A 230,686-nucleotide genomic window follows, 5' to 3' on the forward strand; every position below is an offset into this window, starting at 1 on the left:
TAATGCCCAGGCAATGAATGTTATCTTTAGGATATGAATATATTTCATTTTTCTGTTTCCAAGGTCGTACAGGTCACTTGTGTTTCATCACTGTCTGGGCGACGCTGCCACCAGATAAGTTCCCCATTTATAAAGGCTTGAGCCAGATCATTTTTGGGTTGAGTAAAGAATTGTTCCGCCGGGGCCATTTCCTTTAAATGCCCCCTAAACATGAAGATAGCATCAGTCGCCAGTCTTTTGGATTGACCTAAATCATGTGAAGTCATGATTACGGTAGTTCCTTCAGAAGAAATTTCTTGAATAAGTTCTTCAATAGCATGTGTTGCAGGTGGATCGAGACTAGCAGTTGGTTCGTCCAGGAATAAAACTTGAGGAGATAAAGCCCAAGCACGGGCAATCGCAAGCCGTTGCTGTTCCCCTAAAGATAAAACTCGGGCAGGTTCATTAATTATGCGGCTTAAACCAGTACGCTTAATGACACGTTCTATAATATCTGGTCGCGTATGTTTTGGTATTTTTCTGGCCTTTAAGGCGAAATCGATATTTCCGTAAGCAGAACGTCGTAACATAACTGTGCGCTGGCTAACCATCGCTTGATATTTTGCGGCATCTTTACTTGGGATATCATGCCATTTTACTTGCCCTTCTGATGGCTGAATAAGACCATGGCACATACGTAAGAGTAAAGATTTACCGGCCCCATTAGGACCAAGAATAACATAACGTTTACCAGCTTCAAATTTGCATGAAATATTTTTTAGAAGTTTTTTATGTCCTGCCAAATAGCTAATATTTTCTAGCGTTAACGGCATGATCGTTTTGGTGGATGAATTCATGCTGCATAGCGCCTTTTCGCTGTTTCAGTTATCAGATAGGCAGCGAGATTGATCCCCAAGGCAAGCGTGATTAAGACAATGCCTAATGCCAATGCCATGACCAAGTCCCCTTTACGGGATTCAAGGGCGATAGCCGTTGTCATAACCCGTGTCAGATGATCAATATTTCCACCGACGATCATTACGGCGCCGACTTCCGATGCGGCGCGACCAAAACCAGCAAGACCTGCGGTCGTGAGGGCAAAACGTGCGTCCCAAAGCAAAGCCGAAATACGACGTCTTTTACTTACACCAAGAGAAGTCAGGAGTTCATCATATTCCTGATGATAATCTTCCAGTACCTGACGAGAAATGGCGGTTACAATGGGGACAACTAAAATGACCTGGGCGATAACCATAGCTGTTGGTGTAAAAAGAAGGCCAAGAACGCCGAGAGGACCAGAGCGCGAAAGAATAACATAAACCATAAGGCCGACTACAACGGGCGGTAAACCCATGAAAACATTGGTCGCCACAATAAGGATTTTACGTCCGGGGAATTTTGTCAGCGCTAGCAATGCTGCAAGTGGTAAGCCAATAAGTAGCGAAATCCCAACAGCAGTTAGACTGAGTTGTAAAGACAGACCAACGATTTCCAGTAGATCGGTATCCAGCGTCAGCACAAGCGAAACCGCTTTTATCAATGCTTCCCAGATGTCATTCATCTTCTATCTTCAATCTTTGTAATGGTTGCTTAAGATTAATCCTGTTGATCTTTTACGTTAAGATTTCTACAAACAAAACAAGTAATTTGATAATCTTACCCCGTCATTTAATACGTTATACGCGTCTTTGTCGCATAAACTTTAAAAAAATGGTTTAAATGAAATGTTACATCTGATCAGGAACGCCCATCTTTATTCGCCCAAAGATGAGGGGATTTGCCATATTTTAACTGCCTATGAACGCATTTTATATATTGGTAAAGAACAGCCCGATATAGATAAAAAACTGATAGCAACAGATACAGATATAGAAGGTGCAAGATTACTCCCGGGATTTATCGATGGGCATGCACATATCACGGGTGGTGGTGGAGAAACAGGTCCTGCCAGCCGTGTGCCTGCAATTAAATTATCTGAATTTACATCTGCTGGTGTCACCAGTGTGATTGGCTTGCTAGGGACAGATGATCTAACCCGTAATACGGAAACATTGGTTCAACAAGCTTATGGTTTACGTGAAGAGGGGCTATCAGCTTGGTGTTATACCGGTGGTTACCATGTACCACCCATCACGCTAACGGAAAAAATTCGTGGCGATATTGTTTTTGTGGATCCAATTATTGGCGTTGGCGAACTTGCCATTAGTGATCATCGTTCAAGTCAACCAACCTTTGATGAGTTTTTAAGAATTGCAAGTGAAGTTCATGTAGCCGGCCTTATGACCGGTAAAGCAGGTGTTCTTCATCTTCATCTAGGGGATGGGCAGCGTCACCTGGAATTGGTGGAAAAGGCGTTGGATGTGGCTGAAATCCCAGCACGTACTTACAATCCCACACATGTGAACCGTAATATCGGTTTATTTGAAGCCGCACTTGCTTTGCCGGAACGTGGCGTGACAATAGATTTGACTGCTTTCCCTAAAGGCGATTGTGGTCATGGTTTATCAGCTGCAGACGCATTTCTGCAGTATCATCAAAAAGGATTACCTTTGGATAAGATCAGTATCTCTTCCGATGGTGGCGGCTGTTTGCCACAATTTGATGAACAGGGAGAATTATTGCATATTGGTGTCGGGACATCATCGACATTACCTGAAACGTTAGACGAAGTCTTAAAGCAAGATATACCACTTGAAGAAATTCTTCCAACCATGACATCAAATGTGGCTGATAGTTTGCGCCTCTCCCATAAAGGTCGACTTGAAACAGGTAAAGACGCCGACTTAGTCATTTTAAGTGATCAAAACGAAATTCAGCATGTGATGGCACGTGGTAAATGGCATATCCGAGATGGTAGTGCGGTCATCAAAGGCACATTTGAATAATATACCTTTGAAAGGCTTGCTTAGAATGAAGAGCCCGGTTGTTCTAGAAACTCGATTTCCTCTTCGGTAGAAGTACGTCCTAAAATCTTGTTTCTGTGAGGGAAGCGGCCAAAACGATCAATAATCACTTTATGTTGTTGTGCGTAGTCTAGCGCAAGTTCATCACCAAGTTCAGTATAGCAGGCGATGGCTTTTTCTTGATCTTTTACATCTTCGCTATGTTCAAGAGGAAGATAGGTAAACTTCCTTTCATTCACAGATAATTCTTTGTCAAAACCTCTTTCAAGCATATGGTTTAGACATTCTCTGGCTTTCTCATCAGAGGCAAATGCCTTGGGGTGATTGCGAAACATGTTGCGAGAGAATTGATCAAGAACAATGATTTCTGCCAAGCAGCCTTTTGCAGTTTGACGCCAATCCTGATGCTCTTCGTTCATTAAAGCTGTATGCAAATTGGAGAAATTATCGCGAATTTTCTGATCAAAAATATCACTTTTCGTGAACCAATCTTGTGGTGTAGATTCTTCAAACCAGAAGGTAATTACGGCATCTATTTTTGCTTGGCTCATACTTAAAATTCCCTTCTTCAAGCTGTATTATTATGTGTAGAGTATAAGTCGGGTGTTTAAGGTGCAACATAAGAGTGAATTAAAGAATTTTGTAGCTAAAATGTTGTTTGTATTTTTTGCTTTTATTCTTTGAGTAAATCGCCTAAAAAGCGCGCTCTTTTGCGATGAAATCTGATAAATGGATAATGTTATGTGGGCTGGAATTGATTTCGGAACTTCCAATTCTGCTGTGGCTTTATGGAAAAATGGCCAAATTGAAGCAGTCGAATTAGGAAATGGAAATGTGACTATTCCGACCGCGCTATTTTTCGATGAAGAAGAACAAGAGCTACTTTCCGGTGATGAGGCTAATACCGCATTAATTGAAGGATATGAGGGGCGCTATATGCGTGCTCTGAAATCTGTTTTAGGTACTCCCTTGATGGGTGAACGCCAATTGCTGCTTGGTCAGCGTCGTGATTTCTATGAAATTATTTCTTTATTTATCCTCCGCTTGAAAAGGCAGGCGGAAGAGACACTTGGTCAGCAGTTGGAAAATGTCGTTGCCGGATGCCCTGTTACATTTATGGGGGCACGCCAAAAGGCCAGAGAAGATTTACATCATTGCTTTGAACGTGCCGGATTTAAAAATATTGAGTTCCTAACCGAACCGGAAGCGGTTGCGCTGGCTTATAATGACCATATTCAAGCTGGTGAATATGGCTTGGTCGTCGATATTGGCGGTGGTACTTCGGATTTTACATTGTTTAAGAAACGTGATCAGCAACAGATCGATGTGATATCTACGCATGGTGTGGATATTGGTGGTACCGATTTCGATCAACTATTGAATTTCAATTACTTCATGCCGAATTTTGGGCGCGGACATGTTTTGAAACTAGGAATGAGCCAAGGTGAAGTTTTAGCACCGAATAAGTTTTATTCAGACTTATCCAGTTGGCCGATGATCCCATTTAGTTACAGTTTGGATAATATCAAACTAGTGAAAGAAATGGTCAAACAAGCCTATGAGCCAGAATATTTTAAGCGCCTATTAACGATATTAGAAGAACGTCTTGGACATGACTTGGCCTTTGCTGCAGAAAAAACCAAGATTGATCTAAATGGTTCAGATACTACAGTTGATGTGGATCTGGGTTTTATTGAAAGAGAACTCAGTTTCTCGGTGCTGCAAGATGATTTTAATGCTTCCATGCTTACATTTCAGGATAAAATCGAAGCAGCCATTTGTGACTGTATTGGGTTAGGGGATATCACGGCAGATCAGGTCCAAAATGTGGTCCTTGTTGGTGGCAGTAGTTCAATGAATTTTGTGAAAAAAGCGATTGGGAACAGGTTACCACATGCAGCAACGCGCCAAGAAGCAATCTTTACAGCCATTTCAGATGGTTTGGCTGTACGTGCGTCTCAACTATAAAAAACTAAGCAATACTATCCATAATCAAGATTAATGTGGCGTCATCGCTGAGGCATTCATAACTATGGGCAATATCGCTTGGATAGCGATAATAGTCACCGGGGCCTAATTTTTCGGTCATTTGGGACGGGCCAACACGCATTTGACCACTACTGACGATAGCATGTTCCATCGTGCCATTAGGATGGGCTGCGGCGTGACGAATTTCGCCTTTTTTTGCGTGAATACGATAGATATCACGCATTCGTCCTATGGGTGTTTTATCTAATAAAACAGCAGAAAAATCGGCGACACTTGAAGATATTGTTTCTCCTGCGTTGGCGCGGATCAACTGATGTTGAGGAACAGCATGTTCGAATAGAAAACTAAATGGAATTGATAGGGCTGTGGCAATGGCCCAAAGTGTTTCGATGCTTGGATTTCCATTACCTGTTTCCAATTGAGATAGTGTTGACTTCGCTAAATCAGCTTTAGTCGCCAATGCAGACAAGCTGAGGCCTGCACGTTCACGTTCTCTTTTGATCGCATTTGCAATAACAACTTTTGGTTCCATAATTTTTCCTGATCGTTCATCAAAATGTACAACGTTTTATTTGACGAACAAATAATGTTGTGGTTCATTATATTGTACGTTGTTCGTTTAACAAATTATTTTTGGATATTAAGATGAGAAAAACATCCGAATTTTATACGGGCGTTATGGATATTACGCCACTTGCGATGGGCGTTGCGGTTTATGGTGTTGCATTCGGTTTGCTTGCTGCGCAAGCGCAAATGAGTAGTTTGCAAACAGCTATGATGGGATTATTCGTATTTGCGGGCGGATCTCAAATCGTTGCAACGGAACGTTTAGTAGCGGATGCCGGGGCTATGGCAGCAATTACAGCAGGCGTGGCTCTTAATTTACGTATGTTACTTATGACAGCTGCTTTAAGAGACGATTTAAAAGGTCGGCCATTATGGCAAATTCTATTGGGGGCACATTATACAACGGATGAAAACTGGGCTTTATTATATGCCAAACGTGCAAAAGGTGTTGATGTTGGCTATTGGTATTTTATAGGTGGTGGCGCATTCATTATGTTGATCTGGATAATGTCGACTGTTGCCGGAGTGAGTTTTGCGTCTCTTGTTCCCGAACCAAAAAGTATCGGTGTAGATTTTGCCTTCACTGCAGCCTTTATCGCAATTTTATGCAGTCTATGGCGTGGTAAGGAAGACTTGTTCCCATGGATTATTTCTATTTCTATTGCCGTCTTATTGGCCAGTTTGGCGCCGATTGAAACATCTTGGGCATTGGTCATAGGTGGTGTGGTCGGCGCTTTAAGCGCTGGTGTTTTATCAGGTAAGTCGCGTGACTATGATCTGGAAAGCGTAGGTGGGTAATGAGTGATCAGAATATTGTAATTATTGGTCTTGCATTGGCAACATTCGCCATTCGAATAGGGGGCTTCTATCTTGGGTCTAGATTACCTGCGACTGGCTTTTGGGCCGCAAGTTTCAATGCTTTGCCAGGATGTTTAATTGCGTCTTTATTAGCTGTAATGTTAGTCGCTGGTGGCACACAGGAATATATCGCAGCCGGGCTCTCTCTAACGATAGCCTTAACGACAAGAAACTTACCGTTGACGATGGTTGCGGGAATATTGTCCATATGGGCCTTAAGGTATTTTGAAATGTTTGTTTAGTTCATAGAAGGATTTAACTGTGGAATAAAAAGGCAGCTTACTTAGCTGCCTTTTCACTAAACACTTAATGGATTGAATTCACCATTTTTTTTCATTGCGCTCTGGAAGGATGGATAGGAACGTATCTGGTCAATCAACCGTTTCACATGAGGTCGGTTTTCTATACGTCCTATGCGGGCTTCAGCGACTAATAGACAATAACTCATAACAATATCTGCGGCAGTTAAATCATCGCCTGTCAACCATTTTGATTTTGATAATTCTTCATCCATATAAGCCATTATCTGATCATAGCGACTATATAGATAGGATGCCTTTACTTTATTGACAACTAAACGAATAGGGGGACGCATAAAGAAAGGTACTTTTGAAACCATACGTTTAAAAATAAGGCTTTCCATCAGCAAGGGCATTAAACTTGCTTGTGTTGAATGCAGCCAATATAGATATTTCTCTCTTTGAGGGTGATCCACGGATGGACGGAGCTTGTTGTCGGGATATAGATCCAGAATGTAGTCAACAATTGCATTTGTTTCCGGCAGGGTAAGCGCACCGTTGGTTATTATTGGCGATGTTCCAATAGTGTGCAGCTTCTTAAATTCTTCTGGAGCTAATGTTTGCGGTCCAACACGTTTATAGTGTTCAAGTTTATATTCCGCGCCTAATTCCTCCAGTAGCCATAAAATTCGAATAGATTGAGAGTTTTCCAGATGGTGAAGGGTTAACATTGAATATCTTCTTCGTGTCTATATAAAAAATATCGGCCCAGTTTAAAAAAATGGGCCGATACTCATATAGTTACGATTTATTCCCGTACAACCAGGACGGAGCATTTTGCATGACGTACCACACGTGCCGCATTTGGCCCAATCAGGTAATCTTCCATCTTGGGGCGATGGGCACCTATGACGATTAGATCAATTTTAACCTCATCGGCGACACGTAAGATTTCTTCATATGCATTGCCATAGCCAACAATATGTTGAACCGCGACATCGTCGGGAATATGTGCCTTTACAAAATCATGTAGAGCTTCATTTGCTTTTTCCATCATCTGGTCTTCATGACCAGATGGGAAAAAGGAACTTACCAAGCTTCTACCAAAGTCAGGAACGACGGTCATAACATGAAGGGCGGCGCCAAAAGCCTTGGCATTTTGAATAGCGGCCGGTAAAGCTTTTTTCCAGCTCTCATCATGTTCCATGTCTACCGCTAAAAGAATATGGTCGAACATTTTATGTCCTCCTTATGCAGTTTGTTGAGTGCTGGAAACAGCGTTACGACGACGGCGTTGGATCATAATGATCAAGAATAACAACACTACAGCTGGAATATAGAATAGCTGCTTGGCTGGACGTTCTGCGGGTACGCCAACAGAAACGATAATTTGGTCAAAATCAAAACCTGCTTTTTCAGCCGGGCTATCAAAACCAACACCATCAACCATGATACTTCCATCATCTTGAAGAAGAAGTTCCAAACCATAATCTTCAATTCTGGTTTGACCATCTTCACCGTTACCAACAGTCATCAACATGGTAAGTGAAACAGGGTCACCTACATCATTTTGACCATCAACCAATATACGCATTTCGGTGCCTGCAGGTACTTCACCCATTGCCTGCACCAGTTCTGTTCCTTGGCGTTCTTGATATGGCGGGATTACATAATCCATCCAGAAACCTGGGCGGAACAATGTAAAGGCGATCAAAATTAATGCAGCAGATTCCCATATCTTAGACCGGGCAAAGAAATACCCTTGGGTGCCTGCGGTAAATATGAGCATGGCCGCCGTGGCGATGATAAAGATGAGAATACCACCACCGAAGGACACATCCATTAACAATAGATCTGTGTTGAAGATAAAGAGGAATGGCAACAATGCAGTACGTAGAGAATAGAAGAAAGCAACAAAGCCTGTTCTAATCGGATCACCCCCGGATACAGCTGCCGCAGCAAATGAGGCGAGCCCTACAGGTGGTGTCACATCCGCCATAATACCGAAATAGAAGACGAACATATGAACAGCGATTAAAGGTACAATCAGTCCATTTTGTTGTCCCAAACTTACGATCACTGGTGCAAGTAACGAAGATACCACGATATAGTTCGCGGTTGTTGGCAAACCCATACCCAAAATCAAGCTTAGGATCGCAGTCCATACCAAGATTAGGATGATGTGACCCATTGATAAAAACTCAACCAAAGCAGCGAGCTTTAATCCAACACCAGTCTGAGATACGGCACCAACAATGATACCTGCTGCTGCAGTCGCGATACCGATACCGATCATGTTACGGGCACCGGCAATCATACCATCCACCAATTCCATAAAGCCTTCTTTTAGCTTGCTGGATGTGTCTTCCTTGCGGAAAAATGCAAATAGATGGCGCTGGGTCAGCAAGATGAAGATCATCAGGATGGTTGCATAGAAAGCAGAAAGACCCGGAGATAGACGTTCAATCATCAAACACCAGATCAAAACAACCACTGGTAACAAGAAGTGTAAGCCTGCTTTAACCGTCGGGCCTGTTTCAGGCAAAGACTGAACAGGTGCATTTGGATCATCCATCACCAAATCAGGATAGGAAGAACTAATACGTGCTAATACAACATAAGTAACCAGAATTAAGACAGCCATTACCCAAGGTGTGTAAGTTTCACCAAAGGTCGCTTGAACAATATCAATCAAGAAGAAGAGGCCAAAGGCACCAATAATTGTATTGCCCAGCACCATAGCACCTGTTGAGACAACTTTTTGAGTTAGTTCACTGCCGCCAGAAGATTTAACCGCTTTAACAACTACATATTGAACTGCAATAATTGCAAGTATGCCTGCTAGACGTGCGGTTGATGTTTCAAGTAATTGATACACTTCAGACGCATAGTAAAGGCCGCTACCTAATGCAAGAACGAGGAGCAGGGACATAACCCAGCTGCTGCCTACATATTTCAGAGCTTTGCTTTCACCCGGTTTCTTCAAACCTTGCATGTCTAGTTTCATAGCTTCGAGATGCACAATGTAAACCAAGGCAATATAGGAAATCACAGCTGGTAAGAAGGCGTGTTTTACAACTTCGAAATAAGGAATGTTAACATATTCCACCATTAAGAACGCTGCGGCCCCCATGACAGGTGGCATGATCTGACCGTTCACTGAAGAAGCAACTTCAACAGCACCTGCTTTTTCGGCATTAAAACCAACACGTTTCATCATTGGGATTGTAAAGGTACCCGTTGTCACAACATTGGCGATGGACGACCCGGAAATCAATCCGGTCATACCGGAAGCCACAACCGCTGCTTTCGCGGGACCACCACGGAAATGTCCCATCAAAGAGAAGGCAACCTTAATGAAGTAGTTCCCTGCACCAGCACGATCAAGCAAGGCACCAAAAAGCACGAATAGGAAAACGAGGTCCGTTGAAACACCTAATGCGATACCAAACACACCTTCACCAAATAACCATTGATGATCCATGGTGCCGCCAAAGGTGGAACCTTTCCATGCAATGAGTTCTGGTGCGAATGGACCAAAGAATGTGTAACACAGGAAGACGATTGCCACGACCATCAATGGCGGGCCAAGGGCGCGACGCGTTGCTTCAAGCAGCAACAGCATACCAATGACTGATACAACAATATCAAATTGATTTGGATTACTTGGACGATCCGATAGACGCGTGCCAAAAATGGAATCGACTAACATGGAATCCGCAATGAACGGATAAAAGGCACAAAGCGAACCAATAATCGCCATACCCCAATCCCCTAACGGGATGTGGCGACGAGGTGAATGTTTAAATGCTGGATATGCAAGAAAAGCTAAGAAAACAGCAAAAGCTAGATGAACTTTTCGTGCTTCATCACTTGAAAATACACCCCATCCGAGGACGAATGGAATTGGCGAGGCGATCCAAACTTGGAAGATGGACCAACTGAGCGCCACTGCCGCAAGAAGTTTGATGATCATTTCATTGGATGGATTGCGTCCACCCGTATCTGTGGAAGCTACGAGATCCTGTAGTTCCTCATCCGATAATTGTGTTGATGTGGATTTGTCCGTACTCATCCCCATACCCCTTTGTATATTTATACTGCTTCTGGTGTCAGTTTGGGAATTTATATAAGTGCTTTAATAAAGAAACGAGAGTAACCCCACTTGCGCAGGGTTACTCTCGTCAAAAACAAGCTGATTACATCCAGCCGCGTTCTTTGTAATAGCGAACTGCACCGTCATGCAATGGAGCAGACAAGTTGTTCACGATCATGTTTTCTTCTTTTAGATGTCCAAATGCAGGGTGCATTTTCTTAAAGCGTTTGAAGTTTTCAAATACAGCTTTCACCATTTGGTATACTGTTTCTTCAGAAGCTTTTGTGGAGCTTACGAATGTTGCGCCAACACCGAATGTTGCTGTTGGTGTATCTGTACCTTTATACATGCCAGCTGGAATTTCTGTCATTGCATAATAGTCATTGTCAGCTGCCAATTTTTTCGCAACGTCGTTATCAACTGGTACCAATACCGCATCACAAGAAGTTGTTGCTTCTTTGATGGAACCGTTAGGGTGACCAGCTGTGAAGATGATCGCATCTACTTTACCATCGCAAAGTGCAGCAGCTTGTTCAGAAGACTTAAGTTCGGATGCAACAGCGAAATCACCCATTGTCCAACCCATTTTCTCCATAACAACTTCCATTGTACCACGTTGACCAGAACCTGGGTTACCAACGTTTACTTTCTTACCTTTTAGGTCTTCGAAAGTTTTGATGCCAGCATCAGCACGTGCAACAACTGTGAATGGCTCTGGGTGAACAGAGAATACAGCGCGAAGTTCTTTGAAAGCGCCATCTGGGAATTTGTCTGGTGCTGTACCATTGTAACCGTGATACTGCCAGTCAGACTGTGCAACACCCATGTCAACGTCACCAGAACGGATACCGTTAATGTTTGTTACGGAACCACCTGTTTTATGTGTACAGTTAATGCCATGATCAGCTGTGCCTTTGTTTACCAAACGGCAAATTGCACCACCTACTTGATAATAAACACCAGTTTGACCGCCTGTGCCGATCACAACATGTTGTGTATCAGCAGCAACTGCTGTTGTCATAAGCGCCGCAGAAGCAACTGCGGATAAAGCTAGTTTTCTCAAGAACATACCTGTCTCCTTATATGTATAAGTTTGTTTATATAGTTTTGACCCCCCGCACAGAGGCAGAGTATCTATTTGATTTTCATCTAAGTTGTTTTGCTTAAGTTGCATTTATTTTTACAGCCGATGAAAACTAGATGTTAGCTTTCTAATGTAAGCTTAACATATTTATCAGAGTTGAATAGTGTTTATTCGCTCCTTAAATCCTACATGTTAAAAATGGCTCTGGTTTCTGCTGCTGAGGCAACAGATCCACCGTTTTTATTAATTCTATTCGCAAAATCCTGAATCAGCGCTGCATTATTCGCGGCCAATTCACCATTTGCCTGATGCATATTATTTTCAAACCCGATTCGACAATGTCCGCCTCTTTCAACGGCTGCAGCCATGCAGTCTTGTTCTTGTGTACCAAATGCACAAACAGCCCAAACACAATTGAAATCCCCCAACGCATCAAGCATCGGAAGAAGGTCATCAGGACTAGATGTTAAATTTGCACTATAGCGGCCAAGAACCAAAAGAATAGAAGGTTTGGGATCGGGAATGATTCCTTGATTATGTAGCATAATGAAGCGTTTAACTTCCTCTGCAGAATAAAGGATATATTGTGCTGCGATCTTTTCATCAAGCACCCATTTGAAAAATGATGCGGCTTTTTCTTCCCCGCCTTCTGGGCATAGTTCTTTCAAAGCCAATGAAACAGCTTCGGGTTTGAGTTCTTTTACCGCAGAAATCTGCTGGTCTGCAGTGAATACACCTACAGCTTCAGTCGTGATTTGGATAACCATTTTATCACCAACTCGATTACGTACAGCGTCAATCGCGGGGCGATAATATTCAGGTAAAATCGTATGTTTATCGTCTTCATCACGTACATGAAGGTGAATCATGGCCGCACCTGCAGCTTGACAAGCCGCAGCTTCTTTTGCCAATTCATCTGGTGTGATGGGGAGGCCTTTGTGATCTGATTTTGTTTTTCTAGCGCCGTTTGGGGCAACACAGAGAATCGTTTTTGTATTTGTCATGCAGCAATACCTGCATCTGTTAATGCTGATTCGACTGCCTTCTGTAATTTATCGGCAATCTCAACCACATGCTTTTCTTCGATGATAAATGGTGGCGCAAGCAAGATGTGATTACCGTTCTGGCCATCAATAGTTCCATTACCTGGATAACAAATTAACCCAAGATCCATCGCATGTTTTTTGATGCCAGCATGAATTTTCAAGGCAGGGTCGAGTGGTTCTTTCGTGCTCCTATCCGCAACAAGCTCGAGCCCCCAGAACAGACCTCGTCCACGTATGTCGCCAATATTTGGATGATTTCCGAAGCGTTCTAGCAAAGCTTCCTCTAGCTTTTTGCCCATAGCATTCACATTTTCCAGCAGATTGTTCTCTTCGATTTCTTTTTGAACGGCTAATGCTGCCGCACAGGCTGTCGGATGTGCAAGATAAGTATGTCCATGTTGAAAGAAACCTGATCCATTCACGATTGTTTCGTAAATCTCATTGCTAAGCAGCATTGCCCCGATCGCCTGATAACCTGCGCCTAAGCCTTTAGCGGTCGTCAGGATGTCAGGACTGATACCTTCTTGTTCACATGCAAACAGAGTTCCTGTGCGTCCCATTCCGCACATTACTTCATCCAAGATAAGCAAGATGCCATATTGGTCACAGATTTCTCTGATACGTTTGAAATAACCTGGAACAGGTACAAGGGCGCCTGATGTCGCACCGACAACGGGTTCGGCCATAAAGCCAATCACATTTTCTGCACCAATTTCTTTGATGTGTTGTTCAAGTTCGTTCGCAACGCGTTGGCCATATTGTTCATCCGTTTCAGACGGCAGTTTATCTCTATAAGGATAACAAGGTGCAACGTGATCTGCGTCGATCAAAATTGGCTCAAACTGTTGGCGGCGCCACATATTGCCCCCGACTGAAAGGGCGCCAAGCGTGTTACCATGATAGCTCTGGCGTCGGGCGATAAAATACTTACGCTCTTTTTCGCCTTTTTCCAGAAAGTATTGCCGTGCTAGTTTTAATGCGGATTCTGTTGCTTCGGATCCACCAGAAACAAAATAGACATAGTCTAATCCTTCTGGCGCACGATCCGATAAGAATTCTGCTAATTCTTCGGCAGGTTCCGTAGTGAAAAAGGACGTATGTGCAAAAGCAATATTGTCGATTTGGTCTTTGATAGCTTGTGTTACACGGGAATTGCTGTGACCTAGGCATGATACAGCTGCGCCACCTGAAGCATCAATATAGGATTTTCCATCCTGATCTATAATATAAGGGCCATCTCCTTTATCTGCATATGCAAGATTGGAGGATGGTTGGCGATGTAAAATGCGCGTTTTCTTTGACGACATGATAGGCTTTCTAGATGAAAATAAACTGGAAAACCTTAAGCAGGAATAGATTGTAGGATCAATCGACTTTTTCTAATGTAAGATGTTAGTTAATCTAACATCTAGTATAGGAATTTATGTAAAGAAGGTTTGGCTTTTAGATAGGTTTCAGCTTCTGCTAGAATCCATTCTTTAAAAACTTTAACAGAAAGCTTGTCATCCATGGGTTTTGGATAAGAGAGATAATAGGCATTTCTTCTAGGTAAAAAGAGATCATAGGGGATGATGAGGCGGCCGGCTTCCAGATCAGCATGCGCAAGAATGCTACCCGCAGTAATGATACCTTGTCCCGTTACAGCGGCTTGTAGTGCTAAAGATGAATCTGCATAGAAACTCCCTTTTCCAAAATCGGGGGCAGGAATGTTGGCTTTTTCGAACCACGCAGCCCAAGCATCTCCTGTATCATCATGAATCAAATGAGAGCTTTTCAATTTTCCCGGAGATTTTAAATCAAGGTTTTCTTTTATGAACGAAGGTGCGCAGGCTGCAAATGCGTCAACATCGAAAATCTTTGTTGTTACTAATGACGTGTCATTGCTTTTTCCCCATCGAATGGCGATATCAAATTCAGCAGTTTCAAAACCTCGAAATCGTGCAGAAGGCGCAAGACGTATCGTAATGTCAGGATATTGTTGTTGGAAACTGTTCAGTCTCGGCATAAGCCAATGTGATGCAAAAGCAGATGTCAGATTAATAGTTAACGTTTCTTGCGTTTTACTCTTTAGGATTTCATCAGTTACTTTTGAGAGATTGTCTAATATCTCTGTTGTGACAGGAAGCAGTTTTTGCCCTTCAGTTGTTAAAGAGACGCGCGCATGACTACGGATAAAAAGGGACGTGTCGTAAAATTCTTCTAAAATTTTGATTTGCTGACTGACAGCTCCATGAGTGACATGAAGCTCATCTGCAGCTTTGGAAAAACTTAATAGTCGGGCGGCAGCTTCAAAAACTCTAACAGATTTTAGAGGTGGTATACGACGTTTCATCAGTTTACATGTTAGTTAAGTTAACAAAGACTATAATAAAGCATTGTTTATCATCGGCTACAATGCAGAACTATTTAAGAAATCCTGTTCCAGAAGAAATGAACGTAACCAGCTATGAATACTGTCATATTGATTTCTATGATGCCAAATCAAGGAAATGTTTAAAGGGGGAATGTCAAAGGGAACCGGTTTGGTGATCAAGTTGAAGTTCTTAGCATACTGACTAGCTAATGGTTCAGGTATGGTGAATATGACCTGATTTTGCGAGATAATATAAGGAATTGCAGAAAAGAAAGGAACCGTAAGACATAAATCTCGTTCTTTGTTTAACGTACCAAGAATTTCGTCAATGACCCCAAAACGATCACCTGAAAAACTGACAAGCCCGTGTTTTGCTTTACAATATGTTTGAATATCCCATGGATCAGTCGCGAGAGGATGATTAGGATTCATAACGCAGCGCCATCCCCAATTCATTAAGCGATGGGTATAATATCCTGATCCTTTGGGAGGGGCTTCTTCTAAGATTAAATCAATTTTACCTGTTGCAAGTTTATCGAATGTACTTGGATCTCGATGATGAATACCCAGCTTTATCTTTGGTGCGGCCTTGGACAGTGCTGCAATGAGTTCCGGTAGGATGAGAATACCGATATCATCCGCCATCGCAATGCGGATTTCTGCTTCGAATTCAGACGGATCATCCTGTGTTTCAGAAAAGAGGGAGGCAGCTTGCGCTAGCAAATCATTTAATTGTGGTTCTAGCGTATGAGCCTTGTGGGATAGTTGATATCCACCTTTGGCACGAATTAAAAGTGCGTCGCTAAATTGTTCTCTTAACTTACTTAACACTTTTGAGACCGCAGATTGGGTGATACCCAATCGATCGGCCGTACGCGATATATGTTTTTCTTCAAAAAGGATACTAAGCATCCGTAAATGCTGAAGATCGATGGAATGAAAATTGAAATCTTGCATAACTATTCCCATTTGGAATGATAAGTATGAAATATATGATATGGAAGAAAGTAATGGAAGTCATATTTTCTGATCTCAGATTTCAAAATAACTGGAGATGAGATTTATGCTAAAATTTTTCAAAACGCTTGCCTTAAGCTGCGTCCTTTCACTTACAGCCATTTCTGCACATGCAGAAACCGCATTAAAACCGATAGGTGAGAACGTTTATGATTTCTTTTCAGGGTGGTATAACAGCCTTGTTGTCGTGGGGGATAATGGTGTACTGGTCGTAGACCCTGCTTGGTCTGCGCGCGCAGAAGAAATGAAAGCAGCTATTGCAAAAGTGACGGATAAACCAATCACACATGTTGTATTAAGTCATGAACATTATGACCATGCGGGTGGAACAGAAGTTTTTGAAAATGCTGAAATTGTCTGTCAGGTTACTTGTGAGACAATTTTTGATCTGGATATTATCGGTGCAGCACCGAAAAAAGTGACTACAACTTTTGAAGATGATCTATCCATTAATCTTGGTAATAAAATTGTTGAACTAAAACATATTGCCGCAGGCGACGGTGTTGCAACTACAGTTGTTTATGTACCTGCCGATCAAGTTGTTGCGACAGCCGATTTATATCTTCCAGGTGGTCTTACAAATCAGAAATATCTTGATGATAAAAACTTCCTTGGCACGCGCTTGATTTTGAATGAGATTTCTCAATGGCCGTTGAAAGTGTCATTGAGCGGGCATTCGGATAATCGTGATCCTGAATCTTTAAAGGCAAGTGCTGCTTATTATAACGATCTATATTCAGTGGTAAAAACAGAATTGGATGCCTTAATTGCAAAAGGTGGGATCGGTGCCGCATTTGATGCATTGTTAGGTGATCTTCCAAATCAAATTAAGCTTCCAAAATATGAAAACTGGAAGGGATATAACGAACATCTATCTGCGCATGTTTTCCGCATGGGAATGTCTATTGCCCACGGTGGTTGAGTCTGATTCGGTGCCGTCAGTGGATGGCACCGAATTTCCTATTGAGGGGTCGTATTCAATAGATGCGATAGAGTAAAGGGATATGCGTTTCTTTTAGGATTATGTTTGAGTGTGAAGGATTTAAAATTTATTTTTGTCCAATCTTGATCATCAAATACTTTCTTATAAGCCTTAACATTTTCACGGTTTATTGCTGTCATCGGAAATTTGATGTGAGAGGATATTTTCGCAAAATCATGTTTTTGATCATAGTCGTACAACATGATGATGCTCCAGGCGCCTGCCAAGAAATGTCCGCCATGGGTTAGGGTCATCTCACCTCGTTCCACCAAATCAATGGCTTCCATAGACCAATTTAAACCAACGACACAGGCATCTCTTCCTGGCTCCATACCTACTTCACGTAAAGCTTTGATCGCGCCAATAGCAATTGCGTCATTAGCCGCCCATATAGCGTTTACTGACTTCGTTCGTAAAAGTTGTTGAGTACGTGTATAGGCTTCTTCGCCAGACCAATTGACGGTTATACGCCTAAGTTCTTTGAAATATGGGTGTTTTCTTAAACCGCGATCTAATCCTCTTAATCGATCAATTGAAGCTGGGGTGTTGATATCACCTGCGAGCGTGAGAAGCGGAATTATACGACCACTTTCTCTTGTCGCTGGCGGGGCAATATGGTTGTGATGCTCTAGTAAAGATGCCAACATTTCATAACCAGCAGCTTCATTATCAGGTATAATGCTTCCTAACCAATAAGGAGATTTCTCTCTGGGTTTGCCAAAGTGTTTTTCTTGTTCTGAGGTTAAGCTGTTTAACAGCATCAAAGTTGGGATTTTATGGTCAATAGCATATTGTAGTAGTTTAGGTGCTTGTTGTTGTTCATTAACAATAATTAGATAATCAGGCTTACTGTGATCGATCGCGGCTATACCTTTTGATACCATGACAGGCCAACCTCTATTGGCTGACACTATTTCTAGATTAAACCCCAAGTCATCAGACGCTGCTTTCATGGTTTCGGAAACAGATTTCCAAAAGCCTTTATCTTCGTATCCCGGATTTACAAAGAGAATATTTTTACGTTCTGCCGCAAGGGCTGAAGATATTAAAAGAACAAATGCGCAGAATAGGATCAAAAAAAAGATAGAAACTTTTTTAGTGTCTAGTGAAGTGACAAATCTTTGTTGCCAATTATCTATATGATCTTCATGTGTAAACATCACTCATATAATCCGTATTGCGAATTATGCGCGTTTTGAATGGGGATGTATAGTAATAATTTGATATAAATGCATTTGATTGTATTTTCTAGTTTACACCATTAAGTGCCATATCGGGGATTAGATATACAGTTTCAAAACCATGTGCTACACTTAGATACTAAAATTATCGACACTTGGAGAAATGGTCTGACATTGCCAGTTGTTAGATTCAAAATATGTTATTTAATTCTGTTCCCCATGATTTTGACGTTGGGGTTACTATCTGATGCACATTCTGAGAATATAACTACGGATTTTGACGAAGTTGAGATCGCTGTTGGAGAATGGCCACCTTATCTCTCGGAGGATTTACCTCAAGGCGGTATTATGGCTCAGGCGATAGCAGAAATCTTTCAAGATATTGGAGTCGAAGCTAAGTTTAGGTTTTTGCCTTGGGGGCGAGCTTACGAGGAAACCTCAAGAGGGGCTCATACTGCTACAGGTGTATGGATGCACAAAGCAGAGAGAGAACAAGATTTCATTTATAGTGAAGCGATTCTGACGGAGCAGTTTGTATTTTTTTACAATACGGATATTTCTTTTGATTGGAAAACACTCAAGGATATCGAAAAATATCGGATTGGTGGGGGGACGAAATATAGCTATGGCCCTGCTTTTGACAAAGCCATTGCGGCAGGTCGCATTAAGATAGAACGTGTGGGTAATGTACACTTGAATTTTAGGAAACTTTTAACGGGACGTATATCTCTATTTCCTCAGGAAATAAATGTCGGCTATGCTGATTTGAGAAGACATCTTTCAGAAGAGGATCAGGCGCGCATCACGCATCATCCCAAGCCGTTTTTGAATAATCACTCCTATGTGCTTTTTCCAAGAAGAGTCGAAAAGAGTGAGGAATTAGTCCGGCTTTTTAACCAGAAGCTAAGGCAATATCGTGAAGATGGTCGATATGACATCTTGATGGCTACTTTAAATTAGTCCTTATGAAGTTTAATCAAGAGGTTGTCTTCATAGCTTAGATATATTTCAACCGCGGTTAAGATTTAAAAGCTATGATAACTTATTTAGTAAACACCCCAATATTTGAACTTGAAACAAATTATTTCATCTTATCAAGAATTCATTCGGGCAAAAACAGGATGGACCGATTGATCGGATGATAGAGCAATATCTGGGACAGCAAGAAGGCAGCTCATATCGGGTTTTCAAACTGTTATAGATATAGTTTTGGAAAATCTTACTCTTTATACTTGTCTCTTGCCGTATTTAACTTAAATCTAAAGGAATAAAATAACTGGATTTAGGAAAATGAATATGTCTGAGGCAGGTTGGCAGTTCGACAATAGTTATGGTCGACTGAAAGATATTTTTTATACACGCTTGTCACCGATCTCCGTGTGTGCGCCAGAAATGGTGATTTTTAATGAAAGCTTAGCACATGAGTTAGGTTTGAATTTCTCCTCTTACAACGATCCGGAACTTGCTCAGATATTTGCAGGTAATGTTTTACCTGATGGTGCGGATCCAATTGCACAAGCTTATGCCGGACATCAATTTGGACATCCAAATGTTCTAGGGGACGGGCGTGCAATTCTACTTGGAGAGCAAATATCAACAAGTGGGAAACGATTTGATGTTCAGTTGAAAGGATCTGGGCAAACACCTTATTCCCGAAATGGTGATGGTCGCGCCGCGCTTGGTCCTATGCTTAGAGAATTCATTATTAGTGAGGCGATGGCTGCGCTTGGTATTAAGACGACCCGCAGTTTAGCCGTCGTGGCAACCGGTGAACCTGTTTTTAGGGAAGGGGCATTGACCGGCGCTGTCCTGACCCGAATTGCTGATAGTCATTTGCGTGTTGGGACATTTGAATATGCGGCGATGCGCCGTGACCAAGAAGGTCTTCAGCAGCTATTAAACTATAGTATTGATCGGCATTATCCGGAAATAAAGGAGGCTGGCAATTTAGCATTGGCTTTTATTGAACAGGTTATGAATCGCCAGATCGACTTGATATGCCAATGGATGCGCGTTGGATTTATCCATGGGGTGATGAATACAGATAATATGACAATTTCTGGTGAAACGATTGATTATGGTCCTTGTGCATTTATGGAGGCTTATGATCCTGCCACCGTGTTTAGTTCTATTGACCACCGGGGGCGTTATGCCTTTGGTAATCAGCCTCCGATTGCACAATGGAATTTAGCACGTTTGGCAGAAACATTGCTTCCGTTGATAGATGAGGATGCGGATACCGCACTTGAGAAAGCTGAAGAAATAGTTATGGGCTTTATGCCGAAATTTGAGAAGGTATATCTCAAAATGATGGGGCAGAAGATTGGCATTACTGCAGGTCAAGAAGGGGATGTAGAGCTTATTGCTGATCTCCAAAATTTGTTATTGAAGCATAAGCTTGATTATACGAATGCGTTTAGGGCGCTTAGTAAAAGTAAACCATCAGAAGAAGCTGTTTTTACTGGTATTCGTCAAGAACAAGAAATGCAAGATTGGTTCGCGCGCTGGCAGGTTCGATTGGATCAAGATGAATTAGAGACGCAAGAATCTCTGACATTGAGAGTAAGCCAAAATCCGGCATTTATCCCACGTAACCAATTGGTGGAAGAGGCCTTAGAAGCTGCTGAAAATAATGGCCAAATGACTCGCTTTAATAAGTTATTGGATGTTGTGACAAAGCCATATAAAGACAATCCACAACTTCAGGATTTTCAAGCCCCAATGCAGTCTGGGCATCATTTTCAAACATTTTGTGGCACTTAGAAAAGTGGAATTCTCACATTTGGGGAATAGCTTTGTTCATAAATTAAAAGGGGCAGTTGAAAACAGCTGCCCCTTTTTGTCATTCATTCAACTTTAATAAGTTTGTTACTCAGGTCGCCCAGTGATTGGCGTTATGATACAGCCGGGAGCATTATTATCTTCATGGCATTCCATTATACGATCAACTGAATGCTGATAGATGGTTTTCCATTGTTCCAAACTGTAAGGATTTCCGACAGGCATGGAATGATTTAACGGATAGGATCTTGCATTTTTATTCGCATTTATGATGGGGAATATGCCAATCGCTTCTTGCGTTGCTTGGCCACCTGTGAACTGTGTTCCCAAACGATGACAACTTGTGCAATTGTTGCCACGTGTGGTGATGGAAATATGCTTCCATTCCTTAAAGTCTGGTCCTAGATGTTTATACCATCCAAATGGATTGGTTGGGACCTGATCCCAAACTTGACCAATATAGGGGCTATGCATGAAAGGGTCATTGTCATGACAGTTTCCGCAACCATCCTTTGCCACTTCATGAGGTGGGTTCCAGATGGAGCGAGTTAATTTAATGCGCAATGGGTCTGTTTCGCCGTCAGGCGACGGAACATCACTTCCATCAATAGTTTGTCCCGCAGGTGCAGTTGCCTGAAACCAGCATGTACTGCCATCGCTGACATTATGGGCGACAATGTCAATTTCATCAAATTCAGTGCTAAATTCATCACGGATAAATTTACGGCGACAGAGTGCAGATACCTGACGATCCCCATCAGATAAATTCAAAATTCTAGAGAAAGGCGTGCATTGACCATCGGTGCCTTTACCAAAGTTCAATAAGGACGGACGATCACAATCCATATCAGGGTAATATCTATCCGGTATTTTTCCATTAACCGTGATGGGAATGACGGTCCCTTCCATACAATCAAAAGCCGGAATAGATTTGATCGCAGCAGCACACATTTTTCCATATTCGATGATATCTTGGGACTCTGCCTTGGCTGTTCCACTTTGCGTAAAACTAAATGCGATCCCCAAAAGAAGAAGAGGAAGTTTTAGGTTTAAATATCTCATGACACCATACCTCCTTCTTCGATAATTGCAGACTTTATTGCTTCATGATAGCGGATATAGCCTGTGCATCGACAAATATGCTCCCCCACCGCATTTTCAATCACCTGATCAAGGTCGTCTTTATTGATCGGGGCTCTTTTTAAGCGATCCCAAAGGCTATAGGCCGCCATCAAGAAGCCGGAGGTACAATAGCCACATTGGAAGGCAAATTTATCAAGGAAGGCTTGTTGCAAAGGATGCAATTTTTCCGGCTCACCAACAGATTCAATGGTGTCTACCTGAACGCCTTGCATCTGCGATAATGGTGTGGAGCAGGACAACATAACTTCGCGTGGGGAATTCGGTTGTCGCTGCACAGAGACTGTACAAGCACGGCATACGCCAATGCCACAGCAGAATTTGGTTCCCGTTAATCCCATTTCATCTTGAAGATATTCCATTAACGGCATCTCAAAGAGGTCTTCATCCACCGTTACCAATTGCTGGTTTACGTAAAAGCTAACTGTACTCATGATTTCAGTGCCTCCTTGATTTTAGAAGAGGTAAAGGGTAAAGACCGCATCCGAATTTGGGATGCATCGTAAATCGCATTCGAAATAGCAGGTGCGACAGAGCACATCACGGCTTCGGCAATGCCATTCGATTTTTCATTTGTATCTAAAGGATCAAGAACCTTTAATTCTTGGGAATGAAGGGCGATGTCTCTGGACAATGCCACATGATAACGATCTAGGTTCCATCGGCCATCAGCAGGACCTTCACTGCCTGGTTTAATATCTTCCAATAAAGAATAGCCGATAGCCATAGCAACACCACCTTGGCTTTGACCGGAAACAAGGCCTTCTGTGATGATCGGACCCGCATTTAAAACGCTTAGAGAATCAACAACTGTTACATCACCTGTTTTGCGATCAACCGTCACACCCATCAAATTCCCGCATGGGGCAAAACGTGTGCGTGAATATCGACCACTGTCAGGTGAAGGAACTTTGTTCACACCACTTCGCCAGATTGGTGCAGGTGCTTCATCTGGGTTTGTGCCGCTGTAATAAACACTTAAACCATCAATATCCCAGTTATATTCTTGATTAGAGATGTTGAATTCGGAATTTACCCAAACTTCGCGGAAATAGGCATGGACTAGAATCCCTGTAATGCCACCAAGCTTATGTACTGTACTGATTAATTTCTCACGTGGGATAGGCGACTGTGATCCGTCCTTTGTCTCTAGATAGCCATCCTGCCAAGTGACGGAATCTGCCTTTAAGCTACCTTTTTCTAATCCCCAATGTTTTTCAGCGACCGGAAGGATTGCAAGTTCCAAAAGGACAAGAGAGGCTTGTTCAACAGCATGTACCTGATGGAAGGCACATAAGCACGCACTGGAGGAACCAACACTGCTGGCGGTGAACTTTTTATTATCATCCCAAGTATAACTAGGGTCTGTGGTCATGCCCATGGATGGCCATAATTCTGCATCACCCATATTGATGTTATCGGCATTGGCACCCAGATGTTTGGCCGTTGCAACCGCAAGGGTAGTTGCGGATCCATTGCCCATATCCACATAGCTGCTGCTCACAGACAAAGTGCCATCGGTATTCAGGATAACTTGCCCGACAACCCCATCACCGGATGTACCATAAGCCTGATTAGAAATCGCAAAACCAACACCATAATCAAGGCCTTCTTTGGCATAGGCCTTACGCTTTTCTTCACGCTTGGTCCAAATCGGGTGTCTTTCCGCCTCATCGATAATTTCATCGAAACGAGGTTTTTGTGAAACTGGCCCGCCCACAACGGTTCGTGACCCCTGTTTCATAATATTTCGGCGTCGTATTTCAAATGGGGAAATTTGCAAATTCACAGCTGCTTCATCTAAAGCTGACTCAATGGCAAAGAATGCCTGTGGTCCGCCAAAACCACGCTGTGATCCACCCGGGATATTGGTGGTGTATTTAGCGTGTGTTTTGATCGCTGATCTTGGGATTTCGTATCCACCCCCCGCACATAGCCCCGCAAGTGAAGCCACATAGGGGCTGAGGTTACGACGACCACCGCCATCAAACACCATCTCAGTGGTCATGGCTTGAATCTTGCCATCACTATCTACTGCCAAGGTTTCTTTTAAATCGCAGGCATGACGTTTTAAGCCGGATTGGAATTGTTCATAACGGTTATAAGCCAAGCGAACAGGTTGTCCGTTTGCATAAGCCGCCGCAATCGCCAGATTGATGGTGAACATGGATTTATCACGTCCCCCAAAGCCACCACCGGGATAGCATGAAATCAAATTCACGGTTGTTGGCTTGATAGGTGATTGACTATTTTCAAACATCGATAGAACTTCGCCCACATCCCCATCAGGCGATTGGGTGCCAAGAACCATATTCAATGTTTTCGTTTTTTGATCATACCAAGCGATGCCGCTTTCCGGTTCCATAAATACTGGATCCATGGCCGGCATATCAGCTTCTAGATCATAGACATTCCAGTCAGAAGACCTGATATCCAGCTTTATCTGGCGACGGTATTCTTCAGATTTTTTCGTGTAATCTGAATCACCCCCATTTTTTGCATAGGAAAATACATCTGTTGGCCCATCTGCGGCGATACGCACATAATTGGTTAGAGGGGCATATACACAATGACCATCCAGATCTTTAAACTCTTTTGGGTTATCCGGGCATATTCTTGGATCTGTATCTTTCGCACCATATTTTATGAAGTCTTCATTAAACTCGATGTAATATTGGGCTTTGCGCATTTGATAGGCGGTTTTGAAAAATAAAAACGCAACAGGTTGACCGTAATAATCTGCACGTTGACCTTGAGGGACTAACAACGGAAAAGTGATGGTTGAGGGCAGGTCCAGATTGACATCATCGGCATATAATACTTCTGGTCGTAACTCTGGTGGTAAGGTATCCAAATCCAGTGTTTCAAAAACATGGTCGACATCTGTTGCACGCATGATCTGAATGGAGGCTTCTTTTACAGGCCATCCTTCACTTTGGAAATCTCTGGCTCTGAAATCTCTGGCATAGATTTTCTGGCCTGTCACTTTGGCAAGGCCATCAATACGATAGCGCGCTTCGCCGGGCTTCTTTTGCCAGCCTTCAAAACCTTGAGAAGGCTGTGTGCCACCACCATCACTGGCAAATACCGAAGTGATAGGGATGATGTTGACCGTCACGGCGGCACCGCCAATCATTTTGACAAATTGACGACGATTCATGGACATACCACCCATGAACCCATTCTTATTTTCGGGCATAGTTGTCTCCCCCTGATCTCACACTTTACCCAGTTAAAATACTAGATAAGTCGCGTGATTATTTCCTGATCCATATCTTACACATCTTTATGGATTTTTTTATATGTGTAAAAACATCTATAGTAGTAAATCAGTTTTGTTTAGAAGCCAATAATATTTCTTATTAAAATTAAGTGACAGAGTTTATGAGAGGTAAAATAATTTTATTCTCATTTTGTTCTATTTTTATTGACAATTTTTAAATTTTGTTCTATGTAGCTAGAACTGATCCTATATAGGATCGTCAGATTGCTTACGCCCGGTCTAACCAGAGACAACTGGATAACGTAACACCCTTCTAAAAATTAAAATCAAATTAGTAATTTCAAAGGCGTTGGCCTTTGAGAAGGATACGTTATGTCTAAACCTTATCAGTTAAAGGAGCCTATTGGTCCGGGCTATAATATGGACCCCGATGACGTTCGAAAAACCAAATCTGTTCTTTCTGAAACTGGTCATTATACACCCCCAAAATTCGGCATCACGGATATCCCCGATAATCAGATGATTGATGCTATTCGTCGTTATCAAAAAGATAACGATCTTAAAGTTGATGGTATCATCCGGCCGGGTGGTGAAACTGCAGAATCACTCATTGCGATGGGGACTGGTTCACGCGGTGTCGGTAATTGCCGTGTTTGTGATACGCCATCACATCATGGCGTTTTCCATAGAGATGTTTGTTACGAGTGTTGGAACCAGCACCCCGTTGGCCTAAAATTATTTAATTTTCCAAAGAGGTATGTAACACCTAAGAAATAATTCATCTGGTGAGCATTTATGCAATGCTCATCAACTTTCTTCTTTGAATAAAATGGTCGATTGCTTCTTTTGGGTAACCTAACAGTTCACCTACTTTTCGGTCATAATAATCATTCATATCTACTGTAAAATCTGTTGTCCTTAATTTATGTAACTCTTTTGCACGCCATTCTTCTCCCGGAAGGGTAAAGTAAATGCTATGGATCTCATATTGACCATCTGGAGTATTATGAAATATTTCATGACGAATGATCTCTCCGCTTTCTACATGAGGTGTAAACTCCTGATCTGACCATTGCACTAAAATTGCCCCCCCTCTTTCAGGTTCTACGATGTCTGAAAACTCCGTTAAGGGTTTTTCTCCCTTCAACATTAATTCGAGTTCCCGTTCTTCATGTGGACCAATTAAAGGGTCTTTAGGTGTTTCATCCGCGATATTGAAGTGCTCAATCCAACAAGCGATTTCATGATCACTATAGCCGAGTGTCTTGCCAATTTGCTCCTCGCAATAAACAGCCTCAGACCCTCTTGCTTCATCTGTAAGAGCATATAAATCTTCTATTTTCTGTGCTAGATCTTCATGGTTTGGCAGAAAATAATAAACCGTTTTTATTTCACGATTTCGATAAATTTGAACATAGGTTTTTGTTCCAAGTATGCCGTCATTTACTGCGTCATCATAGCGTGTATCAGGCCAATCTGAGTCCGCAAAGAAGCCTGTTGAGAAAACAGCGATCTTCTTTTTACCACTCATCAAGAGTTCGAATTCACGATTATAATGCGGATTTATTTCTTTTGGTGCATGATTATAGTTTGGCATTTGGATCCCCCTGAAAATTCTTTAACTAAAATTATGTATGAAAGGGATTGGGATCAAATTTAGATAGCTCCCTTCATTTCGCATTCTTGTTGATCTAAAGCTCTCTTTCAGGCGATCTATTCTTGTCGATGAAAAATCATTTCTGCAAAGTTCGATAAGAGAGGAATGTATAAGAGAAAATGGCGCACCCAAGAGGATTCAAACCTCTGGCCTCTGCCTTCGGAGGGACGCCAGAAGCCTTTGAAAAGGCAGTAAAATTTAATTAAGTATTTGTTTTTGCGGTATAGTGGGATGCTGTCGAATCGAGTCAGATTCCATCGGATGAAAGTTTACTGCATCATAATTCTTCCAAATTAATTTATGCACTTCGAGAGATATAGAAGTAATGAAAATAGCAAGTTTTTCTAATAGCTCTCTATTTACCATATAATATGAGATTGTAGACTGAGAAACTTACATCTTGACTCTGCAAAAAGTAGGCTGGATATAAAAGTAAAATAGTTATGAAAGTTTGCGGTGAAGATAAGGGGGGCTTATTAGTGAATATTGTTTATGATACTAATATACATAGGAAAAAGAAGCTACTACATATCAATTTGTCATTGCTTTCGGCTGCACTTATATTTTTTCTTGGATTGTTTTGGTTATCTCAACCAAAAGCGTTATTTTTCAGTTTTTGTTGGCTAAGCTTTGCTTCATTTGTTTATGGAATGAAATATGGGGTAGCTAATACTCGGTGTATTCAATTGGATGAGTATTCAAGCCAAGCTGCCAAAAAGATTTGGCAAATCAAAACGTATATCTGGGTAATGATAGTAGCTATAACATATATTCCTGTAATATTGTTTCTGCCCGTACTAATTTTTGACAGTACACCCGAATTTTTGAATGAGATTGCTTTGATAAAGGGAGTAGGGGTTTATGATGATGTCGCCAATAAACTAAGAATAAGAATCTATCCAAACTCAAAAATATACCTGAAGTTGTACAGCAGTTTTGTATTCATTGGTCTTACGGGATTTGGGTGGTTGATTATTTGGAGATTTTTGGACTTAGTTCGAGCGTGGTTAGATTGGGGGTACTATGCAACATGGGTGAAACAAATAACAAATGAGAGCAGCATGCTCAGAGTTTTATTTGTATGGATATTTTGTGTAACTATTTTTTGTACCTCATTGTTATTTTTATTTACTAGTATCAAATCGTCTGAGCTCATTAAGCAAGCTGGGCAGTGGGATGAGCTTGCTTATTTTTGTTTGTACTTTTTTGAGGCTGGTTTATTGATTGGTGGCTTTGTTTTATATGCATTTTTTGTATTTGGGCTTATGCAACCGATGTTCGCTTCGTTAGGGGCAGTTTTGAAAATAAAATAAAATAAAATAAAATCTGAAATAAAAATAAATTTAGAAAAAGGGGAATTTTATGTTGTCATCACTTGGAAGGGCAGCGTTGGGGGCTGCTATTGGTGCCGTAGGTAACTTAAGATCAATGGTTAAAATGGAAGATACCGCTGGTGTTTTCGGTTTTGGTGTTGGTGTATTAGTTGGTTTGGGATTGACGCTTGCAGGGGTTGCAGCAATTCCTGCAGCTGTCGCTGCGGCTTTGGCAGGTGAACTAGCGACAAAAGGCTATACTGCGTATGGTTTTTATTCTGGAATAATGGATAGAGATCCTGATGTGACAGCTGCAGATTTGGCAAATGCTACTTTAGATGCAATTGCTCGTGACATGTTTGGCGATGATGATGAAGATCTTGATGTATCAGACGAGATCGAAAGAAGAGCTAAGGCCTATGCCAATGATTATACCAAGACACAATATGATGCTGCTCTTGATGATGTGGAGCTAAACGGACCTGAAGTTGTCGATGGTTTACCAGATCTTTCTCCTCCCAAAAATGGTGGAGGCTCCATTTCTGGAGGTGGAGAGGGTAATCGAAATGATTCATCACCTTATGGCGGCCATTTTTCTGGCGTAACCCATGAGCAAAGAGGGTATTTTTCCGGTTGGGATCGAAGTGGTGATAGCGGTGGAGGTACTTCAGGAGGGGCTCCTTCTGGTGGTGGTAGCCCCTCCGAAAACCCAGGTGGTCGTAAGCCTGTTGCTCTTGATTTAAATGGTGATGGGAAAATTGATTTAGTTAATTACTCAAATTCCCCAATTTTTTTTGATTACGACGGTGACGGCCAAAAAGAGAATATGGGTTGGGTTAGCCCTGATGATGGCTTCCTAGTGGTGGATCTGGATGGAGACGGAACAGTTAATGCACCAGAAGAATTAGCTTTTGCTCTTTCCACAGAAGAAGATGACACTGACTTAGAAGCTCTGGAAGCTGTGTATGATGTAAATGGCGATGGGGTTTTGGATGCCTCTGATACGCCTGATTTTTCTAAATTCCGTATATGGCAAGATTTGGATCAAGATGGAGAAACTGATGAGGGCGAGTTAAAAACTCTTGGAGAATGGGGAATTACATCAATCAATTTAACAAGAACCAAAGAAGATCGATTAGTTGAAGGTAATATCGTCCATAACTCTGCCGAGTTTAATAAGGTTGATGGTTCTTCAGGCCTTATTTGGGATGTCGAATTAATGGGCTCTCCTTATGGCTATAGCGCTAATAAGGGGAGCGTAGGGACTCAGCTTTCTTTGGAAGAAGGTTCAGATTTTTATTTTGGTCAAGATGGTAATAAACTATCGGCTGACGCTTCGGCGTTGGGTGTAAACGGTGTTTTTGGGGCCGCTTTGAATGACCATCTTTCGAATACTTCCAGCGAAGATGTTTTACTAGATGGCGGGGATGGTGATGATACTTTAGTTGGAGGTACTGGGGATGATTGGTTATTCGGTTCCGCAGGATCTGACAGACTTCTGGCGGGTGACGGAAATGACGTACTTTTTATTGATAGTGATGATATAGCGATAGACGGTGGTGATGGTTATGATTTGGCAATTGTTTCCAATGGGGCGGCTGTTTCAGTTGATTTGGTATCTACTAAATTAGAGGCTGTTAAGGGGAGTGACGGGAATGATGTGTTTACAGCAGCTAACATGGCAGAAATCGAAGCGGTCACTGATCCCGATACAGGTGAAATAATACGTGAAAGTTATACTCCATCAACTGTAATGGAAGGAGAAGGAGGTAACGATATCCTTACCGGCGGCGCCGGAGATGATCTGATTTCTGGCGGGGTGGGCAGTGATATCATCCATGCTGGGGGGGGGAATGACACGCTCTTTATTGATGCCGAAGATAATATGAACAATATCCGTGCAGGTGCAGGGGAAGATACCATCTTTGTTGCTACCGAAGATGCCATCACACTTGATATGAACCAAGTCCAAGCAGAACGTGCCATTGGCAATGCAGGCAATGATACCTTTAACAACAGCGGCAGCACAGATGTCAGACTGCATGGCGCGGGCGGAGATGATACGCTAACAGGTGGTTCCGGTAATGATGTGCTTATTGGTGGCCAAGGAGCAGATAACTTAAATGGCGGTGCCGGAGGTGATTATGTCTCCTATGCAGATAGTTATGAAGGGGTAACCATTAACCTCAACACCGATACTGCTAGTGGTGGTGATGCAGAAGGTGACACGATCAAGAACTTTGAAGGCGTGATTGGCTCTAACGCAGATGATCATTTGACTGGTAATAACAATGTAAATGCGCTTTATGGTGGGGCGGGTAACGATATATTGATTGGCCTGAATGGTGCAGATTATCTTTTCGGGGAAACCGGAGCAGATACCGCTGATTATTCCTCCTCTGGCAGTGCTGTCACCGTTGATCTGACTAAAGGCACTGGTTCGGGTGGCCATGCCGAAGGGGATGTTCTTAACTCTATCGAAAACCTGATAGGGAGTTCCAAAGCGGATACCTTGCGTGGTGATGATGCAGATAACGTATTTGCAGGTGGTGCAGGGGGAGATAACCTCACTGGCGGAGAAGGGAATGATACTTTAGACTATGCGACTTCTAGCGCAGGTGTCAGCATTAATTTGTCTGATAATTCCACCTCCGGAGGAGATGCTGCCGGAGATATCATCTCCGGGTTTGAAAATGTAATCGGATCTGACCATGATGATACGCTGAGCGGGGATGATAGTGTCAATAAACTTGAAGGCGGTGCAGGGGAGGACACGCTGACAGGTCTTGCCGGCGCAGATATCCTGTCAGGTGGTGCTGGCAATGACACGATTGAGGCAGGTGCCGATCAGGATCATGTAGAAGGCGGTGCTGGTGCGGATATTCTGGATGGGGGGGATGATATTGATACCCTGTCTTATGAACATTCTTCCGAAGCTGTTTCTGTTGATCTTGGCAATAATCAATTCTCTGGTGGGGATGCTGCAGGGGATGTGGTGAGTAACTTTGAAAATCTTCAAGGCTCTGCCCATGATGATAGTTTAACAGGGGATGATACGGATAATAGTCTGGAAGGATTGGCTGGGGCAGATGCCCTTGATGGCGGTGCAGGAACAGATACGGTCAGCTATGCCAATTCCGAACGGGGTGTGGATGTAAGCCTTTCCCGTGGTGGCGGTTTACATTATCTGGAACAAGTTAAATTTGCAGCCGCATCTTCTGGACAGGTGACCTTATCCGATAATGGCTCTTCAGCTGTTATTGTCGGTGGCAATGCCACGATCTATTCTGAAAGCCTGACCTCTAGTCTATCTGATGGCTGGACCGTCTCAACCCTTTCAGTGGATCCGGGTAACTACACCGATGCCATGCCGGATGGTTATATCTATCTGACAGATAAATCCGCGACGGGGAATACCCCATCTGGACAGGAATATATTAGCCTTTATCTGGGATCTGATAGCGACAAATTTGGTCTTAAGGTTTTTGATGCCAATGGTGATGAAACCGCAAGTTATGACTTTATTGGTAAATCAGATACGGCTGGAAGTTTCAGTTTTGCCTATCGCCGTGATACAGGTCTTTTGGCTGTATTTGCGAATGGGGCTTTGGCAGGTGTTCTAAACTGGACTTCAGGCCTTGATCTGGTGACAGGTGTGTCTGGTCCGGAAGGCTATAGTTTCAACTTAAGTGAAAATCCTGATCTTTTAGGTCAGATTGGTCTGGATGGCGCACACTCTCTTAATGATACATTCACCAATATTGAAAATCTTCAAGGCTCCCAATATGGCGACCGCCTGGAAGGGGATGCTGGTAATAATACACTCACAGGTGGTTCCGGTAATGATGATTTATTTGGCGGTGCTGGCCTTGATAAGGCAGTTTATAGTGGGGATGCAGCTGGCTACAAATTTACCCGTAACACGGATGCAGATGGCAATATAACAAGTTACACCATTGAAGATATTAATTCTGACTTATCAGGCGATGATGGCACGGATACGTTAGTTGATGTTGAAGAGGTTCATTTTGGAGATGGGACTGTTATCAAGCTTGATGGCAGTAACAATGCTGCAATTGCGGCTGGCGGTAAGGTTGTTATTAAATCTGGTGACACAGCGAGCTGGCAGCTTCATGGATATGATATTGATGGGGATACCATTAGTTTTGCCGGCGTTGACGGGACAGGTGCAGCTGTTGCAACTGGCACAAGCTTTAACACCTCTAATGGTGGTTCTGTCACCATTAATGCAGATGGTAGTTATAGTTATACAGCTGCCTCTGGTTATGAAGGCAGTGACAGCTTTACCTATCAAGTGACGGATGAACATGGGGCTGTTAGTGAAGCCGTTATGGATTTGGATGTCTCTGCTGTTGAGGCCACAAATGCTGCCTCCTTTGGCGGGAATGTCGGTGATAGAATGATGACGTCGAATAACGTAACATCAGGTGATCGCCAAAAATATACCATCTCTTTAGACTTCCGCCGTGATGCGATTGATATGCCATATCAATATCTTTTAATGGCAAAATCTGCATCACTTGGTGGTCGAGATTTTTATGTAGAGATCACAGGGGATAATCGTCTTCGTGTACGTGAGGCAATTGCTGCGGATGCATTTACATATACGACAGCTCAACAGTTCACAGAATTAAATCAGTGGACAAATGTTCAGGTTAGCGTTGATACCACTCAAGCAAATGCATCAGATCGTATACGTATCTATGTTGATGGTGCCCTTTTAGGTGGTGATGATTTTATTATTGCAAATCCACCACCTTTGAACTTTGAGACTTACTGGAACCATTCTGTCGAACATGCAATTGGTGCGACGACGACTGGTCCGGTTGTTGAAAGTTGGACAGGTGATATCGCAAATGTCATCTCATTTGAAGGTGAAGCCTTGGATGCGATGAGCTCTCAGGCATGGGAAGAGAAGTTCCAATCAGGTGATACGGGCGGTCCGAATAGTTTTTATCTGGACTTTAGTGATGAGAATGATTTGGGACGTAATGTGTTTGATGGCAACTCCCTCTTCGCGGTTGAAGGGGTGGTTACACAAATAGATGATGCCCCAGCAGTAAATTATACCCGGGAAGGCACAGTAGGTAATGATGTTCTTACAGGTGGATCCGGTGATGATAGTCTGACAGGTCATTCAGGAGATGATTTACTGATAGGTGGATCTGGTGCTGATATCCTTGATGGGGGATTAGGTGAGGATACTGTTGATTACAGTGCGTCTGCTGAAGGTGTGACGATTGATCTCTCTGCAGGTACGGCTTTAGGTGGAGATGCAGAAGGGGATCAATTAATCTCCATTGAACATGTTACAGGCTCTGCTTTTGCCGATACTTTATCTGGAACAACTGCTGCGAACCACCTTGAAGGTGGGGCAGGTGATGATGTTCTAGAAGGCCGCTCTGGAGGAGATACTCTTCTTGGCGGGGATGGGAATGATACAGCCAGTTATGCAGGTTCGACAGCAGCCGTGACAGTTGATCTGACAGATAATAGTCAGAATGCAGGAGGTCATGCTGAAGGTGATATTTTAACAGATATCGAGAATATTATCGGATCTGGCTTTAGCGATAGCCTGAAAGGTGATGATCAGGATAACAAGCTTGAAGGTGGAGCTGGCGACGACAGCCTTATCGGTGGGGCTGGATCAGATATCCTTGATGGCGGTACAGGTGAAGATACCGCAAATTATAGTACTTCCAGTGAAGGGGTTACTGTTGATCTTTCTACAGCCACAGTATCAGGTGGGGATGCTGCAGGTGATACATTAATCAGTATTGAGAATGTGATTGGTAGTGATCAGTCCGATACGCTGACAGGTGATGATCTTGCCAATATCCTTCAGGGGAATGCAGGTGGTGATATCCTCACAGGTGGCTCTGGTAACGATGAGTTAGATGGTGGAGCGGGGCATGATATTGCCCATTATAGTGGGGATGTTGCTGGATATCAGGTCAGCGTTGATAGTTCTGATGGGACAGTAACGATTGAAGATGTTGAAACTGCTCTCTCAGGCGATGATGGCACGGATACGTTAGTTGGTGTTGAAGAGGCTCATTTTGGCGATGGAACTGTTATCAAGCTTGATGGCAGTAACAATGCGGCGATAGTCGCTGGCGGTAAGGTTGTAGTTAAATCTGGCGATACAGCGAGCTGGCAGCTTCATGGATATGATATTGATGGAGATGGTATTAGTTTTGCGGGTGTTGACGGGACAGGAGCGGCTGTTGCAGCAGGCACAAGCTTTAATACGTCTAATGGTGGTTCTGTTACGATCAATGCAGATGGTAGTTATAGCTATACAGCCGCAACTGGATATGAAGGGAGTGACAGCTTTACCTATCAAGTGACGGATGAACATGGGGCTGTAAGCGAAGCTGTTGTTAATGTGGATGTTTCTGCTGTTGAGACCACAAATGGTGGTTCCTTTGGTGGGAATAATGGAGATCGCTTGCAAATGTGGAATAATACCACAGAAGGTGATCGTCAAAAATTTACCATCTCTTTGGACTTCCGCCGCGAGATTACCAATACTCCATTTCAGTATTTAGTGTATTCTCGGGAGACAGGCCCCGAGTTCTTTATGGAACTTACGAGTGACAATCGTTTTGCTGTAAGGGAAACGAGTGGTCCAGACGTCTTTAATTACACAACGTCGCAGCAATTTACAGATTTAACAGCTTGGACAAATGTTCAAGTGAGTGTTGATACCACTCAAGCGAACCCGTTTGATCGTATACGTATCTATGTTGATGGTATTCTTTTAGGTGAGGATGATTTTGTTACAAAAAATCCTCCTGCACTGAATTATCAAACGCATTGGAATCATTCTATTCCACATTCAATTGGGGCCGTTTCTTTGCCTAATGCTTACGCCAATTGGACAGGTGATATAGCGAATGTCATCTCATTTGAAGGTGAAGCCTTGGATGCGATGAGCTCTCAGGCATGGGAAGAGAAGTTCCAATCAGGTGATACGGGCGGTCCGAATAGTTTTTATCTGGACTTTAGTGATGAGAATGATTTGGGACGCAATGTGTTTGATGGCAACTCTCTCTTCGCGGTTGAAGGGGTGGTTACGCAAATAGATGATGCCCCAGCAGTAAATTATACCCGGGAAGGCACAGTAGGTAATGATGTTCTTACAGGTGGATCCGGTGATGATAGTCTGACAGGTCATTCAGGAGATGATTTACTGATAGGTGGATCTGGTGCTGATATCCTTGATGGGGGATTAGGTGAGGATACTGTTGATTACAGTGCGTCTGCTGAAGGTGTGACGATTGATCTCTCTGCAGGTACGGCTTTAGGTGGAGATGCAGAAGGGGATCAATTAATCTCCATTGAACATGTTACAGGCTCTGCTTTTGCCGATACTTTATCTGGAACAACTGCTGCGAACCACCTTGAAGGTGGGGCAGGTGATGATGTTCTAGAAGGCCGCTCTGGAGGAGATACTCTTCTTGGCGGGGATGGGAATGATACAGCCAGTTATGCAGGTTCGACAGCAGCCGTGACAGTTGATCTGACAGATAATAGTCAGAATGCAGGAGGTCATGCTGAAGGTGATATTTTAACAGATATCGAGAATATTATCGGATCTGGCTTTAGCGATAGCCTGAAAGGTGATGATCAGGATAACAAGCTTGAAGGTGGAGCTGGCGACGACAGCCTTATCGGTGGGGCTGGATCAGATATCCTTGATGGCGGTACAGGTGAAGATACCGCAAATTATAGTACTTCCAGTGAAGGGGTTACTGTTGATCTTTCTACAGCCACAGTATCAGGTGGGGATGCTGCAGGTGATACATTAATCAGTATTGAGAATGTGACTGGTAGTGATCAGTCAGATACGCTGACAGGTGATGATCTTGCCAATATCCTTCAGGGGAATGCAGGTGGTGATATCCTCACAGGTGGCTCTGGTAACGATGAGTTAGATGGTGGAGCGGGGCATGATATTGCCCATTATAGTGGGGATGTTGCTGGATATCAGGTCAGCGTTGATAGTTCTGATGGGACAGTAACGATTGAAGATGTTGAAACTGCTCTCTCAGGCGATGATGGCACGGATACGTTAGTTGGTGTTGAAGAGGCTCATTTTGGCGATGGAACTGTTATCAAGCTTGATGGCAGTAACAATGCGGCGATAGTCGCTGGCGGTAAGGTTGTAGTTAAATCTGGCGATACAGCGAGCTGGCAGCTTCATGGATATGATATTGATGGAGATGGTATTAGTTTTGCGGGTGTTGACGGGACAGGAGCGGCTGTTGCAGCAGGCACAAGCTTTAATACGTCTAATGGTGGTTCTGTTACGATCAATGCAGATGGTAGTTATAGCTATACAGCCGCAACTGGATATGAAGGGAGTGACAGCTTTACCTATCAAGTGACGGATGAACATGGGGCTGTAAGCGAAGCTGTTGTTAATGTGGATGTTTCTGCTGTTGAGACCACAAATGGTGGTTCCTTTGGTGGGAATAATGGAGATCGCTTGCAAATGTGGAATAATACCACAGAAGGTGATCGTCAAAAATTTACCATCTCTTTGGACTTCCGCCGCGAGATTACCAATACTCCATTTCAGTATTTAGTGTATTCTCGGGAGACAGGCCCCGAGTTCTTTATGGAACTTACGAGTGACAATCGTTTTGCTGTAAGGGAAACGAGTGGTCCAGACGTCTTTAATTACACAACGTCGCAGCAATTTACAGATTTAACAGCTTGGACAAATGTTCAAGTGAGTGTTGATACCACTCAGGCGAACCCGTTTGATCGTATACGTATCTATGTTGATGGTATTCTTTTAGGTGAGGATGATTTTGTTACAAAAAATCCTCCTGCACTGAATTATCAAACGCATTGGAATCATTCTATTCCACATTCAATTGGGGCCGTTTCTTTGCCTAATGCTTACGCCAATTGGACAGGTGATATAGCGAATGTCATCTCATTTGAAGGTGAAGCCTTGGATGCGATGAGCTCTCAGGCATGGGAAGAGAAGTTCCAATTAGGTGATACGGGCGGTCCGAATAGTTTTTATCTGGACTTTAGTGATGAGAATGATTTGGGACGTAATGTGTTTGATGGCAACTCCCTCTTCGCGGTTGAAGGGGTAGTTACGCAAATAGATGATGCCCCAGCAGTAAATTATACCCGGGAAGGCACAGTAGGTAATGATGTTCTTACTGGTGGATCAGGAGAGGATATTCTTACCGGTCATTCAGGAGATGATTTACTGATAGGTGGATCTGGTGCTGATATCCTTGATGGGGGATTAGGTGAGGATACCTATTCATTCTCTATTGGTGATGACCAAGATGTGATTGATAATTCAGATAGCAATGCGGCAAATTCTACGGATAGAGTAGTCTTTGGTGCAGGGGGGGATGAAGGTGATATCTGGTTCCGTCAAGACGGAGATGATTTAGTGGCACAAATCCTAGGTACTGATGATCAAGTTACGATCTCTGATTGGTATGATAGCTCTAGCGTGAATTATCAAGCAATTGATGAGTTTGAGGTTTCTGACGGTTCAGTGTTGACTGCGTCAAATGTTCAATCACTTGTGGATGCGATGTCTAGCTTTAGCGTGGATGAAATCGCAAATGATACGGTGGCATCCAATGCTGATCACGATGAAGCTCAAAACGTTATAGCGGCGCACTGGAGTTAACGTGTTTCAAGGAATTTAACTTCGAAGAGCGGCCCTATTTAGGGCCGTTTTTTTATGAGAGCATCAAATAATAAACTAAGATTTTGCGCCTCAAGCTTATTCAAATTTTGAAGATTTCAAAATTGGAAAAATTTTCAGTGAAAGAAATGGCGCACCCAAGAAGCAAGAATTGCAGTGTTTGGGTGGTTCTATTCCCACTTGATGCACCATTAACCCAATGATTATCAGTGTTTCTGGTACTTTAAGGGATTCATGTTGGCCGTCAACAGGCACATTTTGGTCTACCGTTTGGTCTACCATCTCATGAAGCAATACACGCCGCGACCAAACTTACCAATCCATGCAGCATTAAATACTACAACAAATGCCAATCACACATGATGGCACCACATGCACAACGCATGCGGTAATCGATGATCATCCATGATGATAGGAAGAATGATGGCATTGCCTGTTTGGTGATTTAGTAGGCATAAATGACCATCAACGCATGGTGCATAGAGGGTGCAATACAAGCCCTTACAACGCCCTAAAGATTGGTTGTATGATTTGTTGTACGCAGATTCACAGGTGTCTGTACACACCTTAAAACAGCGCATAAAGGCATTCTATGAGGGGTATGCGAGGGCCATGGGGGATACCCATATATTATATATACAATGCCTGCAACACACGGGGATTTAATATCTATAGAGGCATATCAGCTTTCATAGTTTGCAGCATTTTGTTGCCACAAATCATAATCTGCCTGAAGTTTCATCCAGCCATCAGCAGATAAACCAAAAGCTTTCTCAAATGCCATTGCTAGCTCATGAGTGACCTTGTGCTTCTTCTGCATGAATTGTGAGATTACTTCGGGTGCAACCCCTGTTACGTTTACAAGGTTCTCTTGCTTCCATTTATCTCCCGGTAGATATGCATCTTCAATCACTTCCACCGGATGCGGAGGGTTGTGTATCATCATAATAAGTCTCCCAAATTGTTGGTAAATACATGCGTATTATGTAATATATTTACTTGTCAAAGGCATGAAGGGATTACGTGTATACTAAGGTATTAAACCTGAGCAAAACATGCATATCTCTTCAAATGAATTACATCACGCACCTCACAAACCATACTACACCTAATGCCCCACCACACGCAGCAACAAATGACCATGCTAGGTGTAAGTATTGATCAGTGTTGCATGCCCTATATACCGTTAGCTAAGAAAAATACCTAGGTTTTATGCGCCTTGCAGCCGATTCCTAATGGGTAACGGTGATATATATTGGATGTGGTGTAGGCATTATATGTAGGGGGGTGCGTATGTAGGCGACTTTAACTATTAGGGAAAGTTTGTGATTAAAAAGAATCCCAAACAGTATACATGGGCAGTTTATGAAGTTTTTTTGCTTGGATTATCTGCTAGATACTTAATCTATACTCGCAATGTTTGCCCTACACCAAGTGTCGAAGGTATGCATACTATCTTTTGGCCCACAATTGTAACATAACATCAATGACACCCCGCAAATATCCCATACAATGACCAATTGCAATTCAACCCTTTTTTGTCATGTTTGCTATAAATCACCATCGTTTCACTAAGCTTTCGGGTCGCACTTTACGCCGAAGAGTTTCTCCAATACATTTGGGTTCCGAGGCTCCTTCTGTCCAATCCAAGTCCCGAGACAACGCGATAACTAACGAGCCATTAGCTCCATAAATCACATTGTTTTCCGGTAAATACGTTTCCATACCTTCAAACACATAGACGTGTGAGATATTATACTCATCCCAACCTTGTTGATGAGCGATCCTGTCGTAAAAAATAAATATCTCTGAACATTTATGCAATTCATATTCAAGTGGCCCACAGATCCACCCTCCTTCACGCAACATAGCAATAATGCTTTTCCATTCATCACTCCAAAATTTTCGTCGCACATGACGTGCAGTAATGATCTTCATAATATGTTCGTAAAGAGCAAATATATCACACTCTGTTGGTATTTGCGGGTATAAGATTGAACTCTCTTCGTAATACCAGTTATTCAAATCACATATTTGCCGAACAGCATCTCCCATTAATGAATCGTCTTTGTATTTAGACTTAAAAGGGCTTTCTATCTTTTTGAATGTCATAAAATCCACAATTTTACATGCACAAGCAGCGCGCCCACTGTTGCATGCGTTCCTAAAACCTTGGTGATCGGGGAGTTCGAAAAACCGTATTACAAACGGCCCTTGTTGCCTTTAGTCCGAGAACCTGTTGTATAACAACAAGCTCCCCGACCATAGGATCAAGGATAGTGGTATCATCTCCGGTAGATACCGACCGTGTAATATGGGGTTTTCGACGCCCCAGAACTCGCGTTAAGTTCCAACGATTACGTTAATGGAATTTGAGAGTTCTTGAAAGGGTAAAAGTGCTTAATCATTCGACAAATCAACATAAGTGTATGTTGAGACATTGAAATTAGTTTTTGCAAACAACTGATCCATCTGAGTCCAGAACTCATGTTTAAGGTTTTCAATTCCATCAGTAAGATGAAAGCTCTGTTCTTCGTCTTTTAAGCGCATTAAGCGGTGGGTATAATTGCTCATCGTACTAGATATACCATGATATCCCACGCTGAGTATCCTAGACTTACAACAGAATAACCTATGCCACGGAAAGGCGATATTGTCACAATCAGCAAACTTGAATGTCTTCTTGGCAACAAGCTTTTGAATTTGCTTTCCCCAAGCTATCGTACACCCCCTCAACGCATAATCATGATCATGCTGGAGCAAGCCATGAAAGTCAAAGTTGAAGAAACAATAGGCAGGGATGACATTTAGCCTGCCTGCCGTTTTGACAAGTTCATCGACTTGATAAGGACCGGGTTTTCCAATAGTTTTATCGACGCTACTATACTGGCCATTCTCGGACATTCTTTTTGCTTGAATTAAGAAGTCTAAACTTGAAGAGCCATAGTTAACCGTCATGACCCAGTCTGCCCCAGATTGACTTTCAGGCATCCTTTTTCCCGTAAATGTATCCAACACTTTCCGATTGAGGTTTAGAACACTAGAGGGCAATTTCTCATTGAGAGCAATCATTATGCTTTGGGTGATAGCTTCTTCATACATCAACCAGCCGTAATTGTTGGCTCGCGTCTGATTTCGCATGACATCACGAGAAAGTTGTTGAGCCAGCTTACACATCTTTTCCCGCGGTGTTTTAGCTTTAAAGACGGGTGGGCTATTTCCCCAAATCATTATTACTCCATTCGTATACCGTTATATGTGTCGGTCCTACAATCAAATCAATGCTATTCTAAGTTTATTAGCTAACCTTAAGCTCAAGCTGTTCAGAAACATCTTTACCGTCGTCATCTTTAACCGCCATCAAATATAGACCCTTGCCCTTCATACTGCGCTCCCAGATTTCGCCAACAAGTCGTTTCTGCTTGGTATCATCGTTTTGAAGCAAGTGATCGCCCTTATATTCGACGACAAGGATGCGCCCGTCATTTAACTCAGCAACAAAGTCGGGGTACGTCCAGCCTTGCGCTAACGGGAGCCTAAATGACATTTGGTGGTTTGGGATATTCCTGATCCAGTGTTTTACCTCTGGCAGGCGTTCAATTGCGGCAGCGCATCTAAACTCTTCTCCAGTCTCGTTACCATCGAATGCAGGAACAAGGTCCAGATAGTGCTTAGGAAACTTAAAAGAACCTTTATAGGCAGCTTGACCATCATACATTCTGTCCTTGAACTCAAAGACTTGAGAAAAATCAATGTCAGGCTTTGCCTCAGGATCAAGCAAGAACTTCTGATGAGATTGCGTAGCTGCCTGCTCTTTCAAGGCTTTGATCTTAGCGGATAGCTCTCTTGCTAAAACGAATTTGGCCCTCCAAAGGATATTGAGTGGTATAGACTGATTATCTAGCAAATCATCAATATGCTTGCGTATCCATTCCACTCGCTCACTTTGACCAAAGCGCGGATCAGAAACCTTCTTGTCAATCGCAAGCACTAATCCTGTGGTCGTCCAGTTATCAACATCAACATCGAGGCCAAGCTGCTCGCAACGGTCCGCGTAGGTAACGGATATTTTGTTACCATCCAGATCGATTTCGTAGGTTTCTGCCTTTTCCTTAACCGTGAATTGTCCTGCATCAAACGTACATGAATGATCCAATAATGACCATTCAAAGTATTCATCAAAGATTTCAGGATCAGCTAACTCTAACTCATCTTGAATATGAACCAAGAGCTTCGGTACTCTGAAAGGTACTCGTCTGGAGGCTGCGGCCAACTTAGCAACTTCAGCTTTATGTGACTTCAACTTGTCATCAAAGTCTTGTTGTTTTTCCGTTGGCAGAGCTTTCTTGATCTTAGAAATTGCAGCCTCGGACACATGTCCCTTTACTTTGATAACAACTTCACCGTCACCGCGCCGCTCTACATCTATAGCAAGACGATCCTCTTCATCCAAATCTTCAAGATCAGGCGCTTCTGATGCAGTTTCAACTATCTCAGGTTTCGGCTTAACACTCGGCGCAAACAGTCCTTCTTCAAGGGGAAGCTGACCTTCATCCCTGCGCTCAATTTCTATACTTGCATTGGCTTCTTGTTCATCAAAGCCCATTTCAACAAGCTTATCTTTGAGATCGTGAGCAGTTTTCAAGAAGTCATCACTGGATAGGTGAGCATAAGCTTTATTCAACTCGATTGACTTGCGTTTTGCAGCATAGGGCATACGCATAACGCGCCCCAGAAGCTGCTCCACAGCCCCCGCACTTCGTATGTTGGCAACTGAACAGAAGACATATGCAAAGGAGCAATCCCAGCCTTCCTTGAGAGCCTCAACGGTAATGACATATTCAATGGGGCATTTAGGATCAAACAAGTTAATCCCATCTAGCTCCCGCTGATCCCCGGTTGCAATTGCAATCTTTTCTTCAGCAATACCACTGTCTTCAACCAGATACTGCTTCAAGACATCAACATTGACTTCTTCATTTTTCTTTTGTGCTTGCAGTAAAACAATAGGCCTTATGTAACTCTTGTCCTTGGACGCTACGGCTTCAAGTTCACTTCGCCTTTGAACTGCCCCATCGACAGCCGCCTGCCAATTCTGGTGTGCCGTCAGCACCACTGGCAATTTAATCATCTCTTCATCTTTGACTTCCTGAGCCGTCACACTATGAAGAATATTACTGTTATTACGTGGTGTGGCTGTGAACTCGATAATACAGGACGGGTTGACGCGCGATTGCATTTCCCGGGACAATCCAGTTACTGCATTATGCGCTTCATCGACAATCATAATCGGGCGCACTAAGTGAAGCAGGTTGGCGAAGGAGAATTTGACCCCACCTTCCTCCATACGTTCCAAGCCCTCAGTCGTGGAGGGCACAGAGCTGAAATGTGGTTCCATGTCTTCGTGGTGAGCATATACCTTGCGGCCTTCAGTGTTCGAAACACGCAATGTCTGGATAGTACCGACTATTACCGTCAGGTTATCACGAATATCTTGGGGGCGTATTTGGTTGAAATCGGTAATATCAAACACCCGAACTCGCCCAGAATATAACTCATCCAACTGCTGGCGATAAGGGTGTGTAGGCTTCTTTAAAGCTTCCACTGTTTGCGTTCGTATTGGATTAGAAGGGACAAGCCAAAGCACCGTAGGGTAATCTTGTTCTAACCAAGCATCTTGTGCAATACCAATAGAACGAGTTGCCAAGATTGTCTTACCAGCACCTGTAGGCAATCGCAGGCACACATACGGCGTATCAGGGTTACTGTTTAAAACTTTGTATTTTGATACATAGCGTCCCAACCGTAGCTTCTGCGCTGGTTCGCTCACAACTTCTTCATAAGCCTGCTGTGCCCCATATAGACGGCATAGCTCCAGGTACTTCTGCAAAGACGTAAGGGTGGCTTTTTGATATTCTTTAAGATACATGCTTTCCCCCTAGCGCGCCTTCACATCATATGGTGTTTGCTTGAAAGTAACCTTGTTACGCTTCAAACGCTCTTCACCAATCCGGCTACTTTCACCATATATAACCAATTCGCCATCGAAATTTGGATGGCTTGCCTTCAAGTCATCTTGAACAATCCGCAAGGTTTTACTGGTCACCACATTACCGCCGTCAGGACGGCGGTCTCCTAAGATACCATTATAAAGCAATCCATAGGCAATCCCATCATGAACACCCAGAAATGGACTGGTGGCCTCTTCACCACCTGATCGCCCCCAAGGACCATTCGTTTCACTGAACCAAATATGGGCTGCTAACACCCCAAACTTGATGTCTGGGCAAATACGGCCTTCTTCATCAAAGGCATTCGCTCCAAGTTGATAGAAACGAAAACCACCGCCACCTTCCCAGTTAACTGCTTCTGAAATCCCGCCTTGCTCACCGTCAACCACCTTTTGAAGCCTTGGAAGGCAATGAGTTTTTGCATGCTCACCCAATTCAATTCCAATGAACTTTCTATTGAGTTTAGCTGCTACTGCAGCCGTAGTTCCTGAACCCAAATAGCTATCCAATACTATATCGTTAGCGTTTGTTGCCATTCTAACGATACGCTCTAGTAGCTTTTCGGGTTTGGGAGTATCAAATACTTCTTGGTTGTTGAATAACTTTACTTCTTTTTTCGCATCTTGGTTATGCCCAACTTCGTTATATTGCCAAATGGTTAAAGCCGTCACCCCGTCTTTAACTTCAGACAGGAACTTCTTAACAGACGGAACATTGTTGCCAGTGGCACCGAACCAAATCCTGTTATCTGCAACCATATTTTTATAGTTTTCTTCCGACGTCCCCCAACATCTACTTTCCGGAGGATTAACAACTCTTCCTGAGGGAACAGTAATGCGGTAGTCATTCTTTTCTGAATAAGTCTTAACTGAGAAATCCGCTGCTTTCCATGGTCCTCTTGGATCATTATCTGGATTTTTGTATCGGTTATTCATCGCATCAGAACGAGGAAGGGGATTGGGGCGCCAGTTCTCTTTATCTTTTGCATAGATCAAAATGTGATCGTGATTATCGCTTAACCATTTTGCATCGTTTTGAGGTGAATACTTTTTCTGCCATATAGCGTTAGAAACAAAGTTTTTCCTACCAAACACCTCATCTAAGAGTACTTTCAGGTAATGAGCTTCATTATCATCAACAGATACCCACAATGATCCAGTTTCTGAAAGCAACTCTTTTAACAGTATTAATCGAGGCCACATCATTGCTATCCACTGAGTATGCTCTAGATTGTCGTCATAATGAATAAAGTTAGCCGATTTGGTGTTATAGGGAGGGTCAATAAAGATGCATTTCACTTGCCCTGCATAATACGGCAACAAAGCTTTCAAGGCCTCAAGATTGTCTCCTTGGATCAGCATGTTACCGCTATTCTTATCACCATAGGATAGGTTCGGCACTTCCTCCAGCAAACGATATGGAACCTTGCTTGCAGCTTTCACATCCTCATCACGTGTCAACCAATTCAATATAGGCATACAGACAATCTCTTACATTCACTAACAGCTAATAACATCGCGCGACTATGACTTGAGTCGACTGCACATACAACGATTGAACATTTATTCTACAGCCTACCACTACTGATTATTATCAAAGAAGTCTTCATCTACCTTCTTGAGAGTAAGGATTTCCTCTTCCCGACAACCGACATTATATTGGATCATAAGCTTGGATAGTCTGACGCCGTCAATCAGGACAATGCGCATATTCAATTTCTCAGCCGTATCTGTTGCAGCGGAACTAAACTTGGAGGTGGTAAAGAAGATACCCTTTTGAGCCCCTTTCAGGTTCAACGCTCCAAAGAAATCGCGTATTGCTCCGGATCCTATGTTGTTCCCTTCAGCATACCTCTTGGCTTGTACATAGATTTGATCAACGCCTAATGGGTCTTGATTGATAACACCATCAACCCCGTCATCACCACTTTTACCAATAGTGCGGCCTGCGTCTTCCGAAGAACCTCCATATCCCATATTGAGCAAAAGATCGACGATCAATTGTTCGAAGAAATCAGGGGATGCTTCGCGTACACGTCCTAACAAGTCCGCACCCAGAGCATTATTGATGTCACGATGGGCTGACCGTAACATTTCATCCGGGGTTTCATCAGTTTCTTCATCACGTTGCGCCACTGTTGATTGTGGTTCCATCACTGATGTTTTTTTTCGGTTTTTAAAATCCAAATATCCATCAAATTGCTCTAGATACTTATTATTAATGTACTTTGGCTTCTCTGATAATACTATCTGTCCCTGATCTGTAATTGCAAACATGCCACGCGTGGTGAAGCGAACAAGGCCTGCTTGCTTAAGATAGTTTTTCGCCCAATGAACTCGATTAGAAAAACGAGTTTGCTTACCACTGGGCAACATCTCAAGCTTTTCTTCTTCGGTTAAAGAGAATTCTTCGGCCAACAAGCAGATCGTATCCTTTGTTGATACTTCCCGGTTTTTACATGCCTTTAAAACAGGCAACATCAATGTTTGGTAATCTGGTATCATGTAATTGCTTATCCCCCTAATATGTCTCCATAGAAATGTAATTCGCTATACGTGTAAATAGATTTTATTTGCATCAAATTGGTGCAATAACTCACACTTAATTCGATTAACATATTTATAACTGTACAAAAATACATTCACCCTCATTTTGTTCTTGACATGTTCACTATTAGTGTGCTATTATTCAAAAATAATAAAAGTTCAACTTGCGCGTTTAGAAGATGTGCAGGGCTTTTTTGTACCTAAATCAGTATGTAGGGGTGTCGTTAAGATATGAGCTTTATATTATTAATCTTAATAACAAATTGCGGAGGTGCTAATCAAGCACACAAATGATGTCATCCGCGCATATCTGCGTAGAGATAAGATGACAAAGCAAGCGGCTAACGACAATTGCCGCGTGCAATTATTCTCTCGATCAAGTAGTCGACAGAACCCCGGTGTCAGTGCATGGACCTGTTATGGATGCAATGACAAAGCCGAGAAGATCACTTCCGGATGGATTGATCATTCAACAAATATCAGGTCCGAATTAGAAGGTCTTGTATCCACATTGAAGACCTATCCCAATGGAACATGTATTACCTATCATTCAAGCTCTGATCATATTGTGAAGGGGCTGAATAAACATATGCATACATGGTCCAAAAACGGATGGATTACCAGCCGGAACAATGAAGTGGCGAATGTCGACCTGTGGCGAAAGCTTGCATGTGAACATAAACGACTGCGCATAAAAACTGTCTGGGTTCATCATAAAGCCATCGATAAAATACTTCCGGTATTGAAGGAAGAACTAAGTTTAACCTTTCAAGCAGCCAATGATACTGCTTAACAATAAGGACATATATAATTATAAATAAGTTTACCACCTGCTATGATGCAGGTGAGTTTAGTCATTTTAGCGATTTTATCGTTGCTAATGACGTATGGGAGGCTCCTCTCGAGAATTTGAACAATAGTTCATTCATTGATTTCCGACGTGAAAGTGATCATCAGATTTACTCTTCTGCGGTAGAATATCTCATCGATGATCTTAGTATAACGGGGCATCTATCATTGATCAGGCAATGCCTGACATTTGTTCTGCAGGAACTGTTCTATGTTCATAACAAGGATGACAAATGCTATCTGGCTATCCCTGCTGATTACAATCAATGGGCAAACTGTAGATATAGTAATCCAGCAAGACGATCCACCCGATGCTTGGAAATCATCAAGTTTATGATAGATCGTGGTTATCTAGATTGGCATAAAGGGTTCGAAGGACAGGTGCGTGGGTTTGTGACACGCATCCGTCCAACAAAGCTTTTATCAGAGTATATATTCCCTTTATTCACGACTTATCAGATCCGCTACTATAGGCATCCTGCATCTGAGGTAGTTTTCCTTAAGGATTGCAACAAGAGATACATTGATGTGCCCGACACGCAATTTGTAATACAGCGAAGATCCTTTCTAAAAAAATACAATTTGTTGATGAAAGAAACGGATATCTCATTTGTAGCAGGCAAGGAGCCAAGCAATGATGTGGATTTCTTCCGCACAGATACCTACAGCGTGCATAACAGAGGTCGCATAAGATGTGGCGGTCGATTTTATGGACATTGTATCCAAGGCGTGAACAAGGATTATCGAAAGCACTTGTTGATGAATGGTATGCCTTGCATCGAGTTAGATTACTGTGCCTTGCATCCATATCTGCTATATGCAGAAGCAGGCGCCCCATACATTGGCAAGGACCCATACACCATTGATGGATTTAATCGTGATATGGTGAAATCCGTTATGTTGATTGCTTTTAACGCTAGCAATTTTATGAAGGCATATTATGCACATTGTAAAGAGCGTGAGAAAAAAGAAAAACTACTCTTAACGGTTCATGAGTTTGGTCAAATTTACACTGCCTTCAAGAACGCCCATCCAATGCTGATACCATATTTATGTTCTGATAAAGGGATATACCTTCAATATCAGGATTCATTGATTGCTGAACGTGTTATTAAGCATTTTGTGAAGCGATCTATCCCAATCGTCTGCATCCATGATTCATTCGTGGTAAATTACAAACATGCGGATGAACTTAGGGATGTAATGGGCACAGCCTATCAGGCGTTTACAAAAAGCTGTCACGTCCCAAAGATTGAATTGGCTAATTCATGATAAAAACAAAGAAATTGATCATGGAAAAAACCGTGCCAATCTTATGGCAAATTAGTGCTTCAATAAATGAAGTAAATATAAATATGTTGTTAATGATAGGAGTTAATTCTTGATAACAACTTTAAATAAGCTGCATGCGGTAAATGATAACTACGCAGCAAGCCGTTGTTGTTCTAAATGCAGCAGCAATAAACCTATCACCGAGTTTTACAGAAGTAAGCGTGATGGGTATGATTCTTCTTGTAAAATGTGTCGGAAAGCACAACAGAAAGCTCGTAACCAAACACTTGATGGTAAGATAAAGCGAGCAGTATATAATTCGGCTAAGCGTGCAAAACATAAAGGACTTGAGCACAGCATCACCTATTATGATGTTAAACAAATGTGGAATGAGCAAGATAGTATATGTGCACTTTCAGGAGAACCCATGCTTTTTGATGGAATTCCTTATGCAGATAATGGTGTTAGTATTGATAGGAAAGATTCAAGGTATGGCTATACTAAAGGTAACGTGCATTTGACGACTAATAAAGTTAACAAAATGAAGGGCAATAAATCTATTGAAGAGTTCATGGAGAAAGTTGCGAACGACAACACGCCCCAGCAACTGAACTTATTCTAATAACCTACATACGCACCCCCCTACATATAATGCCTACACCACATCCAATATATATCACCGTTACCCATTAGGAATCGGCTGCAAGGCGCATAAAACCTAGGTATTTTTCTTAGCTAACGGTATATAGGGCATGCAACACTGATCAATACTTACACCTAGCATGGTCATTTGTTGCTGCGTGTGGTGGGGCATTAGGTGTAGTATGGTTTGTGAGGTGCGTGATGTAATTCATTTGAAGAGATATGCATGTTTTGCTCAGGTTTAATACCTTAGTATACACGTAATCCCTTCATGCCTTTGACAAGTAAATATATTACATAATACGCATGTATTTACCAACAATTTGGGAGACTTATTATGATGATACACAACCCTCCGCATCCGGTGGAAGTGATTGAAGATGCATATCTACCGGGAGATAAATGGAAGCAAGAGAACCTTGTAAACGTAACAGGGGTTGCACCCGAAGTAATCTCACAATTCATGCAGAAGAAGCACAAGGTCACTCATGAGCTAGCAATGGCATTTGAGAAAGCTTTTGGTTTATCTGCTGATGGCTGGATGAAACTTCAGGCAGATTATGATTTGTGGCAACAAAATGCTGCAAACTATGAAAGCTGATATGCCTCTATAGATATTAAATCCCCGTGTGTTGCAGGCATTGTATATATAATATATGGGTATCCCCCATGGCCCTCGCATACCCCTCATAGAATGCCTTTATGCGCTGTTTTAAGGTGTGTACAGACACCTGTGAATCTGCGTACAACAAATCATACAACCAATCTTTAGGGCGTTGTAAGGGCTTGTATTGCACCCTCTATGCACCATGCGTTGATGGTCATTTATGCCTACTAAATCACCAAACAGGCAATGCCATCATTCTTCCTATCATCATGGATGATCATCGATTACCGCATGCGTTGTGCATGTGGTGCCATCATGTGTGATTGGCATTTGTTGTAGTATTTAATGCTGCATGGATTGGTAAGTTTGGTCGCGGCGTGTATTGCTTCATGAGATGGTAGACCAAACGGTAGACCAAAATGTGCCTGTTGACGGCCAACATGAATCCCTTAAAGTACCAGAAACACTGATAATCATTGGGTTAATGGTGCATCAAGTGGGAATAGAACCACCCAAACACTGCAATTCTTGCTTCTTGGGTGCGCCAGTTTCTCCCTCAATACATGCCTCAACCTATTGATATCTCAGTGTAGTTATTCATTGCTGCATGAGGGGTAGACCAGATGTCTTTGAGAGCGTCGCTCAAACACGTAACTGAAAACTATCAGAATGCAATTAAAGAAGTTTTTACAGGTCATGATTTAGCAAATTTTGTGAGGCATGATTTAAGATATGCCTTACAGGAAGCTTTAGGTAACTCACCTGCGTACAAAGTTGCATCTGGGGCTGGGAACTCTTCATGGGCAACGATCCCATGGTTAGCCGTGCTTGATCCAACAATTACAACTTCAGCTCTCAGAGGTTATTACATTGTTTATTTGATATCAGATGATGGTAAGACGATATACTTATCATTGAATCAAGGTGCTACTTCCATATACAAGGAGTTTGGAGAGGCTCGGGGGCGTATCGTTCTTAAAAGCAGGGCAAGCATGATGCGAGAGAAAGTTTCGGAATATGTCTTAGCTTTAAACGATTATGAGGTTGAATTTTTTAGTAAGCTCAGGTTGCCAAAGGGGTATGTTGCCGGACATGTCGCTGGTATTAAGTATTATGTGGATTCATTGCCGAACGAAAAACAGTTGTTGCTTGATTTAGAAAAAATGCTGAAGATATATAGTGTACTGGAGTTCAGAGGTGGAAACGAAACAGAAATACTCGATAGTGATGAGCGAAGTGCAGTATTATTAAAGCAAACTATGACGGAGCGCAGGCGGTATAGCTTTCATAGAAGGATAGATAGAAACTCAGCGGCAAGCAGGCAAGCCAAGAAGGTGCATAAATGCGTATGTGCTGCATGTGGTTTTGACTTTAAAAATACTTATGGCACGTTAGGTGAGGGGGTTATTGAAGCGCATCATAAGATCCCGCTGTCTGATCTAAAAGAAGGTGAGGTTATGGAATATGACTTATTGAATGACTTTGTAATGCTATGTTCTAATTGTCATAAGATGATTCATAAAATGGATGATCCATCTGATGTGCAGGCGCTAATTGATTTAATAAATGCAAGGTAATATTGTGCGGGTAAGTGCAGCTCGGTTGGGTTGTTATTACAAAGGTCAATGTCGTTGTGATAAGGGAATTTGTTGACCAAATTATAGAATCCATAAGGGTTCATAGAGGCGATTACAGAATAGCAAGCACTAAGTAAGCTTAACTCAATTCTTTGCCAAGCAGTTAGCTCGTCTCTCGAAGTTTCTTAATGGTCTGAATGTGATCAGGTTTAATGTACATATTCTCGTGAAAAGCTTGATCTTTGTGGCATATGCAGCATAGAGGCTGAAGGTTGAATTTATTATTGTTCCCACGATTGCCATCTTTGTGATGAACGTGAAGCAAGCTTCGATGTTTGCTTAGTTCAACGCCACATTTGTCACATTTCCATTGAGCAGCTCTGCGTACATTCTCAGATATTTTTGCCCAATCAGACGTATAATTCCCTTCTGGGAAGGTCTCAGGTGAGTAGAGCGGTAGACTTCTGAAAATATGCTCGTAGTTCTCGAAGAATTTTCCAATATCAAAGTTTTTTACTATTTCGTCTGTTTGAGATTTCTCTTTCTCAGCGAAGCCATCGTAGTTCAGTTCTTTTAGGCAGACTTTGCATGGCATTAACTGAGCGTTGATCTCTTCTAGGCGTTTATTACGTTCTCGATCCCAAGGTTCTACTCTAAACAAACCCTCCGGATCACGTGTAAGCACGTAGCGGTCAAACCGGCCTTTTTGTTTCATCTTTCGGAGAATATCGCAATCCATTACATGATATTTAGGTGCTGGAGATGGTTCACTTTGTAGTGTCTCAAGGTCTGTGAAGGGTTGGTATATATGCAGTGTTGCTTGTGTGTTACCAATCGTAGCTAGGCCAGCAGGGAACTCTAGTAATCTCTCTAAGTCTTCACCCAACAAGATTACGTTTCCTGTCTCGATTAATTCAAGTTCAAATGCACTCTTTTGAGGAAGACGTCGAGAGGTTGTTTTTATAAAAGGTGCAGCCTTCGCGCCAATCGATTCTCTTGCTTGGATGAGTCTGCTGAAGTCCACTTTTAGTTTCACTAGAGTCTCCGTTCGATGGCCGGAGCAACACGTTCAAGAATTCTAAACAGTGCTTCTTTGGTTTTGGTTCGAATTGTAAATTCCACTCTGCGAGACTTTTGTTTATCTTCTGCTCCATTTACTAGGATGGTACGTGCAGAAGACAATCCATTAGCACTGACTGTATTCCTCATCCACGGACGATAGCTTTCTAGGCTGTGGATTCCGAGGGAATAGCTTAGCACAGCTCTCGTACGTTCTTGTGATAGCTCCATGTTATGGACGAAGGCCTCAGTTAGATCTGCGCTACTATTCCATTCGGAGGATGTGTGCCCCTCGATTCTGATTTCACTGATTTGTGGAAGAAAATGTTCTCCTAAAAGGCTTATATAGCGAGGCATGAAGTCATCCAAGATAGTCTTAAACTGTTCTTCTAACTCTGCACTTCCAGACTTGAAAAGAACTTCTGGGGCTACGAAACGTATTGTTAATGTTTCCTTATCGATCTCGGCATTCCAATTTTTGAGGTCTTCTTCAAACTCATTGTTTAATGCTGAATATATCTCGAGCTCTGTATCCTGCCATTCCGTGACGATCTCTGTCACGTTCTGAGCACGATGGTTGGCGTCCTTTGCGTAGATCACAGCTATGAACAGAAAGACCATCATTAATCCTGCCATCAAATCAGATACTGATATCCAGTTTTCTTCACTCCCCTGTTTGTTGGTTTGGAAGAGATTAGCCATTGTTTGCTGCCTTCTCACTTAATTCAACTATTTTACGACTGTTCTCTAAAAGCGGTGTATAGTCCGCAACAAACTTCTCAGCCAACCCAGATAAATTTTCAGCCATAGTACTTACAACGCTTTCGATTTCGGATTGCATGGCATCATCAAGTTGCGTGAAGGCTTCATTCAGGCGTGAAGTAGTTTCAGAGAGGGTCTCATTAAACTCATTTCGTAATCCATCTAACATCTCACGCTGAGAAGTTTGCATGTGAGACATGGTTTCATTTAGGGAGCCATTAATTTCTTTTGTGCTGGTTTCAACAGCATTGAGCATCTGTTTATGGATTGCTTCAATACTATCTGTTACCATCTCGCTAGAGGTCTTCAGGTTCTCCACGAGTTGCTCAGATGATTTCTCTATTCCTTCTCTTAGGATGTTCGAGGTCTCTTCGCTTGTATTACGTAAGTGTGTAAAACTCTCCTCAAGAAATTGGGCGGTTTCTTTTTGAGAATGCATTATATCTTCCCAGGTTTCACTAATGTTAGATACAGACTGTTTCTGTTTTTCAGCGGCATCATTTAAATTTTCAGTCAGGTTTGAGATATTTCGTTCAATGACTGGGAAGGCATCTAATGCTTTGTTACGCATCTCCGCAAAGCCTCCAAGGGCGCTTGTCAAGCGTTCAAGCTGTTCGTTAACGTGATCATTGGCTATGGCCATTTTTTCAACTTGCTCGGGTATTTGCTTGGAAGATACTGCAATACTAGAGATTGACGTTTCGGTAGTCTTTATTGAGTCAATGGTTGTGCTTAGTGTGGTTTCTAGTTGTACCATTTGCTCTTTATAATTCTCTTGCCATTGTACGAGCTTCCCAACGGCTTCATTGAGCTGTTTGAAGTTCTCACCGAATTGCTCGGAAATTTTCTCGTTGAATTCGCGGATAACTGACTTCAATTCGTCTATGATAGCTTTTGAGAACGCTTCAGACATTTTTTCAGAGAACTCTTTGAATTCAGCAACTTGCTCTTTAAAGCCTTTGCTGACGGCTTTACTCAGATCTGAGGTGTCCGTCCGAAGCATTTTGATCTGACCTACAACACTGCTTTCTTCGGAACCTACAAGTGCGTTCTTCAGATCAATCATCTGCTCCCGTTGTTTTGTGTTATTTTCAGTGATGCCTTTGTTGATTTCTTTGAGTTGTTGTAATAGGTCTTCCGCTGTTGCTTCGTCATCATCGGAAATTTCTTTCGATTGAATGATGGGTCCTATGACTTTGAAGGCGACTGCTCCTGCGAGACCTAATATAGAAGTTCCAAAGGCTACCTTTAGCCCCTCTAGTAAAGTTGGAACAGACCTATTGATCGTTCTGATATCAAAATCTAATAGACCGATGAATATCCCTAAAAATGTACCTAAGATACCTAAAGAAGTCATTGCAGATGCTGCGTGTCTCGCAATAAACCTTGCTTTCTCATTCTTCGCGTTGAACCAAATTAAGCCATACAAGAAGTAAATGCCAATAATGATAGTGAATGTAGAGCTAATCTCGTTTTCAAATAGAGCGATACCCATCCTCAAGAGAGAATCTATCATTGTCCCCAATCCTTTAAGTAGCTAATAGTTATTGAATACAATCACCATTATTGGCTTACTTTCAAGTGTTATCTGGTTAAAAGTTATCGTTTAGAGGGTTCTTGTGTGAGTTGAGGCTGTGAAGTGTATTTAAGGCGCTAGGTCATAGTCTATTAAGCCATTTATGGGTGATTTGTATTGGGAAGCCGTTTCCGTAACCTTCACCAACGCCAGCTGTGTGCCAACCTCCTATCTGGTTAATTATACCCGCAGGGCACTCTACGGCGCGTAGTCTATCACGCATGCTATGCCGGAAAGAGTGCATAACGCATCCATTAGGTACACGACTGCGAAGCCATTTGTTTGCTGCTGCGCTGGCGGAATTACCGTTGCTTGTTCCGGTCTTGTTGTATTGTGGAAATAGAAAACCTTCTTGTGATACGAGTTGTTGTGCTGCCCATAATGATGCACCTACAAGAGGTATCTTGCGTGTACTGTCGTTAGTTTTTAGTGGTCGCCATGGATGAGGCCTAAGATTAATGTATGGGATCTCAAAATCTAGGTGCAGATCTTCATTAACCAAACCTACAGCCTCAGATAGGCGCATGCCTGTGTCGCTGACTAAGGCAATTAAGTGTCGCAGGCTGTCATCTTTCTTATAGCATTCACTTTGAACCTTGCGGATGTACTCATCTGGTATTGGTTTACGATCTTCTTTATCATCTTTTTGTGGGATAAAGGTGCGGGCGAAAGCATTCTTTACATCAAGACCATTCTCTTGAATGGCTATGTTGATGATGGATCGTATTGTGGAGAATATCCGAGTGACTGAGGATGAGCTTAATCCTCTTTCAAACAGCGTGTCACGAAAAGTGGCCGCATCAGCAGAGGTGTATTCTCCAATTGGTCTATTGCCCAAAGCCTTTGCGACATATTCAATGCATCGCTCGGTTGTGCGTTGGAAAACTTGCCCCTTTCCATGTCCTTTGAGGCGAATGTAAGTGTCTTTAGCTTCGGTCAAGAGTGGTGTGTTACTGGATTGCAGGTGATGAGTGGTAGTCGATTGTGTTGGCAGTAAGAAATCCATTTTCTGCATACGTATGCTTAGCCAATACGCCTCTAGCTTCTCATAGTACATTCTACTCAAGCGTATCGCATGTGACTGGTTGGTCGTGCGCAGGCATTTAATGATTCTTGGTTTGTGGTGGTGTTCCAATACGTCACTTGGAACACGTTTTGAAAAATACCAGATGCCTCTCTTCTTGTACAAATAAGAGGGCGTGTTTTGGTCTACCATCTGGTCTACCCCTCATGCAGCAATGAATAACTACACTGAGATATCAATAGGTTGAGGCATGTATTGAGGGAGAAACTGGCGCACCCAAGAGGATTCGAACCTCTGGCCTCTGCCTTCGGAGGGCAGCGCTCTATCCAGCTGAGCTATGGGTGCGTCTTAGATTTTGAAAATCTATCTTTCAAAACAATATAGCGACTATAGATGAGTCGTTGCGGGTTATATAGTGGAATGTGGTATTGGGAAAGTGATTTTTTCACTCTCCCATATGGATGTAAGATTTCTTTTATGCTTTGCCTAAAAGAGAAAAGATTGATTGGCGATTCCAGATCAGTAACACCATGCCTGAAATCCAGACACCGCAAGCCATAATAAAGAGCGTACCGCCGTCCCCTTGTACTTCAACGCCTAACGGGGTGAAGAGGTGGAAGAAAATCGCACCTGTCATAATGCCACTTGCCATAGCACCACCAATGGCGCTGCCTAAGTTACATTTGCGGATCAGGGCGCCCAGCAAAATTAAGGATGCAATCAATTCTGCACCACCGATAACATAGGCGTTAAAAATACCGGGTGGCAGGAACAAGCCTTCCAGGCCAAAACTATCAGCGGCCCATTTGTCCAAGATGCCAAAGATATGGTCTGTTTCAGGGGAGCCTGTAAACTTAAAGAAAAGAGACTGAATAAATACAAAGGCAATGTAGATTGATAACACGCCTGTAATGATCCGTTTTTTATCCATGACGATAAACTTCCTTCATTTGGAATATTTTTTTAATTTCTACTCAAGAAATAGAGTGTTTTTCGCAAAAAAGGAAGTCACTTATTCTTGATATGCTCGTTAGATGCATTTTTAAACTAAAATATTAATTTTTATTGGAAAAAGATTGCTAATTTATAAATCATGATTAAAGTATTTTTCCATATGATTGATATATTTTTCATATCTTTTAAGATTGTTTGATCATTTTTGCACATATAAAAATATAATTCTTGGGAGGGAGTCTGCAAAATGGCACAAAGTTCTGATTTGTCCTATGAGCATGCAGGTGAGTATGACTATATCGTTGTGGGAGCCGGCTCCGCGGGATGTGCGCTGGCCAACAGGTTATCTGCCGACCCTAAAAATAAGGTTTTGTTGTTAGAGGCTGGCGGCAAAGATACCTATCCCTGGATTCATATCCCTGTAGGTTATCTTTATACGATGAATAATCCTAAAACGGATTGGATGATGAAGACGGAATCCGACCCGGGTTTAAATGGACGTAGTTTAAATTATCCGCGTGGTAAGGTGTTGGGTGGATGTTCTTCTATCAATGGGATGATTTATATGCGTGGTCAGGCCCGTGATTATGATATGTGGCGCCAGATGGGGAATGAAGGGTGGAGCTGGGATGATGTGTTGCCTTACTTCACCAAGTCTGAAGATCACTATAAAGGAAAAACGAAGCTGCATGGCGAAGGCGGCGAATGGCGTGTTGAAAAACAACGTTTGCATTGGGATATTCTAGACGCTTTTCAAAATGCAGCGGAAGAAGTCGGTATTCCACGCCGCGAAGATTTTAATGACGGAAATAATGAGGGGGTTGGCTATTTCGAGGTAAACCAAAAAAGCGGTGTTCGCTGGAACACGGCGAAAGCATTTTTGCGTCCTGCAATGGATCGTCCAAATTTTACTGTTTGGACACATGCTCATACGGACCATTTGATCCTTGAAGGTAAGAAGGTAACTGGTATCCAATTCCGATCTAAAGGACAAACTTATCAAGCTAAAGCGGGGCGAGAAGTCATTTTATCCGCGGGCGCCATTAACTCACCAAAAATCTTGGAAATGTCCGGTGTTGGTCAAGCTGACTTTCTTTCAGATATGGGGATTGATGTGAAGCATGATTTGAAAGGTGTGGGTGAAAATCTTCAAGATCATCTTCAAATTCGTACAGTTTTCCGGATTCAAAATGCGATAACACTTAATCAGAAAGCCAATAGCCTGTTTGGTAAGATAGGTATGGGATTGCAATATTTGATAAATCGTTCAGGACCTTTAGCTATGGCGCCAAGTCAATTGGGCGCATTTGCGAAAAGTGATCCCTCTTTGGAAACACCGGATCTGGAATTTCATATTCAGCCATTAAGCACGGATAAGCTTGGTGATCCATTGCATCCATTCCCGGCAATCACTGTTTCTGTTTGTAACTTACGGCCAGAAAGCCGCGGATCAGTTCATATTAAATCCAAAGACCAGGAACAACAGGCAGCAATTACGACCAATTACCTCTCTGCGGAAGGGGATAAAATTGTTGCTGCTAAATCTATTCGTTTGGCACGTAAGATTATGGAAGCTGAAGCAGTTAAGGCATATCAACCAGAAGAGCTATTACCAGGGCCTTCTTTCCAATCTGAAGATGAATTGGTTCAGGAAGCTGGTAATATTGCCTCAACTATTTTCCATCCGATTGGCACGTGCAAAATGGGTAGTGATGATATGGCTGTGGTTGATGCCAGATTACGTGTGCATGGATTAGAAGGGTTGCGTGTTGCCGATGCTTCTATTATGCCAAATATAGTGTCGGGAAATACAAACTCGCCGGCGATTATGATTGGTGAAAAAGCAGCGGATATGATTTTAGAAGATGCGCGATAATCTATTATGTCTCGAGGGGAAATATGATTTCCTTTTTGTAAGGCATGGCGAAACGGATTGGAACCTGCAAGGGCGTATTCAGGGCCATACAGATATTGAATTGAATGAAACAGGCTTGCAGCAAGCATATGATGCAGCGAACCTGTTGGCACAGGTTGATATTTCTTACATTGTAACCAGCCCGTTGGTACGTGCAAAGAAAACAGCGGAAATCATTCGATTAACGCATGATGTTCCTTTTTATGAGGAAGATGATTTACGTGAGGCGATGTTTGGTGCCGCGCAAGGGCAAGCCCGTCAGGGCTGGGCAGCTGATTGGCGGGCTGGTGAGTATTGTCCGGAAGGTGCGGAAAGTTTTTTACAGTTCCAACAACGTGTGATCAGAGGATTGGGCGTGTCTCTTGCTCATTCTAGTCAAAATCAGAAGGGGCTGCCTCTAATTGTTGCCCATGGTGGCGTCTATTGGGCAATCTGTCATGCACTTGATATTGGGGGCGAATTAGATATCCCAAATGCAACACCTGTCAGATTATATACAAAGCAGGGTAAATGGCATATGAAACCATTAATGGAATGGGCAAATGTTGTCGGGGGAATGATGTAATGGGCGAATATCAATCAGATAAATTGCCAAAGTCACAAGCGCGTTGGCTTATTCCCGCAGTGTTAATTGGTTCCAGTGGTGTGAGTATCTTATCGACAGATTTGTATACACCAAGCCTACCTCACTTACCTGAGTTACTAGACAGTGATCCCAAAACAGTTCAGTTGACCATGAGTTTGAATATTCTGGCATATTCCATTGCTCAATTGGTACATGGCCCCTTATCGGATCGTATTGGTCATCGCAAGTTATTGGCCGGGGCGTTGATTAGCTTCTGTTTCGTTTCGATCGGCTGTGCTTTGGCCTGGTCTGTTGAAGCATTAATTGCGGGACGTGTTTTGCAAGGGTTCTTCGGGAGTGTTCCATCAGTTGTTGTAATACTTGTTATTCGATCTTTATATTCTCGGGAAGAATCAATTCAGCTGATGAGCATATATGGGGTTGTGATCGGGCTGGTCCCCGCGGTTGGTCCTATAATCGGCGGCTATATCTTTGTTTGGCTTGGATGGCAGGCAAATTTCTATGCGCTTGCTGGCATGGCTGTTGTGATGTGTTTCTTCGTGTGGAAGATCTTGCCTGATACCGGCTATCCTGATCCGAATGCCTTAAAATTCCGTAAAATTGCGTCCGGTTATGGTCAGTTGATGATGAATTTATCATTCTGGCGTTATGCAATTTTGATGATTTGTGTCACAGGTTCTCTTTATACATATCTTACTGCGGGTACCTTCGTTGTCATCCAGCGACTAGGTGTCGCGACAGAAAATTTCGGCTATTTTCATGGAATCGTGGTGGTCGCTTATATGGTGGGAAGTTTAGGTGTTGGAAGGCTTGCGAAGAGAATAGATAGTCATCTATTAGTATCAACAGGGTGTGTTATTGCTATGTTATCCGGCGGACTATTGTTTATTCCTGTTATGATGGGGGTGGAAGATTTGTATGTTCTGGCCGCAGGCATGATGTTGTTTGGTATGGGGATCGGATTTGTTTTTGCCACCGGGCCTGTTTTTATTATGGAAGCGGCAGGTGATGGCCAACGTAGTTCTGCATCAGCTTTGTCCGGATCCATGCAGATGGCAGGTGGGGCATTCGGCGGTCTATTGGTAGGTATGATGTATGATGGGACCGCGTTACCGATGGTAACAGTGATGGGGGGCATCTTATCTTTTGGCTGTATTGCTTATTTCATCTTAGGGTTTTTGACCGAGAAGATTGAGCTTAAGGAAGAAACATCATGAGTAATAGCATGATCCCAAGGGTTGAGTTTATCTATCTTCGTCATGGACAAACCGATTGGAATTTACAAGATTTAGTACAAGGTATCTCTGATATTCCGTTGAATGAAACAGGGCGACAGCAAGCTCGTGATGCAGCGTATGCAATGAAAGGATTATCTATTAAATCTGCCTATGCCAGCCCAAGAAAACGTGCGTTTGAAACCGCAGAAATTATTGCAGCCCCTCATAATATCTCTGTAAGGGCAGATAATGATTTACGAGAACCCGATTTTGGATCCCTGGAAGGCCAAAAAGATGATGGGCTATATCATGCATGGCGAAAAGGAGAGGTATCCTATGAAGGTGGGGATAGCTATCAGGATCAACTGGAATGGATTAAACGTGGATTAATTAATTCACTGGAAAATGCGCAAGAAATTAAAGCAAGTGGATTACCGATGGTTGTAGCGCATGGTGGTGTTTTCTGGGCTTTAAGAGATATTCTAGGATTATCAGGTAATGAAGATTTGAAAAATGCGACGCCAATTCGCATTTTTCCTGTGAATGATACAAGTTGGGATTTTGAATATATTCCGCTTTAAATCATAAATAAAAAAGGCCCGTTCAACGGGCCTTTATCTTAATATGCACGATAGATACAGAAATCTACCAGTTCTTTTAAACAAGCTTTAGCTTCATTGTCAGGGAAGATACCTAAAGCGTCTTTAGCCATTGAGCCGTAATGTCGAGCACGTTCCACTGTGTCTTGCAGCGTATTATGCTTTTCCATGATCTCCATTGCTTTTTCAAGATCATCGTCATTTTGTTCTTCGCGTTCAATTGTACGTAACCAGAATTCGCGTTCTTCTTCTGAACCACGGCTCCACGCCAAAATGATTGGTAAGGTCACTTTACAATCCCGGAAGTCATCACCGACAGCTTTTCCTAGGTCCGCCTGTTTCGCAGAATAGTCTAGATAATCATCAATCAACTGAAACGCGATACCCAAATTCATACCAAAGTTTTCAAGTGCTTTTTCTTCTTCTTTGGAACGGTCTGAAACAACAGCGCCAATTTGGCTGGCAGCTGCAAAAAGCTGTGCTGTTTTTGACTTGATAACTTGTAGATAATCTTCTTCGCTGGCTTTCGGATCATGTGCTGTCATCAATTGGAGCACTTCACCTTCAGCAATAATTGCGGAGGCATCCGAAAGGATTTTTAAAACTGGAAGGGAACCATCCGCAGTCATTAACTGGAAGGAACGTGAAAATAAAAAATCACCGACTAAAACGGAAGCCTCATTACCCCAGATGGCTCTTGCGCTATCTTGGCCACGACGAAGGTCTGATTCATCCACCACATCATCATGTAATAACGTGGCTGTATGAATGAATTCAACACAGGCTGCTAAACCGATATGGCGGCTACCTGTATATCCACATAATTGTGCAGCAGCCAATGTGAGCATCGGGCGTAAGCGTTTACCGCCTGCCGCGATAAGATGGCCAGCTAATTGTGGGATCAATGCCACAGGGCTTTGCATATTGTCGATGATATGTTGGTTAACCTTAACGATATCATTTTCAACAAGCTTCATTAATTTATCGATGCTTGGTGCTTTCTCAGCAGATTGACCATCATTGATGTCGACGACAACACCCATAGGAGGCTCCTTGACCATACGGTTCTATAAATCTGTCCTTAAGATGTGGATGCTTGACCAAACGGCCGATACACGGCACCCTCATTCCATTAAGATGCAACATAAGTATTGCGGGCGATGGGTCAAGCAAATGCGTTTAAAAATGGACGAAAAATAGGGATTTTTTAGGTATTCATCTATGAAAGAGATATATGTCAGCCTCGACCCGGTGGAAATTTCCTATATTCAGGCCATGTTAGCAGAGCAGGAAATAGATGTTTTGGTCTTCGATCAAAATATGAGTAGCCTCTATGGTGATAATGGACTTTTCCCAAAAAGATTGATGGTTGTGGATGAAGATTATTTTATGGCTAAGTCGATTTTAGATAACCTAGACCTTAACGCGGAATAAATGTGATGCAGGACATCTTGAATAGTTTATCGGATGATATGCAGTCACGTGGGTTAACTGATGATGCTTTTCTTGGCGGACAGCTTAAAATCTTACAACCCAAAATTGGCTATCGCGCTGCAATGGATCCGGTATTGCTTGCTGCTGCGGCACCTGTCTTATCAAAAGGTCGGGCCCTTGATTTAGGCGCTGGGGTTGGAACTGCAGGCTTATGTTATCTTCATCGGGTTGCCAATATAGAAATGATTGCTTTGGAAATGCAGGAAGATTTGTCCAAACTGTCACTGGAGAATGCTCATCGAAATGATTTTGGAACTTTGTTTGCAGCGGTGCATGGGGATTTATCTGAGAAGTATATTGAAGGTGTAGAAAGTAATAGCTTTGATTTAGTGATAACAAATCCGCCCTATGTAGATTTTGCAAAAGCCCAGCATTCCCCGGACGAAATTCGGCAAAAAGCTAATATTGAGTCACATGTAACTATGGATAAATGGTTAGATGTCGGCTTAAAAAAGCTAAAACAAAAAGGTTGGTTTGTGATGATCCAGCGGGCAGATCGGCTGGATGAAATATTGTCTCATTTGAGAGGGAAGTTGGGGGAGATTACGATTATTCCGTTATGGCCAAAAGCTGGAGAAGCTGCAAAGCGCGTTATTATTCGTGGGCGCAAGGCTGTGAAAGGCGGATCTGTAATGCATCCCGGGTTATGCCTGCATGAAGAAGGAAGACGTTATACGAGAGAAGCCGAAGCTATTCTTTGGGCGGGGCATGGTCTAGAGTAACTAATCTAAAAAATATGTGCTCTTGCGAATGATTCTCACTTTTACTCTTGACTCTTTTGTTTTTAATAATCATTATCAGTTATAAGTTAAGAGTGATTATTAATATTAGAGACATTCTAAATGTATATCTGCATTTGTAACGCTATTTGTGATAAGAAAGTCAATCAAGCGATTGATAGTGGGCATCGGAAAGTGAAAGATGTCTATTCCGCATGTGGAGTCAAACCACAATGTGGCACATGTGCGAATGATATCAAAAATATGATCCAAGATCGCGAAAAGATGCAATTAGCTGCAGCCGATTAATTTAAAATCTCTTGATACGTGAATATATAAAGCGCCTTTCTATTTAGAGGGCGTTTTTTTGTTTCTGTCATAAAAACTTCATGTCAGATAGATAAAATCCTGTCCTTTTTTAATTGAACGACCAATCAATATATGCGTTAATCATATTTTGGATTTGGGGAAATGGAATAATCTACGCTATAACTATGTGAATATGTGTGCTGATTATCCTTTTGATGAAAAACTGTGAGGAGTTTTCGATGCTGGGTCGATTAAAAATTTCGACAAAAATTGGCTTAACCAATGTAATATTGCTGGCATTGCTACTTGGTATTGGCGGCGTTGGTATTGTGAGTTTGCAAAACACATTTGCGAAATTCGAAGAAGTGCGGGATTTGACCCATACGACAAACTCAGCAAGTAAAATTCAAGCGGAGATGTTGGAAATCCAAGTAGCCGTTAGTGATTATCTGTTAGTACCTATCGAAGATAATGCGATCAAGGTAACGCAAGCAATTGAAGCTTTAAACGCTGAGATTGATTCCGAATTATCTGGGCATGAAAATTCGACAACGATCTCAATGTTTGAAGAGTTGAAAGCTGGCCTGACGCAATATGGTGAAGCCTTCTTGCTTGTTCAGGAAAAAGAAAATCAACGTCAGACATTAATTAATGTAGATTTGAGTTCCATTGGATCAAATATTGAAACCAATGTTTTCGCCCTCATGGATAGTATCAGCTTGGAAGGGGATGCTGACCTTACTTTTATGGCAGGTGAATCTTTTAGCTCCTTCAGTACTGTGACAAGTCTCATTAAAGACTTTTTAGCAAATAACGATGAAGCGTCTTACGAAAAAGCACAAAAACAAATCGCACGTTTTGAAAAAGGCTTTGCCAAGCTTGATAAGCAATTAGAAGTAAAACGGATGAAAGGGTTGGTTAAGAAAACCAACCGGGATTTGAAGAAATATAAAGAGATTTTGGAGACAACAAGAAAGACGATCGCTGAACGAAATGCTTTGATGACAGGTGCGTTAAGAGATGGCAGTCATGCTGTAGAGGCGGCTACCTTGTCTTTAATCGAAGGTTTCTTGAATAGACAGGAAGAAATTTCCGTCGAAGCGGAAGACGATATTAATGCAGCGACACAAATTTCTATCATTGCTTCGATTATCAGTGCTGCCATGGCAGTTGTATTAGCTTACTTGTTGGCACGCGGTATTGCGAAGCCGATCGTATCTATGACAGAATCCATGGTTGGATTGTCAGAAGGTGATACATCCGTAGATGTTCCTGCTAAAGAACGTCAAGACGAGATTGGTTCTATGGCGCAAGCAGTACAAGTTTTTAAGGATAATGCAATTCGTGTGAAGCAGCTAGAAGATCAACGTGAGGCGGAACGCTTGCAAGCCGACGCAGAGAAAAAGCGTTTGATGTCGGAACTTGCAGATGATTTTGAGGCCAATGTAGGGCACATTGTTGATGTTGTATCAGGTCGTTCCAGTGAAATGCGCAATATTGCTCAATCCCTATCAGGCATTTCTGATGAGACATCTTCTCGTGCAGGTGTTGTTGCGACAACGGCTGAGGGCGTTTCCAATGATATCCAGACAGTAGCGTCAGCAGCAGAAGAACTTTCCTATTCTGTGCAAGAAATCAATGGTCAGGTAGAGCGTTCCTCCGCGATTTCTGAAGAGGCCGTTCAAAATGCCGAAAAAGCGAGTGAGCGCGTCAGTGGTCTGGAAGAGACAGCAGATAAAGTAAGTAACGTTATTCAGCTGATTAACGAAATTGCCGAACAAACAAACCTACTTGCATTGAATGCGACCATTGAGGCTGCACGTGCAGGGGATGCGGGTAAAGGCTTTGCTGTTGTGGCGAATGAGGTGAAATCTTTAGCAACACAAACCGCAAGAGCAACAGAAGAGATTTCAACTCAGATTAATGATATGCAATCTGCAACGGATGAGGTTGTGGAAGCGATTAAGGGTATTAGTGACTCAATTGAACAAATGAATAGTATCTCTTCTATGGTGGCAGGTGCAGTTGTTCAGCAAGGAGCTGCGACGCAAGAAATCGCAAGAAATGTTCAGGGCGTATCTGCAGGGACACACGAAGTATCAAGCGTGATTTCTGATATGAGTGTATCAGCCGAAAAATCTGGTAGTGAATCTCAAGTCGCGCTGTCTGCTGCTGAAGAGTTATCGTCTCAAGCAGATCGGTTGAAGTCTGAATTGACCAAATTCCTAAACCAAATTCGATTGGGATAGATAAATCAGCAAAAAAAAGAAAAAATGCCTGAGTGAAAATTTCCTCAGGCATTTTTTATGAAAATTGTCTCTTTGCACTTGGCAAACTCCATGAGACGCATTAGCTCAGTAAGAACAATTTTGAATCATTAAAGGTTTTATGATGTCCAAATCTTCCAAAGCGAAAAAATCCAAACTTCGTTACATTCCCTTCATCGGGCATAAGCTGGCTGAGAAACAAGCCCAAAAGGCCGTTGTTTCTGTATTGCGCTTGAATGGTGTTATTGGTGCTGCTGGTTTTATGAAGAAAGGGTTGAGCTTAGAAGCGCTGGAAGAAGTTATTGAAAAAGCTTTTGAAGAAAAGCACTTAAAAGCAGTTGCTTTATCTATTAATTCTCCTGGGGGATCTCCGGTACAGTCGGCGCTGATTGCAGGACGTATTCGTGAGAAGGCTAAAGAAAAAGAAATTCCTGTATATGCATTTTGTGAAGATGCAGCAGCATCTGGTGGATACTGGCTCGCTTGTGCAGGGGATGAAATTTATGCGCATTCATCTAGTATTGTCGGATCAATTGGTGTGATTTCAGCAGGCTTTGGTTTTACAGAATTATTAGAGAAGATTGGGGTTGAGCGCCGTGTCTATACGTCCGGTGAGTCCAAGTCCCAACTTGATCCTTTCTCAAAAGAAAAAGCATCAGACATTAAGCATTTGAAATCCTTGCAGAACGATATTCATGAGCAATTCAAAGATTATGTTCGTAGTCGTAGAGAAGGAAAATTAACCGAAGAAGAAAAGAAGCTTTTTTCTGGTAGTTTTTGGACAGGGGCAAAGGCGGCTGAATATGGTCTGGTAGATGGACTAGGTGAATTACGCAACATTTGTAAGGAAAAGTTTGGTGACAAAACCAAATTTAAAGAGGCATCTGCACCTAAATCCTTCATTCAACGAAAACTTGGTTTAGAAGGTAAATTCGCAGGTTTGAGTTTGTCAGGTGTTGGTGAAGATATTATGTCTTCTGCAGAGGAACGTTCCTGGTGGTCTCGTATAGGTTTATAAGCTTAATGCTTGACCCATGGGCTTCAACGCAGCTAAACAAAAGATATGTTAGGTTTCAGTTTACAAAAAATAATCGTCTTAGGGCTTTTAATTGCCGCAGTCTGGTATGGATTTAAATATATCGGGCGTTTACAGCGCGTAGATCGTGGTGAGCGTAAAAAGGGCGAGCGGACGATGGGGGAACGTGTTCGCAAAGCAGCCCGTGAGCGGTCTGGTGTGACGGATGCTGAAATTATAGAGGATACAGAAAAATGCCCTCGTTGTGGTACATTCATTCCAGTAGGTAGTGAATGTAGCTGCAAGCGTCGATAAGTTATAAGCCGTCTTTATGACGGCTTTTTTATGGCCAAACCATCTGACTTGAACCGATTTGGTTGATTTTCCCCAAAAAACAGATTGTCTATACATTTCAAAATCTTACTTTGGAATATGTTTGATAAAAAAAATGAAATTTTTTTTGTGTATTTGTTTTGTTCTTTTGCCCCGAAAACAATGTTTTAAATCGTTGCTGCTATTTACATTTTTTCTTTGATTAACCGTTTAATTATATTTTTTATTTAAAAGCGACCATTGATATAGGTAAATGCGACAAATTAGCGGTTGATTTAGTTTTTGAAACTGGGTATTTGCTGCATTGCAAACAAGCGATGCTTATTTATCACAAAAGGTGATAGACGTTTGTTATTGTGGCATATCCACAAATTCTACTGATTAATATGAGGATCAAAAAATGACTATGAATCAGCCGACAATCCGACCGGCACGACCTTTCTTTTCTTCCGGGCCTTGTGCGAAACGTCCTGGTTGGTCGACATCGGGTTTAGGCGGCGCATCGTTAGGCAGGTCTCATAGATCCGCAGAAGGCAAAGCAAAGCTAAAAAAGGTAATTGACGATACGCGTGCAATTCTTGGCATTCCAGCAGATTATAAAATTGGTATTGTTCCCGCATCTGATACAGGTGCTGTTGAGATGGCGTTATGGTCTCTTTTAGGGGCACGTGGTGTGGATATGCTGGCTTGGGAAAGTTTCGGTAGCGGTTGGATCACTGACGTTGTCAAACAATTGAAGCTTGAAGATGTGAATAGTTATACTGCTGATTACGGCTTACTACCTGATTTGACCAAGATTGATAAAAACCGAGATGTGGTGTTCACATGGAATGGCACAACCAGTGGCGTGAAGGTTCCAAATGGCGACTGGATCGCGGATGATCGGAACGGTTTAACTATTTGTGATGCAACCTCTGCAGCATTTGCCATGGACCTTCCATGGGAAAAGCTAGATGTGACCACGTGGTCTTGGCAAAAGGTGCTAGGAGGTGAGGGTGCACATGGAATGTTGGTGCTTAGCCCACGTGCTGTAGAGCGTCTGGAGAGTTATACACCTGCTTGGCCTTTACCTAAGATTTTTCGTCTTACGAAAGGTGGAAAATTAATTGAGGGTATTTTCAGCGGTGCCACGATCAATACACCATCTATGTTATGTGTTGAAGATGTTTTGGATGCTTTAAACTGGGCCCAAGACATTGGTGGATTATCGGAAATGCAAAAACGATCTTCTGCTAATTTAAAAGCGGTTGAAGATTGGGTTGCAAAGACTGATTGGATAGAGTTCCTTTGTGCTGATGCAACACTAAGATCAAACACATCAATCTGTCTAAAACTGTCTGATAGCTGCTCTCTTCAAGATGAGGAGCGCGACGGTGCGCCGAAAAAAATGGCAACCTTGTTGGAAAAGGAAGGCGTTGCTTTTGACATTAATGGTTATCGCGATGCACCAGCAGGTTTACGCCTATGGGGCGGTGCGACCGTTGATCCAGCTGATATGGAGGCACTTATGCCTTGGTTGGATTGGGCATATTCACAGATTACAGCATAAGAATTTCACGAAATTACCAGCCTTTTAGGCTAATGAATTATACTGAAAGTAAGACAAATGGTTAAAGTACTTATTTCTGATAAAATGGATCCGCTTGCAGAACAAATTTTTAAAGAACGCGGCGTTGATGTTGATTTTAAACCTGGCATGACACCGGATGAGTTAAAGGCCTGCATTGGCGAATATGACGGTTTGGCTATTCGTTCCTCTACGAAAGTAACACCGGAAATCTTGGAGGCCGCAACTAATCTAAAAGTGATTGGCCGTGCGGGTATTGGGACCGATAATATCGATAAAGAAGCGGCGACAGCAAATGGTGTTGTTGTAATGAATACACCATTTGGTAATTCTATTACCACCGCTGAACATGCGATTGCAATGATGATGGCATGTGCCCGTCAAATTCCGATGGCAAATGAATCCACCCATGCAGGGAAATGGGAAAAATCCAAATTTATGGGCGTTGAAGTTTTTGGCAAAACCCTCGGTCTCATTGGCAGTGGCAATATTGGATCTATCGTGGCGGATCGTGCACAAGGGTTGAAAATGAAGGTTATTTCTTTCGATCCCTTTCTGTCTGAAGAGCGTGCAAAAGAGCTAAATATTGAGAAAGTAGAGTTGGATGATCTGTTAGCGCGTGCTGATTTCATTACCATGCATACTCCATTGACCGATAGTACGCGGAATCTGATCAATAAAGATGCGATTTCCAAAATGAAGGATGGCGTTCGTATTATTAACTGTGCCCGTGGCGGTATTATTAATGAAGTCGATCTGAAAGAAGGTTTGGAAAGTGGTAAGGTTGCTGCGGCGGCACTTGACGTATTTGAAGTTGAGCCAGCAAAAGAGAATGCACTTTTCAATATGGATAATGTGGTATGCACGCCGCATTTAGGAGCTTCTACAACCGAAGCGCAGGTGAATGTTGCTATTCAAGTTGCAGAACAACTATCTGATTATCTGTTAACTGGTGCGGTGACAAACGCCCTGAATATTCCATCTGTCTCTGCGGAAGATGCGCCGAAATTAAGACCATATATGAGTTTAGCTGAACAGTTAGGTAGCTTTGCTGGTCAAGTCACTGAAAGTGGTTTGAAGGCTATTCGTGTTGAATTTGAAGGACATGTTGCAAGCCTGAATACACAACCATTATTACAAGCGGTATTAGCAGGTCTCTTACGTCCGTTTAGTGATAGCGTGAATATGGTGAATGCGCCAAGTATCGCCCGTGATCGTTCCATTGAAGTTTCTGAAGTGAAACATGATCGCCCATGTGACTATCAAACTTTGATCCGTTTGGTTGTAACAACTGAGAATTTTGAACGCACGGTATCAGGAACTTTGTTTGGGGGGCAGAAACCTCGTGTAGTAGAGGTGAAAGGTATTGAGATTGAAGCCGAACTTACAGAGCATATGCTCTATATTACCAATGAAGATAAACCAGGTATGATTGGCCAGCTTGGTCAAACCTTGGGGAATGTAGATGCAAATATTGCAACTTTCCATCTTGGGCGTGCCGAAGAAGGTGGTGAGGCAATCGCGCTTTTACAACTCGACAGTCCGCTAGATGATGATTGTATGGCTTTGATACAGGCGATCCCACATGTAAAACAAGCTAAGCTGTTGAGCTTCAAATAAGTTTAACTTCTAAAAATTATTAAAAGCCCTGGAAGCGTTATCTTTCGGGGCTTTTTCTATTTTGGGAATTAGGAATTTATGTTGCATTGCACCAATTTCTCCGTCACAGTGAGTATTCAGGATCAATTATTGAGGGTTTATGATCGTGCTTTATAGCTTTTACGATACCAAAGTGCAGGCAATGGAACCATTGCGCATTATGGCGGAAGCAACTGAAGTTGCTTTTACGCATCCTTGGAATCCGTGGAGTTATACCCCTATAGGTAAAAGCATTGCGGCAGGCTCTCATGTGATGGAAAGTTTGCTACGTGAACGTGGTAAGCCGGATTGGATGATCGATACTGCAATAGTTGATGGAAAAGAAACACCTGTTACAATCGAAACCGTTGTTCATAAGGCTTTTGGTGATCTTGTTCATTTTAAGCGCGAAGGCGTAAAGGAAGGCACACATCCAAAGCTTTTACTTGTCGCACCTATGTCAGGCCATTATGCAACTTTGCTGCGTGGAACTGTGCAGGCATTGATTGATGATCATGAGGTCTATGTTACGGATTGGCGTGACGCATCTGAAATCCCGATGGGTGAAGGTAAGTTCGGTGTTGAAAAATACATCAGTTATGTCATCAAATTTCTAAAATATTTAGGTAAAGATGCGCATGTGATGGCAGTTTGCCAACCTGCACCACTGGTGCTAGCTGCCGTATCTGTTCTTGCCATGCAGGATTCCTCATATCAACCAAAGACGATGACATTGATGGGAGGACCACTGGATACGCGGGCTGCGTCGACTGTTGTGACGGAATTGGCAGATAAACATGATATGAATTGGTTCCGTCGCAATTGTATTCATGTAGTCCCCCTTCGGTTTGAAGGGGCGGGCCGTCGGGTTTATCCTGGTTTTATGCAGCTTCATGCGTTTTTATCTATGAACCCTAAGCGCCATACAGTTGCGCAATGGAAAATGTTCACTCACCTAATTGAGGGGGATGGTGATTCAGCAGAAGCACATCGTAAGTTTTACGATGAATATCTTGCTGTAATGGACACAGCTGCTGATTTCTACCTTGAAACGATCGATGCTGTCTTTAAACGCCACTTATTACCACGTGGTTTATTCCGTTATAAAGGCGATTTGGTTGATACGCATGCCATTAAGAAGACAGCACTGCTAACCGTTGAAGGGGCGCTGGATGATATTTCTGCGCCGGGACAAACTATTGCAGCTCACGATATGTGCTCTAACATTCCTGCGAATATGAAAAAGAATCATCTACAGGAAGGTGTAGGACATTATGGTATCTTTAATGGTCGAAAATGGCGAGAAATCATTAAGCCAGAGATTGCTGCTTTTATTCGTAAACATGGTGAATAAAATTAATTTTCTTTAAATGATTGAAAGAAATCCGACTTTCATATTATAGTATCGGTAGTGGGTAAGGGGACAATTCTAAATTGAATTGGCCGGAGGATCTGTATGACTGGTCATACTGTAACACCCCATGTCGTTACTGATGATGGCATTGTAAAGAATCCCCAATTAGGCAAAACATCTGCCTTTTTGCAGATATGGTCTGGACTGACCTATCATTCAGACAAGCCACGTTTTAAAGATTTCTTACCCGAAGATTTGCCAAATCAGCTATGGAGAAACCTGTTTATTACATCAGTTGTTGCTACACCCTTCACGATAACATTTCTGTATCAAGGAATGTATATCACGGATCAACTGGGACAACACTTTGTCGGAAAGTCCCTATCGGAAGAATTATTTGGGGAGTCGTTTGGAGAAATTGAACGTCTTTATCATTTAACCTGTCAGGACCAAAAACCTGTGCTTTCAAGAGAGCTAATGACATCACGTTACGGCATTAGTACGTTAAATGAAGTTATACATGTGCCTTTCTATGATCAATCTGGAAAGGTTTCTCATATTTGCGGTGTTATCGAATCTGTCGATATCCCAGAAACACCAATGGATGAGAATGATGATGTGCCTGAAAATTGGCGTATTGAATTTTCAGGGGTTATTGATCTGTAAAGAATAATGCCGCCTGAATTTCTTCAAGCGGCATTATGAAATCTTTCAGATTAGCTGACATTAAGCTTCTTGAAGCTCAACACCTTTATCTGTGAAAGCTTGTGAAAGTTCGCCTGTTTCAAACATCTCACGAACAATGTCACAACCGCCAATAAATTCCCCTTTGATATATAGTTGAGGAATTGTCGGCCAGCTGGAATATTCCTTGATGCCTTCACGAACATCCATGTCTTCAAGGACATTAATACCTTTAAAAGGTACGCCGACATGGTTCAAAACTTGTACAACTGCAGCCGAAAAGCCGCATTGTGGGAAAACAGGTGTGCCTTTCATAAATAGCACTACATCGTTTTCATTGATCTCGGATTCGATTTGTTCGAATGCAGGATTGTCGCTCATTTTACTTCCTTTCATCAAGTAAGCAGATCAAAAGATACAGCTTACTCTCCATCCTCTGGTACAGCTGTTTGCAAGGCAAGCGCATGAAGCTCGTTACCCATGCGCCCTTGCAATGCTTTGTAAACCATCTGATGCTGCTGAACGCGGCTTTTGCCTTTGAATTCTGCTGATTTTACGAAAGCTGCATAATGGTCACCGTCTCCACGCAGATCGTTGATCACAACTTCTGCATCTGGCAAGGCTTCCTTAATGAAGTTTTCGATATCACCTTGGGACATCGGCATGATGGTTACTCCTAATCAGTTATTATTGGTTTTAGAATAGCTGATCGTTGCACTTATTTAAAGCTCAACTGCCATATATTCTGGCATCCAGCCTTCAAAAGCTTCACGAAGCTCTGCCAAAGATATGGCATCACCTTCACCAAGCTTCAAGTCGCTTCCGCCTGTTTTACCAATGATTTCTGCAGGAATACCAGATTCTTTTGCTTTTTCGATGATCGCAGCGGCATTTTTCGTAGAAATCAGGTAGCGTGCCTGATCTTCACCAAAGAAATATGCATGTGCAGGCACATCAGAAGAAGCAGGTTGAACAAGTTCTACACCCATTTTACCGGAAATCGCCATATCTGCAGCAGCGCAAGCCAAACCACCATCGGACAAGTCATGAGAGGCGGTTACTAAACCTTCATCAATCAATCCGCGTAGGAAATCACCATTTGCCAATTCTTGGTCTAGATAGACTGGCGGTGGTGCGCCTTCTTCGCGGCCTTCTACTGTATCCAGATAAACGGAATTACCTAACCAGCCCTTTGTTTCACCGATCAGGATCAGGTCTTCGCCCTCTGCTTTTAGATCAATAGAAACAGCTTTGGATACGTCATCAATCACACCAACACCACCAATCACAGGTGTTGGTAAAATACCAATACCATTGGTTTCATTGTAAAGGGATACGTTACCAGAAACCACAGGGTAGTTGAATTTGATTGCTGCTTCGGACATGCCTTTAACTGCACCAACAAATTGACCCATGATACGAGGGCGTTCAGGATTACCAAAGTTCATGTTATTGGTGATTGCCAATGGTTTTGCACCGGATGCGGTCAGGTTACGCCAGCTTTCAGCGACTGCCTGTTTGCCGCCTTGTTTTGGATCTGCCAAACAATAACGTGGGGTACAATCAACAGAGATTGCAATCCCTTTCTTGCTTTCAGGTAAGCGAACAACGGCTGCATCACAACCCGGCGCTTGAATAGTGTTACCCATAACCAAATGGTCATACTGTTCCCAAATCCAACGACGAGATGCCATATTCGGGGAACCCATGATTGTTTTTAACAGATCTGTTAAGCTATCAACGGCTTTTACATCACCAGCTGCAATCACGTCTTGCTGTGGTGTTTCTTCCCATGGGCGTTCATACATTGGAGATGCATCCACCAATGGAGGTACAGGAATAGAACCAACTTGTTGGCCTTCCCACATCATGGTCAATTCACGTGTATCTGTAACTTTACCAACAACCGCGAAATCCAATTCCCATTTTTCAAAGATGGCACGGGCTTCGTCTTCACGGCCCGGTTTTAACACCATCAACATACGCTCCTGACTTTCAGAAAGCATCAACTCATAAGGTGTCATGCCTTCTTCGCGCATTGGAACTTGGTCAAGATGTAGTTCAATACCTACTTCACCTTTATCTGCCATTTCAACCGATGAGGAAGTCAGACCAGCAGCACCCATATCCTGAATGGATACGATCGCATCGGTGGACATTAATTCAAGGCAAGCTTCCAGCAACAGTTTTTCGGTGAACGGGTCGCCGACCTGAACTGTAGGACGCTTTGCATCAGAATCATCGTCGAATTCTGCAGATGCCATTGTCGCACCATGAATACCGTCACGGCCTGTTTTAGAACCGACATAAACAACAGGGTTACCGATACCGGATGCTTTGGAATAGAAGATCTTATCAGAATCAGCCAAGCCAACTGTCATTGCATTTACAAGGATGTTGGTGTCATAGGCTTTGTGGAAGTTTGTCTCACCGCCGACTGTTGGGACACCCATGCAGTTACCATAACCACCAATACCGGAAACAACGCCAGAAAGTAGATGGCGTGTTTTCGGGTGCTCTGGGCTACCGAAACGTAGTGCATTCATATTAGCAATCGGACGTGCACCCATGGTGAATACGTCACGCATGATGCCACCAACACCAGTTGCTGCCCCTTGATAAGGTTCGATAAAGCTTGGATGGTTGTGGCTTTCAATTTTGAAAACAGCTGCTTGACCATCGCCAATATCAACAACACCTGCATTTTCACCCGGACCTTGAATGACTTGTTCACCTTCGGTTGGTAATTGCTTCAACCAGAAACGAGAAGATTTGTAAGAACAATGTTCCGACCACATTACAGAGAAAATACCTAACTCAGTGTAATTTGGTGTGCGGCCCATAATATCTAGCATGATACCATGTTCTTCTTTGGTGATACCATGTTCAGCGATCAACTCGTCGGTGACTTCGATCGCATTGAATTTTGCGTTATAATCTGTCATCGGTTTTCTCGCTTAGCTCATAGAATTAACAATTGAAGTAAATAATGGGCTGCCTTCAACGCCACCATGAAGCGGGTCAATTGCATTTTCTGGATGTGGCATCATACCAAGTACGTTGCCTTTTTCATTCAGGATGCCAGCGATATTGCGTTGAGAACCGTTTAAGCATGTTGCATCAGAAACCACGCCATCTTCATCACAGTAACGGAAAGCCACACGACCTTCACCTTCTAGGCGATCCAATGTGTCAACGTCTGCGAAATAGTTACCTTCATTATGGGCAACCGGAACGGTTATCACCTGGCCTGTTTCATAAGCAGATGTGAAGTTTGTTGCATTGCTTTCAACCTTCAACTGTGTACGCTTACAGATGAATTTCAAGCTGGCATTATGCATCAAAGCACCTGGTAACAAGCCTGTTTCTGTTAAGATTTGGAAGCCGTTACAAACGCCAAATACGGTTACGCCTGCATTTGCTGCCTTGGCAACTTCACGCATGATCGGGCTATTAGCGCCCATCGCGCCGCAACGTAAATAGTCACCGTATGAGAACCCACCAGGGACCATAATCATGTCTACTTTTGGTAAGTCGGTTTCACCATGCCAAACAAGTTGAGGTTTTACGCCAGAAGCTTGTTCCAACGCGGCGATTGCATCATTTTCCCGGTTGGTGCCGGGGAAGAGAATGACTGCGGATTTCATATTTCCGTCCATCCCTACTTAGAAATTAGAGGCATTCCTGCCAAATAAAACGCGATAATTAAAAACTTAAGTTTGACTTAAGCTGTTAATTCAATTGCGTAATCTTCGATTACTGTGTTTGCCAAAAGCTTTTCACACATAGCTTCAACTTGTGTTTTTGCTTTTGCTTCATCTGTTTCCGCCAGATCCAGTTCGATAACTTTGCCTTGACGCACTTCGTCAACGCCGCCGAAAGCAAGTGCAGTTAATGCATGCTCAATTGCTTTACCTTGTGGATCCAATACACCATTTTTTAATGTGATAGTAACTTTGGCTTTCACGGAAATTCTCCTAATCAGTCCCGTTTAAGGGTTTTTTAAAACTGTGCGGTATTAAAACTCTTGTAAAAGAAAAAGGCGCAAGGGGGTCTCCTTTGCGCCTCTTATATTATGATTCTTCGGAATCCGACTCTTCCAGCTCAGCCATCCCGCCTTCCGGCAAAATTCCAAGTCGGCGCGCGACTTCCTGATAAGCTTCTTCGACGCCACCCATATCACGGCGGAAGCGGTCCTTGTCCATTTTCTCGTTGGTCTTCGCATCCCAAAGACGACAGTTATCCGGCGAAATTTCATCTGCCAGAACAACACGAACATCGCCATTTTCGTCTTCGATACGGCCAAATTCTAATTTGAAGTCAACCAAACGGATGCCGATGCCCATAAACAGGCCTGCAAGATAATCATTGATGCGCAGGGTCATCGCCATAAAGTCATCAATTTCTTGCGGGGATGCCCAACCAAAAGCAACAGCATGTTCTTCTGAAATCAATGGGTCATCCAATTCGTCAGATTTGTAACAAAACTCAACTATGGAACGTGGTAAGTTTGTGCCTTCGGGAATACCAAGGCGTTTTGCCATGGAACCTGCAGCAACATTACGCACGATAACTTCTACAGGGATAATATCTACCTGATGACAAAGTTGTTCACGCATGTTCATACGCTTGATGAAGTGGGTTGGAATGCCCATTTCCTGCAGACGAAGCATGATGAATTCGGAAATGATGTTATTTAGAACACCTTTACCATTAATGGTACCTTTTTTCTTCGCGTTAAACGCAGTGGCATCATCTTTAAAATATTGAACGACTGTGCCTGGTTCAGAACCTTGAAACAGGACTTTGGCCTTGCCTTCATACAGTTTTGTGCGCTTTGCCATCTGTATTTCCTTGTGAAAAGTCTGGGCGAATATCTAGGTCGATAAATCGCAAAATATTGGGTCACAGGAAGTCCGGTGGATTATCTAAAATCAACACCTTCATTTTCATGCACGCCCTATAGCAGCATTGGCCCAGAGATACAATCGCCTTTCATCATATTTGCTAAGATTTTATAACATTGTTTCAAATTATATTTAAAAGACCCTCAAATTAGATTTATATGTCTAGATTGTAATTTTATTATAAAGTCGCAATAACAATACCTTATGGCGCATATATAAAATTTTAACTAATAATAGTTTTCATATCTGCAGGCTTCTCCTAAGATTGTATATACAAATTGGTGGCAGGAAATTCGGGGGAAGCCCGTTTTTTTAGCGGAAATTTCCATATCATCTACATTAAAATTTGATTTAAGGTCGGGAGGAAACCATGGCGTTTCTGATGCGTATCTCGTTGGGCAAGCTTTTGCCTGTGATTATTGTTGGTCTGGTGTTGCTGTCTACAGTTATCGTAGGTGGGGTGAGTTTTGTGGCTGCACAAAATGCGTTGAGCGATGAAGCCGAAGAAAAGCTATCTGCATTGACGTCGGCGCGTACAAAAATGGTGCAAGATTATTTCTTTACCATTGAGCAAGACCTGGCGACACAGATTTCCAGTAAAGGATTTCAGAAAATCGTACGGGATTTCACCAATGGCTGGGATTATATGAAGGAAAAGGCGTCCGAAGATTTGCGTCGTTTCTATATAACAGAAAATGAGTTTCCAGCCGATCAGCGCGATCAACTTGATAAAGCTAAAGAAGATTTTTCAAAATATTCACTGAACCATAAAAAGCATCATCCATGGCTTAGAGATTATGTGAAAGATCGTGGTTATTTGGATCTGTATATTTTCAATAAAAAGGGTGACCTGACCTATACGCTTTATAAGCAAGATGATTATGCGACAAATTTTTTAACTGGCCCTTGGAAAGATACTGCACTGGGGCAAGCTGTCTCTGAAACTTTAGAAATGCAAGCGCCGGGACAAATGCATTATGTGGATCTAAGTCGTTATGCAGCAAAGGGCGATCAAATTGCAGGTTTTCTTGTCGCACCAGTTTATAATCAACGTAAGAATTTGATAAGTGTAATTGCTATCCAGTTACCTATTGATCGCATTGACCAGATTATGCATGACGCGGTGGGATTGGGCGAAACTGGTGAGACCTATCTGATAGGAGATGATTCACTTTGGCGGAGTAACTCACGTTTTAGTGAGCAGAAAACACTATTAGAAAATGAGACACGAAATGCATCTGTTGAAGATGCTGTTGCAGGAAATTCAGGTAAAGCGATTGAACGAAACGCGGACGGGGTGAAGGTGATTACTGCTTATGCACCGCTTTCGTTCAATGGTTTGAACTGGGCTGTCATGGCAGAACAGCAACATAGTGAAGCCACCGCAGCTGCGACTGAGCTAGGCTGGTTTATTCTTATCTTATTATTGGTTGTAATAATCGTAGCTTCTATTGTTGGTTTGGCTGTTGGGCGCAATATCGCAGGGAACATTTTATCCTTGGTGTCTTCTATGGAAGAATTGGCAAAAGATGCCTCTCAAGCTGAAATTCCCGAGATGGATCGAAAAACCGCTTTTGGCAAAATTGCCGAAGTTCTAAAAGGGTTCAAACAAACAATGATGGATGGTCAGCGTTTAGCCGCGGAGACAGCAGCAGCTCAAGAAGAGAGAACGCAGCGGGCGAGAGCTATTTCATCATTGGTTGAAAAGTTTGATCAGCAAGCACATGAAACGTTGCAGGATGTAGACCGTGCAACACAGGATATGACTAACTCAGCAGATGGTATGAATCTGATTGTTGGAAATACTCAACAACTCGCTTCTGAAGCATCTCTGGTAACTGATCAGGCGAGCAATAATGTAAATACCGTGGCTGCAGCAGCAGAAGAATTGGCTGCGTCGGTTCAGGAAATTAGTTCACAAGTCCAACATTCTGCAAGTATCGCTGGACGTGCGGTAACACAGGCTGCAGAAGGGAATGATTTGGTCCGCGGCCTAGAACTTAGTGCGGGGCGTATTGGCGAGGTTATAACGCTGATTAACGATATTGCGGATCAAACAAATTTATTGGCATTGAATGCCACAATCGAAGCTGCACGCGCAGGTGAGGCAGGCAAAGGCTTTGCCGTTGTTGCAAGTGAGGTAAAATCTTTAGCAAATCAAACTGCTAATGCAACAGGTGAGATCAGCTCACAAGTTTCTCAGATTCAATCCGATACTCAACAGACTGTTGGGGCGATTGAGGGAATTAGTCAGATTATTGAGGAAATGTCCGATATTATCACGTCGATTTCAGCAGCGGTTGAACAACAAGGGGCCTCAACGCAGGAAATTGCGAGGAATACGCAACAAGCAGCGGCAGGAACAAGTGAACTTACCAATAAAATTAGCGAAGTGAGCCAGATGTCAGATGAAAGTAAAAACTCAACAGATGTAGTGGTATCTGCGACAGGTAATCTTATTCAACAATCAGAAAATCTCCGTAAACAAATTGATGCTTTCTTAAAGGAAGTGCAGGCAAATAGTTAACAGTTATCTTTTTTGAATTGTTATGGGTACAATTCAACTGATGCAAAACGGCCTTTCTCTTGATAGATAATCAAGGACAGGCCGTTTTTCTTAAGGTGAAACATGACAATTGAATTTGTACTGCTTTGGTTATCTGTCTTATTTCCGCTGGTTTTTAGTGTCGGGCCAGGTAATCTTTTATGTGCTGTTGCTGGTGGGGCACAGGGATATAGAAAATCATTACCTTTTATTCTTGGTCTTGATGTTGTTTATAGCAGCTATTCACTAATCTTCGGTTTTGGACTTGGGGCGATTGTTTTGCAATTTCCCATACTGATGAAAACGGTTCAGGTGGTTGGGGCTATCTATGTAGCTTGGTTGGCCTTGAAATTTATGCGTCGCCGTCATGTGGAAGCGAAAGAACTTCCGCAGTTGCGATTTATAGATGGGGTGATTTCCCAAGCACTGAATATAAAAGGGATTTCCATTATCCTGACCATGTATTCTCAGTTTTTGAATGCGGATAAAGCTCTTATCCCACAGGTATTAGGACTGACATTAGCGTTACTGTTATTAAACTTGTTCACGCATAGTGTTTGGACTTTGGGAGGCAGTTGGATGGCAAAAACATTTGCCAGTGATCGCGCGGTTAGAATTCAAAGTATGGTCTTTGGAATTATGTTATTGATCGTAGCTGCTTGGTTACTTCTTAAGTAATTAAATCGGCAAGAAAAAAGCGGTCCAAAATTGAACCGCTTTTTATGTTTTTATCTTAAAGTTTTAGCTTAGCTACCGATCACTCGGCTCCACCAACCTTTACGTTTTGGTTGGTTGCTTTCAGCTGGTGTTTCCGCAGCGGGCGCAGATGCAGGTTCCGCCTTGGGAGCTTCTGGTGCTGGCGCGGGTTTAGGTGTCGCTTCAGCTTTTGGTGCCTCTGTCACCGAAGTAGCTGGAGTTGCTTCCGTGGCCTCAGCTTTTTTTGCAGATGCTTTCTTTGCCCGCGTCTTTTTTGCAGTGGCTTTCTTTGCAGAAGCTTTCTTTGTCGAAGCCTTCTTTGAAGATGCTTTCTTTGCAGAAGATTTTTTCGCAGATGCTTTCTTTGCTCGCGTTTTTTTAGCAGGCTTTTGCTCAGAAGTTTCTTCTGCAGGTTTAACGTCATCTGTCTGCGGTTTTTCCTCAGATCTAGTTACGTTTGCTGCTTCTGAAACATCTGCTTCAACAACTTCAATAGGCACTTTGCGACGACGCACTTTACGTGGTTTGTCTTCCACAATCTGTGATACGCCTTCTACAGCAGCCTCAGCAGCAATTGCTGGTGCTTCTTCGGTTCTAGGCTTTTCATTCTCTCCTTCATTTGAGGAGGTTTCGCCATTTGCATCATCTTGTTTGCGATCACGACGGTTGCCACGACGATTTGCAGGATGACGGTTTGTACGACGGCCACGATTACGTTTAGGTTTTTCATCGCCATTTTCATCGGATGTTTCTGAAGAATCACTCTCTGAGGAACTATCATCGGATGTCTGACCTTCAGAGCCATCTTCAGATACATTGTCATCATTTAAATTATCTTCTTGATCATTACGATTGCGATTACGACGACGTCCACCACGACGACCACGTTTACGACGTTTACGCTGGTTGTTATCGTCACCATCTTCTTGATCACCATCAATATCCTCTGAAGATTCTGTATCATCTAGATTTTCTTCATCTTGATTTTGATCACGATCATCATCACGCTTACGGCCGCGACGGCGACGGCGGCGTTTACGGGATTTACCTTCGCCTTGTTCTTGTTCCTGTGTTTCTTCATCCGGTTGGATTGGTTCCACATCTTTGATCAAGGCTTCGCCTTCTAATTCACCTTCACGTTCAAGATTGAATTCAGTTGGCAACATCTTTGTATCGACAGAAATAGTTACTTTATAGCCGTAATTTTCTTCCATTTCAGCCAACGATGCGCGCTTGCTGTTCAGGATATACATTGCCACGTCCGGATTAACCGTAACGGTAAGGAATGCAGTTCGACGACGTAAGCCTTCTTCCTCAATAGTACGTAATACATTTAAAGCAGAGGAATCTGTTGATTGAATATATCCTGTACCGGAACAAGTAGGGCATGTCTGAGAGATGGCTTCTAATAGGCTTGGACGCAAGCGCTGGCGGGACATCTCCAAAAGACCGAATGGACTAATCCGACCAACTTGAATGCGTGCACGATCTTTACGCAAGCTTTCCTTTAACTTGCGTTCAACTTGTGCATCGTTTCGGTTATCGTCCATATCGATGAAGTCGATTACGATCAAACCAGCCATATCACGAAGGCGTAATTGACGCGCAATTTCCTCGGCCGCTTCTAGATTAGTTTTTAGCGCAGTTTCTTCGATATGACGTTCTTTTGTCGCACGACCAGAGTTTACATCAATTGCCACCAATGCCTCTGTCTGGTTCATTACAATCGATCCACCTGAACGTAAGTTCACGGTCGGTTCATGAATGGCTGATAACTGACTTTCAACCTGATAACGTTGGAATAATGGAATTCCATTATCATCCTTATACGGTTGTACTTTTTTCGCATGGCTTGGCATCAAGGTTTTCATGAAATCTTTTGCCGTGCGATAACTTACATCTCCCGCCACCAAGACTTCTTCGATTTCCTTGGTGTAAAGATCACGAATGGAACGTTTGATTAGGTTTGCCTCTTCATGGATGAGCGAAGGCGCCGTTGCTTCCAATGTATTCGTGCGAATTTGATCCCAAAGACGGGTAATATATTCAAAATCGCGCTTTACTTCGGTTTTGGTACGACCAGCACCGGCGGTACGGACAATGACTGCCATACCTTGCGGGATTTTTAATTCAGCCACCACTGATTTCAAACGTTTGCGATCAGCGACATTTGTGATTTTACGACTAACGCCACCACCACGCGATGTGTTTGGCATCAATACGCAATAACGACCAGCTAAAGAAAGGTATGTGGTTAGGGCTGCGCCTTTATTACCACGTTCTTCTTTAACAACCTGAACCAGAATAACCTGACGACGTTTGATGACTTCTTGAATTTTATACTGACGTTTTAGGCGAGGACGGCGTTTTGCTGTTTGTTCCTGTGCTTCATCAGAACCTTCGTCACCACCAAGCTCTTCTACTGGTGCGCCGTTTTCTGTGTCATCAGAATCATTTGTATCGTCATCATCGTCGTCTGTTTGGTCGTCTTCAACCAAATCATCACGATCAGACACCGGGATACGGTAATAGTCAGGATGGATTTCAGAGAAAGCGAGGAAACCGTGACGGTTTCCACCGTAATCGACAAAGCACGCCTGTAAAGATGGTTCCACACGGGTCACCTTTGCCAGATAAATATTGCCTTTTAATTGTCGTTTGCTTTCTGTTTCGTAGTCGAATTCCTCAAGCCGGTTGCCATTCACGACCGTCACGCGCGTTTCTTCGTCGTGCGTCGCGTCGATTAACATTCTTCTTGCCATTTATTTTTTCTCCAAGCCGCGCGGCGGGAGAGGATGGTAGCCTCGCCTCAAATAAGCGCGGCAAGATGTTCACAAGAGGCATGATGCGCCGCTGCGCCAAAAGCGCAAAACCGTCTACAGCATCGCGAAGATTTTTCGCAAAGCTGAGGACGTTATCGGATCGCAGAGTTAACATGCCTATTCCTTAAAGTTTCCAGTGATCAACCCCGAATTGGGCCAAAGACTGTTTACCAGTTAAAACGACAGTTAGAGGCTGATGCATTAAAAGGGGCGCTTATAATTTAGCAAGGGCCGCCTTGCGGTTGGCATCAGCATATACTGCCTGTAATCATGATCCGCGTTCTTGAAACCTTTTTTGCTTGGGGCGTTGCCTTTTAATTTGAAGGCCGCTTCCATTCGGGAAAATCTTATAAGTCAAATGACTGGGATTTTCCTCAAGCTGGATTTCGAGAACAACGTCTCTTTCTAAATTCTGGAAGGTCTGTAATCTCAGCAAACCGCATAAAAAGCGGGGATATACCTATCTTTGCTGGCTTTACAGATTTCATCTTCCAAAATATGAAACCTTTTTCCGCATTGCATTAATAGCAATGTCTGGTAGGAAAGCTCAATCCATATCTTTCAGTTTTATGCATTTTTTTTAAGTTTTTTTATTTCTATTCTTGAAAAACAGCCAAATATCTTCATTTCAATACTTGGAAAGATTTGCGAAGCAGGGCAAACTAATCCATGTTTGATGAAATTTTCATTACAGGTTTTGCGTTAAAATATGCAGCATCAGGCTAGATTTTATAAATTTTTTGCATTGGTTTTATTTGGAGTCGCGCTGTTATTCAGTACGGTTTCTTTTGCTGCGGATAAGGTAGTGGACCTGCGTTTCGGTCAACATGGCGAGATGACACGCTTCGTTGTAGAGATGACCCGTAAGCCAGCTTATCAAATCTTCACACTAAATAATCCTTATCGTGTTGTTATTGATATGCCTGAAATGGATTGGGGGGCTAATAATGGAAAAGCCACAGGTGTTGTAAAAGGTTTTCGTCATGGTTTATTTCGCCCAGGGGTAACGCGTATTGTTGTTGATGCATCCAAACCTGTGACTATTGAAAAGCATTTTATACTCGGCAGTTCTGATAATAAAACATATCGTTTAGTAGTAGATTTAAAGCCGATATCTGCAAGTCAATTTGCCTCTTCCACACGAAAAGTGGAATCTGCAGATTGGAAAAACGTTGCACAGGAAGAAGTGAAAACGGTTGTCATTCCAGCGCCAGATGGACAGCAATCTTCTGATGTCACACGTCCGACAAAACCGATGATTGTATTGGATGCAGGGCATGGTGGTCCTGATCCCGGTGCAATTGGTGGGGCAGGTACACGGGAAAAGAATGTAACTTTAGCTGTGGCAAAAGCTGTTCAAAAGCAATTATTAGCAACAGGGCGATATCGGGTGAAGCTAACCCGTGACCGTGATTTCTATATTCCGTTACGCAAACGCTATCGTGTCGCGGAAGATAACAACGCTGATCTTTTTGTTTCCCTACATGCAGATAAGATTGAACGTAGTTCTGTGCGTGGAGCGTCTGTTTATACTTTGTCTGAAAGATCGTCTGATAAGGAAGCTGCTAAATTGGCAGCGAAGGAAAACAAGTCAGATATCATAGTGGGTGTAGATTTGTCAGGATATGATGAGGTTGTTGCACGCACATTATTGGATTTTGAACAAAGAGCCACAATGGAGATGAGTTGGCATTTTGCAGAAATGTTGGTTGGTGAAATGGGTAAAGAAATCAAGCTGCTGCGAAATACGCATCGATTTGCAGGTTTTGCTGTTTTGAAGTCCCCTACAGTGCCGTCTGTTTTGATCGAATTGGGGTATCTATCCAATCGCCAGGATGAAAAACTACTTAAATCGCCCGCACAACATAAAAAGATCGCAAAATCGTTACAAAAGGCGATTGATAGCTATTTTGAACGTCAGGAACGTTTAAGTAAATCATAGTAGTTTACATTTGTTGCTAAGTGATTATTTCTTTGCCATTCTTCTGACATAAAGTTATGTCATCTCATATAAACTTGCGGCATTTATCTGTTCAGGTAAACTATGCTTAGAATGTAATCAGGATGGATGGATTCAGAGAACTGATCCGAAGTTAACTTTATGAAATTTCTTTTAAAACTCTTCGCTTGGCTTATTTCCCTTTCGATTTTCGGTGTCTTGGTCGTTGGGGCCGGCGCAACGTATATCCTGTGGGAATATGGCAAACATTTACCAGATTATAAGCAATTGGCCGATTATGACCCGCCAACAGCCACACGTGTACATGCCGGGGATGGGCGTCTGATCGCAGAATATGCAACAGAAAAACGAGTTTTCGTGCCGATTACCTCTATTCCACGCGAAGTAGTGCATGGTTTTGTTGCCGCAGAAGATCAGAATTTTTATGCCCACCATGGGGTTGACCCAATTGCCTTGGCGCGTGCAGTGGTTACCAACGTAAGTTTATATTTTAAGAAACGTCGTTTTATTGGGGCTTCTACGATCACCCAGCAAGTGGCGAAAAACTTCTTGTTAACCAATGAAGCCTCTCTAGATCGTAAAATCAAAGAAGCTATTCTTGCATTCCGAATTGAACAAGCGCTGAGCAAAGATCGGATTATGGAGCTATATCTGAATGAGATTTATCTTGGATATGGATCCTATGGTGTTGCCGCGGCGGCATTGAATTATTTTGATAAATCAATGGACGAATTAACTACGGCGGAAATTGCTTATTTGGCGGCCCTTCCGAAAGCGCCGAATAACTATCATCCTATTAGAAAGCATGATGCGGCTATTGCCCGACGTAACTGGGTCGTAGGGCGTATGTTGGAAGAAGGGTATATTGATCAACTTTCCGCGCTTGAAGCACGTGATGAAGCTTTGATTGTTAAACCGCGTACGGCGACAGAATTTGTCGAAGCTTCTTATTTTGTGGAAGAGGTTCGCCGTGAATTAAGTGACGAGTTCGGCCTTGATGTGGTGAATGAAGGTGGTTTGTCTGTTCGAACGACCTTAGATCCCGTTTTACAGGATTACGCTGAAAATGCTCTGCGTAAAGGGTTGGAAGCTTATGATCGTCGTCATGGTTATCGCGGTGTTGTGGGAAATATTAGTCTTGATACGGGGTGGGAGCAACGTCTTAAGGAAGTAACAATGCCTGCGGGTGTTGTTGGCTGGAAGAAGGCGGCGATTATTGAGTTAGAAGAAAAATCTGCCTTTGTTGCTTTTTCTGATGGTAAAACAGGCACTATTCCTTTCCGTGAGTTACGCTGGGCGCGAAAACCTCTGAAGAATCAAAAAGTAGGCGGTGCTTTGAAGCGCCCTGCTGACGTCTTATCCCTTGGTGATGTAGTGCTTGTGGAAGAAGTAAAAACGGGCGCGCCAAAAGAACAAGGCGGTCCACGTGTAGAATATCCTGATGGGACTTATGCTTTACGTCAGGTTCCAGCAATTAATGGGGCGATTATTGCACTTGACCCTCATACAGGGCGCGTGATGGCGATGTCCGGTGGATGGAGCTTTGATCGCAGTCAGTTTAATCGGGCTACACAAGCGAAACGCCAACCGGGATCAGCCTTTAAACCATTTGTTTATTTAGCTGGGCTGGATAAAGGCTATACGCCTGCGACGATGATTTTGGATGCGCCCTTTGTATTGGACCAAGGGCCAGGACAACCAAAATGGAAGCCCGCCAACTATTCTAAAAAATTCTATGGGCCAAGTCCTATGCGGATCGGGATTGAGAAGTCTCGTAACCTGATGACGGTTCGTTTAGCGCAAGCAATTGGTATGGAAACAGTTGCTGACTATGCAAAACGTTTTCATATTCTTGAAGATATGCCGGAACAGTTATCTATGTCTTTGGGGGCTGGTGCGGTGAAGCTTATTGATCTTGCGAGCGCCTATGGCATGTTAGTGAATGGTGGCAAGGAAATTAGACCAACCTTTATTGATCGTGTACAAGACAAGCATGGTAAAACCATATTTAAGCATGACAAGCGTGTTTGCGTGGAATGTAAGGATGCGACTTGGACTATTGGGGATGTGGATATGCCTAAACTGCCGGATGAGCGTGCTGTGTTGGCTGACCCTGCAAGCGCGTATCAAGTTGTCACTATGTTGGAAGGCGTTGTTCAACGTGGAACAGGGCGTCGTATTCGCAGCATTGGTAAGCCGTTAGCCGGGAAAACAGGTACTACAAATGATAGCCGTGATGTTTGGTTTATGGGCTTTTCACCGGACTTAGTTGCAGGCATCTTTGTTGGGTTTGATACACCGATTCCTCTTGGTACCCAGTTATGGGGTGGACAAGAAACTGGCTCCTCAGTTGCTGCGCCAATTTTCAAAACTTTTATGACTGATGTGATGAAAGATCGCCCGGCCATTCCTTTTAGAACGCCACCGGGTGTACGTATGGTTCGTATTGATGCTGAAACCGGACGTCTGGCCAATGCAGCAAGTTCCAAAGTGATCGTAGAAGCTTTTAAGTCAGGAACAGAGCCGGGGATTGGTGCGCAGGCAGTGGTTATTGATGGATCCGATACTTTAGATGATGTGTCTGTTGATGGTGAAGAAGAGAAAACTCTGCGTGCGAAAACAGGTACATCACGCGGTATTTATTAACTAAAATATCTTTTCTTTCGGGACTGGGAAAGTGTATGCCTCTTGCCAATTTCCGGTCCATGGCTTATGTCCAATGTCAGCGTTTTTGTAATCAGTTTAATAGGTAGTAGGAGTAACGCCAGATGCGTGCCGAAATTCAATCCATGGTCGATGAAATCAGACAGTCTCTGGAGCTGCTGAGCAAACATATTGATCTGGATGTATCCGAAAAACGCCTATTGGAATTGAATGCGCGCGTGGAAGATCCCAATTTATGGAATGATTCCAACGAAGCGCAGAAAGTGATGCAGGAACGCGCCGCACTTGATAGTCAGGTGACTGGATATAAAGAACTCGCCAACGGGTTGGATGATAATATCGAGCTCATCGAAATGGCGGAGTTGGAAGATGATCAAGATATGATCATTGAGGCGGAAACCGCGATTGAAGCCATGCGTGACATTGCAGCGAAACTGCAGCTTGAAAGTCTCCTTTCCGGAGAGGCGGATTCTAATAACTGTTTCCTTGAAATTCATGCGGGTGCAGGTGGTACTGAAAGCTGCGATTGGGCGTCTATCTTGTTGCGTATGTATACACGTTGGGCTGATAGTAAAGGCTATAAAGTTGAAACGATGGAACAAAGTGCTGGTGAGGAAGCGGGCATCAAATCCACGACTTTGAAGATTGCCGGCCATAACGCCTATGGTTGGATGAAGACTGAAAACGGTGTGCATCGCTTGGTGCGTATTTCCCCATTTGACAGTCAGGCTCGTCGTCATACAAGCTTCTCTTCCGTGACCGTATATCCGGAAGTTGACGACAACATTGATATCGATATTGCAGAAAGTGATCTACGTATTGATACATATCGCGCATCTGGCGCCGGTGGTCAGCATGTAAATACAACAGATTCTGCGGTTCGTATCACGCATGTTCCAACAGGTATTGTGGTGCAATGTCAAAACGATCGTTCGCAACATAAGAACCGCGCAACTGCGATGAAAATGTTACAAGCGCGTTTATATGAGCAAGAACTGCAACGCCGTGAAGCGGAAGCGCAAGGTGAATATATGGAAAAAACCGAAATCGGTTGGGGACATCAAATCCGTTCTTACGTATTACAACCTTATCAAATGGTTAAAGATCTTCGTACTGGTGTTGAGAAAAGTAATAGCCAAGGCGTTTTAGATGGCGACCTTGATGCATATTTGGAAGCGGCACTTGCGTTAAAACTTGAAGGCGGTAAAGGTGATTCAATCGAAGATATCGATTAAGATATCTTTATTTATTCGTCACAAAGAAACCCTTTAATGGCGTCATAAGTTGCATCTGGATTTTCCTCAACAAGAAAATGCCCAGCTTTAATACTATGTCCCGTGACTATATTGGCTTTTTCACGCCAAGCGGCCACAAAGTCATAGTTCTTATGCATGAAACCATTTTCACCCCACAGGATTAAAGTGGGGCATTGAATGCGTTTTTCTTTGTCGGCACGATCATGTAGTAGATCAATTGTTGCAGCAGCACGATAATCTTCGCAGATTGCATGAATGTTTTCATCCGTGAAACAGCGATGATATTCAGCTATTGCTTCTGTAGTAAAACTGGCTTGTGTTGACCCTAATCCATGTAATGTTTTTTCAAGGAATTCGGTTTTACTATTTCCGATTAAAGTTTCTGGAAACGGTTTTTTCTGCGTCAAGAAGAACCAATGATAATAGGCTTCAGCCGTATGTTGCGTCACACTGTCAAAAAAAGTGAGCGTTGGAATAATATCCAAAATGACTACTTTTTTCACATGTGATGGATAATCTAAACAAAGGCGATGAGACACACGTCCACCGCGATCATGTCCTATCAATTGGAATTCATTAAATCCCAGCGATGACATCAGACTGACCATGTCTTTTGCCATCTCTACTTTGCAATAATTGCTATGGTCAGCTTCACCTTCGGGCTTGCTACTATCACCATAACCACGGAGATCAGCACAGATAACAGTATAGCATTTCGCAAGTTGATCGGCGATGGGATGCCACATAGCATGGGTTTGAGGGAAACCATGAAGTAGTAATATTGGAGGACCGTCTCCGCCTATTCGATAACATATTTCAACGCCATTAACTTTTGCATATTTCTTTTCAAAATTTGGAAAAAGTGCAGCAACGTGATCTGTCATCTTGAGCCTCATTTATTGTTTCTTTTTCTTCTTCATTGTGGTCATCCACAGGCCAAACAAAATAAAGACACTTCCGATCCAATGGAATGTTTGAAAACCTTCATCCAGGATAATCCATGCCATTATACTGTTGGAAATCGGTGTTAGATAAAGTGTCAATCCGGCGATAGATGCGGTTACTAATGTTTGCAATTTAGAATAAGCTAAATAGGCAGCCAAAGCAGGGAACAGAGCCAGAAATAGAATAGCGAGGATGTTCTTCTGAGTGATTTCCGGTGTTGCGAATGTCATGCCCTCCCAGAGGGTGAAGGGGAATAGGACCATGACACCAAATAGAATGATAGCTGCCAAACGTGGAGTTGTCGCAAGTTTCGACGGATGAAATTTCAGATAAAGCGAATAAACCGCCCATCCGGCAGATGCCGCGAGTATCCACAAATCACCAATGGTGAAGTTTAAATTTAAAAGGACGTTGATATCCCCTTTGGCAACAATGGTTACCAAACCAACAGCGCCCAGGATAATACCTATAATTTGTATCGGTCTTTGTTTTTCATCAAAGAAAGCCGCAGAGATCGCGATAATCATTAAAGGAGAGGATGCATATACCAAACCAATATTGGTGGCGGTCGTTGTTTGTCCGCCAATATAGACAAAGGCACCACAAACGCCCATGCCCATTGCACCAAGGATAGCAAGTTGAAGTTTTTCAGCCCATATGACCGCACGATGTTGCCATAAATATTTTCCAACAAAGGGCAGCATGATCAAAAAACAGATCGCCCAACGCCAGAAGGCCATAGCAAAAGGTGGAAATTCCCCCGCCATAAAGCGGGCAACAATCATATTGGAGGCCATGAAAATCGGAGAGGCGATTAATAAAAACATCGCCAAGCTTGAAATGCCATGATCCGGTTCAGTTTCGGTTACAGGTATATCTCTCATATGCGAAACCTACTTGAGGTGGTTGTTTTGCTCTAGCCCTCTATTTGGAAAAACATTTGATCCTTTTGGGCTTAAAATGAAAGTTTATTTCGCCTTCGTTGACGCTGGGTCATAAGTGAGAAAGCCAATACTAATCGCGAAATAGAAAACGGCGATCACTTTACTAAATAATTGTTGCTGTTTTGGTTTGCCAAGTAGTTTTCCGATACCTGTTCCAAGTCCGCAATAGCCGCCATAGATAGCTGCATCAATAATCAACGCAGTCGGCAGTAAGATGAAAAGCTGGGGAAGTAAAGCTATGCCTGTATCAATAAATTGACTGAAAATAGCGACATTCACCAAGATTGCTTTTGGATTAGAAAAGGAGATTAGGAATGCTTGGCGAAAAACAGATAAGGCTGTTGTTGCTTTGATTTCTGTATTTTCCAGCTTCATTCCTTTATCACGCCACATCTTATAGGCCATATAAAGCATATAAGAGGCGCCCGCATAACGAATGATGTCAAAGAGTACAGGGTTCGCGACAAGTAACGCTGCAAGGCCAGTCAATCCAATAGATATGTGAAGCATGGCGGCAAGACCAATGCCAGGAACTGTCCATAATGAATGTTTAAAACCTTGCTTACTGGAAATGGAAACGCAGTTAATGACATTGGGCCCAATTGGCATTGTCGTTGCGGACCAAACTGCAATGAATAAAAGCCAGATTTCAAACTTCATCTCAATTTCCCTTTTAAGACCTTAATCAGCTAACGGTTCATAAAAAGCAGCAGCAAATTTCGCTTTATCTCTGCTTTCTGTGTTGAAAGGTCGTTTCAAAAATCCATGATAATGTTGTCTCACTAGGTTTTGCCATGTGCTGATTTTTTCCAGATTATCTCTTTCGCATAAATAATCAAACCAACGTTTACCTGCGGCTACATGGGTGATCTCATCATCATGGATGATTTGTAAACAATCTGCTGATTTATCATCACGAACTGTGCGTAGCTTTATCAACATGGGTGGGGTTACATCTAATCCGCGTGCTTCCAACACAAGTGGGACAATGGCAAGACGTGCTTTTAAATCATGCGCTGTTTTCTGGGAGGCTTGCCATAACCCATCATGGGCCGCCATAGCCCCATAGAAACTTCCCAATTCCTTTAGGCGATCGTTGATCATCAGGAAATGACGTGCCTCGTCATCAGCGACTTTTACCCAGTCGTCATAAAAGCCTTTGGGCATATTCTCATGGGGAAAACGTGCGACGACATCCCACGCCAAATCAATGGCATTGAGCTCAATATGCGCAATTGCATGTAAAAGAGCAGACCGTCCGGTCGTGCCTGTTGTTAATTTTCGACGCGGCACATCATTTGGATCTTTCAAATCCGGCTTCTCTGGACGCGCAGGTCTGTCAGGCAAGGATGTGTTGCCAATATCAGTGATATCACCAGAAGACCATTTAGCCGCTAACAGGCGTGTGCTGTTGGCTTTCTCAACAGCATCAGCCGTCATCAAGGCGATATAGGCAGCCTCAGTTAAACTAGAAACGGTGATCGTCATTTTAACTTAGGTGATGTTGAAACGTTCCAATACATCCGCCAGATCATCCCCGAATTTTGTACCTTTATTCAAGATCGCCGCATTTTCTGGAAGATCTACCAATTTCGCATGACTTTTGTCATAGCTGGTTAATAAGGCAAACGGGATGTTTTTAGTAGCTGGCATTGCAGATAGGGCACAAGCCAAATCAATGCCAGTAATATAATCTAGTTCCGCGGAGGAGAGCACCAAGTCAGGTTTGGTGCGTACGGCCATTGCAATTGCTTCCAGCGGATTTGAAATAGTGGTCACGCGATATCCACATGCGCGTAATTCACGTTCAAATAAACGTGCAGCTGTCTTACGAGCTTCGACCAACATGACTTCTACATCCAGATGTTCGATATCTTCCATATCCACAGGACGTGGCACGGGAAGGGAACGTACAAACTCACTGAAATCCCAACCATCATGTTGGATAGAACCATCTAAAATACCACGCATGGTGTCAGAGAATGTACGGATGTCTTGAAACTGTGCTGTTTCTGGACGATCAATCTGTTCAAGATAATTTACCAAACGTGTCATGGTAACGTTTAGCAATGCATGTGAAGTATAGCGTCCGGTGATACTTAAGCCAGTAAGTTTGCCCAGCAACGCATCAAAGCGGCGGCGTCCTTCTTCGCTTCCGCTGATATATTGTTCCATAATCACGTCGATCTCATCCAGAATTTCTCTGGTTTCTTCGACATATTCGGATTCAACTTGTGCATCATAGGATTCGATGGACGCCATTTTCTTGCCTCTTTCAGGAAAGTAGAATTAAAAGCAGAATTAAGAATTCTTCACCGCTTCTAATACAGCATCTACATGCCCTTTGACACGCACTTTATTCCAGATTTGCTCAATTTTTCCTTCTTCATTGATCAAGAAGGTGGTGCGCACAATGCCCATAAACTCTTTCCCCATGAATTTTTTTAATTGCCAAACACCATAAGCTTCACAAGCTTCACCTTCTTCGTCACTGACTAGGTCGAATGGAAGATCATGTTTTGCAATGAATTTATCATGACGTGCCACAGAATCTTTGGAGATACCGATAATCTCTGTATTCAAAGCCTTAAACTGATCATGTGCATCACGGAAATCTTTGGATTCAGTTGTGCAACCCGGTGTCATATCTTTCGGATAGAAGTAAATAACAACTTTCTTTCCTTTCAAAGAAGAAAGCGTAAGCTCGCCATTCCCCTGAATAGGAAGCGTAAAGTCAGGTGCCATATCGCCGATAGAAAGAGCCATAATCTTAAATCCTTATATTTTGAGAGCCAATGTCAGTTTACGATTATCTATCCTATTTAGATGTCTCAAGAAAGAATGTTTTTGAGAATATATTTTAAGGAATTAGGATCGCATCTGTGAATTTGTATTTCAGTTGCGTAGATCGTCTTAATATTATATGTGATGTTATAACATAACTAATATAAAATCACATGTTAAGGATCGATCCATTTATGGCCGTGTTAAAAAGTCGGGATATAAATGATTTAAAGGCGTTTAAATCATCCCAAAATCAATTATGCATTGTTGAACGAAAAAGTCCGGATGGATCGGAAAGTTTCTTTCAAAAGCTGATGAATAAACCATTATTGGTGATGGCTTTAATACGCAAAGACTATGCTTTTGCGGATTTAAAAGAGGTTCTTCAACCTGAAATATCTGCAGCTATCTTAGATGATCTATTTTATGACACATGGTTGAAAGATATGGCAGGGAATATTGAAAAATTCTGTGAGGTGATGGAGGTAGAAAACCTTGCTTTCTGGTTGGGTTCAAAGCGCGGATGTCGTCGATATCATGTGGATAAGGTACCGATGCGAATGTTGGTGACTTATGCAGGTAAGGGGACTGAATGGGTACCGGACGAAGCGGTAGATCGCAAAGCCTATGAAAAAGGCGCTAAGAATGATGAGATCATTTTAGATGGATCAATGCGTGAATTTATGCAGCCGTGGGATGTTGCTTTATTCTATGGTGGGGATGATGGCATATTACATCGAACACCAGATGATGCCTTTGAACATTCTTCAATCTTGATGCGTCTGGATCATCCTTCTTTCTGGTATGATGTCTTAGAGCCACAATTATCAGAAATGAAGGTCGTGGATAAAGTTAAGGATGTGGCTTAGTCTTCCAGCTGGATTTTGATTTGCGAGACATCGACTACTAAACCATCAATCCACGGCGCCAGAATTTCAGCGGTCATATTTCCATGCAGGTTTCTGGCTCCCATATACCAAAATGCCTTATAACTTATATCGTTCGCAATCATGGTTATGGGGTGAAAATGTAGATTTTCTGGGGCAATTTCCTTAAACCAAGTGACATTTGGTAATAGATAAAGCCAATCTGGTCGGGCTTCGATCTGCGTGAACTGAATATTTATAGTCCCACAAAAGCATGTTTCTAATATCTTTAAAACAGCTATCGCGTCTGGATGATCAATTTCTTTTATGGCTTCTTGTTGAAGCTCCAATGTTCCCTTCCATGGAGAGGGGATATTTTGTCCTGACGCAATGCCACGACCATTGATATATGTTCCAACAAGTTCTCGCATTTATGTTTGATTTACTACATACATTCAGTTTGAATACGAGCTAGGAAATCCCCCATATCATCTGGAAAATGGGTGGCGCCACTACGGATAACCGAAATGCCTTCAGGTAATCCTTGCAGACCAGGATGATCTAGGGAGAAACTGGTTAATACAGCAACAGGCGCCTGGGAAGTTGCCACCATTGCATTAAAGGCACGTGCCAAATCAGACCCTGATAATTCATCCAAAGTCATGGCAAAAATCATCACATCCGGTTTTGATCGAACGGCAAATTCAAAAGCTTCTAGGGCAAATTGCACGCGTACAACACGGAACCCACAGGCTTGCAATTCTTCACGGACAATTTTCCCCGATACTCTGGATGGGGTAACCAATAAGACCTCGACTTCATGGGTTTGAATGTCGAAATCAATGGCTGTAGATTGAATGGAGGTGGAGCGTTTCACCGGCAGTTTACGCATAATCCCGGTGGCTTCCTCACTGGTCGGTTCAATCCCGCTTTCAGCTATTTCGCGTATTTTATCTAAAAAGGCATGCATACTGATAGAGAGTTCCGGTGTGACTTTCTTATCGTCTTCTATGAAATCTTCTAACCGATGTGCAATGATGCCTGCTGTCGGGAAACCAAAAGATCCAGCTTGCCCTTTGATCGAATGAATGATGCGTCGAATAATTTTCAAGGCATCTTGCGGTGGAATATTACCAGCGAGTTGGTTGTTGATTGTCGTATCTATTTCTTCCAATTGATCGGTTGTGTGATCAAGGAAGTCCAGTTTTAACTGGGCAAGTAAATCTTCATCTATAGCCATGAGTGTTTTCCAGTGAAAAATATTTTAAGAAATGAATTTGATTAGTCATCAAAAAGTTGATCGTCCAAGGCTTCCCCTTCAGGAGCATCACGCATACGACCTCTTTCCATCGCAGCTTTAACACGTTCTTTAAAATCTTCCCCGATAGGTTTAGGAATGTAATCATCGCAACCTATCAATACAGCATTTGCTAAATCTTTAATTTTGGACGTACCTGTTAAAGCAGCAATCACTCCGTCATATCCATCATCACGTAAAGCTTTTGTTGCTTCAAAACCTGTCATGACAGGCATTTCCATATCCATCAAGATAAGGTCAGGGGTTAGTTTTAACGCTAATTCAACACCGATCTTCCCATTTTCTGCATGGTGAACTTCATGTCCCATTTCAGTTAAGTTTTCCTTCACAACCTCATGAAGCAGTTGGTCGTCGTCAATATGAAGGACAGCAGCCATCTTAGAATTCCTATTTATATTATTCGTTATAGTCTATTGAAACTTATACAACTTTTCTCCGTAAATGTTAAGATTCTCATTAAAATTTGAGAAAGTGTTGCATAAGCTTAACCTTTTGGTGCAAGATTAGCATTCTATTTATTAATAAATTATTATGTTCGGCACCCTATGAATATACTTGAAGCGAATATTGGTTTATCTGGTGGGGTCGAAACAGTAAATGGTATATCAGTATGTTGTAATATAGAGGATTTTTATCGCAGCCAATGTCGACATATGATGGCCAGACTTTTAAGGCCTTATTTTGAAAAGTACCAAATCACGCCAACTGAATTAATGTTTGATAAGCGAAATCAGATCGCATTGGAAAAAAATGGCTCTCTTTTGAATTTTGCTATTTCCAAAGCTGCAGAGCTTCAGGCCAAGCATTTAGGTGGTGAAGAAAAAGATCGCGAAGACACTTTAAACAGCCTTTACTCTGAGTATCTTAATAACTTTGTTTCTGAAGAACTGAAAAAGATAGTTATCACGGAAAGCTGTGACGTAGATACATTATCCGCTCAATTGATAGAAGATGTCGGTGCGTTAAAGGCCTATAAAAGTTTTTGTTCAGCTATCGTTAGTTATCTTGACGGGTCGCCTAGCTGGGGAACCAAAGCTGTACGTTTGATGGGACTTCTAAAAGCGTCGGAAATGCCTTTTGTTATATCCATTCTTGATTCGATATTAAGTGAGCTTCTGTTGTTTGACATTGCGGTCAAAGATATTTTTTCAGAAGAGAATAATCGTATCAAACTCGCGGAAGATCTCTTATCTATGTTGATTGCCCAGCCTCAACCTAGAAAAGACGCCAGTGAAGTCATATCTATGTTTCATTCTGTTGTGGTTACAACAGATTTACCCATGACAAGTGCGAGCTTGAAAAGAGCCTTTGGCGGCTTAATTGCCTCTCCTGAACCGCTTGTCGCGCTCGATAGGCATTTAGATGACGATACTCCACCAGAACTTGTTGAGCTTTTGTCTTTAGGTAAATTGGCGCGCTTGATGGAAAAGGCCGGTGGTTGGTTTGATAACCCGCGCATGGTTACAATCATGACAGATCGTGTCGCAAAACTGACTGGTGAAGAATATTTATATAAATATACGCGCAGAAAGAAGTTTTTAGCTTATAAGATTGAAGAGTTACTGAGAATTTATCCTTTGGTCTATGGAGATGAAAACAAGGAACGGGTTGTGTCTTACTTATCCACGATGATTCTAGATGGTGAGTTTAATGAAACCATTTTTAGAGCAGGTGATACACCGATGGTTCAACTTGGTATACCCGGTATTCTGGAACAAAAACTGCGTCGGGCGAACTTACCTGTGAAGAGCGCAAAGTTATTTGCCTCCAAACTAGCCGGAGTTCAAGAAGGACATATTAGAAAGAACCAGGTTTTCGAAAAAATCCGAAACTTGAGAGTCTCTGATCCTGAGAAGGGTGTTTATGTATTAGATCTTATGCGGCATGGTGTGTTTACCTCAGGGCGATGCAAGACAGCCGCGACTAAACTGGTAAAGATGTACCTAAATAAGACAGGCGCTGTTGAAGAATATTGTGAAACAATTGAGGATGAAGATGAAAGAGAAGAAAAACTCTTTCTGCTTCAATCTCAATTAAACGATTTAAGCCAATAGTTTTTCTAATGAAGTGATTAATTTTTATAATAATATTGGTGTTTTAGGTTTTTATATTTTAGAATTGTTTCAAATGGTTAAGGTGCCAAATGAAACGCATTCTATCTCTTCAGATTATTATCGAACTTTTTATTGTTCTATTGCTGAGCGCAAGTTTCAAAAACATTGCGATCGCAGGTGATGTCATTGATATTTGCTATGAAGAATGGCCGCCTTTTATTGAGACCACAGATACTGGTGATGTTAAGGGAAGTATTGTTCCTTTATTGAATGAGTTGCGTAGCAAATTAACAACTCAGGTGAATCTTATACCAGTTCCATATGTTCGTTGTTTAAAAGGAATAGAAACGGGTGTCTATGATGGTATTTTAATGGATGACCCTGGGCATCAAGGCTTACTGAGCACAGATTTCAAAACTGCTGATTGGGAGTTAAGCATGCTTGTCCGTAAGGGGGAGTACCAGAAGCTGAAAGACCTTATAAATGACAAAAAGGCAATTGTTGGTTTACCCTATGAATACGAGCACCCGGAAAGCGTAACTTCAATTTTTGAAGGGCGCATTGAACAAATCCATACTAAGCCGGAGATTATTTATCAGTTGATGACACATAATCGTATGGCAGCAATTTTAGAGGATAAAGCTTGGTTACATGATATGATTAGGCGTCATAACTGGCAAGACTTCGAAGTTCTGGAGCCCTCAATATATCGGATAGAGCAGTTCCTCAATATTCATCCGCGAAGGAAGGTAGTCGTGTCGGAAGTAAACTTAGCGATAAGGTAGCCATGGGTATAAAGCAAAAACAATCTCTTATGTGAGATGGAGATGTATTCTTTTTATCGAATAGGTCTATTTTTTCATGTGTCATACATTATTCACTTGAAATGAAACTCGATTTGCTGCAAAAGAGCGCCTTCTTGTCGTCGGGTTTCTATTGGGGATATCCCGACGGCCATCTACTGGTTTGGAAAGGGTAACGAAATGCCGAATGTTGGTAACCTCGCCGAACTGGGGATGGACCCGGTGGAATTTACATCGGGCGAAACCCAGGTAAGCAAAAATTTCAAAAATAATGAATTTGCAAATGATAAAGATTTCTTTATCGAACGAAATGGTGTCCGGTTTGCGGGAACGCATTTGTTAATTGATCTTTGGGGCGCGAGTAACCTCGATCAAATTGAACTGGTTGAAGAAACCCTTAGAAAAGGGGCTCTGGATGCTGGGGCAACGATTTTGCATTGCCACTTGCATCATTTTACGCCAAATGGCGGTGTGTCTGGTGTCTTGGTATTAGCCGAATCTCATATTTCTATTCACACATGGCCTGAAGCAAATTATGCAGCGCTAGATGTGTTTATGTGTGGGGATTGTGATCCGCATAAAACAGTTCCTTTCTTGAAAGAAGCGTTTAAACCAGAACGTGTTGACGTTAATGAACAGCTTCGAGGAAAAGGTGTATGACACGCTGGGTCAGCGAATCCCTGTATGAGGGATGTCATCAAAGTTTTCGCGCAGATAAAATTTTGTATGAAGAAAAGACCGAACATCAAGAATTGATCATCTTTGAAAATGATTATATGGGACGAATGATGACCTTGGATGGGATCGTTCAAACCACAGACCGTGATGAATTTATGTATCACGAGATGATCTCGCATGTGCCGATTTTTGCACATGGAGATGCCAAGAATGTTTTGATCATTGGTGGTGGTGATGGTGGTGTCCTACGTGAAGTTTTACGTCATAAAAATATTCAATGCACTATTGTGGAAATAGATGCATCTGTCATTGATATGAGTAAGGAGTTTTTTCCAAACCATAGCAAAGGGGCGTTTGAACATCCCAATTGTAACCTCGTGATCGGTGATGGCTTAAAATTTGTGAAAGAAACAAAAGATCGCTTTGATGTGATTATTGTAGATTCTACAGATCCTATTGGCCCAGGACAGGTTCTGTTTACCGCGGACTTTTATCAGGATTGCAGTAATATTTTATCTGATAAGGGAATTTTGGTTACGCAAAATGGCGTACCATTCTATCAAGCAGATGAAGTCACAAATACTTATATTCGTATGTCTCCATATTTCGATTATATGAGCTTCTATGTTGTGGCTGTACCGACTTATGTCGGGGGTTTTATGACGTTAGCCTGGGCAAGTCATAACCCGGATGCGCATAAACGGGATGTGATAGATATTCGCAAAGATTATGAAGCTGAAGGGTTCAAAACAAAATATTATACCCCGGAAATTCATGTGGCATCATTCGCTTTGCCACCTTATATCACAGAATTGATGCAAGGGCGGGATGAATAAAATTAAGGGGCTTTTATAGCCCCTTTTTCGTTAGTATATGAAATAGGTTTTGTTCTTCTTCTCCAAGCCAATTGAGATAAAACTTTTCAAGACTTACGAGGTTTTCCTTGTTAAACAAGACTGTGTTAAACAGATTAACCTGTTTCATGCCCCAATCTGTTTTACTACAAGCAATATAGACGTCGACAAATTTGGGCATTCCTTTAACCGGAATATAGATGAAATCGTTTTGTACACCCTGTACCATATTATAGAATGATATTTCATAAGGATAGCCAAAGGTGATATCAATTCTACCGCCTTTCAGGAGCTTGAAGTTCTTGCTGTCCGATGGTTTTAGCTCACGGTTCCAAAAACGTTCGGGGGCATAATCCGCATTTAGTAAGACAAAATCGTCAATAACGCTGCTATAACGGCGACCCTTATTAAATCCAAAACGGAGTTCCGTTTCAGATAAGATACGGTTTAGGTCTATGCTGCCATCTGGTTCAATAAAAGCGGATAGTTTTTCCTGTGTTTGCTTTTCAACAATTATACCGCTTGGTAAAAGCTTACCATAGGGAACAGATGTGTAATGAAGAAAATTTTCTCTTTCTCTGGTTTTGAAAATGCCAAAGGTACATAAGTCATCTTTTTGAACGAAATGACGCATGATCGTCACAAAGTCTGAAGGAACATCAATATGCTGCTGGTCTTTCAGTTTTTGTTGCATAAATTTTGTCTGCTGATCGGCAAAACCACTTCCAGCATATAGGCCGGAATTAATGAACATCGGTGGATGGTCAACATGAGCCCATTTTATTTCTTCTGCCCAAGCTGGAACATTCCACAAAAAGAGAGCTGTAAGAAAAAAGCTGTTCAGAAGTTTCTTTATTCTTATTAACTTACTTATCATTTGTACCAATCTCATCTGAGTTTAACTTGAGCCTTATTTGATCTATAAATCAACCTAAATAGGTTTCCAAAATAGCACGATTACTCTTTGAGAGTTGATCCATATACTTAACTAGTTCTTCGAAATTTTCTTTTCCACTTACACGTAATAAAAGCCTCTTTCGGTTTTCAATTTCACTCTCACCCTTTTCTGGTTTAGCTGCTGTTAGACGCATCACGGCTTGAATATTTCTCCATAGTGCAAGGCTTGTAATCAACATCTTTGTATCGTCATCACTCAAAAGGCCAGCTTTATTTGCCTGTGATAAGCTAACAGCGGTGGTTGGTGACAGAAGTTCCGGATGTGAATGGGCGTAATTTAACTGTATGAACTGGGCGATAAATTCAATATCGATGATGCCACCTTTGTAATGTTTAACCGCCCAGCGTTGATCTTCTGGATGTTGGCTTGCAATGCGTTCGCGCATAGTACGAATATCTTCTTTTAAGATTTTCGTATCACGTTGCTGACATAGTGCTCTTTGAATTGTATCTTCAAGACGGTCCTTAAAACCTTCAGTTACAAATACTGGTCTTGCACGGGTTAAAGCCATATGCTCCCAAGTCCAGGCTTTGCTTTTATTTTCTTCGCCTTCATGACGATAATATTCTTCGAAAGTGGAAAGTTGGGTCGCAACCGCACCAGCATTCCCATCAGGGCGTAAACGCCCGTCAACTTCATATAAACGACCTTCGCCCGATTGCGCATTAATTGCTGTAGTAATGCGTTGACATAGACGAATGTAATACATGGTTGGGGAAAGAGGTCTATCACCATTAGATTCTTTGCATTCACCAGTATCATATACATATACGAGATCTAAGTCAGAGCCTGGTTGTAATTCTCTGCCACCTAGTTTTCCAAAGCCAAGAACAGCAAAGTTATTTGTTTCAAACGTTCCATGTGCTTGTTCAAATTCCTTAATAACTGCAGGAATTAAGCAATTCAGACCGACTTCAGCAACATGCGTGAGGCCATCACTAATACCTTCACCGCCATTTAAATTGCGCATGATATGTACTGAGATACGGAACTTGTAATCATTGGTCCAGCGACGGGTGATATCTAGAATATCTTGAAAATCGCGGGCTTGAGCTAGCATGCCTTCAAGTTGCGCTTGCATGATTTCTTTACCATCAACAGGCATAAAGAAATCAGAAGATAAAACTGCATCTAATAGCTGAGGGCGACGCGCTAGCCATCCAGCTGACTGAGGTACTTCTCCCATAATCTCTGCCACGAGTTCTAGAAGTTGTGGATTGATTTGGAAAAGTGAAAAGATTTGTACTCCGGAAGGAAGCCCTTCCAGAAATGTATCAAAACGAATGAAGGCTTCATCCGGGTCGGCTGTGTTTGCAAAGGCATCCAGAATAGTTGGTAATAACTCAGTCAAGATTTGACGGGCTCTTTCGCTACGGGTTGCACGATAGCGACCACGATGCCAATTACGAATGAGGGAGCAGGTACGTTCTGGTTGTTCATACCCCATATTTTGTAAATTCTCTATTGTCGCTGGGTCATCGTCGGTTCCTGTAAAAACAAGAGAGCCTTCGTCACTTCCCAAGCTTCGGGATTCTTCAAATAATACAGCGTAATGTGCTTCGACTTTCCGTAGATGACCAAGCAGAACATTTATCAGTTCTTCATTATTTTTATATCCCATAAAATTGGCGAGAACCAAAAGCCCTTCTTCATCTCCCGGCAATGTTTGGGTTTGTTGATCATCAATCATCTGTAAACGGTGTTCTAATTTACGTAAGAAATGATAGGCTTTTGTCAGATCGATGCAAACATCATCTGTAACATGACCAAGATCAGTCAAAGCTTGAAGGGCAGAGCAGGTATCTTTCACACGCATCTGAATTTGACGCCCGCCCCATATCAGTTGTTGGGTTTGTGCAAAAAATTCGATCTCTCGAATACCGCCTCGGCCAATTTTGATATTGTGGTTCAGGACTGCGATTTCGCCGCCACCTTTATGGGCATGGATTTGGCGTTTTATCGAATGGATATCTTCAATCATGGCAAAATCTAAAGATTTTCGCCAAACGAACGGGCGGATATCTTCGATAAATGCAGCGCCTAATTCTAAATCACCAGCTACAGGACGTGCTTTGATCATCGCGGCACGTTCCCAATTTTGACCAAGACTTTCATAATATGTCACAGCGGCCATATAGGTCATCGCTAATGGGGTTGCACCAGGATCAGGTCTCAGGCGTAAATCTGTCCGAAAAACATATCCATCTGCTGTGCGACTATCCATCAAACGCATTAAATCTCTTGCAGCACGAACAAAATCCTGACGTAAACGATGTGGATCCTTTGCCTGAATTTTTGCTGGTTCATATAGCAAGATCAAATCCACATCACTTGAATAATTTAATTCACGAGATCCTAACTTTCCCATACCCAATACAAAGAAACCGGATTCTTTATTAGGATCCTCTGGATGAGGAAGGGTGATTTCGCCACGGTTATGCATTTGATGTAAGATAAATGCTGTTGTTACACGGATTGTGTGATCTGCTAGATCACTAATGGCATTAGTTACCTGTTTCAAAGACCAGTTTTCAGTTATATCCGCGATTGCAATTAAAACAGCAGCGTGACGTTTGGCAATGCGCAGTTTTTTAATTGTTTCTGCTTCAGTTATGGGAGATTTTTCAATTCCCCTTAACTGATCGAGAATATCTTTAAAGCTATGCTCTAGTCCGTGATTAAAAAGATTTTGCGTAAAGTCAAAGTCGCGTACTAACAGGTTTCCAAGAAAAGGGCTACAACCGCCAATTCCTTTGATAAGCGATGTAAGAGCAGAATCCTCAAACCAACTCTTGATCTCTTCTGGAAAATTCCCATCTACCTTTAGATTGTTTTGCCATCTCTCAAATATGTTTTCAGCTAATGTGTGATCTGCAATTTGAGGGAGAGTGGAAATGTCAAGTTTCTGGAAATCCGCGTGCATTCTCAGTTCTTCCGGTATATGTTCTGTCGAAGAAAATCGGGTTTATGATGTGGGTATTCTAAGAATATTTGAAGCATCTTTGACAGAAAAATACAAGGATTGGAATTTAAGTGGCGCGTCGTGCATTCATCTTGACGTTGGAATGGATAGCTGGGCTGTTGGCAGGGGTTGTTCTGTTAGCAGGGTTTGCAGTATGGCAACTATCACAAGGTTCTGTATCTATTGATTTTTTAACTCAAGAAATTGAAAATGCGATTAACTCAGATGAAATGCCGATTGCAATTGATATTGGAAATACAGCCCTTACATGGGGAGGGTGGTCAAAAGCCTTGGAGGTGGTCGCACAAGATGTGGATATTACAGGGGCCAATGGGCAGAAAGTAGCCTCATTATCTGAAATAGCAATTGATCTTTATGTGCCGGGCTTATTACGGGGGGTTGTTGCACCAACTAAGATAGAAATTCTAAAGCCTAATCTGTATCTACGTCGTAAAGTTGATGGCAATATAGATGTTATATTGCCAAAGACATCTGCAGATCAGGTCAATAATTATGAAGTTTTAAATGGTTCGGATTTTTCGGCGGCAAACTCGGATCATGATTTTGATGTAAACGCAAAGATATCAACTTCTCTTTCTGAGGCGCTTGCTTTTTTAAAAGAGATGGAAAATATGCAAGGGAACTATTTTGCCTTGCAATATTTGAAATCTATTTCGGTCTATGATGCTGATGCTGTATTTGACGATTTTATTACCTATAAAAGATGGCGAGGAGATGACATTATCATCACTTTTGTCAAAACTGCAGAGCAATCTATTCTAGATGTGTCAGGAAATATTTCTTCTGGTGATAAAAATGCCGATATCGGTCTCAGTTTATTTCATCCGTTACATAAAGCTGAATTAGGCTTCGAGGCAGAAATCATTCAGACGAATGGTGAATTTATTTCGCATCTTTTGCCTGAACTTGATCCCTATTTAGCTTATATGCCCGAAATGAGCGGAAAGGTTACAGGCGTTTACGATATAGATAACAGCAAATTAACGTCTCGTGGGAAGATGCATGTGGAGGCTGGCAATATAGAAACTATTGCGGATATCGATCTTGAAAGTGGGAATGTTACTGGTGAGTTGATCGTCAACTCGGCTGATGTTAGGAAAATCGTGAGTTTTGGTGACGCCCTTAAAGAGTTTAAACAACTGGATAGCGCCATTGATGCGAGTTTAAATGTAAGTGCAAATTTTATTGATAAAGTAATTCAATCCATAGATGGCAAAATTATAGCTGCGTCTGGTGATGTTAATCTTCCAGATGTTTATGAAAATGTGCTGAGTTTTAAAGACCTTGAAGCTTCTATTAATATCGATCAAAATTTTCAACATATAGAAATTCCAAAATTAAGTTTCAAAACTGACGAATTTCAGATGAATGCGACAGCAACAGCTTTACGTAACGGGCAAGGTGAAAATACTCCTTATAATCTTGAGCTGGAAGCGATCGGCACAGATTTCAATATGCGTTATTTAGATCAATACTGGCCTCGATCTCTTGGTGTTGATGCACGTAACTGGGTTATTCCTAACATTCCCGAAGGCGATGTTCCTTCTGCAAGTGTTAAGATATCAGGGATCTATGATTTAGAAACAAAAGCATTTGAGTTGCAAGACGTCGGTGGTGAAATTCAGCTTAAAGACGCAACAGTAGATTATTTATCGCCTATGCCGATAGCCTCAAAAGGGGTTGCAACAGCACGTTATGGCATCGATTGGTTTGATATTTCTGTCCATTCCGGTGAGGTTGGCGAGATCAAGCTTCGTGATGGTAAAGTCGTCTTTACGGAACTTGGAACAAAAGATAACGCATACATCAAATTGCCAATTACCACGCCAGCGAAAGATGGAATGGTATTCCTTGACCATGAACCATTAGGATTTATTTCTGAATTAGGTTTAGAAACGGATGATATTACCGGCACAGCTCAAGGCGTTGTTGAGTTGAATTTCGAACTATTAAAAGATTTGAAAAAAGAAGACATCAAAGTAGATGTAGAAGCAGATCTGTCAGATTTAACTATTATGGATATTGTGCCTGACGCAGTCTTAACAGCTGAAAAAATGAAGCTTCTTGTGACCGAAAAAGAGCTTCATGCATATGGAGAGATACAAGATAGTGATTATAAATTTAATGTAGACTATTTTGAATATTTTCGTGAAAGCAATATCCTGCAACGAAAGTATGTTTTGTCGGGTCAGGCGGATGACAAGTTCCTAATTAAGGAAGGTTTGACAGTATATCCTTATTTAGAAGGGGCATTTGATCTTTCTGTTGTCATTCAAGAAAATTTTGATGGACAAAAATCATTTATAGGGAACGTTGATTTTGCCAATTCGGCTTTGCTGTTCCCATTTTACAATTGGTATAAACCTTATACAGTTCCAGCAACTGTTGATTTTAATTTATCCCAGCAGGGTGACGGGGATGTCATTGTCGAAGATTTGAATTTTACTTCCGATGATCTGGAGATGGAATTAACTGCAACGTTTTCTCCGGATATGCAGATTGCAAAAAAAGTAGATATTCAACGTTTTGTGTCCCCGGATACCGATATTCAGTTAAATCTCGAACAAACCAAGGATAATCATCTGAATGTCAAGATAACAGGTGATAAATTCGATGCGACAGGCGCTTTCGATGAAATTTTAAATAGTAATACACTAAGCACCGATACAGAAAATCCGTCAGCGACAATCGAAGTTTTTCTGGATCAACTTACGATGGAGCCTAAACGAAAATTTGAAAAAGTTCGGATGGTTATCCAGCATACAGGTGAGGAACTAGATCAAGTTTCTTTAGATGCTCAATTGTCGAATGGACAAGAGATTCAGTTCAATTATGGACCCGATGTAAAAGCGAATGTAGAAGCTGAAACAGACGGTAGGAACTTCATTCTTTCTACATCAAGTATTGGTCAATTTTTGAACGATATGAATCTATATCAGAAAGTGGAAGGCGGGAATGCACTAATTGTTGGGCATAAAGCTTATGGCTCTGATCATATAGATGGTAAGCTTTTTGTTGATAGTTACGTGATCCATGATGCTCCTGCTTTGGCGCGTGTGCTGGAAGCAGTATCTTTAACCGGTCTACCAAGCGCTATTAGTGGCAGCGAAATGGTTATGGACAAAGCCGAAGGCGATTTCAGGTTAGTGGACGGTATATTCCGTATCAAAAATATCCGAACCTATAACCGTTCGGTTGGTTTGGTAATCGATGGCCAATATGACCTGGATAATGATGAGATCAGAATTAAAGGAACTGTTGTGCCAGCCTATGGTGTTAACCAAGCTATTGGGAATATACCAGTGTTAGGTTGGATACTAACAGGCGGTGATGGCGGTGGTCTGTTTGGTGCAACATTCTATATCGCGGGGGGAAAGAACAATCCAAATGTGAATGTGAACCCGATATCGGTTATTACCCCCGGAATTTTACGGAGGTTATTCGATTTCTCTGAAACGAACTACTCCCCGCTTTCACAAGAAGAAATCGATCGGAAACAAGAACTTTTACACGACAATAAGAAGTGATCAGACAACAAAAAAGCCGAACAGGTTTAACTGGTTCGGCTTTTTAAAGACTAAGTCATAAATGGAATTAAGCGAGTTTTAAAACTGCATGTTTCTTCTTACCAAGTGATAGCTTTATTATCTGGTCATTATCAAGGTCAGATGAATTCAAGCTATATTTTGGGTCATCAATTTTCGCGTCATTAACTTTGACGGCACCTTGTTGCACGAAACGACGAGCTTCACCATTAGATGCAGTTAAGCCCATCTCTGTCAAAGCACCGAGGAGACCGATACCTGCTTCTAAATCGGAAGACATGATTTCCTTTGTTGGTAAATCATCACCAATTGCACCTTGCTCAAAGGTTTTTTGCGCGGTCTCAGCTGCCTTTAAGGCTGCCTCTTCACCGCGGCAAAGCTTGGTTGCTTCATGAGCCAAAATTTTCTTGGCTTCATTGATCTCAGCGCCTTCAAGTTTTTCAAGGCGTTCGATCTCTTCCATAGGTAATTCTGTGAAGAGACGTAAGAATTTACCTACATCTGCATCTTCTGTATTGCGCCAATACTGCCAGTAATCATAAGAAGAAAGGCGTTCTTCGTTCAGCCATACCGCACCGGAAGCAGTCTTGCCCATTTTAGCACCAGACGCAGTTGTTAATAGTGGAACTGTCAGGCCGAAAACTTGTTTTTCTTCTACACGGCGGGTTAGTTCAATACCATTTACGATATTGCCCCATTGATCGGAACCACCCATTTGCAGGCAACAATCCATACGACGTGATAGTTCACAGAAATCATATGCTTGTAGGATCATGTAGTTGAATTCAAGGAATGTAAGTGGTTGTTCACGGTCAAGACGTAGCTTTACGGAATCAAAAGACATCATACGATTAACAGAGAAATGCTTTCCGTAATCGCGTAAGAAATCAATGTAATTGATTCCACGCAGCCAATCATCATTATTCACCATCACAGCATCGGTTGGTCCGTCTCCAAAGGTTAGGAACTTGGAGAAAATTTTCTTGATACCTGCAATGTTTTCTTGAATTTTTTCATCTGTTAACAATTGACGGCTTTCGTCTTTACCGCTTGGATCACCAACACGTGTTGTGCCTCCGCCCATCAATACGATGGGTTTGTGACCAGTTTTCTGTAACAGACGTAATAACATGATCGGTACCATTGATCCGACATGCAGGGAATCTGCAGTCGCATCAAATCCGATATATGCTGTGATAGGACCTTTAACAGCACGTTCATCCAAGGCATCCATATCGGTTGCCTGATGTAAATAGCCGCGTTCAACAACAGCTTTCAAGAAATCAGAATTTGGAGATGTCATTACTCTTTGCTCTTTTCAAAAATGCTGCGAATATGAAATGATAATTGCAGCAGGTCCGTATATAAATATTCACAGGCGGGGATTTAACATGTCTTGATCCGACCTGCAATGCGCAAGCGGAAATTAACAAATAGGATAAGAATGACTGAGGAAGATATCAATAAGGCAGAATGGTGTATAGGTCTTATGAGTGGAACCTCATTAGATGGCGTCGATGCAGCATTGATTAAAACTGATGGACATCAGGTATTTGAAGAGGGGCCAAGTTATTACTTGGCATATCCCGATGATTTCCGTGAAAGATTACGTCGTTGTTTTGGGCTTGATAAGTCTGAAAAAACTCCCAATGAAATTGTTAAGGAATTGACTGACTTTCATATTGAAGCTGTGAGTTTGTTAATGGAAGTTGCAAGACTACCTGCTTCGGAAGTCGGTTGTATCGGCTTTCATGGACAAACAATACATCACGATCCTGATAATGGCATTACTGTCCAAATTGGTGATGGTCAAAGACTAGCTAATGCACTGGATATCAAAGTTGTTTATGATTTTCGTGTGGATGATGTCGCTGCCGGTGGTGAAGGTGCACCTTTAGCGCCTGTCTATCATCGTGCATTGGCTGATGGATTAGAGCATCCAGTTGCTATTTTGAATATAGGCGGTGTGGCAAATGTAACTTATCTTGATGGGGATGAGATGATCGCCTTTGATACTGGGGCGGGTAACGCCTTCATGGATGATTGGGTTTTACGGAAGGCGGGCTTGAAATTTGATGATGGCGGCGGCATTGCCCGTCAGGGAAACGTTGACCAATCTCGCTTGGCTTCTTGGTTTGCAAACAGTTATTTTCAGCGTCCAATCCCCAAGTCATTGGATCGTGATCAATTTAAACAAGTGGATGTAGAAGATTTGTCTCTGGAAGATGGTTTGGCCACTTTGGCAGCTTTTACTGTTGAGGCAGTCTATAAAGCGCAAAACTGTTGTCCTAAGCCCCCTAAACGTTGGTTGGTATGTGGCGGGGGACGTCACAATCAGTATTTGATGGACCAATTAAATCAGCGTCTCGATGGTGATGTCGTTGCTGTTGAAGAAGTTGAGTGGGATGGCGATGCGTTGGAAGCACAAGCTTTTGCCTTTATGGCGAAAAGAACCGTTCTTGGTTTGCCGATTAGTTTTCCAAAAACAACAGGCGTTTCAGAAAATAAAACAGGCGGTAAATTGGTTTATCCCAAATAGCCGCCTGCTAAATTTTAACTGCTAGAATTTCTTAGATGCGATCAGGGCCGTTTGCATCCAAATATGCAGAAATACGATCTGTCATATTATCTAGTTTTTCTGCGAAGAAATGATCTGCACCTGCTTCTAAGTGGTATTCAACATGGATACCTTGTTGCAAGTTTAGTTTTTCTGCTAATTTTTCAACTGAATCATGCGGTACGATATCATCTGCATCTCCTTGAAGCATCAAGCCCGAAGAAGGACATGGGGCAAGGAAGCTGAAATCATACATGTTTGCTGGTGGCGCAACGGAAATAAATCCGTTGATTTCTGGTCGACGCATTAATAGTTGCATACCAATCCAGGCACCAAATGAAAAACCTGCAACCCAGCATTGCTTTGCATTAGGATTTTGGCTTTGCAACCAATCTAGAACAGATGCTGCATCAGATAATTCACCTTCGCCTTTGTCATATGTACCTTGGGAACGACCTACGCCACGGAAGTTAAAGCGAAGTGTTGCAAAGCCGCGCTGTGCAAAATGATGGAACATGGCATAGACAACTTTGTTGTTCATTGTGCCGCCATGTACCGGATGAGGGTGTAAGAAAAGAGCAATAGGTGCATCTTCAGTTTTACCCGGTGTGTAGCGACCTTCGATACGACCTTCTGGGCCGTTAATAATAACTTCAGGCATAGTGTTCAGAAACCTTACTTATGAATTCATGGCAATTTAACGAAGTGGGATCACCGATTAGAGGGATTTGAAATGAATTATTTCCTTTAATTCATAAGCGTAAATCCAGCAAAATTGGCAAAGAATGGCCCCCTTCAGTTGACGCATTTCATGTTTCCCTTATATGAATAGGGAATAAGAGAACGTTTGATATAGACTTATTTGGCAGAAAACCAGCAAAAAACGCAAGTTATCGTCAGAGAAGTTCCATATCTATATAATGAAATATTGTTTTTTTGAGGGACCTGTCAACTATCCTCTTTAGGATAAAGGAGAGATAACAGAAAATTTAACGGTTTTCAGTTGAAATAAATCAGGCTTCGGCCTACATAAAACCCCTCACTTATATAAATACTAAAGATCAGGATGGAGACAGAATATGATTAAAAGCATCCTCCGCGAAATTGATGGCATGATCGAACGCGATCCGGCTGCCCGGTCGCGATTGGAAGTTGCGCTCTGTTATCCATCTTTTCACGCTATTATGGTTTATCGCGTTGCTAATAAATTATGGGGACGTGGCTGGCGTTTATTCCCGCGTTTCATCTCACAAGTTGCACGTTGGGTGACCGGCATTGAAATGCATCCTGGCGCCACGATTGGTCAAAAATTGTTTATTGATCATGGTATGGGCGTTGTGATCGGTGAAACAGCGATTATTGGTGATAACGTCACTCTATATCATGACGTGACTTTAGGTGGTGTTTCTCCATCTGAAGATTCCGACGGTCAACGTTGTCAGAAACGTCACCCGACATTGGAAAATAATGTGATCGTCGGGGCTGGTGCCCAAATTCTTGGCCCTATCACTGTTGGTGAATGTGCGCGGGTTGGCGGCAATGCTGTGGTGATCAAAGATGTGCCGCGTCGTGCGACTGTTGTTGGCATCCCGGCTAAAGTTATTTCCAAGTCAAAAAAAGATACAACATTTGCCCCATATGGTACGCCGGTCGGGGATGATTTACCTGATCCAGTTGCCCGTGCGATTGAGGGGCTTATGGATCATGTATCTAAATTGAATGCGCAAGTCGCACATTTGGAAGATCGTTTAGAAGAAGCAGAGAAAAAAGGCCCTGTTGTAGGATTGGACGACGATGCCGATAGATTTGATCATAAAGTTTCTTCTGATTAAGATTTTGGTTGTCTTAATGATTGTAGGAGCTGCGGTTTTTCTATTCTAACTGCAGCTCTTTTTATGTCCTAAATTAGAATCGTTACAAACCTATCTTTTTTTCTTGTCAGTCGTTAAAAAGCTGATTAAACCTTTTATCGTTTCTAAATGATGAGGTTGCTAATATGCGATTAGATACACGAAGCAGATATGCCATCGTGGCAATTGTTGATATGGCTTTACATGAAGATAAAGGCCCGATCACATTGTCTACATTGGCAGAGAAGCAAAATATTTCGATCTCATATCTGGAACAAATTTTCGCGAAGTTAAAAAAAGCAGGGATCGTTGAATCTTTGCGCGGGCCAGGCGGGGGGTACGTGGTTCGTGGGGATGGGAAAGACATTACTCTTGCAGATATTCTTCGTGCAGTTGATCCGGAACTAGGTCGAAAGAAAAATGATAATCATCACGAACATATTGAAATGTTTTGGGATGCGCTACATGGACATGTAGCAGACTTTTTCGAAAATATTACATTACATCAAGTGGTTCAGGGCGAAGTTCGTATTTAGCTTCTTGTTGTATTATAAATTTCAAAAGAGGGCACTTGGGAGGCCCTTTTTTTGTGCATAAAATTTGTAGATTTTCCTGCGAATATTGTTTTTTAGGATATGATCCCCTAACTAGAATGTATTGAGCAATTACTTAAAGAACCAATCAATGATTTATCTTGATTATAATGCAACTTGTCCCTTACGTCCGGAAGCAAGAGAAGCCATGCTTAAAGCCATGGATTTCCCGGGAAACCCTAGTTCTGTGCATTCTGCGGGACGTGAGGCTCGTCGGGTGTTGGAAACGTCTCGTCGGCAGGTTGCAAAGTTGTGCGATGTCCAAGCAGATCAGGTGATATTTACTTCCGGTGCAACCGAAGCCAATAACATGGTGTTTAAAGGTGTGCCTGAGGATACTTATATCCTGACATCTGCGATAGAACATGATTGTGTTATTGATTCAACGCCAAATGCAGAACGTTTACCTGTCACTAAAGCAGGCATTCTTGATCTTGAAATGCTAAAAGTAAGGCTTGGCGAATTAACAACAGCCTTTCCCGAACGGCCAATCCTTCTTTCCGTTATGGCGGTTAATAACGAAACCGGGGTCATACAGCCAGTTGATCAGATAGCTGAAATTGCAAAATCTTATAATATTAATATGCATTGTGACGCTGTGCAGGCAGCGGGTAAAATTCAACTGCCGAAAGTCGGTGGTGCCTTAAGATGTATGAGTATATCTGCACATAAAATAGGTGGACCTAAAGGAGTTGGTGCGCTTATCATTGATGCTGATTTCGAATTAACTGCGTTGATCCATGGTGGTGGACAAGAACGTCGTCGCCGTTCTGGCACTGAAAATATGATAGGGATTGCCGGGTTTGGTGCTGCTGCTGAAAAAGCTTTGGATGAGGTCGATCAGCTACATGAATATCAAGAATTGCGTGATAAATTTGAACGGGATATGAAACAAGCAATTCCGTCTGTTCAAATCATGGGCGAAGAGGCTGACCGTCTACCCACGGTATCCAATATTGCTTTGCCAGGCGTGAAGGCTGAAACGCAAGTCATGGCGATGGATCTAGAAGGTATTTCAGTGAGTGCAGGTTCCGCATGTTCTTCTGGGAAAGTAAAGCAAAGTCATGTGCTGGAAGCTATGGGATATCCCTTTGATATAGCGGGAAGTGCAATTCGGGTAAGTCTTGGTTGGGACAGTAAACCCGAAGACATGGTGAAGATGTTTCAAGCTTATAAACGTTATGCGGAAAAAATGGGTAAGGGGCCTGAAAATGAGAAATAAGCCCGTCAATCCTATTTATCTGGACTATCATGCAACCACACCTTGCGACCCAAGAGTCGTTGACGTGATGATCCCATGGTTTACGCAAAAGTTTGGAAATCCGCATTCTGCTGACCATCGTCATGGATGGGAGGCTGCAGAGGCTGTTGAAGATGCACGTAAGTCAGTGGCTAAACTAATCGGTGCGACGTCGAAAGAAATCTATTTCACGTCAGGCGCGACAGAATCCAATAATCTGGCAATTAAAGGTGTTGCGCGGGCTCGCAAAGAACTTGAAGGGCGTGATCATGTTATCACTGTTGCAACAGAACATAAATGTGTTCTGGAAAGTGTTACACGATTACAGGCTGAAGGCTTCAGAACAACCTACTTACCTGTAAATGCAGATGGCTCTATCGATCTTGCAAAACTTGAAGATGCCTTGGATGAGAAAACAGCTATTGTATCAATCATGGCTGCGAATAATGAGATTGGTATTTTGCATCCAATGAAGGAAATCGCATCCTCGGTCCATAAGGTCGGCGCATATTTACATTCTGATTGCGCCCAGGCGGTTGGGAAAATACCGGTAAATGTAAAAGACTGGGATGTGGATTTGATGAGCATCAGTGGTCATAAAATTTATGGCCCCAAAGGTATTGGTGCGATCTTTATTCGAAAACGACCACGTATTGCGATCAATCCGTTAATGGATGGTGGCGGGCAAGAACGTGGTATTCGTTCTGGAACTTTGGCGCCCGCATTATGTGTTGGGTTGGGGAAAGCATGTGATATTGCCTCGATTGAGATGGATGAAGAAGATAAACGCATCAAATCCATGCGAGACCAACTTTGGGAGAATATCTCATATGCATGCCCTATAGTTGAGCTAAATGGTTCATATGACAATCGATTATCCGGAAATTTAAATATCACTATTCCTGGTGTTGAAGGGGCAGAAGTTATGGCCGCCTTGGATGGTTTGTCTGTATCAGGTGGATCAGCATGTAGTTCTGGTGGTGGGGCTCATAGTCATGTTTTATCTGCGTTGGGGCACGATCCCGCAAGAGTTGCCGCAGGTATTCGTATCGGATTAGGGCGCTTTACGACCTCAATTGAACTGGATATGGCAAGTGAAATGTTGATAGCGGTTATCAATAAACTGACAAGAAATTAATAAAAAAGCTGAAATTTAGATATTAAGCTATTGAGAACTGAATCTGTGTTTGACTTTCGGGTATGGCTGGCTAAGAAGAGATAACAAATTTTTATAAAGGCACTGCCTGCCAACTTGATTAGGTGAGATTACAGACATGGCGACATTTACAATTGTAGATCGTGACGGGTCCAAAAAAGAAATTACAGCCGCGGATGGAGAGTCCTTAATGGAAGCTGTTTTGGACAATGATGTGGATATTGAAGCTGCTTGCGAAGGGTCTCTTGCATGTGCCACATGTCACCTCGTTTTGGATCAGGAAACTTATGATAAATTAGGAGAACCTTCTGAAGATGAAACAGATATGTTGGATCTGGCTTTTGGCTTAACTGCAACCTCTCGTTTAAGCTGTCAGGTTAAAGTTTCTCCAGAATTGGACGGCGCAACAATCACAGTTCCGGAAGAATAGTTTTAAAAACTTGTCTCCATACGAATGAAGCCTTCCACAACTTGTTGGAAGGCTTTTTTATTTGACATTTACATAGAACAACCGCTCAAATCAAAAGAGCAATTTAAGGGGTCACAATGGAAAAACTGCCTGTCTGGTCAATTTTAAATGATAGCATTTTATATGTGAAAAATGAGTTTTCATTTTTCTTACGTGCAGCTCTTGTTCCATTTATTCTGCTTGTACTTTTCCGTTTTATTTTGCTGTTTTGGCTTTCAGGGCAGGGGTATTCATTGCAGATGCAAGGAACGATACTCTTTTATATGAATGTTGTTGTTGAGCAGCTCATTCTTATTCCACTATGGGTATCTGTTTATCGGCGTATTATATTAGGGGATGAGGCCGGAGGATTTGGATATCTTTCTCATCTAGATAATAAGATTGCTTACTTGAAATATGAAATACTTTTTATCGTGATGATGTTAGTTCCAATGTCAATTGGGAGCTATGCAAATTATCACTTAATTGAAGCGGCACAATTTTCTGAAAAAGTGCAATTAACTGTTTCGGCGCAATATTTACCATATCTAGGACTTGCAACCTCGCTCTACATTTTTGTTCTTGTGATTTCCATGCGCTTCACATTGATCTTACCTGTAATGGCCATTGGCGCATCTGCGGGATTAATGGACAGTTGGCGTGCGACTAGAGGACATATTTGGCGGTTGTTAGCATATGTATTCTTTTACATTTTGACTGTCGGTATGTTAAATTTTTTCCTACGTGGCTTGTTAAATATGCCAGAAAGAAGTGACATTTCAGGAAGTTTATCTCTGGATATGTTTTATTCAGTGATGCTATTTATGATCAGCGTGCCAATGGGGTGTATATTAACAACGGCTCTGGCATATGCATTTATATTTCTTGCTCAGCAAGATGAGCAAAACATTTAACTATGGGGAAAACTATGGAAAAACTACCGATTTGGGGCACAGTTAAAGAAAGCTTTAGCTTTTGTTTTAGCAATATAGGTGCATTGGTTAAGTTATCGCTTATTCCAATCGCAATATATGCTGCATTGATTATTGGAAAATTTTATTTATATGATGCGGTTCTTATTGATACTTTAATGGGAAATAACGACGGACTTGCTGATCTAGAGTTTTCAGTTTTACCATATGTTTTCCAATTGATTTCTGTATTTGTGGTGCTTCCAATTATTACCGCTTGGCATCGAAATTATCTAGTGTCTTACGAAACAGGTGAACCGGCAAGGTTGCAATTTAGTTCGAATGAAATTCGCTATCTTATGTATTTAATTTTGGTATTCATTTTGATCATTGTTAGTATTGTTGCACCTATTTCAGCTGGTATTTGGTTGATTACTTCTGAAACTGCACCATTCTTTGGTTTTGCTTGTGTCTTCCTAGGAGGGGTGTTGGCACTCTTTGTTTCCTCTCGACTGACGATGGTTTTTCCTGCAGCAGCCATTGGTGCAAAAGCGGGACTCAAAGATAGTTGGCGTGCAACTAAAGGATCTGTGTTTCGAATTATTGCGACACAACTATTGTTAGCCTTAATTGTAATTGCGTTTTTAGTTGCGGTTGTCGGTTTAATTGGTGCTGTAATAACGCCAATGTTTATGACAGGAAACTTGGAAGCTGATGCATTGAAGCAACTGACGTTATTTTCTGGTTTGGTCTACATTCCTGTAGAAGTTTTGGTAACTGCAATCAGTGTTTCCTGCCTCTCTATCATCTACAAGTTTCTTTCAACGAGAGATGACAGAGTAGAAGCAGAAAGCGTAGTTGGATCTGAAAATTACTAATCAGTCGTGAAGTTTCTCATCACATTAATAAAGTGATCGATTTCTTCTTCTGTATTGTAATAATGAACAGAGGCACGGATTGTTTCGGTGATCCCTGCCTCTCTTTGTTCTGGTCGGGTCAGTTGGGTGCCTGACGCAGAAATATGAATATGGTTTTCACGCAATTTAAGTTTGGCTTTGCTTGCATTCACATGTTCTTTTGTAAAGGTCACAAGTCCGCATTTTTGTTGGCCTGGGTCCCATAATGTAACACCTTCTATATTTAATAACCCGTCACGTAGGCGAGACGATAACATTTGAATACGTTGCCAAATATTTTCCATACCAACATCCATCATATAATCTAGTGCAACGCCAAGAGCAGCCTGACCGCCAAAATAGCGTTCCCAATTTTCAAATCTTTTTGCATTCGGTAAAATTTTGTAGCTACTCGGTGTAACCCAGGGGGCTGCATAATTATCAAGGAATGGTGGATTTAGTTTTTCAATCCAGTTTTCCGAAACCCATAAGAAACCTGTGCCGCGAGGCCCACGGATATATTTACGTCCAGTAGTGGAAAGCATATCGCAACCGATCTTCTTTACATCTATGGGCATTTGCCCAACTGATTGGCAGGCATCCAACAAAAACGGAATATTATGCTTTTTGGCAAGCGTACCAACCTTCTCAACAGGATTCACCAATCCGCTGTTTGTTGGAATATGTGATACAGCAATCAATTTCACTTCAGGTGTAATTGCTTTTTCCATTGCCTCTACATCCAGTTGACCATGTTCGTCATTAGGGATAGTAATGAAATCCATGCCGAAACGTTCTTTCGCATGAATATAGGCAACCATGTTGGAGTTATAGTCGGTCACGCTAGTTAACAAAACATCGCCGGGCTTCCAGTCAAAGGCATAGAATACCATATCCCAGGCTCTTGTCGCATTCTCAATAAATGCTATTTCGCTAGGTTTTCCATTTACCGCTTTTGCGGCTGCAAGATAAAAATTTTCTAAATCGGCTTTATATAAATCTGCTGTTTCATATCCACCTAGTTCCGCATCTTTGTTTAAGTAGTTATTAAGATAATCCTGTACAGGCGCGGAAGTTAGGGAGGATCCAGCATTGTTGAGATGTAAAATATTTTCACAACCTCTAGTCTCTTTTCTAATACGTTGAATGTCTAACATGGTTGCTCTCCCCGTGGAAAAATTGGAACTTTACATTATCGACAGATCATAGAATTATATTAGGAATTATGGATATTTAGTCGAGATGAATGAATGGGTGATAATTCCAGCAACTTGGTGAACTGTCCAGATACAAAAATGTCTGGGATACAATTGTCTGATCAACGTGATCAAATATTGGTACCTTCATACATTCTTAAACGTTGGCAACGTATTACAACTTTAATTGCCAAATCTCTAAATGTCCCTGCATGTTTTGTGGTTCGGGAAATTGATAATCACTTAAAAGTGGTTTCTGGGTCAGAAAATGGTGCACAAGAAGAAATCGGTTATGCCGACCCATTGGGGCAAGGGTCCTATTGTGAAACAGTGATTTCTGAAAATGTAAGTTTATTGGTTCCTGATGCCGAGCAAGACCCCAAATGGTGCAATAATCCAGATTATCTAAATGATGGACTACGTGGATATTATGGATTGCCGGTTCATTGGCCTGACGGATCAGCATTTGGAACGTTTTGTGTGTTTAGTGATGAACGATTGGAAGTTGCAGCGGATCATCAAGAGTTAATGGAACTCTTACGTGATTCCTTACAAGATAATTTGAAGCAAATTTTTTTGCAGCAAACATTAGAAAACCAGAATGAGTTCTTGAAAATCCTGTCTCAAACTGACGGTCTGACTGGTATTCAGAATAGAGGCGCATTTATTGAGGCAGGCTTTATAGAATTAAAGCGGTGTTTAAGGATGAAAGCGCCTTATACACTCATGATGCTAGATGTTGATCATTTTAAGTTTATTAACGATCGGTATGGCCATGCTGCGGGTGATGTTGTGCTGCAATGGTTATGTCGAAAAGTGCAAGAAAATCTTAGAGATACGGATATATTCGGTCGATTAGGTGGAGAAGAGTTCGGTATTCATCTATCAAATACTGATGAAGACGAGGCTTTCTTAGTAGCGTCCAAAATCGTTGATGTGATAGGGAGTACTAGATGTAACTGGGAGAATATCGATATCCCAGTAACAATCAGCGTTGGTTTGCATCAGGGGCTAGGGAATGATGAAACAGGGATTGCGGATGTCGAGAATCTATTAGGCGATTTTATGAATTTAGCTGATCAAGCTCTATATCGCGCAAAAGAAAAGGGGCGGGGACGAGTTGAGAGCTCATCCTAGTTCTAATTTGTTGAGGCTGTTTGAGGAATTTTTGTACGATTTGGCGAGGTTTCACGCTGCAGTTTTTGCCAAAGGGAAATAATCTTTTTCGCATATGGATTATGCTTAGACGCATTACCTGAATGATAATATTTAACGGCCTTGGTCCAACTGCCATGACGGTAGCGTAAGTTGGTTAAAAAGGTTGCTGCATAAGCCACGTTGTGGATCGGATTAAAGGCCTCTTCGATATTTTTAAATGCTTCGCCATGATAATAAAGGTTAACTTGCATACAGCCGACATCAATGTTGCTAACACCCTTGTGGCGTAATTTCTTTACTTCTTTCAAAGCCTCAAATTTTGAATTGAGATAGCGACCTTTGCCTTCTGCCATAACTGTCCAAGGCCATAAAGTCATGCCTTCCAGTGATTGTTCACTTTGAGAAATGTTTTGGGGTAAACCACGACCAGATTCACCCAATGCGATCGCGTGAAGCAATTTGCGTGGGATGCCCATAGATTGTTCTGCGAAGGAAATTGCTTCTTCACATAACATGACACCATCCGCTGCCCCATGTATTTTAGATAATGGTAAAGTGCCAAGAAGGCTGCTATTTGGAACATCATTTCCCGCATGAGCAGGTAATAAACTGGCCCAGAAATATAACGCTATAGTACCAATTAAACTTGGCCATTTAATGCTATTTAAAATACTCATTTCTCTCTCCTGTAAAGAAATAAGCAAAAGCAGTGCCAAACTTGAATGTTTCTACAAGTTATTCAGGAAGTGTTAAATCACCGCCATTAACAGGACGTTGCATCATAACAGTATCCACCCAACGTCCATGTTTGAAGCCTGTACCAGGCATGGTACCTATCATATTGAAACCACGTGATTTATGCACGCCGATAGAACCCGCATTGGCGCTGTCACCAATTACGGCAACCATTTGTCGATAACCTCGTTTGCTGCATTCCTCTATTAACGTATCCAGCATTAAGCCGCCTAATCCGTGTCCTTCCGCACCTGGCTTTAAGTAAAGGGTTGTTTCAATTGTGAACCGATAGGCATTTCTTTCCCGAAAACTGCCCGCATAGCAATATCCCATGATCTCACCCTTATTACTTTCTACCACGTAATAGGGTTGATTTTTTGATTGTATGAGGTTGTAACGTCTTGTCATTTCCTCGGCGGATGGTGGCTCTTCTTCAAAGGAGGCACTGCCATATGCCACATGATGTGCATAGATTTCTGTGATAGCAGGGATATCGGATAGTTCAGTTGGGCGAATAGAATATGTATCAGTCATGTTTCTATAGGATCATATTCGCAAAATTTATCCAAGCTTTTTGAACATTGTGAAATCGAAAAATCCGGTTGCCAAAGCATAACGGTGCAGGTAGAACAAATTCCACAAAATTGACACGGACGATTAGCTCAGCGGGAGAGCACTTCGTTGACATCGAAGGGGTCACTGGTTCAATCCCAGTATCGTCCACCATGTTAAAGCCTTGGGAAACCAAGGCTTTTTCTTTTAGGCGTATATGGAAATTATTCTACTATTTCACAGAACGAACAAATGAGTGGTCGATAAGGTTTTTGACACCATCAATATCACGAACAAGGCGACGCATATCATTTCGTTCCTGCTGTGTTAAAGCGCGTCCAAATAGATAAACTGTGCCATTCACAGTGTTCCATCGCCAATTCGTATGTCGGATAAAATTATTCGTTGCGGCTTGTGCATGGATTTTCTGATTTATCAAAATATCTGATGCTGTATCGCTTGTTGAACTATCGACTTTGGCAGTGATTAGCTCGTTGATAACTCTTTTTACACTTCCAGTATTTCGTGCAATTGAGTTCACAGCATTTCTATCCGAGGATTTTTCGAGCGCACCAGTTAATAAGACCACTTGTTCATAAACGATAACACTGGTTGATGCCGCTACAGAAGCACCTTGTTTATCAACTATTTCAGCAAGAATTTCTGTCTTAATTTGTGTGTCCGTTCCAATATCATCCGCAGATCGATCTTCAAAAGCCATTTCAAGTGCAGAGACACAGCCACTTAACGACAGAAAAAGTATAATGGCGGATATGTTTTTCACTATATAGGCGTATTTTATCATCGGATGTTCCTCGCATATAGAAGATATTATTCGCAGTTCAAATGATAGGTAGTCTATGGCATTAAATCATAAATAAGGCATAAGTATGTTGAGTATACAGGTAATATATATGACTGATTTGAATATTCGTAATCATTAGATAACGATGAATTTATAGTTCAATCAATTTACAGCATGAATCCGTGAATCGTAGCGGGCTGTAATAAGCTGTATTTTTCCCTCACATTTGTTTTAAAAATACAGTATTATAATTACTGATTATAAAAATACTAAGGAGATAACCTTGAAAAAACTATTTACGTATGCGGTTTTTTTTATCTCACTTTCTATTTTTGGACATATATCAGTCGCGTCCGAACTTCAAAAACCAGCTGACAAAACCATTCTTTCGATCTCAGGTAAAATCGAGAAAACAAATAAAGGCGAGCATGCTGAGTTTGACTTAGGTATGTTGGATGCGCTTCCTCAGAAAACATTAACGGTTGAAACTCCATGGACCGAAGGAAATGTTAGTTTCTCCGGGCCTCTATTGCGCGATTTTCTTGATATGGTCGGCGCCTCTGGAAATGTCATACAGGCAAAGGCACTAAATGATTATATAGTGGTTATTCCAATGGAGGATGTGCAGGAATTTGATGTTATTCTTGCTACATCTCTTGATGGGAAACGTTTATCTGTACGTGATAAAGGGCCTGTTTGGGTGATTTACCCATGGAATGATGATGAAGATCTTAGAGTAGAGACCTATTATGCAAGGTCGATTTGGCAGTTGAAGAGTATGATTGTTGAGTGATTTTAAGCTGAGTTCAGTAGTCTGATATGCGTCAATTTATAGCAAAGAATTTTAAAAAACTATTGATGCTTCTCGCTGTTTGTCTGTGTTTCAGCGCGATCATTTCCCTGTATTCTTTTCAAAGAGAATATATGCGGCAATCAAAAGAGTTCCGAGATAACTTCGTATTCTTTGTTTATCAGCTTGAGCGGGAAGCCATAAAGGCAGAGTTACTACTGAAGAATTTCTCGTTGGAAAAAACAGATAATGCGCGAGACGCTTTTTTAGGCCAGTTTGATATTTTATGGAGCCGTGTTGCTTCTCTTGAAACTGGAAGTCTTGGTACAGAATTTCTGCTGCTCGAAAATAGCCGATCTTCTATACAAAGATTGCAATCGGGCCTCGAACGGATTGATACATATATCATTGAAAGTGATTATACCCATCAAAGCCTTGATGAAATGAGCCGTGAATTGATCCAGATGGCTGAATTAGGTCGGGAATTATCGCTTTCTGCGTTATTTGTTCATCAGGAACAATCACGTTTACGGCGTGAGAATTTAACAAATATTTATGTGGCTGCTATTGCGCTTGTGGTTTTGGCTTTGATTCTGGGAGTGTTGGTATCAGTTTATCTTACTATGCAAAACAGACGCCTTGTCCATCTTGGAAAAACATTGGAGAAAAAGGTTAAAGATCGAACCCGTGACCTGCAGCAGAATAATGAACAATTACGTCAGGAAATTGAAGAACGTAAACGGGTGATGAAAGAGCTCAAGGTCAGCCAAAATGTGGCCGAGAGAGCCAATAGAGCAAAAACCCAGTTCCTAGCAAATATGAGCCATGAATTGCGCACACCGTTAAATGCAATCATTGGTTTTGCCGAAGTCATGAAGAAAGAGATTTGGGGGCCAATTAATGAACCCAAATATCAGGGTTATGTGACTGATATCCATAGTAGTGGACGACATTTAAGTGACTTGTTGAAAGAAATTCTAGATCTCACCAAAATCGAAGCAGGGGAAGTTCGTGTTGTTCGTGAAGTTACCCCTCTCGATGAGTTACTTAACGATGTGGAAAGATTAACGCGTATCTTATGTGAACGTAATCAGAGTGAATTGACCTTTGAAAAGGGACAGTCGTTAAAACTTAATGTTGATGCCACCATGATAAAGCAAATCTTGCTGAATTTCGTATCCAATGCTTTTAAACATGCCGGTCGAGGATGTCGGGTTGATATTAGATATGAACTTGAAAAAGATCTCAAACTTATCGTTTCAGATAATGGGAAGGGAATTGCTAAAGAAGATTGCGATGTCATTCTTGAACCCTTTAAACAAGCGAGGCATACCGTCTCAATCGCCTCCAGTTTGGACAGCACCTCGGGAACAGGGATTGGTTTATCTATTTCCATTCGTTTAGCAGAATTACATGGTGGAACCATAAAAATCCAAAGTGAATTGGGCAAAGGGACAGAAGCTATTTTGATCCTGCCATTAACTTCTGTTTCTTCTTAAATTTTTATTGAAAATTATTTGTAATCAACCTACTACTTCAGCATTATTATTATAAACACCAGCGTATTACTGGGAGTGGGGAAGAATGAGAAAAACCTTGATGATGTTATCCATGTTGTTGCTGTCTGCATGTTTAACAACAAAGGAACCTCATAATGTTAGCATGGATGAATTGTCTAACTATCGTATTGCAAAAATTGATGTGTCGATCGAAGAGTGGATACGTTGGTATGGAGGACAAGAACAATATGCTGAGTCTATTGGTTGTCGGGCAACGACGTCTTCTGTTAAACCTGAAGACAGACAAGAGTTAAAGCATACAGATGATGAGAATTCTTGTGATTTTGCATCAGTTGTAGAGAGCCCGGAAGCTATTGCATATATGCATGGACGACTCTCTGATATTATGTTCGAAACTGTTGAAGAGGTTTATGCTGACAGTTTAAGCGGGCCTATCCCTGCAACATTGAAGGTTAATATCAATCGTTTGGACATTATCGGCACGGGGCAGGGAATACTTATTGGTGGTAACCATAGACTTGTTGGAAGTATTGAGTTGGTAGATCAAAAAACGGGAACGTTAATTATTTCATCGACAAGATTCAGTGTCTCAGTTAGGCATGGGGGTATCGGAGGAATAATTGCTTCGGCTATTATTGGCCCTATACCTAATCTCTTATCCGAGCATTTTGCGCAAAAGTCGCATCATTGGTTAATGGGGAATTCGGTTATTCAATTATGAGTATCGTGAAAGAATATAGGCTCATCAATAAGAAATGATGAGCCTTTTAAGATGTCATTCTAGGTATCTTTACGTCCCTTTATGACAACTTCATATCCTTTTTCTTCGGGCTCATCGTCAACCATTTCCGGAGGGAAGCCTTCGCCAAGCACTTTGACGCCGCAAGGTTCTTCAATACGGCGGATAATATTTGGAGATAATTCACGCGATCCGAATTTTTCTTCACCGTCTTTGAATATATTCACTAATAACGGAGCGATTTCCAGATCCATCCCTTTACGTTTAGTCAGTTCGTGGAAGATACCGACATCTTTGGAAACCAAATCCATGGTAAAGTTAATATCCCGACTGCCATTGAGGATGACTTGTGACTCTGTTTCATGGACAAATGAATTGCCAGAGGAAGCTTTGATTGCTTCATAAGAGACATTCATATCCATACCTAATACCTTACATGCCGTTAATGCTTCGGCAATGGATACCAGGTTCGCCGTTGCTAGATAATTGGTGACAACCTTCAATACGGAAGCAGAGCCGATCTCACCCGTATGCAGGATACGACGTCCCATTGTTGTCAGGATTGGTAAGACTTTATCAAAGGCCTCGCGTTTACAGCCCGCAAAAATGGAAATATTACCCGTGTCAGCACGATGACACCCACCGGATACCGGACAATCGACAGCAAATGCTCCCAATACTTCTACTTTATCAGTGATACGGCGTACTTCGGCTTCGTCTGTTGTACTCATTTCCATCCAGACTTTACCTTCGGACAGACCTGCAATGATACCGTCTTCTGCTTCCATCACTTGTGAGCAAGCGGAAGGTGAGGGAAGACAAGTGATAACTACGTCGCAATTTTCTGCCAATTCTTTAGGAGAAGAAGCTGATTTTGCGCCTCGATTTACAAATTCATTCACAAAGTCTTCGTTTAAATCACGAACGGTTACATCATATCCGTTACGTAACAAACTGCCTGCTAATTTACTGCCTACATTGCCAAGACCTACAAAACCTACTTTCATTTTTCTTCCTATCAAATTGCTGATTAGTCTATTTGCAGAATTAACTGATTATATTTTTTTAACAATTGATCTTTTTTTGCTTATTGGTAAATTATTTTGACTGGTTGTTTAGGAACGAAATGGATGAAGGAATTACAGGGCGAATTACCACCTTTGAAATCTCTACGTGGTTTCGAAGCAGTCGCGCGATTGGAATCTGTGCGTATGGCCGCAGATGAGTTAAATTTGACGCATCCTGCGATCTCTCATCAAATCAAGATGTTGGAAGAGCATCTTGGCTATCCTCTGTTTGAACGTGCAGGACGCCATATCCAGTTAAATGCAGAAGGCAAGTTTTATTACGGCTATATCCGTAGGGCTCTTGAAACATTACTTGAAGGGCAAGAAGCTTTAACGAAGAGATGGGAGGAACGGCCATTTCGGGTGCAAGCCTATATCACATTATCAATTAAATGGTTAGCTGGTCGTTTAAATAGATTTCGAAACTTGGCACCTCATATTGATCTTCATTTAAATACGTCTGGTATCCATTGGGAGTTTGATGAAGATAATGCTGATATCGCTATCATCTATTCGGATAAGGATATACCGGATGGATATGGGTGGACTTCATTATTTGAAAGTCAGATTTTCCCGGTATGCAGTCCCAAACTTATTAATGAGAACAGTTTGACCGCGGCTGAATTAAACAATTTCCCTTTACTTATCGTCAATTCAGAAAGTGATTTCTGGAACTGGGATCAATGGTTTCATTCAGCAGGTGTGACACATAGAGAGGGAAAAGGAAATCTAAGTGTGGATACTCTGGCTGTTGCCCTTGAGATGGCTTGTGCGGGTGAAGGAATTGCATTGGTGAATGGGCCTGTTGCAGACGGCGATCTAGAATCGGGTCGTTTGGTAAAACCAGTGAATCATATGTGTAAAGGTAAAGGGGAATGGGGATTAATCTATCAAGAAAAGATGATGGACGAGCCGCGTGCGAAACTATTCGCAGATTGGGTTTGCGAGGAAGCAGGAAATCTGTAAATTTCTATTCAATTATTTCCAACATATTCATGGAAAGTTTCTTTGATGACTGATTTTGTTATTACGCCACCGCCACAAGTATCTATTCCGGTAAAAGGCAGTCCCTCTAAATTTCCAATACGTCGGGTATATTGTATTGGTCGTAACTATGCGGATCACGCAATTGAGATGGGACATGATCCTGATAAAGAACCGCCGTTTTTCTTCCAAAAAGATACCGATAACCTGGTTTCGGATGGTGTCTTTCCTTACCCAGTTCAATCTAATGATGTGCATCACGAAGTTGAGATGCTTGTTGCATTAAAAACTGGTGGACGAAATATCTCAGTCGATCAAGCCTTGGAGAATGTATATGGTTATGCAGTTGGTTTAGATATGACACGTCGTGACTTACAGGCGGTACAGAAGAAAATGGGAAGACCTTGGGAGATTGGCAAATCTTTTGAGGCTTCCGCACCAGTCGGCATAATCACACCAGCATCAGAAATTGGGCATTTATCAGATGCATTGATTGAATTAAAAGTGAATGATGAGGTTCGTCAAACAGGTAATCTCAATCAAATGATCTGGAAGGTGGCAGAGATGATTTCATTTCTATCCGATTATTTTGAGCTGGCTGCAGGCGATGTGATTTTATCCGGCACACCGGCAGGCGTTGGTCCCGTGGAAAGGGGCGATAAAATATTCGCACATATTGATGGGCTAGAAGATTTACATGTTTCAGTTATCTGATTTGACATGTTAAAACTCATTACCTTTAAGATGAATTACATTATAGGATGTTAATCCGCCTTGCTTTCCAGACGTCATAAATTTATCGGCTTTTCTTTGTTGCTGCTTATCGTTGTGACGATGGTGACCTTTACGGTGTCCCGCTCATATTTCTTAAAAGAAATGGCGGTAGAAGCACGGGCAGAAACATCGATTTATAAAGAGATCATGCAAGGGTGGCTTGGCAAATTTAGACCATTACCCTCGACTTATGCTGCTTACCCGGAAATCCAATCCGTTCTTATTAACCCGTCTCCATTTAATGTTGATATTGCTAATCGTGTTTTAGAAAATTGGAGCAGTGCGTCAGGTGCATCAGATGTGTATTTGTTAAATGCTAATGGTTTAACAATCGCGGCATCTAACTGGGATAATCCGGTCACCTTTATAGGGCAGAACTATAGTTTCCGACCTTATTACACACAAGCCATGCAAGGGCGATTAGGCCGCTTTTTCGCACTTGGTGTGATTTCCGGTAAACGTGGATATTACTTATCTCATCCCGTGCGATATGAACACCAAACCATTGGTGTAATTGTTGTCAAATTGACAGTGGAAGAGATTGAGCAAGAACTTCGAGCGCGTCAGAATGAGATATTTGTAACTGATGAAGCAGGCGTGGTTATTATCGCGAGCCATCCTGATTGGCGTTTGAAAACCTTAGATGTCCTGAATGATAAAGCGATTTCCCGAATTGAAACAGAGCGTCAATATTCGATCGATACACTTGATCTTTTACCCATTGATAACGTGGTCGTAAAACCTGATCAGGAATTTGGTGCCTTAGTAACAACTGTTGCGGATCGGTCTGAAAAGCGAAAAACTGAATTTTTACAATATGCATTACCTATGACAGCAGAAGAATGGAACATTCATCTGTTGGTGCCGACAGAAGCGGCGCGTATCTCTGCAATGTTGGTAAGTTTGGTTGTTTCTTCCGTCTTAACGGTGGCGTTACTGATTGCTGTAATCCTATTGCAGCGCCGTGATCGACTAATGCAAATGCTTGAATTTCGTGAACGTGCCCGATTGATGTTGGAAAATAAGGTCGAAGAAAGAACAGCTGACTTGAAACGCAGTAATGAGGAATTGCGTCAAACTCAGTCTGAACTTATTCAAGCAGGTAAAATGGCTGCGCTTGGTCAAATGTCGACGGCCTTAAGTCACGAGTTCAATCAACCCCTGACGGCGATCAGAACTTATGCGGAAAACGCCAATGCATTCATGGATCGTGGTATGGATGATAAGGCGTCTGAAAATATGCGGCGCATCCTGATCTTAACAGAACGGATGGCCAAATTATCCAAGCGCTTATCTGCTTTTGCACGAAAACCAAACGATAATGTTGCCGTCATTCGTTTACGTGATGCTGTTGATGAAGCACTGGAATTACTACAAGCACGGATAGAACGTTCTGGTGTTGAACTCTCAGTTTCTGTTGATCAGAAGCTTTGTTTTCTTGGGGGGCAAGTTCGACTTCAACATGTTTTGATGAATTTGATCGTAAATGCCATGGATGAGATTGCTGAGCGTGATAAAAAATGGATCAAGATAGATGCAGCACGAGTTAAGGATAAAGTGATCGTAACAGTTCAAGATTCTGGTGCAGGTGTGCCTGAAGAAATAAAAGATAAAATCTTTGATCCTTTCTTTACCACAAAAGAAGTCGGTAAAGGAGTAGGGCTGGGTCTCTCAATTTCTTATAATATTGTCCGTGATTTTGGCGGCGTGATGCGCGTCCATAACGAAACGCAAGGCGGTGCCTGTTTTACCCTTGAATTAAATGCAGCCGATGAAAAAGATCTAGAAGAAAAGTGATAAATACTTATGTCTGATATCTCAGTAATTTTAGTTGATGATGAAGAAGATGTTCGTGAAGCTGTGATACAAACTTTGCAGCTGGAAGGACTTGAAGACATCAAATCTTTTGCCCGTGCTGATCGGGCTTTGGAACATATAGGGCGTGGATTTGATGGTGTGGTGATTTCCGATATTCGTATGCCGCATATGGATGGCATGGAATTTCTAAAGCAGGTTGGTGAAATCGATCCGGATTTACCTGTTATCCTGATTACTGGACATGGCGATGTTGCGCTGGCAGTAGAGGCAATGCGCGTTGGTGCTTATGACTTTGTTGAAAAACCATTTGCGCAATCTCGTTTAATTGATGCGGTGCGTCGTGGCGTTGAAAAGCGTAAGCTAACAATGGAAAATCGTCGTTTGATGGAAACCGTTGGGCAACGTGATTTGTTGGAAGCAACCTTACGTGGTCGATCCCAAGTGATGGTAGATATTCGTAAAAACTTGCGTACTTTGGCTTCAAGTGATGCGGATATTCTATTACTGGGTGAAACCGGAACAGGTAAGGATTTAACAGCGCGCCTTATTCATGATCTTTCATCACGTAAAGATAAACCGTTTGTAGCATTGAATATATCTGCGCTGCCACAAGCTTCGTTGGAATCTGAACTTTTTGGTCATGAAGCAGGTGCTTTTGCCGGTGCCATGCGTGCACGTGTGGGGAAGCTGGAACATGCCCGTGGTGGCACTTTATATCTCGATGAAATTGGGTCTATCCCGTTATTCCTGCAAGTGAAATTATTACGAATGATCGAAGATCGTGTGATCGAACGATTGGGGTCAAACCAGAAGATCGATTTGGATATACGTATCATCGCGGCTTCCAAGGATGATTTATCAGCACGTGTAACAGATGGGCAGTTTCGAGATGATTTATATTATCGTCTTGCTGTCGCGTCGGTAACGTTACCTCCCTTACGTGATCGTATGGAAGATGCGCCAGAATTGTTTCATCATCTTGTCGGTAAGGCTGCTCTACGCCAGAAAAAGGAACGCCCTGATATCTTGCCTGCGGATCTAAACGCTGTGGCCCAAACGGAATGGCCGGGGAATGTCCGCGAGTTAAGAAATGCTGCTGATCGTTTTGTAATGGGACTTGGTCTACCTCAACAAGCGGTAACTGAGCAGGTAGATGATCTGGCAACACAGATTGATCGTTTTGAGAAAAATGTGCTTGCAGCAACACTAGCAAGTCATGCGGGTTCCTTAAAATCTACCTATGAATCATTAGGCCTTTCGCGTAAATCTCTTTATGAAAAGATGAAAAAACATGGCCTCCAACGCGAAGATTTTGCCGAAGATGGTGATGATTAACCTATGATGTACCGAATCCTACCCATAAAATATTCCCTTTGGGTAACATCGGAAACATCTGGCAATTTTTCTTTCTGATTCCTTAAATTACTAGCTTTCTAACTCTTGAAATGCGTCACAGCTATGGGCCTTAATGCGAACCAGCCGTGATATGCGGTCTTTGTCATGCATATAAAAATCAAAAGCAAGGGCGAAGAGTTGAACCATCTTTTAGGGAGATAATCTCATGCGTAAATCTATTTTAGCTATGACAGCTGCTTCTGTTTTGGCATTGGGTGCGGCATCTGCACAAGCATCTGATCAATGCCAACCAGGTGAAATCGTAATTAAATTCAGTCATGTAACCAATACAGATAAGCATCCAAAAGGTATTGCTGCTTCTTTGTTGGAAGAACGTGTGAATAAAGAAATGGACGGTAAAGCTTGTATGGAAGTTTTCCCGAATTCTTCTTTGTATAATGATAACAAAGTATTGGAAGCTATGTTGCAAGGTGATGTGCAAATGGCGGCACCTAGCTTGTCCAAGTTTGAAAAATTCACAAAGAAATTCCGTATCTTTGATTTACCATTTGTATTTGAAGACATTAATGCCGTTGATAAATTCCAGAATTCTACAGCAGGTCAGGAGTTGAAGGACTCCATGCAGCGTCGTGGTCTTCAAGGTTTGGCATTCTGGCATAATGGCATGAAGCAAATGTCTGCAAATAAACCATTATTGGAGCCAACAGATGCGGACGGTTTGAAATTCCGTGTACAAGCATCTGAAGTATTGGTAGCTCAATTTGAAGCATTGGGTGCAAGCCCACAAAAGATGTCCTTCAAAGAAGTATATGGCGCATTGCAACAAGGTGTTGTTGATGGTCAGGAAAACACATGGTCAAACATCTATGGTAAGAAATTCTTTGAAGTTCAAGACGGTGTAACAGAAACAAACCATGGTATTCTTGATTATTTGGTAGTGACATCTGCTGAATGGTGGGATGGCCTTCCAGCTGACGTACGTGACCAATTGTCTACAATCATGGCTGAAGTTACCGAAACACGTAACCAAGAATCTTTCAAAGTGAACCAAGCAAATAAAGCTAAGATCATTGAAGCTGGCGGTACAGTGCGTCAATTGACAGCTGAACAACGTGAAGCTTGGGTGAAGGCATTGAAACCTGTTTGGGATCGTTTCTCTGGCGATATCGGTGATGATTTAATCAACGCTGCTTTGGGTTCCAACAGCTAAGCCTTCACATTTGATGGCAAAAATTTGGGGAAGCCTGCACATGATCGAAATTGTGCAGGCTTTTTCTAAAATGAATAACTGGTTTTTAATTTAAGAACTTTAGGGGGTGGATGATATGTCACATTCGACTTCTCCACAAAATCAAAGCTTTATGGATCGGTTTGAGGAAAACATGATTGCCTTGTTGCTAGGCCTCATGACCTTGGTAACCTTCGCCAATGTGGTTGCCAGATATGTTTTCGAATCGAATCTACTTTGGGCATTGGAAACCACCGTTTTTATCTTTGCATGGATGGTTTTGTTAGGCGCATCATATGGCGTTAAGAAAACTACCCATATTGGTGTTGATGTTCTTTTGAACATGGTCTCACCGGGTGTACGGAAATTTCTATCTATTTGTGCGGTTCTAGCATGTATTGCTTTTGCATTACTTCTTCTCAAAGGAAGTTGGGATTACTGGTATCCGTTTATTACGAAGAGAGCATGGCTTGAAACAGATGATGTGCCGATGTTCTGGTTTTTGCGTTTTCTTGAAGATTTGGTGAATGAAGGCGAAGTATATGAAAAAATGCCACGCTTCATTCCATATTTCGTTTTGCCATTAAGCATGGCTTTACTATCTATTCGTTTCATTATTGCAGGATACGAAATTATCAAAGGGACACGTGATGGCGTCATTGCATCTCACGAAGCCGAAGAATTGTTGGATGAGGTACATACCTATGGTCAACACGATGATGATCTGATCAAAAAGAATGAAGCTGAGGAGAATAAATAATGGAAATGTTGATTTTATTCGGCCTCGTGATCGGTTTGATGGCGATTGGTGTGCCTGTAGCAATTTGTCTAGGGCTTTCTAGTGTTATCTTTTTGTTATCTTATTCAGATGCTTCTTTAGCATCAGTTGCACAAACGTTATTTTCAGCTTTTGATGGTCACTATACTTTACTTGCGATCCCGTTCTTTATTCTTGCGAGTAGCTTTATGTCTACTGGTGGGGTGGCGAAACGTATCATCCGTTTTGCAATTGCTTGCGTGGGCTTTTTCCCTGGTGGTTTGGCTATTGCATCTGTTTTTGCTTGTATGTTATTTGCCGCATTATCTGGATCTTCGCCTGCAACTGTTGTGGCGATTGGATCTATTGTGATCGCCGGTATGCGTCAGGTTGGATACAGTAAGGAATTTGCTGCAGGTGTCATTTGTAATGCGGGTACCTTAGGTATTCTTATTCCACCGTCCATCGTCATGGTGGTTTATGCTGCTGCGACAGAGGTATCTGTCGGACGTATGTTCCTTGCTGGTGTGTTTCCGGGGATTCTGGCCGGATTAATGTTGATGTTTGGTATCTTTGTATGGGCAAAATATAAAGGCCTGCCATCGCAGCCATTCCCAGGTTGGGGTGAGGTATTTGCAGCTGCAAAAGATGCTTTCTGGGGTTTGATGCTTATCGTGATTATCCTTGGTGGTATTTATGGCGGTATCTTTACCCCAACCGAAGCTGCAGCTGTAGCGGCAGTTTATGCTTTCTTTGTTGCCAATTTTATCTATCGGGATATGGGGCCGTTTAAACCCGAAAATAAAGGGCATGGTAATCCGGTTTTGAAAGTTATCAAAACCTTCTGGCATGAAGATACAAAGCAAACTTTATTGGATGCGGGTAAGCTTACCATCATGTTGATGTTTATCATTGCTAATGCTTTGATTTTGAAACATGTATTGACCGAAGAACGTATTCCGCAAATGATTACTGAAGCGATGCTTGGTGCGGGTTTTGGCCCGATCATGTTCTTGATTGTAGTGAATATTATTCTACTTATTGGTGGTCAATTTATGGAACCATCAGGCCTGTTAATTATTGTTGCGCCTTTGGTATTCCCGATTGCTATCGAACTTGGAATTGATCCTATTCATTTGGGAATCATTATGGTTGTGAATATGGAAATCGGTATGATCACACCACCTGTAGGTTTGAATTTGTTCGTGACTGCAGGGGTGGCTCAAATGTCGATGATGAATGTGGTAAAAGCAGCCCTGCCATGGGTGGGTATTATGTTTATCTTCCTGATAATGGTCACGTATATACCAGGAATCTCAACATGGTTACCAACAACAATTATGGGACCAGAGATTATAACGAATTAGCTTTCTTCCAACAGCTATGAAACTAAAAAGGCGTTGAATTTTATCAGCGCCTTTTCTTTATAGAAGCAATGGAAGAATTAGTTCTCTTCGTAGATGACATAAATCTTCTGGGCATTTTCGATTGTTTCCCATGTTCCTTCAAAGCCAGCAGGGATGACAAAGCTATCCCCCGCGTCAATCAATGTTTCTTCCCCATCTGCATTGGTGAGTTTAACTTTACCCACAAGTAAGGTGCAGAATTCTTCTTCGGTATAGCTGATTTTCATCTTGCCAACTTCACCGGTCCAGATGCCAGCAGAAAATTTACCAGTAGGATCTGTGTAGTAATTACGGATTGTTTGATCTGGTTTGCCGGAAATTACTTTTTCTGCATCTGGCTTATATGCGTCAACATCTGCGGACGCGGTGGAAAATTTTAGAACATTTTTTGACATGTTGACCTCGGTGTATTTTAAAATGTGATCACATTTTTGGTGAGGCTATGATGCCCTAAATCATTTGTCCAGTTTTTTCCCATCTAATTCACGATCACGTTTCATTTTTTCTTTAATTGAAATATGTTTCTGAGATTTTTTCTGGCCATAATTTATACGGTTTTCTTCAGCTTTTTTAGTCTTTTCCAGACGTAGTTTCTGTTTTCGTTTTTGTCGAAGATTGACCACATCAGACATTTTTCTATAGCTCCGAGATTCGATTTAAGGTAGGTAGAATAACAGAAGCAAAAACAGAATGACAAATAAACTTGCTGATGGGACAGGGCGGTAACGTGTTTACCAAAATTAAATCACTTTCACTTTATCTTGTTGTAATTGCCATATTTGTTGTTGGGATGGTGGCGTTATTGCTATTTTTACGCCCTAATCCAGATCAGGTAAAAGAAGCGGTTACAGATCTATTTCAAAAAAGCACGGGATGTTTGATACAAGTTGACTCTGTTCGACCTGATGGCATTCTTCTTCCCGCCATTAGAATGAGTGGCGTACGTCTTTTTGCAGAGGATGGAGAGGAAGTTGCAAAACTTCGTTGGTTGCAAGCTGATTTGTCGATTTCAGAGCTGATTGCAGGTGGTGTTGGTTTAACCAATATTCATTTGGTAGAACCAGAATTACGCTTCAGTAGTTTTGAGAAATGCCTCAATAAGTTACATATTCCGGCAAAATCAGTTGCAGGTCAATCTGCGCCTGTTGGGATTATTTTGGAAAATAGCATCGTTAAATGGGCGGATAATCCTTTACCTGAAATGCAAAATTTATCTTTCCCATATTTGGAAGGCCAATGGGATGGGTTTAAAAATTTAAAACTCTATGGCCATCTACAAGGTTTGAGTGACAAAAATAACTCTCAACCGGTTCATCTATCTATGCGCATGGGAAGTGAAGTGGTTGAAAGGCTCAGTTTCGATTTTTTAACATCAACAGATGGACCATTGATAAATGCAAATAAGATTTCTTCATATATTGTTCGACCTCAAAAAGGTTCAGGGCATTTCAGTTTGAATGTTGAAGAATCTAATTGGGTTCCATTTTTAACAAATACGCCATTTGCACTAGAACCATTAAAAGTAGAGGCAGAACTTACATTTAATCACGATGGTATAAAATTTGAAAACCTAGAAGGTATGATAGGACAAGAAAGTTTTCAGGGGCAGATGGATATGCATATCCAAGCTGGCTCAGCATCTTATTTAAATGCGAATTTAAGTTTTGGTGTTTTAGATAAAAATCTAGCTATTTCGAAAACGAATTTAAAAGAGACTATCTCAGGTTTTTCAAACTTAGCGTCTAAACTTGCTATGGCTCCATTTGAGATCGATCTTGGTCTAACAGCTTCAGGATTGATTGCAGAAGATGGGGAAATGGCGCGGGCACCCAATATTCATATGATCGCTGGATTAGGCAGTGTTACTGTTGACCAGTTTAATTTGGGGTTACCAGGTGGAACTGAATTATCATTATTAGCAGATTTTATGCCGGATCCTTCTGGCCGGGAAGCTTGGTTCACATCTGGCGGGATTTCATTGCAATCAAGTAATTTGCGTCGAAGTCTCGCGTGGTTAGGCTTTGATATGGCGCCTTTTTCACCAGATTTATGGCGCCAATTTAGTTTGACCACTAATTTCGAAATGGATGCTGAGCGTTTTGCGTTAAATGATCTGGATATACAATTAGATCAATCTTCCGCTACAGGTCGCATGGATTATTATGAAAATGTCGAAGGTAAGATCGATACTTTGAATATAGATTTCGATTTTAATCAATTATATCTGGACGGGTATGTTGATGAAAATTGGAAAGTTGAAGATATAATTTCAAATATCGACCTTTTGAAAACGAATGAAGCAAACTTAGTCCTCGATCTATATGCAGATATTTTACATCTAAATAATCAACGTCATGACCATTTTTCTTTTGCGCTTAATAAAGATCAAAATGGTTTAGATTTTGAAATTGAGAATTTTCTGCTGAACGATTTTTCCAGAGGTGACATAAATGGCGCCGTAGATTGGAATAAATCACCAGCTCATATCAGTTATACTGGAAGTTTTAATTCGTGGGAATTGGATAGGTATTTCAGTATCCCCAAAAGCGATCTGTCCCTGTTAATAGGTGATGTTGAGCAACAGGAACTTTCTCTATCGTTTTCGGGTGAAGGGGATATAGACAAGATTGAAAAAGAATTTACTGGTGATATTGGTGACGTTTCTTTTTCTGGTAATGGTGCGCTCGGCGTTTCTACGGAAGGAATTAATTTTAGTTTGGACAAACTTGATGCGGTGCATGATCAAATTACACTCGCTGATGTAAATGGCCTCTTGCTTATAAACGCTGATGGAATTCGCATTAACGATATAGGAGGCAATATTGGTGATGGAAGGTTTGATTTAAGTTACGAAGCTTCGTTTGATACTTCCAAGCGAGCTTTTCGTCTCAACTTGCGAGATATCTGTCAGCCCAAACAAGTCTATGATTTGAAAAATTGGATTTTGATAAATACGTGTATATCTGAAGCGAAATTGCTAGGAAATCTTGATGACGGATTGCAACTTGAAGGAAGCATCGAAGCTCCGTTTAAAATAGAAATTCTTGCAGATAAAGCCGAAATGCCTAAAGGTATTGTTGAAAATTTGGCTGGAAACGTACTGGTATATCTACCTTCGGAACTAACCAGATATACAGCAGAAATCACATATAAAGATGAAGCTTTGAATATCAATCATTTACATGTGATTTCTGACGATGTGGAAGGTAAGGGTCGTTTAACCTACCAACGCATTACGGATCGTTTGAATTTTGATATGATTCTCCGTCAACCAACGTTGGAACCTGATGCATTAGATATACAAATACATGGCCCATTGAATGGGTTAAATATGCGTCTTAATGGGAATTGGTTAAAAGAGATAAAGTAGGATAGAAAGTTTTTATGTTATAAGAAAATATCTAACCTCCTTCGAGATTTAGAGCATGGGCAAGGACAAAGATACGAATCGCACTTGATAAATTACCAGAACGATTTTTATCAATTTCTGTGATGAGGTTATTCACAGATTTATTTTGGCCAATAGCAACAACACGTAGCTGGTCCCAGAAAAGATTCTCAAGAGAGATGCTTGTTCTATGGCCGGCAATTACCACTGACCGTTTTTTTATTTCAGCATATTTTTCCAATTTTTTGGTGCCCCCAAAAGAAGTGTGAGTTAACCTTACAACAGGATATCGGGAATCCTGTGGTATTCTGGTGTTTAGCGGGTATGAATGGTTCAACCTTGGGGGGAAACTACACGAATCTTCTTAACAAAAACTTACCAAAAATCGTTTTAATCAGTTTATTTCCTATTTAATTCACGAATTTCTAATATAAGTTGAGATTTTCTTAGCTACAGACGATAAATTTTCGTCATGAGTGTGCCCACTTTTAACTCTTGGCTTAAAATTATGGTCCCCATCAGGTACCCAAGTAATGGAAATTGAGCCAGTTTTGTCCCGATTCGGCCAATGAGGGTTATCTACTTGTAATTGGCTAATTTCTTCGGATTTTCCGAAAGGATCTCGATCTCCCTGAAGAATAAGAGTCGGTAAAGTTATATCAACAAAATGGTCTGTTTTCCATTTATCAGTCTTGCCAGGAGCATGAAATGGATATCCTAGACAGAAGACAGCTTTTATCGGGAGTTGTAATTCATTATTCTTTGATGCGAGGATGGAAGCCATACGGCCACCCATTGACTTTCCAGCAATAAAGATATTGCCCCTATCGTGCCAATCTTCAATCGCTTGTTGCCATGTCTTAAGGCAAATATTTTCCCTGTTTGGTGGGCGTTTTTTCCCATCTTCGCGTCTTTGACGCATATAAGGAAACTCAAAGCGAACAACACGTAAACCTTCTTCAGCAAGTAAGTTGGCTACTTTTTCCATATAATCTGAATCCATAGGTGCACCAGCGCCATGAGCGAAAAGAAACGTATCTAGCCCTGGCAATTGGGGATCTTTACAAGCCAGAGAAGAAGGAAGATTCACAAGGTATTCTTGATCTTTTATAGAAATTAAAGACTTGGTCATAAAAAATATCCACTTAAAACTTGCTTTTAATTTGGGAAGAAGGCTTAATAATTAACGTAAGTCAAGGATCTGTTAACTATTTGGTTTGTATATTGTATCAGATAGATGTTACACTTGGCTTCTATGAATTTTCTGTTTTTTCTTTTGGGAAGAGACGAGATAAATATCGAACCGAATTTATTTAAGGAATAAGGGGATATCGCCGTGTCTGATATTGCACTTGCAGATTCAAGAGAGTTGGCAATGATTGATGAGGAGCAGCTTGTCACCATGATGGTGGATGGCCAAGCATTTGGTATCCCTATTTTAATGGTTCAAGATATTGTTGAACCTGATCAAATTACACCTGTTCCTTTAGCGCCAGGTGCGATTGCTGGTGTGTTAAACCTTCGTGGTCGTATCGTAACAGTGATTGATATGCGTGAGCTGCTAGGCTCCCGCGCTGTCGATGATAATGAAAAGCAAATGAGTGTTACTGTTGAACATAAAGGTGATTTGTATACCTTCCTAGTTGATAGTATCGGTGATGTCCGCTCTTTGCCGCGTAAAAGTTTTGATAAACCGCCTGCGACGTTAGACGAAAATTTACGACGTCTATGTTCCGGTGTTTTCCGCTTGGAAGATGACTTGCTGGTTGTTCTTGATGTCGAGCGTATGTTGGAAGAAGAAACCATCATGAAAACACCTCGTAGAACACGTAAACGCAGAAAAGTGGTCGTCGAAGAAAAGGTCGCTAACCAAAATGAAGGCGATGACGAAGCGGAGGAAGCTTCTGTAAAAAAGCCTAAAGGCACTCCTAAAGCTTCATCGGTAAAGAAAGAAGCTTCCAAGAGTGCCAAAAAATCAACGTTGAAATCAAAACCGGAAACGAAAGCGAAGCCAGCTCCAAAGCCTGCCGCTTCAAAACCTGAACCTGCACCTGCTGCGCCAGTGTCGTCTGGTCCTGCTGCATCCGGGGTGAATGCAGATCATGAGCAAAAGGCAATGTTGGCGGTTGAGAAATTTGCTGCACGTGTCGATAGTGATCCGATTTTGAATGATTTGTTTAAAGATCTTAACGATGCCAAGCTTCTTGATTTATTGGTGAACTTGTTTAATGCCGCATATGGTAACCCGGGGGCGCCATTACTAGAATCTGCTTATTTGGCATTTATTAAACAACCAGGTCTTGGTGATGATCATTTCATGTCTGCAGGTACAAATATGCATGCGACGTTAATGGATTTACAAACAGAGACTGAGATTGTTGATCGTATTATGTCTGTGATTGATGAAACACGTATTAAAGTACTTGATGTTTCTTAAACTCAGTTTTGATATTTGATATAAGAAAAGCCGCATCAATAATCTGATGCGGCTTTTTAATTAATGTCTTTATTATTTCAAATCACTAGGCATGCGCCATGCGCGCCATTTCATCTTTGAGGTTCAATTTTTCATGTTTGATAGTTCGTATGACCTCATCATCCGGCATCGGTCGCGCGTTTTCCATGTCCAGTTTCTTATCTAATTCTTCGTGGCGTGATTTTAGTGTCTGGATACGATCTTGAACGCTCATGAGGTTCTCCCTTCAATGGTTAACAAAAGTCACCAATGAACAGGACCCATAATGCAGGACCTAGAAGGCGCGTAAAATAGGTAGATTAGTCTATGGATTAAAAAATACGGGCAAGCCAATAGAATTGAAGCATGCTGCAATGAAATTAATCCATTAATTCGCTAATCGCTTCCCTCCATTCATACGTAGAAGATATAATTCTTCTGGTGCGCCCTAGGCCAGTTCGGGTCCGGCCCATCTGTGTATGTATGATATTTCGTTATTCTTCCCATCTTTTTCAAGGGATGGGGCTTGTTTAATTTTGAAACATCAGGCGTATATGCTACACCTTTCTTGAAAAAAGTCGAGGTCAAAGTCTGTAATGAATGAGAACAAAAAAATTATTGTTGGTATATCAGGTGCTTCCGGTGTGATTTATGGTATTCGCCTCTTGGAAACCTTACGCGAATTAGGCGTGGAAACGCATCTTATTCTCTCAAAGGCTGCAGAAATGACTTTGGCTTATGAAACGGATATAACACCAAAGGAACTTCGCGGGCTGGCTGATAAATCTTATCCTATTGGAGATTTAGGTGCAGCATGTTCAAGTGGTAGTTTTCCAACATCTGGTATGATTGTTGCGCCTTGTTCGATGAAATCTTTGGCTGAGATCGCGACAGGAGTTACGTCTTCGTTGCTTACCAGAGCGGCAGATGTTGTTTTGAAGGAGCGTCGTCGTTTGGTATTAATGGCACGTGAAACACCATTAACAAATGTGCATCTTCAAAATATGCTGACGGTGTCTCAGATGGGTGGGATTATTGCACCGCCTGTTCCAGCATTTTATACGAAACCTGATAACTTAGAAGAAATGGTAGACCATTCCATTGGTCGTGTCCTTGACTTGTTTGACATCGATACGGGTAAGGTGAAACGCTGGCGCACAGATGATTAAACCGGAACGCCATCATATTTTTAACAGAAGCCTTTCATATTAAAGTCATTTTTGGCTTATAGTCTTTTCCTTCGAGATAAATCCGTCTATAAAGGTCGGGTGAGGCGAAAAATTTGGTGGTATATTAGGTTGGATAGATCACCTAGCAGAAGGATCAGGTATGTCTGTTACCCGCGAACATCGCACGAAAATTGTTGCCACATTAGGCCCCTCCAGTTCTACAGAAGCACAAATAGAAGAACTCTTTATGAATGGCGTTGATGTGTTTCGCTTGAATTTTAGCCATGGTGAATACGAAGAGCATCAAGCACGTTACGACGCGATCCGTGCTGTCGAAAATAAAACTGCTCGTCCGATTGCGATTATGATGGATTTACAAGGTCCAAAACTACGTGTTGGAACTTTTGCAGATGACTCTATCCAGTTAGAAATGGGGGATGCTTTCCGTCTAGATCTGGATAAAACACCAGGTGATCAGAAACGTGTATGCCTCCCGCATCCTGAAATTTTTGCGGCTTTAAAACCTGACACAGATTTATTGTTGGACGATGGTCGTGTACGTTTACGCGTTCAGGAATGTGGCGAAGATTATGCTGAAACCATTGTGGCTGTCGGCGGCCCGCTTTCCAACCGAAAGGGGGTAAATGTACCAGGTGTTATTCTACCGCTTTCTCCGCTAACCGAAAAAGACCGTAAAGACTTGGAATTTGGTTTAGAAATGGGTGTTGATTGGGTAGCACTAAGTTTTGTACAGCGTCCAGAAGATATTATTGAGGCCAAAAAACTGATTCAAGATCGTGCAACTGTTGTTGCTAAATTGGAAAAACCTTCTGCTATTGATTATCTAGAAGAAATTGTAGAGGCAACCGATGGCGTTATGGTCGCCCGCGGTGACTTAGGGGTGGAGATGCCGCCTGAAGATGTACCGATTTTGCAGACACGTATTGTGAAATCTTGCCGAAAAGCGGGTAAACCAGTAATCGTGGCAACACAGATGTTGGATTCTATGGTGGAGCGCCCGGTACCGACTCGTGCGGAAGCAACAGATGTGGCGAATGCGGTGAAAGAAGGGGCAGATGCCGTGATGCTATCTGCTGAAACCGCCGCTGGTGCTTATCCAGTCGAAGCTGTTAAAATGATGAACCGCATTATCTTACGTTGCCAGCAAGAAGATAGTTATTGGCGTTCTCTTTCCGAAGATCAGCCAGAACTTGAATCAACGACACCGGATGCGATTTCTGCAGCTGTATATCAAGTCGCAGGAACAATCGATGCGAAAGCGATTGCAACATATACCAACTCCGGTTCGACGACCCTACGTGTGTCCCGTCAGCGTCCGAAGGCCCCCATCATTTGCCTAACACCACGCGATGATACAGCACGCAGAATGGCACTTGTCTGGGGCGTGCATTCTACCCGTGCGCCGGATGCGCGCAGTATGGAAGATATGATTGAAACTGCTGTACATCAGGCACGTATTGATGGTTTCGTCGAAACAAACGATCGTATTGTAATTACCGCGGGATTACCATTCGGTACGCCAGGAAAAACCAACATCTTGCGGATTGCACGTATTCAACCAAAAAATCAATTGCATGAGACAAGCCTCTAAGCAATTTTCTGTTAACGGCAAAGTTAATTTAGGGAACGTCGCAAATAGGATTGGACGATGGAGGGAATTATGCTCTTCTTCGCCTCGGGAAAATATAAAAGTAAATCCAAAGTAACTCAATTAAGGGGTCAAAAGACATGGGTGAAAGAGATCTTCGCGGAAAGCCGATTGCAGACGGTATCTTGGAACAAGTCCGCAAAGAAGCAGAAGAAATGAGTGAACAGGGCTGGTCCCCTAAGCTTGTTTCTATCACGGTGGGTGATGTGGAAGCCGTGGACGTATATGTGCGTAACCAACGACGTACAGCAGAACGTGCTGGTATCGAATTTCAGGAACGTCATTTTCCAGGCGATGTGACACAAGATGAACTTCGTACAGCGATTTCTGCAATGAATGTGGATCCACGTATCACGGGTATTATTATTCAACGTCCGGTGCCGGAACAAATTTCCGTAAAAGCATTACAGACTGCGATTCACCCATTTAAAGATGTGGAAGGGATGCATCCAACGTCTATCGGTAACATCGTTTATAGTGATACTGAGATTGCCCCTTGTACCGCAGCCGCATCGGTTGAGATGTTGAAGGCGACAGGTATGTCTTTGGAAGGCATGGAAGTTGTCGTGATCGGTCATTCCGAAATTGTTGGTAAACCGATTGCCTTCTTGTTGATGGCAGAGGGGGCGACTGTGACAGTATGTCATCACATGACACGCTCTGTTCAGATTCATTCCCGTCGTGCTGATGCAATTTTTGTTGCTGTTGGCAAACCACGTTTAATTACGGGCGATATGATCAAACCGGGTGCCGCGGTTATTGATATTGGTATCAACGCTATTGAAGAAGATGGTGTTGAGAAGCTCGTTGGTGATGTTGATTATGAAACTGCAAGTGAGGTCGCTGGCTGGATTACGCCTGTACCGGGCGGTGTAGGCCCTGTAACGGTTTCTATCTTAATGCGCAACACGATGGCAGCGCTTCGTCGTCAGAAAGAAGCTTATGATAAGCAATTCGCAGAACAACAAGATAAAGTTGTTGCCACACCTAGTGAATAAAATTTACTAGGTGTGCATAAAATAGAAAGGCCTGAAAGATATATCTTTCAGGCCTTTCTATTTGAAAAACTGTTTTCTCTTAATGTTTCGATAAAGCAGGTGGTTTGGGGCCACCATTTGCCCAATCTAGTAATTCAACGGTGTGCACCACAGGAACATTGGCGGCAGATCCAATTTGTGTCATGCAACCGATATTGCCAGCGGCGATCACTTGGGGTTCTGTCGCTTGAATATTTTTAAGTTTTCGATCCTTTAACTGGTTCGCAATTTCTGGCTGCATTAGATTATAGGTACCTGCGGAACCACAGCAAAGATGTGACTCATTTGGGGTTGCCACTTTAAAACCAGCTTGTTCGAGCAAGGTTTTTGGCGTGGATGTAACTTTTTGTCCATGTTGAAGCGAGCAAGCAGAATGATAAGTCACACGTAATTCTTCGGGTGCCTTTACGTCTTCTGCAATATCAAGTTCAGCTAGATATTCGGTTATATCTTTCGCAAGTTCAGAAACTTTAGTTGCCTTTTCAGCATATTTCTCATCATTTCGGAACATAAAGCCGTAATCTTTAACAGTTGTGCCACAGCCTGATGCGTTAATGACGATTGCATCTAAACCTTCACCATTAATCTCATTCATCCAGGCGTTTATATTTGCAGCTGCTTGATGATGTGATTTATCTTCATCCCCCATATGATGTACTAAGGCTCCACAGCAGCCAGCACCTTTGGGCACGACAACTTCCACACCTAAACGGGTCAGAAGACGAATAGTCGCTTCATTGATATCCGTATTGAGCACTTTTTGAGCACACCCATTCATCAAAACAACACGGCCACGTTTCTTCTTTTCAGCCTTAAAACTTTGCGGCTTGTCATATTGCGACGGCGGTAGAATACGGTTAGGCGCCATTTTTACCAAACCCTTTAAACGCCCCGGCATAAGATTGGCGAAAGGTTTGGCGAAAAAAGCTCCTATCAATGCGATGCGAAATAAACCGGGATTTGGCAAAACGATTTTCAATATCTGACGTAACATACGTTCAGGTAAAGGGCGCGTATGTGTTTGCTCAATATAGCTACGTGCATGATCCACCAAATGCATGTAATGGACGCCAGATGGGCAGGTTGTCATACATGACAGGCAAGATAAGCAACGATCAATATGTTTTGTAATTTGCGGGGAGGCTGGACGCTCATTTTCCAACATATCTTTTATTTGGTAGATACGTCCACGTGGAGAATCTAGTTCATCTCCTAATAAGGTATAAGTTGGACAGGTCGCTGTACAAAAACCACAATGAACGCATTTACGCAGGATACTTTCTGCTTCCTTCATGCCGGGATCTGCGAGTTGTTGGATGGAGAAATTAGTTTGCATGTCTTATCCCTCGCGCTTCTGATGGTTGGCATACATTCGACCCGTGTTCAGGATGCCTAATGGATCAAACTGATCTTTGATACGTTTGGATAATGCAGCTAGAGGTGCCGCTTGAGGATGAAAAACTTCATGTTCTAAACGTAGTTCATGAGAACCACGAATGAGTGTTGCATGGCCGCCCAGTTTGTTGACCTCATTGCGGATGATGTCGGTACTTCCGATTTTAGGTGCATCTACCGCGATCCAGACCAAGCCGCCAGCCCAATCCATAAAGAAATCAGGATTGTTTAAACCAGATAAAGCATCAATTAACTTTGCTCCATCTGTCGGCGCTACAGAAGCTTTCCAAATAACCCGGTCATCAATAGCTTTGGCAAAAGGGATAACATCTCGAATTTCTCGCCAGAAAATTTCGCTATTTTCTTCATGAAGTTCTTCTATTTTGCCATGTTCAGAAAACATATCGCGTAAAGATTTTAGACGTGTTTTAACGGAAGGTTCTGGACCTTCCAATCGGCAAGCTGCAATGTTTTTTTCCGCTAAACGCAAGACGTCTATACTAGAATGTTTTGCAAGATTAGCAGGTAACCATGTCGCGCCTGAAACATCATAGGATGTTTGCATCGCCTGCGACATAATATGACTGGCAAGATGATGGTCTACATCGGTAATCAAGATTGTACGACTGGTTTCGGGCTTTGGGAGAACCTTAAAGGTAGTTTCATGCATCGCACCAAGCGTTCCCCATGAACCTGCCATCAGCTTGCTGAGGTCATATCCCGTTACATTTTTCATAACTTGGCCGCCGGATTTATAGGCTTCGCCACGCCCAGAGATTGCCTGAAAGCCCAGCAAATGGTCACGCGCAGATCCGGCTGAGATACGGCGTGGACCAGCTAAGTTACAAGCAAAAATCCCACCGATCGTTGATTTCACTGCATCATCAGGAGACAAGCCAAGCAAAGCAGAATAATCCATCGGTTCAAAAGCGAGCATCTGGTTTGTTTCTGCAAGTGCTGCTTCAACTTCTTTCATAGTTGTTGCAGCCCCTGTACGCATGATTAACTCAGCAGATTCATATTCACGAATACCGGAAAAAGAAGCCATGGAAAGTTTTGCTTCGCATAAATCTTCCGTTGGGCGACCAATATTAGCCTTACTATTCCCACCTTGAAGGTAAAGAGACTTTCGGTCGGAAATTGCCCAAGTTATTGCATCTTTTAACTGAGCTTCATCGGTAGGTTGAAAGGTTGTGAGTTCATTTTGAGACACGGAAATTACCTTATCTTCATTAAGTTTATCAGTTAAAGATTAGAAACGAGGAATATCCGGGAAAGGAATCTTTCCCTTATGGATATGCATTCGTCCCATTTCCGCACAACGATGTAATGTCGGGAATACCTTACCGGGATTTAACAAATGATCCGGATCGAATGCACATTTAACGCGTTGTTGTTGTTTCAAATCATCTTCTGTAAACATTTCACCCATTAGATCACGTTTCTCAACACCGACACCGTGTTCGCCTGTTAATACACCGCCAACTTTGACGCAAAGCTTCAAAATATCAGCTCCAAAATCTTCGGCCTTTTCCAATTCACCGGGTTTATTTGCATCATACATGATTAATGGATGAAGGTTTCCGTCGCCTGCATGGAAAACATTAGCGACACCAAGACCATAATGTTCAGATAATTCACGCATACCACTTAATACGGTTGAAATCTGACTACGTGGAATTGTTCCATCCATGCAGTAATAATCTGGGGAAATTCGTCCTACAGCAGGGAAGGCGGCTTTACGCCCCGCCCAGAAGTTCATGCGTTCTTCTTCATTTTGTGAAATTCGCAGATATGTAGATCCATTGGCCTGCGCAATTTCGTTTACCTTCTCAATAAGATGATCGACTTCAACTTCCGGCCCATCTAGTTCAACAATCAGTAAGGCACCTGCATCACGCGGATAACCCGCATTTACAAAATCCTCAGCTGCATTGATTGCAGGGCTATCCATCATCTCCATACCGCCGGGGATGATGCCTGCACCAATAATGGCCGCAACGCATTCACCTGCGGCTTCTGGTGTTTCAAAGCCCAAGAGTAATGCACGGGCCGTATCAGGTGCTTTCAGAAGGCGTACAGTTACTTCCGTCACCACTCCTAACAAACCTTCTGAGCCTGTCATAAGACCAAGAAGGTCATATCCTTCAGACTCTAGATGTTTTCCGCCAACGCGAATAATCTCACCGTCGATTGTAACAAATTCGATACCCAAAAGGTTATTTGTCGTAAGGCCATATTTTAAACTATGCACACCACCGGAATTTTCGGCAACATTCCCCCCAATGGTACAGGCAATCTGACTGGATGGGTCCGGTGCATAATAAAACCCATCGGCCATTACCGCATGGGTGATGCCTAGATTGGTGACACCAGGCTGTACACGGGCACAGCGATTATCATAATCGATTTCCAAGATTTTCTTGAATTTGCCTAAGCCCAACATGATGCCATCTGCTAAGGGGAGTGCACCGCCCGATAGTGATGTTCCTGCGCCGCGAGGCACAACTTTAATGCCTTCTTTGCCGCAATATTTCAAAACCGCGGCAACTTGTTCCACTGTCTCAGGTAAGACAACGATTAAAGGTAAGGTTTGATAGGCTGTTAAGCCATCTGATTCATAGGGACGAAGTTCAGCTTCGTCCACAATAACGCCTTCGCCCGGTACAATAGCACGTAGCGCATCGGCAATTTCTTGTCTTCGATTTATGATCCCGATATCGGGTTCCGGCATTTTCATGCGATCTGCCTTCCCGTAACAATTTAATTCATTACTTTTGTTATGGCGAATGCAGAAGAGAAGGTCAATTATCAGATTGGTAAAAAGACTGTTTAAAAATATTTAAAATAATCTAGATCAATAGACTTAAAATATTTTGAAATAAGGCTTGTGAATTATAGGCAAATAAAAACCGCGCTGCGGCAGAAGCCAAAGCGCGGTTTTTAAAACTTGCAATCAAAACTGACCGCACAATTTAAAGTATCAATTAACCTTGACGAGCTTTAAAACGTGGGTTTGTTTTGTTGATCACGTAAACACGACCTTTGCGGCGGATTACGCGGCAGTTCTTGTCACGCTTTTTAAGCGTTTTAAGAGAGCTTGCTACTTTCATTGCTTTTCTCCTGCATGCAGCCGGCCATTTTCAAGCGGCCGCGCGGGTTCTACTAAAATTGCTGGCGGAAAATAGGGAGATGAGATCAGTTTGTCAACTGTTCTTCCTAATCTTTGTCAGCAAATTTGACGATAAAATTCAAAACTGCGCGTTAGGTATAGGATATGACCCGTGATTGCAAGGGCTAACTGAGTTAAAACCAAATATAAACAGAAAGATATTTAAAATAGGTGTGTTTAAGTCCAAATTATGGAATTTAAAGAATACTTTCGCCGCCCTTTGTCGCATGAACACGCAAGAATCGAACTTCGCCACTTTCCATTGCACGGATTAAACGAAGCCAATATTGCGCTTCATCCATCAACTGATTCACAATGTCACGTGTCAGATCTTCTTTCGTTAATGTACCGACATAGTCAGCCCAGGCTGTTAATGCCTGAATGCGATATTCATCTGTACGGTCTTCATGGACATGCAAATTCATACGCATCTTTACAACATTGCGTTTGTATTCATCCATACTCCACAACATTGGTTTTTCTTTATGACCATCCAACCATTTAGCTACGTCAGGGTTATCTGGTGAGGATTGAGAGCGTAAGGCAAAATCTGTCATCATTAAATGACCGCTTGGCTTCAGCGCGTCATAGATTTGCTTTAATACCAAATCTTTGCGCTTATAAAGGTAATTGGATTCGCGCATAATAATCGCGTCATAACGAGCGTCTTTTAGTCCAATTTTTTCTGGATTGAAGCTAGTGATCGGGGCACGTCTATCCATGCCATATTTAACAGAAAGTTCATTTGCCTTCTCTGCAAGATCTGCATCATATTCCAGACCTTCGATCCAAACGCCAAACTCTTTGGCAAGAGCACGTGTGCCACCTCCGAGACTAGCAGCTAAATCCAAAACTGTTTTTGTAGAATCCAATGCCATAGGTTTGGCAAGCATCAAGGTATAATCCAGACCACCAGGGGTGATGATTTCATCTTGATCTTCCCCTCCCCACAAACGGGTTAGGAAGCTAATACGATCAGGATTCCAGTATTCCTGAGGTTCTTCTGGCTCTGGGTCAATATGAATAGCCTCCGGGTTCTCTTCGATAACAACGTCATCGTCGTTGTCTTCGATAAGATCTTCCGGATCCACACCAATCCACCACGCGTGAAAACGCGTGCGGAAAGGAATTTTCGGCTTTTCATCTACTTCTTCAGAATTCGCCATTGCTCTTTCTCAATAAAGTCTTCGCCCCATGCACACACAAATATTTGGTCCTAATTAACCCCAAGGACATCTTATTTGTATCAAAACGCTCTATAATGCAAATAAATGTTTCCCTGCCAGTAGAGCATAAACCCATCTATACGTTATAAAAAATCATCTTGGTTGCCAAGGTTTCTTCGCGTTAAGTTGAAAATTAAATGTTAAATTTACAGAAAATATAGTGAAATATTGCCTTCATTCCATTTAAAAGTTTGAAAAAGTGGAAATATTTGCGAATCAATTATCTGTTTTTAGCCAACCTGATTGATCTACGAGTGCTTTACTGGATCTTGATACGGGGATGACATCATCGTTGATCAATTTGATTTGATAAGATCGATTATGAGGTTCTATTTCGACAATGCCATTGGGATGAACCCAAAACGAACGATGAATTTGTTTTCCGGTTGAGTTGAGGTCGTCCATTTCCCTTACCGCATCGCTAAAACGATAGAAAATCATATCTTCGCCAAGTTTCGTTACCACGCGAATATAATGTTGTTCAGCTGCAATCAAATAAATATCAGATCCAAGTGTCTTTTTACTTAAACTTAGGAAATGAGGTTTTTTAATTTTAACTGCGTTATCATTGTCGTTTGGTTCTATTAAAGTTTTAACCTCAAGCGTCTCAGATGTCATAGAGGACGAAGTTTGAAGTTCTTGGCGGGTTTTATACCACCGATAATTTGCTAATACCCATATGACGGTTACAATTGTCGCGATTTTCAAGTATCGCGTGAAAATAAACTGTTCATAAACATCGATACTCATAACTGATAGATTGCGTTCTGGGCCACCTAGATCCAATGATGCTGTGAGCCATGGAATTAGAAAGGATAGTGGAAAACTTGCAATAATTGCGGAAAGAGCCAGTAAAAGGGGTATTGGAAGTTTTAGATGTTGGCGACAATATTTCTCATAAGCATCTAATATGATGGCGGTCACAGGGAGTGCAAATATCCATATGATGATCGCAAAGACGAAAGGTCGGAGAAGATCTTTAATTTCCGCTGCCGTTCCATTACTTGGCTGGATAAACTCTACGACAGAAAAAATTAATCCAATTCCAAGAGCAGTAAATAAATGATGATGTAAAGCTTTTTGCACAGATGGTGTTCCAGGTATTCAATTTGAAAGCAAGAGAAGTGTAACAGTTAGATTTTTGATGCTGCAAGTATTTCTGATGTTCATTTAAGTAGCCTTGTAGGGAAATTCAAGATGCCATTTCATGTGACACGAATGGGCAAGTATTTGAAAATAATGAATAATAAATAGAGACCCTTTGAATGAAACGTCCTTTGTGAAAAGCAAAGTTTAATTCAGGTAACATTTGTCGAAATCAATTATTTCAGAACTTAAATATGTCTTATCGAAAGAGAAGGTAAGGCACCTGAAGCTAAAAAGTAAATGTAACTAATCTACATTTCCTCCATCCCTCAGTCTCAGCTTCAGGTGCCTTCTGAGAATAAGGATGAAAGATATGTTATCAATTACAGGCTTTGACGTTTACTCAAATATTAATAATCAAAAAACACTTAAGTCACCTTTAGTATCTGCGGATGATATCTTGGTAGATACAGGTTTTAATTCTCTTATGTCAGACCATGAAAAAGAGAAGAGTAAGCTTTCTTATATGCGTTATAGCGCTCCCTCCAGTTTATCGAATAGCTCAGAATTTTTACTGGAAGAAGAAAGCGGTACCGCTGAGCAACTAGCAGAAATTTACAGTAATGCTGCATATCGTGAAAATGCAATTACGGTAATTTCATTAAAACATAATAAACCTGGGAGTCAGGTGGATTTCGCAATTTAAACAATATTTTATAATCGATTAAACGGGAGATTACATAATGCCAGCAGATACATTAGTTTATATTCATCCGGAAGTACGTCGTTATCAACGTCGTAGCCGAGTCGCGTCATATGTGGGGTTGTTAGTTTCACTCTCACTTTTAGGGTTGATGTTTGTTCTCGCCGTTCATGCATAAAATAGGTGATAGTAAATACTTAGGTTTCTTTCTCCGACAACTCAGGCTCTATAAATAAGTAGAGCCTATTTTTTTGATCTGATACGCGAAGCGGGTAATTTAACGGTCGCTTTTGTGCCGTTGTTTATCCAACTTTCAACCTTGAACTCACCTTCGTGAATGCGGGTCAACATTTGCACAAGAGGCAATCCTAATCCTGTCCCTTCATGATCACGTGCATAACTTGACTGTACTTGACCGAACTTTGACAAGGCGATTGGAATTTCATGTTCCGCCATGCCGATGCCATGATCCTCGATGGTGATATCCAAGCTGCCATCATTTAATTCTGCAATGTGAATTATAACTTCGCCGCCTTCATTTGAGAATTTAATCGCATTGGATAGAAGGTTGGTTATAATTTGCTTTAACCGGGTTGGGTCACCATATACATTTGGAATGGTAGATAAATCTTGAGGGTTAGTTTTTAACTCAACATTTTGTTTTTCTGCCGCTATAGAAAGCATTGTTTGGCAATCTCTTAAAAGACATTCCAAATCCACTAATTCTTCATGAATTTGAAGACTGTCTGCTTCAATCTTCGCCATATCCAGAATATCGTTAATCACCTGCAATAGGTGGTGACCGGCTGAGTGAATATCATGCGCATATTCATTATGTTTTTGTTTTTCTTCTACAGATGGCGCGGGATTGGATTTAATAACTTCTGCGAAACCAATAATGGCATTTAATGGCGTACGCAATTCATGGCTCATATTCGCAAGAAAGTCGGATTTTGCACGATCTGCTTTTTCAGCTTCATTCTTTGCATCAATAAGTTGGTCAATAACAGGGCGAAAAATTTTCCTATTGGTCAAACTTGCAAGTATCACAAGGAAAATAGCGACGATGGAAATACCAGCTGCAGCCTTAAGAAACGGGGCTTGTACTTCTGATAAATCGACTTTAGTCACAATCCCCAGGTCTAGTTCATCAATAGGCTCATAAGCTGCCAGTATTTCTGTGCCCTTGAAATCATGTGTTAATTCAGCACCAGACATACCTTTAATAGCTTTGCTAATTGGTCCGTTTTGATGGTCGGCTAAGGCCTTGGGGGATGGTAATGGACCAGCTAATCTCATCAAGAATTGGATTTTGTCGCCTTCAATTTTTGCAATCAGAACATCTAATGTCCCATCTTGACGAATACTTGTCATATTTGCATCGATTACCTGAGATATCGTGGCTTCTATCGGTCCACCAATATGATCATGTTGGCTATATCTTTTATCAAAACGTGCAACGGCATTAATCAAGCGGGCTTGGTTTTTTGCCATTTGAGAAAGATCGTGAAGTTTCTCTTCATAGGCAGTGCTATATAACCATATTAACGCAATCATCATGAGCACGGCAGCAAGTGATGCCGTAAGCGCATTCAAAATATTTATGCGTTTGTAAATCGTCATAAGGCAAAAAGATCAAGCTGTCAGGGTTAAGGTTACAAGTGATAAAGACGTAATCAATGAAAAGTTAATGTATCTTAATAAGGCTTATAATCTCAGATTTATCAATTGCAAAATGAAAATGGCGACGTTTTTTTGGGAAACGTCGCCATTTACACTTAATTATGGTTGAATGTTATCTTTCCACTACAGCCGGAACTTTAGGTTTCTTGCGTTTTGCAGGTAACCTTGTCTCTGGATAAGTGAAATATAATTCATCCTTGCCCGTTTCATCATTCTTTTTGGTTTCAATACGAACAATGCCCCCATTCTGTAAATGGCCAAAAAGCAATTCTTCAGAAAGCGGCTTCTTGATATGTTCTTGAATGATACGGGAAAGCGGGCGGGCGCCATAAAGTTTATCATATCCCTTTTTACCCAGCCAATCGCGTGCTTCATCAGTAAGTTCAAATGTGACAGAACGATCTGCTAGCTGTGTTTCCAACTGGAAGATGAATTTATCAACTACTTTATGGATAACAGTTTGATCTAGATGAGAGAATGGAATGATTGCATCCAGACGATTGCGGAATTCCGGCGTGAAGAGGCGGTTTACTGCTTCTTCATCTTCGCCTTCGCGTGTCTCACGACCAAATCCAATAGCTGCTTTTGCCATATCTGAAGCACCCGCATTGGATGTCATGATCAGGATAACATTACGGAAATCAATGGTTTTACCGTTGTTGTCAGTGAGTTTGCCATAATCCATTACCTGTAAAAGGATGTTAAATAGATCAGGATGTGCTTTTTCAATTTCATCCAGCAATACGATACAATGTGGATTCTGGTCGACGGCATCTGTCAATAAACCACCTTGGTCATATCCGACATAACCAGGAGGTGCACCGATCAAGCGAGAAACCGTATGGCGTTCCATATATTCGGACATATCGAAACGTTTGAGTTCCACGCCAAGGGTTGCTGCCAATTGTTTGGCAACTTCTGTTTTACCAACACCTGTAGGGCCGGTAAATAAATAGCTACCAATTGGTTTTTCCGGTTCACGTAAACCTGCGCGGGCCATCTTAATAGCCGCTGAAAGAGCTTCAACAGCATTGTCTTGACCATACACCATTGTTTTAAGGTCACGTTCCAGAGATTCTAGAACTTTCTTGTCATCGCGGTTCACTTGTTTTGCTGGAATACGTGCAATTTTCGCAATCACTGCTTCCACATCGCGTGTGTTAATGACTTTCTTACGCTTTGAGGGAGCAACCAGTTTTTGAGAGGCACCTACTTCGTCAATCACATCAATCGCTTTATCTGGTAGCTTGCGATCCGTCATATAACGAGATGAAAGTTCAACAGCAGTTTTAATCGCATCATTTGTATAGCGAATACCATGATGTTCTTCATAATAAGGCTTTAAGCCAGTTAAAATTTTGATGCTGTCTTCAACACTTGGTTCATAAACATCGATCTTTTGGAAACGACGGCTTAACGCACGATCTTTTTCAAAATGGCCACGATATTCTTTGTAAGTGGTGGATCCAATACAACGTAAACCACCATTTGCCAAAGCTGGCTTCAAGAGGTTCGACGCATCCATAGCGCCACCAGACGTCGCACCAGCACCAATGATGGTATGAATTTCGTCAATGAAAAGGATCGCCCCTTCATATTCTTCCAATTCTTTCATCACCGCTTTCAGGCGTTCTTCAAAATCACCGCGATAACGTGTCCCTGCAAGTAAGGCCCCCATATCAAGGGAGAAGATCGTATCTTCTTGTAAGACATCAGGCACTTGTTTGTCGACAATACGCTTTGCCAAACCTTCAGCAATTGCCGTTTTACCAACACCTGGATCACCGACTAATAAAGGATTGTTTTTTGTCCGACGACAAAGAATTTGAACAGTGCGATCTACTTCTTCGGAACGGCCAATCAACGGATCAATTTTACCATTTTCCGCTTTTTCATTCAGGTTCACGCAATAGTTTTCCAGAGCTTCGTTGGCTTTGCCATTAACGCTTTCTGCATCCATACCTTCTTCAGTGCCACCAACTTGACCAATGGCTTCTGCATCTTCCATGCTGTCTGATTTGGCAATACCGTGGCTCATATATGTAACTGCGTCATAGCGACTCATATCCTGAGTTTGCAGGAAGTAAACAGCATGACTGTCCCGTTCAGAGAAGATGGCAACTAATACATTAGCACCTGTAACTTCTTCGCGACCAGAAGACTGAACATGAACGGCTGCGCGTTGCAATACACGTTGGAAGCCAGCTGTTGGTGATGGTTCACCATCTGCCAAAGACACAAGGTCATTTAAGTCATTGTTCAGGAAATCGATAATGTCGTTCCGGAGGCGATCAATATCTACACCACATGCCCGCATGACCGCGACACTGTCTTGATCTTCAGTCAGGGAAAGCAAAAGATGTTCAAGCGTTGCATATTCATGACGGCGGGACGCTGCATAGGCAAGCGCGCGGTGGAGTGTTTCCTCTAAGGTTTTCGACAACATATATTCTTTTCCTTCCGTATTCTTTTATTCTTCTTCTAACTACTTACTTTGTCTTCCGTATACGTCTTTTCAAGAGGGACAGTTTTGATCCCAAATCTTAATAGTTATGATTTAGGAGTCTTTTTCCAAAGTGCATTGTAACGGATGTTGCTCCATTCGGGCTAAATCCATCACTTGCGTGACCTTGGTTTCTGCAATTTCATAAGGGTAAACACCACAGACACCAACACCTTTTTGGTGGACGTGCAACATGATGGTTACGGCATCTTCTTGCCCTTTGTTGAAAATGGATTGCAAAATATGCACAACAAATTCCATTGGCGTATAATCATCATTCAACAACAAAACCTTATACATCGAAGGTTTTTTGGTTTTGGGCTTTGTCTTGGTAAGTAAACCTGTATCCCCATCACGATCATCGTCACTGTCGCGATCTGGTCCCGCCATTTTAAACGGTTCCATAACAAGTTCATTATCATTTTTGGCCTGATTTAATTCAACGTTCAGGCTGTATTTTTCTTGTGCGTTCAAAGGCATTGATTTCCTCAAATGCATAATAATTTCCATCTTACACAAATATGGGATGATTCTGAAAGAAATTAAAGTATCACCCCGCTGATTTCTTTATCTATACCACTTATAATAAATTCAAAAAAGCGCTCTCTATACTGGAAAATCTCAGTTGTTATAAAGTTAGAATAATTTTCCCCATATGATTTGAGCTTTCCATTAGGGCATGGGCTTTATCCGCTTCTTCAAGTGAAAAGCTTGAATGTATAATCGGTTTCACTTTTCCACTATCGAGCAAGGGCCAAACTCGCTCATAGAGACGAATTGCGATTTTATTTTTTGCCTCGATAGATTGGGGACGTAATGTTGACCCCGTTATGGTTAAGCGATCTGTTAAAACACGGGTCATATTTAATTCAGCCTTCGGGCCTTTTAAGAAAGCGAGTAGAGCATAACGCCCCTCAACGGCAAGACAGTTTAGATTCTTTTGCATATAGGGGGCACCGACCATATCAAAGATAACATTCACACCTTTGCCATCCGTGGCGGATTTAACCTCTGCCTCCCAATCTTGAGTTTTGTAATTGAGGGTTAGATCAGCCCCAAGTTCTTTGCAAAAATCGCATTTTTCATCTGATCCGGCTGTGATGATGATTTTAGCGCCAAAAGCTTTTGCCAGTTGAATCGCTGTGGTGCCGATACCGCTGCTACCGCCATGAACTAACAGGGTTTCACCAGCTTGTAACCCAACACGATCAAAGACATTGGTCCATACGGTAAAGAAAGTTTCTGGTAAGGCCGCGGCTTTTACCGCGTCATAACCTTTCGGCCAAGGCAATGCATGTCCGGCAGGTGCCATGCAATATTCGGCATAGCCGCCACCAGGGGTAAGCGCACATACCTTGTCGCCGATTTCCCATTGATGCACATTTGCCCCAACGCCAACCACTTCACCTGCGACTTCAAGGCCGGGCAGGTCACTTGCATCTTTGGGCGCAGGGTAAAGGCCAGCACGTTGTAAACAATCGGGACGATTAACCCCTGCAGCGGCGACCTTGATCAAGATTTCACCCGCTTTGATTTCAGGGGTAGGGCGTGTGCAAGATTTCAAAACTTCAGGCCCACCAGCTTCACTGATTTCTACGGCTTGCATCATGGATGGAACTGTCATGGATAACCTCTATTCAGATATCTTGTGAATTCTATTTGCTTGCGCCCATTTGCGGATCATTTGATACTGCGCATAGTCGACAAAAATGTAAAATAAAAACGATGCGTTTTTTGCTGCAAAGGGAGTTTAGAAAATGGATACGGATGATCTGGAACCACTACGTCCAAATTTAGCGACACCACTTGATTTAGAAGAAATGTCGATCGAAGCATTGGGTGAATATATTGATGTCCTAAATGCAGAGATTAAACGCGTAGAAGAAGCCATTGTGAAAAAGCAGGGCGCCCAAGGGGCAGCCGAAGCTTTATTCAAAAGTTAAAGGTTAAATCATATGTCTGAAATAAACCGCCAATGGGTTCTGACAAGTCATCCTACAGGCATGCCATCTGTTGAAAATTTCAAAATGGTTGAAGGCGAAATGCCAGCCATTGGTGAGGGGCAGGTATTGGCCCGTTCCATCTATCTTTCTCTTGATCCTTATATGCGCGGACGGATCAGTGCGGCTGCCAATTATGCGGCAGGTGTTGGTATTGATGATTGTATGCATGGCGGGGCAGTTGCGGAAATTGTAGCCTCAAACCATCCTGACTATCAGGTAGGGGATATTGTAGAAAATATCAATTTTGGCTGGCAGGATTATGCGGCTTTGAATGTAGATTTAGGCAATGGTAAAAAGTTGCATAAGGTGGATAAATCCCTTGGCCCTATTCATTCTGCGATCGGTTATCTTGGTATGCCGGGTTTAACAGCCTATCTTGCCTTACGCGATATTGGACAGCCAAAAACAGGCGATACTGTTGTTATTTCTGCGGCAAGCGGGGCGGTGGGACAAATCGCAGGACAAATTGCCAAGATCAAAGGCGCGCGCCCTGTGGCGGTGGCTTCATCTCAAGATAAGTTAGATTATTGTGCAAGCCTTGGCTATGAAGCAGGGATCAATTATCGCGATACAGCTGATCTGGATGCGGCGATGAAAGAAACATGCCCTGATGGTGTGGATGTTTTCTTTGATAATACGGCGGGGCCTATCCATGATGCGGTGATGAAAAACCTTGCACCATTTTCGCGTATTATTATCTGTGGCACCATTTCATTAGCAGGCAAATTTGAAGAACCGGATATGGGGCAACGTTTTATGCGTCAGGTTCTAGTGGCACGTGCCAAAATGCAAGGTTTCTTGATTTTCGATTATGGCGAAGAAGATATCATCGAAGCCCGTCAACAATTGGCGAGTTGGGCCAAAGAAGGCAAGCTTCAGCATAAAGAGGATATAAAACAAGGCTTTGAGAAAATGCCCGAATCATTCATTGATATGCTGACATCAAAAAACTTTGGCAAATTGATGGTACAGACACGGGATGACCCGACTGTTTAAACCTTGATTGCAATGGGGTAGGGAGCCGATCTATGTTGGAAAAACGCATTCTTGTGACGGGCGGTGCTGGTTTTATAGGCTCCCATCTCTGTGATCGTCTGGTTAAAGACGGACATGATGTGATCTGTGCAGATAACCTTTTCACGGGACGCAAACGCAATATCCAGCATTTGATGGATGAACATAATTTTGAATTCCAACGTCATGATGTGACTTTCCCCCTCTATGTAGAGGTGGATCAGGTTTATCATCTGGCATGTCCCGCATCGCCCGTACATTATCAATATAATCCGGTGCAGACCGTTAAAACGGCGGTGCATGGGTCAATTAATATGTTGGGTCTTGCCAAGCGAATTAATGCACGCATCCTTCAAGCGTCTACTTCTGAAGTTTATGGTGATCCAGAAATTCATCCTCAAAAGGAAGACTATTGGGGACGTGTAAACCCGATTGGCCCGCGGTCTTGTTATGATGAAGGCAAAAGATGTGCGGAGACTTTATTCTTTGACTATCACCGCCAGTATCAAACCGATATCAAAGTGATCCGTATCTTCAATACTTATGGCCCGAATATGCATCCCCAAGATGGTCGCGTGGTCAGTAATTTTATCTGGCAGGCTTTGCATAACGAAGACATCACCATCTATGGCGATGGCACGCAAACCCGATCCTTCTGTTATGTGGATGACTTGCTAGATGGTATGCAGTCCATGATGAATGATAGCCGCGATGATTTTATTGGTCCCGTAAATCTGGGGAATCCGGGGGAATTTGAAATTGGGGAACTGGCTGAGCTCACCCTGAAACTGATCCCCAACAGCACATCTAAAATCATCTATAAACCCTTACCACAAGATGACCCAACCCAACGCCAGCCAGATATTTCACTGGCTAAAAGCGAGTTAAGCTGGGAACCAAAAGTCGCGCTGGAAGATGGTTTAAAAGAGACGATTAGGTATTTTCAAAACTTGAAATAGGAGTGGGGGATGTCTGATTTAAATGATCAGGCGGTTGGCGCATTAGGGGGCGTATCTGCATTAGCAACATTAACGGTCTGGGTTGTCGAGACACCAGCCCTTATCCGCTATTCAGTAACTGCTATTTCCGTGTTAGCCATTTCTCTTTTTATAATCGCCAATATGATCAAGCGTTCCCGTCTTGTGAAAAAGCGAGAGGAACAGCTTAGAGAGTTAAGAGATTAATTTCTTTTCATCTCACATAAACCTCATTTCCATCTTTAACAGCCTCCATAACTACAAAAGTGGAGGTGGTGGTGACACCTCTGAGTGCGGTGAGTTCTTCGCCGAGCAGGTGGCGATAGGCATTCATATCTTTGACGCGAACTTTGAGGAGGTAATCAAAGCCGCCAGCAGTCATATGGCATTCCACCACTTCCGGCGTGCGGTTCACCCAACCTTTTAATTCATCAAATACATCCGATGTGGTGTGGTCCAATTTGACTTCCACAAATACCAGCAAGGATTGATCCAGTTTGTCGGGATCAAGGATGGCTTGGTACCCTTTGATATAACCTTGGCGTTCCAGTCGGCGGACACGCTCCAAGCAGGGGGTCGGGCTAAGATTGATAGCCTTGGCGAGGTCTACGTTAGAGATTCGCCCATTCTTTTGCAATTCGCGCAGGATATTGCGGTCAATCTGGTCTAATGGTTTATAAATTTCATTCATAACAGAATAATTCACTATAAAAATATCAAAATAATAGTGAATATATCGTGTAATTTTAAAATATAGAAGCACATTCTTTTGTTGTTTTGATATTCTTAAGGGAAAGATTTGATTTAAGGAGTATCCCTACATGCTATTGCGTGCGCCATTAAAAGAAGCAACAAACCTGCGCCAAGCCATCCGTGACGCCTATTCCATGGATGAAGAAAAATGTGTAGCAGAAAGATTACAACAAGCTGAACTTTCATCCGATATGAAAGATCGTATTTATGATCGTGCCTTGAAACTGGTGAGTAAGGTGCGCAAAGAGCGGGTGAAATCTTCGGGTATTGATGCCTTTATGCATGAATATGAATTATCGTCCGAAGAAGGTGTGATCTTGATGTGTCTGGCGGAGGCATTATTACGTATTCCTGATAAGGAAACCGCCGATGCCTTGATTAGTGATAAGATCGGTGGGGCGAATTGGGAAGCCCATCTTGGGAAATCAGAATCCTCTTTTGTGAATGCGTCTACTTGGGCCTTGATGTTGACCGGACGCGTGGTGCAGATGGAAGAAAGCGGCAAAGGCGGCTGGGCTTCTGTCTTGAAAAAGATGGTTCATCGTTCTGGGGAACCTGTCATCCGTCAGGCCGTGGTGCAGGCTATGAAAATCCTTGGCAAACAATTTGTGATGGGCCGAAATATCGGGGAGGCCTTGAAACGCGCCAAGGAGATGGAAAAGAAAGGTTATCGTTATAGCTACGATATGCTAGGCGAAGCGGCCCGCACTATGAAAGATGCGGAACGATATTATGAAGAATATCAAAATGCCATTCATGCCATTGGTAAGGAAGCCAATGGGCGCGGTGTAATTAACTCCCCCGGTGTGTCTGTAAAGCTATCGGCCCTGCATCCACGTTATGAATTTGCCAAAACAGATCGCGTGATGGCTGAAATGGTGCCAAAGATTGCGCATCTATGTAAACTGGCGGCGGATTATGATATCGGCCTTTGCATTGATGCAGAAGAAGCGGATCGTCTGGATATCTCCCTCGATATTCTGGAAGCAATTTGTCAGGAAACCTCAATTGAAAAATGGCAAGGCCTTGGTCTTGCGATCCAGGCCTATCAAAAACGTTGTGTGCCACTGGTGGATTTCCTAACCGATCTGGGTCGTCGCTATAACCGTCGCTTTATGGTGCGTTTGGTGAAAGGCGCCTATTGGGATACGGAGATTAAATTGGCACAAGAACAAGGCTTGGATGGTTATCCGGTCTTTACCCAAAAAGCCAATACGGATGTATCTTATCTGGCTTGTGCGAAAAAGTTATTGGCCGCGCCAGATGCCTTTTATCCATGTTTTGCAACTCATAATGCGCATAGCTTGTCTGCGATTATGGAGATTGCAGGCAGCACAGAATTTGAATATCAATGCCTGCATGGAATGGGCGATGCGCTTTATGATCAAGTGGTGGGTTTTGCTGATAAAGAGGGCGATGCACATGGTCGTCCCGTACGTGTTTATGCCCCTGTAGGTAGTCATGAAGACTTGCTTGCTTATTTGGTGCGTCGTCTTTTAGAAAATGGGGCGAATAGTTCTTTTGTAAATCGTATTGTTGATGAAACCGCGCCGATTTCCGATATCATTGCTGATCCGATCCGTAAGGTTGCGGATATGCCGATTAAGGCGCATCCAAAAATTGCACTTCCCAAAGATATGTTTGGCGATGAGCGCAAAAATTCTGAAGGCTTAGATATTCGCCATCCAGATGTGATTTCTAAAACATCAGAAGAAATGGTTCTAGCACAGAAAGAAGATTGGTTTGCGGGGCCATTGATTGGCGGCAAGGATCAGGAAGGAATGTCCCAACCTGTATTAAATCCCGCCAATAGAAAAGAGATTGTCGGCACCGTCCAATTTGCATCGGCATCTATGGCGACCCGCGCGTTGGAACGTGCGTTACGTGCCCAACCGGCATGGGATTTAACCAATGCGGTTGAACGGGGGCGTGTCTTGAATAAGGCTGCGGACCTATTTGAAGATAATGGTAATAAGTTAATGGCAATCATTATGAAGGAAGCAGGGAAAACCCTGCAAGATGCCATTGCGGAATTACGCGAAGCAGTTGATTTCTTGCGCTATTACGCAGAACGAGCTGCCGCTGAATTTGCGGAACCTCTTCAGTTACCGGGGCCAACAGGCGAAGATAATCAGATCAGCCTACATGGGCGCGGTGTGTTTTTATGTATTTCCCCGTGGAACTTCCCTCTGGCGATTTTTGCGGGGCAGGTCACAGCCGCGCTGGCAGCAGGTAACGCGGTTATCGCAAAACCCGCAGAACAAACATCTATCATTGCGTATGAAGCTGTGAAATTGTTGTTAAAAGCTGGTGTGCCGGGTGATGTTTTACATCTTCTACCGGGTGAGGGGCCAACTATTGGTACGCCCTTATTGACGGATCCGCGTTTGGGCGGGGTTGCCTTTACCGGTTCGACAGAAACATCACGTCTTATCAACCGTATGTTGGCGGATCGAAATGGTCCTATCATTCCATTGATTGCGGAAACAGGTGGGCAAAATGCGATGATCGTCGATAGTTCAGCCTTGCCGGAGCAAGTCACACGGGATGTGTTAATGTCGGCTTTCCAATCCGCGGGACAACGTTGCTCTGCTTTGCGTATTCTTTGTGTTCAGGAAGATATTGCTGATAAGCAAATTGAAATGATCAAAGGGGCAATGGAAGAATTAAGCCTTGGAGATCCGTCCATTCTTGAAACTGATATCGGTCCTGTGATTGATGATGAGGCACGAAAAGGTTTGATGGACCATGTGGCCCGGATGAAGAAAGAGGCAAAAACGCTTGGGGCGCTGGATTTGCCAAAAGAATGTCAGGATGGAACCTTTGTCGCACCGCATATGTTTGAAATCAATTCTATTGATCAATTGGAAAAAGAAGTCTTCGGTCCAATTCTGCATATTGTAAGATATAAGGCAGATCAGTTGGATGAAGTGATAGACGCGGTGAATGCCACTGGTTTTGGTTTGACCTTGGCAATTCATAGTCGGATCGAAGCCCGCATAGAGTATATTAAATCACGATTGCATGTGGGTAATACATATGTGAACCGTAATCAGATTGGCGCCATCGTTGGTGTTCAACCATTTGGTGGTGAGGGCCTATCAGGTACGGGACCAAAAGCGGGCGGGCCGCGCTATCTATACCGTTTTGCTGCAGAACGTACCGTAAGCACAGATACGACTGCAGCAGGTGGTAATGCTAGTCTGATGTCTTTGTAGACGATGTTATGCCGGCAACGGCTGAAGCGGGGATTTTTTCTTCTTCAGTTGTTGTTGGCTCTTCGTAATGCTGATCGATAAGCTTTGGATCAAATTCATGTAGGTAAGATCGGAATGTTTCCGCACTTGCTTTCCATGAATGTTTTTCTGCAAATTTACGGCAATTTTCTCGATTAAGCTCCAAAGCTTTTAAGACGGCTGTTTTCAAGTCATGGTCTAAGCAGCCCGCCGTGGGATCTGTGATAACATCTTTAGGTCCCATAACAGGGAAGGCAGCAACAGGTGTGCCGCATGCAAGTGCTTCCAGCATGACCAATCCAAAAGTATCCGTCAGGCTAGGGAAGACGAAGGCATCGGCACAATTGTAATAGGAAACCAATTCCTCGCCATGTTTAGCACCGACAAAGATCACATCAGGATATTTACGTACCAATTCATTCATCATAGGCCCATCACCGACAACGATCTTATTGGCATCAATATCCAGATCAAGGAAGGCTGCGATATTCTTTTCAACGGCAATACGTCCAACGGATAATAATATGGGCTTACCTTGTTGAATTCTATCTTTGGGGAGTTCTGCTTTCGGGCCCTGTTTGAAAAGATCAACATCAACACCACGCCCCCAAAGGCATGCATTGTGGAACTTATGCGCGTGCAAGTTTTCAACAACTGTTGGCGTGGGGGCCATAACATTGGTTGAATGCTTGTGGAACCAACGCATCATTGGATAAATCCAATTCTCGGGGATGCGAAAACGTGCTTCAACATATTCAGGGAAACGGGTATGAAAGGCCGTTGTAAAGGGAAGTTTTTTCTTACGGCAATAATTTCTTGCAGCAAGACCTAATGGACCTTCGGTTGCAATATGAATGGCACAAGGCATAAATTCTTTCACGACTTTCTCAATAGCTTTTGATGTCACTAAGGAAAGACGAATTTCTGGATAAGTCGGGCATGGGACTGTTTTATATGCTTCTGGTGTGATCATACGCACATCGTTGCCCATTTTGATTAATTCTTCCTGCATGGAGGATAGAGTTCTTACGACGCCATTGATTTGTGGATACCAAGCGTCGGTAATAATTAATATGCGCATGAAGCTTCTGTCTCTTCTGATTTTATGAATACGGGTTCTGTCGACGTCCATTCAACTAATTCAAGGCGTCCATCCATATGTTCAACAAGGGCGGAACAACTTTCGACCCAATCTCCGTCATTGCAATAAAGAATACCGTCGATGTCTCGCATTTCCGGATGGTGGATATGACCACAAACCACGCCATCTACCTTTGCATTTTTTGCAGCTTTTGCGATGGCTTCCTCGTATTCAGCAATAAACTGAACGGCGTTTTTAACTTTAAGTTTCAAATACTGGGATAGAGACCAATAAGGGCGCCCCATTTTTTCGCGGATCTTATTATACCAATTATTGATCACTAAAAGCATGGTATAGATACCGTCTCCTAGAAGTGCTAACCATTTGGCATATCTTACCACAACATCAAACTCATCCCCGTGTATCACAAGGAGTTCCTTGCCATCTGCTGTTTTGTGAAAAGCACGTTCTTGAACGTCCACGCCTCCAAAATGATGATTTACATATTCACGGGCAAATTCATCATGATTGCCGGGTACATAAATTACCTTTGTGCCTTTACGAACTTTACGAAGGATTTTCTGAACAACATCATTGTGGCTTTGTGGCCAATACCAGCTTCGCTTCAAACGCCAACCGTCAATGATATCTCCGACAAGATACAAATAGTCACTTTCATTATGCTTTAGAAAGCTTAAGAGTTTATCTGCCTGACATCCTTTTGTTCCAAGATGAATGTCAGAAATCCAAATGCTGCGATATTTTGTGACTCTCGGTGTGTTCATCTTCATAACGCGTCCTTTCAAACGAACTTGGATCAAACCGAATCAGTTCCTCGAATCTTTGTGGTCGAAACCTAGGGGCGCTTTGTTAAGATTTTGCGTCAAACCGCAAATTTCATAGGGTTGAAACGGAATTGTAACGAAATCTTAAAACAAATCTTGGCATAGCTTGTTTATGAAAAGACGTATTCTAATTATTCATAACCCGATTGCGGGACGGCCTCTCATTACCCGTTGGCGTGAGAGTAAGATGCTAAAATTATTGCATCTTCTTACTGAACGCGGACATGAGGTTTCCATGATCCTGACAGAACGTGCAGGACATGCTGAAAAGCTTGCCTATGAAGCAGAGGATATTGATGTCATTGTTGCAGCAGGAGGGGATGGTACGATTAATGAAATCGTAAATGGCTTGTGTCAGCGTGATGAAGCAAAACTTGGACCGAGCATTGCTGTTCTGCCAATGGGAACAGCCAATGTCTTGGCATGGGAACTTGGGCTGCCCAGCGATTTGAAAAAGATTATAAATATCATCGAGGCGGGACGTTCCAAAAAAGTTTATCCGGGGTTAGCTGATGATCGTCGATTTTTATTGATGGCAAGTAGTGGGTTGGATTCAAGAGTGGTGAATGTCGTTAATTCAGGACTGAAGCGTTTTATTGGGGGGGCGGCATATGTGGTTGCTGCGTTTACGGTTCTGAAACAAAAGCCACCATTTATTCGTGTTCGGGTAAACGGACAAAGATTAGTAGCTAATACTGTTATTGTAACTAGAGCTGCAAGATACGGAGGGCCATTTGTTGTCGCACCTGATGCGGATATAAGTTCTGATGACCTTTATGTAATCTTGTTACCATTATACGGATATTGTGCCGCATTATGTTACGGCGTGAACTTGGCGCTGGGTAGATTACACCTATCGCGGGATGTGACTGTTTTAAAAACAAATGAAGTTCAATTTGAAACGGCCAAAGAAAGTGACATCCAAATGGATGGGGACGGCCCATTCATTATGCCGATGAATGTAACCGTTGATCAACGTAGTGTTGGTATATTGGTGTCTTCCTGACAGTTTTGTGATTTGATTTTTTAGTCAGTTTTCCGTTTAGTTTTATTTATGATGAAACGGGCCTCTTTGATATTCTCATTAATCGCAGGGATGTTTGCGGCGATGCAAATCTCTACTGCTTTCGCACTTGATCCAGTTCATACAGGATTTTTTAGTGACACTGCTATAGAAGGTTATGACCCTTTATCATATCACGATAAAGGACAGGAAGAGGCAGGTGCTGAAGAGTTTAGTTATAAGTGGAATGGCGCTATTTGGCATTTTACATCCCAAGAAGGTCGGGACGCATTTATCAAAGACCCCAAACTATATGCCCCTCAATATGGTGGATACTGCTCTAATCAAATGAGCTTAGGTAATATTCATGGCGGTGATCCACAGGTTTGGTTGATCCATAAAAAGAAGCTATACTTGTTTGGTGCGAATGTCGGAAAAAAGCGCTGGCAGAGTAATGATCTTGACGAAATGGTCCAAGCTGCCGATGCTCATTGGGATAAAGTAAAACCAATAGAATAGATATAATTTTCAACAGGTGAAGATTTCATCTTAAGGGGATGGGTATGGAAACCACTTTCGGAACCGAGTTGCGTAATCGATTGTGGGAGCTTTTTTATGAGCTTCCAGTCTTTCAAGAACAGGTGCTATTTGCATTAAGAGAAGCAACAACAGCAGGAGATATGTCTTGGTTGTTTCCAACTCTAGCTTTGGCCTTGTTATATTTTGGTATCGGATTGCTTGGATTACGTTTTGTAAATAATTGGGCACGCAATCAGTTTGCACATTTTTTTAAAGACGAACCAAAAGACGTTAGTGAAAAATTATCTTTCTTGTGGTTCCGCGGATTTATGCAAGCAATTGCAACCGGCGTTGCATTTGTAATCGCGACGCTACTGGCTTATCTGACGAATGATTCCGGTGGGGCGGAACTAACTACTCAGTTAGCGGTTATATCCATCGGTAGTAGTGTCGTTCTCGTACATTATATTTTCTATAACTTATCGGGGCTCGATGTACCTGAATATAGAGCTTTGCCTATGAATGATGAGCAGGCACGAGGTTTTTATCGTGACTTTACTTTTTTGATTTCGTTCGGCATCGCAACGGTTCAGATATGCTTCTGGCTGGGTGACATTGGTGTTCACAGTCAATCCTATAAACTGATCCTTCTGATTGGAACCACCATCATTGTTGTCGCGACATCGGCATTGGTAATTTATCGTTCACGAAAAATACGAGTGTTTCTTCGATCTTTAAGTAAGGAAGATAAACCCGGTCCACTTTTGGAAGTTATCAGCCGTATCTGGCATTTGCTTGTCATTTTTTACGTTTTGGCGGCTTGGGCAAAAGTATCCGTTAGTTTGCTGATGGGATGGCCTACGGGTATTGCTTTGGCTTTATCGCCGTTTTTCTGGGCGTATCTAAGTTTGGCGGTCTATGGATTGTTGCTCATCGTCATTGAAAGGATATTTGCCAAGTTAGAACAACAACATGAGCAAGTTGAAGATATTGCTGAAAGCGTATTACAAGCGGATCGCAAAAGTTTAAAAGCATTATGTATCAAAGGTGCACGGATCATTGTATCTGTTGTTTTCTTGGGGATCGTATTGCGTGCTTGGGGGCTTGATCCATTAGCTGAAGATGGAATGGTTGTTGAGTTCTTTGATATTCTTATCGTCCTGTTTTTTGCTTATATGGTTTATGAAGCGATCAAAATTACAATTGATAATAAGATTGCTGATGAGCTTGGTGACGTCACTGAACCTGAACCCGGAGATGAGGGGGGCGGTGCCAGTGCAGCTTCCCGTCTAGCCACGTTATTACCGATGTTTAGAAACGCCTTATTGTTCACAGTTCTTGTGATCTCAGGAATGATTGTCTTATCTGAAATGGGCGTTGATGTTGCACCATTATTTGCAGGTGCCGGGGTTGTCGGTCTGGCTGTGGGATTTGGTGCTCAAACGTTGATCCGAGACATTTTCTCTGGTGCTTTCTTCTTAATTGATGATGCGTTCCGTAAAGGAGAATATATCGATCTCGGTACTGTTAAAGGGACTGTTGAACGTATCTCAATCCGATCCTTGCAATTACGTCACCACCTAGGCGCTTTACATACTATTCCATTTGGCGAAATTTTACATCTAACGAACTATTCACGCGATTGGGTAATGATGAAGCTTACCTTGCGCGTAACTTATGACACGGATGTGGAGAAGGTTCGGAAACTCATCAAAAAGCTGGGGCAGCAGCTGTTGGAACACCCAGAAGTCGGAGCCTCTTTCCTTCAACCGCTAAAATCGCAAGGTGTCTACAAGATGGAAGATTCTGCGATGATTCTGCGTGTGAAATTTATGACCAAGCCGGGGGAGCAATTTGTCGCGCGTAAACTGGTTTATTCGCAAATCCGGGAATTATTTGCAAAAGAAGGTATTAAGTTTGCCCATCGTGAAGTTACCGTGCGCTTGGCGGGCGATGATGGAAAAAATATAGACGCAGATAATCTGTCTGAAGAGGATAAAAAGGCTATTGCAGGTGCGGTTTTACCACCAGATGAAAATACGCCCGCAACATCAAAAACTTAAACTGAAAAATATTCTTAATTTAGGGCTTCGAAATTATCTGGATTTCGGAGCCTTTTTCTATGCAGTTAAGAGTGGTTATTAACATAATTAAGAACGACTCTTAACATTGATGTAAATCAATTTTTTCCCTTGAAAAAGTCGAAAAAAGGCGTAAATAAGCAATCAGGACTAATTTAGTACGGTTTCAAGTTAGAGGCTAGTGTGTTTCGTTTAAGCAAGCTTACAGATTACGGTGTGATCGTCCTTGGTCAGATGGCTGATCTTCAGGGTGAAAACACAACTGCGCCTGATTTGGCTGAGGTTACAAACTTACCTCAACCGACTGTCGCAAAGATTCTGAAGCTGTTGGCGAAAGCTGATGTGATTGTGTCTACACGGGGTGCTGGCGGCGGCTATGCGCTGGAACGTTCTGCGGAACAGGTAAGTGTTGCTGAGGTTATCGCAGCGCTGGACGGGCCGGTGGCTTTGACAGCTTGTGTTGATGGGGCTGAAGGTGCCTGTGATGTGGAGGATCTTTGTCCGATGCGTGGGCGTTGGGACCCGATCAATATGGCAGTTAAGGCCGCATTAGAATCTGTCTCTTTAGCAGATATTAATAAAGATGCAGGCATACCTGATTTCATAAATATGAAGCCACTTTCAACTGGACTGAAAAATAGTCAAAAACAAAAAGCAGATCAATCTGCATTAGCGAAGGATCAAGGATAATGGCGGCCACAACGGAAACCATTGAAAAAGTAAAAGATATCGATGCTGGTGGTGACAAATATAAATATGGATTTGTCACAGAAATCGAAATGGAACGCGCACCCAAGGGGTTAAGCGAAGAAGTTATTCGCTTTATTTCTGCGAAGAAAGAGGAACCTGAATGGTTGCTTGAAAAGCGTCTTGAGGCATATGACCATTGGAAAACAATGGAAGATCCGGACTGGGCAAAGCTGGAAGTGCCACCAATCGACTATAATGGTATCTACTATTATGCTGCGCCTAAATCAGACGCGGATAAACCAAAATCCTTGGATGAAGTTGATCCTAAGTTACTTGAAACATATGAGAAGCTTGGCATTCCGTTGAAAGAACAAGAAGTTCTTGCCGGTGTTGTTGGATCGCCAAAAGTAGCTGTGGATGCGGTGTTTGACTCTGTATCCGTTGCGACCACCTATAAGAAGACTTTGGAAGAAAAAGGGATTGTTTTCTGTTCAATCTCAGAAGCTGTAAAAACACATCCTGAGTTGGTTAAAAAATATCTAGGGTCTGTTGTACCTCATACAGACAACAAACATGCATGTTTGAATAGTGCTGTGTTTACGGATGGGTCGTTTGTTTATATTCCTAAAGGCGTTCATTGCCCGATGGAGTTATCCACCTATTTCCGGATTAACGCAGAAGAAACAGGTCAGTTTGAACGTACATTGATTGTTGCCGATGATAATTCTTATGTAAGTTATTTGGAAGGCTGTACAGCACCCCAACGTGATGAAAACCAGCTTCACGCGGCAATTGTTGAGATTGTTGTTTTAAATGATGCGGAAGTTAAATATTCCACCGTTCAAAACTGGTATCCCGGTGATGAAGACGGCAAAGGTGGTATTTATAACTTTGTAACCAAACGTGCGGCATGTCGTGGTACGAATTCCAAAGTAAGCTGGACGCAAGTTGAAACTGGTTCTGCGATTACGTGGAAATATCCAAGTTGTATCCTACAGGGCGATGGTTCTATCGGTGAATTCTATTCAGTTGCCATTACAAACAATATGCAGCAAGCCGATACAGGCACCAAGATGATCCACTTGGGTAAAAATACAAAATCCAAAATTATCTCCAAAGGTATTTCTGCAGGTAAATCTGATCAAACATATCGTGGTTTGGTACGCGTGTCGCCGCGTGCGCAAGGTGCTGTGAATTATACCCAATGTGATAGTTTGCTGGTTGGTTCTAATTGTGGTGCCCATACAGTTCCTTACATCGAAAGCAAAAACCCAAGTGCGAAACTGGAACATGAAGCAACCACCTCTAAAATTAGTGAGGATCAGCTTTTCTATTGCCTGCAACGCGGCATGGATGAAGAAGAAGCTGTTTCATTAATTGTGAACGGTTTCTGTAAAGAAGTAATGCAAACCCTACCTATGGAATTTGCCGTGGAAGCACAAAAACTGATCGGTATTTCCTTGGAAGGAAGTGTGGGGTAGTTGGCTAAAACCACCCCACAATTTGAGAATTTATTGAAGCGATAGCTAACAGCTAAATCAGGATTAAAAATATGTCGCTATTAGAAATTAAAGATTTACACGCCACAGTACATGGTAAAGAAATTTTAAAAGGTGTGAACCTGACAATCCGTCCAGGTGAAGTTCACGCGATTATGGGCCCAAATGGTGCAGGTAAGTCCACATTGTCCTATGTGTTGTCTGGCCGTGAAGGTTATGAAGTGACAGGTGGTTCCGTTACTTTTGATGGTAAAGATTTATTTGAATTGGAAGCAAATGAACGTGCCTGTGAAGGTTTGTTTCTTGCATTCCAATATCCTGTGGAAATTCCGGGAATTACAAATACAACCTTCCTGAAACATGCCTTGAATGCGAAACGTAAATATCATGGCGAAGCTGAATTAGACGGTTTGGAATTTGTAAAATTGATGCGTTCTAAATCCAAAGAGCTTGGCATGCCGGATGATATGTTGAAACGTCCTGTGAATGTTGGTTTTTCCGGTGGTGAGAAAAAACGTAACGAAACATTGCAAATGGCGTTGTTAGAGCCAAAACTTGCGTTGCTTGACGAAACAGATTCTGGTTTGGATATTGATGCATTGCGCGTGGTCGCAGAAGGCGTGAATCGTTTGCGTAGTCCTGAACGTGGTGTCCTTTGTATCACTCACTATCAACGTTTGTTGGATTATCTGGTGCCTGATTTTGTACATGTTTTGGCAGATGGAAAGATTGTAAAATCTGGTGACAAGAATTTGGCATTGGAATTGGAAAAAACAGGTTATGCGGAATTCGGTTCTGCTGCGTAAGGAAGAAGGCCTATGTCTGAAGTAATTGATCCCTTCTTGCGCGGTTTCGGATATTCCCCTGTTGATTTGCCACTGGCACAAGTGGAATGGATGACCAACCGTCGCATTGAAGCTAAAAACGCCTATGAGCGCCTTGGCTTGCCAACTATTCGTCTTGAAGATTGGAAATTCACCAACTTGAAAAATCTTCGTAATGTGGATTTTTCATTGGCGACAGAAGATTTTTCTATTTCTATGGCTGCGTTGCCAAAAGCCGTGCCGAATGTTGATGCCCATAGAATTGTTTTTGTGAATGGTATTTTTGATGCGGAGTTATCTGCGATTGGTGATCTGCCAACTGGCGTGAAGCTTGGCAGTTTAGCAGAGGCCATTGAGGCTGATCCTGATAAGTTTGAAAATGAATTAAATGCTTCCATCAATATGGATGTATCTGCATTGGCTGCCTTGAATACAGCCTATCTTGCAGATGGTTTATATTTGGAGGTAGATCGTGCTGTGGTGATGGAAAAGCCAATTCATTTGGTGTCCTTGACTTATACAGGAGATGAAGCAGTAAGTTTTCATCCACGTCATTCCATCCGCTTGGGTAATGGTGCCGCTGTAACACTGCTAGAAAGCCATGTGGGTGTTTCTGGTGAAATGCAAAGTTTTGGTAATGCGGTTTCTGAAATTCAGCTAGGTCGTGATGCGAATTTAGGCCATTATATTCTTCAGAAAGAAGCAGATCATAGTTCTGCATATGGCTTAACAACCATTAAAGCGGATAAAGGTTCTGTTTATGATGGTTTCACCTTAAATCTTGGTGGTCAGATTATTCGCAACGAAACCTTATGTGATATTGATGGCGAACATGCGGAAATTCGCATTAATGGTGCCTATCATGCGGATGTTAAGCGCCACCATGATACAACAATTCGTGTGAACCATAATGTGCCTAATTCCAAGAGTTTAGCAGTATTTAAAGGCGTGCTAGGTGATCAGGGTAGAGGTGTGTTTCAGGCGAAAACCTATGTTGAACGCGGTGCGGATGGTACGGATGGACAACAATTACACAAAGCTTTGTTACTGAGTGACAAGGCTGAGATAAATGCTAAGCCAGAGCTTGAGATTTATGCAGATGATGTGAAATGTGCTCATGGCTCCACATCTGGTGCGTTGGATCAAATGCAACTTTTCTATCTGGAATCCCGTGGTATTGATGAAGAACGTGCTCGTGCTTTGTTGGTTCAAGCCTTTTTGCATGAAGCAGTAGATCATATTCGTCATCAGGAAATCTGCGAATTATTCCATGCTGAACTTGAAAATAAATTAGGAGAAAGCGCATGAGTGAAGCAATCTCCCAAGGTTTTATTGACGATTATGATGTAAACGCAATCCGGGCGGATTTCCCGATCCTATCTGAATTAGTTCATGGCAAGCCATTATGTTTTTTGGATAACGGGGCTTCTGCACAAAAGCCACAAGCGGTCATTGATGCCATTGCTGATACTTATAAACATTGTTATGCAAATGTACATCGTGGGGCCTATGCCTTTTCTGAACAGACAACTGCGAATTATGAAGCTGCACGTGAAACTGTACGTGCTTTCCTAAATGCAAATAGTGAAAAGGAAGTTATCTTCACTGGCAATGCAACAGGTGCCATGAATTTGGTGGCACATAGCTTTGGTCGCGGATTACTGAAAGAAGGAGATGAGGTGATCATCTCTGCGATGGAACATCATTCCAATATAGTGCCGTGGCAAATGTTACGTGATGAAAAAGGTGTTGAGTTAACGGTCGCGCCTATTTCCGATGATGGCACCTTCTTGTTAGAAGAATTTAAATCTATGTTGTCTGAAAAGACAAAGCTGGTTGCGATCACACATGTTTCCAATGTGCTGGGTTCTGTTGTACCTTTGAAAGAGGTTGTCGAAGCAGCACATGCCGTTGGTGCGAAGGTGATGGTAGATGGATCACAAGCCGTGATGCATATGCCTGTGGATGTACAAGATTTGGATGTCGATTTCTATATCTTTACCGGCCATAAGCTTTATGGCCCAACAGGTATTGGTGTTCTTTACGGTAAGGAAGATTTGTTGGACAAGATGCCGCCATTTATGGGCGGTGGCGATATGATTGCTTCTGTGTCTTATGAAAAATCTACATGGGCGGAATTGCCTGCGAAATTTGAAGCCGGAACACCGCAAATTGTACAAGCAATTGGTCTAGGGGCTGCGATTGATTATGTTCAATCAGTTGGATTGGAACGTATTGCTGCCCATGAACAACGCCTTTTGAACTATGCAACACAGCGTTTATGTGCTGTTGATGGATTACGCTTGATTGGTACGGCAACAAATAAGACATCTGTATTGTCTTTTGTGATGGATGGCACGCATCCACATGACATCGCAACCATTGTTGACCGTAAAGGGGTTTGCATCCGCGCGGGTCACCATTGTGCAGAACCTTTGATGGATCGCATGGGGGTAAGTGGGACAAGCCGTGCCTCTTTGGCGATGTATAACACCATGGAAGAAATTGATACGCTGGCAACAGCTTTGGAAAAAGTACGGGAGATTTTCGGCTAATGACTGATCAAGATAAAAAAGCTGAAAACGACACTCAGGAAGAGACATCACCAGAAGTTCATATGGCAAGCCCATATGATGCGGCTTTGATGAACCCATATGGTATGGGCGCCTTTGGTGCTGGTGGTATGGCTGACTTTGGATTTTCTCCTGCTGCGGAAGAAGGCACACAGGCCAAAGCGGGATATGAGTTGGAAGAAGGATCTGAAACGGCTGAGGCTGATGATCTTATTGCGGCTTTACGTACTGTCCATGACCCTGAAATCCCAGTGAATATTTATGATCTGGGACTGATTTATGACTGCACGATGCAAGATGGTGGTAATGTAGATATTACGATGACATTGACGGCACCTGCATGCCCTGTGGCTGGTGAGATGCCAGGACAAGTTGCCCAGGCAGTTGCTGATGTCGATGGCGTGGGTGAAGTGACAGTGACGCTTACTTGGGAACCACCTTGGCGTCAGGATATGATGTCCGAAGATGCGATGTTGGCAATGGATTTATTCTAAGAATAGAAGCTTTTCTAAAAAGGCACTTAAAAAAATATAAATTTGCCTTATATTAAAGATATAACCTTGATGGATTAAGAGACATATTATGTTTGGAACTGGCGAACCTGTATTGAAATTAACCGACGCTGCAGCGGCACGCGTACGTGATATCATGGATAACGCAGAAAATGATGTTCTGGGTTTACGTGTTGGTGTGTCAAATAAAGGCTGTTCCGGTCTTTCCTATGTGGTAAACTATGCCAAGGAATTAAAGCAGTTTGAGGAAGTTGTAGAAGATAAAGGTGTTAAAATCTTTATCGACCCCGCTGCTGTTATGTTCTTGATCGGATCAGAGATGGATTTCGAAGAAAGCAAAATGGAAAGTCGTTTTGTGTTCAGTAATCCAAATGAAACAGCCCGTTGTGGGTGTGGTGAAAGCTTTAGTGTTTCTTAAACTAAAGCTTCTATTTCTTTTTACAATCAGTCTTCTTCTTTTCCTGCGATCGCGGCAAGGAAAACATCGGCATATTGATCGGCTTTAGCGTCACCAACGCCATTAATGCGCAAGAATTCGTTTCTATTTTCTGGTTTTTCTAAAGACATATGAATCAATGACTTATCGTTGAAGATCACATAAGGCGGTACATCTTTAGCCCGGGCAATACGTTGACGTAGAGACTTCAAGCGCATGAAAATCTCTTTATCTTCTTCACTGATTAAAGCAAGACTAGCAGCGGTTTTCTTAGGTAATTTCGCTTTGCGTGTGACATGTACGACATCGGGGCGATAGGCAAAATTATCATTTCCTTCCATCAAGTCCCGACAACGATCTGTCAGTTTCAAAGCGCCATAGGCACGGATGTCTAGTTCAAGATAACAAGCGCCAAGTAATTGACGGATAATAGCTTGCCATTCCTTTTCATTAAATTCCTGACCGGAACTAAATGAGGACAGTTTGATATGGCCGTTCTTTTCATGTTTGGCTGATGCATTCCCCATTAAATGTTGGGTGACATAAACACTGCCAAAATATTGACCTGTTTCGTGGATCGCCGTGAATACTTTCTTTGCTATATCCGTCCCGTCAATCGTTTCGTTAGGATTGGTACAGACATCACAATGACCGCATTTTCTTATTTTTTCCCCAAAATAAGAAAGCAAGCTTTTGCGTCTACATTCCGGCGTTTCACATAAAGCGACTAGTGCATTTAGGCGCTGATTTTCTTTAACAGATGTGATTTCGTCTTTAGTATCGCTTTGCATCAAGTTTCGTCGGGTGACGATGTCTTGTAAACTGAATAGAAGATGTGCTTGCGCAGGTAATCCATCACGTCCTGCGCGGCCAATTTCCTGATAATATGCCTCTATACTGCTGGGCAGGTCCACATGACACACCCAGCGTACGTCGGCTTTATCAATCCCCATACCAAAAGCCACTGTGCCACAGATAATAGCGTCAGGATCGCGCATAAAAATATTAATCACGTTTTTACGTTGCTGATCATTCATCCCGGCATGATAGGGATAGGCGTTATATCCTTGTTCAGCCAGAAATTGCGCGGCTTCTTCATTTCGTTTTCTTGAAAGGCAATATACGATCCCACATGAATTAGCAGGCTGGCTTTTAATAAATTCCAGTAATTGAGCTTTCCAATCTTTGGTGCGGCCTTCCATACCGATATAGATATTTTCACGATCAAACCCTGTGGTGATCAACTTATTTGGGCGATCAAATAAGGCGTCTTCGATATCTTTACGAGTGGCAGGATCAGCTGTTGCTGTGACGGCAATGATCGGGACATTAGGAAATTCATCTTTTAAGCAGGACAGCTGCATATATTCTGGTCGAAAATCTGCACCCCATTGAGAAACACAATGGGCCTCATCAATAGCAAACATAGAGATTTTTTGCGACTTTAAGTAATTGATCATCGCAGTCGTGAGCAGCTTTTCAGGTGAGATATATAAGATTTTGATCTCACCTTTTTGCAGGCGTCCCCATATTGCGCGTTTTTGATCATTCGATTGGCTGGAATTAACTGTTTCAGCGGGAATGCCATTCGCTTTTAAGCTAGCCACTTGATCATCCATGAGTGCCAGTAGAGGGGAAACCACAATGGCTAAGCCGTCTCGTATAAGTGCTGGTAATTGAAAGCATATAGACTTGCCCGCACCTGTCGGCATGACCGCCATCACATGGTGGTCATCTATGATCGCGGTAATCGCTTCTTCCTGACCATCACGAAATTGATCATAGCCAAAATGATGTTTTAAGGCAGCACGGGCAGCTTCATTAGAGGTCATGTTCAATTACACCAAAGGAATATTATCGATGAGGCGAGCTTTACCCAGATGCGCTGCGGCAAAAAGACGTTGTGCTTGACCTGAAGCTTTATGAGCGGGAGTTAAGTCACGTTCTTCACGAATTTCGAGATAATCAACCGAATTGAAACCAGCTTCTATAATCTTAGCCTTTGCTGCTTCGAGTATTTCAAAATAGCTATCTGCATTTCTCGCAAGCTTTATAGTTTCTTGCATGATCTTTTGCATGGAAGGGGCAATTTGCCTTTCTTCCGCAGAAAGATAGCCATTGCGAGAAGACATAGCTAAACCATCATCTTCACGTAGAGTAGGGCTGCCAATAATCTTTACTGGTATATCCAAATCCCTTGTGAACTGTTTAATGACCATTAATTGTTGGAAATCTTTTTCCCCAAAAACGGCCACGTCAGGTAACGCTTGCAGAAGTAATTTTGTCACGACTGTGCATACACCGTCAAAATGGCCTGGACGATCATCCCCACATAAACCTTGAGAAATTGTGGTTACAGACACGTTTGTGGAAAAGCCGTCTGGGTACATTGCATCAACTGTGGGTGCATAAAGAATTTCCACCCCCGCTTCTGCAAGTAGCTTCTTGTCGTTCTCAAAGGTACGTGGATAGCTTCCAAAATCTTCATTTTCCCCAAACTGTTTTGGGTTCACAAAGATTGTGGCACAGACAACATCTGCGTGATCACGTGCTGTCTTTGCTAATGAAATATGCCCTATATGAAGATTTCCCATAGTCGGTGTGAGGGCAACGGCTTTACCCTCTTTTCGTTTTTCGGCAATTGCTTCACGTAAATCCGTGACTGTACGCACCACAAGAATGTCAGACATGATCGTCTCTTTTATTATTCGTTAGGATGCGTCTTTTTTAGCGGTTGATTTGGTTCCAAACAAGTGCTCATCCGCTGGGAAGGCACCAGAACGCACCTCGTTACAGAAGTTTTCAATAGCTGCGTTAATATCTTTGTTAAGGTTGGCATATCTTTTTACAAATTTTGGCTTGAATTCGTCGAAGATACCAAGGATGTCATCAATCACCAGAACCTGCCCGTCACAGGCGGCAGAAGCACCAATGCCGATTGTTGGGATATCTAATTCCTCGGTGATTTTGCGACCCACAGGCTCCATGACCCCTTCAATAACAACAGAAAAAGCACCAGCTTCCTGAACTGCCAAGGCATCTTTGAGAATCTCATTAGCAGAAGCTTCATCCTTCCCTTGCGCACGAAAACCGCCCATTGCCTGAACACGTTGAGGCATCAAACCCACATGTGCCATTACCGGGATGCCACGTTGGGTTAAAAAGTCGATGGTTGGCGCCACATCACGGCCGCCTTCGATTTTCACGGCATTTGCACCGCCTTCAGCCATTAATCTTGCTGCATTGCGAAAGGCAACTTCTTTTGATTCCTCAAAAGATCCAAATGGCATATCAACTACGATCAAGGCGTTCTTTGTCATGCTGGAGACTGCTTTGCCATGATTGATCATCATATCCATGGTCACGCCAAGAGTATTTTCCATGCCGTAGATCACCATGCCTAAAGAATCCCCAACAAGGATAATATCGGCATGTTGATCAACGATCTTAGCAATCGGCGCAGTATAGGCAGTTAACACGACAATCGGTGTGTCGCCTTTTCTTGCACGAACTTCCGGAACGCCAAGTCGGCGTGGTACTGTGGATGGAACTTTGCTCATCTCTTAATCTCCCGCGATGATCTTTATAGTCGATTTCTATTTTTCGATTTCACGGGTTGTATCATGCTGCAGTGCAAAATAGAAGGGAAAAGAGTTTTTCCTTATTTGAACAAACCTTCGATTGGGGCAACTTCATTACTACGAGGAAAGACTGCATTATTGATTGCTTGTAATGGCATTCCTAAATGATCGCGTAGGACCGCTTTGAAAATAGCGCGCATATCTACCGTAGATTTTAAAGCGCCGGTTGAGGTTAATTGTTCTTCTGCCAGTCCAGGCCAAGTTCCAAGCGCGCGACCGCCTTTAATAGGGCCACCAATGACAATGGTCGATGTTGCATAACCATTATCTGTACCGCGATCTTCGTTCGGTTTAACGCTACGTCCGAATTCACTGGCGATTACAACAACGGTATTATTCCAATCTTCAGCCATTTCAACTGCTAGGCCTTCGATTGCCCCAGACAACGCTGCTAAACGACGCGCTAACTTACCTGTACGTGACCCTTGGTCTTCATGCGTATCCCAACCGGATGCTTCTAAGACTGCGATATTGTGTCCATCTGTTCTTGTCAGAACCTTACCTGCTTCACGTGCGGCTTTTTCCAAGCCAAAAACGGAGTCTGCTGATTTCGCATATGTTTGATCATCTTCTGGTAGCTTACGACGTTGTTTTTCAACATGGGCCGCTGCTTGACTAAGGGCAGGTGAAAGCAGCGTGTCATGATTATGTACAACGGTTAAACGTCGACCATAGCCTTCAAACGGTGCCTCCATGATATGTTGAACAACATCGTTCCCACCACCGGCAATTTGTAGAAGCATTGGAACCTGTTTGCCAAAGTGGATTGTGTCTTCTTGAATAGCACCCATGGCTTGTAAAGCACGTCCCATCCAACCAGATCCGTCCCCGCCTAATTGACTATAGCCGCTTTCAAAAACTTCTTGTGCAGAAAAATGCGAGCCATCGGCAATTGGTAGGCCTGATGCAGGGATAAACACCATCTCTTCTCTTGCCCAGAAGGGTAAGAAAGCTTCAGCCATTGGATGCAAACCAAAAAGTTTGTTTAAGCGAATCGGTGCGCCGGAATCTTTGTAAGATGGCAGCGCAAGATTACCACGTTGAGTCTGGTAATTTTCATCTCCCATCGCTGGGAAAAGGGCAAGATTATCCAAACCACCTCTTAAATGAATAAAAACCATTTTCTTGGTAGATGGAATGGCTGCAAATGACATACTTGTAGGTAGTAATACTGCGGCAGCAGCTGTTGTGGCGGCGCCAGTGAGAAACTGTCGACGGTTTAAGTTGGAGGATAGATTGTCTTTGGTCATTTCAATATTCCTACCTAAACGCGTTGAAACTCTGGGCTACATAGTAATAGTGCTGTTGAATCTAATTTACTTGGCGCGATTGCAATATGGCGCGCCGTTGCAGGGCGTAACTTGGGACCCAGTACCGCGATACCCTGATCAACAGGCTCTGCATTTAGTCGATCTTCGGCTGCAATTTGAGTTAACCATTCAATGCGGTCCGCATAAAGATCGGATGTTACCCAATGAGCGGATTGTTTAGGCCAGCCAGTCGGCATATGGGGTTGATAGGGTGGTTGCCCTAATTGGGTTTGTTGACGAACCAGATCACGTCCATTTTGGGGATTGCGATCAAGGGCTTTATAAGTTGAGATTACCAGATGTTGAGGCGTTTTCACTTTGCCAGGCACCGGCGTCCATGCTTCTTCGGATTCGATCATTGCATGTGCCATGCCCATAATATTTCCACTAGCATTTAAGAAACCTCGGACCATATGAGTTACGAGTGTATCTGTTGGAGTATCTGATACAAATTCTTTTGCCATATTGGTCGCTAATGTCCAAGCTGTACGAGGAGTTCGGCCAATCATATCAACCGCCGCTTCAAATTCCATCATACCCGCATTAGGAAAAATCCGTTTCATGAACATTTTCTGATTACGATCATGCCATGAATCTTTAAACATAAAGCCACCAGGGTTTCTAGACCCTAAACCACCTACGGTCCAACCTGTTAACATCGCGGTTAAACCTTCGACATCCGTTTCTGTATATTCGCCTTGTGGACCCATCGTATGACGTTCAAGAATTTCACGCGCCATGGATTCGTTCATTTCAACTTTAATTTTATCTCCCGTGGGGGATGTCGGGGCAATGCTACGATTATTATTATGATAGATCAGCATAGCTGGATGTTGATAGGCCGCTAATAACAAATGATAATAGGTGCGGTTTAGATAGGGGCGAATAACTTCACGCTCAAACTGCACTGTCATTGGATACATCATTTCATCCTGACCAGATAAATTAAACTGGTTTACGAAGAAACGAACAAGACGCTCTCTGAACGGATTGGGACTGTTAAATGCCGCAAGCTCATGTTGACCAATTTCCCACATGGCATTTTGGCGTGCAGATTCACGAAACTTGAAAAGACCTTCACGGCCTTCATTCTGCGCTTTCATAAAATTCTGAAGATGGTCACGGCTTTTGCTTAACCCCTGAATTTCGTCAGGTGTGGAGGTGTCATTGATTTGACGGACCAACCATCCTTTTGGGTCTTGTGCAATGATTTGCAACTCACCGGGGCGCAAGCCATAGCCAAATCTGGTGGCGGCAATTGCTGCTCTCCAAAGAGGTTCAGGAAATTGACTTTCGTTGATTGCATTTTCCGGGCTGGACGGGTCAGGCGAATTGATCAAAAGCTCCGCCGCGGTAACGCGGGTAGCTTCCTCACCTGTCGTGGTAGTTATTGTTGACTGCGCCATAAATGCAAATACTCCAAATATGTCATGAGTTTAGACCGTTCTAAGATACGCTGCAATAGCTCATAACAAGGCGATTTTTACCTATCTGGTTATAGTATTTATAAGCTATGCAAATACTTCGCCAATTTGATGAAAATGATAGAAAAATGACGTTTTTTCGCATTGGCGAATGGAGTTTCATCTGCTAGAAAGTTGTCAAAATTAAGATGTGATCACAAAATGATTACGAATTGGGACGATGGTCTTTCCACTGGCCCATTTAATTTGCTCTATCTGGACTATTGCAATTTGCGAATGTTTTTGTTCTTTGGTCGCTGGTTTATGGGCAATTTACTTTTTTGGAGTGTCTATTATGAATATTCAACATCCTTATTTAATGTTTTTAGGTGATGCACCTGATCAATTGGCAGCAAAAGTTGCAAACGGCGTTGCTAAATGGCGTCCTGATTGGTGTTTAGGCCAATTCCGTCTTGATGGTTGTGGTGCTGATCTTGGTTTGACAGATATGTCTATCGAAGAAGCACATGCAGCTGGTGTGAAAACACTTATCATTGGTGTTGCTAACCGTGGCGGTATTATCCCAGATAGCTGGAAAGCCAGCATTATTAAAGCTCTTGAACTTGGTATGGATGTGGCTTCAGGTTTACATAATAAACTTGTAGATATTCCTGACATTAAAGCAAAAGCAGATGAACTGGGCCGTAACTTGTTTGATGTACGTCATCCAACAGAAGATTATCCTGTTGCAAAAGGGTCTAAACGTTCTGGTAAGCGTATCTTGGCTGTTGGTACAGATTGTTCCGTGGGTAAGATGTTCACAGCATTGGCTGTTGAAAAATCCATGAAAGAAGCTGGCATGAAATGTTCTTTCCGTGCCACAGGTCAAACAGGTATTTTTATCGCTGGTGACGGTTTCTCCGTTGATGCGGTCGTAGCAGATTTCATCGCAGGTTCTATTGAAACATTGACACCTGCAAATGACGAAGATCACTGGGATGTTATCGAAGGCCAAGGTTCTTTGTTCCATGCATCTTATGCAGGTGTATCTCTAGGCTTGTTACATGGTTCCCAACCAGATGCATTGGTAATGTGCCATGTTGCAGAGCGTGACCATATGCGTGGCCTTCCAGATTTCAATCTGCCATCCATCCAAGAATGTATTAAAGTTAACGAAACAATGGGTCGTGTTGTTAACCCAGACTGTAAAGTCGTTGGTGTTTCTGTAAATACATCTATGCTTTCTGATGAAGAGGCTGATAAATATTTGGCTGACTTGGAAGCTGAGCTTGGTTTGCCATGCGTTGATGCATTCCGTCACGGTGCAGCACGTTTGATCGAAGGTTTGAAATAATCCCTTCGGCCTATGCTGACTAAATTTTAAGGTGAGGCCGAAGTTGTCTTTTGATGACTTCGGCCTTTCTTATTTATATGTGTTTTGAGTATATAGATTTTAACAAAGACTTTTAGATAAAGAACAGGAAAGTTCCATGCCTAAACTAACCATTCGTCATGAAAGCTGGCCGATTGCTGGTACTTTTACTATTTCCCGCGGTTCCAAAACATCTTGTGAGACTGTTGTAGTGGAATTGGAAGAGGATGGCGTAAAAGGCTGGGGGGAATGTGTCCCTTATGCGCGCTATGGTGAATCTGTTGAAACAGTTATTGCAGAATTAGAAAGTCTGCGTGACGCCGTTGAAAATGGTTTAACACGTGAAGAATTACAGGAACGTATGAAAGCATGTGCAGCCAGAAATGCCTTGGATTGTGCTTTTTGGGACTTTGAGGCAAAGAAATCTGGTACACCAGTTTGGCAACTTGCAGGTTTGCAAAAAGAACCTGTTGCCCTGACAACGGCTTATACGATTTCCTTGGGCGAACCTGCAGTGATGGGGAAACAAGCAGCTGATAACGCTGAACGTCCCTTGATGAAGTTAAAACTTACAGGTGATGGTGATTTGGAACGTGTAGCAGCGGTGCGAGAAAATGCACCTAATACACGTTTGATTGTAGATGCGAATGAAGGGTGGTCTGTAGATCATGTGGCGCCGTTTTCTGAAAAGCTACAAGCCTATGGCGTAGAGATGATTGAACAACCTTTGCCATCTGCGGATGACGAAGCTTTAAAAACTGTTGAACATCCCATTACGTTATGTGCCGATGAATCTGCGCATGCTTGTGCCGATTTCCATAAGTTGGTTGGTAAATATGAAATGATCAACATTAAGCTGGATAAAACTGGTGGCTTGACCGAGGCTTTAAAGCTTCAAAAAATGGCACGTGAAGCTGATATGCAAGTGATGATTGGCTGTATGTTGGCAGGGTCTCTTGCAATGGCACCTGCGCATTTAATTGGTCAGGACGCAGAAGTTGTCGATCTTGACGGTCCGCTCCTAATCGCCAAAGACCGAGATGTCGCATTTGAATTTGAAGGCAGCATTATGAAACCTGCCCCACGTGCTTTGTGGAGATAAATGTATAGTCGGAATGATCGAAGAAAAAGGAGCCTTTAGGCTCCTTTTTTTATTCAGTTAACTCTCTGATATTGGTTCTTGGGCCAATGATATAAAGAAGGACGAGAAGGGCCGCTGCCATATAGAAAGTCGTCTTTAAATCTGTATATTCCGCAAGAATACCTGATAGATAGGGGGCTAAAAATTGCCCGCAGGAAATGATCAGAAATACAAACCCAAAACCAAGGGATGGGCGTTTGCTAAAACTATAAACGGCCCAGATGCCAACAAAACAGGTGATAAAAACAAAACTACTGCCAAATAAAGCTGCTGAAATCATTGCTGTTGTGTAATTGAGATCGCTATAGGTTAGTAATAGAATGGAGGCGATTTCAAATAATGCAATGAGTTTAACTGCTTTGTTAAGGCCTAGATATCTAACAATATCACCTGCGATAAAGCCGGTGCAACCTGCCGCTCCTAAGATCACCCAAAAGATACGACTGCCAACAGACCCAAATCCTTCTAGGCTTTCATTCGTTTCAGAAATGATATTGATAAGATCGACCGAGAATGTCCAATAAACCGATGCCGTAAAACCGATAATAAAGGCGACAAGATAAAGGCGTGTTTTATTGAATTCTAACAACGCTTTATAGGATACATGTTCATGCTGGGCTTTGTTTGGTGCTTTTTCTTCGCGCCCCGGCATGGTGACAAAATTATAAAGGGTTACCAATACAGAAAGAATGGCAAATACAAGCCAGGCTTCACGCCATTGAGCCGCATACCATAAAGCAATTGGGCCAGCCATAATGACGCCAACTGTGGTGCCAACATTCATAATTGCGTAGGCGCGTGCTTGTTTTTCTTTATCAAATAGACGCACAGATACATCTGAAAGCGGTGTGTAACATAATCCGGCACTTGTTCCGGCTATCCCTAGCCCTATTGTTAATGTGATTGGATCTTCTGAATAGGAAACAAGCCATAAACCAACTGAAGCCAAAATGCCGCCAAAGGTCACCATGAAACGGGGGCCAAGCTTAGTCGACATCAATGTAGTGAATAGGGAGGATAAAAAATAACCCGCATATGACAGACTGCCAATCAAACCCAACCATGCAGGGGATAGATTATAGGCTTCTTTGATTTCTGGAAGAAAAAGACCGTAATTATATCGACCCCAACCGTAACTTACGCCTACAATTAAAGTGCCCGCTGCGACTACATGAATAGGGTTATGTTGCCTTTTTTCCATTCAGGTTAACTTTCAAAAAAGGGGAATAAAATACAAAAAGTTTTGTGGCATGATTTAAATTTCTATTCAAATATCATTTTCTGATCATCCGTATAAATTTTATTCATAAATGGACATTTATTTGTGATCTGGTTTTCCTATTCAACGTGAATATTTTGTAATACTCTTCCTCACAATCAATAACTTAAGATCGATCAGGGGGCCTTATGCCAGATAAATATTTTGGTTTCAGTGATGAGGAATATGCGCAAAGACTAGCGTCTACAAGACAGGCGATGGAGGTTGCTGGTGTGGAATTGCTGATCGTTAGTGATCCATCCAATATGGCGTGGTTAACCGGATATGACGGCTGGTCTTTTTATGTACACCAAGCTGTACTTGTAAGTATGGATCGATTACCGATTTGGTATGGACGTGAAATGGATGCCAATGGAGCCAAATGCACGGTCTATATGAATGATGATCATATTTTATCTTATCCCGATCCTTATGTGCAGTCGACTGAACGCCATCCAATGGATCATTTGTCAACTGTGATCGACAGTTATGGATGGGGGAATAAGTCAATTGGCGTTGAGATGGATAATTATTATTTCTCTGCTGCTTGTTATCAGTCTCTCCTTAAGAATCTGCCAAATGCTAATTTTAAAGATGTGACTAATCTGGTGAATTGGCAGAAGGCTGTTAAGTCTGAGCAGGAAATTACCTATATGCGCCGCGCTGCCCGTTTGGTGGAAAAGATGCATGCAAGAACGTTTGAGCTGGCTGAGGTCGGGCGACGTAAGAATGAGTTAGCCGCAGAAATCTATAAAACGGGTTTGAATGGAACCGAAGAATTTGGCGGGGATTACCCTGCGATTGTACCACTAATGCCGACAGGTAAAGAAGCTAGTGCCCCGCATCTAACGTGGGATGATCGAATGTTGCGTGAAGGTGAAGGGACCTTCTTTGAATTGTCTGGTTGCTATAAACGTTATCATTGTCCTATGTCCCGTACGATTTTCTTAGGTAAACCCGATGATGCATGGCGTAATGCCGAACAAGCCTTGCAAGAAGGGCTTGCTGCTGGTTTGGAAAAAGCTAAACCGGGAAATATGACAGAAGATGTTGCAAGTGCATTATTTAGTACCTTTGCTAAATACGGTATTCAGAAAGATAGCCGTTGTGGTTATTCCGTTGGATTAAGCTATCCACCTGATTGGGGGGAGCATACTTTAAGTTTACGCGCCGGTGATAAGACGGTGTTGAAACCTGGGATGACCTTTCATTTTATGCCGGGTCTATGGTTTGATGATTGGGGGATTGAGATCACGGAAACTGTCTTGATCACCGAAACCGGGAGTGAATGTCTTGCCAATGTAGAACGCAAGTTATTTGTGAAGGATTAAACTTATGAAAGATAGCCCGATCTCTACGGATATTGATTTTAATCTGGACGGTATTCAACATGGTTTTCTAAAACTTCCTTATTCTCATGATCAATCTGCATGGGGAAGCATTATGATCCCTATAACTGTTGTGAAAAATGGGGATGGACCAACAGCTTTGTTAACAGGGGCCAATCATGGAGATGAATATGAAGGGCCTGTTGCGTTATTTAAGTTAGCTCATGATTTAAGATCTGAAGATGTCATGGGGCGGGTGATTATTTTGCCTGCCATGAACTATCCTGCTTTTCTAGCGGGTACACGTACATCACCGATTGATAAAGGCAATATGAACCGTGTTTTTCCCGGAAAACCGGACGGGACGGTGACAGAGAAAATTGCCGACTATATTGCACGTTATCTTTTACCACTTGCAGATTATGTGCTTGATATCCATGCAGGAGGGAAGACATTGGATTTTGTTCCTTTTGCTGCAGTTCATGTTTTGGATAACAAAGAACAGGAAGCTGCCAGTGTTGCTGCAATGAAAGCGTTTAATGCACCCTATAGCATGATGATGACGGAACTCGATAGCATTGGCATGTATGATACTACTGCTGAAGAAATGGGAAAAGTTTTCGTTTCAACCGAGCTTGGTGGTGGTGGTATGTCTACGGCAAAATCTAATGCGATTGCGGAACGAGGCATTAGAAACTTTCTTATCCATGCAGGCCTATTAACGGGTGAGATGACGTTTAATCCATCTATAGAATTAGATATGCACGATCCAAATTGCTTTATGATTTCTGAAGATGAAGGATTGTTAGAAATCTGCGTAGATTTGGGAGAGGAAGTCAGTGCAGGTGATATTGTCGCGCGCATTCATGATATTAAACGAACGGGAATCGCGCCTCAGGTTTATAAAGCCAAGAAAGTAGGGATATTGGCATCGCGTCATTTCCCGGGACTTGTAAAAATGGGCGATTGCTTAGCAGTTATTGCGACGGAATGTTAAATCAATTTGGTAGAGCAATTGTTTTAACGGCGCTGGTTAACGCTTCTTCACTTAAAGGGGTAAGTGTTGGTCGTTGATCGCCTTTTTTGAATTCTAAAAGGCTCATTGGATTGTTCAAGGTTACAGGGCCTGTTGGGAGTAAGACAACTATTTCACTATCATCTAAAAGAGCGATAGAAAGACTATCTTGTTTAACAATACCCCAGAAATCTGTTCCGCGAATACCTATTGTTGCGATTGGAGTGGTCAGCGTAACCTGATTATTGGGTCGTTTGGTAAGCTTCCCTGATACCATCCGAAAAGCACCAGATAGTATACTGAAACTTGCTGTTGCTTGCATGTCGTTGAATGCCAGTTCATCAATTTTAAATTTGGCATTTTCACCCAGCATCAAAACAGTGTTATCAACCATACGTGCATGTAATCGAGCATCAGGTCTGGTTGTTAAGACTTCACCAACCTTGATCATATTGTTAACTTCAAGCTGCCTTTCATCGGCAAATGCTTTTAGATAAACAACCGTTGTTTGGCCTGCTGTTTGGCTTTCCGCCACGACCTGAGAAGAGCTTGCAAAATACAAGCCCACAAGGATTAAAAAAGATAAAATTATCTGACGCAAATTAAGCCACTTTTGATGGTTGTTCCTTATATCCAGCTATAGCTATAGGCGCTTTTTCTTTGTAGCTCAAGGATTTCAAATAGGCTTTAACCGTATCTTCAAAGCCTAACCATAAGGCATCCGCGATAAAGGCGTGACCAATGGATACTTCTGCCAGCATCGGTAAAGCTGATTTAAATTCAGGTAAATTAAAGGTGGTTAGGTCATGTCCTGCATTGATGCCCAGACCCAAATCATGGGCAGCTTTTGCTGCTTCTGCATAATCTTTAAGTGTTTTTGCATAATCACCTGTGTCAAATGCGTCAGAATAGGGACCTGTATATAACTCAATGCGATCCGCACCTGTTTCTTTTACCAATGGCATTAAAGATGCGTCAGGGTCCATAAACAAAGAAACACGGCATCCCATTGCTTGTAAGTTTTTAACAAGTGGTTTGAGTTTCTCAAGATCCTTTTCAACATCCCATCCATGATCTGATGTGGATTGAGTTGGGTCATCTGGTACTAATGTAGCTTGATCAGGGCGTGTATCTTCACAAAGTTTCATAAAGTCATCAAAGGGATTTCCTTCGATGTTGAACTCAATACCACGTGTGCGATGACCTTCTTTTTCAAGCATATCGGCAAGTTCATAAACATCGGTGCGGCGAATATGTCTTTCATCGGGGCGGGGGTGAATAGTTAAACCATGGGCGCCTGCTGCCAAAATTGTACGGCCAGAATCCACAACAGATGGATAACCCACATGACGTTGGTTTCGTAGCAAGGCAACCTTGTTTAAGTTCACACTCAGCTTTGTTTCGATGATTTCAGACATCTTCTTATACCTTAATTTAGAAAGCTTTTAAGATTGGCCTAAAAATAACCCGTAAAATAGAAATAAAACAGGGCCACTTGACTAAAAACTTCAAGTCTGAGTGGCCCAATGTCATATAAATAAAGGCTTTTATGATTTCTTTCGAAGAATAACTTTCATATGAGACGCAGCGAAATTTCCTAAGAATGGCATAAGGAAGTTATCCAGTTTGACTAAATTATCTAGCGAAGAAGAGTCTTCATTCACCCATCCGGTAAAGAGATTAATGCGCTCCCGACAGTCAAATGTGAGGTTTGGAAATTCCTTCATAAACTGAATACGATTTTCAATTCGATCAAAAATCAAACTGGATGTGGCAAAATTAATCTTGCCTGATTTTTTGTATGGTTTGGCTTTGATATTCAGGTTATTTGGATGTTTCAATTTGGCAACTGCGTAACTCACTGGGGAAAGTAACGGCTCAATAAAAATAGCGGATGCATCAGGTGCTAATGCTTTTTCAAGCTGCGCTAAAAATTCGATCGGTTCTTCAAGTTGCCAAAAACAATCTAAAATAACTAATCCATTTAGACTGTTTGCTTTACAATCGACCGCTTCCAGAAGGTCTTCTGGATCATCACAGATTGGATGTTTTCGATCAGTGTCAGATAAGTATAGACGGTAGAAATCAGAAGGCATTACCTAGCCCTTGTTTCAGTAACTCTATACGGTAACGTAAAGATTGATCATCATATTCTTCGGCATCCCCGATGGCCCATACGGGTTTAGGCCACGCAAAATCTTCTTCTTCACGCGCAATAATATGGACATGTAACTGTGGTACCATATTTCCAAGAGCTGCGACATTTACTTTTTGGCAATCAAAATTCTTTTCCATAAATTCTGACAAAACGCGCATTTCTCGCCATAACTGGATGCCATCTTCATCGTTAAGTTGATGAATCTCCTTGAGGTTTGGACGTTGTGGTACCAAAACAACCCATGGATAACGTGCGTCTTTCAATAAGAGAACACGACTGAGAGGAAGGTCCATCACGTGAACCGTATCGGCTTCTAGACGAGGATGTAGCTGAAACATATTTGATCCTAGATAGAGGAGGGAATGAAACTAGTTCTACTCCTAACAATGGTTTGTTGCCAATAGGAAAAACTGTTTTCTAACATGTTTGATTGCAAGAAAAGAAAAGCTCAGATACAAGCCAAATTCGACTTTAGTTTAGGGAATGATACAAATGGTCGATTGGACTTTAATTACCTTATTTATACCTACTTTCTTTCTGGTATCGATCACACCGGGAATGTGTATGACATTGGCAATGACGCTTGGCATGACTATCGGGTTGCGGCGTACATTTGCGATGATGTGGGGCGAGATGATTGGCGTCGCTGCAATTGCCTTGGCGGCGATTGTTGGGGTTGCTGCCGTAATGTTGAAATATCCGGATATATTTTCTGTAGTGAAATATGTTGGCGGTGCCTATTTAGCTTGGCTTGGCATTCAGATGTGGCGATCAAAAGGTAAGATGGCTATTGATTTGGATAATCCGAAAGAAGCAAATATGTCTGGCTTGGAATTGGCGTGGCAAGGCTTTGTGACCGCCATAGCAAATCCAAAAGGCTGGGCTTTTATGGTCGTTCTGCTACCGAAATTCCTGAACACTGATTTACCTGTTACATGGCAAATTATTGCGATCATAACTGTGATTGTGGTGTGTGAATTTTTCTGTATGACCCTTTATGCTGGTGGCGGTAAAACGTTAAGATATTTCCTTGAGAAAAAAGGAAATGTGCAGATGATGAATCGAATAGCTGGAAGTCTTATGGTTGCTGTCGGTATTTGGTTAGCGATGTCTTAATGGATAAAAGGGAAGCAGATGCTTCCCTTTATTTTTACCAGTTCCCTGTATTTTCCATAGAGAGCCATGGTTCTTGCGGCTCTAATGCATCACCATCTTGGAGAAGCTCAATGGAAATACCGTCAGGTGACCTTACAAAAGCCATCCGCCCATCGCGTGGCGGCCGATTAATCGTAACGCCACCATCGGCGAATTTTTGACAGGCATCATAAATGTTTTCGACGCTATAGGCGAGATGACCAAAATTACGACCACCATCATAATCTTCGGTATCCCAGTTATATGTCAGTTCAACTTGAGCTTCCTCTTGTCCTTCAGGTGCCAAGAAAATCAAACTAAAGCGCCCGGCCTCATAATCGCGGCGATCAATTTCTTTAAGTCCTAAAAGATTACAATAGAAATTCAGGGATGCATCCAAATCTTTGACACGCACCATCGTATGCAAATAACGCATAATTCTCTCCAAATCCTGATGAGTTTATTATTACCTTAAAGTGTAGGGAGCTTCCTAAGAAGTTTCAATAAATCACTTTCATAAAATTACAATATAGAGAAAGTTGTTTATGCCTTGATAACTCAGTATGCTTCGGCAAATTCAAGATTTATGAAAGATTCATATGATGGATACATCTGCAAAGTTTAGCTTTTTCTTGGCACTTCGTCGCGCATTGGGAATGGTGTTTGGTACATTATTGATCCTGTTACGTCATCTTCCTGCGGTTATAAGACGTGATGTGCCGATGAAACATGTCCAGTCCTGGCATAAATTGATGTGTAAGCATGGCGGGCTGGATGTGGTTTGGGAAGGCAAGCCGTGCGATGAAAAAAACGTCATGTATGTATCTAATCACGTTTCATATATCGACATACCCGTTATGGGAACTGAATTAAACGCTTGGTTTGTTGCGAAATCTGAAGTGCGTGGCTGGCCAGGTTTTGGCTTTTTAGCAGAACTGGGCAAGACTGTGTTTATTGAAAGACGTAGCCGTAGAGCTGCAGATCAAAAAAATCAATTTGCGGAGTTACTAAGTCAGGGACGAAATCTTATCGTTTATCCAGAAGGAACAAGTACGGATGGAACAGATGTTGCTCCTTTTAAGCCAACATTATTTGAAGCTGTTTTTTCAGAAACTGAGACACCAATTAAAGTACAACCTTTTAGTATCACTTATTGTAAATTTAATGGTCAGCACTTACCGGAAGACATGCGTGATTGTTATGCTTGGTACGGTGATATGACTTTAGGTGATCATTTTTGGCATTGGTTAGGTTTAGGCCGAATTGAGGTGCGTTTGCGTTTCCATGATCCTGTGACAAAGCAAGATTTTGAGGATAGAAAAGAGATGGCCAAATATTGTGAAAATATCATTCGGAAAGATTTGCAAGATTATTAATTTTTGACCTATAATCTGTACATCTAAAAAAATAAGGGATATGGCTGCGTCAATAAGGGAGGGGATGAAGGCTTGTATACCTATGAAAAAGTCTTGAAATCTCGTGCAGCTATTCTTCAGCAAATTGTTGAAGGGGCTAAAAAAGAAGAGATTCTTTTACAGCTTTGCCGTGACACCGAAGCAAATTTTCCTGGTGTCCGTTGTACGATTTTGAGCTATGCCTCCTCTACTCAACAATTATTTGATCAAGCATCACCATCCATGCCACGATTTTATACGGATGCTATTGATGGTGTGGAAGTCGGGCCAAATGTTGGTTCATGTGGGGTCGCTGCCTATTACAAGAAACGTGTCATTGTCCCCGATGTTTATCAAAGTGAGAATTGGGCACCATTTATAGACATTGTTAAAAAGACAGACTTTCATGCCTGCTGGTCCCAGCCGATCCTTGCCAAAGATGCGGAATTATTTGGCACATTTGCCATGTATTATGATCAAGCACGTCATCCAACTAATTTTGAGTTGGAGTTGATGGAAGGGCAAGCCAATCTTGCTTCATTGGTATATGAACGCGCTCAAACAGCAGAAGCGTTACGATATACCAGCATGCATCTAGATCAATTAGCCGAAGCACAAAATGATGCAATTTGCCGATTGGATCGGAATTTGAATTTCATTTATGTGAATAACAGCTATACGGAAAATATTGGGTTTGGGCGTGACGATGTGCTGAATAAACCCGTTTTGGAATTTATTGCCCCTGCAGATCGCGGGACCTTTGTCGAGGATATGAAAAACCTGAGTCCTGAAAATAATTCCAATGTACGATATGATCATAATTTCGATAAAGACGGGCAGCTGGTTTTATATCAATGGAAGAATAGAGCCAGCTTTACGGAAGATGGTGATCTGTTAGAAATCCAATGTATTGGTCGCAATGTAATGAAGTCTTTAGAAGTTGAAAGAGAACTTCACCAACAAATGCTGCGTTATGATCAGGCCGTTAAGTTATCTGGTGTTGGTTATTGGGTATGGGATACTATTTCCAATAGATTGGATTTTATTTCAAAAGAGGCAGCTAAGATTTTTGATATTTCGCAGGATTCTGCTCTTGGATTAACTGATGAAATTAGAGGCAAGCTGACATTTATTCATCCTGATGATCGTGAAAGATATCGGGAAAATTTTATTAAAGCGCTTAAGAGTCAACAAGGGTATTCGTTAGATGTTCGTATCTTAACCATGAAGGGTGAAGAACGTCATATTCATGAATTAGCCGAGCCAATTTTTGATGAAAAAACAGGCGGGCTTACCCAGATGCTTGTGACAATTCAGGATGTGACCCGGCAGAAAATCACCGAAAAACAGTTAATAAATGCGCGTATTGAAGCTGAAACGGCAAATAAGGCGAAATCCGATTTCCTTGCAAATATGAGCCATGAGCTTCGTACACCTCTAAATGCAATTATCGGCTTTTCTGAGTTGCTAAATATGTCGGGTAAAATGGGTATTAGTGAGCATAAGGTTGAAGAATATGCAGGTGATATTCATGCTGCTGGTACACATTTATTAAGTATTATTAATGATATTTTGGATGTGGCCAAAATTGAAGCAGATCAATTGCAGTTTTATGACGAAGAAGTCGATGTAAAACAGATATTTAAATCTGTGACGAGGCTTTTAAGCAAACAAGCAAATGATGCCGGATTGGTTATAAGGTCAAATGTCGAAAATGATTTACCATTTTTGCGTGCCGATACGACACGTGTGAAGCAAATAGTTACGAACCTTACGTCTAATGCGGTGAAATTCACAGATCATGCTGGCGAAGTAATGTTGTCAGCGTCTATGCAAGATGGTGATCTAGAAATAAAAATTGAAGACACAGGTATCGGAATTGCAGAAATTGATATACCCAAAATTTTAGGCAAGTTTGGACAAGTGGATTCCACTTATAATCGGAATTATGATGGTACCGGATTAGGATTGAGTCTTGTTCAATTACTTGTTGAAGCACACCAAGCTAAATTTGATATTCAAAGCGAACTTGGTGTGGGAACAACAGTGATTGTAACTTTTCCTAAAGAGAGAGTTATTCATCATAATTGATAAGGAAATATTAACTGGCGGGAAGTATTTTCCCGGGGTTCATGATATTTTGTGGATCCAGACTTTGTTTGACTAATCTCATTACATCAATAGCATTCCCGTGCTCAGCTTCCATGAAATGCATTTTCCCCATGCCAATACCATGCTCACCGGTGCAGGTGCCACCAAAAGAAACTGCACGTTGATTCATACGCTCAACAATAGCTTTTGCCGTTGATTTTTCGGCTGGATTATCTGGGTCGAAAAGCAACGAGAGATGGAAATTGCCGTCACCAACATGACCAACAATTGGTGCAACCAAGCCACTATTATCCACATCTTTTTTTGTTTCTAGTAAACAATCTGCCAGATTGCTTATCGGTACACAAGCATCCGTAGCCATACCTACTTTACCAGGGGCTAGTGCACATGCGGCGTAATAGGCATTGTGGCGCATTTCCCAGAGCTTGGTTCGTTCTTCTTGTTGTTTGGTCCACTTAAACGCACTGCCGCCAAACTCCTCCGAAATAGCTTTTACCGCTTCTGCTTGCTCAGAAACATGAGCAGATGATCCGTGAAATTCGAAGAATAATGTAGGTTTTCGTTCATACCCTTCGGCCTTTGAATAATCTATACATGCGCCCATTTGTATCTCATCGAGCAATTCTATTCGAGCAACAGGTATACCTGATTGAATTGTAAGGATTGTTGTATTTACAGCTGATTCCAAATCTGGGTATTGGCAAACGGCGCTAGAAACAGCTTCGGGTATTCCATATAGACGTAGTTGGATTTCTGTAATGATACCTAAAGTGCCTTCTGAGCCCACAAATAAACGAGTAAGATCATATCCTGCGGCTGATTTACGTGCACGACCACCTGTCTTAATAATGGAGCCGTCAGCTGTCACAACGGTCAAACCAAGTACGTTTTCTTTCATCGTTCCGTACCGCACGGCATTTGTGCCACTGGCTCTGGTGGCGGACATACCACCCAATGATGCATTTGCACCTGGGTCGATTGGAAAGAAAAGCCCCGTGTCGCGAATGTAATCGTTGAGTTCTATCCGGCAAACTCCGGCTTCCACTCTGCAATCAAGATCTTCTTGGTTCACTTCCAAGATATTTGTCATACGTGATAAATCAATGGAAATACCGCCATTTAATGCATTAACATGACCTTCAAGGGAAGTGCCTGTACCAAAGGGGATAACCGGAATGCAATTCTCAGAGGCCAATTTGACAATTTCGGATACTTCCTCAGTTGTCTCTACAAAAACCACAATATCAGGTAAATCTGATGGAAAGTATCCTTCTCCATGCCCGTGATGATCTCGGATGGATTTAGCAGTAGACGCGCGCTCGCCGAATTTTTCTTTTAATTGTGAAATAACATTATCTAAATCTGAGGTTTGGTTTTCCATCTCTGGCATATTTATTCCTTTAGCAACTTTTTACCACATTCATGGGTTGTGTATCAATCGAATGCGAATTTAGGTAAGTAAATACCTCTTTAGGGAGAAAATAGTCTTTTTTAGTCTTAATATTACAATTTTTTGTTGAAATATAATTGATTCTGATGTCAGATTTTCCGGTAAAGTCGTGGAAAAATTCTATATCTACTTGCGAGTTATACATACCTCATGTTAAATATTAACCTATAAGTGGATTGGCGATTTAATAAATAAATATATAAAATATTTAAGGGCTAAGGTAGAATCGTCACATGGGTCACAATTTACCATTATTAAAACCAAATCAATTTTCCCTCCGATCTTGCATCAAATGGGCTGCAATATCCAGTGTAATGATAATGTCGACAATGGCACAAGCGGTTGAATTTTCAGATGCGCCGATGTTGAAAGAAAAGATTGAGGCTGGGATATTGCCAGTTGTTGATGAGCGACTACCTGAAACACCAATGATTGTGCAGCCGACAAATATGCTTGGGAAGTATGGCGGTACCTGGCGTATGGGCATGCGACGTGGCCGTGACCATGCGTTGCTTATTCGTACAATGGGGTATGAAAACTTAATGCGCTGGAATCCTGAATGGACCAGTGTGATCCCCAATATTGCAAAATCCTATACTGTAAATGACGATGCGACTGAATATGTCTTTTATCTACGTCCAGGGATGCGCTGGTCAGACGGTGATTTCTTTGACGCTGATGATATTATGTTCTGGTATGAACATGTGGCAACAGATCCTGTATTGAGTCAGGACGATGATATTTGGTTTTTCTCTGGTGGGGAAAAAGCAAAGGTAGAAAAACGCGGAGATCATGCTGTTGCGTTTATTTTTGACCACCCTCATGCTTTGTTTACGCAATTCCTCGCGGGCCCAGAAGGTGTTGAACCAACATCTTATCCATCACATTATTTGAAACAATTCCATCCAGCGTTTAATCCAAATGTAGATGAAGAAGCAAAGGCTGCAGGTTTCGAAGGATGGCATGCGCAGTTTTTGGCTAAATTTGGTGAGCCCGGCAATGTTGATAATAAAACGCGTTGGATGAATAAAGAATTACCCACATTGAATGCTTGGGTGTTGGATTCTACTCATACGATTGATGAACCATTAAGTGCTGTACGAAACCCATATTATTGGAAAGTAGATCCAGCAGGCCTTCAATTACCATATATTGATCGACTGCATTTCGAAGTGGTTAAATCGAAATCCGATATTCGTGATGTGGCACGTGCAGGTAATATCGATATGCAGGCCCGCGCAATGCCTAGTTTTGCAGAACAAGTCAACGCATCTCCCTCCGATTGGCCAGGTGTAAATACGTTTGGTGTCATCGATACTGATATGAACAAAGCTGTTATTGCTTTAAACCTTAATCATCGGGACCCGGTGTTAAAGGAAATCTTTAATACCAAAGACTTTCGTGTGGCTTTATCTGTTTCGATTGATCGTGCCGCGATAATTCGAAGTGCAGGTGAAAATATTGGTGTGCCATTTCAAGCAGCGCCTCGTCCGGAATCAGACTTTTATAATGAAAAGCTAGCGAAGCAATATTTGGAATATGTACCTGGACAGGCTGCCAAGATGTTAGATGATCTTGGGTTAATGAGAGGTGAGGATGGTATTCGCCGTCGTCCAGATGGAAAACGTTTATCTTTCTTTATCGATACTGTCGGCGATGACCGTTATGACGTTTTGCTCAAAGTTGCGAAAGATTGGCGTGCCATTGGTGTAGATGTCACTGCACGGAATTTGGCTCAACACACATTTTATGATACGCGGGAACTGAATGAACATGATGCCTCCTCTTGGGGCGGTGATGGCGGTATCGCGGTTATTCAATCTCCGATTTTCTATTTCCCAATTTATTATGAATCTGTTCAGGCTGTGAATTGGGCACGTTGGTATCGTGATCCATCTGATCCGAAAGCAGAAGAGCCGACTGCACCAGTTAAGAAACAAATGGAGCTTTATAGAAAGATAGTAAAAACGCAATCTCAGGAAGAGCAAAGTAGGTTAATGCGTGAAATACTGGATATTGCAGCAGAAGAATTCTATGTGTTCGGGGTGAGTTTACCACCAATACGGTATGGAATTTATCGTCAGGGATTTGAAAATGTGCCTGCATTGATGCCGGCGGCATGGACTTATCCGACGCCCGCGCCCACAAATCCGGCACAATATTTCTTTAGATAAGTTTCATTATATATTTTGAGTAAGAATTTAAGATAAGGTAATAGGCAGATATATGAGTGTAATTGATACGAGGGTATCGGCATATTCTGTGGGGGGGACATGTCAGAACAAACTCATTTGAAAATCGGTAAACGACGTTTTCTCTTTGGAGGTTTGACTTTCAAGGTTCTTTCAATCGTCGTTTTGGCGCAGTTATTAATTTTGTCTGTTGGGGGGTATTTCTATGTCGGCCAATTGACGAGATCAATTGATGCTACGGTGGAGAATCGATTGCGATCTGTTGGGGCTTTATTACAAGATTCCCAATTAAAATATACGGCACTTTCTGATCGCGATGTATTAACCGAGCTAGTTGGAGATGAGCTACTTGATGGTATGGTTGTTGGTGTCAATGGTACAATCTATCATTCCATCAACAAGTCCTTGTTAGGCCAATCCATTTCTAAACTTGGTCATCTAAAGTTAAACTGGTTCAATCCCACCCATGTGGAACCGCAACTTATTCGCCTTGAAGAGGGTGATGAAACATCCATCGTCAGTATTACACCTATATTTACATTAAATTCTACGCGCCCATTTTTATTTGCATATATAAAACTCGACAGCACAAGCTTAACTCAGGAAAAACAATTGATAATGATCGAAACGTTTTTCGCGGCGTTGGCGTGTATTCTGCTGACGAGTTTTATCATTTATATTTTCCTTCATCGCTTTATTTTTAAACGTATTCGCTCCGCTGCTGATTTTGCAGAAAATGTGGCTGTTGGGGATTACTCTTCTAAGTTAAAGGCCTTTGCGCATGATGAGCTCGGATTGCTTGAGCGTAGTTTGAACCAAATGGTTTTTGAGTTGAAAGAGCGAAGTCATAAAAATGATGAAGCAGAACGAGAATTGAAGGATGTGAATGAGAATCTGGAAAATCGTGTGGTGGAACGTACAACGGAATTATCCAAAGCAGCCCATGATTTAATGTTAGAGGCTGATAGTCATAAGAAAACAACAGATGCTTTGAAGAAACAGGGTGCTTTCATGCAGCTCTTGCAGCGTATTATAGTTGCATCTAATGAAACCAATTCAATTGATGAGGCATGGAAAGTTGGTCTGCATGCAATACAGAAGCATTTCAGATGGCCGGTAGGGATGGTCTTTACATTAAAAGACGATCATCGTGATATCATGAGTCTTTCGGAAAATGTATATCTGGAAGATCTAAAAACCTATGGTGAGTTAGCCGAATATTCCTCTGAGTTTGATATTCATATGGGCGAAGGGCTTGTTGGAAGTGTGTTACGCAGCGGGCGCCCTCAACTCTTACGTATGGATGAGGAAGTTAAGAGTAATAATCGCGAGACTATTGCAAAGCGTTCAGGTTTAGGTTGGTCTTTTGCTATTCCAATTTTGGTTGGGCGTGAAGTTGTTGCTGTAATGGAGTTTTTCTCGGCCGTTGAGATAGAGCAGGATTCAGAGTTATTTGAAGTAGCCAGAGATATCGGCATTCAGTTAGGTCGTGTGATGGAACGACGGCGGGCCGAACAACTTATTCAAGAAGCCAAGATGAATTCTGACGTAGCGAATTATGCTAAAACCGAATTTATTTCAAAATTGGGTCATGAGTTACGCACACCTATCAATGCTATTGTAGGTTTTGGCCAACTTATGCAAGCTCAGGCAGATGTCGTATCATCTGAGCAACGCTATCAGCAGTTAGAGACGATTACACGGGCCGGGCGTCATCTGGCACGATTGGTCGATCAAATGACGGATTTAGCGCGCATTGAAGCGGGCGAATTAAAACTAGATACACAGCATATTCAGGTGAAAACTGTGATCAAAGAGACGTTGAAAAAACTAGAATCTTTGATTGATATGAAAAATATAAACGTGATTGAGAATCTTGATATTCCAGATGATTATACATTGAATTGTGATACAGCTGTTTTGGAGCAAATTATTACAAGCTTGCTTACAAATGCTATTCATTATGGCGGTGCTAGTCAGACAATTTTGTTGCAGCTTTCATCAACAGCAACGGATGGGATACAAATTGTGATTGCCGATCAGGGGAAACCTTTGACGCCTGTGGACAGTCAGGAAATATTTGAACCACTGGCCCGTTTGGACCGTCATCGAGGGCTTGTCGATGGATTAGGCATTGGTCTAACACTTAGCCGTGAATATGCACAAGTGATGGGAGGGGACATAACCTGTCAGTCCGGGGCAAGTGCATTGGATGTGGACGGAAAACGTGGAAATAGCTTTATTGTTACTTTGCCTAAAACTTAAATAGTTTTCATTACGAACTGTAGTGTTAAAAGAAAACCCTGCTTTAGATGAAAGCAGGGTTTAAACTTTTCCGTATATCTCCAATGCAACCTAATTTACGATAGCAATTTGATCTGGTTGTATCGGTGGAATAATTACGCAGCTTAGCGATGTTTCTGTTAATACGTGACAGCTTTCACGTGCTTCCATTTCGCTTAGTCCTGTTAGGCGCGCTCTATATAGTCGATTTTTTAAATCTTTAACTTCTGAAACTTGAATATTAGCATCTTTACTCACATAACGTACATGGACTGCGGCTAAGCCTGCTGCCTGATGAGCACGGCGTTTTTCTCTAAAAGCACCAACTTGAACAGCCCAGATAGTCTCTGCTTCAAGTACCGGTTCTGTTTTCTTGGAAGATGTCGACGGTTTTTGGTTTGTTGCTGCGACTTGAACAGGTTGATCTAATTCTTTAGTTAAAGTTTCCGAGGTAACAAGTTTAACTGTTTCCGCTTCTTTTTGGGGCTTGGATTTTAAATATTCACCGTTAACATCGTCCGCTAAAGCGATCTGTGTTTCGCGTTCAAGAATTACCACTTTTCCATTATCAGCTAATTTTATCTCTGGCTTCATAGGTGGACGTAATGAAGCAATTAAAATTTTATGATAGCTCTTATTCAAAAGCTTTTGCATATGAGCATTGCGGGATTTTGAAGTACGACCACCAAATACAACACCAAGTAAGCGACGACCATGTCTCTCAACAGAAGCGACAAGGTTAAACCCGCTTGCATTGGTAAAGCCTGTTTTTATGCCATCTGTGCCTTCATAATAACGTAGCAATTTATTATGGTTGTAATAGGTGCGGTTCTTATATTTGTATTTCCAAGTGCTGAAGTAATGGTAAAATTGTGGGAAATCAGAACGAATACGCAATCCTAATGTTGCCATGTCACGAGCAGAAGAAAGTTGACCGCGTTTATGTAAGCCAGAAGCATTTTTGAAAAACGTATTCTTCATTCCCATAGCATGAGCTTTTTGTGTCATCGCTTTTGCAAATTTCGCTTCTGTACCACCGATACCTTCTGCAACAACAACGGCGACATCGTTTGCTGACTTTGTTACAAGTGCAAGAATGGCGTCTTCCACAGTAATTGTTGTACCTTTGCGTAATCCAAGTTTAGATGGGCGTTGTTGTGATGCCTTTCGGGAAACTTTTAATTTACTTGTAAGTTTTAGATCGCCTTTTTCAACTGCATCGAACAGCATGTATAATGTCATGATCTTTGTAAGAGAGGCAGGGTGATTACGGGTGTCTGCGTTTACAGAATGAAATACTTCGCCAGTTTCTGCGTCCAGAATAATCGAGGCATATTTTGCTTGGGCCAGGTTCTTTGCTGCGCCAAAAGTTAAAGTCGCAAATAAAACTAAAGTAAAACCAAGTAATCGATACATGACAACCCATTGCCTATTCAGGAATATTTATAAAATTTTCTTAATACTTGCCGAATCTTCTTGAACTATATGCGAATCGGCAAAATTCGTCTATAGATAATTCTATAACCTGTTTCGGACAAAGGCTTCAAGGCTTTTTGGTGATTTCTGTCACATTGCCTTATTTTAGTCATTTTAAGATGTAGAATATTGCATTCCCAAATTGGTTACATATATGGCATATATGTTTATTACATCTTATGAATACTTATAATTATTTGGTTATACTAAAATGATGAAAAAATCGCTAATAGTTGCAATTTCAAGTGTTGTTTTCCTTTCCGCATGTACGAGTGATGGGAACCTCACAAATATTTTATGGCGTAAAGCGACTTGGGAGAGTTATGTCTCTGGTGGTGATATTAAACAAAACTGCCATGCTGAAAATTCTAATCAGTATCGTTATCTCTATAATGCCAATCGTGCACAATCGGTTTTGATGTATAACTGGAAGACAGATGGAGAGTTGAGCTTTCAACGCTTAGATCGTCGGATAAAGCTGGAAAAGATCGAGGTGAGTCCAACTATGCATGAAGCCTTGTTGGATCCTAAAGAGGTCAAACTTGATTTAAACTTGTCAAAAAAAATGAAATTGGCGGAGTTAACAAAGGCGGATATCCAGCGTGAGGGCATGGAAGAGGGAGAGGAAATGACTTCTGCAGATCATTTTTTGTCTTTAGCATCTTGTATCGATGGTGAATTCAATCTGACTGTTTTTGACCAAAGTGAGTTGCAGCGGGCGTTTCCGGAAGGATTAGAATATTTGCTATCCGTATCAACAGATGAAAAAACGCGCCCAAAACTTTCAAAGGAAAAGGCGACGACAAATAGTTTTTTGATGTCTAAGAAGAATGATGAGGATGTTTTTAATCATTATAGAATTAGATATACGGGTGATAAGGTTGAGTTTGGCGCAGGATATCTTACTAAATAAAAAGGAAGATAGGCTTTGACCAAAAGTTAAAGAATGTGATATAAGCGGGCATTCCCGAAAAATTTGAGGAACTTGCGCGCCGAATGGCGCGAATAGCTATTGGTAAATTCTGATCCGAATTGGAGCTAGAAATGAGCAAATTATTAATGCCTAAAGCTACTGCTGTATGGCTGATTGATAATACAACATTGTCTTTTGAACAGATTGCAGCGTTTACAGGTTTGCATCGTTTGGAAATTCAAGCGTTGGCTGACGGTGATGTTGCACCGGGTATGCAAGGCATGGATCCAATTCAAAATGGTCAATTAACACGTGATGAAATCGTACGTTGCGAAGCAGATGATAAAGCTGCTTTGAAAATGGCGAAAAGCGATATTCCGATGCCTGTTGTTCGTAACAAGGGCCCACGTTATACACCAGTTTCCAAGCGTGCAGATAAGCCGGATGGAATTTCTTGGTTGGTGAAGCATCACCCTGAACTAACAGATGCCCAAATTGGTCGTTTGATTGGTACAACAAAACCAACAATTCAGAAAATCCGTGATAAATCTCATTGGAATGCTGCAAATTTCCGTCCACGTTCCCCGGTTGAACTTGGGTTATGCAGCCAATTGGAGTTGTCTACAGAGATTGCAAAAGCGATCAAAGCTGGTCGCCAACCTCTGGCAGAGCCGATTGTTGAAGATCACGAAGAAGATACAATGCAAGAGCCAACAGGTTGGGAAGGTCTTTCCTAATCGTTGTATGCAATGTTGAATTTAAAAGCCCGAAGATCTTCTTCGGGCTTTTATTTTATCTATTCAAAACTTTTTAAGAATTTAGATGCTAGTTGATTGAGTTGATGAAACTCTTTTTCTGACAAATTGCCAGTTATCCTATGTTGTGTTGCGACATGATCTGTAACAGCAGCATCTATGATGTTGAATCCCTGTTCTGTCAGTTGAATGAATACGCTTCTTGCGTCTTCTGGGTTTTGAATTCGCTCTACTAATCCCTTTTTACATAGCTGATCAATTCGATTGGTCATCGATCCTGATGTGATCATCATGGTTTTTAATAGATCATTTGGTGAGAGACGATATGGTGCCCCTGATCGTCTAAGTGTCGCCAATAAATCGAAACTGGCAAAATTTAAACCATGTTCAGCCATGGTTTTTTCCATTTCTTTCGACAGATGATTAGAGACACGTATAAGGCGCCCAATCAACGACATAGGTATAACATCAAGGTCAGGCCTGACCTCATTCCATTGATCGATAATTTTTGTAACTTCATCCATAAAAAATAAATAATAAATTTTTATCTTGACGTCAAGATTAATTAAAGTATCTTGATATCAAGATAAATATCTCGACTTCAAGATAAATTGAAAGGAGACACAAGATGTCTCGACATTTGGATTTAATATTGACGGCTCTGGCGCCCGCCATTTGGGGAAGCAGCTATATCATCACTACAGAGTTGTTACCGCAGGGATATCCCTTAACGGTTGCAATGTTACGGGCTTTGCCTGCAGGTTTATTACTTATACTGGTCGTTCGAAAACTACCGGAAGGGATGATTTGGTGGGGGCGTGTATTCCTACTTGGTGTTTTGAATTTTGGGTTTTTCTGGTGGATGCTCTTTGAAGCAGCTTATCGATTGCCAGGTGGTGTTGCAGCGACAGTAGGGGCCATACAACCTCTTGTTGTTATCTTTTTAGCAAGTGCGGTTTTAGGCCAGAAGTTACGCATAATCTCTGTTGTTGCAGCGCTTGTCGGGATTGGCGGTGTTGCCTTTCTGGTGCTTTCCGGTGAGGCAAAATTTGACATGATAGGCATTTTAGCCGCGGCAGCGGGTGCCGCTTCTATGGCATTAGGAACAATTTTGACTCGTAAATGGCAACCGCCCGTTTCATTGTTGACATTCACGTCATGGCAGTTGGTTGCTGGTGGTCTGATCTTATTACCATTCTCGATGATTTTTGAACCCGCTCTACCAGTGTTAACGGTAAAAAACTATGCAGGCTTAATCTATCTAGGGCTTATTGGTGCGGCTTTTACCTATATTTTATGGTTCCGCGGAATTTCCAAAATAGAGCCTGCGAAAATCTCCGTTCTTGGATTTTTCAGCCCCGCTGCCGCTGTATTGCTTGGATGGGGAATTTTGGGTCAAAACCTTACAACTCTACAAATAGTTGGCCTTGTTTTTGTGATCTTCAGCGTGTGGCTGGGGCAACAATCAGGCTTTCGAATTAACTTACTAAATAAATCAACCGCGTAATGGAAATGGAAAAGGAATAGAAAAATGAAAATGATTATCTTTGGTGCTGCTGGTGATGTTGGTCAGCGTTTCGTAAGCGAGGCGTTGATGAGAGAATACGAAGTTACTGTCTTTATTCGTAACCCAGATCAAGCAGAGATTTGGGGAGATAAAGTTCGGGTTGTTATTGGTGATTTAGATGATACGGAAAATTTGGTTTCAATCGTAAAAGAACATGACTTTATTTTATCTGCATTGCGTCCTGCTGAAGGTAAAGAAGATTTATTGGTACCATTAACGTCGAAAGTGATATCAATTGCAGGAGAAGCTGGGTTGCCAATTTTAATTACAGGCGGTGCTGCAAGTTTAAAAATCCCGAACACAGATTACACTGTTTTAACAGCACCAGATTTCTTGCCAGATGCTGTGCGACCGATCGCAACAGCCTGTCAGGCGCAATATGATATGTGTTTAGAAGTGATGGATGTGGATTGGACCTATCAGGCCCCATCCGCCATGTTAGTCCCTGCAGAGCGAACGGGGAAATATCGTATAGAAACAGATCAGTTGGTCACGGATGATAATGGCAATTCGAAAATATCTATGGAAGATTTTGCTATGGCTGCGTTTGATGAAGTTGAAAATAGACGATTTATTCGACAAAGATTTACAGCGGGATACTAAACCAAAAAAGGAAGCCATTTGGCTTCCTTTTCTTTTAGCTGATTAATCCAGCTTATCGGATTTCAAATCCCATACAAATGGTTTTCGAGAAAAAATGCGTCTTACCATTGGTTCAAAAAACTCCAGCGGTTTATTTTCCTTCTTGGGATCAAAGGCGCATTGGTCATATTTGTAACAGAAGTCTTCGCAATCCTTGAACCATTCATGATCTTTAAATTTATCACGGATATTGCGATCTAGATCATAATGATGACCAAAGTAATAAAACTGGAAGGCGCCATGATGTTTAATGATCCAATATGTTTTTTCAGAAACATATGGACGTAATACGGCGGCGGCCAGTTCTGAATGATTTTCCGGTGCCATAATATCCCCAACATCGTGGAGAAGGGCGGCAACGACCATTTCTTCATCCTGACCATCTTCGTAAGCCAGTGTAGCGGATTGCAAACTATGTTCATAACGAGAAACTTGATAACCACCCATGGAGCCATCAAGTGACTTTAACATATCAAGAACACGATCTGCTGTTGCAGCAATGAAAGGCTTTTCATAACGTTCTAGGATTTCATAATCCTCACGTGTGCCATCTTCCATTCGGGTGAAGCTTGCTACTTCATCTAACATGATCCCAATACTCCCTATATTCTATGTTTAGGTTCGTGTTTTTTTGTTTATGTGAAACTCTAATCACAGGTTTGATCTGCCGTCATTAGAAAAAACGACTACAGTGAGCTTTTTTAATTTGGCGTGGAATATAGCAAAAGAAAACCTCGCCATAGGTTGGCGAGGTTTTTAGAAATAAGTATTTATTTATAATAGGTTATTGAGCGTAACCAATGCCCTGAAGCGCGACTTTAATTTCATCTAGAATTGCAGGGTCGTCAATGGTTGCTGGCGTCTTAAAATCTTCGCTATCGGCGATTTTACGCATGGTCGCGCGCAAGATTTTACCAGATCGAGTCTTTGGAAGACGTTGAACCACCACACAATGTTTAAAGGCTGCGACAGGTCCGATTTGTGTGCGAACCTGAGATACAGCTTCTTTCACAACGTCATCATTGGCTTTATCAACACCTGACTTAAGAACAACAAAGCCAAGTGGTAATTGTCCTTTCAGATTATCGGCAACACCGATCACAGCGCATTCTGCAACATCATCCAGTTCAGATAGTGTTTCTTCCATCGCACCCGTGGAGAGGCGATGACCTGCGACATTGATGATGTCGTCAGTACGAGACATGACATAGATGTAACCATCTTCATCCATGTAGCCCGCATCACCTGTGGCATAGAAGCCTTCATATTCAGATAGATAACTGTCGATGTAGCGTTGATCGGCATTCCACAAAGTTGGTAAACACCCCGGAGGCATTGGAAGCTTAGTCGCAATTGATCCCATTTCACCGGGGGCTAAAACTTCACCTTCTGGGGTTAAGACATGGACATCATAGCCAGGGACGGCACGGGTTGGGCTGCCTGCTTTAATTGGTAATTGTTCGACACCAAGCAGGTTCGAAGCCATAGGCCAGCCTGTTTCTGTTTGCCACCAATGGTCAATAACCGGCACGCCAAGAATATCTTGAGCCCAATGAAGGGTATCAGGATCACATCTTTCACCCGCTAAGAATAGAGAGCGGAATTTAGATAGATTATATTTCTTTACTAAATCCCCATTCGGGTCTTCTTTCTTAATGGCACGGAAAGCTGTTGGTGCTGTGAAGAGGGTCGTTACATTATGTTCTTCAATGACACGCCAAAAAACACCAGCGTCAGGGGTGCCAACCGGTTTCCCTTCAAACATCACAGTAGTCGCCCGATGAAGGAGAGGGGCATAAACAATATAGCTATGGCCAACAACCCAACCGACATCTGACGCCGCCCAGTAAACTTCACCCGGGTCCACATTGTAGATATTCTTCATTGACCATTTTAGGGCAACCATATGACCGCCATTATCACGCACGACCCCTTTGGGCTGGCCTGTCGTGCCAGATGTATAAAGAATATAGAGAGGGTCAGTCGCTTCTACAGGCACACAATCAGCAGGCTCAGCATTATGGATTGAATCATGCCAATCAAGATCGCGGCCTTCTTTCATATTCCATGTGGCTTGATCACGTTGGAAAACAACAACATTTTTTACAATACCGGGAGCTTCGGCCAAGGCACCTTCGATCATTGGTTGGTATTCCACAACGCGGCCCGGTTCAATACCACAAGATGCAGTTAGAATAACTTTTGGCGTTGCATCACGAAGGCGGGTTGCCAATTCATGTGCGGCAAAACCGCCGAAGACAACAGAATGGATCGCCCCAATGCGTGCACAAGCCAACATGGCAATCGCTGCTTGTGGGATCATCGGCATATAAATGACGACACGATCACCTTTTTCAACACCTAAAGATTTCAAAACACTGGCCGCACGTGCCACTTTGCTTTGCAGGCGCGCATAGCTAATTTTACTTTGAGTACCAGTAATCGGGCTATCATAGATGATGGCCGTTTGTTCACCAAAGCCAGCTTCCACATGACGGTCAACAGCATTGTAACATGTGTTACAACTCGCCCCTTTGAACCATCGGTAAAAATGCGGAGCCCCACTATCATCTAGAATTTTATCGGCGGGTTTATACCAATCAATTGCTTCTGCTGCCGCTGCCCAATATTCTTCTGGTTTCTCCAAGGCATGCTTTTGCAATTGGTCAAGTTTCTCGCTCATATTGTCCTCCCGTATGTACCATTTAGGTATCGCATTTCTGTAATATTATTTTTTCTTAAATCCAGAAATGTTTTCTTTTATTACTTAAGGCAAATATGAAGCATGGAAAGAAGGGCTGCAAGAAAAATATTGCGGTGCACCCATTTGAATGCGCCGCAATATATATGATCACAAAATAATTTAGTTTTTTGCTATGCTTATTAGTAAAACTCTATCCATTAAAGCCTTCCTTACGATAGACTTCACGCCCTTCGAGAATTGTCAGGTCAACTTTAATTTTGGCAAGTTCGAATAAATCCGTTTCATATGGATCATGGTCTATGATGATATAATCAGCATATTTTCCTTTCTCCAAGGTGCCTGTCTTATCTGCACGCCATGCACATTCTGCTGCATGAATAGTGTATCCTTTAATCACTTGATCTACGGTTAGGCATTGCTCGGGGAGTAATGCCTCACTATCTCTGTCAAATGCGCGAGTACAGGCAACCTGCATAATCTCGAACGGATTTAAAGTGCTGACGCCCCAATCACTACTAATCGCGTAGGAGCCTGATTCAACAAGTGATTTTGTTGGATAAATCCATTTTGATCTTTCCGGGCCCAGCCAAGGTTGTGCCATTTCGGTAATGGATTCTTCGGGGATTGCCCATAAAGGTTGCATATTGGCAACCGCGCCTAATTCACCAAAACGCGGAATGTCTGCAGGATCAACCAATTGTAAATGGGCCAGTTGATGCAGGCTATCCCATTTTCCGTTTTCTTGTATGGCCTTTTCAATGCCATCAAGGGCTACGCGTGTGGCCCCATCACCGATCACATGTAGGTGCAGCTGGAATTTTTCTTTATCAAAGGCCACCATCAAATCCATGAGATGGTCTTTGTTAAACATTAATTCCGCATTGTCACCTTCGGTATCGGGTTCCAGTAACATCGCTGTTTTATTTTCAAAAACACCGTCTAGGAAGAATTTTGCAGAATGAAGGGATAGCATGTCGCTGTCATATTGAGCGCGATAGCCCTTCAAGCGATTGACGGCATCTTCAACGGATTCTCTATCAAAGATTTTGGATGTTGAACGCACGCGCACGTTTAAACGGCCTTCCTGTTCCAACTTGTGATAAACGCGTAGATGTCGGTCCGCGACCATGGCATCCAACACTGCTGTAATTCCATGGGCGTTACAATGCGCAGCACCAACTTCAACAGCACGTTCCCAATAATCATCTTCGACTTTCGGCTGTTGTTTTTTTGCCCACCAAATAGCATCTTCAAATAGCCAACCTTGAATGGAACCATCTTCATTTTTTACGATATGGCCATTTTCAGGATCTGGCGTGTCAGGCGTGATACCTAATGTCTCAAAACCTTTCGTATTCATCACAGCATTATGATAATCGGCTGCAAAGATAAAGACAGGGCGATCAGGTACGGCTTTATCCAAGTCCTCTTTACTCAAATGTTTTGTGGTGATGGAACCGGGGTTGAAGCCCGTACCACAAACCCAAAGATCATCCGTGGTTTTTGCATGATCACTAAGCGCCTTTTGGATGTCGGCAACGGATTCAACATCATTTAGATCGGCATTCCACGCCATTTCTGCACCACTATCTTGTAGATGCATATGTGTATCTTGGAAGCCAGGGAAAACAGTTTTTCCTTGTGCGTCAATGATCGCGGTGCCCGAATTTGCCATGTTTCGGATTTCATCATTACTACCTATATGCAGGATTTTGCCATCTTTAACTGCCATTGCTTCAGCTTTTGGATTGGCAGGATCAATTGTGTAGATATTTCCATTTATCAGGATTTGGTCAGCATGTAATGACATTGATTTTCTCGTTTCTATAATTTGATCACATTTTTGATTTATTCAAATGATCGTTTAATAGTCAATAGAAAAGAGTAGGTGAATTGTGTTATCCACCTGGTGTCATTATGGAATAAACGCGGCATTCAGAAGTGCCGTCCAGATCAAATAGGTAAACTTCATCGAGGTTTCTACGACTGTTATAATCACGTAAATTGTAGCCATTGCCTGTCGCAAAGCCAAAACGCTTCACGCTGTTGTCAGGTAGGCGCACATTTACAAAATATTTGCGGCGCTTAATTTGATTAAATTCTCCCAAGACACAACCTGTACTTAGGTCGGGATTCAGGAGGCTATCTAACTGACTTCCTTCCACAAAAAAGTTAACACGGGTATCACCATGTTTGAACCTTGGATTCTTTGTTTCTCCAGGCATTAACGCACGACCAATTCCACCCAAAGGTAGCCATTTGCTTTGTTGAGCAAGTGCAAATTCTGTCATCAATAATGTGGTGCATATTATTGTGCTGATAAGTGCTATTCGGCGCATTAGGCGCTCTCCTTTAAAGGAAATTCTTGTGCGAGTTGGTCAAAGTTACCGTCTTTTAACAGATTCAAGATATGTGCCACATCACTTAATTTAGCGCCCATGATAAACGGCCCTCCGGGGGAAAGTCGCATGGTCGGGCCAAGATGGCACTTTCCCATGCAATGAAGTCGTTGAAACTCATAGGGTAGCTTCATGTCTTTCAAGCCTTGCTCTAAGGCATCGGCAAGTTCTTTTGATCCAACTTTTCCGCAAGAGGGAAGTATATCACCACCACGCAAATTAGTGCAGATGCATAACTTGTTATATTCGAACTCGTCAGACATGGTCTTCCTTTGATTAGTTAGAATGGGAAATCATATGGGAATTCGTCGAGATTTGCCAATTCATCTTTATGTGATCGACTTATATCTTGTATCTGGTGCTTTTCCGTCCTATCTCATTGTTTAATTGATTTTTGACAGAGACATTGGAGGCAAACATGTCCGCTTATGATTATGACTTATTTGTAATTGGTGCTGGTTCCGGCGGTGTGCGAGGAAGTCGCATGGCTGCGGGCATGGGTAAGAAGGTTGCTGTTGCCGAAGATATGTTTCTTGGTGGAACCTGTGTGAATGTGGGGTGCGTGCCGAAAAAGCTATTCGTTTATGCATCTCACTTTGGCGAAGACTTTCATGATTCACAAGGTTTTGGCTGGTCTGTAAATGATAAAAGCTTTAACTGGAAAACATTAATTGAAAATAAAAACAAAGAGATTAGCCGTTTAAATGGTATCTATGAAAATCTGTTGAAAAATGCAGGCGTGGAACTGATCAATGGTCGTGCGACCTTAGTTGATGCACATACTGTTGAAGTTGCAGGAAAACAATATACAGCGGAAAAGATCCTTGTGGCTGTTGGTGGGTGGCCTTCTGTGCCTGATATCCCTGGTAAAGAATATATTTCTACCTCTAATGACGCTTTCTATCTGGAAGAATTGCCTGAACGAATTATCGTTGTAGGCGGTGGTTATATTGCAGTTGAATTTGCAGGCATTTTTAATGGTGTCGGAGCCAACGTCACTCAACTTTATCGTAGTGAGAAAATTTTACGCGGTTTTGATGAGGATATCCGTGATCATTTGACCACAGAGATTATTCGCAAAGGCGTTGACCTTCGTGTGAATAGTAATATTGCCTCAATTGAAAAAACAGATAGTGGTTTGGTAGCAACTCTTGAGGATGGCTCAACGATCGAGGCAGATTTCATTATGTATGCAACAGGTCGTTCACCAAAAACAGCCAATCTGGGGCTTGAAGCTGCAGGTGTTGAAATGGATAAGGCTGGTGCTATTGTCGTGAATGATGACTTCCAGACGTCTCAGCCAAATATCTATGCTTTAGGCGATGTGATTAATCGTGTTCAGCTGACACCTGTAGCTATCGAGGAAGCAATGGTTCTGGTCCACAATCTATTTGCAGGTGAAGATCGCAAGATGGATTATGATAACATCCCAACGGCTGTGTTCTCTCAACCGTCAGTGGGTACTGTAGGTTTGACGGAGGCACAAGCACGTTATCAATATGGTGAAATTGATGTTTATAAATCTGATTTCCGTCCAATGAAGTTTACTCTGACTGAAAATCAAGAACGTACATTGATGAAACTGATTGTTGACAGAAATTCAGACAAAGTACTTGGTTTACATATGGTTGGACCAGATGCAGGCGAAATTGTTCAAGGAATGGGGATTGCGCTGAAAGCTGGTGCAACAAAAGCTCATTTTGATGCGACAATTGGTATTCATCCATCTAGCGCAGAAGAGTTTGTCACTATGCGCAGCCCAGTTTCCTCCTAATATGGGTAGCTCCTTGCTACCCCTTAGGTGAGGAAATATGTCGTTTATGTTATAATTCTATAGAAATGTTGATTTTTGTCCCTTTTCTGCTGGTCATGTCTGATGGGAAGGGGTAAAAATCCTATCTTGCTTTTTTTGAGGGCGATTTGTCTGATTATTGCGTCCTTTGGAAAAGTGAGGAAATTTATTAGATATAAGACAAACTAGAAACGAATTGGAGATTACCATGGCGGTAAATTGGACACCGAAAAGCTGGAGAGAAAAAGAAATCCGGCAGGTTCCGGTCTATCCGGACCAAAAAGCACTGGAAGCTGTTGAAGATAGCTTACGCGCTTATCCGCCTTTGGTATTTGCAGGCGAAGCGCGCCGTTTGAAAAAAGAGCTAGCTAAAGTTGTCGATGGCAACGCCTTCCTTTTACAAGGTGGAGATTGCGCTGAAAGCTTTGCAGAATTTAAGGCAGATAATATCCGTGATACATTCAAGGTAATGCTACAAATGGCTGTTGCGTTAACCTTTGGTGCATCTCAACCTGTAGTGAAGGTTGGCCGCATGGCGGGGCAATTCGCTAAACCACGTTCTGCTGATACTGAGACAGTGGATGGCGTGGAATTGCCAAGTTACCGCGGCGATATCATTAATGGTATCGACTTTACAGCCGATGCACGTATCCCGGATCCGAAACGTATGGTTGCAGCTTACAATCAAGCTTCTGCAACTTTGAACTTGTTGCGTGCATTTGCCCAAGGTGGTTTTGCTGATTTAAACAAGATTCATCGTTGGAATCTGGATTTCATTAAAGACAGTCCTCAAGGCGCTGAATATGAGGCAATGTCAGCCCGTATTGATGAAGCGCTTAATTTCATGAAAGCTTGTGGCATTACATCTGAAAATGTACCTCAGTTGAAAGAAACAAACTTCTACACATCTCATGAAGCTTTGTTGTTGTGGTATGAAGAAGCATTGACACGTCAGGATAGTTTGACAGGTGAATGGTATGACTGTTCTGCACATATGTTGTGGATCGGTGATCGCACACGTCAATTGGATGGTGCACATATTGAATTCCTTAGTGGTGTACAAAATGCTGTAGGTATGAAATGTGGTCCAACAACAGATCCTGATGAATTGATCCGTATTATTGATCGTTTGAACCCACAAAACGAAGCTGGTCGTTTAACTTTGATTGCACGTATGGGGCATGACAAAGTTGAAGATTACTTGCCAGCATTAGTACGTCGTGTGAAGCAAGAGGGCCGTAATGTAGTTTGGTCTTGTGATCCGATGCATGGCAATACAATCAAGGCGGAAACAGGCTATAAGACACGTCCATTTGAACGCGTTTTAGGTGAAGTAACAAACTTCTTTGCCGTTCATCGGGCTGAAGGCACACAGGCCGGTGGTGTTCATTTTGAAATGACTGGTCGTGATGTGACCGAATGTACAGGTGGTGCGCGTGCGATTACAGATCATGATCTGTCTTTGCGTTATCATACACATTGTGATCCACGTTTGAATGGTGAGCAGTCTTTGGAATTAGCATTTTTGATTGCTGAATCCTTGAAAAAAGCACGTGATGATCATCAAGTAAGCTTGGCAAAAGCTTCTTAAGTGACGTAAACTAGCCAAATAGTTGAAAAATTAGAAACGCTGCTCTTGTGAAAGGGCAGCGTTTTTTGTTAATAAAGCTCTAAATGAGAATATCTCGCATGAAGTGTTGGAGGGGAAACCCGTGAAAAAATCTGAAATGGTGCCAATGTGGACGGATGCGTATTTCAAACGCACCAAAGAAATCATCGGCAAGTTTGGTGATGCGCAAGTTACTTATGCGATCTTTATGCGTCGCCCTGTGGTTTCTGCCCCGAAAATGGCTTTGGATTATTTAGCTGAAGTCGCGCAAGAACAAGGGTTTGAATATAAAGTCGACCTTCAATATGAAGAAGGGCGCTGGGTCGGTGCAGGGGAGCCGATCATGTATATTACAGGTTCATTCTATCATTTGAGCGAGCTGGAAACACTTCTTTTGCAACGTATTGGGCCTGCATGTGTTGCTGCCTATAACGCTTTTACCATGTGTACAGAAATGCCGAACACAGCTTTCCTTGCGATGGATGCACGTCATTGTGCCGGTGCTGAAATGGCAGAGATTATGGCATATGCAGCGTCTGTTGGGTCGCGTCGTGCAAAAGAAAAAGGTGAAAATGTAGTTGGTTTTATCGGCAATGCAACTGATGCCACAGCTCATTATTTTGGTAAAGATTCCGGTATGGGCACGATGCCGCATGCATTGATTGGGTATGCAGGGTCCACTTTGCGTGCCGCAGAAATGTATCATGACGCATTCTCAGATGAACCGATGACCGTGCTTGTTGATTATTTTGGGCAAGAAATTACCGATGCTTTAGCCGTATGTGAACGTTTTCCTGAATTGGCAAAGGCGGGTCGATTGGCGTTCCGTCTGGATACATTAGGTGGTCGTTTCTGTGAGGGGCTTGATCCTGCTGCGTCCTACGCTGTATTGGAACGCCATGCGGCTCACGCGATCCGGGGATATCGCACAGAAGCAGAATTACGCCATTTGATTGGTCCAGGTGTTTCCGCCGCAGCAATTTGGCATTTACGTGAAAAATTAAACGCAGCCGGATATGAAAATGCGCGCATTGTGGCATCCAGTGGTTTTGGGCCGGAGAAATGTCGCATTCTTTCCCTAGCGGATGCACCTGTTGATGTGGTTGGTAGTGGAAGTTATTTGCCAGAAAAATGGTCAGAGACTTATGCGACGGCCGATATTGTCGATTATGACGGTATTGCAAGGGTTAAAGTGGGACGCGAATTCCTGTTAAAGGCAGAGAAGAAATAATCTCTATTCAAAAAGATTAATCATCTGCGTTTTTTTCATTCGCTTGAATGGTATAAACTTTTTGTGAGTCTATTTGTAAGGCTTGATGCATTCGTTTCAAGCTATCAAGATTATATTGGCCATACCGCCTTTTTAGTTCTTCAACAGATTGTGGGATTTCCATCTCAGCAAAAAGATTGGCATATAGAGCCATAACTAGCTGGATAAAGGTGACATCATCAAAATGCCAATTCTCTTCCGCATCATTTTGTGGTTTTGGCATCGTACGGTTAAAGAAATCAACCATCCAAATACGACGCTGTTCTATATCGGCGAAATATTGTGCGATATAGATTAGAATATCATTGATGATGGCTTGTGCGCTTGGTGTATCATAAAGGGTTGTCCAGTCAAAAACGTCACCGGAAATTTCTTTTTGTCGATCTACCAGTTCTTGTGCACGTGTCTGATATGTCGTCATTAATTCAGGGCCGATCATACGGCTTAAAACGCCTGTAAATGCAGGAATGATGCGTCGAGATAGTGAAATATTTTGAACAGGAGCTTCGCCATAGGGAGCTAGCAAATGTGCAAAATTTCTAACCATCAAGCGTTCCAGTGGATGCGTCCTCATTCGTGCCCAATAAACTTCTTCAGATGCCTTGGATAAATTCTCCCAACCTTGTGTGAGTAAGGTTTGAATTTCTAAATCTGTACGTGATTTGAAAGCGCTAAGAGCGGCATGAATATCAGATATGTTAATCGTGTCACTGTTGCTTGAATTTGGTCCTATAACACGTTCGGCAAATAAATCTAATAGCTGGTCCATGACCTGTCCTAAATGGTCCGGGCCATAGCCAAGATTGTGTGGACGGGTATCTATTTTATTCTCTGACTCAGGCATAAATCCTTGCATCCTGCGATACTGATTGTGGTTTTCGTCTTTAAAAATGTTTGCTTTTTACAAAAAATACCAACTGTTAAGCTTATAGTTTACTTGAACAGAAGGCTTTGCAGCATTACAACCTCTTAAGTCTACTCTGCATCGGTTCAATCTGCCAAGAACTAGATGCAATAGATTGAAACTATTTCATTATCAGGATGGAACGATGACTGAAGAATTGAAAATTGCACTGGCGCAACTTAACCCTACAGTTGGCGATTTGACAGGCAATATGCACAAAATTCGCGAAGCCCACAAAACTGCCAGAGACATGGATGCAGATTTGATGGTGACGGGTGAATTGATGACATCCGGTTATCCACCTGAAGATTTGGTTTTAAAGCCGTTATTTATGGATCGCATCGAAGCAAGTGTGAAAATATTGGCTATTGAAACAAGAGGCGATCATCCAGCAATTGTTTTGAGCACACCATGGCGAATGGACGGAAAGTTGTATAACGCTGTCTTACTACTGGATGAAGGGGATGTGCAGGCTGTTCGCCCAAAATGCCATCTACCAAATTATGGTGTATTTGATGAAAAGCGTATCTTTAGTGAAGGTTCGCCAATGGGCCCTGTTGCCTATAAAGGTATCGCACTTGGTTTGTTAACTTGTGAAGATTTGTGGTTTGAAGATATTGTTGAATGTCTTGAAGAAACTGGCGCAGAAATTCTTCTTTCACCAAATGGATCTCCATTTGAAATGGATAAGATGGATGAACGGATGAATCATGCTGTGTCACGTGTTCGTGAAAGTGGTTTGCCGCTGGCATATGTAAATCAAGTTGGTGGTCAGGATGAATTATTGTTTGACGGCGCGTCTTTCGTCTTAAACGGAGATTGCTCTTTAGCAGTTCAAATGCCTGCCTTTGTTGAGAATGTGACCCTCACGACATGGAAACGAGGTGACGCTGGCTGGGCATGTGAAACGATCTCACATCATGATCAACCGGACCGTCTGAATTCTGTTTATCAAGCCATGGTTTTAGGTTTGCGTGACTATGTTCAGAAAAATGGCTTTCCAGGTGTTGTGCTTGGTATGTCAGGTGGTATTGATTCCGCTTTATCAGCTGCTGTGGCTGTCGATGCTTTAGGCGCGGATAAAGTGCATTGTGTGATGATGCCATCACCTTATACCAGTCGCGAAAGTTTAGAAGATGCTGAGCAGGCATGTGAGATGCTTGGCGTTCGATTAGATGAGGTTAACATCGGTCCTGCAATGAAAGCATTTGATGATATGCTTTCTCCGTTATTTGAAGGGACGAATTCAGATACGACTGAAGAAAACATCCAATCCCGCTCACGCGGTTTAACCTTGATGGCGATTTCTAATAAACATGGATATATGGTGCTAACTACGGGCAATAAATCTGAGATGTCTGTGGGATATGCGACATTATACGGTGACATGTGTGGTGGATATTCTGTTTTGAAAGATATCTATAAAATGGATGTTTTCCGTCTTTGTGTTTTACGTAATGAAGGACTCAAAAACTCTGATATTGTGCTGGAAGGCCCTGATGGCCCCGTGATGCCGGAACGTATAATTTCTAAGCCGCCGTCAGCGGAGTTAAAGCCTGATCAAAAAGATGAAGATAGCCTGCCGCCATATGAAGTTCTTGATGATATTCTATATTGTCTTGTAGAAGGTGAAATGGGTGTAGATCAGATTGTAGAGCGTGGACATCCCTTGGAAACTGTGCAAAGAGTGTGGCGCCTACTTGACTTAGCGGAATATAAGCGTAGACAAGCACCTCCGGGTGTGAAAGTAACTTCACGTGCCTTTGGGCGTGATCGCCGTTACCCGATTACAAATGCGTTCCGTCGAGCCATTTAAAAATTAAATTAGATTGAAAGTTCAAGAGAAGTATTATGACTGTTAAAGTTCGTTTTGCCCCTAGTCCAACAGGGAAAATCCATGTTGGTAACGTACGTGTAGCCATTATGAATTGGTTGTTCGCACGCAGCCAGGGTGGCATTTTTCAGCTTCGCATTGATGATACGGATGAAGAGCGTAGTACAGCCGAATATGAACAAGGTATTCGTGATGATCTAACATGGTTAGGTCTTGGATGGGATGAAACATTCAAACAGTCAGATCGTTATGATCGCTATAATGAGGCGCTCGACAAACTAAAAGCAGAAGGTCGTCTTTATGCATGTTATGAGACACCGGATGAGCTAGAATTAAAACGCAAGATTAAGCTTGGACAAGGTAAGCCGCCTGTCTATGACCGCGCGGCACTTGAGTTAACGGATGAGCAGATTGCATCTTATGAGGCAGAAGGTCGTCGTCCGCATTGGCGCTTTAAATTGTTGGATGAGCCTGTAACTTGGGAAGATCTAGGTCGCGGGCATACACATTTTGAAGCCGGTCATCTATCTGATCCCGTATTGGTGCGTGAGGATGGACGTTTCCTTTATACCATTTCTTCTGTGGTGGATGATGGGGATCATGATGTGACCCATATCATTCGTGGTGAAGACCATGTTGTAAACACAGCTGTACAGGTACAGTTATTTGAAGCACTTGGCTTTAATGTGCCTGGTTTTGGTCATTATCCATTGATGATGGGGGCTGATGGTAAAGGTTTGTCCAAGCGTCTTGGCAGTTTATCGATTGAAGATATGCGCAAAGATAAAATGTCTGCACAAGCACTTGTTGCTTATCTAGCGCGTTTGGGTACATCAACGGCTCCGACCGGTGAAGATGATATGCAAGCTTTGATTGATACATTTGATGCAGGTGCTTATGGCCGTGCTAGTCCACGTTATGAGCCACATGAGTTAGAAACAATTAATGCGAAATTCCTGCACCAAACAGCGTTCACTGATATCCGTGAGACATTGGCTGAAATTGATAGTCGGGCTGATAGCGAAATCTTCTGGGCTGCTGTTTCAGGTAATCTTGAAAATTTAAACGCTGTGTCTTATTGGGCGGATGTTTGCTTTGGTGAGATTGAGCCTGTTGTGGCTGATGATGATAAAGAATTTTTGGTGAAAGCATCTGATTTGCTCCCTGATGGTGACTATGATGAAACCACATGGAAAACTTGGACGGGTGCTGTAAAAGATGCAACAGATCGAAAAGGTAAAACTCTGTTCTTGCCATTGCGTAAAGCGCTTACAGGCAAAGAAAATGGACCAGAGCTTCGTGATCTATTACCAATTATTGGTAAGGAACGCGCGGCAAGCCGTTTGAAATAGAGTTTAAAATAACTGCAAAAAGCCGGGCTTTCAGGTCCGGCTTTTTTGTCTATAAGAAAAGATGAGTTGGGGATAAAAATGAAAAAGATTTTAGCAGTATTTGGATTGGTATTTTTTGTATCGACATCAATGGCTTCTGAGGTGCCTGTTCAGGGACCATTGCATGAAGCGAGTATAGAAGAATGGTTGCGTGGTAAGAAGTCGGAACGCCTCATTACCGCTATTCATTGGGTGGATTCTTATTTATCTGCTGAAGGTCAGTCTGTCAGTCGTGAAGATCAATTGGCGGTTATGGCATTTGGTGTCGTGCAGTGTCTCGATCAGACATATCTTAGTGATGAAACATTGGAAATCCTACCCAAAATGGCATCACTTGTTTGTGTGAAATCTTTAGTAGGGAAATAAGCCAGATTTAGTTTTGACTTAACTTTCTGAACACCCAATTTGCGAATAGGCCTGCGAGCACAGCGATGATGATCGCGGCTAGACCATGAAGGGCAGGATGGCGATGAGCAAAACGGAAAACTTGTGCACCAAAGCCTAATTTGTTGATGAATAAGGGCGTGTTTTGTGCTGCGATAACGGTACCTTCTTTTAATAATAAGGTTTCGACACGATAGGTTCCAGTTGGAACATTGGCTGGAAAATGAACTTTTGTTCTAAATAAATGACGTCCGCGCATTTCTACAAGTGCCGGGCGTTTTGTATATAAGCCCATTTTGGTTTTATTGCGCACCAATGCTTCTTTGAAAGGCGCTGCTGTTTGGCGATCAATATCTTCTTTGGAATCAAAACGTACATTATAAGCACCGATTTGGTGACGGCGTCCCACGGCGGACGAAACACGGCTCATAGCTTCGGGGCTAGCCGCTACGCTATAAAAAGAAGGGACATGTTCAAAGGTAATGGAATCTTTATTGGCCCAAATGCCGCTGATCTGTTCTTTTTTTCGTACGACGATTTCTTCCGTTGGGCCATGAACGATAACAATTACATCGCCCACATCAGAGACGGAGCCAAATAACAAAAGATCTGTGCCTGTGAAGCCTGTAGTGATGGCAACAACATGATCAGATAGATCAGCTACCAAAGTTTCAGCTTTGGCTGCTAGATTTGGAAATATAAATATACTCGCAAGAAGAATGAAACGGGACACCACTTTCATCTTAATGGCCCCCGATCATGCCGATGCTATAGATATCTTCAGGTGTTAAGATAAGATCAAGTCCGATCTTTATACAGACGGCAAGTACCATTGCTGCTAGAAGGCCACGTAATTGTTCACCATTCATCTTCGCGCCAACACGGGTACCGATTTGGGCACCAATAACCCCGCCAACTAATAAGAGAACGGCAAGAACCACATCAACGGTTTGGTTCATATAAGATTGTAGGAAGGTTGCATTGGCGGTCACGAAGATGATTTGAAATAAAGAAGTGCCGACAACGACAACGGTTGGCATGCCAAGTAGATAGATCATCGCAGGCACCATGACAAAGCCACCACCGACCCCCATAATGGCGGATAATACACCAACGAAAGCGCCAATCATAAACGGGACGATTGCGCTGATATAAAGACCACTTTTCTTAAACCGCACCTTCAAAGGAAGGCCATGCATCCATGTGTGCTTGTTTTTCTTACGTCTTGCGATCGCCGTTGTACCACCTTTACGGCGGCTTTTAAACATAGTGCGAATGCTTTCAAGCATCATCAAACTACCGATAATACCAAGAAAGACGACATAAGATAATTTAATCACAAGGTCGATCTGGCCAAGAGTTTGTAGCCAAGCAAATAAAACAACACCACCGGATGAGCCAACGACACCGCCTATTAACAGGACCGTTCCCATCTTAAAGTCAACATTCCCACGTCGCCAATGTGCCAGAACACCAGATACTGAAGAGGCGACAATTTGATTGGCCTCCGTTGCAACCGCAACAGGTGAGGGGATGCCCATAAATATAAGGAGAGGGGTCATCAGGAAGCCTCCGCCAACACCAAAGATGCCAGAGAGCATGCCAACACCAATACCCATTCCAAGAATGACGAAGATGTTGACTGACATCTCGGCAATGGGAAGGTAAATATACATGCGTCGTAACTTTTTCTTTGTTGGTGTTCTTTTATAGACTTATATAAATTCAATCCTGATGGATGAATTTAAAATATATATCATGATTTGGTTAAAGGTGTAGAAAAACTTTACATTTTTGATTATTTAATGGCGACTTGTAATGTGATTAGGGAAGAAAGTAGATAAACATGTCCGAAGAAATTATGGATCTTACTGGTATGCGTTGTCCTATTCCGGTCTTAAAAGCGCGAAAGCGTATGAAGACGATGGAGGTTGGAGCGAAGGCAGTGATACATGCAACTGACCCCGGTGCGGAAAGGGATTTCCCTGCATTTTGTGAAAGCCAAGGACATAAATTATTATCTAGTCGTTGGGAAGGCGATGTGCTTATTCTGGAGATCGAAAAGGGATAAGAAAATAAAAAAGGCCTGATGAAACTTCAGGCCTTTATACGTTAACGGATAAGTTAGCTATTTAAGTATCGTGATACATGCCGCGTTTGAAGACTTCCGTAACAGATACAGCCAGATGATCTTCAACGACAACAACTTCACCACGTGCAATTGGACGTCCTGCCACGCGCAGTTCCACAGTATCACCAACATTACGATCAAGTTCAATAACCGCACCACGACCAATTTTTAGAAGATTACTAACCTTCATTTCCGCCGTGCCAAGAACAGCTGTGATATCGATACCAATTTTTTCGACGGCACTTACAAGTTCAATGCCATCTAGCGGACTGCCACCACCCATATCAACTGGACCGTCCCCGCCACCGGAACCACCACCAGCTCCACCGCCGCCGCCACGTTCAGCTTGTTCTGCCTGAATGGCTGCCATCATGTCGTCTTCATCGAATTCCATATCATCGCCACCGCCTGCTGCAGCTTCGGCTTGTTCGGCTTCGATGGCCGCCATCATGTCATTTTCGTCAAAATCTTCTTCATCGCCCATCATGGTCGGGATACTCCGCAAATTCATACCGCAATAAGATTGATATGAAAAAACAATAATAACACAAAACTATAGGATGATTCTGCTAAATAAGTACAGATAGAAGTTTTTGAGAAACAAGACAGAAAAAAGGCTCGCTGAAAACAACGAGCCTTTGATTCATTTTGCCTAACTAGGCGATTCTTTAGCGCAAGTAATTATGCTGCCAAGGAAGAATCGTTCCAAGAGCTTGTTTGTTTGCAGTTGGAGCAAACACGCTCACCAGGCCAAGAGCTTTTAAAATCATTACGACACATAAGGCATTTACGAGTTTTTGACTCATACTTACGGTCAGATTGTGGTTTTTTATTCTTTTCAGAATCGCTCATTTTTCGTTCCTTTTCCTATCCAATAAATGCGCAGCTAGCTTTGAATTTTTTACCGCCGGAAAACGCGGTCAAAAATGCCGTTCCGGTACAGGGGAGGACCAGACGGAAAAGCCAAAAGGCGAACGGTATTAATTATTTTCAATCAGCGTTAATGGGCGCAACACATGAAAAATTAAAGGCGCAAAATCCTTGGCGCAGAATAATTGCGCGAGAGAATTTTAATGTCAGGCTATAAAAGTCTGTTCGATATCATGTGTAAAATGCGCGGTATCCCGCTGTGTTGCAGGCTGCAGAGCCTGTCGACAGAGACGTTTATATGTCAGGTAGATTTTGAAATATTGCAAAAAAGCGACGTCGATTTGATCTTTAGCGTCAATATATCGCAATGCACAATGAAATTTTAGCCATTATGCGAATAAGAAACATAAATTTTCAGAAGGAGTATTATGGGGGAGCGGTTCAGTCAAGTGAAAGATATATGACATCTTCCTCGGAAAAGAATCTTTCTTCGCAGTTATGTTCCTCCCCTCCTCGGTCCACAACAAGAAAGTCGCTTTCACCTTCCAGTGCAAGAACTGGGTGATGCCACATATTTTTATGGTAATTAATTCCCTGTGTCGCTTTCGCGGAAAAAACGCGTAAATCTTCAGGCTTTAGTTCATCACCAAAAGGCGCCACTAGAACCAAGTAAGGTTTACCTGAAAGGGGGATGAATGCCTGACTGCCATATGGATGTCTTTCCATCATCTTTACTTGTAGGGGGTAAGATAGAGGTTGTGCACGAAAGATATTAATTAAAGTGCGGGCATTTGTCCCATCCGTTTCAACTTTGGCTAGGTCATGATAGCGTTCCGTGCTACCATTATTGATTGTAAAATGCTGCACATCATTGCTGACTTCAATAACATCACCATAAGGTGCAAAGGATTCTGCAGTTAATGGTTCAATGGTTAACTTGATTTCAGTCATAATATGCAGCTTTCTTACTCTTTAGGTCTTGGTTTATTCGGTTGGTTTACCACGTAGGCGTAAGCGGGAGATCCCACCATCCGGGAAAATGTTTAAACGGATATGTGTGATGGGCCCAAGGTCGTTGAGTTTATCTTTTGCAAATGTAAAGATTTGATCCATATCCAATTCTGTTTCTGGCAATAGCTCATCCCAGAAAATTGCTTGGCTTGGTAGAGTGTCATCGGTGCCGAAACTTACATTGGCGGCGTGAATGGAACATTTATAGGCATAGTTCCCTTTGAAATGGGCTGTGTCGATTTCTATCTCTTCGATCTCTCCTTTATGACCTAAGGCAATAATGCACCAGTCAAAGCCGGGAACTCGACGACGCGCTGTTTCCCAGCCATCTCCCATATTCACACCACGACCCGGTGCTAATAGGTTGTCTGGGACACCAAAATGCGCATCACTCCATGCGATCGCGCGGCCGCCATTCACTGTTGCGGCTAAGTCAACGAGCTCAGACTTATCACGCTTGGACCAGTCAATAGACGGCATGCCGTAAATGCGAAGACGTGCTAGTCCGCCATCTGGATAGATGTTTAAACGTAAATGGGTCCATGCCACATCACTGTTTACTTCAACAAAATGATGGCTGTCGCCTTCAAGGTCCTTGGTTTTAACAAGAGAAACCCATTCAATGTCATCTGCAGGAACTTCATCATTTGAAATGCAGGCTTCAATAGAGGCTGCCGGGGCAAAGTTGCCTGTAAAATGACTGGTATCAAGATTGAAGCCCTTGATGATGGAGGAGAAGCCAAGTTTAACAATGCTGTAGTCATATCCAGCAAAGCGTTTGCGACGACTTTCCCATCCATCCATCCATTTACCGTTATCATCATATTTATCTGTGATGAAAACGGCGGGTTCTGGTTTTAACATGCGCTCAACAGGAGCGAACCAGTCATCTGTGGTGAAAACGGCTTTCGTACCAAGGCGAGGATGTCCTAGATCGATGTAGCGGATTGCAAATTCAGGTATATTTTCTGGTGTTTTACTTGGAATGATTTCCATTGTCAGTATTCCTATTTCTTACAACTGATTAAGGCGAATAGTTGCAATTTTGTTGATTTGGATGAGGGCAGTTTGAAATTCCTCTTCCTCGGTATTCTTTAGGCGTGTTTCAAAAGCATCTAAAATAATGTGACGGTTCAGCCCAGTTACGGCGATAATAAACGGGAAGCCAAATTTTTCCTTATAAGCCGTATTATAGGTTTGGAATTTTTCCATTTCTTCCGGGCTGCATTCATCAAGGCCAGCACCTGCTTGTTCTTTTGTCGAAGATTCTGTGAGTTCGCCACGAACTGCGGCGCGACCTGCTAAGTCTGGATGGGCAATGATAAGTTTTAACTGTAATTCTTTGTCAGCCGCCAACATAATCTCAGACATCAAATCGGCCATGACCTCGATTTTATTATGGTCTTTGGTAATGCCCTTATCATAGCTGCGTTCCGCAACCCATGGGGAGTGTTCGTAGATATCGGCAAAAGCAGAAACGAATTCGTCTTTATTCAAATCACTAGGGATTAAAGTTTTAAAACTGTCGGACATTATGATGTCTTTCTTATTTATATTCAGATGGATAGTGGTGTTTATGCCAATGATTAGCAATGTCCATACGACGACAAAACCAAACATCCTCTTTGCTACGCACATATTCCACAAAACGTTTTAACGCCTGGAAACGGCCCGGCCGGCCGGCCAATCTGCAATGTAGGCCAATTGACATCATACGAGGCGTTTCATCACCTTCTTCATAAAGTGTATCAAAGGCGTCTCTTAGATAGGAAAAATATTGATCACCTGAATTGAAGCCGCCAGGGCTTGAAAACTTCATGTCGTTGTTATCTAGGGTGTAAGGTACAACCAAATGCGGCTTGCCATCAGGGCGTTCTGTCCACCAGGGTAAGTCATCGTTATAGTCGTCCGCATCATAGAGAAAGCCACCTTCTTCCATAATAATACGACGGGTGTTAGGGCCTGTGCGTCCTGTATACCAACCCATTGGGCGTTCGCCTGTCATGCGTTTGATGATGTCGATCGCTTCATACATATGTTCGCGCTCAATCTCTTCTGGCACATATTGATAATCAATCCAGCGATGACCGTGGCTGCAAATCTCATGTCCTGCCTCAAGAAAAGCTTCGCAGGCTTGGGGGTGACGCTCTAAAGCCATGGCGACGGCAAAAATGGTAAGAGGGATATCGTTTTGCTTGAAAAGATTTAAAATGCGCCATACCCCAACACGACTGCCATATTCATATATGGATTCCATGCTCATATGACGCGTTGCCTCACGCATATCTGCGCCGACAATCTCAGAAAGAAAAGATTCTGATGCTTTGTCACCATGCAGGATGCAGTTTTCACCACCTTCTTCATAATTCAAGACAAATTGTACGGCAATTTTAGCGCCGCCAGGCCAATTGGCTTTCGGCGGAGTGGGGCCATATCCGATTAAATCACGGGGGTAATCTGGATTGAGTTTAATATCTACCATCTTATGTCTCTTAAGTTTGATGAGCATCAGTGCGATTTATAGCGACTGAAGAAAAGATTTGTTTCAGGTTATTAGTTTCTGAATCTGCATCACTGAGATTTAATTTATCCTCAATGGCTTGTAGGTGATCCTCCATTAAGGCAACAGCCTTATCAGAATTCCCTTCTGCCAATGCCGTAATCAGGTCTTTATGATCATTATGTGTGCAAGTATGTGCGCTATTATTTTCATAATGAGCAACGATTAAAGAGGAGCGCGTTACCAATTCTTTAAGATATTCTTGCAAGGTTTCATTGCCAGCAATTTCGGCTAGCTTTAAATGAAAGGCGCCGGAAAGTTGAATGCCCTCGCTTTTATTGTTGTCTGCGTAGGCTTCATGTTCTTTTTGAACTAGTTTTGTTAGGATGCCGATATCTGCCTTGCTAATTGTTTCGCATGCCCGACGTACGACGCCGCGCTCGATCCAGCGACGCGCATCAAATGTATCTTTGGCTTCTTTGATGGAGGGAATAGAGACAACGGCACCACGATTGGGACGTATCGCAACAATCTTTTCATGGGAAAGGCGTAACAGAACTTTTCTGATCACGGTGCGGGAAACGCCAAAAACTTCCCCTAAAGCATCTTCCGATAATTTAGTGCCGGGCGCCAAACGTTGTTCAAGAATGGCGTCAAAGACCTCTTGGTATATCCAGTTATCTTGATTTCTTTTACCTTTTTCTGCAATTTTCACTGCATCAATCCCTATTAAGAATCATCTATATTAGTATGCTTGTTTTATGACTGAATACTATTGCACAATAAAATTGTATACAATTTATAATCTGAAATAGATATATACTATCTCTATAAACTCGCAAAATACTTATTCTTTTAATATTATTTGAAACAGTTATACGGTATTCATTTGAAAATAATGTGAGCTGATTGTTTACAAAAAAAACATAATTTGTGTACAGTGTCAGCCTCATAGAGCAAAAATATCCTACGCATAGAGATTTATGCTACTATGAGATTTGTTGAGATTAGGAGTGGATTTAATGGGTCGTTTGACTACGCATGTATTGGATACAGCTTTAGGATGTCCGGGAGAAGGTATCAAGATTGAGCTTTTCAAGATTGATGGTAATACCCGTGAGAAGTTATGCGAAACTGTGACCAATAGCGATGGTCGATGCGATGGACCTATTTTAGAAGGCGATGCATTTGCGATTGGGGCTTATGAATTGATTTTTCATGCTGGCGCGTATTTAGATGCAAAGGGTGTGAATACACCTGAACCGAAATTTCTTGATGTCATTCCTATTCGTTTTGGTATTGCTGCGGCAGGAGAGCATTATCATGTACCGTTATTGTTGTCGCCATATAGTTATTCCACTTATCGCGGTAGCTAAGAAACTCTGAGCTAAAGTCTGTCGAGGGCAATGTGATGGCTAAAAAGCCAAAAGACCGTGAAACATTGGAACAATTGTTAGCTTCATGCTCTGATACTTTGTTCCCAGCAGAACTTGGGCAGGCGTCCGTGAGTATTGATAGTAGAGATGTAGATGGAGATACGCCTCTTCATGTTATGGTTTGGCGTGAAAATATATACGGTGTGTCAATGCTTATCGAAGCCGGCGCAGATGTTAATGCGGTTGGTGATATGTCTGAGACGCCGCTTCATGTGGCCGTTAAGTTAGGGAATCTGGCTATTATTGATACTTTACTGAAGGTTGGTGCAAATACATCAATGATTTCAGAATTTGGAGAAACTCCAATGGGGCTAGCAGCAAAAGCCGGCGGAGAAGTATTAAAATGCGTTTCCAAATAACGTTATAAGTTATTTGGATAAAATTTAATAAATTGAGTAGTTCCCCGTTTCAATGAGGGAGCGTAAATTATAATCAGGGTAGCGATAGGATTATCGTTGGATTTTGGGAGCAAGAATTTGACACCGCTTCAATTTGTTTTTCGTGGTGAGTTACGGGAAATTGCAGATATTGACCCGACATATTCTGTCTTGCGTTGGTTGCGTGAGGAGGAAGGTGCTGTTGGCACCAAAGAAGGTTGTGCAGAAGGCGATTGTGGTGCCTGTACAGTTGTGCTTGCTGAATTGCTACCAGATGGATCCCTTGACTATAAAGCCTTGAATGCATGCATCCAGTTTATGCCAATGTTACACGGTAAATGGTTGTTGACTGTCGAGGATTTACAAGCCTTACAAGCAGATGGTTCCTTGCATCCTGTACAACAGGCAATGGTAGACACATCGGCCTCACAATGCGGGTTTTGCACACCTGGTATCGTAATGTCCCTGTTTGCGCTTTATCGTAATGAAGATCGACCAAATGTTAATCGTGTAAATGACTGTCTGGCAGGTAATTTATGTCGTTGCACGGGATATGGACCGATTATAGATGCTGCCCAAAAGATGTATGATGGCTCAGAAAGAGAAGGTTTTACGCCTGCGGAAGCAAATGCAATCTCATTGTTAAAACTTATTCCTTTTGATCAAGGTATGTCTGTATCTGACGGAGAACGTCATTTCTTTGCGCCTGCTTCTTCAGATGAACTTGCAGGACTATATGAAAAATATCCAAATGCAACCTTGGTGGCAGGAGCAACAGATGTTGGTTTATGGGTGACAAAGATGCAGCGTGTCTTAGAGCCTGTGATTTACTTAGGGCGCGTGCGTGATTTGCGTGAGATTAAAGATGATGGTGCAAATCTGATCATCGGTGCTGGCACGACTTATACCGAAGCGCATCAAGTGATTGCCGAACAATACCCAGATTTTGGTGAATTAATCCGTCGCATTGGATCAACTCAGGTTCGAAATGCGGGTACGATTGGTGGTAATGTGGCAAATGGTTCTCCGATTGGGGATACGCCACCTGCACTTATAGCTGCCGACGCAAAAGTCTTGTTACAAAAAGGTTCTGATATTCGTGAATTGCCGTTGGAGGATTTTTTCATTGAATATGGTAAGCAAGATCGATTTGAGAGTGAGTTTGTAAAAGCAATCAAATT

206 protein-coding genes and 2 tRNA genes (2 of these 208 cut by a window edge) are annotated in these 230,686 nt (G+C 42.3%); 105 read left to right on the plus strand and 103 right to left on the minus strand.

The window, feature by feature from the left end:
• The 3 genes in view from ACOQOA_RS00950 to ACOQOA_RS00960 are tightly spaced (each overlapping or abutting the next) and all read right to left on the minus strand, a layout consistent with a single transcriptional unit that may run on beyond the window.
• On the minus strand, positions 1–48 hold the beginning of the coding sequence (locus tag ACOQOA_RS00950) for a substrate-binding domain-containing protein (protein WP_420546798.1). It extends 801 nt beyond the left edge of the window; the window shows 48 of its 849 coding nt (coding positions 1–48); it begins with the start codon at positions 46–48; its stop codon lies beyond the left edge, outside the window.
• Positions 45–836: an ATP-binding cassette domain-containing protein gene (locus tag ACOQOA_RS00955; protein ID WP_420546799.1), complete on the minus strand. Its 792-nt coding sequence runs from the start codon at positions 834–836 to the stop codon at positions 45–47. Before ACOQOA_RS00955 ends, ACOQOA_RS00950 begins: the two co-directional genes overlap by 4 nt.
• Positions 833–1,540 carry an ABC transporter permease gene (locus ACOQOA_RS00960; protein ID WP_420546800.1) on the minus strand — a complete coding sequence of 236 codons (708 nt, stop codon included), beginning with the start codon at positions 1,538–1,540 and terminating at the stop codon, positions 833–835. Before ACOQOA_RS00960 ends, ACOQOA_RS00955 begins: the two co-directional genes overlap by 4 nt.
• Before the next feature lie 163 nt (positions 1,541–1,703).
• On the opposite strand from ACOQOA_RS00960, the gene iadA reads away from it, so the two are divergent.
• Positions 1,704–2,864 carry a beta-aspartyl-peptidase gene (iadA, locus tag ACOQOA_RS00965; RefSeq protein ID WP_420546801.1) on the plus strand — a complete coding sequence of 387 codons (1,161 nt, stop codon included), beginning with the start codon at positions 1,704–1,706 and terminating at the stop codon, positions 2,862–2,864.
• A gap of 20 nt (positions 2,865–2,884) precedes the next feature.
• On the opposite strand, the gene ACOQOA_RS00970 is transcribed toward iadA, so the two are convergent.
• Complete coding sequence (locus ACOQOA_RS00970; RefSeq protein ID WP_420546802.1) at positions 2,885–3,433, minus strand: DUF924 family protein; 549 nt, start codon at positions 3,431–3,433, stop codon at positions 2,885–2,887.
• Between the two features lie 190 nt (positions 3,434–3,623).
• On the opposite strand from ACOQOA_RS00970, the gene ACOQOA_RS00975 reads away from it, so the two are divergent.
• A complete protein-coding gene (locus tag ACOQOA_RS00975; protein ID WP_420546803.1) occupies positions 3,624–4,850 on the plus strand; it encodes an Hsp70 family protein in 1,227 nt (408 codons plus the stop codon).
• A gap of 4 nt (positions 4,851–4,854) precedes the next feature.
• On the opposite strand, the gene ACOQOA_RS00980 is transcribed toward ACOQOA_RS00975, so the two are convergent.
• Positions 4,855–5,403 (minus strand): helix-turn-helix domain-containing protein, encoded by a 549-nt coding sequence (locus ACOQOA_RS00980; RefSeq protein WP_420546804.1) that lies wholly within the window; start codon positions 5,401–5,403, stop codon positions 4,855–4,857.
• A 113-nt stretch (positions 5,404–5,516) separates the two neighbouring features.
• Between ACOQOA_RS00980 and ACOQOA_RS00985 the strand changes: the two genes are divergently transcribed.
• A complete protein-coding gene (locus ACOQOA_RS00985) occupies positions 5,517–6,236 on the plus strand; it encodes an AzlC family ABC transporter permease (protein WP_420546805.1) in 720 nt (239 codons plus the stop codon).
• The gene (locus ACOQOA_RS00990) at positions 6,236–6,538 is read left to right on the plus strand and encodes an AzlD family protein (protein ID WP_420546806.1); all 303 of its coding nucleotides are present in this window, start codon (positions 6,236–6,238) and stop codon (positions 6,536–6,538) included. Before ACOQOA_RS00985 ends, ACOQOA_RS00990 begins: the two co-directional genes overlap by 1 nt.
• A gap of 56 nt (positions 6,539–6,594) precedes the next feature.
• On the opposite strand, the gene ACOQOA_RS00995 is transcribed toward ACOQOA_RS00990, so the two are convergent.
• The 8 genes from ACOQOA_RS00995 to ACOQOA_RS01030 all read right to left on the minus strand — a co-directional run bounded on the left by ACOQOA_RS00995 (position 6,595) and on the right by ACOQOA_RS01030 (position 16,071).
• A complete protein-coding gene (locus ACOQOA_RS00995; RefSeq protein ID WP_420546807.1) occupies positions 6,595–7,266 on the minus strand; it encodes a glutathione S-transferase family protein in 672 nt (223 codons plus the stop codon).
• Positions 7,267–7,343: 77 nt separating this feature from the next.
• Positions 7,344–7,772 carry a universal stress protein gene (locus ACOQOA_RS01000; protein WP_420546808.1) on the minus strand — a complete coding sequence of 143 codons (429 nt, stop codon included), beginning with the start codon at positions 7,770–7,772 and terminating at the stop codon, positions 7,344–7,346.
• A gap of 12 nt (positions 7,773–7,784) precedes the next feature.
• Positions 7,785–10,610: a TRAP transporter permease gene (locus ACOQOA_RS01005; protein WP_420546809.1), complete on the minus strand. Its 2,826-nt coding sequence runs from the start codon at positions 10,608–10,610 to the stop codon at positions 7,785–7,787.
• Between the two features lie 124 nt (positions 10,611–10,734).
• The gene (locus tag ACOQOA_RS01010; protein WP_420546810.1) at positions 10,735–11,700 is read right to left on the minus strand and encodes a TAXI family TRAP transporter solute-binding subunit; all 966 of its coding nucleotides are present in this window, start codon (positions 11,698–11,700) and stop codon (positions 10,735–10,737) included.
• A 200-nt stretch (positions 11,701–11,900) separates the two neighbouring features.
• On the minus strand, positions 11,901–12,719 hold the full coding sequence (locus ACOQOA_RS01015; protein WP_420546811.1) for a 3-keto-5-aminohexanoate cleavage protein: 819 nt from the start codon (positions 12,717–12,719) through the stop codon (positions 11,901–11,903).
• Complete coding sequence (locus tag ACOQOA_RS01020; RefSeq protein WP_420546812.1) at positions 12,716–14,068, minus strand: aspartate aminotransferase family protein; 1,353 nt, start codon at positions 14,066–14,068, stop codon at positions 12,716–12,718. Before ACOQOA_RS01020 ends, ACOQOA_RS01015 begins: the two co-directional genes overlap by 4 nt.
• Positions 14,069–14,169: 101 nt before the next feature.
• Positions 14,170–15,093, minus strand: a complete 924-nt coding sequence (gcvA, locus tag ACOQOA_RS01025) for a transcriptional regulator GcvA (RefSeq protein WP_420546813.1) — start codon at positions 15,091–15,093, stop codon at positions 14,170–14,172.
• A 57-nt stretch (positions 15,094–15,150) separates the two neighbouring features.
• On the minus strand, positions 15,151–16,071 hold the full coding sequence (locus ACOQOA_RS01030) for a LysR family transcriptional regulator (protein ID WP_420546814.1): 921 nt from the start codon (positions 16,069–16,071) through the stop codon (positions 15,151–15,153).
• A gap of 106 nt (positions 16,072–16,177) precedes the next feature.
• Between ACOQOA_RS01030 and ACOQOA_RS01035 the strand changes: the two genes are divergently transcribed.
• Positions 16,178–17,053, plus strand: a complete 876-nt coding sequence (locus ACOQOA_RS01035; RefSeq protein WP_420546815.1) for an MBL fold metallo-hydrolase — start codon at positions 16,178–16,180, stop codon at positions 17,051–17,053.
• A 38-nt stretch (positions 17,054–17,091) separates the two neighbouring features.
• Here ACOQOA_RS01035 and ACOQOA_RS01040 read toward each other — a convergent pair whose 3' ends face one another.
• Positions 17,092–18,273, minus strand: a complete 1,182-nt coding sequence (locus tag ACOQOA_RS01040) for an ABC transporter substrate-binding protein (RefSeq protein ID WP_420547106.1) — start codon at positions 18,271–18,273, stop codon at positions 17,092–17,094.
• Positions 18,274–18,468: 195 nt separating this feature from the next.
• Here ACOQOA_RS01040 and ACOQOA_RS01045 point away from each other — a divergent pair, with 195 nt between their 5' ends.
• Together ACOQOA_RS01045 and ACOQOA_RS01050 are read left to right on the plus strand one after the other, a co-directional pair.
• A complete protein-coding gene (locus ACOQOA_RS01045) occupies positions 18,469–19,254 on the plus strand; it encodes a substrate-binding periplasmic protein (protein ID WP_420546816.1) in 786 nt (261 codons plus the stop codon).
• 330 nt (positions 19,255–19,584) lie between these two features.
• Positions 19,585–21,057, plus strand: a complete 1,473-nt coding sequence (locus ACOQOA_RS01050) for a protein adenylyltransferase SelO (protein WP_420546817.1) — start codon at positions 19,585–19,587, stop codon at positions 21,055–21,057.
• A gap of 105 nt (positions 21,058–21,162) precedes the next feature.
• Here ACOQOA_RS01050 and ACOQOA_RS01055 read toward each other — a convergent pair whose 3' ends face one another.
• The 3 genes from ACOQOA_RS01055 to ACOQOA_RS01065 are packed head-to-tail and all read right to left on the minus strand — an operon-like array spanning position 21,163 to position 25,414.
• The gene (locus tag ACOQOA_RS01055; protein ID WP_420546818.1) at positions 21,163–22,137 is read right to left on the minus strand and encodes a hypothetical protein; all 975 of its coding nucleotides are present in this window, start codon (positions 22,135–22,137) and stop codon (positions 21,163–21,165) included.
• Positions 22,134–22,649: a (2Fe-2S)-binding protein gene (locus ACOQOA_RS01060; RefSeq protein WP_420546819.1), complete on the minus strand. Its 516-nt coding sequence runs from the start codon at positions 22,647–22,649 to the stop codon at positions 22,134–22,136. Before ACOQOA_RS01060 ends, ACOQOA_RS01055 begins: the two co-directional genes overlap by 4 nt.
• Positions 22,646–25,414 carry a xanthine dehydrogenase family protein molybdopterin-binding subunit gene (locus ACOQOA_RS01065; RefSeq protein ID WP_420546820.1) on the minus strand — a complete coding sequence of 923 codons (2,769 nt, stop codon included), beginning with the start codon at positions 25,412–25,414 and terminating at the stop codon, positions 22,646–22,648. The genes ACOQOA_RS01060 and ACOQOA_RS01065 overlap by 4 nt, the downstream gene beginning before the upstream one ends.
• A 396-nt stretch (positions 25,415–25,810) precedes the next feature.
• Here ACOQOA_RS01065 and ACOQOA_RS01070 point away from each other — a divergent pair, with 396 nt between their 5' ends.
• Positions 25,811–26,215 carry a peptidoglycan-binding domain-containing protein gene (locus ACOQOA_RS01070; RefSeq protein ID WP_420546821.1) on the plus strand — a complete coding sequence of 135 codons (405 nt, stop codon included), beginning with the start codon at positions 25,811–25,813 and terminating at the stop codon, positions 26,213–26,215.
• A gap of 16 nt (positions 26,216–26,231) precedes the next feature.
• Here the strand turns inward: ACOQOA_RS01070 and ACOQOA_RS01075 are convergent, their stop codons facing one another.
• The gene (locus ACOQOA_RS01075; RefSeq protein WP_420546822.1) at positions 26,232–27,035 is read right to left on the minus strand and encodes a hypothetical protein; all 804 of its coding nucleotides are present in this window, start codon (positions 27,033–27,035) and stop codon (positions 26,232–26,234) included.
• A gap of 503 nt (positions 27,036–27,538) precedes the next feature.
• On the opposite strand from ACOQOA_RS01075, the gene ACOQOA_RS01080 reads away from it, so the two are divergent.
• Both ACOQOA_RS01080 and ACOQOA_RS01085 read left to right on the plus strand, forming a co-directional pair.
• A complete protein-coding gene (locus tag ACOQOA_RS01080; RefSeq protein ID WP_420546823.1) occupies positions 27,539–28,408 on the plus strand; it encodes a hypothetical protein in 870 nt (289 codons plus the stop codon).
• Positions 28,409–28,457: 49 nt separating this feature from the next.
• Positions 28,458–38,105, plus strand: a complete 9,648-nt coding sequence (locus ACOQOA_RS01085; protein ID WP_420546824.1) for an Ig-like domain-containing protein — start codon at positions 28,458–28,460, stop codon at positions 38,103–38,105.
• A 700-nt stretch (positions 38,106–38,805) separates the two neighbouring features.
• Here ACOQOA_RS01085 and ACOQOA_RS01090 read toward each other — a convergent pair.
• From ACOQOA_RS01090 to ACOQOA_RS01115, 6 genes are all read right to left on the minus strand, one after another.
• Positions 38,806–39,069 carry a HigA family addiction module antitoxin gene (locus tag ACOQOA_RS01090; RefSeq protein WP_420546825.1) on the minus strand — a complete coding sequence of 88 codons (264 nt, stop codon included), beginning with the start codon at positions 39,067–39,069 and terminating at the stop codon, positions 38,806–38,808.
• Between the two features lie 611 nt (positions 39,070–39,680).
• Complete coding sequence (locus tag ACOQOA_RS01095) at positions 39,681–40,235, minus strand: hypothetical protein (protein WP_420546826.1); 555 nt, start codon at positions 40,233–40,235, stop codon at positions 39,681–39,683.
• A 288-nt stretch (positions 40,236–40,523) separates the two neighbouring features.
• Entirely contained in the window at positions 40,524–41,354 is an 831-nt protein-coding gene (locus ACOQOA_RS01100; protein WP_420546827.1) for a DUF6615 family protein, read from the minus strand.
• 67 nt (positions 41,355–41,421) lie between these two features.
• On the minus strand, positions 41,422–44,052 hold the full coding sequence (locus ACOQOA_RS01105; protein ID WP_420546828.1) for a DEAD/DEAH box helicase: 2,631 nt from the start codon (positions 44,050–44,052) through the stop codon (positions 41,422–41,424).
• A gap of 9 nt (positions 44,053–44,061) precedes the next feature.
• Complete coding sequence (locus tag ACOQOA_RS01110; RefSeq protein WP_420546829.1) at positions 44,062–45,612, minus strand: site-specific DNA-methyltransferase; 1,551 nt, start codon at positions 45,610–45,612, stop codon at positions 44,062–44,064.
• 102 nt (positions 45,613–45,714) lie between these two features.
• Positions 45,715–46,638 carry a restriction endonuclease gene (locus tag ACOQOA_RS01115; protein WP_420546830.1) on the minus strand — a complete coding sequence of 308 codons (924 nt, stop codon included), beginning with the start codon at positions 46,636–46,638 and terminating at the stop codon, positions 45,715–45,717.
• A gap of 367 nt (positions 46,639–47,005) precedes the next feature.
• On the opposite strand from ACOQOA_RS01115, the gene ACOQOA_RS01120 reads away from it, so the two are divergent.
• The 5 genes from ACOQOA_RS01120 (at position 47,006) to ACOQOA_RS01140 (ending at position 51,627) form a co-directional block, all read left to right on the plus strand.
• The gene (locus ACOQOA_RS01120) at positions 47,006–47,473 is read left to right on the plus strand and encodes an RNase H family protein (RefSeq protein ID WP_420546831.1); all 468 of its coding nucleotides are present in this window, start codon (positions 47,006–47,008) and stop codon (positions 47,471–47,473) included.
• A gap of 116 nt (positions 47,474–47,589) precedes the next feature.
• Positions 47,590–48,801, plus strand: coding sequence for a hypothetical protein (locus ACOQOA_RS01125; protein ID WP_420546832.1), 1,212 nt, complete (start codon positions 47,590–47,592; stop codon positions 48,799–48,801).
• 109 nt (positions 48,802–48,910) lie between these two features.
• On the plus strand, positions 48,911–49,423 hold the full coding sequence (locus ACOQOA_RS01130) for a hypothetical protein (protein ID WP_420546833.1): 513 nt from the start codon (positions 48,911–48,913) through the stop codon (positions 49,421–49,423).
• Positions 49,424–49,780: 357 nt separating this feature from the next.
• Positions 49,781–50,044 (plus strand): HigA family addiction module antitoxin, encoded by a 264-nt coding sequence (locus tag ACOQOA_RS01135; protein WP_420546825.1) that lies wholly within the window; start codon positions 49,781–49,783, stop codon positions 50,042–50,044.
• Between the two features lie 629 nt (positions 50,045–50,673).
• Complete coding sequence (locus ACOQOA_RS01140) at positions 50,674–51,627, plus strand: MrcB family domain-containing protein (protein ID WP_420546834.1); 954 nt, start codon at positions 50,674–50,676, stop codon at positions 51,625–51,627.
• 163 nt (positions 51,628–51,790) lie between these two features.
• Here the strand turns inward: ACOQOA_RS01140 and ACOQOA_RS01145 are convergent, their stop codons facing one another.
• The 6 genes from ACOQOA_RS01145 to ACOQOA_RS01170 form a co-directional block, all read right to left on the minus strand.
• Positions 51,791–52,663, minus strand: coding sequence for an HNH endonuclease (locus ACOQOA_RS01145; RefSeq protein WP_420546835.1), 873 nt, complete (start codon positions 52,661–52,663; stop codon positions 51,791–51,793).
• Entirely contained in the window at positions 52,663–53,388 is a 726-nt protein-coding gene (locus tag ACOQOA_RS01150; RefSeq protein WP_420546836.1) for an OmpA family protein, read from the minus strand. The genes ACOQOA_RS01145 and ACOQOA_RS01150 overlap by 1 nt, the downstream gene beginning before the upstream one ends.
• Positions 53,381–54,964 carry a hypothetical protein gene (locus tag ACOQOA_RS01155; protein WP_420546837.1) on the minus strand — a complete coding sequence of 528 codons (1,584 nt, stop codon included), beginning with the start codon at positions 54,962–54,964 and terminating at the stop codon, positions 53,381–53,383. Before ACOQOA_RS01155 ends, ACOQOA_RS01150 begins: the two co-directional genes overlap by 8 nt.
• 142 nt (positions 54,965–55,106) lie before the next feature.
• Positions 55,107–56,240 (minus strand): DUF6538 domain-containing protein, encoded by a 1,134-nt coding sequence (locus tag ACOQOA_RS01160; protein ID WP_420546838.1) that lies wholly within the window; start codon positions 56,238–56,240, stop codon positions 55,107–55,109.
• A gap of 76 nt (positions 56,241–56,316) precedes the next feature.
• Positions 56,317–56,393 (minus strand) — tRNA-Arg (locus ACOQOA_RS01165).
• 130 nt (positions 56,394–56,523) lie between these two features.
• On the minus strand, positions 56,524–56,979 hold the full coding sequence (locus ACOQOA_RS01170; protein WP_420546839.1) for a hypothetical protein: 456 nt from the start codon (positions 56,977–56,979) through the stop codon (positions 56,524–56,526).
• A gap of 270 nt (positions 56,980–57,249) precedes the next feature.
• Here ACOQOA_RS01170 and ACOQOA_RS01175 point away from each other — a divergent pair, with 270 nt between their 5' ends.
• The 4 genes from ACOQOA_RS01175 to ACOQOA_RS01190 are packed head-to-tail and all read left to right on the plus strand — an operon-like array spanning position 57,250 to position 61,301.
• Positions 57,250–58,878 carry a GMC family oxidoreductase gene (locus tag ACOQOA_RS01175; protein WP_420546840.1) on the plus strand — a complete coding sequence of 543 codons (1,629 nt, stop codon included), beginning with the start codon at positions 57,250–57,252 and terminating at the stop codon, positions 58,876–58,878.
• Positions 58,868–59,482, plus strand: a complete 615-nt coding sequence (locus ACOQOA_RS01180) for a histidine phosphatase family protein (protein ID WP_420546841.1) — start codon at positions 58,868–58,870, stop codon at positions 59,480–59,482. Before ACOQOA_RS01175 ends, ACOQOA_RS01180 begins: the two co-directional genes overlap by 11 nt.
• Complete coding sequence (locus ACOQOA_RS01185; protein WP_420546842.1) at positions 59,482–60,720, plus strand: multidrug effflux MFS transporter; 1,239 nt, start codon at positions 59,482–59,484, stop codon at positions 60,718–60,720. The genes ACOQOA_RS01180 and ACOQOA_RS01185 overlap by 1 nt, the downstream gene beginning before the upstream one ends.
• On the plus strand, positions 60,717–61,301 hold the full coding sequence (locus tag ACOQOA_RS01190) for a histidine phosphatase family protein (protein ID WP_420546843.1): 585 nt from the start codon (positions 60,717–60,719) through the stop codon (positions 61,299–61,301). The genes ACOQOA_RS01185 and ACOQOA_RS01190 overlap by 4 nt, the downstream gene beginning before the upstream one ends.
• 38 nt (positions 61,302–61,339) lie before the next feature.
• Here ACOQOA_RS01190 and ACOQOA_RS01195 read toward each other — a convergent pair whose 3' ends face one another.
• A complete protein-coding gene (locus tag ACOQOA_RS01195; RefSeq protein ID WP_420546844.1) occupies positions 61,340–62,362 on the minus strand; it encodes a polyprenyl synthetase family protein in 1,023 nt (340 codons plus the stop codon).
• Positions 62,363–62,540: 178 nt separating this feature from the next.
• On the opposite strand from ACOQOA_RS01195, the gene ACOQOA_RS01200 reads away from it, so the two are divergent.
• From ACOQOA_RS01200 to ACOQOA_RS01245, 10 genes are all read left to right on the plus strand, one after another.
• Positions 62,541–62,753 carry a DUF2007 domain-containing protein gene (locus tag ACOQOA_RS01200; protein WP_420546845.1) on the plus strand — a complete coding sequence of 71 codons (213 nt, stop codon included), beginning with the start codon at positions 62,541–62,543 and terminating at the stop codon, positions 62,751–62,753.
• Between the two features lie 5 nt (positions 62,754–62,758).
• On the plus strand, positions 62,759–63,535 hold the full coding sequence (locus ACOQOA_RS01205) for a tRNA1(Val) (adenine(37)-N6)-methyltransferase (RefSeq protein WP_420546846.1): 777 nt from the start codon (positions 62,759–62,761) through the stop codon (positions 63,533–63,535).
• A gap of 120 nt (positions 63,536–63,655) precedes the next feature.
• Positions 63,656–63,841 (plus strand): (2Fe-2S)-binding protein, encoded by a 186-nt coding sequence (locus tag ACOQOA_RS01210; RefSeq protein WP_420546847.1) that lies wholly within the window; start codon positions 63,656–63,658, stop codon positions 63,839–63,841.
• A 239-nt stretch (positions 63,842–64,080) separates the two neighbouring features.
• Entirely contained in the window at positions 64,081–66,090 is a 2,010-nt protein-coding gene (locus ACOQOA_RS01215; RefSeq protein ID WP_420546848.1) for a methyl-accepting chemotaxis protein, read from the plus strand.
• Between the two features lie 142 nt (positions 66,091–66,232).
• Positions 66,233–67,126, plus strand: a complete 894-nt coding sequence (locus ACOQOA_RS01220) for a S49 family peptidase (protein WP_420546849.1) — start codon at positions 66,233–66,235, stop codon at positions 67,124–67,126.
• A gap of 45 nt (positions 67,127–67,171) precedes the next feature.
• Positions 67,172–67,438: a hypothetical protein gene (locus tag ACOQOA_RS01225; RefSeq protein WP_420546850.1), complete on the plus strand. Its 267-nt coding sequence runs from the start codon at positions 67,172–67,174 to the stop codon at positions 67,436–67,438.
• Positions 67,439–67,856: 418 nt separating this feature from the next.
• Entirely contained in the window at positions 67,857–69,005 is a 1,149-nt protein-coding gene (locus tag ACOQOA_RS01230) for a phosphoserine transaminase (RefSeq protein WP_420546851.1), read from the plus strand.
• 57 nt (positions 69,006–69,062) lie between these two features.
• Entirely contained in the window at positions 69,063–70,643 is a 1,581-nt protein-coding gene (gene serA / locus ACOQOA_RS01235; protein ID WP_420546852.1) for a phosphoglycerate dehydrogenase, read from the plus strand.
• 139 nt (positions 70,644–70,782) lie between these two features.
• Complete coding sequence (locus ACOQOA_RS01240) at positions 70,783–72,015, plus strand: polyhydroxyalkanoate depolymerase (RefSeq protein ID WP_420546853.1); 1,233 nt, start codon at positions 70,783–70,785, stop codon at positions 72,013–72,015.
• Between the two features lie 102 nt (positions 72,016–72,117).
• On the plus strand, positions 72,118–72,681 hold the full coding sequence (locus tag ACOQOA_RS01245) for a PAS domain-containing protein (protein WP_420546854.1): 564 nt from the start codon (positions 72,118–72,120) through the stop codon (positions 72,679–72,681).
• Positions 72,682–72,741: 60 nt separating this feature from the next.
• On the opposite strand, the gene grxD is transcribed toward ACOQOA_RS01245, so the two are convergent.
• From grxD to purC, 6 genes are all read right to left on the minus strand, one after another.
• Positions 72,742–73,080, minus strand: a complete 339-nt coding sequence (gene grxD, locus ACOQOA_RS01250; RefSeq protein ID WP_420546855.1) for a Grx4 family monothiol glutaredoxin — start codon at positions 73,078–73,080, stop codon at positions 72,742–72,744.
• 41 nt (positions 73,081–73,121) lie between these two features.
• Positions 73,122–73,364, minus strand: a complete 243-nt coding sequence (locus ACOQOA_RS01255) for a BolA family protein (protein WP_155154611.1) — start codon at positions 73,362–73,364, stop codon at positions 73,122–73,124.
• Between the two features lie 57 nt (positions 73,365–73,421).
• Positions 73,422–75,644 carry a phosphoribosylformylglycinamidine synthase subunit PurL gene (gene purL / locus ACOQOA_RS01260; RefSeq protein ID WP_420546856.1) on the minus strand — a complete coding sequence of 741 codons (2,223 nt, stop codon included), beginning with the start codon at positions 75,642–75,644 and terminating at the stop codon, positions 73,422–73,424.
• A gap of 12 nt (positions 75,645–75,656) precedes the next feature.
• Positions 75,657–76,346, minus strand: a complete 690-nt coding sequence (gene purQ / locus ACOQOA_RS01265) for a phosphoribosylformylglycinamidine synthase subunit PurQ (protein WP_420546857.1) — start codon at positions 76,344–76,346, stop codon at positions 75,657–75,659.
• Between the two features lie 77 nt (positions 76,347–76,423).
• Positions 76,424–76,666: a phosphoribosylformylglycinamidine synthase subunit PurS gene (purS, locus tag ACOQOA_RS01270; RefSeq protein WP_420546858.1), complete on the minus strand. Its 243-nt coding sequence runs from the start codon at positions 76,664–76,666 to the stop codon at positions 76,424–76,426.
• A 106-nt stretch (positions 76,667–76,772) separates the two neighbouring features.
• Positions 76,773–77,543: a phosphoribosylaminoimidazolesuccinocarboxamide synthase gene (gene purC / locus ACOQOA_RS01275; protein WP_420546859.1), complete on the minus strand. Its 771-nt coding sequence runs from the start codon at positions 77,541–77,543 to the stop codon at positions 76,773–76,775.
• 433 nt (positions 77,544–77,976) lie between these two features.
• On the opposite strand from purC, the gene ACOQOA_RS01280 reads away from it, so the two are divergent.
• Together ACOQOA_RS01280 and ACOQOA_RS01285 are read left to right on the plus strand one after the other, a co-directional pair.
• Positions 77,977–80,133, plus strand: coding sequence for a methyl-accepting chemotaxis protein (locus ACOQOA_RS01280; RefSeq protein ID WP_420546860.1), 2,157 nt, complete (start codon positions 77,977–77,979; stop codon positions 80,131–80,133).
• 102 nt (positions 80,134–80,235) lie between these two features.
• Complete coding sequence (locus tag ACOQOA_RS01285) at positions 80,236–80,829, plus strand: LysE family translocator (protein ID WP_420546861.1); 594 nt, start codon at positions 80,236–80,238, stop codon at positions 80,827–80,829.
• Between the two features lie 68 nt (positions 80,830–80,897).
• Here ACOQOA_RS01285 and ACOQOA_RS01290 read toward each other — a convergent pair whose 3' ends face one another.
• Positions 80,898–83,609: an Rne/Rng family ribonuclease gene (locus tag ACOQOA_RS01290; protein WP_420546862.1), complete on the minus strand. Its 2,712-nt coding sequence runs from the start codon at positions 83,607–83,609 to the stop codon at positions 80,898–80,900.
• 865 nt (positions 83,610–84,474) lie between these two features.
• On the opposite strand from ACOQOA_RS01290, the gene ACOQOA_RS01295 reads away from it, so the two are divergent.
• The 3 genes from ACOQOA_RS01295 (at position 84,475) to prfB (ending at position 89,528) form a co-directional block, all read left to right on the plus strand.
• A complete protein-coding gene (locus tag ACOQOA_RS01295; RefSeq protein ID WP_420546863.1) occupies positions 84,475–85,611 on the plus strand; it encodes an N-acetylmuramoyl-L-alanine amidase in 1,137 nt (378 codons plus the stop codon).
• Between the two features lie 159 nt (positions 85,612–85,770).
• Positions 85,771–88,275 carry a penicillin-binding protein 1A gene (locus ACOQOA_RS01300; protein WP_420546864.1) on the plus strand — a complete coding sequence of 835 codons (2,505 nt, stop codon included), beginning with the start codon at positions 85,771–85,773 and terminating at the stop codon, positions 88,273–88,275.
• A 122-nt stretch (positions 88,276–88,397) separates the two neighbouring features.
• Positions 88,398–89,528, plus strand: coding sequence for a peptide chain release factor 2 (gene prfB / locus ACOQOA_RS01305; protein WP_420546865.1), 1,131 nt, complete (start codon positions 88,398–88,400; stop codon positions 89,526–89,528).
• An 11-nt stretch (positions 89,529–89,539) separates the two neighbouring features.
• On the opposite strand, the gene ACOQOA_RS01310 is transcribed toward prfB, so the two are convergent.
• The 6 genes from ACOQOA_RS01310 to bcp form a co-directional block, all read right to left on the minus strand.
• On the minus strand, positions 89,540–90,433 hold the full coding sequence (locus ACOQOA_RS01310) for an alpha/beta fold hydrolase (RefSeq protein ID WP_420546866.1): 894 nt from the start codon (positions 90,431–90,433) through the stop codon (positions 89,540–89,542).
• A gap of 12 nt (positions 90,434–90,445) precedes the next feature.
• Entirely contained in the window at positions 90,446–91,378 is a 933-nt protein-coding gene (locus ACOQOA_RS01315; protein WP_420546867.1) for a DMT family transporter, read from the minus strand.
• Between the two features lie 84 nt (positions 91,379–91,462).
• The gene (locus ACOQOA_RS01320) at positions 91,463–92,098 is read right to left on the minus strand and encodes a LysE family translocator (RefSeq protein WP_420546868.1); all 636 of its coding nucleotides are present in this window, start codon (positions 92,096–92,098) and stop codon (positions 91,463–91,465) included.
• Between the two features lie 21 nt (positions 92,099–92,119).
• On the minus strand, positions 92,120–92,926 hold the full coding sequence (locus ACOQOA_RS01325; RefSeq protein WP_420546869.1) for a ferritin-like domain-containing protein: 807 nt from the start codon (positions 92,924–92,926) through the stop codon (positions 92,120–92,122).
• 6 nt (positions 92,927–92,932) lie between these two features.
• On the minus strand, positions 92,933–93,700 hold the full coding sequence (locus ACOQOA_RS01330; RefSeq protein ID WP_420546870.1) for a response regulator: 768 nt from the start codon (positions 93,698–93,700) through the stop codon (positions 92,933–92,935).
• Positions 93,701–93,739: 39 nt separating this feature from the next.
• Positions 93,740–94,204, minus strand: coding sequence for a thioredoxin-dependent thiol peroxidase (gene bcp / locus ACOQOA_RS01335; RefSeq protein WP_420546871.1), 465 nt, complete (start codon positions 94,202–94,204; stop codon positions 93,740–93,742).
• Positions 94,205–94,416: 212 nt separating this feature from the next.
• On the opposite strand from bcp, the gene ACOQOA_RS01340 reads away from it, so the two are divergent.
• Positions 94,417–95,091 carry a DUF1826 domain-containing protein gene (locus tag ACOQOA_RS01340; RefSeq protein WP_420546872.1) on the plus strand — a complete coding sequence of 225 codons (675 nt, stop codon included), beginning with the start codon at positions 94,417–94,419 and terminating at the stop codon, positions 95,089–95,091.
• Here ACOQOA_RS01340 and ACOQOA_RS01345 read toward each other — a convergent pair.
• The 3 genes from ACOQOA_RS01345 to ACOQOA_RS01355 are packed head-to-tail and all read right to left on the minus strand — an operon-like array spanning position 95,088 to position 96,783.
• Complete coding sequence (locus tag ACOQOA_RS01345; RefSeq protein WP_420546873.1) at positions 95,088–95,519, minus strand: hypothetical protein; 432 nt, start codon at positions 95,517–95,519, stop codon at positions 95,088–95,090. The two genes, ACOQOA_RS01340 and ACOQOA_RS01345, sit on opposite strands and share 4 nt — an antisense overlap.
• Before the next feature lie 14 nt (positions 95,520–95,533).
• The gene (locus tag ACOQOA_RS01350; protein ID WP_420546874.1) at positions 95,534–96,328 is read right to left on the minus strand and encodes an Hpt domain-containing protein; all 795 of its coding nucleotides are present in this window, start codon (positions 96,326–96,328) and stop codon (positions 95,534–95,536) included.
• A 41-nt stretch (positions 96,329–96,369) separates the two neighbouring features.
• On the minus strand, positions 96,370–96,783 hold the full coding sequence (locus tag ACOQOA_RS01355) for a response regulator transcription factor (protein ID WP_420546875.1): 414 nt from the start codon (positions 96,781–96,783) through the stop codon (positions 96,370–96,372).
• Between the two features lie 168 nt (positions 96,784–96,951).
• On the opposite strand from ACOQOA_RS01355, the gene ACOQOA_RS01360 reads away from it, so the two are divergent.
• The 4 genes from ACOQOA_RS01360 (at position 96,952) to speE (ending at position 100,777) form a co-directional block, all read left to right on the plus strand.
• Entirely contained in the window at positions 96,952–98,460 is a 1,509-nt protein-coding gene (locus tag ACOQOA_RS01360) for a hypothetical protein (RefSeq protein ID WP_420546876.1), read from the plus strand.
• A gap of 89 nt (positions 98,461–98,549) precedes the next feature.
• On the plus strand, positions 98,550–99,245 hold the full coding sequence (locus tag ACOQOA_RS01365; protein WP_420546877.1) for a hypothetical protein: 696 nt from the start codon (positions 98,550–98,552) through the stop codon (positions 99,243–99,245).
• Between the two features lie 198 nt (positions 99,246–99,443).
• The gene (speD, locus tag ACOQOA_RS01370) at positions 99,444–99,923 is read left to right on the plus strand and encodes an adenosylmethionine decarboxylase (RefSeq protein WP_420546878.1); all 480 of its coding nucleotides are present in this window, start codon (positions 99,444–99,446) and stop codon (positions 99,921–99,923) included.
• Positions 99,920–100,777: a polyamine aminopropyltransferase gene (speE, locus tag ACOQOA_RS01375; protein ID WP_420546879.1), complete on the plus strand. Its 858-nt coding sequence runs from the start codon at positions 99,920–99,922 to the stop codon at positions 100,775–100,777. Before speD ends, speE begins: the two co-directional genes overlap by 4 nt.
• 13 nt (positions 100,778–100,790) lie before the next feature.
• Here the strand turns inward: speE and ACOQOA_RS01380 are convergent, their stop codons facing one another.
• Both ACOQOA_RS01380 and ACOQOA_RS01385 read right to left on the minus strand, forming a co-directional pair.
• Positions 100,791–101,687 (minus strand): TIGR02285 family protein, encoded by an 897-nt coding sequence (locus ACOQOA_RS01380; RefSeq protein WP_420546880.1) that lies wholly within the window; start codon positions 101,685–101,687, stop codon positions 100,791–100,793.
• A gap of 34 nt (positions 101,688–101,721) precedes the next feature.
• Positions 101,722–104,676 (minus strand): bifunctional [glutamine synthetase] adenylyltransferase/[glutamine synthetase]-adenylyl-L-tyrosine phosphorylase, encoded by a 2,955-nt coding sequence (locus ACOQOA_RS01385; protein ID WP_420546881.1) that lies wholly within the window; start codon positions 104,674–104,676, stop codon positions 101,722–101,724.
• A 110-nt stretch (positions 104,677–104,786) separates the two neighbouring features.
• Here ACOQOA_RS01385 and ACOQOA_RS01390 point away from each other — a divergent pair, with 110 nt between their 5' ends.
• On the plus strand, positions 104,787–108,263 hold the full coding sequence (locus tag ACOQOA_RS01390) for an AsmA-like C-terminal domain-containing protein (RefSeq protein WP_420546882.1): 3,477 nt from the start codon (positions 104,787–104,789) through the stop codon (positions 108,261–108,263).
• A gap of 67 nt (positions 108,264–108,330) precedes the next feature.
• Here ACOQOA_RS01390 and tyrS read toward each other — a convergent pair whose 3' ends face one another.
• Positions 108,331–109,584 (minus strand): tyrosine--tRNA ligase, encoded by a 1,254-nt coding sequence (tyrS, locus tag ACOQOA_RS01395; RefSeq protein WP_420546883.1) that lies wholly within the window; start codon positions 109,582–109,584, stop codon positions 108,331–108,333.
• A 141-nt stretch (positions 109,585–109,725) separates the two neighbouring features.
• Between tyrS and ACOQOA_RS01400 the strand changes: the two genes are divergently transcribed.
• A complete protein-coding gene (locus ACOQOA_RS01400) occupies positions 109,726–110,820 on the plus strand; it encodes an anhydro-N-acetylmuramic acid kinase (protein WP_420546884.1) in 1,095 nt (364 codons plus the stop codon).
• 31 nt (positions 110,821–110,851) lie between these two features.
• Here ACOQOA_RS01400 and ACOQOA_RS01405 read toward each other — a convergent pair whose 3' ends face one another.
• Positions 110,852–111,499, minus strand: a complete 648-nt coding sequence (locus tag ACOQOA_RS01405; RefSeq protein ID WP_155154345.1) for an alpha/beta hydrolase — start codon at positions 111,497–111,499, stop codon at positions 110,852–110,854.
• Between the two features lie 418 nt (positions 111,500–111,917).
• Here ACOQOA_RS01405 and epsC point away from each other — a divergent pair, with 418 nt between their 5' ends.
• The 7 genes from epsC (at position 111,918) to ACOQOA_RS01440 (ending at position 117,914) form a co-directional block, all read left to right on the plus strand.
• A complete protein-coding gene (epsC, locus tag ACOQOA_RS01410; protein ID WP_420546885.1) occupies positions 111,918–112,670 on the plus strand; it encodes a serine O-acetyltransferase EpsC in 753 nt (250 codons plus the stop codon).
• A 164-nt stretch (positions 112,671–112,834) separates the two neighbouring features.
• Complete coding sequence (locus ACOQOA_RS01415; protein WP_420546886.1) at positions 112,835–113,224, plus strand: Rrf2 family transcriptional regulator; 390 nt, start codon at positions 112,835–112,837, stop codon at positions 113,222–113,224.
• Positions 113,225–113,372: 148 nt separating this feature from the next.
• On the plus strand, positions 113,373–114,503 hold the full coding sequence (locus tag ACOQOA_RS01420) for a cysteine desulfurase family protein (RefSeq protein WP_420546887.1): 1,131 nt from the start codon (positions 113,373–113,375) through the stop codon (positions 114,501–114,503).
• Positions 114,493–115,659, plus strand: a complete 1,167-nt coding sequence (locus ACOQOA_RS01425) for a cysteine desulfurase family protein (RefSeq protein WP_420546888.1) — start codon at positions 114,493–114,495, stop codon at positions 115,657–115,659. The genes ACOQOA_RS01420 and ACOQOA_RS01425 overlap by 11 nt, the downstream gene beginning before the upstream one ends.
• Before the next feature lie 136 nt (positions 115,660–115,795).
• Complete coding sequence (locus tag ACOQOA_RS01430; protein WP_420546889.1) at positions 115,796–116,107, plus strand: 2Fe-2S iron-sulfur cluster-binding protein; 312 nt, start codon at positions 115,796–115,798, stop codon at positions 116,105–116,107.
• A 116-nt stretch (positions 116,108–116,223) separates the two neighbouring features.
• Positions 116,224–117,039 carry a hypothetical protein gene (locus ACOQOA_RS01435; RefSeq protein ID WP_420546890.1) on the plus strand — a complete coding sequence of 272 codons (816 nt, stop codon included), beginning with the start codon at positions 116,224–116,226 and terminating at the stop codon, positions 117,037–117,039.
• 14 nt (positions 117,040–117,053) lie between these two features.
• The gene (locus ACOQOA_RS01440) at positions 117,054–117,914 is read left to right on the plus strand and encodes a hypothetical protein (protein WP_420546891.1); all 861 of its coding nucleotides are present in this window, start codon (positions 117,054–117,056) and stop codon (positions 117,912–117,914) included.
• Here ACOQOA_RS01440 and ACOQOA_RS01445 read toward each other — a convergent pair.
• Positions 117,911–119,089: an aminotransferase class V-fold PLP-dependent enzyme gene (locus ACOQOA_RS01445; protein WP_420546892.1), complete on the minus strand. Its 1,179-nt coding sequence runs from the start codon at positions 119,087–119,089 to the stop codon at positions 117,911–117,913. The genes ACOQOA_RS01440 and ACOQOA_RS01445 overlap by 4 nt on opposite strands.
• Before the next feature lie 93 nt (positions 119,090–119,182).
• On the opposite strand from ACOQOA_RS01445, the gene ACOQOA_RS01450 reads away from it, so the two are divergent.
• Positions 119,183–120,265, plus strand: a complete 1,083-nt coding sequence (locus ACOQOA_RS01450) for a diguanylate cyclase (protein WP_420546893.1) — start codon at positions 119,183–119,185, stop codon at positions 120,263–120,265.
• A gap of 2 nt (positions 120,266–120,267) precedes the next feature.
• On the opposite strand, the gene ACOQOA_RS01455 is transcribed toward ACOQOA_RS01450, so the two are convergent.
• Positions 120,268–120,963 (minus strand): transglycosylase SLT domain-containing protein, encoded by a 696-nt coding sequence (locus ACOQOA_RS01455; RefSeq protein ID WP_420546894.1) that lies wholly within the window; start codon positions 120,961–120,963, stop codon positions 120,268–120,270.
• A gap of 58 nt (positions 120,964–121,021) precedes the next feature.
• Positions 121,022–121,555 (minus strand): GNAT family N-acetyltransferase, encoded by a 534-nt coding sequence (locus ACOQOA_RS01460; RefSeq protein ID WP_420546895.1) that lies wholly within the window; start codon positions 121,553–121,555, stop codon positions 121,022–121,024.
• A 117-nt stretch (positions 121,556–121,672) separates the two neighbouring features.
• Here ACOQOA_RS01460 and ACOQOA_RS01465 point away from each other — a divergent pair.
• A tRNA-Val gene (locus ACOQOA_RS01465) sits at positions 121,673–121,747 on the plus strand.
• A 58-nt stretch (positions 121,748–121,805) separates the two neighbouring features.
• Here ACOQOA_RS01465 and ACOQOA_RS01470 read toward each other — a convergent pair.
• Entirely contained in the window at positions 121,806–122,378 is a 573-nt protein-coding gene (locus ACOQOA_RS01470) for a BON domain-containing protein (protein WP_420546896.1), read from the minus strand.
• A gap of 283 nt (positions 122,379–122,661) precedes the next feature.
• Here ACOQOA_RS01470 and ACOQOA_RS01475 point away from each other — a divergent pair, with 283 nt between their 5' ends.
• From ACOQOA_RS01475 to ACOQOA_RS01485, 3 genes are all read left to right on the plus strand, one after another.
• Positions 122,662–123,171, plus strand: coding sequence for a molybdopterin-dependent oxidoreductase (locus ACOQOA_RS01475; RefSeq protein WP_420546897.1), 510 nt, complete (start codon positions 122,662–122,664; stop codon positions 123,169–123,171).
• 131 nt (positions 123,172–123,302) lie between these two features.
• Positions 123,303–124,667, plus strand: coding sequence for a sensor histidine kinase (locus ACOQOA_RS01480; RefSeq protein ID WP_420546898.1), 1,365 nt, complete (start codon positions 123,303–123,305; stop codon positions 124,665–124,667).
• An 85-nt stretch (positions 124,668–124,752) separates the two neighbouring features.
• On the plus strand, positions 124,753–125,409 hold the full coding sequence (locus ACOQOA_RS01485; protein WP_420546899.1) for a hypothetical protein: 657 nt from the start codon (positions 124,753–124,755) through the stop codon (positions 125,407–125,409).
• Positions 125,410–125,468: 59 nt separating this feature from the next.
• Here ACOQOA_RS01485 and ACOQOA_RS01490 read toward each other — a convergent pair whose 3' ends face one another.
• Positions 125,469–126,434, minus strand: coding sequence for an NAD(P)-dependent oxidoreductase (locus tag ACOQOA_RS01490; RefSeq protein WP_420546900.1), 966 nt, complete (start codon positions 126,432–126,434; stop codon positions 125,469–125,471).
• A gap of 123 nt (positions 126,435–126,557) precedes the next feature.
• On the opposite strand from ACOQOA_RS01490, the gene ACOQOA_RS01495 reads away from it, so the two are divergent.
• The 7 genes from ACOQOA_RS01495 (at position 126,558) to ACOQOA_RS01525 (ending at position 134,778) form a co-directional block, all read left to right on the plus strand.
• Positions 126,558–127,460, plus strand: a complete 903-nt coding sequence (locus ACOQOA_RS01495; protein WP_420546901.1) for a LysR substrate-binding domain-containing protein — start codon at positions 126,558–126,560, stop codon at positions 127,458–127,460.
• Positions 127,461–127,505: 45 nt separating this feature from the next.
• Positions 127,506–128,192 carry a fumarylacetoacetate hydrolase family protein gene (locus tag ACOQOA_RS01500; protein ID WP_420546902.1) on the plus strand — a complete coding sequence of 229 codons (687 nt, stop codon included), beginning with the start codon at positions 127,506–127,508 and terminating at the stop codon, positions 128,190–128,192.
• Between the two features lie 60 nt (positions 128,193–128,252).
• On the plus strand, positions 128,253–130,049 hold the full coding sequence (locus ACOQOA_RS01505) for a sensor histidine kinase (RefSeq protein WP_420546903.1): 1,797 nt from the start codon (positions 128,253–128,255) through the stop codon (positions 130,047–130,049).
• Between the two features lie 9 nt (positions 130,050–130,058).
• The gene (locus ACOQOA_RS01510; RefSeq protein ID WP_420546904.1) at positions 130,059–131,405 is read left to right on the plus strand and encodes a sigma-54-dependent transcriptional regulator; all 1,347 of its coding nucleotides are present in this window, start codon (positions 130,059–130,061) and stop codon (positions 131,403–131,405) included.
• A 226-nt stretch (positions 131,406–131,631) separates the two neighbouring features.
• Positions 131,632–132,636 (plus strand): TRAP transporter substrate-binding protein, encoded by a 1,005-nt coding sequence (locus ACOQOA_RS01515; RefSeq protein WP_420546905.1) that lies wholly within the window; start codon positions 131,632–131,634, stop codon positions 132,634–132,636.
• A 115-nt stretch (positions 132,637–132,751) separates the two neighbouring features.
• Positions 132,752–133,414: a TRAP transporter small permease gene (locus tag ACOQOA_RS01520; RefSeq protein WP_420546906.1), complete on the plus strand. Its 663-nt coding sequence runs from the start codon at positions 132,752–132,754 to the stop codon at positions 133,412–133,414.
• Positions 133,414–134,778, plus strand: a complete 1,365-nt coding sequence (locus ACOQOA_RS01525) for a TRAP transporter large permease (protein ID WP_420546907.1) — start codon at positions 133,414–133,416, stop codon at positions 134,776–134,778. The genes ACOQOA_RS01520 and ACOQOA_RS01525 overlap by 1 nt, the downstream gene beginning before the upstream one ends.
• 77 nt (positions 134,779–134,855) lie before the next feature.
• On the opposite strand, the gene ACOQOA_RS01530 is transcribed toward ACOQOA_RS01525, so the two are convergent.
• Both ACOQOA_RS01530 and ACOQOA_RS01535 read right to left on the minus strand, forming a co-directional pair.
• The gene (locus ACOQOA_RS01530) at positions 134,856–135,212 is read right to left on the minus strand and encodes a cupin domain-containing protein (protein ID WP_420546908.1); all 357 of its coding nucleotides are present in this window, start codon (positions 135,210–135,212) and stop codon (positions 134,856–134,858) included.
• 60 nt (positions 135,213–135,272) lie between these two features.
• Positions 135,273–135,449: a DUF4169 family protein gene (locus tag ACOQOA_RS01535; protein WP_420546909.1), complete on the minus strand. Its 177-nt coding sequence runs from the start codon at positions 135,447–135,449 to the stop codon at positions 135,273–135,275.
• A 95-nt stretch (positions 135,450–135,544) separates the two neighbouring features.
• Here ACOQOA_RS01535 and ACOQOA_RS01540 point away from each other — a divergent pair, with 95 nt between their 5' ends.
• Positions 135,545–138,187, plus strand: coding sequence for a hypothetical protein (locus tag ACOQOA_RS01540; RefSeq protein WP_420546910.1), 2,643 nt, complete (start codon positions 135,545–135,547; stop codon positions 138,185–138,187).
• A gap of 31 nt (positions 138,188–138,218) precedes the next feature.
• Here ACOQOA_RS01540 and ACOQOA_RS01545 read toward each other — a convergent pair whose 3' ends face one another.
• Together ACOQOA_RS01545 and ACOQOA_RS01550 are read right to left on the minus strand one after the other, a co-directional pair.
• The gene (locus tag ACOQOA_RS01545) at positions 138,219–138,446 is read right to left on the minus strand and encodes a ribbon-helix-helix domain-containing protein (protein WP_420546911.1); all 228 of its coding nucleotides are present in this window, start codon (positions 138,444–138,446) and stop codon (positions 138,219–138,221) included.
• 174 nt (positions 138,447–138,620) lie between these two features.
• Positions 138,621–139,337 carry an alpha/beta fold hydrolase gene (locus ACOQOA_RS01550; protein WP_420546912.1) on the minus strand — a complete coding sequence of 239 codons (717 nt, stop codon included), beginning with the start codon at positions 139,335–139,337 and terminating at the stop codon, positions 138,621–138,623.
• A gap of 204 nt (positions 139,338–139,541) precedes the next feature.
• Here ACOQOA_RS01550 and ACOQOA_RS01555 point away from each other — a divergent pair, with 204 nt between their 5' ends.
• Complete coding sequence (locus tag ACOQOA_RS01555) at positions 139,542–140,642, plus strand: chemotaxis protein CheW (protein WP_420546913.1); 1,101 nt, start codon at positions 139,542–139,544, stop codon at positions 140,640–140,642.
• A gap of 85 nt (positions 140,643–140,727) precedes the next feature.
• On the opposite strand, the gene ACOQOA_RS01560 is transcribed toward ACOQOA_RS01555, so the two are convergent.
• On the minus strand, positions 140,728–140,895 hold the full coding sequence (locus ACOQOA_RS01560) for a YdcH family protein (protein ID WP_420546914.1): 168 nt from the start codon (positions 140,893–140,895) through the stop codon (positions 140,728–140,730).
• Between the two features lie 361 nt (positions 140,896–141,256).
• On the opposite strand from ACOQOA_RS01560, the gene ACOQOA_RS01565 reads away from it, so the two are divergent.
• The 3 genes from ACOQOA_RS01565 (at position 141,257) to ACOQOA_RS01575 (ending at position 144,496) form a co-directional block, all read left to right on the plus strand.
• Positions 141,257–141,829, plus strand: coding sequence for a UbiX family flavin prenyltransferase (locus tag ACOQOA_RS01565; protein WP_420546915.1), 573 nt, complete (start codon positions 141,257–141,259; stop codon positions 141,827–141,829).
• Positions 141,830–141,989: 160 nt separating this feature from the next.
• On the plus strand, positions 141,990–143,441 hold the full coding sequence (gene pyk / locus ACOQOA_RS01570) for a pyruvate kinase (protein ID WP_420546916.1): 1,452 nt from the start codon (positions 141,990–141,992) through the stop codon (positions 143,439–143,441).
• Between the two features lie 137 nt (positions 143,442–143,578).
• Positions 143,579–144,496: a bifunctional 5,10-methylenetetrahydrofolate dehydrogenase/5,10-methenyltetrahydrofolate cyclohydrolase gene (locus ACOQOA_RS01575; RefSeq protein ID WP_420546917.1), complete on the plus strand. Its 918-nt coding sequence runs from the start codon at positions 143,579–143,581 to the stop codon at positions 144,494–144,496.
• Between the two features lie 79 nt (positions 144,497–144,575).
• Here the strand turns inward: ACOQOA_RS01575 and glcF are convergent, their stop codons facing one another.
• The 6 genes from glcF to ACOQOA_RS01605 form a co-directional block, all read right to left on the minus strand.
• A complete protein-coding gene (glcF, locus tag ACOQOA_RS01580) occupies positions 144,576–145,871 on the minus strand; it encodes a glycolate oxidase subunit GlcF (protein WP_420546918.1) in 1,296 nt (431 codons plus the stop codon).
• A gap of 3 nt (positions 145,872–145,874) precedes the next feature.
• Positions 145,875–147,143 carry a glycolate oxidase subunit GlcE gene (gene glcE / locus ACOQOA_RS01585; RefSeq protein ID WP_420546919.1) on the minus strand — a complete coding sequence of 423 codons (1,269 nt, stop codon included), beginning with the start codon at positions 147,141–147,143 and terminating at the stop codon, positions 145,875–145,877.
• A 39-nt stretch (positions 147,144–147,182) separates the two neighbouring features.
• A complete protein-coding gene (locus ACOQOA_RS01590) occupies positions 147,183–148,670 on the minus strand; it encodes an FAD-linked oxidase C-terminal domain-containing protein (RefSeq protein WP_420546920.1) in 1,488 nt (495 codons plus the stop codon).
• Between the two features lie 247 nt (positions 148,671–148,917).
• Positions 148,918–149,043, minus strand: coding sequence for a type B 50S ribosomal protein L36 (gene ykgO / locus ACOQOA_RS01595; RefSeq protein WP_115936980.1), 126 nt, complete (start codon positions 149,041–149,043; stop codon positions 148,918–148,920).
• A 256-nt stretch (positions 149,044–149,299) separates the two neighbouring features.
• Positions 149,300–150,268 (minus strand): class I SAM-dependent methyltransferase, encoded by a 969-nt coding sequence (locus tag ACOQOA_RS01600; protein WP_420546921.1) that lies wholly within the window; start codon positions 150,266–150,268, stop codon positions 149,300–149,302.
• Positions 150,269–150,544: 276 nt separating this feature from the next.
• Positions 150,545–151,414 carry a LytTR family DNA-binding domain-containing protein gene (locus ACOQOA_RS01605; protein ID WP_420546922.1) on the minus strand — a complete coding sequence of 290 codons (870 nt, stop codon included), beginning with the start codon at positions 151,412–151,414 and terminating at the stop codon, positions 150,545–150,547.
• Positions 151,415–151,787: 373 nt separating this feature from the next.
• On the opposite strand from ACOQOA_RS01605, the gene ACOQOA_RS01610 reads away from it, so the two are divergent.
• Entirely contained in the window at positions 151,788–152,120 is a 333-nt protein-coding gene (locus ACOQOA_RS01610; protein ID WP_420546923.1) for a hypothetical protein, read from the plus strand.
• A 37-nt stretch (positions 152,121–152,157) separates the two neighbouring features.
• A complete protein-coding gene (locus ACOQOA_RS01615) occupies positions 152,158–152,295 on the plus strand; it encodes a hypothetical protein (protein WP_420546924.1) in 138 nt (45 codons plus the stop codon).
• Between the two features lie 65 nt (positions 152,296–152,360).
• Here the strand turns inward: ACOQOA_RS01615 and ACOQOA_RS01620 are convergent, their stop codons facing one another.
• The 4 genes from ACOQOA_RS01620 to ACOQOA_RS01635 all read right to left on the minus strand — a co-directional run bounded on the left by ACOQOA_RS01620 (position 152,361) and on the right by ACOQOA_RS01635 (position 157,927).
• Complete coding sequence (locus ACOQOA_RS01620) at positions 152,361–153,740, minus strand: sensor histidine kinase (protein WP_420546925.1); 1,380 nt, start codon at positions 153,738–153,740, stop codon at positions 152,361–152,363.
• Positions 153,741–153,912: 172 nt separating this feature from the next.
• Positions 153,913–156,246 (minus strand): ATP-dependent Clp protease ATP-binding subunit ClpA, encoded by a 2,334-nt coding sequence (gene clpA, locus ACOQOA_RS01625; protein ID WP_420546926.1) that lies wholly within the window; start codon positions 156,244–156,246, stop codon positions 153,913–153,915.
• A 111-nt stretch (positions 156,247–156,357) separates the two neighbouring features.
• On the minus strand, positions 156,358–156,693 hold the full coding sequence (gene clpS / locus ACOQOA_RS01630; RefSeq protein ID WP_420547107.1) for an ATP-dependent Clp protease adapter ClpS: 336 nt from the start codon (positions 156,691–156,693) through the stop codon (positions 156,358–156,360).
• 238 nt (positions 156,694–156,931) lie between these two features.
• Positions 156,932–157,927, minus strand: a complete 996-nt coding sequence (locus ACOQOA_RS01635) for an NAD(P)H-quinone oxidoreductase (protein ID WP_420546927.1) — start codon at positions 157,925–157,927, stop codon at positions 156,932–156,934.
• Positions 157,928–158,060: 133 nt separating this feature from the next.
• Here ACOQOA_RS01635 and ACOQOA_RS01640 point away from each other — a divergent pair, with 133 nt between their 5' ends.
• Genes ACOQOA_RS01640 through ACOQOA_RS01655 form a run of 4 tightly spaced genes read left to right on the plus strand, consistent with a single transcriptional unit; the run spans position 158,061 to position 160,504 of the window.
• Positions 158,061–158,246 carry a DUF1192 domain-containing protein gene (locus ACOQOA_RS01640; protein WP_420546928.1) on the plus strand — a complete coding sequence of 62 codons (186 nt, stop codon included), beginning with the start codon at positions 158,061–158,063 and terminating at the stop codon, positions 158,244–158,246.
• A 12-nt stretch (positions 158,247–158,258) separates the two neighbouring features.
• Positions 158,259–159,302: an NADP-dependent oxidoreductase gene (locus tag ACOQOA_RS01645; protein WP_420546929.1), complete on the plus strand. Its 1,044-nt coding sequence runs from the start codon at positions 158,259–158,261 to the stop codon at positions 159,300–159,302.
• Positions 159,303–159,334: 32 nt separating this feature from the next.
• The gene (locus ACOQOA_RS01650) at positions 159,335–160,279 is read left to right on the plus strand and encodes a UDP-glucuronic acid decarboxylase family protein (RefSeq protein WP_420546930.1); all 945 of its coding nucleotides are present in this window, start codon (positions 159,335–159,337) and stop codon (positions 160,277–160,279) included.
• A gap of 9 nt (positions 160,280–160,288) precedes the next feature.
• Complete coding sequence (locus tag ACOQOA_RS01655) at positions 160,289–160,504, plus strand: hypothetical protein (RefSeq protein ID WP_420546931.1); 216 nt, start codon at positions 160,289–160,291, stop codon at positions 160,502–160,504.
• Positions 160,505–160,511: 7 nt separating this feature from the next.
• Here the strand turns inward: ACOQOA_RS01655 and ACOQOA_RS01660 are convergent, their stop codons facing one another.
• Positions 160,512–160,988 (minus strand): Lrp/AsnC ligand binding domain-containing protein, encoded by a 477-nt coding sequence (locus tag ACOQOA_RS01660; protein ID WP_420546932.1) that lies wholly within the window; start codon positions 160,986–160,988, stop codon positions 160,512–160,514.
• A 130-nt stretch (positions 160,989–161,118) separates the two neighbouring features.
• Here ACOQOA_RS01660 and putA point away from each other — a divergent pair, with 130 nt between their 5' ends.
• Positions 161,119–164,268: a bifunctional proline dehydrogenase/L-glutamate gamma-semialdehyde dehydrogenase PutA gene (putA, locus tag ACOQOA_RS01665; protein ID WP_420546933.1), complete on the plus strand. Its 3,150-nt coding sequence runs from the start codon at positions 161,119–161,121 to the stop codon at positions 164,266–164,268.
• Here the strand turns inward: putA and ACOQOA_RS01670 are convergent.
• Entirely contained in the window at positions 164,249–165,367 is a 1,119-nt protein-coding gene (locus ACOQOA_RS01670) for a glycosyltransferase family 4 protein (RefSeq protein ID WP_420546934.1), read from the minus strand. The genes putA and ACOQOA_RS01670 overlap by 20 nt on opposite strands.
• Positions 165,355–166,158 carry a UDP-2,3-diacylglucosamine diphosphatase gene (locus tag ACOQOA_RS01675; protein WP_407923911.1) on the minus strand — a complete coding sequence of 268 codons (804 nt, stop codon included), beginning with the start codon at positions 166,156–166,158 and terminating at the stop codon, positions 165,355–165,357. Before ACOQOA_RS01675 ends, ACOQOA_RS01670 begins: the two co-directional genes overlap by 13 nt.
• A 166-nt stretch (positions 166,159–166,324) precedes the next feature.
• On the opposite strand from ACOQOA_RS01675, the gene ACOQOA_RS01680 reads away from it, so the two are divergent.
• The 10 genes from ACOQOA_RS01680 (at position 166,325) to ACOQOA_RS01725 (ending at position 176,331) form a co-directional block, all read left to right on the plus strand.
• On the plus strand, positions 166,325–167,218 hold the full coding sequence (locus ACOQOA_RS01680) for a diacylglycerol/lipid kinase family protein (protein WP_420546935.1): 894 nt from the start codon (positions 166,325–166,327) through the stop codon (positions 167,216–167,218).
• Positions 167,219–167,320: 102 nt separating this feature from the next.
• On the plus strand, positions 167,321–167,734 hold the full coding sequence (locus ACOQOA_RS01685) for a YHS domain-containing (seleno)protein (RefSeq protein WP_420546936.1): 414 nt from the start codon (positions 167,321–167,323) through the stop codon (positions 167,732–167,734).
• 44 nt (positions 167,735–167,778) lie between these two features.
• Complete coding sequence (locus ACOQOA_RS01690) at positions 167,779–169,797, plus strand: mechanosensitive ion channel family protein (protein ID WP_420546937.1); 2,019 nt, start codon at positions 167,779–167,781, stop codon at positions 169,795–169,797.
• A gap of 201 nt (positions 169,798–169,998) precedes the next feature.
• Positions 169,999–170,505: an SUF system Fe-S cluster assembly regulator gene (locus ACOQOA_RS01695; RefSeq protein WP_420546938.1), complete on the plus strand. Its 507-nt coding sequence runs from the start codon at positions 169,999–170,001 to the stop codon at positions 170,503–170,505.
• Positions 170,505–171,986: a Fe-S cluster assembly protein SufB gene (gene sufB, locus ACOQOA_RS01700; RefSeq protein WP_420546939.1), complete on the plus strand. Its 1,482-nt coding sequence runs from the start codon at positions 170,505–170,507 to the stop codon at positions 171,984–171,986. Before ACOQOA_RS01695 ends, sufB begins: the two co-directional genes overlap by 1 nt.
• Positions 171,987–172,057: 71 nt before the next feature.
• On the plus strand, positions 172,058–172,810 hold the full coding sequence (gene sufC, locus ACOQOA_RS01705; protein ID WP_420546940.1) for a Fe-S cluster assembly ATPase SufC: 753 nt from the start codon (positions 172,058–172,060) through the stop codon (positions 172,808–172,810).
• A gap of 12 nt (positions 172,811–172,822) precedes the next feature.
• Entirely contained in the window at positions 172,823–174,136 is a 1,314-nt protein-coding gene (gene sufD / locus ACOQOA_RS01710) for a Fe-S cluster assembly protein SufD (RefSeq protein ID WP_420546941.1), read from the plus strand.
• Positions 174,133–175,383, plus strand: coding sequence for an aminotransferase class V-fold PLP-dependent enzyme (locus ACOQOA_RS01715; protein WP_420546942.1), 1,251 nt, complete (start codon positions 174,133–174,135; stop codon positions 175,381–175,383). The genes sufD and ACOQOA_RS01715 overlap by 4 nt, the downstream gene beginning before the upstream one ends.
• The gene (locus tag ACOQOA_RS01720) at positions 175,383–175,895 is read left to right on the plus strand and encodes a DUF59 domain-containing protein (protein ID WP_235914204.1); all 513 of its coding nucleotides are present in this window, start codon (positions 175,383–175,385) and stop codon (positions 175,893–175,895) included. Before ACOQOA_RS01715 ends, ACOQOA_RS01720 begins: the two co-directional genes overlap by 1 nt.
• Before the next feature lie 88 nt (positions 175,896–175,983).
• Positions 175,984–176,331 carry a HesB/IscA family protein gene (locus ACOQOA_RS01725; protein ID WP_155157353.1) on the plus strand — a complete coding sequence of 116 codons (348 nt, stop codon included), beginning with the start codon at positions 175,984–175,986 and terminating at the stop codon, positions 176,329–176,331.
• 26 nt (positions 176,332–176,357) lie between these two features.
• Here ACOQOA_RS01725 and recQ read toward each other — a convergent pair whose 3' ends face one another.
• The 5 genes from recQ to ACOQOA_RS01750 form a co-directional block, all read right to left on the minus strand.
• Complete coding sequence (recQ, locus tag ACOQOA_RS01730) at positions 176,358–178,181, minus strand: DNA helicase RecQ (RefSeq protein ID WP_420546943.1); 1,824 nt, start codon at positions 178,179–178,181, stop codon at positions 176,358–176,360.
• A gap of 6 nt (positions 178,182–178,187) precedes the next feature.
• On the minus strand, positions 178,188–179,039 hold the full coding sequence (panC, locus tag ACOQOA_RS01735; RefSeq protein WP_420546944.1) for a pantoate--beta-alanine ligase: 852 nt from the start codon (positions 179,037–179,039) through the stop codon (positions 178,188–178,190).
• Between the two features lie 21 nt (positions 179,040–179,060).
• Positions 179,061–179,909: a 3-methyl-2-oxobutanoate hydroxymethyltransferase gene (gene panB, locus ACOQOA_RS01740; protein WP_420546945.1), complete on the minus strand. Its 849-nt coding sequence runs from the start codon at positions 179,907–179,909 to the stop codon at positions 179,061–179,063.
• 101 nt (positions 179,910–180,010) lie between these two features.
• Complete coding sequence (locus ACOQOA_RS01745) at positions 180,011–181,240, minus strand: DUF1501 domain-containing protein (RefSeq protein ID WP_420546946.1); 1,230 nt, start codon at positions 181,238–181,240, stop codon at positions 180,011–180,013.
• A gap of 14 nt (positions 181,241–181,254) precedes the next feature.
• Positions 181,255–182,706 (minus strand): DUF1800 domain-containing protein, encoded by a 1,452-nt coding sequence (locus ACOQOA_RS01750; RefSeq protein ID WP_420546947.1) that lies wholly within the window; start codon positions 182,704–182,706, stop codon positions 181,255–181,257.
• Between the two features lie 352 nt (positions 182,707–183,058).
• Between ACOQOA_RS01750 and dgcN the strand changes: the two genes are divergently transcribed.
• Both dgcN and dgcA read left to right on the plus strand, forming a co-directional pair.
• Complete coding sequence (dgcN, locus tag ACOQOA_RS01755) at positions 183,059–184,057, plus strand: N-acetyltransferase DgcN (RefSeq protein ID WP_420546948.1); 999 nt, start codon at positions 183,059–183,061, stop codon at positions 184,055–184,057.
• Positions 184,058–184,193: 136 nt separating this feature from the next.
• Positions 184,194–185,177, plus strand: a complete 984-nt coding sequence (dgcA, locus tag ACOQOA_RS01760; protein WP_420546949.1) for an N-acetyl-D-Glu racemase DgcA — start codon at positions 184,194–184,196, stop codon at positions 185,175–185,177.
• Between the two features lie 49 nt (positions 185,178–185,226).
• On the opposite strand, the gene ACOQOA_RS01765 is transcribed toward dgcA, so the two are convergent.
• Entirely contained in the window at positions 185,227–186,417 is a 1,191-nt protein-coding gene (locus tag ACOQOA_RS01765; RefSeq protein WP_420546950.1) for an MFS transporter, read from the minus strand.
• A gap of 206 nt (positions 186,418–186,623) precedes the next feature.
• Between ACOQOA_RS01765 and doeA the strand changes: the two genes are divergently transcribed.
• Both doeA and doeB read left to right on the plus strand, forming a co-directional pair.
• Positions 186,624–187,805 (plus strand): ectoine hydrolase DoeA, encoded by a 1,182-nt coding sequence (doeA, locus tag ACOQOA_RS01770; RefSeq protein ID WP_420546951.1) that lies wholly within the window; start codon positions 186,624–186,626, stop codon positions 187,803–187,805.
• A 4-nt stretch (positions 187,806–187,809) separates the two neighbouring features.
• Positions 187,810–188,799, plus strand: coding sequence for a N(2)-acetyl-L-2,4-diaminobutanoate deacetylase DoeB (gene doeB, locus ACOQOA_RS01775; RefSeq protein ID WP_420546952.1), 990 nt, complete (start codon positions 187,810–187,812; stop codon positions 188,797–188,799).
• 1 nt (position 188,800) lies between these two features.
• Here the strand turns inward: doeB and ACOQOA_RS01780 are convergent, their stop codons facing one another.
• From ACOQOA_RS01780 to ACOQOA_RS01795, 4 genes are all read right to left on the minus strand, one after another.
• The gene (locus ACOQOA_RS01780; protein ID WP_420546953.1) at positions 188,801–189,418 is read right to left on the minus strand and encodes a FecR family protein; all 618 of its coding nucleotides are present in this window, start codon (positions 189,416–189,418) and stop codon (positions 188,801–188,803) included.
• A gap of 1 nt (position 189,419) precedes the next feature.
• Positions 189,420–190,235, minus strand: a complete 816-nt coding sequence (locus ACOQOA_RS01785) for a pyridoxine 5'-phosphate synthase (protein WP_420546954.1) — start codon at positions 190,233–190,235, stop codon at positions 189,420–189,422.
• A 129-nt stretch (positions 190,236–190,364) separates the two neighbouring features.
• On the minus strand, positions 190,365–190,913 hold the full coding sequence (locus tag ACOQOA_RS01790; RefSeq protein ID WP_420546955.1) for a hypothetical protein: 549 nt from the start codon (positions 190,911–190,913) through the stop codon (positions 190,365–190,367).
• Positions 190,903–191,313, minus strand: coding sequence for an HIT domain-containing protein (locus tag ACOQOA_RS01795; RefSeq protein WP_420546956.1), 411 nt, complete (start codon positions 191,311–191,313; stop codon positions 190,903–190,905). The genes ACOQOA_RS01790 and ACOQOA_RS01795 overlap by 11 nt, the downstream gene beginning before the upstream one ends.
• A 154-nt stretch (positions 191,314–191,467) precedes the next feature.
• On the opposite strand from ACOQOA_RS01795, the gene ACOQOA_RS01800 reads away from it, so the two are divergent.
• Positions 191,468–192,091 carry a LysE family translocator gene (locus ACOQOA_RS01800; RefSeq protein WP_420546957.1) on the plus strand — a complete coding sequence of 208 codons (624 nt, stop codon included), beginning with the start codon at positions 191,468–191,470 and terminating at the stop codon, positions 192,089–192,091.
• Positions 192,092–192,125: 34 nt separating this feature from the next.
• On the opposite strand, the gene gloA is transcribed toward ACOQOA_RS01800, so the two are convergent.
• Entirely contained in the window at positions 192,126–192,545 is a 420-nt protein-coding gene (gloA, locus tag ACOQOA_RS01805; protein WP_155157323.1) for a lactoylglutathione lyase, read from the minus strand.
• Between the two features lie 163 nt (positions 192,546–192,708).
• On the opposite strand from gloA, the gene ACOQOA_RS01810 reads away from it, so the two are divergent.
• Together ACOQOA_RS01810 and ACOQOA_RS01815 are read left to right on the plus strand one after the other, a co-directional pair.
• Entirely contained in the window at positions 192,709–193,485 is a 777-nt protein-coding gene (locus ACOQOA_RS01810; protein ID WP_420546958.1) for a lysophospholipid acyltransferase family protein, read from the plus strand.
• Between the two features lie 72 nt (positions 193,486–193,557).
• Positions 193,558–195,594 carry an ATP-binding protein gene (locus ACOQOA_RS01815; protein ID WP_420546959.1) on the plus strand — a complete coding sequence of 679 codons (2,037 nt, stop codon included), beginning with the start codon at positions 193,558–193,560 and terminating at the stop codon, positions 195,592–195,594.
• A gap of 10 nt (positions 195,595–195,604) precedes the next feature.
• On the opposite strand, the gene ACOQOA_RS01820 is transcribed toward ACOQOA_RS01815, so the two are convergent.
• Positions 195,605–197,005 carry an FAD-binding oxidoreductase gene (locus ACOQOA_RS01820; RefSeq protein WP_420546960.1) on the minus strand — a complete coding sequence of 467 codons (1,401 nt, stop codon included), beginning with the start codon at positions 197,003–197,005 and terminating at the stop codon, positions 195,605–195,607.
• A 380-nt stretch (positions 197,006–197,385) separates the two neighbouring features.
• Between ACOQOA_RS01820 and ACOQOA_RS01825 the strand changes: the two genes are divergently transcribed.
• Complete coding sequence (locus ACOQOA_RS01825; protein WP_420546961.1) at positions 197,386–199,239, plus strand: ABC transporter substrate-binding protein; 1,854 nt, start codon at positions 197,386–197,388, stop codon at positions 199,237–199,239.
• Positions 199,240–199,338: 99 nt separating this feature from the next.
• Positions 199,339–201,522 carry a histidine kinase dimerization/phospho-acceptor domain-containing protein gene (locus ACOQOA_RS01830; RefSeq protein ID WP_420546962.1) on the plus strand — a complete coding sequence of 728 codons (2,184 nt, stop codon included), beginning with the start codon at positions 199,339–199,341 and terminating at the stop codon, positions 201,520–201,522.
• Positions 201,523–201,612: 90 nt separating this feature from the next.
• Here ACOQOA_RS01830 and ACOQOA_RS01835 read toward each other — a convergent pair whose 3' ends face one another.
• Positions 201,613–202,956, minus strand: a complete 1,344-nt coding sequence (locus ACOQOA_RS01835; RefSeq protein ID WP_420546963.1) for a D-alanyl-D-alanine carboxypeptidase family protein — start codon at positions 202,954–202,956, stop codon at positions 201,613–201,615.
• A gap of 271 nt (positions 202,957–203,227) precedes the next feature.
• On the opposite strand from ACOQOA_RS01835, the gene ACOQOA_RS01840 reads away from it, so the two are divergent.
• Together ACOQOA_RS01840 and ACOQOA_RS01845 are read left to right on the plus strand one after the other, a co-directional pair.
• On the plus strand, positions 203,228–203,929 hold the full coding sequence (locus ACOQOA_RS01840; RefSeq protein WP_420546964.1) for a hypothetical protein: 702 nt from the start codon (positions 203,228–203,230) through the stop codon (positions 203,927–203,929).
• 131 nt (positions 203,930–204,060) lie between these two features.
• Positions 204,061–204,666 carry a DUF1013 domain-containing protein gene (locus ACOQOA_RS01845; RefSeq protein WP_420546965.1) on the plus strand — a complete coding sequence of 202 codons (606 nt, stop codon included), beginning with the start codon at positions 204,061–204,063 and terminating at the stop codon, positions 204,664–204,666.
• A 59-nt stretch (positions 204,667–204,725) separates the two neighbouring features.
• On the opposite strand, the gene ACOQOA_RS01850 is transcribed toward ACOQOA_RS01845, so the two are convergent.
• A complete protein-coding gene (locus ACOQOA_RS01850) occupies positions 204,726–205,208 on the minus strand; it encodes a MarR family winged helix-turn-helix transcriptional regulator (RefSeq protein WP_420546966.1) in 483 nt (160 codons plus the stop codon).
• 104 nt (positions 205,209–205,312) lie between these two features.
• Between ACOQOA_RS01850 and ACOQOA_RS01855 the strand changes: the two genes are divergently transcribed.
• Together ACOQOA_RS01855 and ACOQOA_RS01860 are read left to right on the plus strand one after the other, a co-directional pair.
• Positions 205,313–206,191, plus strand: coding sequence for an EamA family transporter (locus ACOQOA_RS01855; protein WP_420546967.1), 879 nt, complete (start codon positions 205,313–205,315; stop codon positions 206,189–206,191).
• 24 nt (positions 206,192–206,215) lie between these two features.
• The gene (locus tag ACOQOA_RS01860; protein WP_420546968.1) at positions 206,216–206,854 is read left to right on the plus strand and encodes an NAD(P)-dependent oxidoreductase; all 639 of its coding nucleotides are present in this window, start codon (positions 206,216–206,218) and stop codon (positions 206,852–206,854) included.
• Positions 206,855–206,896: 42 nt separating this feature from the next.
• On the opposite strand, the gene ACOQOA_RS01865 is transcribed toward ACOQOA_RS01860, so the two are convergent.
• The 5 genes from ACOQOA_RS01865 to ACOQOA_RS01885 all read right to left on the minus strand — a co-directional run bounded on the left by ACOQOA_RS01865 (position 206,897) and on the right by ACOQOA_RS01885 (position 212,259).
• Positions 206,897–207,481 carry an HD domain-containing protein gene (locus ACOQOA_RS01865; RefSeq protein WP_155154034.1) on the minus strand — a complete coding sequence of 195 codons (585 nt, stop codon included), beginning with the start codon at positions 207,479–207,481 and terminating at the stop codon, positions 206,897–206,899.
• A gap of 196 nt (positions 207,482–207,677) precedes the next feature.
• On the minus strand, positions 207,678–209,576 hold the full coding sequence (locus ACOQOA_RS01870; RefSeq protein WP_420546969.1) for a propionyl-CoA synthetase: 1,899 nt from the start codon (positions 209,574–209,576) through the stop codon (positions 207,678–207,680).
• A gap of 211 nt (positions 209,577–209,787) precedes the next feature.
• A complete protein-coding gene (locus ACOQOA_RS01875; protein WP_420546970.1) occupies positions 209,788–211,407 on the minus strand; it encodes an amidohydrolase in 1,620 nt (539 codons plus the stop codon).
• 88 nt (positions 211,408–211,495) lie between these two features.
• Positions 211,496–211,936, minus strand: a complete 441-nt coding sequence (locus ACOQOA_RS01880; protein WP_420546971.1) for a hypothetical protein — start codon at positions 211,934–211,936, stop codon at positions 211,496–211,498.
• Positions 211,936–212,259 carry a hypothetical protein gene (locus ACOQOA_RS01885; protein ID WP_420546972.1) on the minus strand — a complete coding sequence of 108 codons (324 nt, stop codon included), beginning with the start codon at positions 212,257–212,259 and terminating at the stop codon, positions 211,936–211,938. Before ACOQOA_RS01885 ends, ACOQOA_RS01880 begins: the two co-directional genes overlap by 1 nt.
• Before the next feature lie 155 nt (positions 212,260–212,414).
• Here ACOQOA_RS01885 and gor point away from each other — a divergent pair, with 155 nt between their 5' ends.
• The 3 genes from gor (at position 212,415) to ACOQOA_RS01900 (ending at position 216,628) form a co-directional block, all read left to right on the plus strand.
• A complete protein-coding gene (gene gor, locus ACOQOA_RS01890) occupies positions 212,415–213,770 on the plus strand; it encodes a glutathione-disulfide reductase (protein WP_420546973.1) in 1,356 nt (451 codons plus the stop codon).
• Between the two features lie 226 nt (positions 213,771–213,996).
• Positions 213,997–215,379 (plus strand): class II 3-deoxy-7-phosphoheptulonate synthase, encoded by a 1,383-nt coding sequence (locus ACOQOA_RS01895; RefSeq protein WP_420546974.1) that lies wholly within the window; start codon positions 213,997–213,999, stop codon positions 215,377–215,379.
• A 136-nt stretch (positions 215,380–215,515) separates the two neighbouring features.
• Complete coding sequence (locus ACOQOA_RS01900) at positions 215,516–216,628, plus strand: nicotinate phosphoribosyltransferase (protein ID WP_420547108.1); 1,113 nt, start codon at positions 215,516–215,518, stop codon at positions 216,626–216,628.
• A gap of 16 nt (positions 216,629–216,644) precedes the next feature.
• Here ACOQOA_RS01900 and ACOQOA_RS01905 read toward each other — a convergent pair whose 3' ends face one another.
• Positions 216,645–217,511: a hypothetical protein gene (locus tag ACOQOA_RS01905; protein WP_420546975.1), complete on the minus strand. Its 867-nt coding sequence runs from the start codon at positions 217,509–217,511 to the stop codon at positions 216,645–216,647.
• A gap of 205 nt (positions 217,512–217,716) precedes the next feature.
• Between ACOQOA_RS01905 and ACOQOA_RS01910 the strand changes: the two genes are divergently transcribed.
• The 3 genes from ACOQOA_RS01910 (at position 217,717) to ACOQOA_RS01920 (ending at position 221,162) form a co-directional block, all read left to right on the plus strand.
• A complete protein-coding gene (locus ACOQOA_RS01910; protein ID WP_420546976.1) occupies positions 217,717–219,387 on the plus strand; it encodes an NAD+ synthase in 1,671 nt (556 codons plus the stop codon).
• 32 nt (positions 219,388–219,419) lie between these two features.
• The gene (gene gltX / locus ACOQOA_RS01915) at positions 219,420–220,757 is read left to right on the plus strand and encodes a glutamate--tRNA ligase (RefSeq protein WP_420547109.1); all 1,338 of its coding nucleotides are present in this window, start codon (positions 219,420–219,422) and stop codon (positions 220,755–220,757) included.
• A 78-nt stretch (positions 220,758–220,835) separates the two neighbouring features.
• On the plus strand, positions 220,836–221,162 hold the full coding sequence (locus tag ACOQOA_RS01920; RefSeq protein ID WP_420546977.1) for a hypothetical protein: 327 nt from the start codon (positions 220,836–220,838) through the stop codon (positions 221,160–221,162).
• Between the two features lie 7 nt (positions 221,163–221,169).
• Here ACOQOA_RS01920 and ACOQOA_RS01925 read toward each other — a convergent pair whose 3' ends face one another.
• Positions 221,170–221,922, minus strand: a complete 753-nt coding sequence (locus ACOQOA_RS01925; RefSeq protein WP_420546978.1) for a TIGR02186 family protein — start codon at positions 221,920–221,922, stop codon at positions 221,170–221,172.
• A 1-nt stretch (position 221,923) separates the two neighbouring features.
• Entirely contained in the window at positions 221,924–222,856 is a 933-nt protein-coding gene (locus ACOQOA_RS01930; RefSeq protein ID WP_155154022.1) for a sulfite exporter TauE/SafE family protein, read from the minus strand.
• Positions 222,857–223,026: 170 nt separating this feature from the next.
• Between ACOQOA_RS01930 and ACOQOA_RS01935 the strand changes: the two genes are divergently transcribed.
• Complete coding sequence (locus ACOQOA_RS01935; RefSeq protein WP_420546979.1) at positions 223,027–223,251, plus strand: sulfurtransferase TusA family protein; 225 nt, start codon at positions 223,027–223,029, stop codon at positions 223,249–223,251.
• A gap of 61 nt (positions 223,252–223,312) precedes the next feature.
• On the opposite strand, the gene ACOQOA_RS01940 is transcribed toward ACOQOA_RS01935, so the two are convergent.
• From ACOQOA_RS01940 to ACOQOA_RS01970, 7 genes are all read right to left on the minus strand, one after another.
• On the minus strand, positions 223,313–223,798 hold the full coding sequence (locus ACOQOA_RS01940) for a FliM/FliN family flagellar motor switch protein (protein WP_420546980.1): 486 nt from the start codon (positions 223,796–223,798) through the stop codon (positions 223,313–223,315).
• 194 nt (positions 223,799–223,992) lie between these two features.
• Positions 223,993–224,163, minus strand: coding sequence for a hypothetical protein (locus ACOQOA_RS01945; RefSeq protein ID WP_155153112.1), 171 nt, complete (start codon positions 224,161–224,163; stop codon positions 223,993–223,995).
• Positions 224,164–224,622: 459 nt separating this feature from the next.
• On the minus strand, positions 224,623–225,132 hold the full coding sequence (locus tag ACOQOA_RS01950; RefSeq protein WP_420546981.1) for an ureidoglycolate lyase: 510 nt from the start codon (positions 225,130–225,132) through the stop codon (positions 224,623–224,625).
• A gap of 33 nt (positions 225,133–225,165) precedes the next feature.
• Complete coding sequence (gene alc, locus ACOQOA_RS01955; protein WP_420546982.1) at positions 225,166–226,188, minus strand: allantoicase; 1,023 nt, start codon at positions 226,186–226,188, stop codon at positions 225,166–225,168.
• An 18-nt stretch (positions 226,189–226,206) separates the two neighbouring features.
• Complete coding sequence (uraD, locus tag ACOQOA_RS01960) at positions 226,207–226,725, minus strand: 2-oxo-4-hydroxy-4-carboxy-5-ureidoimidazoline decarboxylase (protein WP_420546983.1); 519 nt, start codon at positions 226,723–226,725, stop codon at positions 226,207–226,209.
• 13 nt (positions 226,726–226,738) lie between these two features.
• On the minus strand, positions 226,739–227,674 hold the full coding sequence (gene puuE, locus ACOQOA_RS01965; protein WP_420546984.1) for an allantoinase PuuE: 936 nt from the start codon (positions 227,672–227,674) through the stop codon (positions 226,739–226,741).
• A gap of 10 nt (positions 227,675–227,684) precedes the next feature.
• Complete coding sequence (locus ACOQOA_RS01970) at positions 227,685–228,407, minus strand: GntR family transcriptional regulator (protein ID WP_420546985.1); 723 nt, start codon at positions 228,405–228,407, stop codon at positions 227,685–227,687.
• 307 nt (positions 228,408–228,714) lie between these two features.
• On the opposite strand from ACOQOA_RS01970, the gene uraH reads away from it, so the two are divergent.
• The 3 genes from uraH to xdhA form a co-directional block, all read left to right on the plus strand.
• Positions 228,715–229,068 (plus strand): hydroxyisourate hydrolase, encoded by a 354-nt coding sequence (gene uraH / locus ACOQOA_RS01975; RefSeq protein ID WP_420546986.1) that lies wholly within the window; start codon positions 228,715–228,717, stop codon positions 229,066–229,068.
• Positions 229,069–229,103: 35 nt separating this feature from the next.
• Positions 229,104–229,487, plus strand: a complete 384-nt coding sequence (locus tag ACOQOA_RS01980) for an ankyrin repeat domain-containing protein (RefSeq protein WP_420546987.1) — start codon at positions 229,104–229,106, stop codon at positions 229,485–229,487.
• 117 nt (positions 229,488–229,604) lie between these two features.
• Positions 229,605–230,686, plus strand: the 5' portion of a protein-coding gene (gene xdhA / locus ACOQOA_RS01985) for a xanthine dehydrogenase small subunit (protein ID WP_420546988.1). Its footprint extends 391 nt past the window's final position; only the first 1,082 of its 1,473 coding nucleotides appear in the window; its start codon is at positions 229,605–229,607; its stop codon lies off the right edge, out of view.

The organism is Curvivirga sp. (assembly GCF_965219885.1).
GTDB lineage: Bacteria > Pseudomonadota > Alphaproteobacteria > UBA8366 > Aestuariispiraceae > Curvivirga.

Excerpts from the sequence above, each read along its gene's own strand:
- ACOQOA_RS00955 (WP_420546799.1), bottom strand. The coding sequence starts at position 836 with ATGAATTCATCCACCAAAACGATCATGCCGTTAACGCTAGAAAATATT.
- ACOQOA_RS00960 (WP_420546800.1), bottom strand. The coding sequence starts at position 1,540 with ATGAATGACATCTGGGAAGCATTGATAAAAGCGGTTTCGCTTGTGCTG.
- iadA (WP_420546801.1), top strand. The coding sequence starts at position 1,704 with ATGTTACATCTGATCAGGAACGCCCATCTTTATTCGCCCAAAGATGAG.
- ACOQOA_RS00970 (WP_420546802.1), bottom strand. The coding sequence starts at position 3,433 with ATGAGCCAAGCAAAAATAGATGCCGTAATTACCTTCTGGTTTGAAGAA.
- ACOQOA_RS00975 (WP_420546803.1), top strand. The coding sequence starts at position 3,624 with ATGTGGGCTGGAATTGATTTCGGAACTTCCAATTCTGCTGTGGCTTTA.
- ACOQOA_RS00980 (WP_420546804.1), bottom strand. The coding sequence starts at position 5,403 with ATGGAACCAAAAGTTGTTATTGCAAATGCGATCAAAAGAGAACGTGAA.
- ACOQOA_RS00985 (WP_420546805.1), top strand. The coding sequence starts at position 5,517 with ATGAGAAAAACATCCGAATTTTATACGGGCGTTATGGATATTACGCCA.
- ACOQOA_RS00990 (WP_420546806.1), top strand. The coding sequence starts at position 6,236 with ATGAGTGATCAGAATATTGTAATTATTGGTCTTGCATTGGCAACATTC.
- ACOQOA_RS00995 (WP_420546807.1), bottom strand. The coding sequence starts at position 7,266 with ATGTTAACCCTTCACCATCTGGAAAACTCTCAATCTATTCGAATTTTA.
- ACOQOA_RS01000 (WP_420546808.1), bottom strand. The coding sequence starts at position 7,772 with ATGTTCGACCATATTCTTTTAGCGGTAGACATGGAACATGATGAGAGC.
- ACOQOA_RS01005 (WP_420546809.1), bottom strand. The coding sequence starts at position 10,610 with ATGAGTACGGACAAATCCACATCAACACAATTATCGGATGAGGAACTA.
- ACOQOA_RS01010 (WP_420546810.1), bottom strand. The coding sequence starts at position 11,700 with ATGTTCTTGAGAAAACTAGCTTTATCCGCAGTTGCTTCTGCGGCGCTT.
- ACOQOA_RS01015 (WP_420546811.1), bottom strand. The coding sequence starts at position 12,719 with ATGACAAATACAAAAACGATTCTCTGTGTTGCCCCAAACGGCGCTAGA.
- ACOQOA_RS01020 (WP_420546812.1), bottom strand. The coding sequence starts at position 14,068 with ATGTCGTCAAAGAAAACGCGCATTTTACATCGCCAACCATCCTCCAAT.
- gcvA (WP_420546813.1), bottom strand. The coding sequence starts at position 15,093 with ATGAAACGTCGTATACCACCTCTAAAATCTGTTAGAGTTTTTGAAGCT.
- ACOQOA_RS01030 (WP_420546814.1), bottom strand. The coding sequence starts at position 16,071 with ATGCAAGATTTCAATTTTCATTCCATCGATCTTCAGCATTTACGGATG.
- ACOQOA_RS01035 (WP_420546815.1), top strand. The coding sequence starts at position 16,178 with ATGCTAAAATTTTTCAAAACGCTTGCCTTAAGCTGCGTCCTTTCACTT.
- ACOQOA_RS01040 (WP_420547106.1), bottom strand. The coding sequence starts at position 18,273 with ATGTTTACACATGAAGATCATATAGATAATTGGCAACAAAGATTTGTC.
- ACOQOA_RS01050 (WP_420546817.1), top strand. The coding sequence starts at position 19,585 with ATGAATATGTCTGAGGCAGGTTGGCAGTTCGACAATAGTTATGGTCGA.
- ACOQOA_RS01055 (WP_420546818.1), bottom strand. The coding sequence starts at position 22,137 with ATGAGATATTTAAACCTAAAACTTCCTCTTCTTCTTTTGGGGATCGCA.
- ACOQOA_RS01060 (WP_420546819.1), bottom strand. The coding sequence starts at position 22,649 with ATGAGTACAGTTAGCTTTTACGTAAACCAGCAATTGGTAACGGTGGAT.
- ACOQOA_RS01065 (WP_420546820.1), bottom strand. The coding sequence starts at position 25,414 with ATGCCCGAAAATAAGAATGGGTTCATGGGTGGTATGTCCATGAATCGT.
- ACOQOA_RS01070 (WP_420546821.1), top strand. The coding sequence starts at position 25,811 with ATGTCTAAACCTTATCAGTTAAAGGAGCCTATTGGTCCGGGCTATAAT.
- ACOQOA_RS01075 (WP_420546822.1), bottom strand. The coding sequence starts at position 27,035 with ATGCCAAACTATAATCATGCACCAAAAGAAATAAATCCGCATTATAAT.
- ACOQOA_RS01080 (WP_420546823.1), top strand. The coding sequence starts at position 27,539 with ATGAAAGTTTGCGGTGAAGATAAGGGGGGCTTATTAGTGAATATTGTT.
- ACOQOA_RS01085 (WP_420546824.1), top strand. The coding sequence starts at position 28,458 with ATGTTGTCATCACTTGGAAGGGCAGCGTTGGGGGCTGCTATTGGTGCC.
- ACOQOA_RS01090 (WP_420546825.1), bottom strand. The coding sequence starts at position 39,069 with ATGATGATACACAACCCTCCGCATCCGGTGGAAGTGATTGAAGATGCA.
- ACOQOA_RS01095 (WP_420546826.1), bottom strand. The coding sequence starts at position 40,235 with ATGACATTCAAAAAGATAGAAAGCCCTTTTAAGTCTAAATACAAAGAC.
- ACOQOA_RS01100 (WP_420546827.1), bottom strand. The coding sequence starts at position 41,354 with ATGATTTGGGGAAATAGCCCACCCGTCTTTAAAGCTAAAACACCGCGG.
- ACOQOA_RS01105 (WP_420546828.1), bottom strand. The coding sequence starts at position 44,052 with ATGTATCTTAAAGAATATCAAAAAGCCACCCTTACGTCTTTGCAGAAG.
- ACOQOA_RS01110 (WP_420546829.1), bottom strand. The coding sequence starts at position 45,612 with ATGCCTATATTGAATTGGTTGACACGTGATGAGGATGTGAAAGCTGCA.
- ACOQOA_RS01115 (WP_420546830.1), bottom strand. The coding sequence starts at position 46,638 with ATGATACCAGATTACCAAACATTGATGTTGCCTGTTTTAAAGGCATGT.
- ACOQOA_RS01120 (WP_420546831.1), top strand. The coding sequence starts at position 47,006 with ATGACAAAGCAAGCGGCTAACGACAATTGCCGCGTGCAATTATTCTCT.
- ACOQOA_RS01135 (WP_420546825.1), top strand. The coding sequence starts at position 49,781 with ATGATGATACACAACCCTCCGCATCCGGTGGAAGTGATTGAAGATGCA.
- ACOQOA_RS01140 (WP_420546834.1), top strand. The coding sequence starts at position 50,674 with ATGTCTTTGAGAGCGTCGCTCAAACACGTAACTGAAAACTATCAGAAT.
- ACOQOA_RS01150 (WP_420546836.1), bottom strand. The coding sequence starts at position 53,388 with ATGGCTAATCTCTTCCAAACCAACAAACAGGGGAGTGAAGAAAACTGG.
- ACOQOA_RS01155 (WP_420546837.1), bottom strand. The coding sequence starts at position 54,964 with ATGATAGATTCTCTCTTGAGGATGGGTATCGCTCTATTTGAAAACGAG.
- ACOQOA_RS01160 (WP_420546838.1), bottom strand. The coding sequence starts at position 56,240 with ATGGTAGACCAAAACACGCCCTCTTATTTGTACAAGAAGAGAGGCATC.
- ACOQOA_RS01170 (WP_420546839.1), bottom strand. The coding sequence starts at position 56,979 with ATGGATAAAAAACGGATCATTACAGGCGTGTTATCAATCTACATTGCC.
- ACOQOA_RS01175 (WP_420546840.1), top strand. The coding sequence starts at position 57,250 with ATGGCACAAAGTTCTGATTTGTCCTATGAGCATGCAGGTGAGTATGAC.
- ACOQOA_RS01180 (WP_420546841.1), top strand. The coding sequence starts at position 58,868 with ATGCGCGATAATCTATTATGTCTCGAGGGGAAATATGATTTCCTTTTT.
- ACOQOA_RS01185 (WP_420546842.1), top strand. The coding sequence starts at position 59,482 with ATGGGCGAATATCAATCAGATAAATTGCCAAAGTCACAAGCGCGTTGG.
- ACOQOA_RS01190 (WP_420546843.1), top strand. The coding sequence starts at position 60,717 with ATGAGTAATAGCATGATCCCAAGGGTTGAGTTTATCTATCTTCGTCAT.
- ACOQOA_RS01195 (WP_420546844.1), bottom strand. The coding sequence starts at position 62,362 with ATGGGTGTTGTCGTCGACATCAATGATGGTCAATCTGCTGAGAAAGCA.
- ACOQOA_RS01200 (WP_420546845.1), top strand. The coding sequence starts at position 62,541 with ATGAAAGAGATATATGTCAGCCTCGACCCGGTGGAAATTTCCTATATT.
- ACOQOA_RS01205 (WP_420546846.1), top strand. The coding sequence starts at position 62,759 with ATGCAGGACATCTTGAATAGTTTATCGGATGATATGCAGTCACGTGGG.
- ACOQOA_RS01210 (WP_420546847.1), top strand. The coding sequence starts at position 63,656 with ATGTATATCTGCATTTGTAACGCTATTTGTGATAAGAAAGTCAATCAA.
- ACOQOA_RS01215 (WP_420546848.1), top strand. The coding sequence starts at position 64,081 with ATGCTGGGTCGATTAAAAATTTCGACAAAAATTGGCTTAACCAATGTA.
- ACOQOA_RS01220 (WP_420546849.1), top strand. The coding sequence starts at position 66,233 with ATGTCCAAATCTTCCAAAGCGAAAAAATCCAAACTTCGTTACATTCCC.
- ACOQOA_RS01225 (WP_420546850.1), top strand. The coding sequence starts at position 67,172 with ATGTTAGGTTTCAGTTTACAAAAAATAATCGTCTTAGGGCTTTTAATT.
- ACOQOA_RS01230 (WP_420546851.1), top strand. The coding sequence starts at position 67,857 with ATGACTATGAATCAGCCGACAATCCGACCGGCACGACCTTTCTTTTCT.
- serA (WP_420546852.1), top strand. The coding sequence starts at position 69,063 with ATGGTTAAAGTACTTATTTCTGATAAAATGGATCCGCTTGCAGAACAA.
- ACOQOA_RS01240 (WP_420546853.1), top strand. The coding sequence starts at position 70,783 with ATGATCGTGCTTTATAGCTTTTACGATACCAAAGTGCAGGCAATGGAA.
- ACOQOA_RS01245 (WP_420546854.1), top strand. The coding sequence starts at position 72,118 with ATGACTGGTCATACTGTAACACCCCATGTCGTTACTGATGATGGCATT.
- grxD (WP_420546855.1), bottom strand. The coding sequence starts at position 73,080 with ATGAGCGACAATCCTGCATTCGAACAAATCGAATCCGAGATCAATGAA.
- ACOQOA_RS01255 (WP_155154611.1), bottom strand. The coding sequence starts at position 73,364 with ATGCCGATGTCCCAAGGTGATATCGAAAACTTCATTAAGGAAGCCTTG.
- purL (WP_420546856.1), bottom strand. The coding sequence starts at position 75,644 with ATGACAGATTATAACGCAAAATTCAATGCGATCGAAGTCACCGACGAG.
- purQ (WP_420546857.1), bottom strand. The coding sequence starts at position 76,346 with ATGAAATCCGCAGTCATTCTCTTCCCCGGCACCAACCGGGAAAATGAT.
- purC (WP_420546859.1), bottom strand. The coding sequence starts at position 77,543 with ATGGCAAAGCGCACAAAACTGTATGAAGGCAAGGCCAAAGTCCTGTTT.
- ACOQOA_RS01280 (WP_420546860.1), top strand. The coding sequence starts at position 77,977 with ATGGCGTTTCTGATGCGTATCTCGTTGGGCAAGCTTTTGCCTGTGATT.
- ACOQOA_RS01285 (WP_420546861.1), top strand. The coding sequence starts at position 80,236 with ATGACAATTGAATTTGTACTGCTTTGGTTATCTGTCTTATTTCCGCTG.
- ACOQOA_RS01290 (WP_420546862.1), bottom strand. The coding sequence starts at position 83,609 with ATGGCAAGAAGAATGTTAATCGACGCGACGCACGACGAAGAAACGCGC.
- ACOQOA_RS01300 (WP_420546864.1), top strand. The coding sequence starts at position 85,771 with ATGAAATTTCTTTTAAAACTCTTCGCTTGGCTTATTTCCCTTTCGATT.
- prfB (WP_420546865.1), top strand. The coding sequence starts at position 88,398 with ATGCGTGCCGAAATTCAATCCATGGTCGATGAAATCAGACAGTCTCTG.
- ACOQOA_RS01310 (WP_420546866.1), bottom strand. The coding sequence starts at position 90,433 with ATGACAGATCACGTTGCTGCACTTTTTCCAAATTTTGAAAAGAAATAT.
- ACOQOA_RS01315 (WP_420546867.1), bottom strand. The coding sequence starts at position 91,378 with ATGAGAGATATACCTGTAACCGAAACTGAACCGGATCATGGCATTTCA.
- ACOQOA_RS01320 (WP_420546868.1), bottom strand. The coding sequence starts at position 92,098 with ATGAAGTTTGAAATCTGGCTTTTATTCATTGCAGTTTGGTCCGCAACG.
- ACOQOA_RS01325 (WP_420546869.1), bottom strand. The coding sequence starts at position 92,926 with ATGACGATCACCGTTTCTAGTTTAACTGAGGCTGCCTATATCGCCTTG.
- ACOQOA_RS01330 (WP_420546870.1), bottom strand. The coding sequence starts at position 93,700 with ATGGCGTCCATCGAATCCTATGATGCACAAGTTGAATCCGAATATGTC.
- bcp (WP_420546871.1), bottom strand. The coding sequence starts at position 94,204 with ATGGCTCTTTCTATCGGCGATATGGCACCTGACTTTACGCTTCCTATT.
- ACOQOA_RS01340 (WP_420546872.1), top strand. The coding sequence starts at position 94,417 with ATGGCCGTGTTAAAAAGTCGGGATATAAATGATTTAAAGGCGTTTAAA.
- ACOQOA_RS01345 (WP_420546873.1), bottom strand. The coding sequence starts at position 95,519 with ATGCGAGAACTTGTTGGAACATATATCAATGGTCGTGGCATTGCGTCA.
- ACOQOA_RS01350 (WP_420546874.1), bottom strand. The coding sequence starts at position 96,328 with ATGGCTATAGATGAAGATTTACTTGCCCAGTTAAAACTGGACTTCCTT.
- ACOQOA_RS01355 (WP_420546875.1), bottom strand. The coding sequence starts at position 96,783 with ATGGCTGCTGTCCTTCATATTGACGACGACCAACTGCTTCATGAGGTT.
- ACOQOA_RS01360 (WP_420546876.1), top strand. The coding sequence starts at position 96,952 with ATGAATATACTTGAAGCGAATATTGGTTTATCTGGTGGGGTCGAAACA.
- ACOQOA_RS01365 (WP_420546877.1), top strand. The coding sequence starts at position 98,550 with ATGAAACGCATTCTATCTCTTCAGATTATTATCGAACTTTTTATTGTT.
- speD (WP_420546878.1), top strand. The coding sequence starts at position 99,444 with ATGCCGAATGTTGGTAACCTCGCCGAACTGGGGATGGACCCGGTGGAA.
- speE (WP_420546879.1), top strand. The coding sequence starts at position 99,920 with ATGACACGCTGGGTCAGCGAATCCCTGTATGAGGGATGTCATCAAAGT.
- ACOQOA_RS01380 (WP_420546880.1), bottom strand. The coding sequence starts at position 101,687 with ATGAGATTGGTACAAATGATAAGTAAGTTAATAAGAATAAAGAAACTT.
- ACOQOA_RS01385 (WP_420546881.1), bottom strand. The coding sequence starts at position 104,676 with ATGCACGCGGATTTCCAGAAACTTGACATTTCCACTCTCCCTCAAATT.
- tyrS (WP_420546883.1), bottom strand. The coding sequence starts at position 109,584 with ATGACATCTCCAAATTCTGATTTCTTGAAAGCTGTTGTTGAACGCGGC.
- ACOQOA_RS01400 (WP_420546884.1), top strand. The coding sequence starts at position 109,726 with ATGACTGAGGAAGATATCAATAAGGCAGAATGGTGTATAGGTCTTATG.
- ACOQOA_RS01405 (WP_155154345.1), bottom strand. The coding sequence starts at position 111,499 with ATGCCTGAAGTTATTATTAACGGCCCAGAAGGTCGTATCGAAGGTCGC.
- epsC (WP_420546885.1), top strand. The coding sequence starts at position 111,918 with ATGATTAAAAGCATCCTCCGCGAAATTGATGGCATGATCGAACGCGAT.
- ACOQOA_RS01415 (WP_420546886.1), top strand. The coding sequence starts at position 112,835 with ATGCGATTAGATACACGAAGCAGATATGCCATCGTGGCAATTGTTGAT.
- ACOQOA_RS01420 (WP_420546887.1), top strand. The coding sequence starts at position 113,373 with ATGATTTATCTTGATTATAATGCAACTTGTCCCTTACGTCCGGAAGCA.
- ACOQOA_RS01425 (WP_420546888.1), top strand. The coding sequence starts at position 114,493 with ATGAGAAATAAGCCCGTCAATCCTATTTATCTGGACTATCATGCAACC.
- ACOQOA_RS01430 (WP_420546889.1), top strand. The coding sequence starts at position 115,796 with ATGGCGACATTTACAATTGTAGATCGTGACGGGTCCAAAAAAGAAATT.
- ACOQOA_RS01435 (WP_420546890.1), top strand. The coding sequence starts at position 116,224 with ATGGAAAAACTGCCTGTCTGGTCAATTTTAAATGATAGCATTTTATAT.
- ACOQOA_RS01440 (WP_420546891.1), top strand. The coding sequence starts at position 117,054 with ATGGAAAAACTACCGATTTGGGGCACAGTTAAAGAAAGCTTTAGCTTT.
- ACOQOA_RS01445 (WP_420546892.1), bottom strand. The coding sequence starts at position 119,089 with ATGTTAGACATTCAACGTATTAGAAAAGAGACTAGAGGTTGTGAAAAT.
- ACOQOA_RS01450 (WP_420546893.1), top strand. The coding sequence starts at position 119,183 with ATGGGTGATAATTCCAGCAACTTGGTGAACTGTCCAGATACAAAAATG.
- ACOQOA_RS01455 (WP_420546894.1), bottom strand. The coding sequence starts at position 120,963 with ATGAGTATTTTAAATAGCATTAAATGGCCAAGTTTAATTGGTACTATA.
- ACOQOA_RS01460 (WP_420546895.1), bottom strand. The coding sequence starts at position 121,555 with ATGACTGATACATATTCTATTCGCCCAACTGAACTATCCGATATCCCT.
- ACOQOA_RS01470 (WP_420546896.1), bottom strand. The coding sequence starts at position 122,378 with ATGATAAAATACGCCTATATAGTGAAAAACATATCCGCCATTATACTT.
- ACOQOA_RS01480 (WP_420546898.1), top strand. The coding sequence starts at position 123,303 with ATGCGGCAATCAAAAGAGTTCCGAGATAACTTCGTATTCTTTGTTTAT.
- ACOQOA_RS01485 (WP_420546899.1), top strand. The coding sequence starts at position 124,753 with ATGAGAAAAACCTTGATGATGTTATCCATGTTGTTGCTGTCTGCATGT.
- ACOQOA_RS01490 (WP_420546900.1), bottom strand. The coding sequence starts at position 126,434 with ATGAAAGTAGGTTTTGTAGGTCTTGGCAATGTAGGCAGTAAATTAGCA.
- ACOQOA_RS01495 (WP_420546901.1), top strand. The coding sequence starts at position 126,558 with ATGAAGGAATTACAGGGCGAATTACCACCTTTGAAATCTCTACGTGGT.
- ACOQOA_RS01500 (WP_420546902.1), top strand. The coding sequence starts at position 127,506 with ATGACTGATTTTGTTATTACGCCACCGCCACAAGTATCTATTCCGGTA.
- ACOQOA_RS01510 (WP_420546904.1), top strand. The coding sequence starts at position 130,059 with ATGTCTGATATCTCAGTAATTTTAGTTGATGATGAAGAAGATGTTCGT.
- ACOQOA_RS01515 (WP_420546905.1), top strand. The coding sequence starts at position 131,632 with ATGCGTAAATCTATTTTAGCTATGACAGCTGCTTCTGTTTTGGCATTG.
- ACOQOA_RS01520 (WP_420546906.1), top strand. The coding sequence starts at position 132,752 with ATGTCACATTCGACTTCTCCACAAAATCAAAGCTTTATGGATCGGTTT.
- ACOQOA_RS01525 (WP_420546907.1), top strand. The coding sequence starts at position 133,414 with ATGGAAATGTTGATTTTATTCGGCCTCGTGATCGGTTTGATGGCGATT.
- ACOQOA_RS01530 (WP_420546908.1), bottom strand. The coding sequence starts at position 135,212 with ATGTCAAAAAATGTTCTAAAATTTTCCACCGCGTCCGCAGATGTTGAC.
- ACOQOA_RS01535 (WP_420546909.1), bottom strand. The coding sequence starts at position 135,449 with ATGTCTGATGTGGTCAATCTTCGACAAAAACGAAAACAGAAACTACGT.
- ACOQOA_RS01550 (WP_420546912.1), bottom strand. The coding sequence starts at position 139,337 with ATGACCAAGTCTTTAATTTCTATAAAAGATCAAGAATACCTTGTGAAT.
- ACOQOA_RS01560 (WP_420546914.1), bottom strand. The coding sequence starts at position 140,895 with ATGAGCGTTCAAGATCGTATCCAGACACTAAAATCACGCCACGAAGAA.
- ACOQOA_RS01565 (WP_420546915.1), top strand. The coding sequence starts at position 141,257 with ATGAATGAGAACAAAAAAATTATTGTTGGTATATCAGGTGCTTCCGGT.
- pyk (WP_420546916.1), top strand. The coding sequence starts at position 141,990 with ATGTCTGTTACCCGCGAACATCGCACGAAAATTGTTGCCACATTAGGC.
- ACOQOA_RS01575 (WP_420546917.1), top strand. The coding sequence starts at position 143,579 with ATGGGTGAAAGAGATCTTCGCGGAAAGCCGATTGCAGACGGTATCTTG.
- glcF (WP_420546918.1), bottom strand. The coding sequence starts at position 145,871 with ATGCAAACTAATTTCTCCATCCAACAACTCGCAGATCCCGGCATGAAG.
- ACOQOA_RS01590 (WP_420546920.1), bottom strand. The coding sequence starts at position 148,670 with ATGAAAATGCCGGAACCCGATATCGGGATCATAAATCGAAGACAAGAA.
- ykgO (WP_115936980.1), bottom strand. The coding sequence starts at position 149,043 with ATGAAAGTAGCAAGCTCTCTTAAAACGCTTAAAAAGCGTGACAAGAAC.
- ACOQOA_RS01600 (WP_420546921.1), bottom strand. The coding sequence starts at position 150,268 with ATGGCGAATTCTGAAGAAGTAGATGAAAAGCCGAAAATTCCTTTCCGC.
- ACOQOA_RS01610 (WP_420546923.1), top strand. The coding sequence starts at position 151,788 with ATGTTATCAATTACAGGCTTTGACGTTTACTCAAATATTAATAATCAA.
- ACOQOA_RS01615 (WP_420546924.1), top strand. The coding sequence starts at position 152,158 with ATGCCAGCAGATACATTAGTTTATATTCATCCGGAAGTACGTCGTTAT.
- ACOQOA_RS01620 (WP_420546925.1), bottom strand. The coding sequence starts at position 153,740 with ATGACGATTTACAAACGCATAAATATTTTGAATGCGCTTACGGCATCA.
- clpA (WP_420546926.1), bottom strand. The coding sequence starts at position 156,246 with ATGTTGTCGAAAACCTTAGAGGAAACACTCCACCGCGCGCTTGCCTAT.
- clpS (WP_420547107.1), bottom strand. The coding sequence starts at position 156,693 with ATGGCGGGACCAGATCGCGACAGTGACGATGATCGTGATGGGGATACA.
- ACOQOA_RS01635 (WP_420546927.1), bottom strand. The coding sequence starts at position 157,927 with ATGACAGTTCCATCCATGATGCAAGCCGTAGAAATCAGTGAAGCTGGT.
- ACOQOA_RS01640 (WP_420546928.1), top strand. The coding sequence starts at position 158,061 with ATGGATACGGATGATCTGGAACCACTACGTCCAAATTTAGCGACACCA.
- ACOQOA_RS01645 (WP_420546929.1), top strand. The coding sequence starts at position 158,259 with ATGTCTGAAATAAACCGCCAATGGGTTCTGACAAGTCATCCTACAGGC.
- ACOQOA_RS01650 (WP_420546930.1), top strand. The coding sequence starts at position 159,335 with ATGTTGGAAAAACGCATTCTTGTGACGGGCGGTGCTGGTTTTATAGGC.
- ACOQOA_RS01655 (WP_420546931.1), top strand. The coding sequence starts at position 160,289 with ATGTCTGATTTAAATGATCAGGCGGTTGGCGCATTAGGGGGCGTATCT.
- ACOQOA_RS01660 (WP_420546932.1), bottom strand. The coding sequence starts at position 160,988 with ATGAATGAAATTTATAAACCATTAGACCAGATTGACCGCAATATCCTG.
- putA (WP_420546933.1), top strand. The coding sequence starts at position 161,119 with ATGCTATTGCGTGCGCCATTAAAAGAAGCAACAAACCTGCGCCAAGCC.
- ACOQOA_RS01670 (WP_420546934.1), bottom strand. The coding sequence starts at position 165,367 with ATGCGCATATTAATTATTACCGACGCTTGGTATCCACAAATCAATGGC.
- ACOQOA_RS01675 (WP_407923911.1), bottom strand. The coding sequence starts at position 166,158 with ATGAAGATGAACACACCGAGAGTCACAAAATATCGCAGCATTTGGATT.
- ACOQOA_RS01680 (WP_420546935.1), top strand. The coding sequence starts at position 166,325 with ATGAAAAGACGTATTCTAATTATTCATAACCCGATTGCGGGACGGCCT.
- ACOQOA_RS01685 (WP_420546936.1), top strand. The coding sequence starts at position 167,321 with ATGCAAATCTCTACTGCTTTCGCACTTGATCCAGTTCATACAGGATTT.
- ACOQOA_RS01690 (WP_420546937.1), top strand. The coding sequence starts at position 167,779 with ATGGAAACCACTTTCGGAACCGAGTTGCGTAATCGATTGTGGGAGCTT.
- sufB (WP_420546939.1), top strand. The coding sequence starts at position 170,505 with ATGGCGGCCACAACGGAAACCATTGAAAAAGTAAAAGATATCGATGCT.
- sufC (WP_420546940.1), top strand. The coding sequence starts at position 172,058 with ATGTCGCTATTAGAAATTAAAGATTTACACGCCACAGTACATGGTAAA.
- sufD (WP_420546941.1), top strand. The coding sequence starts at position 172,823 with ATGTCTGAAGTAATTGATCCCTTCTTGCGCGGTTTCGGATATTCCCCT.
- ACOQOA_RS01715 (WP_420546942.1), top strand. The coding sequence starts at position 174,133 with ATGAGTGAAGCAATCTCCCAAGGTTTTATTGACGATTATGATGTAAAC.
- ACOQOA_RS01720 (WP_235914204.1), top strand. The coding sequence starts at position 175,383 with ATGACTGATCAAGATAAAAAAGCTGAAAACGACACTCAGGAAGAGACA.
- ACOQOA_RS01725 (WP_155157353.1), top strand. The coding sequence starts at position 175,984 with ATGTTTGGAACTGGCGAACCTGTATTGAAATTAACCGACGCTGCAGCG.
- recQ (WP_420546943.1), bottom strand. The coding sequence starts at position 178,181 with ATGACCTCTAATGAAGCTGCCCGTGCTGCCTTAAAACATCATTTTGGC.
- panC (WP_420546944.1), bottom strand. The coding sequence starts at position 179,039 with ATGTCTGACATTCTTGTGGTGCGTACAGTCACGGATTTACGTGAAGCA.
- panB (WP_420546945.1), bottom strand. The coding sequence starts at position 179,909 with ATGAGCAAAGTTCCATCCACAGTACCACGCCGACTTGGCGTTCCGGAA.
- ACOQOA_RS01745 (WP_420546946.1), bottom strand. The coding sequence starts at position 181,240 with ATGACCAAAGACAATCTATCCTCCAACTTAAACCGTCGACAGTTTCTC.
- ACOQOA_RS01750 (WP_420546947.1), bottom strand. The coding sequence starts at position 182,706 with ATGGCGCAGTCAACAATAACTACCACGACAGGTGAGGAAGCTACCCGC.
- dgcN (WP_420546948.1), top strand. The coding sequence starts at position 183,059 with ATGAATATTCAACATCCTTATTTAATGTTTTTAGGTGATGCACCTGAT.
- dgcA (WP_420546949.1), top strand. The coding sequence starts at position 184,194 with ATGCCTAAACTAACCATTCGTCATGAAAGCTGGCCGATTGCTGGTACT.
- ACOQOA_RS01765 (WP_420546950.1), bottom strand. The coding sequence starts at position 186,417 with ATGGAAAAAAGGCAACATAACCCTATTCATGTAGTCGCAGCGGGCACT.
- doeA (WP_420546951.1), top strand. The coding sequence starts at position 186,624 with ATGCCAGATAAATATTTTGGTTTCAGTGATGAGGAATATGCGCAAAGA.
- doeB (WP_420546952.1), top strand. The coding sequence starts at position 187,810 with ATGAAAGATAGCCCGATCTCTACGGATATTGATTTTAATCTGGACGGT.
- ACOQOA_RS01785 (WP_420546954.1), bottom strand. The coding sequence starts at position 190,235 with ATGTCTGAAATCATCGAAACAAAGCTGAGTGTGAACTTAAACAAGGTT.
- ACOQOA_RS01790 (WP_420546955.1), bottom strand. The coding sequence starts at position 190,913 with ATGCCTTCTGATTTCTACCGTCTATACTTATCTGACACTGATCGAAAA.
- ACOQOA_RS01795 (WP_420546956.1), bottom strand. The coding sequence starts at position 191,313 with ATGTTTCAGCTACATCCTCGTCTAGAAGCCGATACGGTTCACGTGATG.
- ACOQOA_RS01800 (WP_420546957.1), top strand. The coding sequence starts at position 191,468 with ATGGTCGATTGGACTTTAATTACCTTATTTATACCTACTTTCTTTCTG.
- gloA (WP_155157323.1), bottom strand. The coding sequence starts at position 192,545 with ATGCGTTATTTGCATACGATGGTGCGTGTCAAAGATTTGGATGCATCC.
- ACOQOA_RS01810 (WP_420546958.1), top strand. The coding sequence starts at position 192,709 with ATGATGGATACATCTGCAAAGTTTAGCTTTTTCTTGGCACTTCGTCGC.
- ACOQOA_RS01820 (WP_420546960.1), bottom strand. The coding sequence starts at position 197,005 with ATGCCAGAGATGGAAAACCAAACCTCAGATTTAGATAATGTTATTTCA.
- ACOQOA_RS01825 (WP_420546961.1), top strand. The coding sequence starts at position 197,386 with ATGTCGACAATGGCACAAGCGGTTGAATTTTCAGATGCGCCGATGTTG.
- ACOQOA_RS01830 (WP_420546962.1), top strand. The coding sequence starts at position 199,339 with ATGTCAGAACAAACTCATTTGAAAATCGGTAAACGACGTTTTCTCTTT.
- ACOQOA_RS01835 (WP_420546963.1), bottom strand. The coding sequence starts at position 202,956 with ATGTATCGATTACTTGGTTTTACTTTAGTTTTATTTGCGACTTTAACT.
- ACOQOA_RS01840 (WP_420546964.1), top strand. The coding sequence starts at position 203,228 with ATGATGAAAAAATCGCTAATAGTTGCAATTTCAAGTGTTGTTTTCCTT.
- ACOQOA_RS01845 (WP_420546965.1), top strand. The coding sequence starts at position 204,061 with ATGAGCAAATTATTAATGCCTAAAGCTACTGCTGTATGGCTGATTGAT.
- ACOQOA_RS01850 (WP_420546966.1), bottom strand. The coding sequence starts at position 205,208 with ATGGATGAAGTTACAAAAATTATCGATCAATGGAATGAGGTCAGGCCT.
- ACOQOA_RS01855 (WP_420546967.1), top strand. The coding sequence starts at position 205,313 with ATGTCTCGACATTTGGATTTAATATTGACGGCTCTGGCGCCCGCCATT.
- ACOQOA_RS01860 (WP_420546968.1), top strand. The coding sequence starts at position 206,216 with ATGAAAATGATTATCTTTGGTGCTGCTGGTGATGTTGGTCAGCGTTTC.
- ACOQOA_RS01865 (WP_155154034.1), bottom strand. The coding sequence starts at position 207,481 with ATGTTAGATGAAGTAGCAAGCTTCACCCGAATGGAAGATGGCACACGT.
- ACOQOA_RS01870 (WP_420546969.1), bottom strand. The coding sequence starts at position 209,576 with ATGAGCGAGAAACTTGACCAATTGCAAAAGCATGCCTTGGAGAAACCA.
- ACOQOA_RS01875 (WP_420546970.1), bottom strand. The coding sequence starts at position 211,407 with ATGTCATTACATGCTGACCAAATCCTGATAAATGGAAATATCTACACA.
- ACOQOA_RS01880 (WP_420546971.1), bottom strand. The coding sequence starts at position 211,936 with ATGCGCCGAATAGCACTTATCAGCACAATAATATGCACCACATTATTG.
- ACOQOA_RS01885 (WP_420546972.1), bottom strand. The coding sequence starts at position 212,259 with ATGTCTGACGAGTTCGAATATAACAAGTTATGCATCTGCACTAATTTG.
- gor (WP_420546973.1), top strand. The coding sequence starts at position 212,415 with ATGTCCGCTTATGATTATGACTTATTTGTAATTGGTGCTGGTTCCGGC.
- ACOQOA_RS01895 (WP_420546974.1), top strand. The coding sequence starts at position 213,997 with ATGGCGGTAAATTGGACACCGAAAAGCTGGAGAGAAAAAGAAATCCGG.
- ACOQOA_RS01900 (WP_420547108.1), top strand. The coding sequence starts at position 215,516 with ATGGTGCCAATGTGGACGGATGCGTATTTCAAACGCACCAAAGAAATC.
- ACOQOA_RS01905 (WP_420546975.1), bottom strand. The coding sequence starts at position 217,511 with ATGCCTGAGTCAGAGAATAAAATAGATACCCGTCCACACAATCTTGGC.
- ACOQOA_RS01910 (WP_420546976.1), top strand. The coding sequence starts at position 217,717 with ATGACTGAAGAATTGAAAATTGCACTGGCGCAACTTAACCCTACAGTT.
- ACOQOA_RS01920 (WP_420546977.1), top strand. The coding sequence starts at position 220,836 with ATGAAAAAGATTTTAGCAGTATTTGGATTGGTATTTTTTGTATCGACA.
- ACOQOA_RS01925 (WP_420546978.1), bottom strand. The coding sequence starts at position 221,922 with ATGAAAGTGGTGTCCCGTTTCATTCTTCTTGCGAGTATATTTATATTT.
- ACOQOA_RS01930 (WP_155154022.1), bottom strand. The coding sequence starts at position 222,856 with ATGTATATTTACCTTCCCATTGCCGAGATGTCAGTCAACATCTTCGTC.
- ACOQOA_RS01935 (WP_420546979.1), top strand. The coding sequence starts at position 223,027 with ATGTCCGAAGAAATTATGGATCTTACTGGTATGCGTTGTCCTATTCCG.
- ACOQOA_RS01940 (WP_420546980.1), bottom strand. The coding sequence starts at position 223,798 with ATGATGGGCGATGAAGAAGATTTTGACGAAAATGACATGATGGCGGCC.
- ACOQOA_RS01945 (WP_155153112.1), bottom strand. The coding sequence starts at position 224,163 with ATGAGCGATTCTGAAAAGAATAAAAAACCACAATCTGACCGTAAGTAT.
- ACOQOA_RS01950 (WP_420546981.1), bottom strand. The coding sequence starts at position 225,132 with ATGACTGAAATCAAGTTAACCATTGAACCATTAACTGCAGAATCCTTT.
- alc (WP_420546982.1), bottom strand. The coding sequence starts at position 226,188 with ATGGAAATCATTCCAAGTAAAACACCAGAAAATATACCTGAATTTGCA.
- uraD (WP_420546983.1), bottom strand. The coding sequence starts at position 226,725 with ATGTCCGACAGTTTTAAAACTTTAATCCCTAGTGATTTGAATAAAGAC.
- puuE (WP_420546984.1), bottom strand. The coding sequence starts at position 227,674 with ATGGTAGATATTAAACTCAATCCAGATTACCCCCGTGATTTAATCGGA.
- uraH (WP_420546986.1), top strand. The coding sequence starts at position 228,715 with ATGGGTCGTTTGACTACGCATGTATTGGATACAGCTTTAGGATGTCCG.
- ACOQOA_RS01980 (WP_420546987.1), top strand. The coding sequence starts at position 229,104 with ATGGCTAAAAAGCCAAAAGACCGTGAAACATTGGAACAATTGTTAGCT.